This window comes from Mycobacterium montefiorense (assembly GCF_025823255.1).
In the GTDB taxonomy this organism is placed as follows: Bacteria; Actinomycetota; Actinomycetes; order Mycobacteriales; family Mycobacteriaceae; genus Mycobacterium; species Mycobacterium montefiorense.
Genome location: NZ_JACKVL010000018.1, coordinates 1 through 163,058, shown reverse-complemented (window position 1 = coordinate 163,058; position 163,058 = coordinate 1). Strand labels below are relative to the sequence as shown.

At 64.1% G+C, this 163,058-nt stretch carries 137 protein-coding genes and 7 pseudogenes; 74 read left to right on the top strand and 70 right to left on the bottom strand.

Features of this window, described 5'->3' with window-relative positions:
- Positions 1-6 precede the first annotated feature (6 nt).
- Together H7K34_RS26570 and H7K34_RS26565 are read right to left on the bottom strand one after the other, a co-directional pair.
- A complete protein-coding gene (locus H7K34_RS26570; protein ID WP_264065034.1) occupies positions 7-1,353 on the bottom strand; it encodes a PPE family protein in 1,347 nt (448 codons plus the stop codon).
- Positions 1,354-1,836: 483 nt separating this feature from the next.
- Positions 1,837-2,031, bottom strand: a complete 195-nt coding sequence (locus H7K34_RS26565) for a ferredoxin (protein ID WP_264065033.1) — start codon at positions 2,029-2,031, stop codon at positions 1,837-1,839.
- Between the two features lie 266 nt (positions 2,032-2,297).
- On the opposite strand from H7K34_RS26565, the gene H7K34_RS26560 reads away from it, so the two are divergent.
- The gene (locus tag H7K34_RS26560) at positions 2,298-3,473 is read left to right on the top strand and encodes a cytochrome P450 (RefSeq protein WP_264065032.1); all 1,176 of its coding nucleotides are present in this window, start codon (positions 2,298-2,300) and stop codon (positions 3,471-3,473) included.
- 42 nt (positions 3,474-3,515) lie between these two features.
- Here the strand turns inward: H7K34_RS26560 and eccCa are convergent, their stop codons facing one another.
- Positions 3,516-7,682, bottom strand: a complete 4,167-nt coding sequence (eccCa, locus tag H7K34_RS26555) for a type VII secretion protein EccCa (RefSeq protein WP_264065031.1) — start codon at positions 7,680-7,682, stop codon at positions 3,516-3,518.
- Positions 7,679-9,199, bottom strand: coding sequence for a type VII secretion protein EccB (eccB, locus tag H7K34_RS26550; protein ID WP_264065030.1), 1,521 nt, complete (start codon positions 9,197-9,199; stop codon positions 7,679-7,681). The genes eccCa and eccB overlap by 4 nt, the downstream gene beginning before the upstream one ends.
- A gap of 408 nt (positions 9,200-9,607) precedes the next feature.
- Between eccB and malQ the strand changes: the two genes are divergently transcribed.
- Both malQ and H7K34_RS26540 read left to right on the top strand, forming a co-directional pair.
- Positions 9,608-11,749, top strand: a complete 2,142-nt coding sequence (gene malQ, locus H7K34_RS26545; protein WP_264065029.1) for a 4-alpha-glucanotransferase — start codon at positions 9,608-9,610, stop codon at positions 11,747-11,749.
- A gap of 79 nt (positions 11,750-11,828) precedes the next feature.
- Positions 11,829-12,299: a nuclear transport factor 2 family protein gene (locus H7K34_RS26540; protein WP_264065028.1), complete on the top strand. Its 471-nt coding sequence runs from the start codon at positions 11,829-11,831 to the stop codon at positions 12,297-12,299.
- Positions 12,300-12,385: 86 nt separating this feature from the next.
- Here H7K34_RS26540 and H7K34_RS26535 read toward each other — a convergent pair whose 3' ends face one another.
- Both H7K34_RS26535 and H7K34_RS26530 read right to left on the bottom strand, forming a co-directional pair.
- Positions 12,386-12,814 (bottom strand): type II toxin-antitoxin system Rv0910 family toxin, encoded by a 429-nt coding sequence (locus tag H7K34_RS26535; RefSeq protein WP_264065027.1) that lies wholly within the window; start codon positions 12,812-12,814, stop codon positions 12,386-12,388.
- Between the two features lie 703 nt (positions 12,815-13,517).
- Positions 13,518-14,075, bottom strand: a complete 558-nt coding sequence (locus H7K34_RS26530) for a hypothetical protein (RefSeq protein ID WP_108923354.1) — start codon at positions 14,073-14,075, stop codon at positions 13,518-13,520.
- Positions 14,076-14,287: 212 nt separating this feature from the next.
- On the opposite strand from H7K34_RS26530, the pseudogene H7K34_RS26525 reads away from it, so the two are divergent.
- Positions 14,288-15,181 (top strand): annotated as a pseudogene (locus H7K34_RS26525) (DUF4407 domain-containing protein); the annotation flags it as partial.
- Between the two features lie 196 nt (positions 15,182-15,377).
- Positions 15,378-15,932: a TetR/AcrR family transcriptional regulator gene (locus H7K34_RS26520; protein WP_264065026.1), complete on the top strand. Its 555-nt coding sequence runs from the start codon at positions 15,378-15,380 to the stop codon at positions 15,930-15,932.
- Between the two features lie 7 nt (positions 15,933-15,939).
- Here the strand turns inward: H7K34_RS26520 and H7K34_RS26515 are convergent, their stop codons facing one another.
- Together H7K34_RS26515 and H7K34_RS26510 are read right to left on the bottom strand one after the other, a co-directional pair.
- On the bottom strand, positions 15,940-16,749 hold the full coding sequence (locus H7K34_RS26515; RefSeq protein WP_264065025.1) for a DAPG hydrolase family protein: 810 nt from the start codon (positions 16,747-16,749) through the stop codon (positions 15,940-15,942).
- On the bottom strand, positions 16,749-18,089 hold the full coding sequence (locus H7K34_RS26510; RefSeq protein ID WP_264065024.1) for an FAD-binding oxidoreductase: 1,341 nt from the start codon (positions 18,087-18,089) through the stop codon (positions 16,749-16,751). The genes H7K34_RS26515 and H7K34_RS26510 overlap by 1 nt, the downstream gene beginning before the upstream one ends.
- Before the next feature lie 66 nt (positions 18,090-18,155).
- On the opposite strand from H7K34_RS26510, the gene H7K34_RS26505 reads away from it, so the two are divergent.
- Positions 18,156-18,902, top strand: a complete 747-nt coding sequence (locus tag H7K34_RS26505) for an IclR family transcriptional regulator (protein WP_264065023.1) — start codon at positions 18,156-18,158, stop codon at positions 18,900-18,902.
- Between the two features lie 245 nt (positions 18,903-19,147).
- Here H7K34_RS26505 and H7K34_RS26500 read toward each other — a convergent pair.
- Both H7K34_RS26500 and H7K34_RS26495 read right to left on the bottom strand, forming a co-directional pair.
- Positions 19,148-19,434, bottom strand: a pseudogene (locus H7K34_RS26500) (ANTAR domain-containing protein).
- A gap of 304 nt (positions 19,435-19,738) precedes the next feature.
- Positions 19,739-20,971, bottom strand: a complete 1,233-nt coding sequence (locus H7K34_RS26495) for a CaiB/BaiF CoA transferase family protein (RefSeq protein WP_264065022.1) — start codon at positions 20,969-20,971, stop codon at positions 19,739-19,741.
- Positions 20,972-21,221: 250 nt separating this feature from the next.
- Between H7K34_RS26495 and H7K34_RS26490 the strand changes: the two genes are divergently transcribed.
- From H7K34_RS26490 to H7K34_RS26455, 8 genes are read left to right on the top strand one after another with little or no spacing between them, the layout of a single operon-like run.
- Entirely contained in the window at positions 21,222-22,085 is an 864-nt protein-coding gene (locus tag H7K34_RS26490; protein ID WP_264065021.1) for a mycofactocin-coupled SDR family oxidoreductase, read from the top strand.
- Between the two features lie 43 nt (positions 22,086-22,128).
- Complete coding sequence (locus tag H7K34_RS26485) at positions 22,129-23,115, top strand: thiamine pyrophosphate-dependent dehydrogenase E1 component subunit alpha (protein WP_264065020.1); 987 nt, start codon at positions 22,129-22,131, stop codon at positions 23,113-23,115.
- A 4-nt stretch (positions 23,116-23,119) separates the two neighbouring features.
- A complete protein-coding gene (locus H7K34_RS26480; protein WP_264065019.1) occupies positions 23,120-24,118 on the top strand; it encodes an alpha-ketoacid dehydrogenase subunit beta in 999 nt (332 codons plus the stop codon).
- Positions 24,111-24,347 carry a lipoyl domain-containing protein gene (locus H7K34_RS26475; RefSeq protein WP_264065018.1) on the top strand — a complete coding sequence of 79 codons (237 nt, stop codon included), beginning with the start codon at positions 24,111-24,113 and terminating at the stop codon, positions 24,345-24,347. The genes H7K34_RS26480 and H7K34_RS26475 overlap by 8 nt, the downstream gene beginning before the upstream one ends.
- Before the next feature lie 18 nt (positions 24,348-24,365).
- On the top strand, positions 24,366-25,238 hold the full coding sequence (locus tag H7K34_RS26470) for an enoyl-CoA hydratase/isomerase family protein (RefSeq protein ID WP_264065016.1): 873 nt from the start codon (positions 24,366-24,368) through the stop codon (positions 25,236-25,238).
- Between the two features lie 8 nt (positions 25,239-25,246).
- Entirely contained in the window at positions 25,247-26,779 is a 1,533-nt protein-coding gene (locus tag H7K34_RS26465; protein ID WP_264065015.1) for an acyl-CoA synthetase, read from the top strand.
- Positions 26,780-26,804: 25 nt separating this feature from the next.
- Positions 26,805-28,211, top strand: a complete 1,407-nt coding sequence (locus H7K34_RS26460) for an aromatic ring-hydroxylating oxygenase subunit alpha (protein ID WP_264065014.1) — start codon at positions 26,805-26,807, stop codon at positions 28,209-28,211.
- Positions 28,208-29,926: an FAD-binding protein gene (locus H7K34_RS26455; protein WP_264065013.1), complete on the top strand. Its 1,719-nt coding sequence runs from the start codon at positions 28,208-28,210 to the stop codon at positions 29,924-29,926. The genes H7K34_RS26460 and H7K34_RS26455 overlap by 4 nt, the downstream gene beginning before the upstream one ends.
- On the opposite strand, the gene H7K34_RS26450 is transcribed toward H7K34_RS26455, so the two are convergent.
- Positions 29,923-31,263, bottom strand: a complete 1,341-nt coding sequence (locus H7K34_RS26450; protein WP_264065012.1) for a PPE domain-containing protein — start codon at positions 31,261-31,263, stop codon at positions 29,923-29,925. The genes H7K34_RS26455 and H7K34_RS26450 overlap by 4 nt on opposite strands.
- Before the next feature lie 248 nt (positions 31,264-31,511).
- Positions 31,512-32,360, bottom strand: a complete 849-nt coding sequence (locus H7K34_RS26445) for an enoyl-CoA hydratase-related protein (RefSeq protein ID WP_264065011.1) — start codon at positions 32,358-32,360, stop codon at positions 31,512-31,514.
- A 125-nt stretch (positions 32,361-32,485) separates the two neighbouring features.
- On the opposite strand from H7K34_RS26445, the gene H7K34_RS26440 reads away from it, so the two are divergent.
- From H7K34_RS26440 to H7K34_RS26425, 4 genes are all read left to right on the top strand, one after another.
- Positions 32,486-33,346, top strand: coding sequence for a nitrile hydratase subunit beta (locus H7K34_RS26440; RefSeq protein ID WP_264065010.1), 861 nt, complete (start codon positions 32,486-32,488; stop codon positions 33,344-33,346).
- Complete coding sequence (gene scnC, locus H7K34_RS26435) at positions 33,343-34,047, top strand: thiocyanate hydrolase subunit gamma (protein ID WP_264065009.1); 705 nt, start codon at positions 33,343-33,345, stop codon at positions 34,045-34,047. Before H7K34_RS26440 ends, scnC begins: the two co-directional genes overlap by 4 nt.
- An 88-nt stretch (positions 34,048-34,135) precedes the next feature.
- Complete coding sequence (locus H7K34_RS26430) at positions 34,136-34,417, top strand: nitrile hydratase subunit beta (RefSeq protein ID WP_235616831.1); 282 nt, start codon at positions 34,136-34,138, stop codon at positions 34,415-34,417.
- 311 nt (positions 34,418-34,728) lie between these two features.
- The gene (locus tag H7K34_RS26425) at positions 34,729-36,108 is read left to right on the top strand and encodes a DEAD/DEAH box helicase (protein ID WP_264065008.1); all 1,380 of its coding nucleotides are present in this window, start codon (positions 34,729-34,731) and stop codon (positions 36,106-36,108) included.
- Between the two features lie 11 nt (positions 36,109-36,119).
- Here H7K34_RS26425 and H7K34_RS26420 read toward each other — a convergent pair whose 3' ends face one another.
- Positions 36,120-36,665 (bottom strand): class I SAM-dependent methyltransferase, encoded by a 546-nt coding sequence (locus H7K34_RS26420; RefSeq protein ID WP_264065007.1) that lies wholly within the window; start codon positions 36,663-36,665, stop codon positions 36,120-36,122.
- 208 nt (positions 36,666-36,873) lie between these two features.
- Here H7K34_RS26420 and H7K34_RS26415 point away from each other — a divergent pair, with 208 nt between their 5' ends.
- Positions 36,874-37,473, top strand: coding sequence for a TetR/AcrR family transcriptional regulator (locus H7K34_RS26415; protein ID WP_264065006.1), 600 nt, complete (start codon positions 36,874-36,876; stop codon positions 37,471-37,473).
- A gap of 21 nt (positions 37,474-37,494) precedes the next feature.
- Positions 37,495-37,878 (top strand): AMP-binding enzyme, encoded by a 384-nt coding sequence (locus tag H7K34_RS26410; protein WP_372510883.1) that lies wholly within the window; start codon positions 37,495-37,497, stop codon positions 37,876-37,878.
- Here the strand turns inward: H7K34_RS26410 and H7K34_RS26405 are convergent.
- A complete protein-coding gene (locus H7K34_RS26405; protein ID WP_264065049.1) occupies positions 37,875-39,641 on the bottom strand; it encodes an N-acyl-D-amino-acid deacylase family protein in 1,767 nt (588 codons plus the stop codon). The two genes, H7K34_RS26410 and H7K34_RS26405, sit on opposite strands and share 4 nt — an antisense overlap.
- Before the next feature lie 179 nt (positions 39,642-39,820).
- Here H7K34_RS26405 and H7K34_RS26400 point away from each other — a divergent pair, with 179 nt between their 5' ends.
- From H7K34_RS26400 to H7K34_RS26385, 4 genes and pseudogenes are all read left to right on the top strand, one after another.
- Positions 39,821-40,489 carry a TetR/AcrR family transcriptional regulator gene (locus H7K34_RS26400; protein WP_264065005.1) on the top strand — a complete coding sequence of 223 codons (669 nt, stop codon included), beginning with the start codon at positions 39,821-39,823 and terminating at the stop codon, positions 40,487-40,489.
- Between the two features lie 85 nt (positions 40,490-40,574).
- On the top strand, positions 40,575-40,994 hold the full coding sequence (locus H7K34_RS26395; protein ID WP_264065048.1) for a hypothetical protein: 420 nt from the start codon (positions 40,575-40,577) through the stop codon (positions 40,992-40,994).
- Between the two features lie 85 nt (positions 40,995-41,079).
- Positions 41,080-41,745 (top strand): annotated as a pseudogene (locus H7K34_RS26390) (cutinase family protein); the annotation flags it as partial.
- Between the two features lie 152 nt (positions 41,746-41,897).
- Entirely contained in the window at positions 41,898-42,371 is a 474-nt protein-coding gene (locus H7K34_RS26385) for a nuclear transport factor 2 family protein (protein WP_264065004.1), read from the top strand.
- Between the two features lie 26 nt (positions 42,372-42,397).
- On the opposite strand, the gene H7K34_RS26380 is transcribed toward H7K34_RS26385, so the two are convergent.
- From H7K34_RS26380 to H7K34_RS26370, 3 genes and pseudogenes are all read right to left on the bottom strand, one after another.
- Positions 42,398-42,775 (bottom strand): DUF5073 family protein, encoded by a 378-nt coding sequence (locus tag H7K34_RS26380; protein ID WP_108923304.1) that lies wholly within the window; start codon positions 42,773-42,775, stop codon positions 42,398-42,400.
- A complete protein-coding gene (locus tag H7K34_RS26375; RefSeq protein WP_108923302.1) occupies positions 42,772-43,560 on the bottom strand; it encodes a heavy metal-binding domain-containing protein in 789 nt (262 codons plus the stop codon). The genes H7K34_RS26380 and H7K34_RS26375 overlap by 4 nt, the downstream gene beginning before the upstream one ends.
- 183 nt (positions 43,561-43,743) lie before the next feature.
- A pseudogene (locus H7K34_RS26370) lies at positions 43,744-45,146 on the bottom strand (WS/DGAT/MGAT family O-acyltransferase).
- A 330-nt stretch (positions 45,147-45,476) separates the two neighbouring features.
- Between H7K34_RS26370 and H7K34_RS26365 the strand changes: the two are divergent.
- Positions 45,477-46,175 carry an ABC transporter ATP-binding protein gene (locus tag H7K34_RS26365; protein ID WP_108924327.1) on the top strand — a complete coding sequence of 233 codons (699 nt, stop codon included), beginning with the start codon at positions 45,477-45,479 and terminating at the stop codon, positions 46,173-46,175.
- 65 nt (positions 46,176-46,240) lie between these two features.
- The gene (locus H7K34_RS26360; RefSeq protein ID WP_264065047.1) at positions 46,241-48,688 is read left to right on the top strand and encodes an FtsX-like permease family protein; all 2,448 of its coding nucleotides are present in this window, start codon (positions 46,241-46,243) and stop codon (positions 48,686-48,688) included.
- 3 nt (positions 48,689-48,691) lie between these two features.
- Here the strand turns inward: H7K34_RS26360 and H7K34_RS26355 are convergent, their stop codons facing one another.
- The 3 genes and pseudogenes from H7K34_RS26355 to H7K34_RS26345 form a co-directional block, all read right to left on the bottom strand.
- Positions 48,692-49,312, bottom strand: a complete 621-nt coding sequence (locus H7K34_RS26355; protein ID WP_264065046.1) for a class I SAM-dependent methyltransferase — start codon at positions 49,310-49,312, stop codon at positions 48,692-48,694.
- Positions 49,309-49,885 (bottom strand): annotated as a pseudogene (locus tag H7K34_RS26350) (DUF4389 domain-containing protein). Before H7K34_RS26350 ends, H7K34_RS26355 begins: the two are co-directional and overlap by 4 nt.
- Positions 49,886-49,929: 44 nt before the next feature.
- Positions 49,930-51,126: an FAD-dependent oxidoreductase gene (locus H7K34_RS26345; RefSeq protein ID WP_264065003.1), complete on the bottom strand. Its 1,197-nt coding sequence runs from the start codon at positions 51,124-51,126 to the stop codon at positions 49,930-49,932.
- Positions 51,127-51,165: 39 nt separating this feature from the next.
- Here H7K34_RS26345 and H7K34_RS26340 point away from each other — a divergent pair, with 39 nt between their 5' ends.
- A complete protein-coding gene (locus H7K34_RS26340) occupies positions 51,166-52,095 on the top strand; it encodes an antibiotic biosynthesis monooxygenase (protein WP_264065002.1) in 930 nt (309 codons plus the stop codon).
- Here the strand turns inward: H7K34_RS26340 and H7K34_RS26335 are convergent.
- Entirely contained in the window at positions 52,092-52,973 is an 882-nt protein-coding gene (locus tag H7K34_RS26335) for an SDR family NAD(P)-dependent oxidoreductase (RefSeq protein WP_264065001.1), read from the bottom strand. The two genes, H7K34_RS26340 and H7K34_RS26335, sit on opposite strands and share 4 nt — an antisense overlap.
- Positions 52,974-53,483: 510 nt before the next feature.
- Between H7K34_RS26335 and H7K34_RS26330 the strand changes: the two genes are divergently transcribed.
- The 11 genes and pseudogenes from H7K34_RS26330 (at position 53,484) to H7K34_RS26280 (ending at position 67,617) form a co-directional block, all read left to right on the top strand.
- Positions 53,484-54,293 (top strand): SigB/SigF/SigG family RNA polymerase sigma factor, encoded by an 810-nt coding sequence (locus H7K34_RS26330; protein ID WP_264065000.1) that lies wholly within the window; start codon positions 53,484-53,486, stop codon positions 54,291-54,293.
- A 105-nt stretch (positions 54,294-54,398) separates the two neighbouring features.
- Entirely contained in the window at positions 54,399-55,028 is a 630-nt protein-coding gene (locus H7K34_RS26325) for a hypothetical protein (protein WP_264064999.1), read from the top strand.
- 81 nt (positions 55,029-55,109) lie between these two features.
- Positions 55,110-56,006, top strand: a complete 897-nt coding sequence (locus H7K34_RS26320) for a DUF4344 domain-containing metallopeptidase (protein WP_264064997.1) — start codon at positions 55,110-55,112, stop codon at positions 56,004-56,006.
- A 223-nt stretch (positions 56,007-56,229) separates the two neighbouring features.
- Positions 56,230-56,907: a TetR/AcrR family transcriptional regulator gene (locus H7K34_RS26315; protein WP_264064996.1), complete on the top strand. Its 678-nt coding sequence runs from the start codon at positions 56,230-56,232 to the stop codon at positions 56,905-56,907.
- Between the two features lie 25 nt (positions 56,908-56,932).
- Positions 56,933-58,162 (top strand): cytochrome P450, encoded by a 1,230-nt coding sequence (locus tag H7K34_RS26310; RefSeq protein ID WP_264064994.1) that lies wholly within the window; start codon positions 56,933-56,935, stop codon positions 58,160-58,162.
- A complete protein-coding gene (locus H7K34_RS26305; protein WP_264064992.1) occupies positions 58,156-59,103 on the top strand; it encodes an SDR family oxidoreductase in 948 nt (315 codons plus the stop codon). The genes H7K34_RS26310 and H7K34_RS26305 overlap by 7 nt, the downstream gene beginning before the upstream one ends.
- 36 nt (positions 59,104-59,139) lie before the next feature.
- Positions 59,140-62,642, top strand: a pseudogene (gene car, locus H7K34_RS26300) (carboxylic acid reductase).
- 19 nt (positions 62,643-62,661) lie between these two features.
- A complete protein-coding gene (locus H7K34_RS26295; protein WP_264065045.1) occupies positions 62,662-63,828 on the top strand; it encodes an amidohydrolase family protein in 1,167 nt (388 codons plus the stop codon).
- Positions 63,829-63,830: 2 nt separating this feature from the next.
- Complete coding sequence (locus H7K34_RS26290; RefSeq protein ID WP_264064990.1) at positions 63,831-65,066, top strand: M24 family metallopeptidase; 1,236 nt, start codon at positions 63,831-63,833, stop codon at positions 65,064-65,066.
- Positions 65,056-66,180 (top strand): M24 family metallopeptidase, encoded by a 1,125-nt coding sequence (locus tag H7K34_RS26285; RefSeq protein WP_264064988.1) that lies wholly within the window; start codon positions 65,056-65,058, stop codon positions 66,178-66,180. The genes H7K34_RS26290 and H7K34_RS26285 overlap by 11 nt, the downstream gene beginning before the upstream one ends.
- Positions 66,181-66,270: 90 nt before the next feature.
- Entirely contained in the window at positions 66,271-67,617 is a 1,347-nt protein-coding gene (locus tag H7K34_RS26280; protein WP_264064986.1) for an HNH endonuclease signature motif containing protein, read from the top strand.
- Here the strand turns inward: H7K34_RS26280 and H7K34_RS26275 are convergent.
- The 7 genes from H7K34_RS26275 to H7K34_RS26245 form a co-directional block, all read right to left on the bottom strand.
- Positions 67,614-68,912 carry a hypothetical protein gene (locus H7K34_RS26275; protein ID WP_264065044.1) on the bottom strand — a complete coding sequence of 433 codons (1,299 nt, stop codon included), beginning with the start codon at positions 68,910-68,912 and terminating at the stop codon, positions 67,614-67,616. The genes H7K34_RS26280 and H7K34_RS26275 overlap by 4 nt on opposite strands.
- A gap of 2 nt (positions 68,913-68,914) precedes the next feature.
- Positions 68,915-69,673 (bottom strand): SDR family NAD(P)-dependent oxidoreductase, encoded by a 759-nt coding sequence (locus H7K34_RS26270; RefSeq protein WP_264064984.1) that lies wholly within the window; start codon positions 69,671-69,673, stop codon positions 68,915-68,917.
- Positions 69,670-72,027 (bottom strand): CaiB/BaiF CoA transferase family protein, encoded by a 2,358-nt coding sequence (locus H7K34_RS26265; RefSeq protein WP_372510881.1) that lies wholly within the window; start codon positions 72,025-72,027, stop codon positions 69,670-69,672. Before H7K34_RS26265 ends, H7K34_RS26270 begins: the two co-directional genes overlap by 4 nt.
- Positions 72,028-72,046: 19 nt before the next feature.
- Positions 72,047-73,018, bottom strand: a complete 972-nt coding sequence (locus H7K34_RS26260) for an enoyl-CoA hydratase/isomerase family protein (protein ID WP_264064981.1) — start codon at positions 73,016-73,018, stop codon at positions 72,047-72,049.
- Positions 73,019-73,075: 57 nt separating this feature from the next.
- Positions 73,076-73,912, bottom strand: a complete 837-nt coding sequence (locus H7K34_RS26255) for a mycofactocin-coupled SDR family oxidoreductase (RefSeq protein WP_264064979.1) — start codon at positions 73,910-73,912, stop codon at positions 73,076-73,078.
- Positions 73,912-75,114: a cytochrome P450 gene (locus H7K34_RS26250; RefSeq protein WP_264064977.1), complete on the bottom strand. Its 1,203-nt coding sequence runs from the start codon at positions 75,112-75,114 to the stop codon at positions 73,912-73,914. Before H7K34_RS26250 ends, H7K34_RS26255 begins: the two co-directional genes overlap by 1 nt.
- Positions 75,115-75,376: 262 nt before the next feature.
- A complete protein-coding gene (locus tag H7K34_RS26245; RefSeq protein ID WP_264064975.1) occupies positions 75,377-76,084 on the bottom strand; it encodes a TetR/AcrR family transcriptional regulator in 708 nt (235 codons plus the stop codon).
- Between the two features lie 185 nt (positions 76,085-76,269).
- On the opposite strand from H7K34_RS26245, the gene H7K34_RS26240 reads away from it, so the two are divergent.
- Together H7K34_RS26240 and H7K34_RS26235 are read left to right on the top strand one after the other, a co-directional pair.
- Positions 76,270-76,842 carry a SecDF P1 head subdomain-containing protein gene (locus tag H7K34_RS26240; RefSeq protein WP_264065042.1) on the top strand — a complete coding sequence of 191 codons (573 nt, stop codon included), beginning with the start codon at positions 76,270-76,272 and terminating at the stop codon, positions 76,840-76,842.
- Positions 76,839-77,657 (top strand): sugar phosphate isomerase/epimerase family protein, encoded by an 819-nt coding sequence (locus tag H7K34_RS26235; protein ID WP_264064974.1) that lies wholly within the window; start codon positions 76,839-76,841, stop codon positions 77,655-77,657. Before H7K34_RS26240 ends, H7K34_RS26235 begins: the two co-directional genes overlap by 4 nt.
- A gap of 3 nt (positions 77,658-77,660) precedes the next feature.
- Here the strand turns inward: H7K34_RS26235 and H7K34_RS26230 are convergent, their stop codons facing one another.
- The 3 genes from H7K34_RS26230 to H7K34_RS26220 are packed head-to-tail and all read right to left on the bottom strand — an operon-like array spanning position 77,661 to position 81,516.
- Entirely contained in the window at positions 77,661-78,650 is a 990-nt protein-coding gene (locus H7K34_RS26230; protein ID WP_264064973.1) for a Gfo/Idh/MocA family protein, read from the bottom strand.
- Between the two features lie 10 nt (positions 78,651-78,660).
- Positions 78,661-79,872, bottom strand: coding sequence for an FAD-dependent oxidoreductase (locus H7K34_RS26225; protein ID WP_264064972.1), 1,212 nt, complete (start codon positions 79,870-79,872; stop codon positions 78,661-78,663).
- Positions 79,873-79,905: 33 nt separating this feature from the next.
- Positions 79,906-81,516 (bottom strand): arylsulfatase, encoded by a 1,611-nt coding sequence (locus H7K34_RS26220; RefSeq protein ID WP_264064970.1) that lies wholly within the window; start codon positions 81,514-81,516, stop codon positions 79,906-79,908.
- Positions 81,517-81,621: 105 nt separating this feature from the next.
- On the opposite strand from H7K34_RS26220, the gene H7K34_RS26215 reads away from it, so the two are divergent.
- Positions 81,622-82,641, top strand: a complete 1,020-nt coding sequence (locus H7K34_RS26215; RefSeq protein ID WP_264064968.1) for an NAD(P)H-dependent flavin oxidoreductase — start codon at positions 81,622-81,624, stop codon at positions 82,639-82,641.
- A gap of 24 nt (positions 82,642-82,665) precedes the next feature.
- Here H7K34_RS26215 and H7K34_RS26210 read toward each other — a convergent pair whose 3' ends face one another.
- Complete coding sequence (locus H7K34_RS26210; RefSeq protein WP_264064966.1) at positions 82,666-82,890, bottom strand: hypothetical protein; 225 nt, start codon at positions 82,888-82,890, stop codon at positions 82,666-82,668.
- Between the two features lie 147 nt (positions 82,891-83,037).
- Complete coding sequence (locus tag H7K34_RS26205) at positions 83,038-83,856, bottom strand: class I SAM-dependent methyltransferase (RefSeq protein ID WP_264064965.1); 819 nt, start codon at positions 83,854-83,856, stop codon at positions 83,038-83,040.
- 222 nt (positions 83,857-84,078) lie between these two features.
- Between H7K34_RS26205 and H7K34_RS26200 the strand changes: the two genes are divergently transcribed.
- The gene (locus tag H7K34_RS26200; protein WP_264064963.1) at positions 84,079-84,474 is read left to right on the top strand and encodes a hypothetical protein; all 396 of its coding nucleotides are present in this window, start codon (positions 84,079-84,081) and stop codon (positions 84,472-84,474) included.
- 19 nt (positions 84,475-84,493) lie between these two features.
- Here H7K34_RS26200 and H7K34_RS26195 read toward each other — a convergent pair whose 3' ends face one another.
- Genes H7K34_RS26195 through H7K34_RS26185 form a run of 3 tightly spaced genes read right to left on the bottom strand, consistent with a single transcriptional unit; the run spans position 84,494 to position 88,202 of the window.
- Positions 84,494-85,762: an amidohydrolase family protein gene (locus tag H7K34_RS26195; RefSeq protein ID WP_264064961.1), complete on the bottom strand. Its 1,269-nt coding sequence runs from the start codon at positions 85,760-85,762 to the stop codon at positions 84,494-84,496.
- A 57-nt stretch (positions 85,763-85,819) separates the two neighbouring features.
- Positions 85,820-86,593 carry a class II aldolase/adducin family protein gene (locus H7K34_RS26190; protein ID WP_264064959.1) on the bottom strand — a complete coding sequence of 258 codons (774 nt, stop codon included), beginning with the start codon at positions 86,591-86,593 and terminating at the stop codon, positions 85,820-85,822.
- Positions 86,580-88,202 (bottom strand): class I adenylate-forming enzyme family protein, encoded by a 1,623-nt coding sequence (locus H7K34_RS26185; RefSeq protein WP_264064957.1) that lies wholly within the window; start codon positions 88,200-88,202, stop codon positions 86,580-86,582. Before H7K34_RS26185 ends, H7K34_RS26190 begins: the two co-directional genes overlap by 14 nt.
- Positions 88,203-88,980: 778 nt before the next feature.
- Here H7K34_RS26185 and H7K34_RS26180 point away from each other — a divergent pair.
- The 3 genes from H7K34_RS26180 (at position 88,981) to H7K34_RS26170 (ending at position 91,475) form a co-directional block, all read left to right on the top strand.
- Positions 88,981-89,505, top strand: a complete 525-nt coding sequence (locus H7K34_RS26180) for a hypothetical protein (protein WP_264064954.1) — start codon at positions 88,981-88,983, stop codon at positions 89,503-89,505.
- Between the two features lie 115 nt (positions 89,506-89,620).
- Positions 89,621-90,511, top strand: coding sequence for an alpha/beta fold hydrolase (locus tag H7K34_RS26175; RefSeq protein ID WP_264064952.1), 891 nt, complete (start codon positions 89,621-89,623; stop codon positions 90,509-90,511).
- A gap of 100 nt (positions 90,512-90,611) precedes the next feature.
- Positions 90,612-91,475: a DMT family transporter gene (locus H7K34_RS26170; RefSeq protein WP_308203142.1), complete on the top strand. Its 864-nt coding sequence runs from the start codon at positions 90,612-90,614 to the stop codon at positions 91,473-91,475.
- On the opposite strand, the gene fadD1 is transcribed toward H7K34_RS26170, so the two are convergent.
- The 9 genes from fadD1 to H7K34_RS26125 are packed head-to-tail and all read right to left on the bottom strand — an operon-like array spanning position 91,402 to position 100,565.
- Entirely contained in the window at positions 91,402-93,102 is a 1,701-nt protein-coding gene (fadD1, locus tag H7K34_RS26165) for a fatty-acid--CoA ligase FadD1 (RefSeq protein WP_264064948.1), read from the bottom strand. The genes H7K34_RS26170 and fadD1 overlap by 74 nt on opposite strands.
- Before the next feature lie 4 nt (positions 93,103-93,106).
- The gene (locus H7K34_RS26160) at positions 93,107-94,720 is read right to left on the bottom strand and encodes a flavin-containing monooxygenase (RefSeq protein WP_264064947.1); all 1,614 of its coding nucleotides are present in this window, start codon (positions 94,718-94,720) and stop codon (positions 93,107-93,109) included.
- Positions 94,717-95,679, bottom strand: coding sequence for an alpha/beta hydrolase (locus tag H7K34_RS26155; RefSeq protein ID WP_264064945.1), 963 nt, complete (start codon positions 95,677-95,679; stop codon positions 94,717-94,719). Before H7K34_RS26155 ends, H7K34_RS26160 begins: the two co-directional genes overlap by 4 nt.
- A gap of 27 nt (positions 95,680-95,706) precedes the next feature.
- Positions 95,707-96,108 carry a Zn-ribbon domain-containing OB-fold protein gene (locus H7K34_RS26150; protein WP_264064943.1) on the bottom strand — a complete coding sequence of 134 codons (402 nt, stop codon included), beginning with the start codon at positions 96,106-96,108 and terminating at the stop codon, positions 95,707-95,709.
- Positions 96,109-96,112: 4 nt separating this feature from the next.
- Positions 96,113-97,315, bottom strand: a complete 1,203-nt coding sequence (locus tag H7K34_RS26145; protein ID WP_264064941.1) for a thiolase family protein — start codon at positions 97,313-97,315, stop codon at positions 96,113-96,115.
- The gene (locus H7K34_RS26140; protein ID WP_264064939.1) at positions 97,312-97,767 is read right to left on the bottom strand and encodes a hotdog family protein; all 456 of its coding nucleotides are present in this window, start codon (positions 97,765-97,767) and stop codon (positions 97,312-97,314) included. Before H7K34_RS26140 ends, H7K34_RS26145 begins: the two co-directional genes overlap by 4 nt.
- 7 nt (positions 97,768-97,774) lie before the next feature.
- A complete protein-coding gene (locus tag H7K34_RS26135) occupies positions 97,775-98,275 on the bottom strand; it encodes a MaoC family dehydratase (RefSeq protein ID WP_264064937.1) in 501 nt (166 codons plus the stop codon).
- On the bottom strand, positions 98,268-99,383 hold the full coding sequence (locus tag H7K34_RS26130; protein WP_264064936.1) for an acyl-CoA dehydrogenase family protein: 1,116 nt from the start codon (positions 99,381-99,383) through the stop codon (positions 98,268-98,270). The genes H7K34_RS26135 and H7K34_RS26130 overlap by 8 nt, the downstream gene beginning before the upstream one ends.
- 3 nt (positions 99,384-99,386) lie before the next feature.
- The gene (locus H7K34_RS26125; protein WP_264064935.1) at positions 99,387-100,565 is read right to left on the bottom strand and encodes an acyl-CoA dehydrogenase family protein; all 1,179 of its coding nucleotides are present in this window, start codon (positions 100,563-100,565) and stop codon (positions 99,387-99,389) included.
- 196 nt (positions 100,566-100,761) lie between these two features.
- Here H7K34_RS26125 and H7K34_RS26120 point away from each other — a divergent pair, with 196 nt between their 5' ends.
- From H7K34_RS26120 to H7K34_RS26110, 3 genes are all read left to right on the top strand, one after another.
- The gene (locus H7K34_RS26120) at positions 100,762-101,382 is read left to right on the top strand and encodes a TetR/AcrR family transcriptional regulator (protein ID WP_264064934.1); all 621 of its coding nucleotides are present in this window, start codon (positions 100,762-100,764) and stop codon (positions 101,380-101,382) included.
- On the top strand, positions 101,379-102,203 hold the full coding sequence (locus tag H7K34_RS26115; RefSeq protein ID WP_264064933.1) for a hypothetical protein: 825 nt from the start codon (positions 101,379-101,381) through the stop codon (positions 102,201-102,203). The genes H7K34_RS26120 and H7K34_RS26115 overlap by 4 nt, the downstream gene beginning before the upstream one ends.
- Positions 102,204-102,332: 129 nt before the next feature.
- Positions 102,333-102,497 (top strand): hypothetical protein, encoded by a 165-nt coding sequence (locus tag H7K34_RS26110; protein ID WP_165839829.1) that lies wholly within the window; start codon positions 102,333-102,335, stop codon positions 102,495-102,497.
- A gap of 38 nt (positions 102,498-102,535) precedes the next feature.
- On the opposite strand, the gene H7K34_RS26105 is transcribed toward H7K34_RS26110, so the two are convergent.
- Positions 102,536-105,262: an FHA domain-containing protein gene (locus tag H7K34_RS26105; protein ID WP_264064932.1), complete on the bottom strand. Its 2,727-nt coding sequence runs from the start codon at positions 105,260-105,262 to the stop codon at positions 102,536-102,538.
- A gap of 1,003 nt (positions 105,263-106,265) precedes the next feature.
- Between H7K34_RS26105 and H7K34_RS26100 the strand changes: the two genes are divergently transcribed.
- A complete protein-coding gene (locus tag H7K34_RS26100; RefSeq protein WP_264064931.1) occupies positions 106,266-106,841 on the top strand; it encodes a hypothetical protein in 576 nt (191 codons plus the stop codon).
- Positions 106,842-107,010: 169 nt separating this feature from the next.
- The gene (locus H7K34_RS26095) at positions 107,011-107,847 is read left to right on the top strand and encodes an SDR family NAD(P)-dependent oxidoreductase (RefSeq protein WP_264064930.1); all 837 of its coding nucleotides are present in this window, start codon (positions 107,011-107,013) and stop codon (positions 107,845-107,847) included.
- A gap of 4 nt (positions 107,848-107,851) precedes the next feature.
- Here the strand turns inward: H7K34_RS26095 and H7K34_RS26090 are convergent, their stop codons facing one another.
- The 3 genes from H7K34_RS26090 to H7K34_RS26080 all read right to left on the bottom strand — a co-directional run bounded on the left by H7K34_RS26090 (position 107,852) and on the right by H7K34_RS26080 (position 111,262).
- Positions 107,852-108,355, bottom strand: a complete 504-nt coding sequence (locus H7K34_RS26090) for an isoprenylcysteine carboxyl methyltransferase family protein (RefSeq protein WP_264065041.1) — start codon at positions 108,353-108,355, stop codon at positions 107,852-107,854.
- 195 nt (positions 108,356-108,550) lie between these two features.
- Complete coding sequence (locus H7K34_RS26085; RefSeq protein WP_264064928.1) at positions 108,551-110,785, bottom strand: molybdopterin-dependent oxidoreductase; 2,235 nt, start codon at positions 110,783-110,785, stop codon at positions 108,551-108,553.
- A gap of 51 nt (positions 110,786-110,836) precedes the next feature.
- A complete protein-coding gene (locus H7K34_RS26080; protein ID WP_264064927.1) occupies positions 110,837-111,262 on the bottom strand; it encodes a PPOX class F420-dependent oxidoreductase in 426 nt (141 codons plus the stop codon).
- 111 nt (positions 111,263-111,373) lie between these two features.
- Here H7K34_RS26080 and H7K34_RS26075 point away from each other — a divergent pair, with 111 nt between their 5' ends.
- From H7K34_RS26075 to H7K34_RS26060, 4 genes are all read left to right on the top strand, one after another.
- Positions 111,374-116,032: a non-ribosomal peptide synthetase gene (locus tag H7K34_RS26075; protein WP_308205462.1), complete on the top strand. Its 4,659-nt coding sequence runs from the start codon at positions 111,374-111,376 to the stop codon at positions 116,030-116,032.
- A 280-nt stretch (positions 116,033-116,312) separates the two neighbouring features.
- Positions 116,313-116,495: a hypothetical protein gene (locus H7K34_RS26070; RefSeq protein ID WP_264064924.1), complete on the top strand. Its 183-nt coding sequence runs from the start codon at positions 116,313-116,315 to the stop codon at positions 116,493-116,495.
- 79 nt (positions 116,496-116,574) lie between these two features.
- Positions 116,575-117,024 carry a nuclear transport factor 2 family protein gene (locus H7K34_RS26065; RefSeq protein ID WP_264064923.1) on the top strand — a complete coding sequence of 150 codons (450 nt, stop codon included), beginning with the start codon at positions 116,575-116,577 and terminating at the stop codon, positions 117,022-117,024.
- 138 nt (positions 117,025-117,162) lie between these two features.
- The gene (locus H7K34_RS26060; RefSeq protein ID WP_372510879.1) at positions 117,163-118,041 is read left to right on the top strand and encodes an alpha/beta fold hydrolase; all 879 of its coding nucleotides are present in this window, start codon (positions 117,163-117,165) and stop codon (positions 118,039-118,041) included.
- Here the strand turns inward: H7K34_RS26060 and H7K34_RS26055 are convergent.
- Genes H7K34_RS26055 through H7K34_RS26040 form a run of 4 tightly spaced genes read right to left on the bottom strand, consistent with a single transcriptional unit; the run spans position 118,038 to position 121,753 of the window.
- On the bottom strand, positions 118,038-118,514 hold the full coding sequence (locus tag H7K34_RS26055; protein ID WP_264064921.1) for a nuclear transport factor 2 family protein: 477 nt from the start codon (positions 118,512-118,514) through the stop codon (positions 118,038-118,040). The two genes, H7K34_RS26060 and H7K34_RS26055, sit on opposite strands and share 4 nt — an antisense overlap.
- Positions 118,515-118,524: 10 nt before the next feature.
- A complete protein-coding gene (locus H7K34_RS26050; protein WP_264064920.1) occupies positions 118,525-119,358 on the bottom strand; it encodes a mycofactocin-coupled SDR family oxidoreductase in 834 nt (277 codons plus the stop codon).
- Complete coding sequence (locus H7K34_RS26045) at positions 119,355-120,158, bottom strand: mycofactocin-coupled SDR family oxidoreductase (protein WP_264064919.1); 804 nt, start codon at positions 120,156-120,158, stop codon at positions 119,355-119,357. The genes H7K34_RS26050 and H7K34_RS26045 overlap by 4 nt, the downstream gene beginning before the upstream one ends.
- Positions 120,155-121,753, bottom strand: a complete 1,599-nt coding sequence (locus H7K34_RS26040; protein WP_264064918.1) for a flavin-containing monooxygenase — start codon at positions 121,751-121,753, stop codon at positions 120,155-120,157. Before H7K34_RS26040 ends, H7K34_RS26045 begins: the two co-directional genes overlap by 4 nt.
- Before the next feature lie 150 nt (positions 121,754-121,903).
- On the opposite strand from H7K34_RS26040, the gene H7K34_RS26035 reads away from it, so the two are divergent.
- The 6 genes from H7K34_RS26035 to H7K34_RS27020 all read left to right on the top strand — a co-directional run bounded on the left by H7K34_RS26035 (position 121,904) and on the right by H7K34_RS27020 (position 129,108).
- Positions 121,904-123,088 carry an acyl-CoA dehydrogenase family protein gene (locus H7K34_RS26035; protein ID WP_264064917.1) on the top strand — a complete coding sequence of 395 codons (1,185 nt, stop codon included), beginning with the start codon at positions 121,904-121,906 and terminating at the stop codon, positions 123,086-123,088.
- 14 nt (positions 123,089-123,102) lie between these two features.
- Positions 123,103-124,011 carry a biphenyl-2,3-diol 1,2-dioxygenase gene (bphC, locus tag H7K34_RS26030; protein WP_264064916.1) on the top strand — a complete coding sequence of 303 codons (909 nt, stop codon included), beginning with the start codon at positions 123,103-123,105 and terminating at the stop codon, positions 124,009-124,011.
- Positions 124,008-125,474 carry an FAD-dependent oxidoreductase gene (locus H7K34_RS26025; protein ID WP_264064915.1) on the top strand — a complete coding sequence of 489 codons (1,467 nt, stop codon included), beginning with the start codon at positions 124,008-124,010 and terminating at the stop codon, positions 125,472-125,474. Before bphC ends, H7K34_RS26025 begins: the two co-directional genes overlap by 4 nt.
- 143 nt (positions 125,475-125,617) lie before the next feature.
- Positions 125,618-126,472: an IclR family transcriptional regulator gene (locus H7K34_RS26020; protein ID WP_264064914.1), complete on the top strand. Its 855-nt coding sequence runs from the start codon at positions 125,618-125,620 to the stop codon at positions 126,470-126,472.
- Positions 126,469-127,299, top strand: a complete 831-nt coding sequence (locus H7K34_RS26015) for an SDR family NAD(P)-dependent oxidoreductase (RefSeq protein WP_264064913.1) — start codon at positions 126,469-126,471, stop codon at positions 127,297-127,299. The genes H7K34_RS26020 and H7K34_RS26015 overlap by 4 nt, the downstream gene beginning before the upstream one ends.
- A gap of 489 nt (positions 127,300-127,788) precedes the next feature.
- Positions 127,789-129,108, top strand: a complete 1,320-nt coding sequence (locus H7K34_RS27020) for a hypothetical protein (RefSeq protein WP_372510878.1) — start codon at positions 127,789-127,791, stop codon at positions 129,106-129,108.
- 564 nt (positions 129,109-129,672) lie between these two features.
- Here H7K34_RS27020 and H7K34_RS26010 read toward each other — a convergent pair.
- Positions 129,673-129,957: a ferredoxin gene (locus H7K34_RS26010; protein ID WP_264064912.1), complete on the bottom strand. Its 285-nt coding sequence runs from the start codon at positions 129,955-129,957 to the stop codon at positions 129,673-129,675.
- Entirely contained in the window at positions 129,957-131,087 is a 1,131-nt protein-coding gene (locus tag H7K34_RS26005) for a 3-ketosteroid-9-alpha-hydroxylase subunit A (RefSeq protein WP_264065040.1), read from the bottom strand. The genes H7K34_RS26010 and H7K34_RS26005 overlap by 1 nt, the downstream gene beginning before the upstream one ends.
- Before the next feature lie 188 nt (positions 131,088-131,275).
- Between H7K34_RS26005 and H7K34_RS26000 the strand changes: the two are divergent.
- Positions 131,276-132,767, top strand: a pseudogene (locus H7K34_RS26000) (3-ketosteroid-delta-1-dehydrogenase); the annotation flags it as partial.
- Between the two features lie 113 nt (positions 132,768-132,880).
- On the opposite strand, the gene H7K34_RS25995 reads toward H7K34_RS26000, so the two are convergent.
- Positions 132,881-133,492, bottom strand: coding sequence for a PadR family transcriptional regulator (locus tag H7K34_RS25995; RefSeq protein WP_264065039.1), 612 nt, complete (start codon positions 133,490-133,492; stop codon positions 132,881-132,883).
- Positions 133,493-133,701: 209 nt separating this feature from the next.
- Here H7K34_RS25995 and H7K34_RS25990 point away from each other — a divergent pair, with 209 nt between their 5' ends.
- The 4 genes from H7K34_RS25990 to H7K34_RS25975 all read left to right on the top strand — a co-directional run bounded on the left by H7K34_RS25990 (position 133,702) and on the right by H7K34_RS25975 (position 140,554).
- The gene (locus tag H7K34_RS25990; RefSeq protein ID WP_264064911.1) at positions 133,702-134,622 is read left to right on the top strand and encodes a TIGR03619 family F420-dependent LLM class oxidoreductase; all 921 of its coding nucleotides are present in this window, start codon (positions 133,702-133,704) and stop codon (positions 134,620-134,622) included.
- A gap of 278 nt (positions 134,623-134,900) precedes the next feature.
- Positions 134,901-135,950, top strand: a complete 1,050-nt coding sequence (locus H7K34_RS25985) for an alkene reductase (RefSeq protein ID WP_264065038.1) — start codon at positions 134,901-134,903, stop codon at positions 135,948-135,950.
- Positions 135,951-136,082: 132 nt separating this feature from the next.
- Positions 136,083-139,592 (top strand): carboxylic acid reductase, encoded by a 3,510-nt coding sequence (gene car / locus H7K34_RS25980; protein ID WP_264065036.1) that lies wholly within the window; start codon positions 136,083-136,085, stop codon positions 139,590-139,592.
- Between the two features lie 26 nt (positions 139,593-139,618).
- Positions 139,619-140,554, top strand: a complete 936-nt coding sequence (locus tag H7K34_RS25975; protein WP_264064910.1) for a TIGR03564 family F420-dependent LLM class oxidoreductase — start codon at positions 139,619-139,621, stop codon at positions 140,552-140,554.
- On the opposite strand, the gene H7K34_RS25970 is transcribed toward H7K34_RS25975, so the two are convergent.
- The 3 genes from H7K34_RS25970 to H7K34_RS25960 all read right to left on the bottom strand — a co-directional run bounded on the left by H7K34_RS25970 (position 140,547) and on the right by H7K34_RS25960 (position 142,303).
- The gene (locus tag H7K34_RS25970; RefSeq protein ID WP_264064909.1) at positions 140,547-141,398 is read right to left on the bottom strand and encodes a hypothetical protein; all 852 of its coding nucleotides are present in this window, start codon (positions 141,396-141,398) and stop codon (positions 140,547-140,549) included. The genes H7K34_RS25975 and H7K34_RS25970 overlap by 8 nt on opposite strands.
- Positions 141,399-141,463: 65 nt before the next feature.
- Complete coding sequence (locus tag H7K34_RS25965; protein WP_108923177.1) at positions 141,464-141,922, bottom strand: DUF1003 domain-containing protein; 459 nt, start codon at positions 141,920-141,922, stop codon at positions 141,464-141,466.
- A 120-nt stretch (positions 141,923-142,042) separates the two neighbouring features.
- Complete coding sequence (locus H7K34_RS25960; RefSeq protein ID WP_264064907.1) at positions 142,043-142,303, bottom strand: C39 family peptidase; 261 nt, start codon at positions 142,301-142,303, stop codon at positions 142,043-142,045.
- A gap of 87 nt (positions 142,304-142,390) precedes the next feature.
- Here H7K34_RS25960 and H7K34_RS25955 point away from each other — a divergent pair, with 87 nt between their 5' ends.
- The 4 genes from H7K34_RS25955 to H7K34_RS25940 all read left to right on the top strand — a co-directional run bounded on the left by H7K34_RS25955 (position 142,391) and on the right by H7K34_RS25940 (position 145,366).
- Positions 142,391-142,552: a hypothetical protein gene (locus tag H7K34_RS25955; protein WP_264064906.1), complete on the top strand. Its 162-nt coding sequence runs from the start codon at positions 142,391-142,393 to the stop codon at positions 142,550-142,552.
- 320 nt (positions 142,553-142,872) lie between these two features.
- Positions 142,873-144,000 (top strand): FAD-dependent oxidoreductase, encoded by a 1,128-nt coding sequence (locus H7K34_RS25950; RefSeq protein WP_264064905.1) that lies wholly within the window; start codon positions 142,873-142,875, stop codon positions 143,998-144,000.
- A gap of 170 nt (positions 144,001-144,170) precedes the next feature.
- Complete coding sequence (locus H7K34_RS25945; RefSeq protein ID WP_276060123.1) at positions 144,171-144,611, top strand: flavin reductase family protein; 441 nt, start codon at positions 144,171-144,173, stop codon at positions 144,609-144,611.
- Between the two features lie 35 nt (positions 144,612-144,646).
- Positions 144,647-145,366, top strand: coding sequence for a pyrimidine reductase family protein (locus H7K34_RS25940; protein ID WP_264064902.1), 720 nt, complete (start codon positions 144,647-144,649; stop codon positions 145,364-145,366).
- Positions 145,367-145,407: 41 nt separating this feature from the next.
- On the opposite strand, the gene H7K34_RS25935 is transcribed toward H7K34_RS25940, so the two are convergent.
- Positions 145,408-145,893 carry an SRPBCC family protein gene (locus tag H7K34_RS25935; protein ID WP_108923169.1) on the bottom strand — a complete coding sequence of 162 codons (486 nt, stop codon included), beginning with the start codon at positions 145,891-145,893 and terminating at the stop codon, positions 145,408-145,410.
- Between the two features lie 347 nt (positions 145,894-146,240).
- Here H7K34_RS25935 and H7K34_RS25930 point away from each other — a divergent pair, with 347 nt between their 5' ends.
- From H7K34_RS25930 to H7K34_RS25920, 3 genes are all read left to right on the top strand, one after another.
- Positions 146,241-146,582, top strand: coding sequence for a hypothetical protein (locus H7K34_RS25930; protein WP_264064900.1), 342 nt, complete (start codon positions 146,241-146,243; stop codon positions 146,580-146,582).
- A 175-nt stretch (positions 146,583-146,757) separates the two neighbouring features.
- Positions 146,758-148,569 carry a serine/threonine protein kinase PknE gene (locus H7K34_RS25925; RefSeq protein WP_264064899.1) on the top strand — a complete coding sequence of 604 codons (1,812 nt, stop codon included), beginning with the start codon at positions 146,758-146,760 and terminating at the stop codon, positions 148,567-148,569.
- Between the two features lie 283 nt (positions 148,570-148,852).
- Positions 148,853-150,412, top strand: a complete 1,560-nt coding sequence (locus H7K34_RS25920; protein ID WP_264064898.1) for a serine/threonine-protein kinase — start codon at positions 148,853-148,855, stop codon at positions 150,410-150,412.
- Here the strand turns inward: H7K34_RS25920 and H7K34_RS25915 are convergent, their stop codons facing one another.
- Together H7K34_RS25915 and H7K34_RS25910 are read right to left on the bottom strand one after the other, a co-directional pair.
- Positions 150,413-151,543, bottom strand: coding sequence for a hypothetical protein (locus tag H7K34_RS25915; RefSeq protein ID WP_264064897.1), 1,131 nt, complete (start codon positions 151,541-151,543; stop codon positions 150,413-150,415).
- A gap of 160 nt (positions 151,544-151,703) precedes the next feature.
- Entirely contained in the window at positions 151,704-153,881 is a 2,178-nt protein-coding gene (locus H7K34_RS25910; RefSeq protein WP_264064896.1) for a glutamine synthetase III family protein, read from the bottom strand.
- 455 nt (positions 153,882-154,336) lie between these two features.
- Between H7K34_RS25910 and H7K34_RS25905 the strand changes: the two genes are divergently transcribed.
- Positions 154,337-154,933 carry a cysteine peptidase family C39 domain-containing protein gene (locus H7K34_RS25905; protein ID WP_372510889.1) on the top strand — a complete coding sequence of 199 codons (597 nt, stop codon included), beginning with the start codon at positions 154,337-154,339 and terminating at the stop codon, positions 154,931-154,933.
- Positions 154,934-155,323: 390 nt separating this feature from the next.
- Here the strand turns inward: H7K34_RS25905 and H7K34_RS25900 are convergent, their stop codons facing one another.
- A complete protein-coding gene (locus tag H7K34_RS25900) occupies positions 155,324-156,088 on the bottom strand; it encodes a class I SAM-dependent methyltransferase (RefSeq protein WP_264064894.1) in 765 nt (254 codons plus the stop codon).
- A gap of 238 nt (positions 156,089-156,326) precedes the next feature.
- Here H7K34_RS25900 and H7K34_RS25895 point away from each other — a divergent pair, with 238 nt between their 5' ends.
- Positions 156,327-157,019 (top strand): DUF899 domain-containing protein, encoded by a 693-nt coding sequence (locus H7K34_RS25895; protein ID WP_264064893.1) that lies wholly within the window; start codon positions 156,327-156,329, stop codon positions 157,017-157,019.
- Here H7K34_RS25895 and H7K34_RS25890 read toward each other — a convergent pair.
- The 7 genes from H7K34_RS25890 to H7K34_RS25860 all read right to left on the bottom strand — a co-directional run bounded on the left by H7K34_RS25890 (position 157,016) and on the right by H7K34_RS25860 (position 163,053).
- Complete coding sequence (locus tag H7K34_RS25890) at positions 157,016-158,038, bottom strand: epoxyqueuosine reductase (protein WP_264064892.1); 1,023 nt, start codon at positions 158,036-158,038, stop codon at positions 157,016-157,018. The two genes, H7K34_RS25895 and H7K34_RS25890, sit on opposite strands and share 4 nt — an antisense overlap.
- 93 nt (positions 158,039-158,131) lie before the next feature.
- Positions 158,132-159,601, bottom strand: a complete 1,470-nt coding sequence (locus H7K34_RS25885) for an MFS transporter (RefSeq protein WP_264064891.1) — start codon at positions 159,599-159,601, stop codon at positions 158,132-158,134.
- A gap of 71 nt (positions 159,602-159,672) precedes the next feature.
- Positions 159,673-160,989 carry a cytochrome P450 gene (locus H7K34_RS25880; protein ID WP_264064890.1) on the bottom strand — a complete coding sequence of 439 codons (1,317 nt, stop codon included), beginning with the start codon at positions 160,987-160,989 and terminating at the stop codon, positions 159,673-159,675.
- Between the two features lie 345 nt (positions 160,990-161,334).
- Positions 161,335-162,075 carry an SDR family NAD(P)-dependent oxidoreductase gene (locus H7K34_RS25875; RefSeq protein WP_264064888.1) on the bottom strand — a complete coding sequence of 247 codons (741 nt, stop codon included), beginning with the start codon at positions 162,073-162,075 and terminating at the stop codon, positions 161,335-161,337.
- Positions 162,076-162,188: 113 nt separating this feature from the next.
- Positions 162,189-162,524 carry a hypothetical protein gene (locus tag H7K34_RS25870; RefSeq protein WP_264064887.1) on the bottom strand — a complete coding sequence of 112 codons (336 nt, stop codon included), beginning with the start codon at positions 162,522-162,524 and terminating at the stop codon, positions 162,189-162,191.
- Positions 162,525-162,574: 50 nt separating this feature from the next.
- Positions 162,575-162,901 carry an STAS domain-containing protein gene (locus H7K34_RS25865; RefSeq protein WP_264064886.1) on the bottom strand — a complete coding sequence of 109 codons (327 nt, stop codon included), beginning with the start codon at positions 162,899-162,901 and terminating at the stop codon, positions 162,575-162,577.
- Positions 162,901-163,053 carry an ATP-binding protein gene (locus H7K34_RS25860; RefSeq protein ID WP_372510888.1) on the bottom strand — a complete coding sequence of 51 codons (153 nt, stop codon included), beginning with the start codon at positions 163,051-163,053 and terminating at the stop codon, positions 162,901-162,903. Before H7K34_RS25860 ends, H7K34_RS25865 begins: the two co-directional genes overlap by 1 nt.
- Between the last annotated feature and the right edge of the window lie 5 nt (positions 163,054-163,058).

The following is a 163,058-nucleotide window of genomic DNA, read 5'->3' as shown; positions in this document are numbered from 1 at the left end:
CGCGGTTCATCCGGCGGATGGTGGTCGGACGAGCACGTTTCGTTTGAAGCCGTACTTGTGGGTGAAGCCTGCGGCGCCGCGTCGTCCTGCGCCGGTCATTGGCATGCCTTGCAGGACGCCGTTGTTGGCGGGTCTGGTGCCGGATTGGGCGAGGTAGTTGACGGTGGTGGCTTGTAGGGCCTGTTCCTCGAGTGCGGGTGCGGCGCTGCTCCAGGTTGACGGGACGGACAGTCCGCCGACCTTGATTGACGAGGCGGCGTGGGCTGCTATGGCGCCGCCGGGGTGGCCGCCGCCCAGTGCTGCCAGGCCGGCGAACTGTGGTGTCGGGAACCACGCACCTTGGGCGCCGGCGGTGCTACCGATACCGAACGTCGTCTGCTGCTGGATCGAGTAGCCGAAGCTTCCCTGCCCCACCCCGAAGTAGGGGAAGCCGATGAGGTTTTTGAAGAACGTGAAGAAGCNTTGGGCGCCGGCGGTGCTACCGATACCGAACGTCGTCTGCTGCTGGATCGAGTAGCCGAAGCTTCCCTGCCCCACCCCGAAGTAGGGGAAGCCGATGAGGTTTTTGAAGAACGTGAAGAAGCTGGGGTTGAGCCCCATCGGATTGGTCGGAGTCGGGATGGTCAACCACCCGACCCACCACGGAGGCGGATCTGCGGCAGCGGGATCGGCGGCCGCGGCCGCGGCGACTTGCTGCAGCGCTTGCGGCGCAGCCGAACTGGAGGCCAGCTGCGTTGTCCCTGACGTCACGGCCTGCGCGGAATTGGACGCGGGCTGCGACGCCGCTTGGGTCACCGCGGCGGCCTGGTCGGCGGTGCCGTCCGGGGTGGTGGTGTTGGGTGGTGACTCGAACGGGTCCACGTCGGTGGCTACCGCCGAGGACGCGGCGTAGCCGATCATGGCGACGGTATCCTCGGCCCACATGTCCATGTATTGGGCCTCGGTGACCGCGATCGCCGCGGAGTTCTGCCCGAAGAAGTTGGTAAAGATCAGGTTCATCAACAGCACGCGGTTGGCTGCGATCTCTGGCGGGGGCACCGTCATCATGAACGCCGCCTCGAAAGCGGCCGCTGCCGCCCGCGCCTGGCCGGCGGTCTGCTCCGCCTGCGCCGTCACCGCCCAGAGCCAGCCCACGTACGGCACGACCGCGGCAAGCATCTTCTGTGATGCGGGCCCGATCCATGGTGCACTGGTGAGCTCGGAAATCACTGAGCTGTAGCCACTCGCCGCCGTGGCCAATTCCGTCGACAGCCCGTCCCAGCCCGCGGCCGCGGCCATCATCGGCCCCGATCCCGGACCCGCGTACATGCGTCCGGAATTGATTTCGGGCGGTAGCGCTCCGAAGTCAAACACCGTGTCCTCCTCAATTGGCCGGGATTGCGGTGGCAATCTCGGCTATCGCGTAAGAACCTTTACAAACCATTGGTGGCCGCCGCAGCAGCGGTTGCTACCCGCGGACCGCTAACTCCTGGGAGCCGAACGTCCGTCGGTCAGCAAACCCAGTAAGTAGGCAATCCAGGAGGATCCGGTGCACCCGTTCGCCATCTCCAGTCTGGTGCTCTACCACCATATTTCCCGGTATCTGGTCAGGAACGACATGCCCATCCTGCCTCGATTACCCCCGCTGTCAGCAACCGAGCGGCAGCTCACTTGGGCTGAACTGCCGCTCGTGGAAGACATTAATGGCTTATACCGGCGCCGCCGACCAGCAATGCCAATTATTCACACCAGGCCAACCATTGTTCATTCCCGGCTAACTGGTGTTCATTTACGGCGGCCGATTGTTCACCTTTGATTTGCTTACCGGTGTTTTCGGTTCTGTCGCCGCCGGCGCTGTTAGTCCTCTTCGAGGACGAGCGCCATCTCCGGACAGGAGGCCACACCGTCGCGAATCGACTCCGCATCCTCGGGTGGTACTTCGTGTTCTTCGAGGATCGAATACCCCGACTCGTCGATCGGGAACAGCTCTGGATCGACGGCGTAGCACTGGGCATGGCCCACGCACTTCGACTTCTCGAGACGAACCCTCACAAGGTTCCCTCCCCCGGCGCCTTCGCGGAATCGCGCCGGATCGGACGTGACAATCGATGGGTAAATCGGTCGGCCGCTAAATTCTAGAAGATCAGCCGACGAGCGTGGGCGGTCAGTTCGACGGTCCACCAGCCGGATTGGAGCGTGTGCGAAACACATGCGATATTGGTGTGCCTGAAAATATCGGTGACAGCACAGTTCCAAGCGGGCCTGGCTGAGTCGGGGACTAGGAACGAAATGTCAGACGACAAGCGGAGATAGAGCGCATGAGCATCTCTGGCGAATACAAGCCAGGCGACTTCTACCTACCGCGGCTGGAATATTCGACCATGCCGATGGGCGCCGACCGCGGCGTTGGATGGAAGGTGCTTCGAGACACCGGCCCGGTCGTGTTCATGAACGGCGCGTACTACCTGACGCGTCGCGAGGACGTGCTGGCCGCGCTGCGCAATACCGAGGTTTTCTCGTCGCGACTGGCGCTGCAGCCCCCCGGCTACCCACTGCCAGTGGTACCACTGGCATTCGACCCGCCGGAGCACACCCGCTACCGCAAGATACTGCAGCCATACTTCAGCCCGCACGCGCTGAACAGGTCCCGGCCGGTGCTTGAACACCATGCCGCCCAGATGATCGCTGAGCTTGCCGCTCGCGGTGAGTGCGACGCGGTAGCGGATTTCGCCAACTTGTACCCGTTTCAGGTGTTCCTGGACCTTTATGGTCTGCCGCTAGAGGACCGTGACCGGCTGATCGACTGGAAGAACGCACTGAACGCGGAAGGCCCCCATTTCGACCAGTCCGACATCGAGAAGGCGCAGGCGCTATACGAATACCTCAACGCCGCGATCCAAGAGCGTCGGGAATGCCCTGGCGATGACATGTTGTCGAAAGTGATGACCGGCGAGGGCGACTTTTCCGATCTCGAGTTGCTGGGCATGAGTCACCTGTTAATCCTGGCTGGGTTGGACACCGTGACCGCGGCGATCGGGTTCTCCCTCTTCGAATTGGCGCGTAGGCCGCAACTGCGCGCAATGCTTCGCGACAACCCCAGGCAGGCCAGGGTTTTCATCGAAGAGATCGTCCGACTAGAACCGTCAGCGCCGGTGGCGCCCCGGGTGACCACCAAGTACGTCGAAATCGGTGGCATGACGTTGCCCCCAGGCACTGCGGTGCGGTTGTGCATGGCGGCGATCAATCGCGATGGCACCGATTCAGTGTCGACCGACGAATTGGTGATGGACGGAAAGGTGCACCGGCACTGGGGATTCGGCGGCGGCCCGCACCGGTGCCTGGGTTCTCATCTGGCGCGGATAGAGCTGACTGTGATCGTCATGGAATGGCTCAAGCAGATCCCCGACTTCGACGTGCCGCCGGACTACAAGCCCGAAATCCTCTTTCCGTCAAAAACATTCGCACTCAGGGCATTGCCGCTGAGTTGGGATTAGCCGCGGCCGACCCGCGGAACTCCCAACCCAGCAGCTGCTGTCTTACTTGCTGACTTCGGTGGCCGCCACCTGGACGAACACGCCGGTGTCCTCGGCCATCAGCAGGCCTCGACCGCGAGGCAATGGGCCGCCCTTCATCTTGCCCCGGATGAAGCCCTCGTCGGGATCGGCGTCCATCACCAGCAATGGCGTGTTCGCCTGGTGCAGTGCCCGCAGGATCGGGTCGCTGCCCGACGACGACCAACCACCGAACGTGCGGGTGACCAGCACGTGCAACCCGACGTCCGCGGCCCGGGTCACCCAGGGGGCGATCTGGTGCAGCGGCGAATCGAACCCGGGTGGCAGCTGCTGGACGTCGTCGACGATCAGGAAGATCTCCGGACCGCTCCACCACGACCGCGACAGCAACTCCTGTGCGGAAAGCCCTGGCGGGGGCTGACGACCTGCCAGAACCGCTGCCAGCTCACCTACCAGCGCCTGCACGCCGTCGAGGTTGTAGGCGAACTTCTCCACGTACTCGGTGCCCAGGACGGTCAGCAGCTGACGGCGCGGGTCGACCAGCCAGACCTGCGCCGAGGGCTGCCCCGCCGGCGGCGGCGGTGCGGTGCTGGATCCTGGCGCATACAGCCGGCCGACTTCGGACATGATCGTGGCAAGCGTCGTGGTACGCCCACATTCGCGTCGGCCCGTCACCATCAAGTGCGCATTCTCATTGAAATTAAGGTAGACCGGCGCCAGGTCCAATTCCGAAATGGCCCAAGTGATTCCGCCTACGCCAACACCTTGGCGGTGGTCTCGGGCAGCCAGTTCCCGGACCTGCTCCACGCCGAACCGTGCCGGCAGGCGGCGCACCGGAGGTGCCTGGCCGCTCGCGAGCCTGCTGACCGCCGCGACCACACTGTCGGACTCGAAGATCTTTTCCGGAGTGTTGGCCAGTGCCGGCCGGCTCACCAGCGTGTGCAGGCCTGCCTGGGGGTCGCTGTCGAGTCGGACGTAGTTGACAGCGACCATGCCGCGCCCCGGCTTGACCGGAACGTCCTTGGCTAACCGGGACCGCACCAGCTTGGCGTCTTCCACCGCGGCCAGACGCAATTCGATTCGGGAGCCGAACCCGCTACGCACCGGCGGTCGCAGCTCCGATTCGCGATCGGCAGTGACCACCACGTGCACACCGAACGAGGGGCCCTGGTTGATGATCTGATTCACCTGCTCGATCAGCACCTCGTTCTCCTCGGCCAGTGCCCGGTAGTTGTCGATCACCAGGTAGACATCGCCGAAGCCGTCGTTGGGTACCGGTCCCGGCTCGCCGCCGAACTTTCGGCGCCGGAACACGTCCATCGAGGCGATTCCATGTTCGAGGAAGCTGCGCTTGCGGTCGCGCACCAGCGCCAGCAGTTCGGCAACCGTCCGGCGGACACCGTAGGGATCCGTCGGCCCGGCCACCTCGCCCACGTGCGGAAGACGCGCGATCGTGGTCAACGCGGTACCGCTGTAAGCCAGGCAGTAGAACTGGATCTGCTCGGGTGTGTGGGTCAGCGCGGCTGAGCAGATCAGCGTCTGCAGTGCCGTGGTCTTGCCCGCACCGCCCGCGCCCAGAATCAGGACGTTGGCGCCCGGACCGGAGGTGTCAACCGTCCACGGCGGCTGGTCGTGCTTGAACGGCCGGTCGATGATCCCGATCGGGAACACCAGATCCCGTGCGGTGCCGTAGTCCTGGTTCCACGGACGGGCGAGGAACCGGTTGACCAAATCGTCGATGGCGACCGGTTGTGTCAGCGGCGGTTGCCACAAGCGGTAGGGCTCGAAATCGATCTTGCGCAGCTGATTGATGATCTCGGTGCCGACTTTCGGCGTCCTGATGCCTTCTTCGTCCTCGGCCTCGGCACCCTCCGGCTCGAGCAAGTCGCCATTGCCGAGGAAGGGCGGCGGCTCGATGTCCGGCCCTCCGACACTGACCTCGAGCGGGGTGAACGAGTTGGTAAACAGCTGCGGGCGAATGTAGTCGATGCTGTGCACGAGTACAGGCGCATTGTCACCGTCGATGGTGATCCCGCGGGAGTAGTAGTCGCGCCAGAGAAACTCGGCCTGGAATCGGACGATGTCCTCGAGGCTCCTACGGAAATAACCCAGACCGGCTTGGGCCGGCAAGTTTACAGCGTTGGGCACACCTGCGGCCTGCGCCGCCCCCGCGGTACGCGCCTTCAGCACCAAGCGGTAACCCATGTTCTCCATGAGCTTTTCGGCGCGGCTTTCGATGGTCTGCGAGGCCATCATCAGGTGGATCCAGTAGGCACGGCCCTGCCGGCCGATCGAGTCGAGGACGTCGACCGCGGTCGGCATGATGCGGAACCATTCGTAGAACTCGTCGATGACCACCACGAGCATCGGCAGCGGCGGCATGTCCTGGCCGCGGGCGCGCATCCGCAAGCGCACGGAGTTGTATTCCTTGGCGTCGTCGACGCCGGCGTTGTCACACACCGCCTTGCGGCGAGCGATTTCGCCCCACAGCGCGTCCAGGAAGCGCTCCATCAGCGCCTGGTCTTCCTCGAGGTCGGTGATGATCCGCGAGACGTGCGGGACCCCGTTGAAAGGCTTGACCGCTGACCCACCTTTGAGGTCGGCCAGGACGAACTGCAGTTCTTCGGGTGGGTGAGCGAGCATCAGCGACTCGATCACGGTGCGCACCAGCGTCGACTTACCGGAACCCGTGGTACCGGACATGACTCCGTGCGGGCCGTCGCCGCCTTCGTCCAGCGACTTCATGTCCAAGAACAGCAGCTCGCCGTTGTCGGAGCGATTGCCGAACGGCACCCGCAATCTCGAGCGGCCCATCGTGTCGGTGCGGGCAGCCCACAGCGCGTCGAAGTCGATCTCGGCAGGATCGTCAACTCCGTAGTAGGCCAAGATGTCTCGGGCACCGATGTGGGCGACGCGCTGGCCGATTTCCTCGTACGCCTCGGCGAGGCGCCAGTGCGCCAGCTTCTGCCCGAATTCCTCGGCCTCGGCGGCGCTGATCTGGTCGGTGAGAGCGAAGAACCACGGCTTGTCGTCGATCACCATCCAGGTGTCGCGGTCACGAGGCAGTGCCTCGATCACGCCTTTGTCGTCGAACCGCAACGTCCGCTCGGGGACCGAGGTCCACATCGAAGAACCGGTCAGGTCGAAGAACGTCACGCCGTCGACACCTTCGGCGCTGATCACGTACTCCCATTGTGGGTCAACGACATCGGCGATGATCACGGTGTGCGGCGTCGGCGTCTGTGCCGACGAACTGGCGTGGCGAGGCGTGAACGACCCACGGCCGGCGAACAATTCGGCTTGCTCGGCGGCGAACTCACGCACCGAGCTGTAGACCATCCGGGCGTTGCCCGCCGCGTCGTGGCGCCGGGAGTCACCGAAGTGCGGCAGCCACTTCACCCAGTCCCATTCGTCCAAGTCCGAACTGACCACCACCATCTGGACGTGGTCGGGGCCGTGAGAGAACGCCAGCTGACAGACAATCGCCCGCATCAATGCCAGCACCTGTGGGCGCTCACCGATCAGCGCATACCAGGGTTCCACGAGCAGGGAAACCATCTTGGGCAGGTTGTAGACGACGCTCTGATAGCGACCGAATTCCTGAAGCGCCTTACCGGTGACCGGCTCCAGCTCGATGTCGGTGGGCATGTTCTGGGGCTCACCCCAGGTCACTTCGGGACGTGTCATACCGACACCGACGCGGACGACACCGAAGTTGAGGTCTTTACCGTCGGGTTTGCGCTCCCACATCCGCGGCGATCCCACCGCAGCGCTCAGGGTGTCGGGAGCCGGGTGGAACCACCGGTAGTTGGCGTCCATGCTGTCGGCCGACTCGTGGGCGGTCTCGCGCAGCATGTCCAGCATCAGCATGAACTGGGCGCGCATCGAGTCGAGTTTCGGGCGGCTCATCTGCTGCTGGCCACCGAACCGGCCGCCGAACATCATCATCGCGACACCACCGATCATGAAGATCGGAAAGATGGCGCCGGCGCCGCCGAACACGTGCGAGCCGCTGGCAAATGTCATGGCGATCATGCCGATCAGCAGACCGACCACCAGAACCCCCACCACGACCATCCACCAGGGCTTGCCCTCCGGTGGCGGAATGCTCAACGGTGTTGGTAGAACGATGTTTTCCGGCTTGATTACCGGAGGCTTCTCCGGAGTCGGCCGGGCGAATCCACGTTTCACTTCGGTACCACCAACTCTGCAGGGGACATATCCATCGGGAGGGTGCCGTGCTCCACCAGCGCATCAGCCCGCGACAGCGTCGGGCCCTGCGGAAGGAGTCGAAGCGCCACCCACGGCGCAAGGCTCGGTGTGGTCTGCAGACCCAGCGCCTCGCGCACGTCGCGGGTGTCATCCACTCCGAAGCGGGCGCCCGCATCCGTTACCCACCATAGCGATTCCGTCGTCTTGGCACCGGGATCGTTGCCGGTGACGGCGACGAAGTTGGCGAAGCTAGGACCGAAGTAGACCTGGTCGGCGGTACGGCCTGTGGTGTCCGACTTCACCAGCGATACAACCTTTTTCGTCTCGGCCTGCGCCACCGGGATGGTTGGCCCGGAGACCACCTGGATCCGGGCCCGGTTTTCGCCGCTAGTCTTCTCCCACCACCAGCAGGTCGCCGGGTTCTCCCGAAGGTCCATGACATTCAACGGGTTGTCGGGATACGACGACAGATCGAGCTTGTTGACCACCGGCATCTTGGCCAGCGCGGACGGCTCGACGGTCATCGGCTTGCTGTTGTTCGCACCGCCGGCGTTCTGCATGATCTGCGCGACCAGGGGCGGCAGGGTCTGCACACCGTCGGCCAGCACCAGCGAATACTGCTGTGGCCCACTGATTTGTGGGGTGATGAGGATCGTCCCCACCGGGCCGGGGGCGCCGGGGAAGGTCGCCGGGCTGCCTGCGTTCTGCACCTCTGGGACCGTCAGTTCGGGCCCGACCGGCAACGCGTCAAACAAAGCGCGGCTCATCGGCTTCGCCATGCTGATCTGTTCCGGCGTCAGACCGAGTGGCAACAACACGGAGCGGTTCGCCGCGTCGATCCGCGACCGGCGTCCGTCCCGGATGACCCAGGTATCCCCGCTGTAGCTCAAGACGACGGCATCCGAGCCGTTCAATACTCGCCGGCGGCCGCTGAGGTCGGGTGTCCCGTCGATCACCGTGACGGTCACGCCGGACGGCGAGCCGACCCCGGTCGAACCGGCGACCGTGTCGCAGATCAGCCACGACGACGAGGTCGGCGTCTTCGCTCCGAAGTTCGACGGCGCCCCGGGAATACCCACCATCGGACCACGCGGCACGTTGGCGATTTGACTGGACCGAACGAGGTGCGGGTTGTCCGGGCGCCCCGTGATCAACCGGGCCGATGCCAGGTTCAGCGCCGGGTACAGCCTGTCGCCCACGCGGACGTATAGCGCGCCGGAGTCACGGTCGGCGATGATCGCCGAATCACCCACCTGGCCGGCCGGGCTGATAAATGAGTACAGCAGCGCACCCAGGCAGATCACCACGGCCGCAGACACGGACGCCACAATGGCCAAGGTCTGGCGGCGCCCCGGCTCGACCTCCATGCGGACCCGCCAGCGGGTCAGCGCCATCGAGGTTCGGCGAGCAAGGAATTGATAACCCGTCACCTGCGTGCGCGTCGATAGCCCGAGGCCGTACCCCGAGCCGCGCTGCCCGCGACTCTCTTCCGCCACTAATTCACCATCCGGTCTGCTAGAACGTCTGGACACCGTCCAGCACGCGAATCACTCGATAACCGTAAGCCACCCGCAATAACCTCGCCACGCCGCGCAATGTGGCGTTTACCGCCATGCCTTGCTGCGTCCACCCGTGCAGCCGACCGCAAAGCGGCGGCCGGCACAGGCTCAGCGGTAGCAACCACCACTGAGCTGGCAGTTTCCAAGTTCCCCACTGGATCCCCCGGCCGGATAATTCGTGTCTCCAAAGGGATCGTAGCGACGGACGGCCAGCCCGTCCTGTCAACCAGTGCTGCTCTCGGCGACTTAGCTGACCTGCTACGTCATCGACCGCCAGCAAAAGCCGCGGCGGTCAGATCCCGGGCCGCATCGTGCCGGACGGCTTTTGGCAGCAAGATGGGCGGCATGACTGAGCTCGCGCCGTCGTTGGTCGAACTTGCCGGCAGGTTCGGCATTGGCACTTGGTACGAGGACTGGACGCGCCGCCAGGTGCAGGTATCGGAGAGCACGCTGGTGGCTGTGCTCGCGGCTCTCGGCATCGCGGCTGGCACCGAGCAAGACCGAAACGAAGCGCTGACCAATCAATTGCGCACATATTGGGCACGTCGATTGCCGGCGACCATCGTCGCGCGCACTGGCACGCCGACGCGGTTCTGGGTGCACGTCACCCACGGTGATCCCGCCGAAGTCTTGTTGCGGCTCGAGGACGGCACGGTGCACGGCGGCGTGCAACAAGTCGACAACTTCACGTCCCCGTTCAATCTGGACGGGCGATGGGTCGGCGAGGCCAGCTTTGTCTTGCCGGCTGACCTGCCGTTGGGTTACCACCGCCTGCATCTGCGCTCTGGGGGCACCGAAACCAGCGCCGCGCTCATCGTGACGCCCGACTGGCTCGGACTGCCGGAGCAACTAGGCGCGCGCCGGGCGTGGGGCCTGGCCGCTCAGCTGTACAGCGTGCGCTCCGAGCAGTCGTGGGGTGTCGGCGACCTCACCGATCTGACCGACCTAGCGGTGTGGTCCGCCTCCCGGCACGGCGCCGACTACCTGCTCGTCAATCCACTGCACGCGGCCACACCGATGATTCCGATGGAACCGTCGCCGTATCTTCCGACGTCGCGGCGTTTCATCAACCCGCTTTATCTTCGCGTTGAGTCCATTCCCGAGTACGCCGACCTGACCAAACGTGGCCGGCTGCGCCGGTTGCGGGACGACGTCCAGCAGCACGCCGACCAGATCGACGCCATCGACCGCGACAGCGCCTGGACAGCCAAGCGGGAGGCGCTGAAGCTGGTTTACCGGGCCCCGCGTTCAGCCGGCCGAGAGCTGGCCTACGCGGCCTTTCGTGAGCGCGAAGGTAGCGCACTCGACGCCTTCGCCGTCTGGTGCGCCCTGGCCGAGAAATACGGTGGCGACTGGCATTCCTGGCCTAGCTTCTTGCAGCACCCCTCCGCTATCGGAGTGGCGCGATTTGCTGAAAAGCATGCGGATGCGGTCGATTTCCACCGTTGGCTGCAATGGCAGCTCGATGAGCAACTCGCCGCGGCGCAGTCACAGGCGCTACGGGCCGGCATGTCGCTGGGCATCATGCATGACCTGGCGGTCGGCGTGCATCCAAACGGTGCCGACGCCTGGGCGCTGCAGGATGTGCTGGCACTGGGCGTCACCGCGGGCGCGCCACCCGACGAGTTCAATCAACTCGGCCAGGACTGGTCGCAGCCACCCTGGCGGCCGGACCGGCTGGACGAGCAGGAGTATCAGCCGTTCCGTGCACTGATCCGGGCGGTGCTGCGGCATGCCGGCGGTGTTCGCATCGACCACATCATCGGGTTGTTTCGGCTGTGGTGGATCCCCGAGAGCGCACTGCCCACCGAAGGCACCTACGTGCGCTACGACCACGAGGCGATGATCGGGATCGTTGCGCTGGAGGCACACCGCGCCGGTGCGCTGGTCGTCGGTGAGGACCTCGGCACGGTCGAACCGTGGGTCCGCGACTATCTGCTGCTACGGGGGCTGTTGGGCACCTCGATTCTGTGGTTCGAACTGGACCGGGACGGCAGTGGCGGTCCGCTGCCCGCCGAGCGCTGGCGCGAGTACTGCCTGTCGTCGGTCACCACCCACGATCTGCCGCCGACCGCCGGTTACCTGGCCGGTGAGCACGTCCGGTTGCGCGAGTCGCTGGGATTGCTGACCCGGCCCGCCTCCGAAGAGCTCGAATCCGACCGAGCCGAGTTGGCGGCCTGGATGGCCGAGCTTCGCCGGGTGGGGCTGCTCGGCGGCAGCGACGACGACCCCGAACAAGTCGTCCTTGCCCTGTACCGCTACCTGGGCCGAACGCCGTCCCGGTTGTTGGGAGTGGCGCTGACCGACGCGGTCGGCGACCGGCGAACCCAGAATCAACCCGGTACCACCGACGAATATCCGAATTGGCGGGTCCCGTTGACCGGCCCCGACGGCCGGCCGGTAATGCTCGAAGACGTGTTCACCGATCGTCGGGCCGCCGCGCTCGCCGACGCGGTGCGTACCGCACTCGCGCCGCCAACCATCTAGTCGATCGCCTGTTAGCTTCAGGTGCCATGAAGTTATCCGCCCCTGCCCCGGTCCCCGGCGCGCAACGCCCTTGGCTGTCATGACCCTTTCAGCGAACGACCGAGCAGCGCTCAGCGACCTGGTACACCGATATGCCGCCGGAGTCGATGACCGCCAATTTGATGCTGTGGTAGCACTTTTCACAGCGGAGGCCGAGCTGACGGTTCCTGAGCCGCCGGCCGAACTGAAGCCGATTCATTCGCATCGTGGGCAACAGGCCATCGCAACTGCGGTCGCATCGGTTGCTGAGGTGGCGCGTACCGAGCACGCGATCGTCGGTGAGGTGTACGACGCGGGGTCGCGGCCCGGGACGGCGCAAGGCCGGGTCGCGTGCGTTGCACATCACTGGACCCAGCGGGCCGAGGATGTCCTCGATGTGGCCTGGCATCTGCGCTATGACGACGAGTACGAGTCGACGGACTCGGGATGGCGGATCAGTCGACGGTCGTTGACGGTCAATGCCATCGAAACGCACCCGGTACGCCGGCTGTTGCCCCCCGATCCGCGCTGAGCCTGCACATTGCGCGTCTTCCCTCGAAGTCGGTTAGCCAGAACATGTTTCGGATAGCTTCACCCGACGGGGTAATCCCCCGGTGGTTATTGCATAGTGGCGAGGTTTTCCACCGACTTGCGCACATCGGATCGCAGAACTCGCGCCACGACCGAGCCCACCGGCCCACTGAGTACGCCTCCGCCAATGTCTGCGTGGAGTTGAAACGTCGAACCCGGCTGCATATCAGTAACGTTCATCGCCACGGTAAGGCGAATCCCGCCCCGGCCGCGGCCCTGCAGCTCAATCGATTTGGGTTCGTCGTAGCGGGTCACCGTCCAATGAACGATGTTGCGGAATCCCTTCACCCTGATGCATGACGAGACTTTGGTGCCTTGCTCAATCGTCGACGGGATCTCACCGCGCCAACCACCGAAGATCGTCATCCACTCGTCGAATCGACCCAGATCGGAAGCCAGCTTCCAGGCGGCGCTTGGGTCCAGATCCGACGACGTCGACACATCTACCTGTGCCAAGGTTTGTCGCTCCTTATGAGACCGTGGCGGAAACATTGCGGGCACCGGGCAACACCACCTAGGCCCCCAAACTGTTTGGACCGCATACCCCCGCATGGGGAGGCGGTAAACGTGCCCGCCCAATGACTTCGCGCTTGGTCCCCGGCTAACTCAGCTGGCACCGGATCCCTGAACGATTTGCCCGTGACGAGTTTGTTGTATTTCGTGTAGTCCGCGTCATCAAAGTGAGCACCGCCGGTGGTGACGAAGTGTTCGATCGCTCCTTGACCTGCGCCGGCGGGTCGTATTTCGCAAGGGTGTCGGCGGCTTTGCGGGCGCCATCTTTATCGGACGCGGTGAGCAGGTCCGCGTTCGCGCCGGTGACGTCGACGCATTGGCTGATGTCTAGCGTGGTGGACGGTGCCGCCTCGGTGGTTTCGCTCGACGGCGACCCCGTTGTAATAGACGCGGAAGCGGAACTCTTTCTTGTGGATCCGGGCGAATTGGTAGTTTGCTAGCGGAAGATCAGCCCGATATCGCCAATCCGGCGCCTAGCATTGCCGCGACCAACCAGCGATGGGTCATGTGAGCCTCTACATGCTGGATCTATCAGTCTGAAACGGCCATCGCACGGCGGTAGACTAACCCACCCTTACTGGCGGCGAGACGGGAATCCCGCTCCGGCTGCGACCATGTGGCTCAATGGATTTCGGCCCGGCCAAGCCTAGGGCCAGGCCTCGTTCAACTTCTCTTGGACATCGATGATTTGGGCTGCTTGCGATTGGGGTGCATCGATTTCGTCGGCGACGTACTGAGCGATGAATCGGCGAATCTCGCCGTCGACGCCGGCCAGAATGCGCAATATCTCGCCGCGGAACGACTTCGACGACACATTGACGGTGATATCGGACGGCCGTGGCTTCGCGACGTCGACAATCAGCACCAACGGGTCGGCGGCACGTGCGGTCGCACGCAATGCAATGTCTCCGGAGACTACAAACTGCTGCTTGTCGAGGCGCAAGTCCAGGAGTAGGTCGATCGACAGAGGAATGTGAATGACGAAGGTGATGCTGTCACCCAAACGTCGTGTGACGCGGGGCTCTTGGATCTTGACGTTTGCGCTGACCTTGGCAATCCCACCGGGTCCCTGAGCAATCGGCTCCATGGCGAACTCGCTGCCGGCAATTTCGGCGAAAGCCGCGGCGACACGCTCGGGCGTGACGGCGACCTCGAAGAATCTGCGTCCGAACTCTTCGTAGGTGACATACTCGTGGTTTTGCATAGGCTTATACCGTCTCACGGTACTTGCCGGAATCTTCGCTGATCCGTCCGCGTCGCTGGAATTTCGCGGTGGATACCACCTGCTGAGACCGGCCGGCGGGACGGTCCGACCCCCATTCCATTGAGTTGTGAACAACGCCACACGTCGGCGCTTCGATTCGGTGTGTCGGCCGCTGGCCTGGGAGGCTTGACGACTGGAGGTGTTGGAGTGTGATGGGCACCCACGAAATGATTGAGCCGCACTCAGCCGTCTCCCGGCTCGAGGGGGTTCTGACCTGGTTTGGCGGCGGACACTGGCGCGAATTAGGTGAGCGTCACGAGAGGTCCACCCACGCCGTGGCGGGCGCGGTGGTGCTGCTCGGAGCCGTGCTGGCCTGGCTGGTGGCGGCGTTGGCGGTGAACGGCTCGGCCCGCTGGTCGCTGTTTGCGGTCGTCGCGTTGACACTTGTCTTCGGTCTGCTGGTTGGTGCGGTGACTCGCGGCATCGCGGGCGGCCCGCACCGTGGCTGGGCCGGCATCGCGGGCCGCGCGGTTGTTGCCGTGGCAGTCGGCGTTGTCGTCGGCGAACTGGCCGCGCTCGCCGTGTTTTCGCGCTCGATCGATCACCGCCTCGACGATCGGGCGCTACGTACCGCCGGCTCGGCGCCGGCCGTCGTACAGGCCTCGGAGACGCTGGAACAGTCGCGGAATGCGCGCGCCGGGCTCGACAACGCTGTCGCGCAGGCCCGCGACAGCCAGGACAACGCCTTGGTCATCGCGCGCTGTGAATACCACCCCAGCCCGGCGTGCCCACAGACTCGGATCACCGGTGTTCCCGGCTCCGGTCCCGAAACCCGAACGGCTAACCAGCTTCTCGCCGATGCTCAGCGTCAGCTCGACAATGCATTGGCGGCCCGCGACCGCCAGGCGCCCGAATTGGACGCGACAATTAGCCGCCAGGAGCAGGCCGTCACCGAGGCGCGGCAAAGCCTGCTCGCCGATGCGGGCCCGGGCGGACTCGGTGCACGCTGGCTGGCGATGAACGACCTCACCTTCGCCAGTGCCGGGGCGTTGATGTTGCGGCTGTTGACGATCGCCTTTTTCGTACTGGTCTGGGCTATGACAATCACGTCCCCAGCGTGAGAACCCGGATATCCCGACGTCAATGGGCGTGCGGAAAGTCGAAAGCCGCTGTCGGGGGGCGCCGCGTCCGATCGTCTCAACAGGGATCAAAGACCTGCGACGATGGTGAGATGAATAGTTACTATTGTCTCAAGCTGAGATAGAGACGTTCTCACTTCTCGCAGCAAAGGGGCGGTGACTGGTGTCGCGTGACGATTGGTTGGTCGGGGGCGATCGCCGCACAATTGCCGCAGAACGCATCTATGCGGCCGCCACCGAGATGATCACCCGCGAGGGGCCAGAGGGCTTCGACATCGATGCATTGGCGAAGCGCGTCCATTGTTCGCGCGCCACCATCTACCGCCATGCCGGCGGCAAGTCCGAAATCCGCGACGCAGTCATCACCCGCGCCGCAGCACGGATCGTTGAATCGGTGCGTCAGACCGTCGACGCGATGAGCGGCGCGCAGCGAGTCGTCACCGCGATCATCGTGGCGCTCAAGCTGATCCGGGCCGATCCCCTGTATCAACTGATGTCCAGTCCGGGCCGGGCCGACGATATCGCCTGGCTCACGGGATCGCCGCTGTTGGCGGCATTCGCCACGGATCTCACCGGGCTCACCAACGGCGACCAGCAGGCCGCTCAGTGGGTGGTACGCATCGTGTTGTCACTGATGTACTGGCCGGTCGGCGACGAGGAGACCGAGCGTGCGCTGGTAGAGCGTTTCGTCACGCCCGCCTTCACCAGCGCGGGCTGAACGGGCGTTACTCGTCGCCGAAAGCCGCGTGTAGCTCGGGCAGGAAGCCAGCCAGGTGGTTCATTTCCTGCGCACAGTGCACCAGCAGATTTCGGGCGTTGGCCTCCGGGTTGCCGAGTATGCGAGACGCGATGGGGCGCACTGCTTTTGAGGCAACACCGGGAGCGTTGCGTACGGCGATGTGAGGCCCGCCCATCCAAAATCGGGAACGCATTTCGGATCCGCTCGAGGTCGACCGGACGTGGTGGATGAACCATCCGACATCTACTGGGGCATCACTGGCGCCCAGCCGCGCACAGATCGCTACCGCATCCGCGCTGTCGGGTGGACAGCCCATCGCCGCCGGATCGACGAATTGAATTGCGCCATTGAGGATTGTTGAGCCGATGTACTCGCTGATCAACGACCACCGACCGATGTAGCGCTGGGCGCCTTGGCGGCCGGCGTCGTCGCCGTCTTTCCACGCGGCGGACAGATGTGCCCGCGGGTGCCACAACTTGTAACGGCGGGTGTCACTGCCATGCCAGCCGAACCACCACGACCACATCCCCGGCGTGACGCCTGGCATGTCGGTGCGGACCGACACGTGATAGCCGCCGTCGTCGAGAACCCCGTAGCCGTTCTCGGTCTGCTGGTATCCCGCGGCGGCGACAGTCGCGGCGTCGTCGAACGCGACCAAGGCCATCCCACCTTGCGGGCCATGCTGCAGCGCTTCGACGACATGTTTTGGTAACGCGGCCATTTCGGGATTGAAGAATTTGCCGAACGGTGTGTTCATATCGTCGTTGCGGTAGCCGAGGTAGAGGTCGCCGGCCATCAGAGTCGCCCCATCCAAGGGTTGAACAGGCCATCTGGGTCGTAGTCGGCTCGGATCTTGTCGAGGCGGACCATGGCCTCGTCGCTGGCGAACCGGGCCGGGCGCTGGCCGAGATTTTCGTCGGCCAGCTGAATGCCGGTCGCCAGATGCGACATCGCGGCCATGTTGGAGCGCGCCCAGTCGCCGTACTTCGCGTCGTCGGACTCGTTCTTCCAGGCGCCGTAGAGCGCCAGGTACACCTCGTCTTCGATGCTGTAGGCCATGTCCGGGCGATTAGGTGACGGCCCCCAGTTCAGCCACAGGAAGTGCGACGGGTGGTCGGGAATCGTGTCGATGATGTTGCGAATCCCCGGCAGCAGATCCTCCGCCGGGGCCGACGTCCACATGTTGTCGGCGGCGTAGCGGTGGTCGGCGAGGTAATTGCTCATTACGGCGGTGTACCAGGTCGGCATATCGGTTGGCATGTAAGGGATTTTGACCAGTGCCTTGTCGATTACCGGCACGGTTCCGAAGATCGCCAGGGCCTCCTCGGCTTCTTTGTCGGTGTCGGCGAACGCGGGTGACGCGAACGTGATGGCCGGGCTGTCCAGGTTCATACTCGGGACGCTTCGGCTTGCCACGATTTGCATTTCGACGCGACGGTCCACCTCGGCGCTGACGTTGCGCGCCCATGTGTAGATCTCGTCGGCGAGCTCGATTGGATAGACGTAGACGCTGGTGCCGCAGGCGCCGGGCCGCTTGTACAACTTGAGGTAATACGACGTCACCACCGCGAAGAAGCCGGGGCCGGCGCCGCGCGCGGCCCAGTACAAATCGGCGTGATTGTCTGCGTCACAGTGAATTTGCTCGCCTTCGGCCGTGACGACATCCAGGCCGATCACGGACTCACACGCCAACCCCCAGACTCGGCTGTTCCAACCATAGCCACCCTGAAGGAGGTAGCCGCCGACGCAAACGCCCTTACAGTGCCCGGCCGGAAAGAAGAGATTCTGGGCTTCCAGCTCACTCATCAGGATGCTGCCGCCCTTGCCCGGACCGACGACGGCGATGCCCTTTTCGGCGTCGATGTTCGCATGGTCGATCCGGCTGACGTCGATCAGCAACGCGCCGTCGCGCAGGTGGTTTGCCGCCCAGCTATGGCCGCCGGAACGGATGCTGACCTTGTGCCCGTTGGCCTTTGCGTAGCGCAGCGCGCCGACGACGTCGTCGGTATCGACGGCCGCAACGATCACGTCGGGGTAGCGCTCGGGCACGCGCTGGTTCCATACGGTGCCGCGGCGGGCGGCTTCATATCCCTCGTCGCTGCGAAAGAAGTGCCGCCCTGCAGGTAGCGCACTCATCTGGAGCTCCTTTGATCCATATTCCGGTTCATTGTAGTTCGGAGTGCGGAACACTATAGTGGAATTGTGCCGCCCACGGAACCCACTCCGCCCACGAATCGCGACGAAGGCATCCAGGTGCTACGCCGCGCCGCCGCCGCCTTGGACGAGATCGCCGCCGAGCCCGGACAGCTCCGGCTGGTTGATCTCGGTGAGCGACTTGGGCTGGCCAAATCCACGGCGCGCCGGCTGCTGGTGGGGCTGGTGGAAGTCGGGTTGGCCAAGGTCGATGCGCGAGGCCATTTCTCGTTGGGTGAGCGCTTGCTGGGTTTGGGTAGCGCGGCCGGAGCACACGTCTCGGCGCTGTTCCGGCCGACAATCGAACGGGTCGCGGGTGCGACCGACGGTGAAACCGTCGATCTGTCCGTCTTGCGTGGACAGCGGATGTGGTTTGTCGACCAGATTGAATCGTCGCACCGGCTCCGCGCGGTCTCTGCCGTTGGCGTTCGGTTCCCACTGGAGGTGACCGCCAATGGCAAGGCGGCGCTGGCGACCCTCGACGACGCCGAGGCGGAGGCAGTGATCTCCCGGTTCAATTCCGGTGTCGCCGACCGGTTGCGCCGCGAGACGGCCGAGATCCGGCGGACCGGGATTGCTTTCGATCGCGGGGAACACACCCCGGGGATTTCGGCGGCCGCTATCGCGCGACGAACCTTGGGCGAGAACGTGGTTGCGATCTCGGTGCCGGCGCCCACCGAGCGCTTCCTGGAAAAGGAACAGCGCATCATCGCAGCATTGCGCACGGCGGCCGACTCGCCCGCGTGGACTCGTTGACGAGGCGTGAAGGAGCGGTGAAGATCCGCTGACGGACCGCCGCTATGGCCGGTCGCGGCTCGCATTGATCGCCGGTTCGATTGTCTTGCGACGGCGCCGTAGGCGCCGTGACCGTCCCGGCCACTGGAGTTCGAGCGGAAAAATAGCGTGCTCTACCGGCTTTAGATCGGCGGGCTCTTCGCAATGGTTGGCACGGCCGTGGTACCCCCCAGGGACCCCGGCCGCGCCAAGTTCTTGGTCACCTGTCAACAGCTCAGAGCTGCCGCTCCGGTGAACAATTGACCCCACTCATAGCGCGCAGCCGACTGCGCCTCTGTGAAGCTGGACGTCTTCTCGCCCTCGCCAGCGAGGTGTACGAGCGCCATGCCATTGCGTATACCGGAACCCGGTGACGCACTGCCGCGTTGTGCAGTTCGTCGAAGGCGGTCTCCGAACGGCACCGACGTAGTCCGATGATGATCCCCCGCGCGGTATCGAGAATGCGGCTGGAGTTCGGGCCACACGAAGTCTGTGCGGGAACCCAGTTCGCCATGCTGTGCATACCTCCTGTTGCGCCCAACGAAATCCACTACCCGACATAGCGAACAAGAATCCTTGCGAGAACGCATAACTCACTATCGGGATTCTCAAAGGCGCACTGTGCCATGATTTGTGGAACGACGCAGTTATGCCATACCGCCGTGGACATCGATATCTGCTTGTGACCGTGTCGATACCGGACCCGCCACTATTCGGCGTCGGATGTAACGCGAGACTCATTCATCCCGATGGATATCGGTCGGGTTATGCAATCGCCAGGAGCAACGGGTATTTGGCGGGCCTCGATGAGGGTGTCATCACAGGATGGAATTGAGGTCCTTCGCCTTAGCGATGTCATCCCACTCGACGCCGAGTTCCAGCAAAATCTCCTCGGTGTGCTGACCATGTTCTGGAGCGCGCGCGGGAAGTGGCGGAGTTTCGTTGAATTGGACCGGCGCAGCGACGATTCGGTATTTCTCACCATTGTCGTCGACGTTGGTCACGACGTAGCCATTCGGCTCGACCTGTGGGTCATTGAGCGTCTCCCGCGGCGTCGCCAGCGGCCCCCACACTCCGGGCTCGCTTTCGAGCAGCTTCTGCCAGTGCGCGAGGTCTTGGCTGGCAAACACATTCGCCACAATCTCGGTCGCCGCGGCCGCGTTCGCGATCAGGTTGCTCGACGGTACGAATCGCTCGTCGGTAGCCAACTCCGACAGGCCGATACGCTCGCAGAAACCGACCCAGAATTTGTCGGGCTGTAAGAAGACCAGCTGGATCCATCTGCCGTCTTTGGTTTTGTATCGGTTCACCAGCGGATTGATGGCCAACCCGGGCGGCGCCCCCGGAATGCCGTCGATGTCAAAGAAATCGGCCGCCGAAATCGACGGTGCGATAGACCACATCGCTTGCGCCAGTAGCGACGAGTCGACGATCGTCGGCTCACCGGTGCGTTCCCGGTGGAACAACGCCGCGCACACGCCGCCGGCCAGCGTGGCCCCACCCTGCAGGTCGCCGAACCCGGGGCCCTGGACTGCGGGTGTATCGGTACCGAAAGGCGTGAGGGTGTAGGCAACGCCGCCCCGGGCCAGGTAGGTAGCGGCATCGAAGCCGCCGCGATCGCGATCCGGGCCGCGGACCCCCAGGCCGGTGCCGCGCGCAATGATGATCTTCGGATTGAAGGCGCGAATGTCGTCGATGGTCAGCCGGGCCCGTTCCAGTGCGCCGGGCAGCCAGTTGGTCAAGAAGACATCCGCAGTCGCCAACAGGCGGCCGAACAACTCGCGGCCCGTCTCGGACTTGATGTCGATCGCGATGCTGCGCTTGCCGCGGTTACCCAACTCGAGGATGAAGTCGGCGTCCGGGCGGGCCGCTGCGCGGGTGAACCCGCCGACCACCAGGGCTCGCCCCGGGTCGCCGAAGGCGACACCCTCCACTTTGATGACGTCCGCGCCCCAGTCCGCAAGGGCCGCGCCGGCCGACGGCACATAGGTCCACGATGCCAATTCGACAACCCGCACCCCTTGAAGGACGCCACCGCGCGCGCCTGACATCACCAACCCCCTCGTCCGGACTCTGTCCTTGCTATTTTAGGTATTCTAGTTACTCTAAGGGATATTGATAGCCCGGCTACAGCCACGCGAAGGTTTTCGTGGAAGAGATGCGATGGAGCCGATCGTTGGTCAGATCCCGACCCTCGATGCGATGGCACTGGAACCTGCGACAACCGGGCGATTCCTCCCAGCGGCATAGGCACTTTCGCCGGCCCGCGAAACCAATAGGCACCGGGACAAAGGATCAGCAATGGGCAGGGTGACAGGCAAGGTAGCCGTGATCAGCGGCGCCGCGCGGGGTCAGGGGCGGTCGCACGCACGGATGCTGGCCGCCGAGGGTGCCGACATCATTGCGGTGGATCTCTGCGAGGACATCGACACCAACGAGTACCCATTGGCCAGGCCGGAGGATCTCGACGAGACGGCGCGGCTGGTCGAGAAGGAAGGTCAGCGCGCCTTCACTGCGATAGCCGACGTCCGCGACCGGGTGGCCCTGTCCACCGCGATCGATCAGGGCGTCGCCGAACTCGGACGCCTCGACATCGTGATCGCCAATGCGGGCATCTGCCCGCTCACCGCGGGTCTGCCGCCGAAGGCGTTCGCCGACGCCGTGGACGTGGACCTGGTCGGCGTGCTCAACCTCGTACACGCGAGCATCAAGCACCTACAAGCAGGCGCGTCGATCATCGTGATCGGATCCAACGCCGCGTTCATGTCCTCGATGAACACCACCGGCATCGACGGAGGTCCCGGCGGGGCCGGATATGCTTTCGCGAAACTCGCAGCGGCGCATTATGTTAACGACTTCGCTCGAGCACTGGCGCCGTTCTCCATCCGGATGAATGCGGTGCACCCGACGAACGTCAACACCGACATGTTGCACAGCCCACCGATGTACAGAGCGTTCCGGCCCGACTTGAAGGAGCCTACCCGCGAGGACGCCGAGCCGATTTTCCCGTTCGTGCAGGCGATGCCGATCCCCTACGTCGAACCCGAGGACATCAGCGAGGCGGTGCTGTTTCTCGCCTCCGACGCCGCACGCTATATCACCGGACAACAGTTGCGCGTCGACGGTGGCGGCTTCCTCAAGGTGAAGCCATGGTCGGGCGCGTGACCGCAGAGGCATCAACCAGACTGCACCACAACGGAACTACGCAATGACCCGCATCGAATCCCCCGAAGCCCAAAGGCGCCTCTATGCGCTGATGGTGCTGATGAAGGCGGCCGACGACCGGCTGTCCAAGGGCATCGGCACCGGCGAGTTCATGTGCGTGTACTGGCCGTCGCGCGGCCAGGAGGCGATCGCCGCCGCGATGGGTGTCGCGCTGCGCCTCGACGACCAACTGGTGACCACCTATCGCGGACTACACGATCTCATCGGCAAGGGCGTCCCGCTCGAGGAGATCTACGGCGAGATGATGGGGCGCACCGTCGGCGCCAGCCGCGGCAAGGGCGGCACCATGCATATCGCCAAACCTGATGTGGGGGTGATGCTTTCGACCGGAATCGTCGGCGCCGGACCGCCGGTGGCCGTAGGGCTGGCGATGGCCGCCAAGCGCAAGGGGCTCGATCGTGTCACTGTGGTCAGCTTCGGCGACGGTGCCACCAACACCGGCTCCTTCCACGAAGCGGCCAACATGGCCGCACTCTGGGATCTGCCGATGGTGTTCGTCTGCCAGAACAACCTGTACGCCGAGATGACGCCGACCAGCGACACCATGAAGCTCGCGGCGGTGGCTGATCGGGCAGCCGGCTACGGCATGCCAGGCGTTCGCGTCGACGGCAACGACCCGCTGGCGGTGAAAGCCGAGCTCGAGCAGGCGCTGCAACGCGCACGCGAGGACGCCGGCCCCACCTTCATCGAGTGCGTGACGTTCCGCTTCCGCGGCCATTATTTCGGCGACCGGATGCCCTACATCCCCAAGGAACAACTCGAAGCGGCGATCGCAGCGGACCCGGTGCCGCGCTTTCGCCAGCACCTTGGCGACGCGGGCATCTGCGGTGACGACGAACTCGCGCGCATCGACGACGAAGCACAGGCGGCGGTGGAATCCGCACTGCAGACGGTGATGAGTGCAGAATCCCCCACGGCCGACGAACTCGAGCGTGACGTGTACGCAACCCCGATCAAGTTCCCGGTGTAATGGCATGGACGAAAAAGAGATGACGATGCGCGAGGCGCTGAACCTCGCGCTGGATCAGGCGCTGCAGGCCGACGAGCGAGTGTTTCTGCTCGGCGAGGACATCGCCGATCCCGGTGCTTCCGGACCAACGGCGGGACTGTCGACGAAATACGGCCACGACAGGGTGCTGGACACCCCGATCTCGGAAGCCGCGATCGTCGGGGCGGCGATCGGCGCCGCGATCGACGGACTGCTACCGGTGGCCGAGATCATGATCATGGACTTCATCGGCATCGCCGCCGACCAGCTGATCAACAACGCCGCCAAGCTGCGATTCATGACCGCCGGACGGACAACGGCCCCGATCACCATCCGCACCCAGGTATATGCCGGGCTGGCGACCGGGGCCACGCATTCGCAGAGCCTGGAGGCGTGGTTCATGCACATCCCCGGGATGAAGGTGATCGTGCCTTCCACGCCGCGCGACGGCAAAGGCTTACTGACCTCGGCGATCTTTGACGAAGACCCGTGCCTGTTCGTCGAAACAATCCGGCTACAAAGTAAGAAGGGGCCGGTTCCTGTCGACCCCGGCTTCGCGATTCCACTCGGGCTGGCCGATATCAAGCGGCCGGGCACCGACGTGACGCTGATCAGCTACGGACGCGCCGTGCACGACGCGCTGGCGGCGGCGGCTACTCTCGCCGAGCAAGGCGTCAACGCCGAAGTCGTCGATCTGCGCACCCTGGTGCCGCTCGACGTCGAAACCATCGTCGAGTCCGTCCGGCGTACGCACAGAGCCGTAATCGTGCACGATGCAGTCCAATTCGCCGGCCCAGGCGCGGAGATCGCCGCGATCCTGCAATCCGAACTGTTCGGCGAGCTCGCCGCACCCCTCGAGCGGGTGGGTGCCCGGTTCGTGCCCAATCCGGCCGCGGCAGCGCTCGAAGCGCAGGTGTACCCGTCACCGGCACGCATTGTCGAAGCGGCACAGCGCACCTGCAAGAAGGCGAATGCGCGTGGCTGACTTCGTTATTCGCATTCCACGCGTATCGGTCGCGGTATCCGAGGCCGAACTCACCGGGCTGCTCGTCGACACCGGTGAGCACGTCGAGGCGGGCACGCCGATCTATGTGATCGCCACCGAGAAAGTGGAACAGGAAATCGAAGCCGGGGCATCCGGCACCGTCCAGTGGACGGGCCAGGTCGGGAGCACCTACGACATCGGCGCCGAAATCGGCATCATCACGTCATAAAGAAGAAAGGTAAGCCCTATGGATCTCAACGAGACCCGTGAAAGAATCATCTACGAAAAAGAGGGTCCGATCGCCCGCGTCACGCTGAACTGGCCGGAGAAGGCTAACGCCCAGGATCAGAAGCTGGCCGAAGAAGTCGATGCCGCGCTGCTGGACGCCGATCGCGACTACGACATCAAAGTGCTGATCATCAAGGCCAACGGAAAAGGCTTCTGCTCTGGACATGCCATCGGCAACAACGCGGTCGACTACCCGTCTTTCGTCGAGGCCGCCCAGGTGATGGGCACACCGTGGAAACCGCAGACCGATCTGTTCGTCAAGCCGATCCTGAACCTCTGGGAGTTCTCCAAGCCGACGATCGCGCAGGTGCATGGATATTGTGTGGGCGGTGGCACGCACTACGGGCTGACCACTGACATCGTCATCGCGTCGGAGGATGCCTACTTCTCCTACCCGCCCCTGCAGGGGTTCGGCATGCCGTCGGGCGAATGTTCAATCGAGCCTTGGGTGTTCATGAACTGGCGGCGCGCCGCGTACTACCTCTATCTTGCCGAGGTGATTGACGCGAAGAAGGCGCTGGACGTCGGCCTGGTCAACGAGGTCGTTCCGCGTGACCAACTCGACGACCGTGTCGAGGCCATCGCCCGCCACATCGCACAGGCCCCGATGACCACATTGCTGGCGACCAAGGCCAACCTGAAACGAGCCTGGGAGCTGATGGGAATGCGGGTGCACTGGCAGAGTTCCAATGATCTGGTCGCGCTTGCATCCATCAGTAAAGACGTTCAAGAGCTGATTCAGACGGTGTTCAAGGACAAGGTGCTGCCGTCCGAGCAGGCCCGGCGCCAGGCCGCGGCCGCCGCCCAGACCGACGGCGCCGCAGCCACTTAGGCCTGCTGGTGAACATTGCCGATCACGCGATCGCAGTCGCTGCGGCGCCGGCACTGATTGCCGACGGTGCCGCGATCTCCTTCGGCGAACTGTACGAGAGGAGTCAACGGGTCGCCGCGGCGCTGCACGACGCCGGACTGCGGCACGGCGACGGCGTGGCGCTGGTGCTGCCGAACCGACCGGAATTCTTCGAAATCACTTGGGGCTGTCAGCTTTCCGGTCTCTACTACACCACCGTCAACACCCATTTCACGCCCGACGAGGTGGCCTACGTCATCGGCGACTCGGACGCGAAGGCGGTCTTCGTCGACGGCGACATGGCCGAAATCGCCGCCCACATACGCGATGTCAGCATCGCGGTCCGCGTCCATATCAGCGTCGGCCGCGGGTTGCCCGGATGGCGCGGATACCAGGACGTGCTGGCGGCTGCGGGTGACGCCCCGCCGGTGTCGGATGGATCGGAGATGCTCTACTCGTCGGGCACCACCGGCCGACCCAAGGCCGTGCGCCGGCCGCTGCCGGCCGACGGTAACGGCTCGTGGGCCCAGTCGGTGCTGGAGATGGCACTGACCCATCGCTACGGCATGAGCCCGTCGAGTGTGTACTTGTCCCCCGCGCCGCTGTATCACGCGGCCGGAGTGAACTACACGATGGCGGTCAACCGCGTCGGCGCTACGTCAATCATGATGCGCAAGTTCGACGCCGAGACCGTGCTGCGGCTGATCGACACCCACCGCGTGACGCACGCCCAGTTCGTCCCGACGATGTTCGTCCGGATGCTCAAACTGCCCGAGGCGGTGCGGGAAAGCTACGACGTCTCCAGCCTGCGCTGCGTGATCCACGCGGCCGCGCCCTGTCCGGTGGACGTCAAGCACGCGATGATGGAGTGGTTCGGGCCGATAATCCACGAATACTACGGCGGCACTGAAGGATTCGCGGGAACGGTGATCGGACCGCAGGAGTGGCTAGCACACCCCGGCTCGGTGGGAATTCCGATGGCCCCGGTGCATGTGGTCGGCGATGATGGACAAGAGCTTCCCAACGGCCAGGCTGGAGAGCTTTACTTCGAAGGTGGGCCCGATTTCGAATACTTCAAGGATCCCGCCAAGACCGCGTCGGTGTACAACGAACGCGGTTGGCGCTCCTTGGGCGATATGGGCTACGTCGACAAGGACGGGTATATGTACCTGACAGATCGGTCGACGTTCATGATCGTCTCCGGTGGGGTCAACATCTACCCGCAAGAGGCGGAGAACTTCTTGGTCATGCATCCCCAACTGGTCGACGCCGCGGTCTTCGGCGTTCCCAACGACGAGTTCGGTGAAGAGGTCAAAGCCGTCGTGCAGCCCGTCGACGGTCTTACACCCGGACCCGAGTTCGAGGCCGAGCTCATCGCGTATTGCCGAGCCCACCTGGCCGGCTACAAGTGCCCGCGCACAGTCGAATTCGACCCGGAGCTGCCTCGCGATCCGAACGGGAAGCTCTACAAGAGGCGGATTCGCGAGCGTTACTGGCAGGGGCGGGCATCACGAATCGTGTGACGCAGATACAAGGGATGATGACGAGATGGCTGTAGAGACCGGCGGGGTCCAAACCTCGCACAACGCGGGAGCGAACTGGACGGCGTTGCCGGTGCCATGGGCGGTCCAAGCCGCCGATCGAATTCCCAAGCAGCGTTACTACGACCCGGACTTCTACGCGCTCGAGGCCGAGATGTTGTGGCCGCGAGTGTGGCAGATGGCCTGCCGGCTCGAGGAGATACCCAAGCCGGGCGACTACGTCGAATACGAGATCCTCGACGAGTCGATCATCGTAGTGCGGGTCGACAGCGACACTGTGCGGGCTTATCACAACGCATGCCGCCATCGCGGGGTAAAGCTGGTGGAAGGCAATGGCTCCCTTCTTGGGGCCCGCCGTGCCTTCGTGTGCCCGTTCCACGGCTGGTGCTGGGGCATCGACGGCCGCAACACCTTTGTCTTGCGGCCCGAAGCCTTTGCCCAGGACAACATGCAACCCGATGACCTCGAACTGGTTTCAGTCAGGTGTGATAGCTGGGGTGGTTGTGCGTGGATCAACCTCGACGACGGTGCGCCGCCGCTGCGGAACTGCATGGAACCGTTCGCGTCGATCTACGACGCCTGGCACGTGGAAACGCTGCGCACCGAGTGGTGGCAATCGTGCCGGCTTCCGGTGAACTGGAAACTCGCCACGGCGGCCTTCATGGAGGGCTACCACGTTCCGCAGACACACCCGCAACTGCTGCCGTCGGCACAGAGCGGCAGTGCGTCGGCCGCGGTGCATCCGGTGGTGCAAAGCAGCCTGTACTTCATGCGCACACTCGGCGACGGTATGGGCGGCATGACTCATGAGAACGACATCCGCATCGCCGAGGGCCTGCAGACCATCGAACTACCGGCCGACCCGGGAGCGGCGATGGCCGCATGGCGCAGTGCCCTCAACGATGCCGTCGTGAGTTGGCATCGCGCGCGGGGCAGTGTGATGCCCGATCTCAACGGCCTGATTCGCCGGGGCATTACCGACGCGATCGGATTCTGCTTCCCCCACCACTTCATCCTGCCGACCTACAGCAGCGCCTCTTCGTACCGGATTCGCCCGCTGGGGCCGGAGGAGACCCTGTTCGAGATCTGGTCGCTTACCCGTTTGCCGTCCGACCTTTCCGCGGGTCGGCCCACACCACCGCAACCCATGGCGCCCGACGATCCGCGCTGGCCGCCGATCCCCGCCCAGGACTTCTCCAACTTGCCGCGGCAGCAAAAAGGACTGCACTCCAAGGGTTTCGAATACATGCGCCTGTCAGATCAGATCGAGGGATTGATCTCAAACTTCGAACGAGTCATCGACGGGTTCCTCGCCGGTTTACCTTACGACGCACTGGTTCCCGCGATCACGAAGACCAACACCACGATCGACGTTCCGATCGCGGATCTCGGATTCAGCTCGGGGGCCCGATGACCATTCAGTGGGATCGTTCGGTAGATCTGCTCATCGCGGGTAGTGGCGGGGGCGGCATGGTGGCGGGACTGGCCGCACTGGACAGTGGCCTGGAACCTCTGATCGTCGAGAAGCAGGCGCTCGTCGGCGGATCGACGGGGCTTTCCGGCGGTATCGTCTGGCTGCCGAACAATCCGTTGATGCGCAGGGATGGTATCTCCGACTCACACGAAGACGGACTTGCTTATTTTGCCGATGTGGTCGGCGATATCGGTGCGGCTTCCTCGCCGGCCCGACGCGAGATGTTCCTGACTGCGGGCTACGAAATGATCAATTTCCTGATCCGCAAGGGTGTTCGATTGATCCGCTGCGCCGGCTGGAGCGATTACTACCCGAATCGCAAGGGCGGCAACGAGTCCGGCCGAGCCGTCGAGGGAATCCCTTTCGATGCCACCGAGCTGGGCAGTTGGCACGACAGAGTGCAGCCGCCACTGGCCAAGAACTATGGCTACGTGGTGCTCACCAACGAACTACGCTCGGTGCAGTACTTCAATCGCGCGCCGCGCGCGTTCGCGGTGGCGACAAGAGTGTTCCTGCGCACCGTCGCGGCTCGGGCGCGCCGTACCCAGGTCCTCACAAACGGCTCCTCACTGATCGCTCAGATGCTCAAAGCGCTGATCGACCTCGCCGGCAATCAGCCGCCGCTGTGGACGAGTGCCGCGATGGAGGATCTGATCGTCGAGGACGGCCGCGTCGTGGGTGCGCGCATAAATCGGGACGGCGTACCCGTGCACGTCGAAGCGCGCAAGGGAGTTTTACTGGCGGCCGGCGGTTTCGGTCACAACAAGGAGATGCGACGCCGGTTCAGCGGCGACCAGCCGAATGAGGGCCAGTGGTCGATCGCCAACGCCGGTGATACCGGCGAAGTACTCGAGACGGCGATGCGGCTGGGTGCCAAGACCGATCTGCTGGACGAAGCATGGTGGTTGCCTTCGGTTTTCATCGCCAACGGCGGCGCTGTCGCCGCGTCCCTTGGCTCGGGGCGACAGCGTCCCGGCGCCATCTACGTCGACTCGACCGGCCGGCGATTCTGCAACGAGTCGAACTCCTACGTCGAGGTCGGCAAGGCGATGTACGCCAACAAGGCGGTGCCCTGCTGGATGATTTTTGATGAGGGATACGTTCGCCGGTACGTCACCAGCGCCAATCCGCTGAAACGTAACCAGCGCCTGCCGGCCGAGCTGATCGAAAACGGGGCGGTCAAGCGGGGCGTCACCATCGCGGATCTCGCCGGCCAAATCAATCTGCCCGCCGACGAATTGTCACGCACCGTCGAACGGTTCAACCGGTTTTCGGCTAGGGGCCTGGATCCCGATTTCGGCCGCGGCCAGTCGGCCTACAACGACTGTCTCGGCGATCCGGGTTATCGGCCGAACGCCGCCATCGGCCCGCTGGACCGTGCGCCGTATTACGCGACCCTGGTTCTCCCGGCGGACGTCGGAACATGCGGCGGTGTGATCACCAACGAGTACGCCCAAGTGCTCGACCAGCAGGGCCAGGTGATCGACGGCCTCTACGCGACCGGCAACATCACCGCGACGGTGATGGGCCGCAAGTATCTCGGTGCCGGAGCGAGCATCGCCAGCTCGATGGTCTTCGGCTACGTGGCCGCACGGCACGCCGCCGGACGCAAAATTGCCGGCGAGATGAGCCGCAGTCGCGGTCACCTTACTTAGAGCACCACTCCTGAAGGCGTCGCGCCGGGTTTGCCGGCAACCGGCGGCTCGGCAGGAGCGCTGCCCGATCCCTGACCTCCCGGCGCGGCACCTTCGGCGAGTCTCGCCTCCTCGTCGGCCTTTTTCTGCTCTTCGTCTTTTTCCTCGTCGTCCTTTTTCGCTTCGTCAGCGGGCGGCAGATCCGTGCTGGTGGTGTCCGAAGCTAGCTGCGCAGGCGCCGAGCCGCCGCCCATGCCGCCCTGCGTGAGGCCCTGGATGCCCTGCATCGCGCTCTGCAGACCCTGTGACATGCCCTGCATACCCTGCGACATGTTCCCCGCGAGCTGACCGAGCTGGGCGGGTGTCGGACCGGGCGTTGGCGTCGCACCGGGCTCCGGCTTCGGCTCCGGCTTGGGCTCCGGTTTTGGCGGTTCTCCGGGCGGTTTGATGACCGTGGACTTGGGGGGAGCGTCTGGATTGAGCGGCTTTAGCGGGATGTTGGCGTACTGAACGTAATACTTCAACGCCGATTCCGACTGGGCCTGCAGTTTCTCATACCATTCAATGGCCATGGGGATGTATGCGTAATTACCGTATTCGACATAGCGCTTGTACCAATAATCGCATTGCGATACCTCATAGGTCGTGGGATGTGCGCCGCCCAGGGAGTCCTGGTGTTCGTAGCCGGTGGTGGCGGTGGCCTTTTTGTGCACGTCGACGACTCGGTCAGCCTGTTGAGCAAGGTCACCGCATAATTTCGCCATCGAATATATCCACTGCTTGTGTGCCTGAAAGTCGCGTTCAACTTGTGCCGTCGCCTCGCCCTCCCAGCGAGTAAACAGCCGGAACCGATAGGTCTGTTCTTGAAATGCCTGCAGGAACGCTCGCCATTCCTGCGCAAAGGCCCTGAACGCCGTGCCCTGATCGCCGGATTCAATGTCCTCGGCTGCCTGTCTGACTTCGTAGTACGGGTATTCGAATGGCGCGGCGGCGGCCATTGGCTCCGGCGCCGTCCAGGGCTCGTCATCGGCGACCACCGGCGCCACCGATACGCCCGTCGTGGCAGCGTCGCCGGTCATGATCTTGGCGATGTCCTGCGCGGCTCCGGTGTCGACCTCTTCATAGGCCTTGGCCGCATTCCGCAAGGATTTCGCGAGATTCCGCCATTCCCGTTCGCACCCTTTGAGGTACAACCGCAAGGTGTCAGCGGTAAGCGCGAGTCGTGCGGCGGTATCGGTGATGAACGAAAGGTTGCAGGGCCCTGGCGGGTTGGTGGACGGAATATTCGGCAGCGGTTGCTCGAGTTCATCCGCCCGCGTCAGGAGTTCCTCATATTCCACGTTGAGCGTCTGCGTCATATCGGCTCGTTCTCCTTATGCTGAAGCAATCCTCGCCGGTCGAGTCCAACTAACCCTCTCGTCGCGCCGGTCACGCGGGTAATGCAGTGGCGCGTCGCCGTTACCTCACGCAATCCTAATTGATCGAGCGGGGCTGTTACGCGGCAATTTCCACGCCCTCACCGGGGCTTAAGCCTGATCGACTGCCGCATCCCACAGAGTGCGGGGCCGCTAACTGTCCGTCCACCCTGGGCAGCGTGACCGCGGCGTCACGCCGGCGGAGTGTCTTTTTCGTCGCGGTCGACGAATTCACGCGGCTTCATGCCCGATTGCATGAGTTCGGCTCGCCGCGCCTGGACATCGGACGCGGCACCGACCATGTTGGTCAGGATGTGGCTGACCTGAAGGTGCACCCGCATGCCCATCAATTCCCAGGCGCGCTTGACGTTGTTCTTCACCGCCATCAGCGTGGTCAACGGGATCTGGGCAATCTTGTGCGCCATCTCCTCGACCGTGGCCTCGAGATCGTCGCGCGGCACCACCCTGTTCAGCAGACCCCAGTCGAGGGCTTGTTGGGCGGACAGCGTCGGCGCCAGCAACAACCAGTCCATGGTGCGATGCCAGTTCATCAGTAACCACGGCTCAATCATGGTGTGCCCGCCCGGTTCTCCGAGACTTTGGGCAAGCGGCATCTGGAAATACGCGTCGTCGGACGCCACGCAGAAGTCGGTCAACAAGCCGAGATAGATTCCGCCCCCCATGCAATAGCCATGGATCTGGGAGATGGTCGGCTTAGGGAACTCCCACAAGTACAGCGTTGGCCACAGGAATAGGTCGGCGGTGCCTTTGTACAGATCCTCAAAGGTATTTCCGAAACCTGGGTAAGGGTTTTCCTCCGGACCCCAGCGGGCCACGTGGCCGCCGCAGAACCCCTTGCCATTCGCCTTGACGATGACGACTTTGATCTCGCTGTCGCGGTCCGCCTCGTGCAGGCAATTGTCGACTTCCGTGACGAGGACGGAATCCTTGGTATTCGCCTTGTCGATCCGATTCAGAATGATCCGCGCAATCGGCGGTTCGCGTTCGTAGATGATCGCTTCGAGGACGCGACGCTCCATCACCGGGACCTTACCCTGGCCGCAATTCAATTAGCGGTTGCGTGATCTTGAGGTGTGGAGTGAGCTGTATTGAGTGAGCAGTGGGCTGTGCCACGGCTTAGATTCCGACGACGACTGGAGCTGATATGGCAACTCCTCTGGACCGGGCGACCCAGCTCGACCTGGTGGCCAGGCTCAAGTCCTCCTACCCCGAACTCCCAGACGCGCCTACCCCCGATCTGATCGATCACGAGCGCTTTGCCGCCTACGTCAAAACCCCGCACGATGTCGGTGGCGAGCCGGATGCTCCGATCGAATTCGAGAACAAGCAGTACGAAGGCTGGGAAGAGAACACCTACGTGATGTGCGAGGTGCTTGGCATGCGCGGAATCTGGTTGTCGGAGGAACGACGCCGAATGGGCAATGTCGATCTCGGCCGCACGATCTATCTCGGACTCCCCTATTACGCGCGCTGGCTGCTGGCGGTGGTGCGCGTGCTGGTCGAGAAACATCACATCGGCGTGAGCGAATTAGCCGAACGTATGGCCGAGGTGAAGTCACGTTATGCGGGCGGAATGCAGGGAAAGCCGTTGGAGGCCAAGCCCAAGTTCGAAGGCGATCCGTCCGGGGTCGAGCGCAATGAACATCACCTGCATGCGGTTGGAAAGGGCGACCCGCAGATGTTCGCCGGGCAGGCCGGAGATCCGAAATTCAAGGTAGGCGACAAGGTGGTGGTGCGCGAACTTCCCGTCCTGCTTTACACGCGCACCCAGGAATACGTACGCGGCGCGACACGCGAAGTCGCGAAGGTGTCGTACGAAAGTCCCGCGGCCGAAGACGAGACGTGGGCCGGCCCTAACCAAAAAGTCGAATGGTTCTACATCGTTCGCTTCAACCTCGCGCAGCTGTGGCATGGCTACACCGGTCCCGCCAATGACACGCTGCAGACCGAGATTCCCGAGCGTTGGCTCGACGCGGCCGCCTACTCCGAGGGGACATCAGCATGAGCGCTCACGATCACGATCACGATCGCACCGCCGCACCAATGGTGGATGAGATCACCGACTTCGAAGTCCTCGAGATCGCACTTCGCGAATTATGCATAGAGAAAGGAATTTTCACCGCTGAGGATCACCGGCATTTCACCGAATTCGCCGAGCATATCGGCCCGACACCGGCTGCGCGGCTGGTGGCACGGGCGTGGCTCGATCCACAATTCAAGAAATTGGCCCTGTCCGATCCGCTCGCGGCCAGCAAGGAAGTCGGCGTGGATTGGCTGCAGCCGACCGGGTTCGGAACGCCGAGCGATTTCACCGCGTTTCACGTTCTCGAGGACACACCCACGTTGCATCACGTCATCGTGTGCACGCTCTGCTCATGCTATCCGCGTCCGATACTGGGCAATTCGCCCGAGTGGTACCGCACACCCAATTTCCGCCGACGCATCGTGCGCTGGCCGCGGCAGGTGCTCGCCGAGTTCGGGCTCTACCTACCCGAGGACGTCGAGATCCGGGTGGAGGACTCCAACCAGAAACACCGCTTCATGGTGATGCCCGTGCGTCCCGCAGGAACTGACGGCTGGACCGAGGATCAGCTGGTCGAAATCATCACGCGCGATTGCTTGATCGGCGTCGCGCTGCCCAAGGTCGGGGTGACGACGAACGCTGTCACCCAGACCCGGCCCGCCAATCATCCGGTCGGCGACTGATCGTCGGGACAGGCTGGTGAGCACCTCCGAACGGTCCCCGATCGCGCCGCTGGCGAAAATCGTTGAACGCAATCAGGTCTGGAGCCGGATGGCCCAGATGTACGGGGTCGCCAATCCGGTGCCGCCATGGCAGACCAGCCTCGACGGCATGTGCGATGCGCTCGATCAAAGCAGTTGCGGCCCAGAGGCACTCGGCTTTGTCGACCGGCGAAACGACGAGGACAAACTGTCCGCCACGGTCTATGCGGACCTGCCTTACCCGGAAAACCGGCTGGTGGCATTGGCGCACTCGCTGGTGGCGCGCGGCGTCATCGACGAGGCCGAATTAACCGAACGGCTGGCCGTGGTGAGGGCCAGGCTCCAATCCTGACTCCACCGCCGATTCCCCTGCTGGAAGCGGCTTTCCCGGCCTGTTTAGCCGTTCGGTTCCGCGTGCGCTAGACTTGCACCAACGTTGGCCGCTTCACCATGAATGCCAACAACGTCGTGGAACGCTTCCTCATCCCCCGGTGCCAGCCCAAAGCCAGCGCTTGACACCGAATCCAGATGATCCGTGCACCCGCACTAGCTTGTCTCGCGGCGATCGATATTGCCGACCGGCAATCTCGCCACCTTGTGCCGATGCCTACGCGACGTCTCGTCTGGGCCCCGGCACTAACGATGCCTGAAAGGCACCGAAAAGTGACTACCGACAAAACCTTTGCCGACCTCGGCGTGCGCAGAACAATTGTCAGCGCGCTCGCCGAGCGCGGGATCGCACATCCGTTTCCCATTCAGGTCGAGACGCTTCCGGATACGCTCGCGGGCCGAGACGTGCTGGGCCGCGGGAAAACAGGCAGCGGAAAGACCCTTGCCTTTTCCATTCCACTGGTCAGCCGCCTCGCCGAAGGCAACCGGCGCCCCTCGCGGCCATCGGGTTTGGTGCTCGCACCGACTCGTGAGCTGGCGACTCAGATCACCGCGACGCTCGAACCGTTAGCAGCGGCCTGTGGTTTGCGCGTTACCACGATCTTCGGTGGCGTTTCGCAAACCCGGCAGGTAGCTGCCCTCAAGTCCGGCGTCGACATCGTGGTGGCTTGTCCGGGCCGGCTCGAGGATCTGATGAAGCAACGGCTGATCAGCCTCGAGGCAGTGCAGATCACTGTCATCGACGAAGCCGATCACATGGCCGATCTCGGCTTTCTGCCCGGCGTCACCCGAATCCTGGCTGCTACCCCGAATGGTGGCCAGCGACTGCTGTTTTCGGCAACGCTGGACAACGGTGTCGACAAGCTCGTCACGCGGTTCCTCCGCGACGAGGTGCTGCACTCGGTCGACGGGGCGGACTCACCGGTATCCGAGATGACCCATCATGTGTTTCACGTCGCCAATGCGGAGGCCAAGAACGAACTTGTGCACCGGCTCGCTTCCGGCACCGGCCGCCGAATTCTGTTCATGCGCACCAAGCATCAAGCGCGCAAACTCGCCAAACAGCTCACCGAATCGGGAGTTCCGTCGGTCGACTTGCACGGCAATCTGTCTCAGCCCGCCCGCGAACGCAACCTGGCGATGTTCGCCTCGGGCGGCGCTCGCGTACTGGTGGCAACCGATATCGCCGCGCGGGGCGTGCACGTCGACGAGGTCGAACTTGTCGTGCACATCGACCCGCCCGCCGAGCACAAGTCCTATCTGCACCGCTCCGGGCGCACGGCTCGGGCCGGCAGCGCCGGTGACGTCGTCACCGTCGTGCTACCCGAACAGCGTCAAGACACCCAGGCGTTGATGCGCAAGGCCGGCATCAAGGTCGCTCCTCAGCAGGTGACCGCCACATCCGAGGCGGTGCAAGCGCTCGTCGGTGAGATCGCCCCCTACCAGGCGCCGGCGCCCGCCAATGGCGCATCGCGCACGCCCGCGCAGCACCGACCGAATGCGGGCGGGCAACGTCGTCGCCGGAACAACAATCGGTCACCGAGAAAGGCCACGGCTGCCCCCACCGAATCGGCGATATCGCACCGCTCCGCTACGCCGACCCGGCGGCTGGATCGTCGTCGCTCCAGCCGCGCGCAGGGAAGCGGCGGATAACTTCGCGGGCGTCAAGCTCGCGCCAGCAGCCACGCCTGCCCCCGGCCTTCGCCGGCGGCTATCACGGTTAATTCGGCGAATGCCGCGGCGAGCTCGCCGGGTGCGGCGCGAAACGGACTGGGTTCGGCGCCGACTTCGCTCAGTGCCGAAGCTGCCAGCAGCCCGCCCGGTGCCAAGCGCTCGATGAAGGCGTGGTCCAGGTGCGGGTCGCGGAACCGGTGGCAGACGATCACGTCAACGAGGGGCCCGTCCGGCAGTCCGTCGTCGAGATCCACGACGTCAAACCGGCATCGGTGCTCGACGCCGCTGTGCCGCGCCAGCTCCCGTGCTTGACCGACGGCCACCGCGGAGACGTCCAATCCGATGACGTCCAGCCCGCGCTGGGCCAACCAGACCGCGGCGAAGCCGCGGCCGCACGCGACGTCGAGAGCCCGCCCGGCGGTCGGGAAGGCATCCGCATAGTCGGCAAAGACGCCGGGTGCGCCAACCGCACCACTGAATGCCGGTGCCTTGCTGGTGTACCGCTCGTCCCAACGGCGCTGGTCCTCCCGGGTCACAGCCGTCACTCTACGAGTCGCGGGACGAGAACGACCAACCGGATTTTCTGGACATCTGTCTGTATTTGACGTCAGAGGTTTGGCCGCCGGCGTTGTGCCGCCATTGCCGATGACCTGACGACGAATGCTGTCGCTGCAGCAACGGCCCTTTTGGCGGGGATCGGGCGGTGTGGTTGGCTGCGCGCGTTCCGTTTCCTACACTGGACGAGTGTCTAGAGAAGCGATTCATCCTGCCGAAGCGGTGACCGGCACCGGCGGTTCCCGCCGGTCGGACCGCCGGCCGGGACAAACGATTCGCAAGGTTCTCGACGCCGGGCTGGAGGAACTGCGCGAATCGTCGTTCGCCAACCTGACGATGCGTGCGGTTGCGGCCCGGGCCGCAGTGTCGCCCGCGAGCGCCTACACGTACTTTCCGTCGAAAAGCGCGCTGGTGGCCGCGGTGTATCTGCGATTTCTGCGCGCATTGCCGCTGCACACCAATTTCAACGACACCACCAAGACCCGGGTGAGCGCGACGCTGCGGGACATGGCCGTGGCGGTGGCCGAAGAGCCCGAGCTCACCGCTGCCTGCGGAGCCGCGTTGATGGCCGACGATCCGGCCGTCCAGCCGCTGCGCGAACAGATCGGCGAAGAAGTGTCGAAGCGGATAGCGGCGGCGCTAGGTCCGGGATGGCCGCGTGCCGTCAAGTCCACCCTGCAAATGACGTTCGCCGGTGCGCTGATGACGGCGCGGTTCGTCAGCTACGAGGAGATCGCCGGGCAACTCGACGAGGCGGTCAACCTTATATTGGGGGCCTCGGTTGCCTGATAGTCCAACCGCACAAGTGAATTGGACTATTCAACCCCGCCGGCGGACACCGGCAAACCTCGAGGAGAGTCATGGGAGATCAACTCGGGCGGCGAGAAGATCTTCGCCGAGGAAGTAGAGGCCGCGATGGCCGAGCATCCCGGCAGCTACGACGTCGTCGTCACCGGACGGCCTTCGCAGCGCTGGGGCCAGGAGGTAGTCGCGATCGTTCAACTCGTCGAGGGCCGGGATCCCTCCGACGAGGAGCTGCTCGAAACGTGCCAACAGCACATCGCTCGATGCAAAATTGCCCAAGGCCATCATCCGCACGGCCACGGTCGGCGCTCGCCAGCCGGCAAGGCTGACTATCGGTGGGCCAAGCAGGTCGCAGCTGAAAATCTAGCCACCACAACGGGATCCGATTAGACTGCCGGCGTCAGCGACCGGGACGACTGGTCGGCACGCAAGAATCGGCCGAACCTCTGCTTGCCCAGCACCGGCGAGGCGTGGCCCGCACTGAATACCAGTTGCCCGGACACCAGCACGTTGCTGACGGTGTCGTCGTTGCGATTCACCATCCGCGAGAGCCCGCCATAGGATTCGACCGGATTCTCGGCATAGGCGTCGAGGGATTCGTCGAGCTTGTCGGGGTTGATCACCACGATGTCGGCGCGGTCGCCCTCGCGCAGTGTGCCTGCATCGATTCCGTACCAGGCACCGAGCTCGCCGGTGAGCCGGTGCACCGCACGCTCGATGGACAGGAACGCCATGCCCTGCTTCTCGGCATCGTGCACATGCCGCAGCAGTCGCAGCCCCGAGTTGTAGAACGCCATGTTGCGCAGGTGCGCGCCCGCGTCGGAGAACCCCATCTGAACATTCGGGCTCTGCGCCAGCTTCTTGAGCAACTCGGGCCGGTGGTTGGAGATCGTGGTCCGCCACCGCAGCGCCTCGCCATGCTCGAGCACCAGATCGAGGAAAGCGTCGACCGGGTGCAGGCCGCCGCGGTCGACTCCTACTTGCCCGAACGACTTACCGACGACCGATTCATCGGGGCAGGCCACGATGTCGGCGTCGAAGAAGTCACGGTGCCACACCCGTGGCCCGTATTTCTGGTCGTAGTCCTTGCGGAACTGCCGCCGATATCCCTCGTCGCGCATCAGCTCGTTGCGGGCCATCTCATCCTGTAGATGCAGGGCCGCGGCGCCGGAACCGAACTCCTCGAAGATGACCAGCGAAATCCCGTCGGCGTAGACCTCGAACGGCACCGGCAGATGCTGCCAACGGAAGTCACCACCGAGGGCGTTGACAATCCGCGCCAGCGCGTCCATCAAGTAGATTACCGGCGGTAAGGACTTGACATCAGCGGCCGACAGCAGGCTGGTCTTGAGGCGACGACGTCCTACCCCGAGTGACGTCGCCAGCTGGGAAACGATGGAGAGCGGATTCTTGATGTCGGGGCCGGACTGCAGAATCTTCTTGCGCCGCCGCAAGATCGCGTTCAAGCGGCGCAGTTCGCGTGGCGTGGCGTACGTCGACGGCAGAGTGCGCGAGCGGCAGATCTCGCCGTCAAGTTTGTCGAACAGCAGTTGCTGCGAAGACATCCCGACGAAACCCTCGTCCAGGGCCTCCTCCAGCATCGACTCCATCCGCGCGAGTTCCGTCGGCGACGGGCGAATGTCCTTGCGGGTCGCCCGGTCCAGTCCCATGGTGGCGGCCCGCATATCGGAGTGCCCGATGAAGGCCGCAATGTTGGGACCCAGGTTCAGCTCCTCGAGGGCGGCCACATATTCCTTCGGGTTGTTCCAGGAACGGGCTTCGTCGAGTTGCTCGATCACATAGCGCCGCGGAATCGCCTCGACCCGGCCGAAGATGTCGCCAGCGTCGACGTTTTCCAGGTACACCGTGGACAGCGAACAGGATCCCAACATCACGGTCGTGACGCCGTGTCGCAGTGATTCGGAAAGTGCTGGCTCACAGAGTGTTTCGATGTCGTAATGGGTGTGGATGTCGATTATCCCGGGAATCACCCAGTGCCCGGACGCGTCGATGATATCGGCGCCCGTCGTATCCAGCGGCCCGTCGGTGATGGTGGCGACCCGGCCGTCGCACACGCCGATGTTGCGAACAGCCGATGGCGCGCCCGTCCCGTCGAACCAGCGTCCGTTCATGATCACGGTGTCGTACTGCATATCCCGGGCCTCCTGATTTGCAGTGATCATACACACGTCAGATAGTGTCTCGTCGTGAGTCGAACCGACATCGGGGCGTTGATTTCAGGTCAGCCGCGCACATCAGCAACGATCGTCTAGCTGCGACGATATGATCGAGCCGTGATGACGACCGACGACACGTCTGCCACCCGCTAAGCATGCGCAGCCACGGTTGGGCAGGGAACACGCCCGCCTCCGACGAGGAGGCGATCGAGCGGATCCTGGATGCGGCGGACAAAATCATCGACGAGCGCGGATCGGCCATGCGAATCGCCGACGTCGCCCGCGCGTTGGGCGTGACCAGGCAGACCGTGTACCGATATTTCCCCGGAACCCAGGCTTTGCTGGTGGCCAGCGCGATGCGGTCGGCCGACGGCTTCCTCGACCATCTGGCGGCCCATCTCAAAGGCATAACCGACCCCGTCCTGGCGGTGACCGAAAGCTTCGCGTTCGCATTCGAACAGCTGGCCTCCGACAATCAGCTCGAGTTGGTGCTCAATCGGCGCCACCGCGGCGGTCAAACGATCTCCATCGTGTCGGACACCGCGCTAACCTTCGGCCGCTCAATGCTGCACCGCTTCGATATCGATTGGGAACAACATGGTTTCGACGATGCCGGCCTGGACGAGTTGAACGAGTTCACCCTTCGGCTGCTGCACTCGTTCCTGGCAGACCCCGGCCGGCCCCCGCGCAGCGGCACGGATCTTCGGCGCTACCTGATCCGTTGGATCGGACCCGCGATTGCCTACCCGCGAATCGCGGAGGCAATGGACCCGCTGCGCGTTTCCGAGCCACAGGTCCGTCGGCGACCATCGGCGGCGTCCTGATCCCGGACCATCGGCGCGAGGAGGAGCAGACGTGGTCGGACTGGCACAGATCGCCCTGGACAGCGCGCCCGTTTTCGGTGCCGCCATGCTCGCGATTGCGGCCGTGCAATTCCGAGGCACCGACTATCGGAAATTGATCCAGCAGGACATGGACCTGCTGGATCGCCTCCCGCCGGAGGCTACCGAAAGGCGCGACGCGCTGCGGCGCTCGATCGATGCCCGTGTCGACGACCTGGTCGATTCCGCAGACCGGAGCCGCGCATTGCGCAGGGCCGCGCTGTCGTACCAGGGGAACTGGCGCGATGTGGTGGTGTTGCTGTGCGCGGTGCTGTTTACGATCGTCTGGTGGGACGTCGACCACAGCAGAGGCAACTGGTTGGCGATGGCCATCTTGCTGGTCGTGTTGTGCGTTGTGACCGCCGCCTACGCATTCCGCGGCGTGCTGCGTGCCGGCAGCGCGTTTCTGCGCAGGCGACACGTTGGTGGACCAGCGGCACCAAAGTAGTTGAGCCACAACGAAATGGCGCGTAGTGGTCAATGCGGATATATTGAGCAAGCGCGCGTGGTGAAAATGTGACAAAATTCAACACGTGAAGGCGTACGCCCTCCCTGTTTTATTCTGTGCCGCTGCAACGTTCGCCTGGACGCTGCTGATCGTCCCCGCTCCCTCCGGCGCTGCCGAACCGTGCCCCGACGTCGAAGTTGTGTTCGCTCGAGGGACCGACGAGGCGCCCGGAGTGGGCGATGTCGGTGCGAGTTTCGTCGACTCGCTGCGTGCACATGTCGGCGCAAAGTCTGTCGGGGTGTATCCGGTGAACTATCCGGCGAGTATGGACTTTCCCAGAGCCGTCGACGGGATCACCGACGCGGGTGCTCACATTCAACAGATGGCAACGAGCTGCCCCAAATCGATGATGGTGCTTGGCGGTTACTCTCAGGGAGCGGCCGTGATGGGCTTCGTCACCGCCAACCAGGTGCCGGACGGGACGAGTCTGGGGCAGGGCCTGCAGCCGATGCCCGTCGACGTTGCTAACCACGTCGCCGCGGTCGTACTGTTCGGGAAACCGTCGACCCAGTTCATGAACCTGATCAATCAGCCCTCCGTCACGGTCGGTCCCCTGTACGCGGCCAAGACGATCGAGCTGTGCGCGCCCAACGACCCGATCTGTGCGGGTTCGGGAGATTTCTCCGCGCATCGGCAGTACCAGCAGGCCGGAATGATCGATCAGGCTGCGGATTTCACCGCCAATCGCATCGCCGAGACAATTCCACCGGGCGGCACATCTCCGACGTCGGGACCGACTCATCCACCGGCGCCGGTGCATTCACCCTCACCGTCACCGACGCCCGCACCGATCGCGTCGCACCACCCGGGACCACCCCCGGGGCCGGCAGCGTAAGTGGTCGAGTGGCAGATCGGCAGCCTTCACCAGATGAGGACGTCGGGTCCGCGGACTTCGATGTCGCAGATCGATTGGCGATCATCAATTTGTTGGGCGCCTACGCTCACAGCTACGACCAAAACCGGCTGGACGAGTTTCGTGCGCTGTTCACCGAGGCGCCGCAGCTCGGCCTGCTGCACGAGGGTACCGAGCTATCGCAGGACATCGATACGGTCATGAGTCTGCTCGCGGTCCGGAAAGCGAAATTCAAGGCCGAGAACAACCAGCGCCGTCATGCGTTGAACTCGTTTTGGTTTTCCAGCCAGGGCCCCACCAACGCGACTGGGCACTGCTATGTGCAGGTCTTCGCGATCAAGGAAGGTGGTCCTCCCATCCCCGACCTCACCGGTCGATACGAATTCACCGCGGTCAAGCAGCACGGGGTGTGGCGATTCAGCCGCTGGGTCGTGGCGATGGACCAGGCACAACTGGCCGAGTAAATACGCTCGGCCGCTGAATGATTCGCTCAGTAGCGGGGTGCCGCCTCGAGCACCTCGACAGCCGCGTCGATGTTGGGAATGATCGTGGGACCGTAGCTACCCACCACTTGCGCGAGCGCGCGGACGATATGCGCGCCGACAGCGCCCGCGGGGAGCACCTCCTCCGCCAGGACGATGCCATTGACCACGTGGCCGGTGCTCAAGCGGCCATCGGCAGTGACCTCGTAGCGCCAGTCGCCGATCTGCACCCGCTCGGGCGCAGACCGGAAAAGGCCGCGGCGCGCCGGGGTCAGGATGACGCCCGGGACCCCGCAGAACACTCTGACGACTTGCCCAACTCCCCCGGGCCCGGCCAAGGCGGCACCGATGGCGAGACTGGCTCGCTGATGGTCGAAGCTGGTCATCCATCACTCATCGGAAGCACAAACGATGGTGTGATGGTTTGCGGTTCGCCGACGCGGCGCACGGCGGTGCCGGCCACGTAGAACTCGACGGTGTGATGTCCCCACGCGTAGTTCGAGATGGCGAAATGCACGCCGACGATGCCGTTTGCGCCATCCCGCTCGGCCTCGGCCTGCATGCGGGACATCGCGAGTTCCCGGGATTGGTAGCTGCCCTGCGTCCACTGCGGCATCTCGGCGTTGCGGCCCACCTGACTGAGGGTCCGCAGAAAGCCTTGCACGGCAATGTGAAACACGCAGTTGCCCATCACGAAGGCGACCGGGGCGAACCCGGAGCGCAGCAGCGTGGTCAAATCCTGGCCGGTCAGGTGACTCGAGAAAGCCTGCCCGTTCGGGCGTCGAAAGGCTCCCGGCTTCTCGGTGTAGCGCACGGCGGTTCCAACCGCGATGAACTCGAGGTGCTCGCCTTCGCCCTGATGGCGCCAATCGAGCCGAACGCCGACCACTCCGTCGGCACCGAGCGCGTCGGCCTCGGCCTGCATCCGCGACATCGCGTTCCAGCGCGCCCGGTAGGTCGCGTCGGTCAGTACGGGCAGCTCCGATTGCTGCCGGATCCCGGTGAACTGGTAGCCGACGTGATAGACCGACACCCCCATCACAAGCTCTATCGGCTCGAATCCGGCCCCGTGCAGCAGTGCGAATTCATTGATCGAAAGGTCGGACGTGAATATCTTCCCGGCGTGCGAGAGACGTTCGCTGGCGACGGGATCGAGCGAGTTCGGTTGCATTGTCAAAGACCCTCCTGCGGTTCGCAGCCAGCGTAGGCCGCGGGGCCTAGGAACACATGCATAACGTGCAAGGAGCGGCCTGAAGTTAGCGACAGGTACGTGACTGTGTGCTCTGGACGCCGCGGCCCGGCGTGTCACCACCCTGGGTGCACAGTGAAAACCGTGAACTCACAGCGAGCCCCGTCACGCATCCGGCGGGTAGCTGTCTTGCGGCTTAGTGTTGCTGCACTCCAGCAGCTCCTTGAGGGCATCGGGAAACGCGTCGGCCACGCCCCACAGGTCAGGCAACAGGTCGGGACAGGCGATCAACCCGATCCCGAGTTCGCCGTTGAGCGACATCACGGTGATGTTGAGTCCGGCGTCGCCGATGATCGGCCCGAGCGGGTACATCGCGTCGACCCGGCAGCCCAGGAAATACAACTGATCCTGCGGCCCCGGGACGTTCGACAGGATCAGGTTGTAGGCGCTGCGGTTGATCGGAATGCGTGGCAGCAGTCGCATCGCCGCGCCGAACGTCGTCGGCCCACCGAACTGCGTCCAGTCGTGCAGCAGCGTGGGGCCCAGGGCCGCGGTGTGCTCTTTGGCGGCGCTGTTTCCCGCGGCGATCGCGCGGATACGTTCGGCGGGATCGCTGATTTGGCTTTCCACCCGGCAGAACATCCACGTCGTCTGGTTGCGCCCAGGACGATCGGACTTACCGCGCACCGACACCGGCACGGTGGCCACCAGCGGGTTTTCGGGCAGCTCGCCGCGCTCGAGTAGGAATCGCCGTAATACGCCGGCGCACAGCGCCACCACCACGTCGTTGACGGTGACCCCGAAGCGTTCCTTGACTCGCTTGACGTCGCGCATATCCAGCTGGGTATAGGCGATGTTGCGATACCGGGTGACGGAGCCGTTCAACACCGACGATGGCGCCGAAAACGGTGCTGCCATGGTGCGGCCCTCGCGTGCTCGCAGCACCGTCTGCATCAACGTCAGCGCCGTCGTGGGCAGCACAGTCGCCAATCGCAACGGACGGCGGGCAAATCCGAGCAGTCCGCTCACCACGATCTGCAAAGGGTTAGCGCCGCCCGCACCCTCGACGGCTCGCGGGGCCGGCGCATCGGCCTGCATGCTGCACAGGTGAGCCAGCAGGTTGGCGCCCGCAACGCCATCGACCAGCGCGTGATGGATCTTGAGCATCACGACAATCGAGTCATTGTCCGCGCCGCCCTGCAGCACCCACATCTCCCACAGCGGTCGATCACGGTCGAGTGGCAGCCCCGCGACGTATCCACAGATCTCGGCCAGCTCGCGACGACCCCCGGGCGCCGGCACGCCGACATGCTGCAGATGACGTTCCAGCTGGAAGTTCTCGTCGTCCACCCACACCGGGTGATCCAGGTTCAGCTGGTTGTCGGCGAGCTTCATCCGGAATTCCGGCACCGCGGCGACGCTGCGCGCCAACGCCGCGCGAAACCCCCCGTATGTGTAGCCCTCCGGCATCGTCGACGTGTCCAGCTCCGACACGCAGCACACGTTCAACGGTTGTGTCGGCGTCTCCAAGTAGAGGAAAACGCATCAAGCCCGCTCAGTCGTTCCATAGCCGCCCGCTCGACTAGTGACGTCCTAAACCCCCGGCGCCTAGGAGTCTAGGTAGCTGACCAATGGTCAGCTACACCCCGAGAAGGCGAACTCGGTTAAATTTTGAAGACATACCGCCGCGGTATTGAACGATCGTTGGATGTTTCTTCGATCCCCGCGCCGTCGGCCTCAGCTGGCTGAACCGAGCACCGCCGGGTCTCGTATTACGAGATATCAGCATCCTGGCCGCCGTATCCAGGAAGCGGCCGGCTAGCGCTGATCACGTGCGGAATCGCAGGAGGATCATGTTCAGACGAGCCGAAATCGCCGATGGTCCCAAGCACAAGCTGCTGACGATCGAATTGTGTGATGTGGTCCGCGAATACCAGATCGGCGGACAAACCGTACGTGCGCTCGACCAGATCAGCCTGCGGCTCGAGGGCGGGCAGTTCGTGTCGATGGTCGGGCCTTCCGGCGCGGGAAAGAGCACCCTGCTGCATTTGCTCGGTGCGCTGGACTCCCCCGATTCCGGATCGATCGAATTCGACGGCGACGAAATCGGCCGCCTCAACGACGCACAGCAGTCGCAGTTTCGCCATCATCGCGTCGGCTTCATCTTTCAGTTCTTCAACCTGTTGCCGACCCTGTCGGCGTGGGAGAACGTCGCGGTCCCGAAACTACTTGACGGCGTGCGGCTGGGCAAAGCCAAACCGGATGCGATTCGGCTGCTGGAACGAGTCGGCCTCGGGCACCGGACCGAGCACCGGCCCGCGGAACTGTCGGGCGGTCAGATGCAGCGCGTGGCCGTAGCGCGCGCATTGATGATGGATCCACCGTTGATCCTGGCCGACGAGCCCACCGGAAACCTCGACTCCAGTACGGGCGCTTCGATATTGACGCTGCTCGGCGAAGTCGCGCACGAGGCCGGACGCGGCCGGCTAGTGGTAATGGTGACCCACAACCCCGAGGCCGCGGAGGCAACCGACCGGGTGGTCATGCTGGCCGACGGGCGGATTGTTTCCAACGAACGATCGGCGGCCCTGGTGTGAGACGGGCTTCCGCGATCGGAGCCACCGCGAGCCGGCTGCGTGTGTTTAGCCTGCGTGAGCTCGCCATGCACCGGCGGCGCACGATCGCATCCATTGCGGTAATGGCGGTCTCCGCAATGTATTTGGTGGCGATATTCGGGATCTTCGGGTCGATCACCGGATCGGTCAATCGCCTCAGCGATGGAATCGCCGGCGTCGCCTCGCTGGAGGTCTCCGGCATCACCGACGCGGGATTTCCCGACACCATCGCCGCCGACGTCGCCGCGGTTCCCGGGGTGGCGACCGCCGCACCCATGATCCGCACGCCGGTGTCCACCTCGTCGGGCCCGGTTCTGCTGTTCGGCGCCGACGAACGCCTCGCGGCGCTCGGCGGTGCGCTCAAGGACGCGTTGAAAAGCGGTGCGCCAGAACAACTGGCGAATCCATCTGGACCCGCGAACGGGGTCCGGATCGGGCCGGGTATCGGTCGTGCCAAGGGTGAGACGTTCCAGCTCGGCTCGGATTCGGTCACGGTGACCGAAGTGCTCGCCGGAAAAGAGGTTTCGGCTCTCAACGGCGGGCACTATGTCCTTGCGCCACTTGCGTTCGCGCAGAACATCACCGGGCGACAGGGCCAGCTCGACTCGATCCTGATCACGATCAAACCCGGTGCGGATCTGAGCCAGGTCCGCACCGCGGTCAGTGCGGCGGTGAACGGCCGCGCCATCGTCGCCGACCCGAGTATGCGGGCTACCCGGGCCGGCGACGGTGTCAAGCTGATGAACTACATGGCCCTGATGGGTGCGATGGTGGCGTTGATGGTCGGCGCCTTCCTGATCTACACCACGATGACCATGGCGATTACCCAGCGCCGGCCGGTCATCTCGCTGCTGCGCGCGCTCGGCGGCCGGCGCGCGGTCATCGTCCGCGACATGCTTGCGGAAGCGGCAATCCTCGGGGTGATCGGCGGCGGGATCGGATCGGCACTCGGAATTCTGCTGGGCCGCAGCGCGATTAGCCAATTGCCACCGGCCATGACGCAAGGCCTCGAAGCCCGCATCGAATTCTGGCTACCCAGCTACGCGATACCGATCGCCATCGTGACGACTGCACTCACCAGCGTGGTCGCCTCGGCGATGGCGGCACGCCAGGTGTACAAGGTGGCTCCGATCGAGGCGTTGGCACCCGTCGGAGTGTCAGCCGCGGACCACGTTCCGCGCTGGCTACGGGTCGGGTGTGGACTCGGGGCGATTCTGGTCTTCGCGGTATCGATCGCAGTCGTCATCACGCAGCGCGGCGTCCTGGCGTTCATCGCGATGTCAGCCATCTTCTCCGCGGAGATCGCACTTGGTTTCGCACTCACCATGCCCATCGTCAACGCCGCGGCCGCCACTGCGCGAATATTCGGAACCGTCGGCGCCCTTGCCGCGGCGACGATTGAGCGCGCGCCACGACGGGTGTGGGCGACGGTGATGACGGTGGTCATCGCGGTCATCACGACCGTCACGATTACCGGCACAAACAACGATATGATCCGATCCGCGCGTGGCATCTTCACATCGGTGGTGGACACCCCCGTGTGGGTGAGCGCGAATCCGCCTGACACCTACCCCACTGACGCTCTCCCGCAACGGCTTTCCGACAAGCTGGCCGGCGTACCGGGAGTTGGGCATGTCACCGAGGGCGCGTTCGGGTTCGCCGAGGTCGGGGGCACGCGGGTGATGCTCGACGGATTCTCCGCCGGGACCGCGGACCCGCTATACCGGGCACTTGGCCAACAGGTGCGCGACGACGTGCTGGCCGGGCGGGGCGTGGTGCTCTCGCAGAACCTCGGCAAGACCCTGCACGTTCGGGTCGGAGACCAACTCCGCATGCAAACGCCGCACGGTGTGCGGCAGGCGACGGTGCTGGCCCTGGTGCCCTATTTCTCGACGGTCATCGGCACGCTGGGTCTGGGTCTGGATCAGATGCGGGCGTGGTTCGACCGTCCGGTGACGACGACCCTGCAGATCGCCGCGGCCCCGGGCGTGGATTCGCGTCGGTTGCTGACCGACGTCCGTGCGGCGGTGCCCACCCCGAACTACGTCTATGACGGCAACGCCGAGCTGGCCGGGCTCGAAGCGCCGATGCACCAGAGCATGTTCATCGCCAACGCCGTCTGGATCATCGTCGTCCTGGTCGCCGCCGTCGCGCTGCTCAACACCTTGACACTGTCCGTGCTGGAACGCCGCCGCGAAATAGGGGTGCTGCGCGCGATGGGCTCCAGCCGCCGGTTCACCCTGCGGATGGTGCTGGCCGAGGCGGCCGGAATCGGGTTCGTGGGCGGACTTTTGGGGTTGACGTTCGGGTGCGTCGACCAGTGGCTGTTCAGCCTGGTCAGCGGCGACATGATGAATTTCCACGTCAGCTTCCACCCCAGCTGGATGGCGCTTGCCTTCACCCTCGGCGCGCTGGCGATCAGCCTGCTCGGCTCAGTGCCGCCGGCTCGCCGCGCGGCACGACTGAACATCATCGAAGCCGTCGGGGTCGAGTAAGAGCTACTCCACCAGGGTCGCGAATCCCTGCAGATGAGGTTTGCACGGAAACGGCACCGGGGTGCGGATGCTGCGCAGTCCCCGGGTGTCGAATCCGGCGGCGGCAATGGAATCGACGGTCCGCCGGTTGGGCTTACACCCCGCCGCCAACCAGGACCACGGCTTGGCGATTAGATCCTGGAATCGGCCCGTAGCGCCCTCGCCGCGCACATGCTCGAGGACGACCAGCCTGCCGCCCGGCACCAGGACTCTCCGGATCTCGGCGAGCGTCGCGGCGACGTCATCCACCGAGCACAGCACCAGGCCGATATGGACGGAGTCGAAACTGTTGTCGCCGAACGGGATCGACTCGCCGGTTCCCTCGACTATGTCAGCTGCTATGCCGTGGCGAATCGCGAGACGAGACGCCATGTGCCGAAATGTCTGCACCGGCTCCACCGCGGAGATCGAAGTCACTGAGGGCGGTACGAACTTCAGGTCGGTTCCCGGTCCGAGACCCACCATCAGTAGCCGGCCGGTCGCGTGAGCGATGGCGTCTCGGCGATACCGGTTGTAGAACAGGCGATCGAAGAACGGCTGGCCGAGACGATGTATGTAGGGAAATAACGGATTTCCGGGCGTTATCTGCTACCTAGGTCCATACGGAAGGGCGGATATTCATCACTCATCAACGATACATACACCGCCACCCGGTAGCGCCATCGCACGATACCCATCAGAAGATCGAACATGCCCCGCGGGATCGTTCCGGTGCACAACAATGCCACCGCTGCGATCACCGTGAGCACCTGCAGCGGCGCCTCCAGCGCCCAGCACAGGAGTATCTGCGGCACCGCCAACAGCCACGGCTTCACCAGTACCGCCCAATTCTTAAGGCGCTCCGGATATTCGACCTCCAGATCGCCCGGATAGTCGGGGCGGGCGGCCAGCGTGAACGGCGGGTACTTGTCGGTGCTGTTCATTCGGAAACCGGTAGTTCATGACGCGCCAGGACCAGCGCAGCACGCCGACATTGAAATCGAAGATCGGGCGCGGATACTGGCCGGTGAACAGAATCGCGACGCCGGCCGCGAGGGTCATGAATGGATACACCAGATATAGAAGGATCAGGATCGGATAGTGCGGTACGGCCAGCACACACCATTTGACCAGCCATAGCCAGCGCGACGGCGCATCGACGGCGCCTCGTACGCGCACGGTATCGACTGGCGCCGCTTCGCTCTCGACGACTCTGGGTCTGGTCACTGTGGGCACGACACAATAGGACTTGCCGCCGCGAGACCTCGATCGATTCGGGCGGCGATCCGGGGATGGCTGGTCATTCGCACGAATTTGGTCAATGTCCAGGTGTGCAGTCGATCTGACATCAGCGCCGCCGGTCTCAACACGGATTCGCCATGGGCGACTTGCAGCGACGCCACCTTGGATACGGCGCTGACTTGGCGCCGCCGGGTCTTTTCATACCAGCGCAGTGCCCGCGAGAGTTCGGCGCGGTTTTCATTGCCACCAAGACTCGAAATCGCCTCGCACAACACCATCGTGTCGAGCAGGGCCTGGTTGGTTCCCTGCGCGAGGGTGGGTGGCATGGTGTGCGCGGCGTCGCCGAGCAAGGTCACCGGCCCGGCGTTCAGCGTGGCGGGAATCGGATGACGGAAGTGGGGATAAGGCGAGGAGGCCAGATCTTCGTCGGTCAATTTCGCCAGTACCAGATCGACCGAGTCCGACCAGCCCGCAAAGTTGGCTCGGATCTCCTCGACGGGGTGGTGGGGCCTAATGAAATCGTGCGACCACGGCAAGTCGAACCACCACTGCACGTGTGAACCACCGGCCGGCCAAAGACCGGTGTTTCCGTGCTCGCCGATGACGATGTAAGCGACCTCCCGGTCAACGATCTCCGGGAGGCGGACGAGACCCTGCCAGCTGCACCAGCCGGTCGGCTCGGCGGGCGGTGCGCCGACCACATCCCGGATCACCGAATGCAGACCGTCGGCACCGATTAAAAGGTCGCCTTCCACCACGCTGCCGTCCTCGAACCCAACCGCCACGCCGTCGGGCATCGTGATGACCCGGGCCGCGCGGGTGTCGCAGCGGATGCGATCGGCCGGAAAGTCTGCCAGCAACCGCTCCAGCAGGACCCGGCGCGGAACCATCCGAACTGCTGCGCCCAGGCGCTTCACCATCGTGGTCACGTCCAACGTGGCGACTCGATGCCCCTTGGACGTCAGCACCCGGACGCTGGACAACAGTTGACCTGCCCCATCCATGTCGACGCCGAGCTGTCGCAGCACCGTCTCGCCGTTGGACCAGATGGTCACCGCGCCACCGCCGGCCCGGGTATCGGCGCGCTGATCGAAGACGGTGACGTCGTGTCCGTCCCGCAGCAATCCGCGGGCTACCGAAATGCCGCTTACCCCGGCACCGATCACCAGGACCCGCAACGGCCGCCTGGATCTCGCCTCCGGTGGTAGACAGCTGATATGACTGCTGACGCCTGCGCGATCACGCTGTTCCATCCGCCCTCTGATCCTGCGCGATTCGGCCAGTGGGTGGTCAGCTATCTTGCTTCGGCTCGTCACTCTCCTGGACACGTAGGCGCGCGCGAATCGGTTCAAGGAAGCAGACCGCTCGATTGGGCAGTCGAAGTCGCCTTCCACGATGCGGATTCACTCGATGCCTGGCTGGACAGCCCGGACCGTCAGGCCGTACTCCGCGATGGTAAAACTCAGGGCTGCTGGCAGTGTGCCTCCGATTTGGTTCTGACCGCGGGCGAGTCGCCGGCCGCCGACGTCGGCGTCTTCCTGCACAGCGTGACTCCCGGTAAGGAAGCCGAATTCATCGCCGCCCAAAGTGAACTCACGCGCAGCAGCTCCGCCTTTCCCGGATACGAAGGCACCGCGGTGTTTCCCGCCGATTCCTCTGGACAACAGTGGATGTCGGTACTGCGATTTCGCAGCCCCGGTCAACTGACGAAATGGATGCGCTCGCGAGAACGTCAGGAAGCCCTACCGGACTTGCGCGGCGGATTGACCCGCGACTTTGCCGAGTTGGCGCGCAGCGCACCATTCGGGTCCACGGTCCGAGTTGCCGACGGGCAGACCAGGATCACGCCGGCGTGGAAGTCGGCGATGCTGGTGCTGCTGTGCCTCTACCCAACCGTGATGCTGCTGTCGAAGTCGCTCTCCCCCGCTCTGGGCAATCTCGGAGTCAGCCAGTCGGTGTCGGTATTCACCGGAAATGTCATCAGTATCGTTGCGCTGCAATGGTTATTGGTCCCAGCCGTTTCGCGGCCCTTTCGGTGCTGGCTGGACCCGATCGACGGGGCGCCGGTCCGGATCAGCGTGGCCGGAGCGGCGGCGATTGTGGTCGGCTACGCCGCGCTACTGGTGGCTTTCCTGCTCGGAGGTTAGCTGCGAGCACCAATCATCTTGTGCAAGTGCTCGATCGACCACGGCTGCGCGTCATGATGGTCGCGATAGCCCAACAGGGACGGCGTTGGCCGATCGAAGCGGCCGACGAATCCGCCTGCCGCCACCAGGATCTGACCCGTCACGTCCCGCGCCAGGTCGCTGGCGAGATATGCATAGAGCGGGGCCACGAAGGAGGGTGGCGCACTGTCCAGCGAGGCCTGCATTGTTACGTCGTCCAGCAATCCCCGGCCGTGCAGATCCGCGATGTGCTTCTCGTATCCGGCTCCGGTGGACAGTCGTGTTCGCGCGCCGGGACACACCACGTTGGCCCGGACCCCTTTGGCTTTGAGCTCCGCGGCGATGGCAACGGTCAGGCCGTTGACGGCGCCCTTGCCCGCGGGATAGCCGGTGCCGCCGTAGTCGCCCAGAAAAGCCACGGAACTGGTGTTGATGATCGTCCCGTGTCCCTGCTCGACCATGGCGGGGGCCGCGACCCGGCAAGTGTGGAACACCGTGCCGACGTGAGCGCTGATCAGGCGGTTGAATTCGTCGGGCGTGATGTCCAGGATCGAAGAGCCGGGCGGCTCGGCGATCCCGGCGCAGTTGATCAAGATGTCGAGTCGCCCGAAGGTGTCCCGGCAGGTGTCGACGAGCGCTACGGCAACGGTCTCATCGTCCGCGGCTCCGGCCACCGCGGTGGCACGTCCTCCCGATGCGGTGACCGCCGCCACGGTTTCGGACACGGCAGCAGCGTCCCGGCCGTTGACCACGACGTTTGCGCCCAGGTTGCAGAGCAGTTCGACGACGGCACGCCCGATACCGCGGCTTCCCCCGGTTACCACCGCAGCGCGCCCGGCCAGTAGTCCCCGATCGCTCATCGGCACCGCCTTCGGGAATCGTGGTCGCGATGATGTTCGCAGGCGCGCCCCTCGGCGCTGGTCACCGACATTTGCCGAACAGTACCCACTCGCCACCGGAACCGACTGCGGGAGATCGTTTTGGTGGGGCGACCCGCGGAACCAGACGCGGCTGCCGATCTTGACGGGGTTGCCCGGCGGGCGGGTAAACACAAAGAAACACCGAAGCGGGTGCTTGGGGCGTAGGATCGGCAATTAAGTCCGTTCTGGACACGTCGCCGTTTAGCTAAAAGCGGTCAGCCAGCCGCACGGCTGCTGGGCTTGGCTCCGGTATTTAGCTTCCTGGGTCGCCCTTCCGTTCCTGCGTGCTGAAAACAGCTGAACCGTGTCGACGGATAGGTCAGTGGAGTGCCGTGCGCACGCCTGCGATGCCTCGCTGCCCGGCGACTTTGGGAAGTGTGCTTGCAATGCAAAGCCTTTGGTGCACAGATATTTTCAAAACCGTCGAGCCGGGCGGGGGCGGTTAGGAAGATGACCGAAGCCCTTGCTCCACCCCGGCCCACTCGGCCGGCCAAAACTCGCAACGACGATTCCTACGACGACGTCATCGCAATGTTCTTGATGCTGCGCACGATGCCTGCCGAATCGCACGAATACCGGCGTCAGCGCGAATGCATCGTGACGCGGTGTCTCCCGCTCGCCGACCACGTCGCCCGCCACTTCGGACGACGGGGCGAAGGTCTCGACGACCTAACCCAGGTGGCGCGCCTGGGACTGATGAACGCCATCAACCGATTCGACCCCGACAAAGGACCTAGTTTTATCGGGTTCGCGATCCCCACCATGATGGGCGAGGTCCGACGGCATTTCCGCGACTACAGCTGGGGCATGCGGGTGCCACGGCGACTGCGTGAGCTCCATGTCCAAATCAGCAGGGCCACAGGCGATTTAGTCCAGAAGCTGGGCAGGGCACCGACCGCGCGCGAGCTGTCGGCGGAGCTGGGAGTCCCGCACGACGAGATCGTCGAATGCCTCGTCGCAGGCGATGCCTACCAACTCGACTCATTGGACGCCCCGGTTGGTCCCGACGACTCCGGCAACTCTCGCCGCATCGCCGACGCGGTGGGTGCCGTCGACCCCCAGATCGACCACATCACCGACCGTGAAGCGGTGCGCTCCCTGGTGACCGGGCTCCCGCGGCGTGAACGCGAGGTTCTGCACATGCGATTCTTCGAATCGATGACGCAAAGCCAGATCGCGGAGCGAATCGGGGTGTCACAGATGCAGGTGTCGCGCATTCTGGCCAACACCTTGACATCCCTGCGTGACCAGCTGGATTAGCCCTCGAATCGGTGCCCGGGCCGTCTTGCGACAAACGCACTGTACTGTGCGTTTGGGGTGAAATCGACTCCGTCGCCAGATCCAGCCTGGAAGGAGCACGAGCCGATGAGGCTTTCACAACCGGTGATCGCGGGGGTCGCCGCAGCAACTGTGCTGGCGCTGTCCGTGGCCGGCTGCGGCGGCAATCAGAAGCCATCGCCGACAACATCGGGATCGGCAACGTCGTCGACCAGTAAGAGCAGCGCGGCGCCCAGCTCGTCGCCGTCGTTGGCGCCGACACAGGGCAACGACTACACCGGTTGGTTGATCCAGGCGACCGATATCGACGCGCCGGTGCCCTTCACGGGCACGCCGCCGACGAACAACCCGAACGGCCAGCCCGGTGCGGCGACGACGTTCAGCACCGAAGACAAGAGTCACGTCATCAAAGACACCATCCAGGTGCTGGCCGACCCCGACGCGGCGACCAGCGCATTGAACGCCGCGAAATCGTCACAGGGTGGCGCCATCAAGCATCCCGAGACGCAGGCGCTCAAGATCGGCACGGACGGAACTGTGGTGTCCGGCAATTCCCCCGACAACTCCAAGGGCATCGCGGTGGTGCTCTTCACCGAGGGCAAGGCCTTCGTCACGCTCGAATTCGACGGCCCGCCCGACACGCTCCCGCCGCCGGACTTCGTCAACGACGTCGGCCAGAAGCAGGATGCGGCCGTGAAGAAGGGGCTCGGCGGCTGAACCAGCGCGGCCGTCCGTCGCACGGTCCTCGAAGCGTCACGATGCCGGCTGGCTAAGCACGGATCGAACGAGGCGGTGCGAGTGACAACGACGACAGCGATAACGACACCAGTTGCCGTGGTCGGGGCGTGTCTGGGACTTCTCTTCGCCGCCGGGTGTGGTGGGTCCACCGGCCACCCGACCGCCTCCAATCCGCCTGCCGCACAGTCTTCAACGCAGGCCCCGAAGTCAAAGCAACCCGGCGAGCCGACGCCGCCCGGGTCGGGGACGGTGAAAATTCGCTATGAAGACGCCACCACACCGGAGGCGCAGCGCGGCCGCCAGCTCATGCAGGACGCGACGGTACTGGACGGCCTCGCACAACACATCGAGGACACCTTGGCGCTGCCGTCCGACTTGACCGTGGTCGGTAAGCAATGCGACACGAACAACGACTTCTACCTTCCCGACGCCAACGAGATAGACCTCTGCTACGAGGCCAGAGAACACGCCGAAAAGCTCGCGGCGGGCAGCGGCATACCCGACCCGGCAACCCCTGCGGTCGACGAAACGATTTCCGCGGCGTATCACGAACTCGGCCACGCCACGCTCGCCATCTACCAGCTGGCATTCACCGGGCGCGAGGAGGACGTGGCTGACCAACTTTCCGCGTTCATGCTTCTCAACCCCGGCGCCGACGGAAAGTCCTATCCCGACGGTGTTCGCATCGCAACCAACACGGCGACGGAATGGAAGCTCAGCGCGAAAGAGTCAGGCGATGCCAATGAATTACCGTTCTGGGATGGGCATTCCATGGACATCACCCGGATGTACAACTGGGAGTGCTGGATCTACGGCTCCAATCCGGCCGCCAACGCCAGCATCGTCTCCTCCGGAGATCTGCCGGACGATCGAGCCGGCAACTGCGAGGAAGAGTTTCAGAACATGCAGCGCGGCTGGGAATCACTGCTGGGTCCGCATCTGCGCAAGCCCAGTTAGTGCCATGAGTCGTTAGTTCGTGGGCGCATTGCCACCAAAGCATTGCGCGTCCTGGAATCCCGAGATCGACGCTAGCGTGCAGCTTCCTGGCGTTTCTTCGCGCCAGCGTCGATCTCGGGGAAGAGTCGCTGCGGCACCACAGGTGCTTTGCAATCAACGACTCACGACACTGGAACGGCAGCGACACGGATTAAATAAACGGCTTGATTTAATCCGCTGAGCAGTGTTCACTGAGGCGGTGAAAGCTGAGCCGACGGCGCGCTCCCACCGGTCGACGAATACCCGGGAGGCGATCCTGTCGGCTGCCGAAGAGTTGTTTGCCGAGCGCGGAATGTATGCCGTGTCCAACCGGCAGATCAGTGAAGCCGCCGGGCAGGGCAACAACGCAGCCGCTTGCTATCACTTCGGAACACGGACCGAATTGCTGCGCGCGATCGAAAGCAAGCACCGCGAGCCGATCGAAGAACTCCGTGCCCAGATGTTGAGCGAAATCGGCGATTCGACCGAGTTGCGGGATTGGGTCAGCACTTTGGTGCGGCCGCTCACCGACCACCTGGCCGCCCTGGGCACGCCCAGCTGGTATGCGCGTTTCGCGGCCCAGGCCATGGCCGACCCCACCTATCACCACGTCGTCACCAAAGACGCCCTGATGTCCCCGAAGCTGGTGCAGACGATCGAAGGCATCACCCGATGCCTTCCCGATCTGCCCAAGCGGGTGCGATCCGAACGGATCGTCATGGTCCGAAATCTGCTGATGCACACCTGTGCCGAGCATGAAGGCGCACTGGCCGAGCACGGGGCGCGGTCACGTTCGAGTTGGCCGGTCGCCGGTGAGGGCTTGATCGACGCGATTGTCGGATTGTGGCGCGCGCCGGTTCATGTGAGCGCAGCCGGCGACTGAGCACCGGCGAAAGGCAGGGAGCACGATGACCGACATCTCAACGGATGCTGCCACCGACATCCCAGATTTCCCGATGACGCGCGCCGCCGGCTGCCCGTTCGCTCCTCCCCCGGAATCGTTGGCGCTCAACATAACCAAACAATTGAGCCGAGTGCGGATCTGGGATGGCAGCACTCCGTGGTTGATTCATGGCTACGACGCGATACGGTCGCTGTTCACCGATTCGCGCACCAGCGTCGACGACCGGCTGCCGGGCTATCCACACTGGAACGAGGGGATGCTGGCGACCGTACACAAGCGGCCGCGCTCGGTGTTCACCTCGGACGCCGAAGAGCACACTCGCTACCGCCGAATGTTGTCCAAGCCCTTCACTTTCAAGCGCGTCGAAGGGCTGCGCCCGGCGGTGCGCAAAATCGCCGACGAACGCATCGACGCCCTGTTGGCCGGCCCCAACCCCGGCGACATCGTCAGCACGCTGGCGCTGCCGGTCCCCTCCCTGGTCATCAGTGAGATGTTGGGTGTGCCGTACCAGGACGCAGATTTTTTCCAGGAGCAAGCCCAACGGGGCACCGGACGCTACGCGACCGAAGAGGACACCGCTTCCGGTGCCGCCTCGTTGGCGAAGTACATCGCCAAGCTGATCCGTACCAGGATGCAGAGCCCCTCAGAGGATTTGGTATCCGATCTGGCAGAGCGGGTCAACGCCGAAGAGATCAGCGTGCGAGAAGCCACCCAACTGGCCCTCGGCGTGCTGATCGCAGGTCACGAAACCACCGCGAACATGATCAGCCTCAGCATTGCGGCCCTGCTCGAACACCCCGATCAGCGGCAGTTGTTGTGCGACACCGATGATCCGAAGGCGATCGCCAATGCCGTCGAGGAGCTGATGCGGTATCTGAGCATCATCCAAACCGGTCAGCGTCGCATCGCCGTCGAGGACATAGAAGTCGGCGGCGAGACGATCCGTGCCGGCGACGGCATCATTCTCGATGTCGCACCGGCGAACTGGGATACCCGTCAATTCCCCAACGCCGACCAGCTCGACCTCGCTCGCGACGACGGCGCACACGTCGGGTTCGGCTACGGCCGCCACCAATGCGTGGGACAACAGTTGGCCCGCATGGAATTACAGATTGTGCTGCCGACCTTGCTACGTCGCGTGCCGACATTGCGGCTGGCGGTGCCGGTCGAGGAACTTCCGTTCAAGCACGATACGTTGGCCTACGGCGTCTACGAGCTTCCCGTCACATGGTGAAGCCGAATCTCACATTGGCCGTGCCGGATCTGTCCGGCAAGTGCGCGGTTGTCACCGGGGCTAATAGTGGTCTGGGATTCGGTCTGGCGAAGCGGTTGGCGGCCGCCGGCGCCGATGTCGTGATGGCCATCCGGAGCAAGGCCAAGGGTGAGGCAGCCATTGCCGAGATCCGCCGCGAGGTGCCCGCCGCGAAGCTCAGCATCAAACGGCTGGATTTGGCCTCGTTGGAAAGCATTGCAGCACTGGGGGAAGAACTGGCGGCCGAGGGCCGGCCGATAGACGTCTTGATTAACAACGCCGGCGTCATGACTCCGCCACAGCGCCAGCTGACCAGCGACGGCTTCGAGTTGCAGTTCGGCGCCAACCATTTGGGCCACTTTGCTCTGACGGGGCACCTGATGCCGCTGCTGCGCACGGCGAAGGCGTCGAGGGTAGTGACTGTGAGCAGCATCTCGGCGACCCAACCGAAACTGTCCTTCGACGACCCCAACGCCCAGAACGGCTACAAACCGATGGTCTCATACGGCATCGCCAAGCTGGCGCAGTTGATGTTCGCCGCCGAACTCGACCGGCGCAGCAACCGCAGCGGCTGGGGCGTGATCTCCAACGCCGCGCATCCTGGGCTGAGCAAGACCAACCTGCTCAGCGGCGCATCATATGGGCGGGACAAACCGACGCTGCAGGCGCGCCTCACCCGATTGACCTGGCGGCTGCTGCCGTTCATGTGGCTTGACATCGACGAGGGCATCAAACCGACCCTGTACGCGTCGGTTTCGGCGGAGGCCGAAGGGGGACGCTACTACGGACCGCGGGGCTTTTACGAAACCGCCGGAGGCGGAGTCACATTCGCCGGCGTGCCACGGCTCGCGCGCAGCGAGATCGATATGCAGCAACTGTGGCAGCTCTCCGAAGAACTCACCGGCGTCACCTATCCGGAATGACACGTGGATGGCTCCGATACAGGGAAGTGGTGAACTATGGCGTTCGTCGGCCGCAGTGACGTAAAGGATCCGGGCGCCCAGCAGGACCAATGGGAACGACTGGCACGCCGGCGCGAGCGACTCTACGCCGACGACATGCAGTTTTGCGCTACCTGGCCGGACGAACGAATCGCCGCCGCGGCCCGCGCACCCGGGCTTCGGATCGGCGAGGTCATGGCGACGGTGTTGCGCGGCTACGCCGACCGGCCGGCGCTGGGACAGCGTGTCCGCGAGGTGATTACGGATCCCGCGACGGGCCGTTCGACGCTGAACTACCTGCCGCGCTTTGAGACCGTCAGCTATGCGGACCTGTGGGCGCGTGTCCAAGCGCTGGCCGGTGATTGGCACCATCACGAGCGGTATCCGGTCCGGACCGGGGATTTCGTGTGCGTGCTGGGGTTCGCCAGCATCGACTACACGGCGATCGAATGCGCCTGCATTCACCTCGGCGCCGTGGTGGTGCCCTTACAGACCAGCGCACCGGCCGCTCAGCACGCACCGATCCTCACCGAGACGCAACCACGAATTTTCGCGGTGGGAATCGACAACCTCGAGATTGCCGTCGAGGCGGCCCTGGCCGGCACCGCCCCTCAGCGTCTTGTCGTCTTCGACTACGAGTCCCGTGATGACGACCAGCGCGCCAGTTACCTGTCGGCACGCGCCCGGTTGGAAGCCGCGGGCAGCGCCTTGGTCATCGAGACACTCGATGACGTTGTCGCGCGGGGAATGTCACACCCTGCTCCGCCGCTGCATGTCGCGCCGGGTGACGAGGACCCGCTGGCATGGGTGTTCTACACGTCCGGCAGCACCGGCACGCCCAAGGGCGCGATGTTCACCGAGAGTCTGTGTATCGGGACCTGGCTCGCACAGTCCGATCAGCCGGTCATCACATTGAGCTACATGCCGATGAGTCACCTGATCGGCTACGGCTACGTGATTTTGACCTTGGCCAACGGCGGTACTAGCTATTTCGCCGCCAAGAGTGACCTGTCGACGCTGTTCGAAGATCTGGCCCTGGTACGACCGACTTCGATGAGCCTGGTACCGCGGGTCTGCGAGATGTTCTACCACCACTATCAGCGCGAGTTAGATCGGCGAGCCCCGGGCGGAGGCGGGTCGCATCATGCGGCCGAGGAACTGACCACCGCCATCCGCGAGCAGATTCTGGGTGGCCGCGTGCTGGCCGTGGGTTGCGGGTCGGCGGCCCTGTCCCCGGAAATCAAGGATTTCATGGAGACCGTGCTCGACCAGCACCTGCTGATCGGCTATTCGTCCACCGAGATCGCGGGCGGGATGATCGTGGCCGACGAGCATGTGCTGCGACCGCCGGTGATCGATTACAAGCTGCTCGACGTCCCCGAACTCGGCTACTTCAACACCGACAAGCCCTATCCCCGTGGTGAGTTGGCGGTCAAGTCGGCCCGATTCATGGCGGGTTACTACAACCGCCCCGACCTCACCGCGACGATGTTCGATGAGGACGGCTACTACAAGACCGGCGACATCATGGCAGAGGTCGGCACCGACCGATTGCGCTACGTGGACCGCCGCAACAACGTCATCAAGCTAGCGCAGGGCGAGTTCGTCGCTGTCTCACGGCTGGAGGCGTTGTACTCGACCAGCCCGTTGATTCACCAGATCTATGTCTACGGCAACAGCGAACGATCCTTCCTGCTCGCCGTGATCGTGCCCACCGAAGACGGCGTGGGCACCTCGACGATCGCCGAATCGCTCCGGCACATCGCACGCGACAACGCGCTCAACGGATATGAAATCCCCCGTGATTTCCTCGTCGAGACCGAACCGTTCAGCTTGGCCAACGGGCTGCTGTCGGGCGTGGGTAAATTCCTGCGGCCCAAACTCAAAGCCCGTTACGGCGAGCGCCTCGAGCAGCTTTACGCGCTGATGGCCGACGACCAACTCCGGCAGTTGCGCACATTGCGCACCGGCGGTGCCGACCAGCCGGTGCTGGCCACCGTCAGCAAGGCCGTGCAGGCCACCCTGGGCGTTGCGGCGGCCGACGTTTCCCCGGAAGCCAGATTCATCGATCTCGGCGGCGATTCGCTCTCCGCGCTGACCTTTTCGACGCTGCTGGCCGACATCTACGGCGTCGAGGTGCCGGTCGGCGTGGTGATCGACCCGACCGGGGACCTGCTCCGCATCGCCGATCACATTGAGCAACATCGCAATTGCATCGGCCTACGGCCCCGCTACGCATCCGTGCACGACACCGCCAGCCATGAGGTGTTGGCCGGTGATCTGCGTCTGGATAAGTTCATCGACGACGACGTCCTGAAGAGCGCGATGTTGTTGCCCGCTCCCACCAGTGAGATCCGCACCGTCCTGCTCACCGGCTCGACCGGCTTCCTGGGGCGCTTCCTCGGCCTGGAATGGCTGCGACGACTGGCGGATTCGGGCGGCACCCTGGTGTGCCTGACACGCGGCGCCGACGCCGCGCATGCGCGCCAGCGTATCGAGGCAGCTTTGGACTCCGACCCCAAGCTGCTCGACCGTTTCCGGACCCTGGCCGAAGGTCACCTCGAGGTTGTGGCCGGAGACATCGGCGAGCCCAATTTCGGGCTCGACGACGCCACCTGGCAGCGGCTGACCGAGTCGGTCGACCTCATCGTGCACCCGGCGGCACACGTCAACCACGTGCTGCCTTATCAACAGTTGTTCGGCCCCAACGTCGTGGGCACCGCCGAAGTGATCCGGCTGGCGATCACGGCCAAACTCAAACCGATCCACTACATCTCCACGATGGGTGTCAGTGCCGTGGCTCATCAGATCGTGGATGAGGACACCGACATCCGGCGCTCCGTTCCCGCCTGTGCCGTCGGCGACAGTTACGCCAACGGTTATGGGATCAGTAAGTGGGCCGGCGAGGTATTGATGCGCGAGGCGCACGATCTGTGTGGCCTGCCCGTGGCGGTGTTCCGGCCGGGCATGATCCTCGCCGACAGCCGGTATGCGGGACAGCTCAACGCGCCGGACATCTTCACGCGGCTGCTGTTCAGTCTGGTGGCCACCGGCATCGCTCCCCGGTCCTTCTATTACGCCGGTGGGCCAGGCCGCACTACGAGGGCCTGCCGGTCGACTTCCTCGCCGAGGCGATCGCCGCAATTGGACCGTTGCACGGCAGCAGTTTCGACACGTACAACACCACCAATCCGCATGACGACGGCATCTCTATGGACACCTTCGTCGACTGGATCATCGCCGCGGGGTACCCGGTCGAGAAGATCGACGACTATCCGAGCTGGCTGGCCAGGTTCGAGACCTCCATGCGCGCCCTGCCGGAGCGCCAGCGCGCCCAGTCAGTCCTCACCGTGCTGGACGTCTACCGTGAACCCATGCTCGCTATCGCCGGATCACCGGTACCGGGCGCGCAATTCCGGTCCGCGGTCGAACACTCCGGTCGCGCCATCCCCCACGTCTCGCAACAGTTGATCGAGAAGTACCTCGCCGACCTGGAACGGATCGGTGTGCTCAGCAGGTGATCGCAACGAAGGGACGATGATGTCCAGCCCAGCCCACACCCTGTATCCCGACGGCGTCATCGGTGCCCCCAAGCACCGACGGGGTCACGCGGCCGAATTCAACACCGGTCTGCCACCGGGCACCGAGGTGTTCTCCGCCGACAACCACATCTCCGTGGCCGACGACATCTTCTATGAGCGCTTTCCTGACGACCTGAAAGACCAAGCGCCACGGATCTGGTACGAGGATGGCGCGTATTTGCTTGGCCAACCGGGACAGTCAATGGTGGTCGGCGATTTTAGCGCGGTGCTGATGCAATACGACGATCTGGCCGGCGCCGCCACCAACAATGTCGAAGCAAGAGTCCGTGAACTCGCCGAAGACGGTGTCGACAAGGAGCTGGCCTTCCCCAACGCGGTCCTCGCGCTGTTCCACCACCCCGACCACAACATTCGCGAGCGAATCTTCCGGGTGTACAACGAGCACATCGCCGAGGTTCAGCAACGAGCGGGCGGCCGTTGCTACGGAGTGGGATTGATCAACTGGTGGGACGCCCGCGGCGCCCGTCGAACGCTCACTGAGCTGAAATCGTTGGGGCTCAAAACGTTTCTGATGCCAATCAACCCGGGCAACGACGGGAACGGACAGCCCATCGACTACTCCAGCACGGCGATGAGCGGGGTGTGGGATGAGATCGAAGAGGCCGGTCTGCCCATCACTCACCACATCGGGGAGAGTCAGCCGAAGTTCCCCAGCGAAGTCAACAGTGTCGCGGTGGCCATGATGGTCAATATCGACTCATTTCGGGAGATGTTCTCCAAGTATATCTTCGGCGGTATTCTCGACCGGCATCGACGGCTTCGGATCGGCTGGTTCGAAGGTGGAATAGCCTGGGTACCAACGACACTGCAGGACGCCGAGCACGTGCTGGCCTCCTATCAACACATGCTGGCACACCAGCCCGATCACGACATCCGCTACTACTGGGACACGCACATGTGCGCCTCGTTCATGGTCGATGGTCTGGGCCTGCGACAGATCGACGAGATCGGCATCGACAGGGTGATGTGGTCCTCCGACTATCCGCACAACGAAAGCACTTTCGGCTATTCGGAGCGATCGCTGGCCGCGGTGGTCGACGCCGTCGGCCCCGAGGACGCCGTGCGGGTCGTCGGCGGCAACATCAAGAAGTTCCTGGGGATCTGAGCGTGACGAACACCGTGTCAGCCCGCCGCTCAGTTCTCGACGCACCCGAGGAGCCGGACTGGGCCCGGATGCGTACCGAGGTCGGAGCGCGGCTGCGGTCCGCGATGGCGCAGCATGGCGTCGATGCGCTCATCCTGCTGATGAACGGCTACGTCGGCTACGCGACGGGTGCTAGCTGGCCGCTCCTGGACGCCGGTCTCTCGCATGTGGAGCGTCCGGTCGCCGTGGTGCTGGCCGATGACGTGCATCCGCATCTATTCATGCCGTTCCGCAGCGGAGCCCGCGCGGAGATCCCGGTGCCCGAAGACCACCTGCACGGCCCGGCCTATCTCGAATTCGACTACGGCGTACAGGATTTCGCTCGGAAGCTGGCCGGCCTCGTCCGGCCGGGCGCGAGTATCGCCGTCGACGAGCTCACCGGGGCGATGCGGCGAGCGGCACCGAAGCTCTTCCCCGCGGGCCCGCCGTCGGATGCCGCGATGGTACTCGGCGCGGCGCAATTGGTGAAGACCCGTGACGAGCTGTCCTGTTTGCGCAGGGCGGCCCGGATCACCGAACAAGCCATTGTCGACGTGCAGCAGGCGCTGGTGCCGGGCGTACGGCAGATTGATCTTTCGGCCACGTTTGTACGTCGCGCCTTCGAGCTAGGTGCCACCACCAACATGCTGGAGGCCATCTGGCAGGTGATGCCGAGTTCGCGGGAATCCGGTGTCTGGACGACGCACGGGGATCTCGCGCTGCCGCTGCTGCCCACCGATCGTGAACTGGCCGCCGGAGATGTGCTGTGGACCGACATCAGCATCACCTACCACGGATACTGCTCCGACTTCGGCCGGACCTGGGTGGTCGGCGAGAAACCGACGGCACCGCAGCAAGATCAATTCCGTCAGTGGCGAGCTGTCCTGGACGCCGTGCTCGCGGTGATCAAAGCCGGTGTGACATCAGGGGATTTAGCGCGGACGGCGATAGCGGCCAACGGCGGCCGCAAACCGTGGCTTCCGCACTTCTATCTGGGCCACGGCATCGGCACCTACCCTGCCGAGGCTCCGATGATCGGAACCGATCTCGGCGAGGAGTTCGACGACAACTTCGTCTTTCCGCCAGGAATGGTCCTGGTCCTGGAACCCGTCATGTGGGAGGACGGAACCGGAGGCTATCGCAGTGAGGAGATCGTGGTGATCACCGAAGACGGCTACGCGCCGATTACCGACTACCCATACACGCCTTATGGCGACTGAGGTTCTGCCCGATACTCGGGCACTCCGGATCGGACGGCGCGAACGCGCGCTGGCCGAAATGGACAAACATCGCCTCGACATCCTGGTGCTGGGCCGGCAAGCCAATATCCGCTACGTCACCGGCGCGCCACAGCTGTGGATAGCCGGCACCCGACCGTTCGGCCCGATGTGTGTGCTGGTGCGCGCCACCGGCGACATCTACCTCAACAGCACCGACGACGAGGGGGTCCCGGAGGAGATCGACCACGATCACCTGTATGGACTGGCCTGGAACCCGATGACGCTGATCGACGTCCTAAAGAAGGTCGACGGCGCCGAAGCAGCGCGACGAGTCGGAACAGACGCGATCACCCCGACTTTCGCCGCGTTACTGCCCGATGCATTCCCGAATGCCGAACTCATCGATGCCGAGCCGGCGATGCGCGCCGCACGCCGGATCAAGACGCCGGAAGAAATCGCGGCGATGGATGCCGCACTTCGCATCGCCGAACACGGACTCGCCACTGCCCGAGCCGAATTGGCGCCGGGATCCTCGGAACAGACGCTGGCGGGGGTCATGATGGAGGCGATGGCCGCGGGCGGAGTAAGCACGCCGGCCACCCAGGACGCCGCGTGGGTGACCTCACGGGAACACCCGTGGCGTCGCGGCCACGCGCAGGCTCGGCAGGGCGACCTGGTCGCCTTCGCTGCCGGCGCCCTGGCGAATGGCTATGTCGCCGAGGTGGGCCGCACCTGGCCGGTCGGCGCTGCGGCCGACGGCGAGGTCCGCAAGCTGTTCGAACGGTCGAAGACGCTGTACGACAACATGCTTGGCGCGTGTCGCCCCGATGCGTCTATCCGCGATCTGCTCGCCGCGTATGACGCGGCCGGCGAGCAGATACCGCCGATGCCGATAGCGCACGGGCTGGGGCTGGGGTTCGACCCGCCCGTGGTGTCCGAGACTCTGTTGGCTGCAGGCGAACACGATACGCTTGAGGCCGGGATGGTGTTGGCGATCACCGGCTACGTGTGGCAGCAGGGCATCGGTGCGGTATTCCGCCGTGACACCGTTCACATCACCAACGCCGGTCACGAAGTGCTCACCAGGAGCCCGGCGTGGGGCGACGGGAGCTAGGCGACCCACCTTCGTAATCCCTTGTGTCACTATGATTTCAGTAGTCACAAGGGCGGGTTTTCTGTCGGTGGGCATCGATAGTTTCGAAGTGTGATAGATCGGGAGAGGTGGTCGGCGGCTTTCGACACCATCGACGCTGCCTTCGACGATCTGATTGGGCAAGACTGCGACGCATTAGTCACCCGTGAGCAGTTGGCGCTGTTGAGACGCTGCGAAAAGGTTCGCCGTCGGCTGCCGTTACTGATCAATGGCCTGGCCCGCCAGGCCAAACCCGGAGAGATTGGCGGCAAGCTGTCGCATGCGATCGCCGAATCGACTCTGATCAGCCGCGCCGAGGCTTCGCGGCGTATCCGCGAGGCCGCCGATTTGGGGATGCGGTGTGGAATAACCGGGGATCCGGTGCCGCCGGTCTTGGCGGCGACCGCCGCGGGGCAACGCCAGGGCACACTGGGGCCGGGACAAGTGGCCCCGATCCGCAAGTTCTACCACCAATTGCCCGGCTGGATTGATGCCGGCACCCGCGAGCAGGCCGAAACCAAATTGGCCGTAGAAGGCACTAGGTTTCGGCCCGAACAAATCGCGGAGCTGGCCACCATCCTCGCCGATTGCCTCAACCCTGACGGGATCTACACCGACGAGGACCGATCGCGCCGTCGCGGACTGAATCTGGGTAATCAGGGTTGCGACGGGATGTCGGAATTGCGAGGCTGGTTGACCCCCGAGGTACGCGCAACCGTGGAAGCGGTTTGGGCGAAATTGGGCGCTCCAGGGATGTGCAATCCGGATGACGAAAATCCATGTGTCGAAGGCAATCCGACCGAGCAGTCGATCGAACGCGATTCCCGCAGCAATGCCCAGCGCCATCATGACGCGCTGAATGCGGCGCTGAGAGTATTGCTCGCCTCGGGCGAACTGGGCAACCACAACGGGTTACGCGCTTCGATCGTCGTCACCACCACGCTGGCCGAGAGGGAGGCGGCCGCTGGACGCGGCCTTACCGGCGGCGGCACCATCCTGCCGATGAGCGACGTGATCCGGTTGGCCCGGCACGCGCGTCATTATCTGGCCATCTTTGACAAGGGAAAAGCCCTGGCGCTGTACAGCACCAAACGCCTGGCGTCACCGGCACAGCGAATCGTCCTGTACGCCAAGGATCGCGGGTGTTCGGCTCCGGGCTGCACTGTGCCTGGTTACTACTGCGAAGTGCATCACGTCACCGACTGGTCCGAGTGCCACACCACCGACGTCAACGAGTTGACCTTCGCATGCGGGCCCCATCATCGCCTCCTGCGGCCCGGCGGCTGGACCACTTGCGAGAACGCCAGGGGTGACACCGAATGGCTTCCGCCCCCGCACTTGGACCGTGGTCAACCACGCATCAACACATTCCACCACCCCGAGAAGCTGCTCCAAGACCGAGACGACGACGCGCCTTAACTCACTTCGGCCAGCACCTCGTCGAGTAACTCCCCCACCCGATACCGCTCCCACAGGTTCAGCAGATTCGACAGCATCTGCAGTGGCGCGCGCACGCTCTCGTCATCCCTGATGCGCGGATCCTTGCGCGTACTGGGCACGGTGTCGAATCGCTTGCTTATCAGGGCCGGTACATCCAACAGCCAGGCGACTCCCATGGTGGCCGCGTACAGCAGGGTGTGCCGGCGCAATCGGACTGGATCGAGCCGAGGGCCGCCGTGGCGATGGACTTCGGCGACGAACAGCTGCAGCAAATCGTCTAGATGGACGTCCCACAGCGCGGTCTCGGCTCCGGACATGGCACCCCAGATGGCCATGCCGAGATTCATCTGGCTGACGCAGCCCCAGTCCATCAGGCCGCAGTGCAGAACGTCACCGGTGTCTCGCCAGAACCAGGCATTGTCGATGTTGGCGTTCCAATGGCACAGCGCGACGTAGTCGGCGTCATTGGCCAGTTGGCTTGTGACCGTGTGCTCTTGGGATGCGAGGCGGGGCACATCCTCGCGCAGCCGTGCCAGAAATTCCGGTGAACCGGCATTCGTGGGCAGCAGTCCGGGATTGGTTTGGGTGAACTCGGCGAGCTGGTTTACCCGTCGTTCCAGCTTGTCCACCGACAGCGGGGCCCGCTCGCCGACCGTCGCGGCCCGCACGTCCAGCGGGAAGTGTGCGGTCTGTGCCGCCGGAAGCCGCCCGGATCGATAGGTTCCGGCTAGCCGGGCCAGGGCGGTGACCAGAGCTCGGTAATGCTCGAGCGGCTCGGGCAATTCGTAGTCGAGGCACTTATGATATTGACGTTCAATTCCGTTGTCGCCAAAACCGATTCGTTCGGTGATCAGAATCCCGGTTCCGCTCGGCTGGTGATAGTCGCCGAAGAATGCGCTGGGCACCGCGATCGGAAAGCCGGGTGCCCGCGACAGCGACGCGAAACGCACCTCCGGCTCCATCTGGGTCTTCCCGCGATCACGCACCGGGTTGTCGAGATCGCGGGAGAACTTGACGAACAAGTCGGTGTGCAGACCCGGTGCGGCCACGTCGTATTCGACCGACAGCATCACCTTGCGTCCCGTGCTACCACCGCGCACCTCGGCGAAGTTCGTAATCCCGGTGACAGCATTGCCGTCGGTGAGGACACCGGAAGCCCGGAACGCGGCAGTGAGGAACCCCGCCCCGCCAGTGCGCAACGACACTGGATCGAGCGGAATCGCCAACCCGAACTGGTCACCGGTGACCCAGCGGTGATCGTCGGGCTGCAACATGGTCACCAGGTCTGTTCGGCGGCGCGCACCAGCATGTGGTTGACCGCAACCCGGCGATCGCGGGTCACCATGAACAGCACCGCGTCGGCAATGTCCTCGGGCCGCAGCTTGACCATGCCGGCCGTTTGGCGTTCGAACGCCTGCCGCGACGTTTCGGCCAGATGGCTGAAGATTTCGGTGTCGACGGTTCCGGGACCCACCACTCCGACCCGAACCCGCTTGCCGAGCACCTCTTGCCGCAGACCCTCACTGAAGGCGTTCACCCCGAACTTGGTCAGGGAATACACCGCGGTGTTCGGGCGGGCCACCCAGCCGGCAGTGGAACTGATGGTGACCAGATCGGCGACGCCGCGCGGCGAGTCGGCGGCCGCCTCGATCAGGTGTGGCAGCGCCGCTCGGGTGGCGTAGAGAACCCCCTGCACGTTCACGGACACCATCTGGTCCCAGTCCTGCAGCGGTGCCTCGGTGGCGGGTGCGGACTGCATCAGTCCGGCATTGTTGACCAGGATGTCGAGGCGTCCCAATTCCGTGATGGTTTGCTGAACGGCGGAAGCCACTTGCTCGGCGTCGGTGACGTCGGCGGGCACGACCAGCGCTGTGCCCCCGGCGGATTCGATGTCGGCTTTCAGTTCGCCCAGCCGGTCGGCCCGGCGCGCCAGTAGGGCGACCGCTGCGCCCTGTGCGGCGAGCGCTTTGGCGGTTGCCGCACCGATGCCGCTGCTGGCACCCGTCACCAGTGCCGCCGTCTGCGTCAGTGTCATAACCCGCCCAACGTTGGTGCTCCGGTCAGTATTTCGTGCAGAACATAATCGGTGTCCTCGCCCAGGTCCGGGGCACCCTTCTCGATTCGGGCCGGCCCGCGCGTCATTCGCCATGACGGCCCCAATACCGGACGCTGGCCTTCGCGGTGATCAGAGACAAAGCGGTACAACTCGCGGTCCCAGAGTTGTTGATCGCCAATCACATCAATCGCGGTGGCACTCTTGGTGACCGGAACGCCCGCCGCGCGCAGCCGATGCGCGAGATCTTCGGCGTCCAAGTTTCGGGTCAGCAGCGCGAGATCGGCGTCGAGCGCTTCGACGTGCTTTCGTCGGTTGTCCAATGCGGCGAAGCGAGGATCGGCAGCCAGTGCGGGAGCATCGAGCACGCCGCACAACCGGCACCATTCGTCGTCGTTGGCGACCGCCACACTGACCCACGAACCGTCGGAGCACGGGTAACAGCCGTGTGGGCACAGGTCGGCGTGGTTGTTGCCGTCTGGACCGAGGCGGCGTCCGGTAAGGCTTTGTTCCAGCAGGCAGTCACCGATCATCGAGGAGAGTGTTTCGACGGCCGAGATGTCGACGAATTGCCCGGTGCCACTCAGCTCGCGGTGCAACAGTGCAACCACGGCGGCATACGCGGCCGCGGCACCGACCGTGGAATCCCCGTAACGCATGCTAGTTCCCAGCGGCGGCCCACCCGGATAGCCGACCAGCGGCGCAAGTCCGGCCAGCGCGGCGAAGCAGGGAGCGTAACCGGTCTGATGACCGAGCGGTCCGTCATTGCCCCACATTTTGATCGAAACCGAGATGATGTCGGATTTGATCTCGACGAGTTGGCGGTACCCCAGACCCTGGCGTTCCATTGCGCCGGGGCGCAAGTTGTTGATGACAATGTCGCTGCGGGCAATCAGCTCACGCAGTTGCCTCATCCCCTCGGCCGACTTGATATCGATGTCCACACTGAGGATCTCGGGATTGATACTCAGAAAGAACGGTGCATGGTTGATATCGGTGCCGCCGTAAGCCCGCATCTCCTCGGGCAGGGCCGTCGTTTCGACCTTGATCACCTCGGCACCCAACAGTGCCAGCAGCTTGCCGGCGTACGGGCCCGCCCACACCTTGGTCAACTCGACGACGCGCACGCCTTCAAGCGGGCCTCCGCGTGGGTTCTTCGGCGGCTTGAGTTGTGCCGCCCGTACTGCCGGTGGCACATGCGCAGTAGCGAGCCTGTCCAGGATCGGCGCGGTATGCCGACCGAGTGTGGGTGCGGCCGCTGTGATTTCGGCAGGCGATGCGCTGAGCAGGTACGGCACCGTGGGATATGCCGCGTCGCCCAACACAGGGTGGCTGACGTCGGCAAAGAATCCGCGGTGGCGGTACTGCGGCGACTGATGCAGATCCGTGGCATCGTTGACCGGAACCAGCGGCACGCCCAGACGCTGGGCTTCCTCGGCCGCCGTCTCCTTATCCAGGCCGGCGACCCACGCGGCGAAGCCCTGTTGGAATGCCACGACTTTTTCGGGCGTGACCGAGAACTCCAGCCAGTCGTCGTCGAACTCGTCGAGCCAAACCGGTTGACCCATCAGCTTCTTGACTCCGAGCCAATGCGCCCGGCTGGTCATGTACAGGTACACGAAGCCATCGGCGCAGCCGAAGAACGATGCCGGGCCCTGCTGGTCGTAGTCGTCGCGGGTGCCCAGGGCGGGGACTTCGCCGGTGATCAGCCGCCCGAGAATGCAATCGGCGCGCGAAACCAGCACGGCATGCTGGGAGATGTCGATGGATTCGCCGCGGCCCGAGTGCAGACGCCCGAACAACGCTGACGCCACGCAGAGCGCCGCATCCAGCCCAGCTTCGTAGTCGGCCGTGAACCGGCCCGGCCCCTGCAGCGGAGGCTTGGCCGGGTCTGGATGGCTGGGTGTGTGATAGCCCCAACCGCTGGCGTGGAATACGTTGATGCTCTTCGCATTCGCGTACTCGGCTGCCGCACCCTGACCGAACGGCGTGATCGAGCAGAACACCACGCCCGGATGCCGGTCTGCCCCACTGGTCGCGCCGTCGTCGATGACGGCGTCGGCGGTGCCGATGAGCTCGTGCAGACGCTCATCGGCGGCCGAAATGCCCTCGAGTACGACGGACTGTTTGTTGGTGTTGAGGTAGGCGAATAGCGCACTGCCGTCACACCCGGTGCCGTCGTCGAGGACGGGCGCCATAGCCCGCGTTGGGCTACCACACCCCGCCGCCTCTACCTTGATCACGTCCGCGCCGAAGTCGGCCAGCAGTTTGCCGCAGTACTCCCCTGCGACCGACCCCGCCAGCTCAACGACCCTGAAACCCTTCAGCGCCGACATGTGAGCTCTCCCAAGACTGTCAGGGCTTCGCGCGCCCGGAGCGGCTCAGGCGCCACTCCGGCGGGAAGTTCATGTCGTTATCCTTGACCACGTTGTTGAGACCCTTTTCGAACGTGCCTCCGGTGAGGTCGACGTCGTTGCGCGCATCGTTCTGAATCATCGGCAGCATGCCCTCGACCATGCCGGTCAGCAGGCTACCGAAGTACTCACCCTTGTGTTGCTTGTACAGCTCCAGGAAGGTCTTCTGCACCGCGACCGTGTCGGTGGGGCGAGACCGAGAGCATGCCAGCGCGTACTTCTCGGTCTCTGCTTCCAGCTTGTCGCGGGGCACCACGCTGTTGACGAAGCCACAGTCGTACATCTCCTTGGCACTGAACGGCCGTCCGGTGAACAACATTTCGGAAAATTTCCGTAGACCCATGGTCTCGGCCCACCACCACAGCCGCGGTCCCCAGCCCACGTAGCGGAACGCCGGGTGGCCGAACAGAGCGTCATCGGAGGAGATCACCAAATCGGCGTCGCCGGCCTGGTAGAAATGCCAGCCGTAGCAGTAGCCCTTGGCCTCGATGATGCTGATCTTGCGGAGCTCTTGCAGCGGCCGGTTACCCGCACGCGCCTTGGCGTAGAAGTCCGTGACGGTGGACAGGTAGCGGTAGGAACCACCCGGCGGGTACTTGACGTCATCGTCGTTGATCGCCAGCTCATGATGCAGTGGAAGGCCGGGGTTCTCAAGCATGGGACGCTGCTCCGGCAGATCCCCGCCGCTACCGAAGTCTTGTCCCTCACCGCGGATTACGACGACCTTGACGTCGTCGTCCACATTGCACTTGTGGATCAGATCGGCGTAGTTCTGCCGCATGCCCAAGCTGGTGGCGTTCTGCGCGTCGGGGCGATCAAAGGTGATGTAGGCAATTCGATTCTTCTTGTCCTTCTCGAACTTGATGTACTGCTCGGCTTCTTTCTTCATTTCTTCGTAGTCGAATTCAGGCATGAGCTGTCTCCACTTCGTCGTGCTTTATTGCGGTCGTTTTCCTAGTTGAGTGAGTGCCTATTTGAGCAAGCTTCCCGCGTCAACGGGAAGCGAAACACCAGTGACATACCGTGATTCATCAGAGGCGAGGAACAAAACAGCGTTGCTGATATCGACCGGATCAACCCAGGGCACCGGCAAGGTATGCATCATCTGCGAGATCGGGGCGAAGTCTTCGGGCCCAGGCTCGGCCAGGTCCGGGCGAAAGAGGCGGTAGGTGTTTTCGTTCATCACCATCGTGGTGCTGACCTGCGAGGGCAGCACCGAGTTGACCCGGATCATGTCCTGGCCTAATTCGACGGCGAAGGCACGCATCAGCCCGATGACGCCGTGCTTGGCCGCCACGTAGTGGCCGGTGTTCTGGTATGCCTTACGCCCGCCGACCGAGCTGGTGAGCACGATCGAGCCCCCGCGGCCGCCCGAAAGGATGTGTGGTACCCCCGCTTTGACCGTGTGCCAGACGCCGCTCAGGTTGATGTCGATGATGTCCTGCCAGACGTTCTCCCGAATCTTGTGCAGCCTGCGGCCATCGGTGCCCACGCCCGCGTTGGCGACAATGATGTCGAGCCGGCCCAGTTGTTCGACACCGCTGTCCACAGCGGCCTTGAGCCCGTCGAAGTCGCGAACGTCGACCTTCGCGGTCACGATGCGACGGTCGAGGTTCTTGACCAGGTCTGCGGTTTCGGCCAGATCCTCAGGGGTGGCATGTGGGTAAGCCAAGTTGTCGATCGGTCCGCACACATCGATCGCGATGATGTCGGCGCCCTCCTGAGCCAGGCGCACCGCATGACTGCGGCCCTGGCCGCGAGCGGCCCCGCTGATGAAGGCGACCTTGCCTTCGACGCGGCCGGTCATCAGGGCACCAGTGTCGGCAGGGTTTCCCAGCCCCGCACCGACGACGTCGGGCTGAGCGTGGCGTTGGCCAGATCGGGCTCCCACTCCGGGAAGCGCTTGAGGATTTCTTCCAGGGCGACACGGCCTTCCATTCGGGCCAGCGCCGAGCCCAGGCAGAAGTGGGCTCCCACACTGAAGGTGAGGTGGGGCCGGGCGGCGCGATGAATATTGAATTTGCCCGCATCTGCACCGAACTGCCGCTCGTCGCGGCAGGCCGCGCCGAGCAGCATCAGCATCACGCTGCCTTCCGGCACCGTCTGGTCATACAGACTGACATCGCGAGTTACATACCGCGCCATGTGCGGCGCGGGCGGCTCGAAGCGCAGCAGCTCCTCGATCGCCTGCGGGATCAGGGCGGGATTCTCGACGAGTTCGCGGCGCTGGTCGGGGTGCTCCGCGAGAACCTTGCCCGCCCAACCGATCAGCCGCGTCGTTGTTTCGTTGCCCGCGCCGGCCACCACATTGAGGTAGACGAGAATCTCTTGGCGCGTCAGCCGTCTCGTGATTCCGGTCTCGTCGACGAATTCGACGTTGAGCAACTCGGTCATGATGTCGTCGGACGGGTTCTCGGCACGCCAGTCGATGTAAGCCTCGAACTGCTCGCCCACAGACAAGCCATGCTCGGCGGCACTCATCGGCTTGCCGGGCTCGGTGCGCAACTGGGCGTTTCCGCGATCGCGGATGTACTCCTGATCGGCTTCGGGAATCCCAAGCAGTGCGCTGATGACCTTCATCGGCATGATCGCGCCCAAGTCGGTGACGAAATCGAACTGGCCGGAGCCCACCAACGGATCCAGCGATTGCGCGCAGAAGTCGCGGATCATCGGCTCTAGGGCGGCGATCTTGCGCGGCGTGAACATTCGCGACAGCAGCTTGCGGTGCACGTCGTGGATCGGGGGGTCTTCGAAGATCAGCATGCCCGATGGGATCTCGAGGTTGGCCTTGATCAACTCCATGATCACGCCGCGCGCCGAGCTGTAGGTGCCGTGGTCGATGATGCCCTTGTTGACATCGGCGAAGCGGCTCAGCGCGTAAAAGTCGTATTCGGAGTTGTAGTAGAGCGGTGCCTCGTCCCGCAGGCGCGCAAACATCGGATACGGGTCGGCAATGAGCTCGACATTGTATGGATCGAAACTGACATGACTTTCGGTGCTCGCCGTCACGAAATCCCTCCTAGCGCTTCCGATTCCGCGGGCCGACCCGTTCCAGACATCACTGCAGTTGCCAGTGAGTCAGCGCCGGACCCGGTTCGGGCAATTTGTACATTCCGCTTAAATGGCTTTGCTCGGACAAAGGCACGGACTCGGCTGATAATGGACTCGCCGACGGCCCGTGAACGTCGACTTACTCTATTCTCGTAGAGAACCATATAGCGGGTGCTCTGGCAAGACCCAAAGGCACGAAACACGGCGCGTCGCCCGTTTATCAGCCGGATCCCGCGGCCCGACGGCCGCGTGCCGAATGCACGTCGCCGGCCACGGTCAGCCGGCCCTTGTCCGGACTCCTCAGGATGCCCGTGGCGATCGCCGTCAGGATTGCGTCGAGTTGCTCCGGGCTGCCGACAACGAGGTCGCCATGAGCGGCTCGCATCAGCAGCCCGTTGATGAACGTCAGCGTGACATTGCTCAGGTCCTCGACGACGGCCGATTCCAGTTCGGCCCCGTGCGGCATCAGTTGCACAAGAATTTCGCGGTGCAGCTTGGTAAATGCATCCGTCGCTTGCTGCAGTATCGCGGCCATCGCGGGATCGCGTGCCGCCTGCATCGTCAGCTCGTAGCGCGCCTTGGTCCAGGACAACTGCGGCTCGGTGCCGGCCTGGATCACTACTTGCGACAGCAGCGACGGTGTCGGGTTGTCGCCCTGGCTGCCGGCGCTGTCGGCGATGGACTGCAGGCGTTCCAGATCCAGTTCGGCCAGCCGTTCGGCGACCGCACGAAGCAGCGCCGAGCGGGTACGGAAATAGAACGAGGTGGTGCCGTCGGGAACGGCGGCCTTGCGGTCCACCTTGAGGTGGCTCAATCCCTTCGCGCCGTCAGCGGCCAACAGCTCGATCGCCGCATCACAGAGATCGCGGCGACGCTCCGCGGGATTTGGCTTTCGCCTTTTCGCCGTGGCGGACGTGTATTGAACCATCAACAGCGGCTTTCGTGGCAAGCTTTTCAACTGAACATTCGCTGAGCAGGACCATACTCTATGTTCGTAGTGTCCGTAAAGCACCCGGTAGCGCCTCGCTAGCGCAACGGTGTCATCACGATTGGCGCCGACTGCGCCCTATTGGGCGACAACCGGCGTTCGACCTACTTTGCTTGAGATCGATGATGTCGACGACGACTGCCAGGCTGGCCAGCGCCATTCTGCTCGGCGTGCTGGCATGCGGCTGCCAGACAAGCCAGCACCCGGCCCCTGCAGCCACCTCGGCCAGCACCGCGGCACCGACGCCACCACCGGTGGCACCGGTCGTGAAGATTGCACCACTGCCGGTTCGGCCGGTGGAGAAGTCACAGCCGACTACCCCCGACAAGTGCCCGGCGACGAATCCGGCCGTTCCGGCGCCGCCAGCTAACCCCCTTGTCACCTGCGACATCGCCCGAACCACGCGCTATACCTTGGGCCCTGAGACGATGCGATTGGAGCTGACACACGTGGACCCGCCCAAGCCGCTGACGTCCGATTTCTACGAAGTGAATCTGACGATGGATCCGGCCTCGGCGACCGCGTGGGCGACCTACACCGGCGCACATCTGCACGCTCATGTCGCCTTCATCCGCGACGATCTGGTCGTGGAAGCGCCGATGATCGAAGAAAAGGTCACATCCGGCCAGATCGCGCTGACGACCCAAACGGCTCAGGCCGCCGCCCAATTGGCTCAATTGGCGAGCCGCCCGGCATGACCGAGCTGGCCATCGGCTTCCTCAACGGATTCGGGCTTCCGCCAGTCGAATTCGTCGACCTTGCCGCGGACCTTGGTTGCCGCTACTTCTCGGCAGTGGTACAGGGCGCGCCGCTGGTGCCGCTCGGCTATCCGCCCTTTTCACTCAAGGACGACCCCGCCCTTCGTAAGGAGGTGCTCGCCGCGATGCAGCACCGCGGTGTGTCCGCCTCGCTGGGCGACGGGTTCCTGGTGCTGCCGGACAGCGAAATCATGGCATTCGGCGCGGATCTCGATGTGTTGGCCGAGCTCGGCGTGCCCCGGATCAACGTCGTCAGCCTCGACGCCGATCTGGCCCGCACATTCGACCAGTTCGCCGCGCTCACCGAGCTGGCCGCCCAGCGCAGCATCGAGACCCTCGTCGAACCGGTACCCGGCCTGACAGTGGGCGACCTGCCGACAGCATTGGCCGCACGAGATCACTTCGGCCGGAATGACTTTCGGTTGCTGATCGACACCATGCATCTGATTCGCTCCGGCGCCAGCGCAGTCCAGCTGGCCGCCGTCGATCCCGCCCACATCGGCTACGCCCAACTCAACGACACGACTTTGCAGCCGCGCTTGGACAACTACATGGAAGAAGCCATGTTCGAGCGCATGGTTCCGGGCGAGGGTGAACTCCCGCTAGCCGATATCCTTGCCGCGCTTCCCGACGACATCGTGCTCGAAATCGAAGTCCCGCAGCGGTCATTGGCGCTGGCCGCGGTCAGCCCGATTGATCGGCTGCGCCCGTGTGTCCAAGCAGCCCGCCAGTTGTTAAATCAACGGCAGCAATAACTTTCAGCTCGGCTCACGATGCGGCAGCCCCGCCGCGCGATAGACGGCATCGATGACGGTCATGTTCTCGATCGCGTCCTGTGGATTCGTTGTCACCGGCTCGCCGCGCAGCACCGCCGCAGCAAACGCGTCGAGCTGATAGGCGTAGGAGGCGCGGCGGGGAAAGCCTTCCACCCGATTGTCATCCGCGGTTCGCACAGAGATTCGGTGAAACATCTGGGGCATCAAGGGATTGAGCATATTCAACTCTCCCCGATCACCGACCACCTTCGCGCTCATATCGAAAAGACGCCGCGACCACATCGAGCAACGCACCCGGCCGGTATGTCCGGCGGCGAACTGGAGCTCGGCCGTCATGGCTCGATCGACCTTCGAATCACGCAATTTCGCTTGTGCCGAAACGACTTCCGGGGTCGAGCCGCCATACGTGCGGATCATGTGGACCGCGTAACACCCCGCATCCATCGTCGCGCCGCCGGCCAGCGGGTAGTAATAGCGGATGTCGGAGAACTTCGGCAGTGGAAAGCACAGCGAGGCTTCCACCCGCTTGAGCGTGCCCAGCTCCCCCGAGGCGATGATCTCAAGGGCCCGCGATGTCAGCGGGTGATAGCGATAGTGGAAGGCTTCCATCACCACTCGATCAGACTTGGCGGCCACCTCGGCGATCTCGCGAGCTTCGGCAGCGTTGGCGGTGAAGGGTTTTTCGCATAGCACGTGTTTGCCGGCGTCCAATGCGGCTCGGGTCCACTTGCCGTGCAGGCCGTTTGGCAGCGGGTTGTAGATCGCGTCGAGATCCGGATCCGCGATCAGCGATGCGTAGTCATCGTGCACCCGGGCGATGCCGTGTTTGGCGGCGAAGGCTCGGGCGCGCGAGCCGTCGCGGGCGGCCACCGCGGCAACCACCACCTCAGCGTTGTCCCTGGCAGGATTGATGAGTGCCGTCGGCGCGATCCGGGCAGCGCCCAAGATACCGATACGCAGGTGTTCAGCCATGGACCCGACGCTACCGACGGGCGAATGCGGGGGCGCGCTCGGGCCTGACGCCGACACCGATGAAGTATGCCGGCAAGAAGGACAGCCACGGCAGCCGCTGCATCACGCCCAGGAAGGCCGTCGGCGGAGTGGGGTCGGCGCCGCGCAGCAACGGCCCGAGTCCACGCTGGAGCACCCGTTGCACGCCCTGGGTAACCGCGGTGGGAAATAACCGGCGCCGCCGCACCCCCGCCAGATCCCGATCGGTGACCCGGTGCTGCCGTAGCGGCTCGGCCAAGATGGTCGCGGTCGCGACGGCGTCCTGGACGGCCAGGTTGATGCCGACGCCGCCCAGCGGAGACATCGCATGTGCGGCATCTCCGATGCACAGCAATCCGTCTGTGTGCCAACGGCGCAGCCGATCGACACGGACATCGAGATGCTTGATGTCGTCCATCGACGTCAGTGACGCGACCGCGGCGGCCGATTCCGGCAACAGGGCGGCGACGTCGCGACGAAACGCTTCGATACCTTTCGCGCGCAGTTCGGCGTCAGTCCCCTTGGCGCCGAGGTAGGCGATCTGGTTGTAACCCTCACGCGGGATCACGCCCATGGCCTTGCCGGGACCCACCCGCGGCAGGAACGAGAACTCCTGATCGCCGTCGCGCGGCAACGTGAACCACCAGACGTCGAAATTCACCGGGAATTCGCGACTCTGCAGGCCGGCCGCGGCGCGCGCCATCGACCACCGGCCGTCGCACGCGACGGTCAACTCGGCCTCCAACTCGTTTGGCCCATCGGGGCTTTGGTAGCGCACGCCGGTTACCCGGCCGCCCTCTCGCAGTAGCCCGGTGGCCTCGCTCTTCATCCGCAGCGTGAAGGTCGGTTCCTGCTGGGCGGCATCGGCGAGCAGGTTGAGCAGATCCCACTGCGGCACCATCGCGACAAAGGGATGGGGCTGGCGCAGTCGACCGAAGTCGACGTACGTCACCGACCGACCGCCCGATTCGAATTTCGCGCTGCGCACCTCGCTGTGCGGTAAGGCCGCGAAACGCTCCCACAGGCCCAGCTCGTCAAGGAGGCGCAGCGTGGTCGGATGCACGGTGTCACCGCGAAAGTCGCGGAGAAAGTCGCCGTGCTTTTCCAGCAGCGTGACCTCGACGCCCGTCCGAGCCAGCAGCAGCCCGAGAACCATCCCGGCCGGGCCGCCACCGATCACCGCGCAGGTCGTCTTTTCAGCCATGGCTGCCTCGAATTCTGTTGCTGTAAAACGTGATTAGCTCAGCAGCTGCGGGTCGACGTCGTAAACCGACACGGGCTCGGTGAGCACCCCGTTGTCCTCGACGTAGCGATCCCATAACTGGAGAAGCTCGGCCAGCTTGTCGGGATGCGCTTGGGCAAGGTCGTGGATCTCGCCGCGGTCCTCGGAAAGGTCGTAGAGCTGCCAGGCGCCCGGACCGTACGGCGGGGGCAGGTAGAGGGCCTTCCAGTCACCTTGGCGGATCGCGCGGCGGCCGAACAGTTCCCAGCCGGTGCCGGTTTCGCCCGGGTGCACCGCCTCGGCGTCGGCGGACAAATACGGCACCAGCGACCGACCGAGCATCGGTTCGACGTCGCGGTCACGGTAGGAGGTGCCGGGATGCTCCACGCCGGCGAGCTCCAGCACGGTGGGAGCGATGTCCATGACGGTTGCGAATGCGGTGCCGATCTCGCTTTGACGCGTGAACCCGGGCCAGGTGAAAAAGCCGACCACCCGGATCCCGCCTTCGGTGGTGAACGCCTTGTGCAGCCGCGACGGTGCCGTGGCGGCTTGGGCCCAGCGGGGGCCGTACCAGATGAACGAGGTGGGCCGACCCAGGTTGTCGAGGCTGTTGTCGCAGTTCTTCTGGATCTGCGCCACGATTTGGGGGCCGCGCAGTGGCATCGCCTCGACGATCGCACCCTCGGCGCCGTTGTCGGACATGAACATCACGACCGTGTTGTCCAGCTCGCCGGTCTCGGCCAAGTAGTCGATCACCCGGCCGATGTTCCAGTCCATCCGGTCCACCATTCCGGCGTAGACCTCCATGGATCGCGCCGAAATCGCGCGTTCGTCGTCCGTCATGTCGGCCCACTCCGGAGCGCCGTCGGCTACCACCGGGTGCGGCTCGACATCGGGGGCACACAGGCCGAGGCGCTTGAGCGCGGCCAGCCGCTCCTCACGCAACGCATCCGGGCCGGCGTCGTAACGGCCGCGATACTTGGCGACGGATTCCTCGGGTGCCTGCAATGGCCAGTGCGGTGCCTGAAACGGCAGGTACGCGAAGAACGGCCGGTCGTCCTGCGCGCGGTCGCGGAAGTAGCCCAGCAGAGTGTCGGTGTAGGAATCCGACGAGTAGAAATCTTCGCCCACCGTTACGAACTGGTCATCTTCGGTGTAAAGCGTTGGCACGGGTGAGAATCCGCGTCCCGCGGCACCACCGTAGTGGCTAGCACCGGCTGGTAGCAGCGCGAACGATCGCTCGAATCCGCGGGCCCACGGCGACCTTTCGATCGTGTGGCCCAGATGCCATTTGCCGGACATCAGCGTCAGGTAACCCGCGTCGCGGAGAAGCTCGGGCAGCGCGACAACCCGGTCGTTGAGATAACCCTCGTAGCCGGGCGCACCCTGAAATCCGGGGACCGCGACCTCCAGCATGGTGCCGATTCCGGCTACGTGGTGGTCGGTTCCGGTCAGCAGCATCGCCCGGGTGGGCGAACAGGCCGGCGCGGAATGGAAATCGGTGAGCCGGATCCCCGCGTGGGCGAGCCGGTCGAGGTTGGGCGTTTCGATCTCACTCCCGAAGGCACCTATGTCGGAAAACCCGAGGTCGTCTGCCAGGATCACCAAGAAATTGGGCCGCTTCACGCTGAAGCATCCTGTCAGGTCCAGCGCCCGAATGGAACGACCGACAAATGACTAGGCTCGATTCGGCGAAACACCGCGCCCGGACATCGACGAAGGGGCATCCCCATGTTGGCACCGTTCGAGATGTCCATCCCGTTGGTCGCGGCTCCGATGTCGGGTGGCCCGACCACGCCGGCGATGGTCTCAGCCGCGACCGGGGCGGGCGGTCTGGGCATGCTTGCCGCGGGCTACAAGACCATCCAGGCTGTCGAAGCCGAGCTCAAGACTGTTCGCGCCGAGGGAATCCCGTTCGGCATCAACCTGTTTGCGCCTAACCCGGTGCCGGTCGATCCGGACAGTTACCGGGCGTATGCCGCGATCATCCAGAAAGAAGCCGATCAGTTCGGGCTGACCCTGCCTGCAGAGCCGATCGAGGACAACGACCGGTTCGACGAGAAGGTAGCGCTGTTGCTCGACGATCCGGTGCCGATGGTGTCGTTCACCTTCGGCATCCCGCCGCGCAACGTGATCGTCGCGCTGCAGCAAGCCAACACCGTGGTCGTCCAAACGGTGACGACGCCGCAGGAGGCGGCACAAGCACACGACGCCGGCGTCGACATGCTGGCGTTGCAGGCCGCGGTCGCCGGCGGGCATTCTGGCACGTTCTCGCCGCAGCGTCCGTTGCCGCCGGTTCCGATCGTCGACCTCGTCAAACAGGTAACGGCGACCGTACCGCTCCCAGTGCTGGCCGCCGGCGGGCTGGCCACCCCCGACGCGGTGGCCGACGTGATCCGCGCGGGCGCCGCCGCGGCCATTGTCGGCACGGTTCTGCTGCGCGCCACCGAAAGCGGCGCGTCGGCAACACACCAGGCAGCCCTGACCGATCCCGCCCGCAACGAGACGGTGCGCACGCATGCCTTCACCGGACGTCCCGCCCGCGGACTGCGCAACACGTTCATCGATAATTACGAGGCGCAGGCGCCGTTCGGTTATCCCGCAATTCACTACCTGACCAGCCCGCTGCGCAAAGCCGCCGCCGCGGCAGGAAAACCGGACTATGTCCACCTATGGGCGGGGACGGGATACCGGCACGCCACCGCGGAACCCACCGCGGACATCCTGCGGCGTCTTGCTTCCGGTCTGTGATCGTCTAACGATCAGCCGAAAGACTCAGTTGCTCAGGTAGAGATACCACAGGCCATCCGAGTGCTGGACACACGAGAAATGCGTCCAGGTCCCAGGGTGGACGACCTCGACGTGCGGGCCGTCCGCCATGCAGCCTGCCTGAGTCGCATAGTTGCCCTCGACCAGAATCTCGTCGGCGGTGCTAATTCCAACCCCGGTGGTTATTAGCCCAGCAAACGCCAGGACGCTAGCGGGGATAATCTTTCTCACCAGTCACCTCCAGTTCACATCCGCCCTTGAGGCCGATATACCCAGCATGTTGCTGGCATATCGACGCTAGCTGAGCCGCACCCGATCACCCAGAGCAAAAGAGAAATATTTGCGCGGACATAACATTCGCGCCACCAGGCGCAAGCTTTAGAACGTAAAGCGGTTGAGTATGTCGTACGGCCCGAACGGGGAAGCACTGAAGTAGCGGTAGATCCACCGCACGACGGTGCTGTCGATCTTCTGGTAGCCGGCCAGTGCCGGCGTCTGCTCGACCAGTCGTAGCTTCGGGTTCCACGTCTCTATGTCACGCGCGTTGCCGATGCCCCACTTGATGATCCCCCTGGTGAACACCTTCGACATGCGCGGCGCCAGAGCTGAGAGCGTGTCGAATTGCATTTCACCGCAGTCGAATCGATCGAGCAGACGTGCCACCAGCTGGCGAACTTCACTCTCCTGGATATACATCAGCAGTCCCTCGGCGACGACAAGCGTCGGGTGGCCGGTGGGAATCTGATCGACCCACTGCGGGTCGGTCACCGAGGAGCCGATCATCCGATAGCGCTCGGTTTCGTCATACAGCTGGCGGCGCAGGTCGATGACGCCTGGCTGGTCGAGGTCAAACCATTGCACCGCCGGTGGTACGTCGAGGCGGAAGGCGCGACCGTCGAGGCCACAGCCCAGGTGTAAGACCACCGCGTCGCAGTGGCGGGCCAGGAAATCGGCGCACCAGTCGTCGAGCTGTTTTGCGCGCAACGCGACCAGATACTGGTTGGACGCCGGCAACGAGATCCGATGTACGCGTTTGAAGTCGTAGTCGATCCGGTCGACGGCCGCTGCGGCCGCGTGGTCACCCAGAATCGGATGCCGAGAACGGCTTTCATGGGCGCGCAAGTACAACGTCACGAGGTTCGTCCACTCCACCGAACCCCACTCGACCGAGCCGAAATCAACCTTGGACGTCGTCACTGTCCCTCCTCCGTTAGTGCGACCCCTCCACACGGACAGCGAAGCGCATCCAACGCCAAGATGGCCACCCCTGGTCCAGTCGAGACTCAAACGCGCAGTTCACGCCCGGTACCGGCGCGCCGAGCCGAAGTGTGCCCATCCGGGCGCCCCTGTGTGCTCCGAAGAACTATCGAGCAACGGTTGTGGCGGGTGACACCGCTAGGTCTAGAAAGGGGCCTCTCGATGCGACAGGTGACGTTCAAAATGGTTGCTGCTGGCGACGGTTCACCACCAACCTCGACCGGATACTGCTACTACCTGATGGCCCACGCTGTCGCGACGGTCTTGCTGCTGATCACGCTGGTTGCCGCGGTGTGGCAATTCATGGATTGGGTCGTGACGCCGTCGTGCCTGGCGGCCAGCTCAGTGTCGACGGAGACTCCGGTCAGCACGGCACCTGTCGCGTCGGGCACCGTCACGAAGGCCGAAGAGATCCGTAACAGCCCTGGTCAACCCGGTATCACCAACAGCACGTGGACGGAGCGGCCCGCGTCATACCGCAACGCGGCACGGACCGAGACCGTGGCCGGGTTCGGGGCCGACTCCGGTGACTGCCCCTGCCCGAAGACCGGCAAGTGACCGGCGGGGTACGACGCAGTCAGAACGCCTCGGGATCCTGCTGCACGGCCGCCGGAACCGGATGCCGGTACAGGCGCGCAGCGTTCTCCCAGGTGAACTTGCGGATCGCGTCCGGCGGCAGATCACCGATCTCTTCGTGGATCGTTTGTTGAGTGTGTGGCCAGGTCGAGTCACAGTGCGGATAGTCGGCTTCGAGCATGATGTTGTCCATACCGATTCGGTCGCGTTGCACGAACGACGACTTGTCCTCGACCGCGCAGAACCAGAAGTTTCGGGTGAAAACCTCTGCAGGAGTGAGCTTCTCTCCCAGCGCCTGCCAAGTGCCGTACATCGCGTGATAACTGAGCATATGGTCAAGACGATCGAGTAAGCCTGCCACCCAGCCAATTCCGCCTTCGGACAAGCAGATCTTGAGATCCGGGAATCTGCTGGGCAATCCGGAGTACAACCAGTCGACGGCCGCCGAAATGGCGTAAGCAAAGAACAGCACGCCCTGTACGTCCGGCGGTGCGTCCTCGGTGGTCGATGGCGAGGAGCCCGAAGATCCGATATGCAGATTCACCACCGTTTCGGTTTCGGCGCAGGCGGCCATGATCGGATCCCAGTGGCCTGAATGAATACTCGGCAGTCCGAGCATCGCGGGGTTCTCGCTGAACGTGACGGCGTGAAAGCCGCGCTCGGCGTTCTCGCGGATCATCTGGGCGCCGAGGTCGGGGTCCAGCAGCCAGGGCAACTGGCATGCAATGATCCGTTCCGGATACGATCCGGCCCACACCTCGAGATGCCAGTCGTTCCAGGCGCGAACCGACGCCAGCGCCAGGTCGCGATCTTTGGTCACCTGCTGCAGCCGCTGGCCGGCGAAGCCCGGCAGGAACGACGGAAAGTTCAGCGACGCGTAGATGCCGTTGAGATCCATGTCCTTGACGCGTTCATGGATGTCCCATGCGCCCCTGCGCATTTCGTCGAATCGGACCGGTTCGAAACCGTACTCCGCTACCGGCCGCCCGACGACGGCGTTGAACCCGACGTTGGGCAGTTCCCGATTGTCGTAAACCCAGGTCTGTCCGCCACTGTCGGTCTCGACGACCCGAGGCGCCCGGTCGGCGAATTTTCTCGGCAGTCGGCCGGTGAACGTGTCCGGAGGTTCGACAATGTGATCGTCGACCGAGATCACGGTGTAGCGGCGTGGCGCCCGCGGCGGGTCCGGCAGGAACGTAACTGACCGCTCGTCGCCGGTTTTAGCTGTCGTGAAATTCAGATTGGTCGCCAGCTCGTCAATCGCTTTCACTAATCAACCTCCTCGCTGGCAGAGCATTTGGTGTGCGGCGACGGCTCGACGACGGACTCAGCTGAGCACATCGGGATCCGCCTTGATCGTCATACGCGCTGCCCCAGCCCAATACACGTCGGCGGCCCGCTCGATGAGCGATCGCTGCATGCCCGCCGTGTCGGACCAGTCCATCGCGATCGGCTCCTTGCCGGTGAGCATGACGTCGTAGGCCAGCTTGCATACCCGCTCGATCGACGCCGCCCGGTATACCGCCTCGGCCAGGTTGCGACCGGTCGCGATGACGCCATGGTTGGCCAGAATCGTCAAATTGGCGCCACCGATGCGCGCCGCAAGATCGGCTGCGCGGTTGGGGCTATCGATCTCACCGTCGTACTCGCTGACGAGGCACAGGTCATCCAGGAACAGCGAACCGGTCTGATGCACGAGTTCGGGCAGCCTGCCCAGCGCGGCGAGCACGCAGACGTAATACGGATGATTGTGAATGACTACCCGGGCGTCCTCGCGGAACCGGTGCAGCTCGGTGTGAATGTGGATCGCCGGCGTGACATCCCAACGACCACTGACCACCCGGGCGTCGCTGTCGACCTGGCAGATATCCGACGCGGTGAGTTCCTGCCACCACAGGCCCCACGGATTGACCAGCATGTCGGTTTGCCCGTCGAGCTGCCAGGTGATGTGTCCGGCCATGTTTTCGGAAAATCCGGTGCCGGCCAGGTGGCGGAAGGCCACGGCGAGCGCCTGCTCGTTGGACAGATCTACACCGATCGGAGGCACGACCGACGGCGCCCACACCTGCAAGCCGCCTCGTCGTGGATTAGGCGTGTTCATGATCGGCCTCCATCCTTGCTCGAATATCTCCGCGGAGCTCGCCTTTGGCGACCTTTCCGCCCGACGACCGGGGTATTTCGTCGACGACGATGAGCCGTTCGGGCAGAAGCTCTTTGGAAACCCCCAGCGCCAGCAGGTGCTCGACGAGGGTGGGCAGGTCGATCGTTGCGCAGTCGGCGAGCTCGGCGTACAGGCAGACCCTCTCCCCGAATACCGGGTCCGGCATCGCCACCGCCGCCGCCAGCGCAATCGCCGGATGGGTCATCACCGCGTCCTCGACCTGCGATGCACTGATGTTCTTGCCGGCACGCAGGATGAAATCGGATGTTCGGCCGGTGACCGTGAGGTAGCCATCGGCGTCGAGTTCGCAGATATCGCCCATCAGCATCCACCCGTCGCGAGTGAACAGCTTGTCGTGGTCGGTACCGCCGAGATAGCCGAGGCTGGTCGCCGGGCCCCGGCAGGCCGGCTGGCCTCGGCCCGTCGCGGTGACATCTCGATCCCCATCGAACAGCCGGACCGCCATTTCGGGAACGATCCGGCCGCCAGTGCGCAGTCGACGTTCCGCGGAGTCGTCGAGAGTCGTCGCGCTGAGCAGACCGGTTTCATTCGAACCGTAAAATTGCAGGATCTTCGCGCCGGTCAGCTGTTCGAATTCGGCGGCGGGCCGGTACGGTATCGCCTCGCCCCCGGTGAAGACGACACGCAGCGAGCTCAGATCATAATCCCGAGACTCATGGTCGGCCATCAGCATCGTCAATTGCGAACTAACACAACACAACACAGTTACCTTGTGGCGCGCTATCGCCTCACACGCAGCGTGCGTGGTGAAGCGCTGCAGGATCACCGAACTGGCGCCGAGGTAGATCGGGGTGGTGTGGCTGGTCCATATGCCGAAGCCGAAAGGCGTGGGGATGACCGGCAAGAACACGTCGTCGGACCTCAACAGCGCGTTGGCAACCGCCTTCTGGTGAAAGTAGTGCCACCGGTTCTGCGTATGCACAACACACTTGGGCAGGCCAGTGGTCCCTGAGGTGGAGTTGATCAGAAAAACGTCGTCGGCGCCGAGTCGAGATTCGGCCGCGACCGCCTTGCTCGGTACGTCGGAGTCCAGGCGCGGCAGACCCGCGCCCTGCCCCAGCGCCAGCATCCGAACCGACGATTCGGCTGCCGCGCGGGCCGCGACATCACGGTGCATGGGGTCGCTGATCAGGATCTTTGGCTCCGCATTGCGCAGTAGCGCGCCCACTTCACGGGTGCCGGCCCGAGCGCCGATGCCGACGACAACGGCGCCGCAGCGTTCGATAGCGACGAACAACACGTGGATTCCGCTGGAATCGCCGTGCCAGACCGCAACTCGATCGCCACGCCCAATGCCGAGACCGGCCAGCTGATTGGCCAAACTGGTTGCCGCAGCATCGAATTCACGCCAGGTCAGGGAGGTTCCGGGCTCGTCGGAGTAGGCGAGACGGTCGGCTGAATGTTCGGCGTTGCGGCGCACCGCATCCGACAGCGTCGAATCCGACCACCATCCGGCCGCACGAAACCGGGCCGGGTCCTCGTCGGTGAAAGCCGGCGAGCCTACGGTATCCAGCTCACCGGCGCTCATTAGGAAATGATAGGAAAACCGCGCGTGATTCGGTTGTCGGGCTGGCGCGGCCGTGTCCTGCTATGGATTCTGAGGCGCAGGAGCGCCCGGTTGCGGACCGTGCGGGACACTCGGATGGCGGCGTGCGGGCGGCGGTCGCGGTGGGTTGATCGGCCCACAGTTCAGGCCGAGGATGCAGCCACCGCCGCCTCCGGCGGGTTTGACCGGAAGGGCGCCGCCGCTATCCCCCGGCGCTCCGGGTGCGGGGACCACACTGGACGAAGCAACCGTTGCGCTGATCGGCGACTCATCAGCTGAGCCAATATCGCCGAGCGCCAAGGCAAGCAGGGCCGCACCGCCGCACGCCGCGGCTACCGTCCTGGCCTTGCGATTCCCCACGGCGACCACTGTAGTTACTCGGCGCAACTATTGCGGAGTCCCGCGACGCGGAGGGTTCGTCGCGGGCGGCGGGCGGGGCGGATTGATGCGCCCACAGTTCAGGCCGGGTATGCAGCTGGCGCCGCTTCCTTCGGGCCGGACCGATAGACCCATCGGCTGCGACGCGTCGCTCGCCCAGCAGCAGGGCCCGGGCGAGGGCGCCGGGTCCGCGTTGGTCTGCGGGGCACCAGTAACGCCGACCCCGCCGAGCGCAAAGGTGAGCACAGCCGCACCGCCACACGCCGCGGCTGCCCTTCTGCTCGTGCGTTGAAGCACGTCCCGAATTTTAGTTTTCTCGGCGCGGAATGTGTAGAGCTCCAACGGGGCAGTACGTCGCGGCGGCGCGCCTATCATTGCCGGGGTGTGGTCTGGACTGCAAGGAAAACCGCTGTGGCCCGGAGTGCTCAGTGGCGCGGCCGCGGGCGCCGCAGGCACCACGGCACTGAACGTGATCACCTACCTCGACATCGCGGTGCGGGGCCGCCCGACGAGCAGCACCCCGGAGCGGACCGTCGACGCCATGGCGCGGTTGTTCGGTCTCACGGTCCCCGGCAACGGTGACGTGCTCGCCAGCCGAATCTCCGGGCTCGGCGCGCTCACCGGGTACGCCGCGGGCATCGGGATGGGCATCATTCTCGGATTGGCCTATCCCCTGGGCTACAGACCTGGGCTCCTGGCCGCCACGCTGGTCGCCTCAGCGATCGCCCTGGTCGGCACCAACGGCCCGATGACGGTGCTCGGGGTGACCAATCCGCTCAGCTGGAGCCTCGGCGACTGGATCAGTGACCTGATTCCGCATCTCGGTTACGGCATCGTCACTGCCCTGGTGTTGCACTACCTCGCGCCGCTGCGCCAGCGTCCGGACGAAACACTCCCATCGGGATAGCGGTCGCGGCCGCGCGCTGCTGTTCGCGCTGCGGCCGGTCAACCTCGACGCAGGCTGGCGCGCACCGCGCTCGGACAATCCAAAGCGCGCAGACGAAAGGTTTCCGCGCTCCGCGGTGTTGAGAGTCGTCGTGGTCACTGCACAGGCGAATAGCCTGCTCGAACGGTATCGGTCGGCTGGGCGTTTCTTCACCGTCGGGGGGATCAAGTCCTTCGTTCTGGACGAGGGTCCGCGAGATGCCCCCGCCGTGGTGTGCGTGCACGGTGTTCCGTCATCGGCCTACCTGTACCGCAAGGTGGTTCCCGCACTGGCCGGAGCGGGATTGCGCGCGATCGCGATCGACCTGCCCGGGCTTGGGCTTGCCGAACGGCCCCATTACGCCGATTACACCTGGACGGGTCTGGGCCGCTGGTTGATGTCGGCGATCGACGAGTTGCAACTCGACCGCTTCCACCTCGTGCTGCACGACATCGGCGGACCCATCGGATTCGAGGTGGCCAACGCAGTTCCCGAGCGGGTGCTGTCGATGACGTTGCTGAACACCATCATCGAAGTGCATTCGTTCCATCGCCCCTGGCCGATGGCGCCTTTCGCGCATCGCGGTATCGGCGAAGTGTGGCTGGCGTCGCTGCGCGTGCCGGGCGCCTTCCTGTCGCTCATGCGCCTTGTCGCGGTGAGCCGCCGCGTGCCGGCCGCTGAGATCGCTTGCTGGGTTCCGTTGTTGTTCGGCGACGACGGCGGGCGGGCCTTCCTGAAGATCATGCGCGGCTTCGAGTTGACCGCGGCAAAGGAGCAGCTCTACCTCGACACTCTCCGCAACGCGCCATATCCGGTGCAGGTCGTTTGGGGAGCGAACGACAGGATGCTGCCGTGGCGACGCTGGGGCGTCCAGGCTCAGCGGGCCGCCGGTGCGCAAGGCGCAATCAAGCTGCCCGCCAAGCATTTTCTGCAAGAGGACTATCCGCAAGAGATCGCCGAGGCCGTGTACCGGTTTACCCAGGGCTAGCCCCAACGGTGGGGCGGATCGTGACATCGACGCCGGCGACGTCGGGGTCGGGGACTCCAGTGATCGCCACGACTTTGCCCTCGATCCCGGTGATTCTCGTATTGTCTCCTCTGTGCTGATCGGATTCCTACTCGCTCTGGGTTGTTCGGTGTGCTACGGCACCGCGTCCGTGCTGCAGGCTGTCGCAACGCGGTCGGTGGAATCCGGCGGTAAGTCCGGTGTCGATGCGAGGCTGCTGTTGCGCGCCCTGCGGCAGTGGCGCTACCTCGCGGGCGTCGGCCTCGACGGGCTCGGTTTTGTGCTGCAGGTCGCCGCACTTCGCCTGGTACCGATCTACGTCGTGGCGGCGGCATTGGCCGCCTCGATCGCGGTGACCGGGATCGTGTCCGCCTGGGTGCTCTCGGCCCGACTTTCGAAGGCCGAATGGGCGGCCGTGGGCGTGGTCTGCGTAAGCCTCGCCGCACTCGCTTGTGCCGCCGGGCCCGGGCACTTCCGCCACGGTCCGCCGGGGCTCGGCTGGGCGTTGATCGTCGTGGTGGTCGCCATCTTCCTGGGCGGTGCCGTTGCGGGCCGGTTGCCCGACCGCGAACGCGCCCTTGCGCTGGGTCTCGCGACCGGAAGCGGGTTCGGTGTCGTCGAGATCGGTGTGCGCCTGCTCGACCAGATCGACCCCACCAAAGCCGCGTTCTACACCAACCCGGCGCTGTACGCCGCGGCCGGTGGTGGTGCCGCGGGGTTTCTGTTGTTCACCTCCGCACTACAGCGCGGATCCGTCACCACCACGGTCGCCGCGATGGTGGTCGGTGAAACAATCGCGCCGGCACTCGTCGGCGTGATGTGGCTGGGCGATACCGCTCGGCCCGGCTGGGGTTGGGTGGTGATCGCGGGATTCATCGTCGCGGTGGCCGGGACCCTGGTCTTGGCCCGCTTCGGCGAGGCGCCGACTCCGGCCGAAACCGGCTGAGGCTAACAGGAGCGGCGTCAGCCTCCGGTTGTGCCGCGACCGAGATGGCCTGATCACCAACGGTATACGTCGTGCCGCGCGGCGCCCGGGTCAGCAGCACGCCGCCCTGGGCGCTGATGCCGGCGGCAATCAACTCGCGCTTGAGGATCTTGTTGGTGGCCGTCGCCGGAAGGTCGTCGTTGATGCGGACATACCGTGGCCACGCCTTCGGGGACAAGTCGTTTTGTGCGGCCAGGAACTGCTCTAGATCCGTTGGGCGCAAATTCATGCCGCTGCGAAGCACCAGCGCCGCCATCACCTGATCGCCGACCCGTTCGTCCGGAACGGCATACACCGCGACCTGGCTGATCTGCGGCAGCCGTTCCAGGATCCGCTCAATCGGTGCGGCCGCCAGGTTTTCGCCGTCCACCCGCATCCAGTCGGCCGTGCGGCCGGCAAGATAGATCCAGCCGTCGGTGTCGCGGTAAGCCAAGTCACCCGCCCAGTACATGCCGTGTCGCATTCGCTCGGCGGTGGCCGACGGATCGTTGTAATAGCCGACGAACGGACCCGCCCCCGCGGTGTTGACCAGTTCACCGACCGCCTCGTCGAAGTTCATCAGCGCGCCGTGTTCATCGAACTGTCCGACGGCGCATTCCTTGAGGGTTGTCGGGTTGTAGATGCTGACCCCGGCATAGGGCTTACCGATGGAGCCGGGCGGCGTGCCGTCTTCTCGCACCACGATCACCGCGAACTCGCTGGATCCGAAGCTGTCGATCACCCGGCACCCGAAACGCCGGGCGAATTCGGCGATATCGCGATCGGTGGCCTCGTTGCCGAACGCCACGCGCAGGGTCGTGTCGGCGTCGTCGGGCCGCTCCGGAGTGGAAAGGATCAGGGCAAGCGGCTTGCCGACGTAGTTCAGGTACGTCACGCGATAGCGGCGCACGTCTTCGATGAAGCGTGACGGCGAAAACTTGGCAGGGACCATCAGCGCGCCGCTGCCGATAGCGACGGCCCAGCCGGCGGCAACACCGTTGGAATGAAATAGCGGCATCGCCAGATAGCACACGTCGGCGGCGGTGACGTCGTATTGAATGATCAGGCTGGCGCCGCACATGATCGCCATCCCGTGCGCGAACCGAACGGCCTTGGGATTGCCGCTGGTTCCGGAGGTGAAGATCATCATGAACGTGTCGGCGGCGCAGACCTCGCGGTACGCAGTCAGCGCCGGTGCCGCGGCGACCGCATCGCGGTAACGCGTGCCGTCCACGTCGAGAACTTGAATCCCGTTGAGATCCAGGCCCTCCAGCAACGACGTGTGCTCGTCGTCGACGAGCAGGATCTGGCAATCGGAGCGCTGGATGTCGGACAGCAGAGCCGGTCCGCGGCGTGTCGTGTTGAGGCCGCACAGCACGTACCCGCCCAACGCTGCGGCGGCCATCGCGCGCAGCATTGCCGGTGAATTGCCCAGCGCGGCACCGACATGCAACGGACGCGCCGGATCGGCAATGGTGATCAGCGCCGCCGCCTCGGTCTCGGCTTCGGCCAGGTGCTCGCGCCAGGTCCAGGTCTGCTCACCGTGGGCGATCGCGGGCGTGTCGTCATGCCTGCGCTGTCGCAAGAGCTGCTGAACCGTCTCCGGCACTGTCTCACTTCCCCTTTGATCTCGTCGTCAAGACCAAACCGGCGTACTCATGAGCGGCCACATCGTCGCAGTGGCGCCGGTAGGTGCCGAACCCGCCGATATAGGGCATGAAGGTTCGCTTCTTGCCTTCGATAATGGCGCCCAGGTACCACGACGACGCCGCCTTGGGGAACAGCGTCCGCTCGGCAGCTTGGGCAACGTGGTGGGTCCAGGCAACGGCCGCATCGCGGCGGGGCTCGACCTCGTGCACGCCCAGTTGTCGCGCCGCCCGCAGCAGATCGATGACCCAGTCGACCTGGACCTCGGCGTGCAGCACCATGTTCGCCAGCACCGAGGGGCTACCCGGGCCGCTGATCGTGAACAGGTTCGGCAGGCCGGGCACCATCAGGCCGAGGAACGTCAGCGGGCCGTCGGCCCAGATGTCCCGCAGTCGCTGTGCCCCGGGCCCACTCGGGTTGATCCGGGTCAATGCGCCGGTCATGGCGTCGAAGCCGGTCGCAAAGATCAGCACATCACAGGGATACTCCGCTTCCCTGGTGCGTACCGCGTCGGCGGTGATCACGTCGATGCGTTCGCGGCGCAGGTTCACCAGCCGCACGTTGTCGCGGTTGAAGGTGGCGTAGTAGCCGTTGTCGGTGCAGATCCGTTTGGTGCCGATCGGGTGATCGACCGGGATCAGGTCGGTTGCAACGACGGGATCGGTGACAATTTCCCGGATTCTCTCCTCGGCAAACTGCCTGGCGACGTCGTTGGCGGACAGGTCGCTGGTCTGGTCGGGGAAGGTCTTGGCGAACAGTACGCCGCCTTCGCGCCAGGTCTTCCACAGCGCCTCGACCCGCTCCCGGGGTTCGGCGTCGAGGGCTTTCTTGTGGTAGGTGCCGTGCGGCGTACCAGCCTGCGCGTAGGCGGAGACTCGGCGACGCTCGGGATACTGCTGCTGGATCTGTTGCTGTTCGTCGGTAGACCAGGGCCGGTTAGGCATCGGAATGGTGTAGTTCGCGGATCGCTGGAATACGACCAGCTTTTCGGCCTGAGCCGCGACGATCGGTGCCACCTGGATCCCGGATGATCCCGTGCCGATGAGACCTACCCGCTTACCGCGTAGATCGGGATCCTCGCGCGGCCACGCCGCCGTGAAATAGACCTCACCCGAGAAGTCCTCAACGCCAGGGATATTCGGCCGGTTCAACGCCGACAGACAGCCGGTCGCGCACAACAGAAACTGTGCGGAAAACCTGTCCCCGGTCGCGGTGTCGACCTGCCAACGACCATCGCCCTGGTCGAAGGAGGCACCGACCACGTCAACGCCGAAACGGTAGTGACGGCGTAGATCGAAGCGGTCGGCTACGTGGCGCAGATAGGCCAGGATCTCGGGCTGGGCGGCGAAGCGTTCGCTCCACTGCCAGCTCTGCTGCAGCATTTCGTCGAAAGAGTAGGAATAGTCCACACTTTCGACGTCGCATCGCGCGCCTGGATAGCGGTTCCAGTACCAGGTACCACCCACGTCGGGGGCCGCCTCGACAGCGGTCACCGATAGGCCCGAGGAGGCGAGGCGATGCACCGCGTAGAGCCCGCCGAACCCGGCGCCGATGACGATGACGTCGCTTACCTCGGTCATGTCGAGGTGTCTGGGTACGCCGGCCGCAGCAGCCGGCCCAGGTCCGCGCAGACCAGTTGCAGCGCCGACGCCGCCGGCCCGAAGGATTGGATGGTCATGAAGCCATGGAACAAACCGGGAAAGTCTCGGTGCACCACCGGCACTCCCCCATCACGCAACCGGTGGGCATAGTCGCATCCTTCGCTGTGCAGGGGGTCCAGCCCGGCAGTAACGATCACTGCGGGCGCCAGGCCCGCATGAGAGTCCGCATCAGCAGGAGCCACCAGATAAGGCGGATCGAAAACCTGCCCATCGCCGAGGTATTGACGCCAGTACCACTGCATCGCGGCGCGGGTGTTGAAGTATCCGGTGCCATAGCGCTGGTAGCTGTCCGTATCGCACGACGGATCAATCGCCGGGTAGCACAGCAACTGTGCGACAGGTTGGGTGACGCCGCGGTCGCGGCACAGGATCGCGGTCACCGCGGCGAGGTTGCCGCCGGCGCTGTCGCCGGCGACGGCGGTGCGCATGGGATCGATGCCCAGTTCGGTGGCGTGCTCGATCGCCCAGCGAAACACCGTGTACGCGTCCAGGGCGGCCGCCGGCGCGCGATGTTCGGGAGCCAGTCGGTAGTCGACCGACACCACCACGGCTTGGCTACCGCGCGCCAGGGCCCGGCAGAATCCATCGTGAGATTCGATGCCGCAGAACACGAACCCGCCCCCGTGATAGAACACGATCGCGGCACGGTCGTCCGCGCGCACACCGTGCGGGTGGTAGACGCGGATGGGGATGGCGCCGTTGGGGCCAGGCACCGACCGGTCCGCGGCGCTCTGGACATCGTCGAGGTTGTTGACCGGCATGCGCCGTTCGGCCACCGCGGCGCGAGCCTGCGAGCCGGTCATGTTCTCGACGCGCGGGAATCCGGTGTTCAACTGGTCGAGCATCGCTTGCACCGAGCCATTAACGGGGTCGTCCATGTACACCTCCGAACCTCACCGTTGAGGTCATACCGGCCGGTACTTCAAAAGGGTGATGCCTGCTTCGGGCAGATCGTAGAACACCGGTGCCACCCGCATACCGATCCGGATATCGTTCGGGTCGACGTCGACCAATTCGGTACTGAGCCGCGGCCCGGCATCCCACTGCACCACGGCGAGCAACTGCGGCACCGCGTTTGCCCACGGCGGGCCGGTCGGTCGACGAGCGACGGTGTAGGTGTACAGCGTTCCCGCGCCGTCGATTTCGCGCCATTCCAGGTCGTCAGCGAGGGTGCCGGGGGCCAGGACGCGCGGATAGAAGACATAGCGCTGCAACGAGGGCGAGTACTGCACCAGGATTCGGCGCTGAGCCAGTCCGTCCCAGAAGGGCTGTGAGACAGGTGTGGGCTCGGCGGTCGGCAGGTTCATGGCGTCAGTCCCCCTGCATCAGCAGCGCGACCTGCTCGCTCATGATGCCGCCGTTGCCGGTGACGAACGCGGTGTGGCAGTCCGGTACCTGGGCGTCGCGGGCTCGTCCCATCACCTGCCGTGCCCCATCGACCACGTGATGCATGCCGCCGGCCATGCCGGCCTGACCGAAGGACAGCTGACCTCCGGCGGTGTTGAGCGGAAAATCGCCGCGATGCGTCAGGTCATGGTCGACAATCCAGGACATGCCTTGGCCTTTCGCGCAGAAGCCGGCGTCTTCCAGGCTCATCAGCACCGTGATCGTGTAGCAGTCGTAGATCGACGCAATATCGACATCGGAGCGGTTCAGCCCGGACATCGCGAACGCCTTGTCGGCGGCCCGCGCGATCGGGGTGTGCAGCACGTCGTCGGCGTAGGTGGGGGTCTTGAAGGCGATGTGTTCGCCGAAGCCTTTGATCCACACCGGGCGGTGGCGACCTCGGCGTGCAATGTCGGCGTTGGCGAGTAAAACACCTACTCCCCCGTGCACCCGCATCACCGTTTCGAGCAGGTGGATCGGGTCTGCGATCATCGGACTGGCCAGCACCTCATCGACCGTGATCGCAGTGCCATGGAAAACCGCACCCGGATGCGCACAGGCGTTGACACGTTGATCGACCGCGATCTTGGCGACGGCGGCAGGGTCGTAGCCGAATTCCGCGGCGTAGCGCTGGGCGATCTGAGCGTACGGCGCGTTCTGGCCCAAATTGCCGTACGGGATCTCGAACTCGGCCTGCGGCGACCCGTAGTTATTCGAGGACGCCCCATACCAATTCGGGGCGACGGGCGGGTGTCGCTCTGATTGCGGCACCGCCGCTGATCCGGGCACCACGGCGAGCACGGCGTCGCAGATGCCGAGTTCGATGGCCGCGGCGACCCGCCAGATCATTCCGGCCGACGTCGCCCCGCCGAGATCCACCCGCTCGCCGAAATCCAATGCCAGGCCAAGGTATTCGCACAGCGTCGCCGGGGCGAACATCGCCGATTCGACAATGCCATGGGTGAGTAGGCCGTTGATGTGCGCCGGGTCGACACCGGCGTCCTCGACGGCCATCTTCGCCAGCAGCGCGTACTGATCGAGGGTGAACTGTGGCGGCCCGGTCGGACGGCGCTGCGCGGGCAACTCCGCGATGCCGACGATGGCCGCTTCGCCACGCAGCCCCGTCACGACGGCGTCCCGCTGATGGTTTTTCGAAGGGGCAGCTCGACCGTTGCGGTTCCCGGCATCAGCACGGTGTCGTCGCGGCGACCGGCAATCTCGATATCCACCAGCCCGGCGCCGTCCGACAGACGCTTGCCGGTCACGACACCTCCGAAGGTCAGCGACTCGCCGGGCAATGCCGTCGCCCGGTTCTGCACCGAGAACGACACCAGCCGACCGCGCCCACCAATCCAGTCACCGATCGCGCGGGCCAGCAGTGCCGCCTGTAGCGGGCCGTGCACCAACACGTTGTCGTAGCCTTCGACGCCGCGCGCCCACTGTTTGTCGTAGTGAATCCGGTGACCGTTGTAGGTCGCGGCGCTGAAAAAGAACAGCTGGGTTTCATCGGTGGTCACGTCCAGCGGCGGAATCTGCTCGCCCACGTCGATGTCGTCGTAAAAAACCTGCTCGCGCGTCATGACATTCCTAGGGTCGGGCGATCATCGACGTCGACGCTTCGGCGACCAGCTCGCGATGCTGGTTCCGATAGACCGTATGCCACGTGACCAGTACGAATCTGCCGGAACGGCCTTGCTTTTCGACGATGGACTCGATGCTGCGAATCATTTCGATCTCGTCGCGGTGATAGGCCGGCAGGTGAAAGGTGAAGCTCTCGCCGCCGGCCATTCGCTTGGGAGCACGCGGAAACGCGAGACTGCCCGACGCCGCACCCGAGGAACCATCAGGCCGCAGCCCGTCAAGATGCGTGACGCCGAGCACCGCATACTGCAGGAAAAGCGGTGGGCAGATGATGTCGCGAAAGCCGTTGGCGCGGGCATGATCCGGATCGAAATACAGCGGATTACGGTCGCCGACCGCTGCCGCCCAGCGCTGCCAGTCGCGTCGATTCACCTCGCCGGTCGCGGAAGCGGCGACGGTACCCACGCGCGACGCCGACTCGGCATCGATCAGAGAGTCTTCACTCACCGATTTCCTCCTCCAGCCAGACCGCTGCGACTTCGGCCGCGCCACCGAGAGTTGAAACGAGCCTTGCCCGTTCGGTCCACAAGTGCAGGTCGGTCTCGGTCACATAACCGATCCCGCCGTGCAATTGATGGGCATCCAGCGTGATCAGCCGGGCAGCCTTGCCGGCATGCATGCGTGCGATGGCCGTCTGCCGGGTCGCCGTCTGTCCTCGTGCGATCCAGAAGACCGCGGAATGCGCGGCCAACCGCGCGGCGGCCAAGGCGATGTGCATGTTGGCGATCAGATGTTGTGCCGCCTGGAAGGATGCGATCGGGCGCCCGAACTGATGACGCAGCTTGGTGTATTCGACGGTGCGATCCAATACCGCCTGCCCGACCCCGACCAGATCGCATGACCCCAGAGCCACCGTCGCATTGGCCAAGCGGCGCAGCGCCATCCGGGCGTCACCGGCGGGGTCGTCGAGCAGGGCTTCGGCGCCGACGATCACATCGTCGAAGCGCAGCGCGAACGCTCGGTGCCCGCCCGCCATGGCAAGCGGCGCCATGGTCAGCCCCCTCGCCCGGGTGTCAACGGCAAAGAACAGTGTGCGGTCCTGCGCGCTGGCCGATACCACGATCAGGTCGGCGACGTCGGCGTCGGCGATATAGTCCGCGATTCCGTTGAGCCGCCACCCTGTCGCGACGGAATCGGCGCGCAGCACGGCGGCGACGTCGGCGGCGTCCCGGACGTTCCACAACGCGGTGGTGCCGCGAACATTCCCGCTTACCAGCGGCTGCAGCCACGCGGTCTTGGCCTTGGGTGAGCCGAGCTGGTCGACCGCCAGCACGGCGGCAATGGAGCTGTGTACCGTCGTCGGACACAGCCCGCGACCGGCCTCCGTGTAGAACACTGCGAGATCGTCGAGTGTGCCGCCCGCACCGCCATATTCCTCGGCGACCGCAAGCCCGAACACGCCGGCATCGGCCAGTGCCTTCCACAGCGCTGGGGTGCTTCGGTCGGTGCCGGGTTCACTCAGCTCACGCACGAGACCGACAGGGCACTGGGCGGCCAGCACCGCCCGCAACGACGAGGCGAACTGGCGATGCTCGGCCGTCGGTATCGCTTTCATCCGTCAGCGCCCATAGGAAGGCATTCCATGGCCGCGCTGGGCGATCACGTCACGCAACACTTCGTTGGTACCGCCGCCAAAGCGCATCAAGGGGGCTGCCCGGTACAGCCGTTCGAATTTGCCTGCCAGCGGTGCACTTTCGCTGCGATGGGAGAGCAGACCGTCCGGGCCGAGCAAGTCGAGCGCTAGATCAGCGATGCGCTGGCGAAGTTCACTGGTGAAGACCTTCTCGACGCTGACCTCCACGGTGGGGATCGCGTCGCTGTCCAGGATCGAAGCGGCCTCGTAGCCCATCAGCGTAGCCACCTCGACATCGGCCTCGGCCTGCGCCAGGCGACGGCGAACAGCCGCATCGTCAGCAGGCAGCGAGCCGTCACGTCGCGGGCTGCGGGCAAGCTCGGTCAACTCCTCCACAGCGCGACGCAGATCGCCCGCGTTGGTCAGCGCGCCCCGTTCCAGGTCGAGCGCGCCGGTGATGTAGGTCCAGCCGCGGTTGACCTCACCGACCAGATTCGTGACGGGGACCCGCACGTCGTCGAAGTGCACCTCGTTGGTGCGGTAGCCCGACCACGCATACAGCGGGCGGATCTGGATGCCTGCGCTGTCAATCGGCACGATGATGACCGAAATACCGCGATGGCGTACCCCATTCGGGTCGGTGCGCACACACAACCACTCATGAGTGGCGCGCTGCGCCCCGCTGTTCCAGGTCTTGCTGCCGTTGATCACCCAATACTCGCCATCGCGTGTCGCACGGGTCCGCAGGCTGGCTAGGTCCGTTCCAGCATCAGGCTCGGAATAGCCGACGGCGCAGATCATTTCGCCCTTAGCGATCAGTGGGAGCCAGTCGTTCTTGTTCTGCTCGGTGCCATGTCGCATGATCATCGGCGCCACCGAAGTGACCGTGAGGTCGGGTCCGGGCACGCCCCAATACTCGAACTCACTCATCAGCAGATGCTGGTACACCGCGCCGAGTCCGAGACCGCCGTACTCGCGCGGCCAGTTCAGTCCGAACCAGCCCTTCGCGCCGATCCTGCGGCGAAATCGCGTCACCTCGCCGTTGGGGAATTCGAGATCGTGCTCAGCCAGTTCGGCCCGCAATTCCGGGGTGACGTTTTCGGAAAGGAATTCGCGAACCTCGTTCAGCCACGCGCGTTGCGCGGTTTCGAGTTCGAAATCCATTACGGCCCACCTAGCCCTTCCATCCGGCCGCGTCAGCGTAACGCCGCTGCGCGATTTCGCCCGCTATTTCGTCCTGACGTTACGCTCGGTCCGCCCCGCACCCGGCGCGCCCCGTTCGCTGCTCAGCTTCACGTCATCCAGTTCTCACTGACACCCGTCATTGACGGGTGGCAACGAAATGTGTAGGTTTGCCGACATGCCATCGACGGCACCGGAAGCCGAGGTTTCGCCGATCGTCAACGCCAGGCAGGCGCAGCGACTCCTAACGCGTGCACGCCTTTTCGACGCTGCGGTCGCCGAGATCGGACGGTCCGGCTTGGCGGGTACAGATGTGGCGACAATCGCCGCGGCCACCGGGGTCGCACGTGGAACCTTCTATTTCCACTTCCCGACCAAAGAGCATGTGCTGGCCGAACTGGAGCGGACCGAAGAGGCCAGGATCGTGGCAAAACTCGCCAAGGCAAGCCGGCCACGCGATCTGACATCGATGCTCACCCAGCTGGTACGCCAGGTGCTCGCCGCCGAGGAGCGGCTGGGCCCAGTGGTCTTCAGGGACATGCTGGGATTGCACTTCTCCCCAACACGTCCCATTGAGGACGAGACCGCCGAACATCCGCTCGCCGAATTCGTTATCGGCGCAATCGGCGAAGCGCAGGCCGCGCGAGGGATATCGCGGGATGCCGACGCCGGCGAGCTCGGCGTGATCTTCATGACCGGGCTGTTCGCCTTGCTCGCTACCAGCGGAGCGTCCAAATCGCGCGCCGCGCTATTGGACCGATATGTCAAAACCATCATTAAAGGAATGGAGGCTCCATGACCGGCACTGGAATCGACGGCTACCGGGCCTACCTGGCGCGGCGCGACGGCGACACCGATCTGCTGCATCGCCGGCTTGCCAACCGAGAAGACTTCTTCACGTCGTTGCAGACCGATCCGGTGGAGTCTGCTCGCCCGATGGATCGGAATGTGTTTCTGCGGAACCTGCGTCGCCGCCGTCCCGAGCCAGGGCTGTCGCCCGAGATGCTGTTCCTATTGGCCACCGCCAAGCTGAACCAGGCGGAGCGATTCGGTGTGGACCTGGGCGACACCTACGGGCGCATCGGCGGTGAGGACCAGCCTCGCGAACGCATCTACCTAGCGCTCGAGGAGCACTATCACACCCGGCTGTTGGCCTATGTGCTCGACATATTCGGGCTGCCGTTCCAGGTGGTTGTGCCGCCGTTCGTGATGCGTCAATTCGTCAAGATGGAAGTGTTTCTCCCCGAGCGGTTCGGATTCCCGTTCGTGGGTGCCGCGGAAATGGCGGGCTGCATCATGTTCGACGAGCTACGTCGCGTCGGCGTCGAATTGTTCGCCGACGAGCCGGCCGTCGCCGCACGCATCGACCGCCTCTACTCCGAAATCCTGACCGACGAGCTGGGCCATGTCGGCTATTGCGCAGCGCGCTGTAGCGGTGCGGAAAGAACGGTAATGCGCTGGCTTTACCCGCATTTCGGGCGCCTGTTCGCCCGCCAGACCGCGGAGATCAGCCGCCTCATCGATTCCGATGGGCTGCACGCGCGTCTGGACGCACCGTTCGATGCCGCGGGACTGGCCGCGGGCGTCCCGAACGACACGTTTATTGCCGCGCATCCTTGATTGCCGGCTGCCGCGCCGCTCTATGTAAATACGCTGTCAAACTCGCGTTAAAACACAGCCGCCCCATCGCTGCAACGGGGCACAGCTGGGATGATCTTGAAATTGACTCGACGAAAATCGGGAGACGTCATGCCCACTACTGAGACGCGCCTTCGCCAGGAGTTGCAAAACTATGCCGTCGAATTGCGCCGGCTCGCATACACCCTGCCCGATGGGGTGGGCGAGCATGGTCTGCTTCAACTATCAGACCGGATGCGCGCCGCGGCTGAGCAGGTGGTCCGCAAGGGGGCCTGACCACTCGCATTGGATCGCTGACACCCATCGTCGAGTGGTCAGCGCCCGCCTTTGAGGCGAATCTTCCAGCGCACGAAGCCCAGGTAGAAAACGCTGATTGCGATCAGCATGCCGAAGTCGAACCACCACGTGGCGGCATTGTGATGCCACAGTGAGTCCTTCGGAACCTGAGGGCCAGGTTCCAACTTGGTCAGGTCGATCGTGGACGCCGATGCCGCAAAACCCCATCGTGCAGGTGTGGCCCAAGACATTTGGTCCAACCCGATGCGGCCCGTGACCGGAATCATGCCGCCGGAAAACACCAGCTGCGACATCACCGCAACCACCAGAAGCGGCATGATCTGATCGTTGGACTTCGCGATCGACGACAACAACAAGCCGAGCATCGCCGAGGCGACGGTGGTCGCCGCGACATCGATGAACAGCTCTAGCGGAGCCTTCCCCAGCGCCGCGGCGCCCTGCGTCGGTCCGCCCTTACCCAACAGCGTGATGACGGTAACGATGGCTGATTGCACGACCGCGAACACGGTGTAGACGCAGACCTTCGCCAACAAATACGCGGATGTGGATAACCCGACCGCCTGTTCGCGTAGGAAGATCGCGCGTTCACCGATCAGGTCGCGAATCGTCAGCGCCGTCCCCATGAAAACGGCGCCGACATTGAGCAGCACCAGGATCTGCCCGGGCTCCGTCGGCGCGGTGCCGACCGGGTTCGGGATGCCGAAACCGACGTCGCCCGGCACCGACATCGATAGCGAACCCATGATGAAGGGCAGCAGTGCGAGGAAGACGAAGTAACCGCGGTCGGAGACGATCAACCGCATTTGGCGTCGGGCGATCGTGGAGAACTGCCGTAGCAGGCTGGTGTGCGACGGATCGCCGATCTCGGCCGGTTTCTCCGCCGGCGGTGGTGGCGGTTGTGGACCGGTCCGCGCTAGATATTGGGCCTTGGCCGAGTCGGGGTCCCCGGCGACTGAACTGAAGATGTCGGCCCAGTTCGTCGTCCCCATGGCAGCGCCGATTTGGGCGAGCGGGCCGCAGAATGCCGTCTTGCCGCCGGGAGCCAGCAACAGCACCTGGTCGCAGACGTCCAGGTAAGTCAGCGAGTGGGTGACCACGAGCACCACGCGCCCGGCGTCGGCCAACTGCCGCAGCATAGTCATCACCTGCCGGTCCAGCGCGGGATCCAGACCTGACGTCGGCTCGTCGAGGATCAGCAACGACGGCCCGGTCAGCAACTCCAGCGCCACCGACGCACGCTTGCGCTGACCGCCGGACAGCTTATCGACGCGGGTGTGCAGGTGCTGGGTCATCTCCAGCTCCTCGAGCACTCGGGCGACCACTTGCTCGCGGTCGTCCTTGGTGGTGTCCGGTGGCAGCCGGAGTTCGGCTGCGTACCCGAGCGCCTGTTCCACGGTGAGTTGACCGTGCACCACGTCGTCCTGCGGCACCATCCCGATTCTGCTGCGCAGCGAGGCATATTCGGCGTGAACGTTGTGGCCCTCGAACGCCACGGTGCCGTTGGTGGGGTGGGTGTAGCCGGCCACCAACCTGGCGAACGTCGACTTGCCCGCACCGGACGGGCCGATAACCGCGGTGAGCGTTCCAGGACTGGCGCCCAACGAGATGTCGTCCAGCAGTGTTTTGGTGTTTTCGATCGTCCAGGTCACCCCGCGCACGTCCAAACCGCCGAGGCGGGTCTGCGCTGCAGTGTCGGCATCGCGGCGCGCCAACGCACCGCCGGCGAACACCAGGTCGATGTTGCCGATCGTGACGACGTCGCCGTCCTTCAGCAGCGCTGAGTCGACGCGCTGACCATTGACGAAAGTGCCGTTGATGCTGCGGTTGTCATGGATTTCGGTGCCACCCGGCACCGGAATCAAGGTCGCGTGGTGCCGCGAAGCCAGCACCTCGGGAATGACGATGTCGTTGTCGTTGGCCCGGCCGATCTTGACCGCGCCCGGCGCGTCCATTCCCGCTTTGCCCGGCCGCAGGATCTTCATCATCGATGTCGCGAGGTTCGCGGCGTCGCCACCGACACGCCCGGTCATCGCTGTCGGTGGGTCGACCGGCGCAGCCGGAGGAACGGCAGCCGGAGGAACGTTCGCGGGTTGGGCCCGATAGATGTGCGGCGACGACACCGGTCCGCTGGCTGGTCCCGCCGGTTGCGTCCCGGTTTGGTGATGCTGCACCGAACCGGTCGGATTGATCGGCTGCGACCCGGTCGGATACGTCGGCAGTGGCCCCGACGGCGGGGCGGATTGCTGCCCAGTCGGTGGATACGACGGCATCGGCCGCGACGGGTTCGCCGATGGCTGCGGAGGCAGCCCCTGCGATACCGAGCCGGTTGGTGGACGCCCTTGGGCCAGGCGCGGATCAGCCGGCCCGGTAAGTGGGTTGACGATGGGGATGGACGTCGTCAAGGGCGGGGTCCCGGCGGACCCCTGATGGCGACCGACCTCGAATGTCACCGCCGGTCCGTCGGGATTTCCGATGTTGACCCGCTGGCCGTCCTGGATGTCGACGGCCGGTACCCGGCGATTGTTGACGTACAAGCCATTGAGGCTGCCGTTGTCGATGGCGATCCACCGGCCCTGATCAAAGCGCAACACCAGGTGTATCCGGGAAATCAGCGGATGCGCGACACGGACATCTGCCCGCAAGTCACGCCCGATGACCACATCGTTGCCGGGTGCAAAGGTCCGTTGGGATCCCTCGTACCGCACAGTCAGCACGGGTGGGGCTGCTCGGCTCACGAGCCCCACTGTATCGGCGTCGGGGCCGATAATGGGACTTGTCGTCGATACGTGTTACCGCGCTGGGACGTTTTGCCGCTGGTGGCGGACCGAGGATGCGACCGGTTTTGATCGATCCACCGACGCCGTTGAGCAGCAATGCACGACTGGCGAATCTCTCGACCGACGACAGCTCGACGCCAGCCGCGACAACGCTTACGAGCCTTCGTGGGCGACCGATTCCGATTAGCAGCAGCACAAGACGGTCGTGCTCGTCTCAGGAGACCAATAGAGATTTCGCGTCACTCCAACATGAATATTATTGCAGCACATGATATTTCGGAACACCCGCGGTCAGCAGAAGGACTATCCCGCGGTAGCGCTAAGCCGCCCTCCCCCGCCTGCCTGGAAGCTGGACCTCGGCGCGGGAATGCCTGTCCAACAAGAACTTCGCCAATCGCCGTGCGCATAGAACCACGACATCCCACTGCGAGTCCCTCTGGCCACCAACGCCGCATAACCGGCTGATTTAAAAGCAAGTCGCCCCCGATTAGCAGGTCAATCGCATGACTGTGCGCTGGCCGAGCTCTCAACGGCCCTGTACAAGACCTAACTCGCCATCACCACCACGAATGCCGTGGCGACCTCCCCGAACCCGCACTTGGACGCGGTGGCAACCGACTCTTTAGCAACCCAAATGATAAGAACTTATTACTTATTCGCGCCGCAGATGTCGGCCGCCAATCATTAGCGGTAGAGGTTGAATTCCGTGCTAGGAAGATCGTTGACTGGTTGCTTCGAGCAAGTTATTTGAAAATTCTATGCGGCACAAGCCTGAGTAGAACTTAAGCACATTTGCGTGACCCAGGTAACACGAATGTAATGGTCGCCGGGTCGTTCTTAATTCGGCTGATAGCCTAGGTAACACGCAGTTAAGAAAGCGATTCTGAATTGAAATGTGATTTGTCACAAGCCGTTCGTATCGCGTCAGCGCAGAGGGAGGAAGACACAAATAATGGGGACAGGCAAGGTCATGACTATCGCTAAGATGGCCGCGTTCGCTGTCGCGGGTGGCGTCACGCTGGGAGTGGAATTCCCGGCCCAGGCGAATCCGGGCAACATGGACGAAAACCCCTACACGACCTCAGACAACATCGATGAAGATCCGCTGGCCGCCGCTGGGCGCTGCCATCAGCTCAATTCCCAGCTCCCAATGCCAATCCGTGATCAAGTCTGCGGTCCGATTGATAATCATTCCGATGATCGACAAGGTTACATAGTCACGGGCGATCTGGACGATCACGATTGGCACGACTCGAACAATGACATCCCCGACCTGCCTGGCGGGATGGCCGATCATTGGTTCAATCATTGGCTCGACTATGGGAACAATTCACCGAGGGGCGACGAGAACCGCGATGCGTCTGTCACCGGTCCATCCGTCACCGGTCCATCCGACAGCGGTCCATCCGTCACCGGTCCATCCGACAGCGGTCCATCCGACAGCGGTCCATCCGTCGACTCGTACAGCAGCGACTCGTCCTCCGATTCGTACAGCAGCGACTCGTCTTCCGACTGGTCCAGCAGCGACTCGTCTTCCGACTGGTGAAAGAAGCACGAACATCGATCTAGCGAACGCATTCTCAAACTGGTCCGAGGTGCGCTGCACCAATAGGTGAGATCTGAAGCGGCCCACCCCATTGGGGTGGGCCGCAACGATGTCCTTATGCCAAGGCCTCGATGCCGATCGATTTCGCCCAGTGCTCGAAGATGTGAGCATGGAACAAGCAACACAGCTGTTGGCCGACCGGGTCGCGGTGGTGACCGGCGGCGGTGGCGGTATCGGTGCGGCAACCGCGCAATTGTTCACCCAACACGGCGCCCACGTGGTCATCGCCGATATCGACGCCGAACTCGCGGAGCGAACCGCGCAGGGGATCGCGACATCTGGCGGGTCGGCGCTTCCGATCATCACCGACGTGCGAGACCCCGATCAGGTGGGCGCCCTGGCGCGATCGGTGTTGGATCGGTTTGGCCGGATCGATGTGTTGGTCAACAACGTTGGCCATTGGCTACGCCACCCGGGCAATTTCGTTGATACCGATCCGCAGTTCTGGGATGAGCTCTACCGAATCAATTTGCACCACGTCTTTTTGGTCACCCACGCGTTCCTGCCGGCGATGATCGACCGACGCCGCGGCTCGATTGTCAACGTCTCCTCCGTCGAAGGGCTACGCGGCTATCCCGAGGATCCGGTCTACGCCGCGTTCAAGGCCGCCGTCATTCATTTCACCCGCAGCCTCGCGGTTCAGGTGGGCCGTGACGGTCTGCGGGTCAACGCAATTGGCCCCGACGTCACCGAATCGCTACAGGTGCCCTACTCACAGTGGTTGTCCGACGAGGAGCAAGCGCAATGGCCGCAATGGGTTCCGGCAGGACGGATGGGTCTGCCCGACGACCAGGCCCGCGTGATCCTGTTTCTGGCCTCGGACCTCTCGGCGTTCGTCACGGGCCACACGATCCCGACCGACGGTGGCACCGGCGCCGCTGGCGGATGGTTCCGCTCAGCAAGGCGGACCGACCGGCAATGGACGAACCGTCCGATAGCGCCCTGACCGGTCAGACGTAGGCCAATGCGGCGTTTTCCAGGCGGATCCGCTCGTGCAGTACCAACGCGTTGGCAAGGGTGAACACCATCGCCGTCAGCCATGCTGAATGGATCAGCGGCAGCGCAGCGACCTCGGCCACCACGGCGATGTAGTCGGGGTGACGCACCCATCGATATGGGCCGTGCCGTACCAGCGGCGCACCCGGGATCACGATGAGCCGAGGATTCCAGTGTCTGCCCAGTGCGGCAGCACAGCGCCAGCGAATCACGCAGCTGAGCACTACGACGGCAACCATCGGCCATCCCAGCCAGGGGATGAAGGGGCGTCCCAGGGCCCAGACTTCCACCAGACAGGACACCAGCAACAACGCATGCATGCTGACCATCGCCGGGTAATGGTCGAGCCCTAATTCCTTGCCTCCCTGGGCGATTGCCCACTTGGCATTGCGGTGTGCGGCGACGAGCCCGATCAGGCGTTCGATGCCGACGATGACGATCAACAGGTAGTAATACACGGCTTCGCCCCCTTCCCGGTGCACGTGATCCCACAGCGCCGCCACTATGCCCACGAGGTTGCGCCCTGGACGGTTCAGCAACCGTTGAAAGCGTGCATCAATCCACAGTAGGAACGCCGCTATGATCTGCATCTCGATGCGCGGCACTGATCACCGCGGCGAGGGCCAGAACTATTGGCAGGGCTACGTTTTGCGTCAGCTGCTCTGCGCGGTCTCGTATCGCGCTTGGTCTTCCAGCACTGTCACCGGAATCCCGTTGAGGACACCGTTTCCCGACGGCTCGTCGACGAATGTGGGGAGGGAAAGCGCATTGGTGTTCGCACCCGGTGAACTGTTGGCCACCGACATGCGAGTACCTGGCTTGCCATGGCCCCAGCCGTGTGGCATCGACACCACGCCGGGCCTGATCGCGTCCGTGATCTCGACCGGCACTTTGATCTCGCCGGCCTCCGATTTCACCGTGACAACGTCGTTGTCGGACACACCACAGCGCATCGCGTCATCGGGGTGGATCAACAGCGTGCACCGGTCCTTGCCCTTCATCAAGGCGGGCACGTTGTGCAGCCAGGTGTTATTCGAGCGCAGGTGCCGGCGGCTCACCAGGACCAGCGGCTCGGCGGGCCGGTCCAACCGCGCGGCCAGCCGCGGCAAGTCGTCGAGCAGATACTGCGGAGCCAGCCGGATCTTCTTGTCCGGCGTCCCCAGAATCTCCGGCAGCTGCGGCACCATCGGCCCGAAGTCGATGCCGTTCGGATTGGCCTTCAGCAGGTCCAGCGTGAGCCCGCCGGGGTTCTTGCCGTATTGATCCCCGAAGGGACCGGTTCGCAGCGTGAGGTCCAGCATCCGCTCGGGGCCGCCGTGGTCGTACAGTTTGCGGATCTCGGCTCCGTCGACACCCCGGGTGAAGGCCAGATAGTCGAAGAAGCCGTCGTCGATCGCGGCGACGTCGACGTCCTCGGCCGGGGTGCCAGTGCACAGGCCGGTCAGCCGAATCAGGATTTCCCACTCGTGCGGACGGTCGCCCGGATCGAACACAGGCGCGGAGTAATTCGCGATGCTGTGGATCGCGAACAACAGGATCAGATCGTCGTGGTGTGGCTGCTCGAGCGGTGACAGCCCGGGCAGGATCACATCGGCATGGCGCGTCGTCTCGTTGAGCCAGAGATCGATGGAGATCATCGCCTCCAGCGTCGGCAACACTTCGTCGAGCTTGTCGCCGCCGGGCATCGACAACACCGGGTTGCCCGCGACCGTGATCAGCGCCTTGAGCTGCCCGTCTCCCGGCGTGGCGATCTCTTCGGTCATACACGACACCGGGGCCTGCCCGAGCACCTCTTTGGCCCCGCGCACCCGGGTGTGCCAGCGGCCGAATTCCGGGAGGCCGCCCTCGAGGCCGGGTAACGGCTGCGTAGTGATCGACCAGGCCGCCGGCTTGGGAAACATGGCGCCGCCCGGGGTGTCGAAATTTCCGGTCAGAATGTTGATCACGTCGACCAGCCAGCTAGCCAGGCTGCCAAACTCCTGGTTACACAACCCAATTCGGCCGTACACCACTGATTTCTCGGCGCCGGAAAGTTCGCGCGCCAAGCGCCGGATCGCGTCTTCGTCAATACCGGTGACGTCGCTGACCCGCTCCGGCGACCACTCCGCGGCGACCCGGCGCATCGTGTCGACACCGTCCACATGCGGGCCGGGATTGACCAGGTCCTCGTCAAAGAGTGTGTGCGCGACCGCCAGCAACAGCGCGGCGTCGGTGCCCGGCACGATCGGCAGCCACTCGTCGGCCTGGGCCGCGGTCTGCGTGCGTACCGGATCGATCACGATCACCTTGCCGCGTTTGCGAATTCCGTGGATCAGGCCCATCACGTCGGGCGCGGCCAGCAGTGAACCCTGCGACGCGGCGGGGTTGGCGCCCATGATGACCAGCAGGTCGGTGCGCTCGATGTCCGGCACGGGGAAGTTCCACCACAGGCCGTACATCAGGTGCGATGACAGGTTTTTCGGCCACTGATCGACCGTGCCCGGCGAATACGTGACCGGCATACCGGACATGCCCATCAGCACGCCGGCGTACCGGGCAAGCGAGAACGAATGTGCCAGCGGGTTGCCGGTGTAAGCGGTGACCGCGCCGATTCCGTACTTCTCGATCACCGGCGTCAACAACTCGGTGCAACGCCGAAACGCCGCCTCCCAGCTGACTTCCTGCCACTGTCCGTCGACCCTGATCAGCGGGCTGCGGATGCGGTCCGGGTCGTGGTGCACCGCGCCCAGTGACACGCCCTTCGGGCAGAGATGTCCGCGGCTCCATACATCGTCACGGTTGCCGCGGATGCCGGTGACGGTGCCGGCTTCGACGTGAATCTCCAAGCCGCACATGGCTTCACACAGTGGGCATGTCCGTATATGGGTGCCATCAACGCCTGGTTTCATCCACCCACTGTATTGCGATACCACGAGTAGCGGAAGTGGCAAAAGTTGAGGTCAGGCCACCCAGGGCCCAATGCCACCAACCTTGTCGATGCGAATGCGGGTGAGGTATCCCGGCGGTCCGTCGTCCGGCGGGAATTGCAGGTTCGGGTCCCCAAGAATCGGATTGAGCTCCTTGAGCAGCTCGGGCGCACCACCATCAGCGATTCGTGCGGTCCCGGTGATGGACAGGTAGGGCCGCATCCCCTGACCGGACTGGTCCAGCGACACGATGGTCACGGCTACCCGTGGATCCCTGCGCACGTTGCGGACCTTCTTGTGTTCGGCGAGGTGTGCGGTGACCAACTCGTCGCCGTCCGGCGTCGACTGCAATGCGACCCAGACCAGGCTCACCTGGGGGCTGCCGTCGGGATTGATGGTCACCAGGGTGGCGTCGGCACCCTGGCCGATGAGTTTTCGTGCGGCATCGTTGAGTTCCATGCGTCTTTCTACCGCTTAACGACGCGATTCATTCCCGCTCGGGCCGCCCGACGGCTGTAACCGGCCGCAGCATTCCCGAAAAGAGATTTGAATCTGACCAGTTTCCTGTGCATGGCGGACGCATCCACCCTAGCGTCGAGTGCGACCTCGAAATCTGCCCCAGGAGCTGAGAACCATAGACGCGGCCATGACTGCTCCGGGCTCGAACTCGCCGCTGACCAGCGCCCACAGGTTCTCCTCGCGCTGAATGGGTGGCGCAGGCCGGTTCTGTTGGGTAGCGAACCGGTCCGTACAGCCCCGTCGGATAGCAGATTCTCTGGGATTTGCTGTGCCATAAAACAACTCGGTCGATTTAGAGTAGGAATTCGTCTCGCCATGCTCAATTACGGTGTGCAACCGGACTTGCTTGGTCCGTTGACTGCCGGCCAGTGGGCCATTTGGGCTGCCCAGCAATTGCTGCCCGAGGTCCCGTATAACTTCGCCGGTTTTCTCGCCCTCGGTCACGATGTCGATGCCGAGCGGCTCTTCGTCGCGTGTGAATCAGCCGTCACATGTTTCGGCTCACCGTGCGCGCGGATAGCGGTGGTCGATGGCGAACCGGTCTACGTGGTCGATCGCGCGTTTGCGCAGTCCTTGCACTGTGTCGACCTGCGTGCCGAGGCTGACGCGGTCGCCGCTGCTCGCAAGTGGATGGAAAATGACTACTGCCATCCCGTTGATCTGTTCCGGGATCGCCTCATCAACCTCGCGCTGCTGCGCATCACCGACGATTTGTCGTACTTCTACTTTCGTATGCACCACGTCCTAATGGACGGGTACGCCGCCAACAACTTCCTGCGCCACGTCGCGGCCGTCTACTCGGGAGAATCCCCCGACACCGGCGAAATCGATTTCTCTGGGTTTGCCGCAATCCGTAACGCCGATCAGAAGTATCAGCAGTCTTCGCGCAGTCAGGCCGATGCCGAGTACTGGAAGACTGTCGTGCGCGGGCCGCTGAAAATCGCCGACCTGGCCGGGACGCAGAGGTGGGTGGCGCCAAGGCATCCGCTTGTGCGCGAGCTGGTGTGCCCGCAATTGCTGTCAGAGGACAGGCATGACTTGTCCGATATCTCGAGGGTTGTCGCGGCAATGGCGGTGTTCATCGCGAAAACCACAGGACTCCAGGATGTTTCGTTATCTCTGCCGGTTTCGGCACGCATGACTGCCGCGCTGAAAAAATCTGCGGGCATGGTGTCGAATCTCGTGCCACTATTTATCCGGGTCGATGACGGGGACACCATCGGCACAGTGACCGATCAGGCCGCCCAAGCCGTGGTCGGTGCACTGCGGCATCAACAATTCCGCCGTTGGCCCGACCTCGTCGCCGATGCTGGTCGGCCTGGCATGAATGTCGAATTCGGCCAGGTGATCAACATTTTCACCTTTGCGGCCCCGCTTCATTTCGGACCTTCGGAAGCCATAGTTAACGTGTTGACCACGTTCCCCGTCCAGGACGTCGCCGTCAACATCTATCCGCAGCTAAGTAACGGCTCGCAGCGAATTCAGTTCGGGTGGAATCCAGATCGCTACACCGCTGACGAGATCGCTGGACACATCAGGCGTCTGGAATCACTGTTCGACCGTCTTTTGATAGCCGACCCATCCGTGGTGGTGGGCGGGGTGCCGTTGCTTGATGCCGGCGAACACACCCGGCTCGATACATGGGGTAATCGGGCGGTACTGACCCAACCCGTTACCGGGATATCGATCCCGGAACTGTTCGCCACACAAGTAGCGCGCACTCCTGACGCAGTAGCACTCACCTACCAGGGCCAGTCACTGACCTACCGCGAACTCGACGAATCGTCTAACCGGTTAGCGCACCTACTCTTTGATCACGGCGTTGGCCCGGGTCAATGTGTGGCACTGCTATTTACACGTTCAGCACAAGCAATCACCGCAATCGTGGCAGTCCTCAAAACCGGCGCCGCCTACCTGCCCATCGATCCCGCAGTACCCGATGCCCGCATCGAGTTCATGCTCAGCGATGCCACACCAATCGCCGCACTCACCACCGCCAAACTCACAGAACGACTCGCTGGATACGAACTCACAGTCATCGACGTCAACAACCCACACATCAACACCCAACCCACAACGCCGCTTTCCTGGCCAGCCGCAAATGATATCGCCTACGTCATCTACACCTCAGGCACCACCGGCACCCCCAAAGGTGTTGCAATAACCCATCACAACGTCACCCAACTGATCGAATCCATGACCCCCCAATGGCCATCAGGACCCGAACAAACCTGGTCACAATGCCACTCGTATGCGTTTGATGTCTCAGTATGGGAAATCTTCGGAGCCTTACTACACGGATCTCGACTAACAGTGGTACCCGAGTCAGTAGTCCACTCACCACAAGACCTGCACACATTACTGATCACCGAACAAGTCACCGTGTTGAGCCAAACACCATCAGCGGCAGCGGCTTTGCCTCTCCAGGGGTTGGAATCAGTAACGTTGGTGGTGGCCGGTGAAGCCTGCCTACCCGAGGTGGTGGATCGGTGGGCGCCGGGTCGGGTAATGACCAACGCCTACGGGCCCACAGAGACCACCGTGTACGCGGCGGCCAGCGCTCCGCTGAGACCCGAATCCGGGATGGTGCCGATTGGTGCGCCGGTGTCGGGTGCGGCGTTGTTTGTGTTGGATGGGTGGTTGCGTCCGGTGCCAGTTGGGGTGGTCGGTGAGTTGTATGTGGCCGGCCGTGGTGTGGGGGTCGGCTATCTGGGTCGGGCCGGGTTGACAGCGTCACGATTTGTCGCCTGCCCCTTTGCACCACAGCAACGCATGTACCGCACCGGAGACCTGGTCCGTTGGGGCACTGATGGGCAACTGCAGTATTTCGGGCGAGCCGATGAACAAGTCAAGATCCGCGGGTATCGCATCGAACTCGGCGAAATCCGTTCCGCTCTAGCCAGGTTGGACGGAGTCAACACCGCAGCAGTCATTGTGCGTGAAGACCAACCCGGCGACAAACGCCTCGTCGGATACATCACCGGGACCGCCGACCCCGCAGAAACACGCACACAGTTGGCCAAACAACTACCCGCCTACATGGTGCCCACCACGATAGCGGCCATCGACACATTGCCATTGACCGTCAACGGCAAACTCGACACCCGCGCCCTACCCGTCCCGCACTACCACCAAGAGCAATACCGGGCCCCGAGCAACGCCATCGAAGACATCCTGGCCAATATCTACGCCCAAGTCTTAGGGCTAGACCGCGTCGGTATCGACGACTCCTTCTTCGACCTCGGCGGAGATTCACTATCGGCCATGCGCCTCATCGCCGCCATCAACACGACACTAAACACCCCGATCGAGGTCCGCACCCTATTCGACGCACCCACAGTGAGCAGCCTGAGCCAGCAGTTGGACATACACGCCGTCGATCCGCACTTTGTGGCCGTGCACGGGCACAGACCTAGTCGCGTGCATGCCACCGACCTCACCTTGGACAAGTTCATCGACGCCGCAACGTTGTCCGCGGCACCGGCACTGCCCGGTCCCAATGCCGAGGTGCGCACCGTCCTATTGACGGGGGGGACGGATTTCCTGGGGCGCTATCTGGTACTGGAATGGCTGCAACGTCTGGAGTTAACGGACGGTACGTTGATCTGTTTAGTACCGGCCGATTCCGATGAGGAAGCGCGGGCTCGCCTGGACAAGACCTTCGACAGCGGTGATCCGGAACTGATGCGGCGCTACCAAGAACTGGCCGCCGACCATCTGCAGGTCATCGCCGGCGACAAAGGTAAGGTCAACCTTGGCCTCGGCCAGCCCACCTGGCAACGGCTGGCCGACACCGTCGATCTAATCGTCGATCCCGCAGCCATGATCAATGCCGTCTTGTACAGCGACCTATTCGGACCCAATGTGGTAGGCACCGCCGAGCTGATCCGGATTGCGCTGACCACCAAGCTGAAGTCCGTCGCCTACGTGTCGACTACCAACGTGGGTGACGGGATCGAGCCCTCGGCGTTCACCGAGGATGCCGACATTCGAGTCATCAGCCCCACTCGCATCAACGACGGCAGTTACGTCAACGGCTACGGCAACAGCAAGTGGGCCGGCGAGGTGTTGCTGCGCGCGGCAAACGATCTGTGCGGGTTGCCGGGCGCGGTGTTTCGCTGCCATATGATATTGGCCGACACCACCTATGCGGGCCAGCTCAACATGTCGGACGCGGTCACTCGGATGGTGCTCAGCATCGCGGCCGCCGGTGTTGCGCCGCGCTCGTTCTACCAGCTCGACGCCGAAGGCAACCGCCAACGTACGCATTTCAACGCGCTGCCGGTCGAATTCGTTGCCGAAGCGATCGCCACACTGGGCACTCGGGTCGTCGAGGGGTTTCAGACCTATCACGTGATAAACCCGCACGACGACGGCATCGGACTCGACGAGTACGTCGACTGGGTGATCGAGGCCGGCTACCCCATCGAGCGCGTCGATGACTACGGAGAATGGGTACACCGACTTGAGGCCGGCCTGCGCGCCCTGCCGAATCAGCAACGCCAGCAGTCCATGCTGGAGGTGCTGCAGTCGCGCGATTCCAATAAGCTGCAGCCCCCAAAGCCGAGGAGTAAGGCCCTCGCGCCGACCGACCGATTCCGTACCGCGGTCCAAGAAGCCAAAATCGGCATCGACAACGACATTCCACACGTTTCGGCGCCGATCATCATCAAATACATCACCGACCTACAGTTGCTCGGACTGCTCTAACCATTCGAGAACCGGGCCGCTGGTGATCCTTGCGCTGGATAGAACGCCATCGAAGGCTCGTTGCGATTCTGGCAGAGTCCGAGATCTGGTTCCTCGCGTTGGCGATCGGGTCGTGCGGGCCGAGCGCGAACTCGCGCTGGAACTGATGAAGGAAATCCGGTGCCATTCCCGAGAAGAGATTTGAATCTGACCAGTTGCCTGTACATGGCGGACGCATCCACCCTAGCGTCGGGTGCGACCTCGAAATCTGCCCCAGGAGCTGAAAGCCACAGGCGCGGCCATGACTAATCACGAGCCCCCCACAAACATCGACTACCTCAGGCACCAGGTACTCGCCCGAATCGACGCCCACCCACTCGAAGACTGGTCCCCCGCGATGTTGCGGGCCATGATCGCGGTCTTCGACCTGAACGGCATCGTGCCCAAACCCGTCCATGCCTTCCGGCCGCGCATCGTCAAGTAAGGCGGCACCAGCGTTCTCCCGGCCTTGACTAGGGTGCTATGCGATACGCGGTACCCGCGGCCGTTGAGGAGTCACGACGATGCAGATGTGGGAGTTGGTGGCACGCGAGCAGATCCGCGACACGCTCGCCCGATACAACTGGTCGGGTGACTCCGGCCGGATCGACGGGTTGGCCGAGACATTCTGCGCCGATGGCGTTCTCGAGATTCGCGGTGCCGAGCCACTGTGCGGCCGTTCCGAGATCACGGTATTCCTCAGCGGTGTCACCGGGAAGATCGCGGTCGACGCGGACGTCAAACCGATCGTTCGACACAACGTCGCCAACATCCTGTTCATGGACCTGACACCCGACGAGGCGCAGGTCTGCTGCTATTTCACCGTCGTCACCCATATCGGGCTCGACCATTTCGGCCGCTATCGCGACACCTTGGTGCCCGTGGCCGACACCTGGCTGATCAAGCATCGCAAGGTGTCCACCGATTGGTCCGCCGCCAACTCCGCTATGGCCCGGCCGTCGTCTGGCACGTGAGCTGATGGCGCACAGTCGCTTTCGCACGCTGGTTGAGTGTCCAGCCTAGGTTTTGAGTGCGCTTCCTGGGCGGAGAATCGGCGAAATATTCGCCCTGAGCGCACACTCAAAACCGTCAGCGGACAGCCACATGGCAGGGTGAGGGCCGTGGCAAATACCTCTCAAGCGACCGTTGAGCAAGACCTGCGCGAAATCACCACCCCGAAGGGCGCTTTGCGCTACTACGACTGCGGCCAGGATTCCGGCCCGGTGCTGCTGTTCCTGCACGGGTCGGGCCCCGGGGTCACCGGCTGGCGCAACTTCCGCGGGATTCTGCCCACATTCGCCGAGCACTTCCGCTGCCTGATCCTGGAATTCCCTGGCTTCGGGGTCACCGACGACTTCGGCGGTCACCCGATGGTCACCGCGTTCGGCAGCGTTGCGCCGTTTCTGGACGCACTGGGAGTGGAGAAGACACACATCGTAGGCAACTCGATGGGTGGCGGCGTCGGTATCAACTTCGCCATCGGTAATCCCGACCGCATCGACCGGCTGGTGACTATCGGCGGCATCGGCACCAACATCTTCAGTCCCAGCCCCAGCGAGGGCATCCGGCTGTTGCAGGAATTCGTCGAGGACCCGACCCGGCAGCGGCTGGTCGACTGGCTCAAGTCGATGGTCTACGACCAGGGTTTGGTGACCGACGAACTGATCGAGGAACGTTGGCAGCTGGCCACCGACCCCGTCACGCTGGCCGCGGCACGGCGGATGTACGGCAAGGCGGCATTCGCCGCGATGAACTCAGCGATGGCGGCCTCGGACCGGCCGTTCCCGTGGGCGGTCATGCACAAGTTGGCCGCACCCACGCTGCTGACGTGGGGCCGCGACGATCGGGTGAGCCCGCCTGACATGGCGCTGATCCCGATGCGCACCATTCCCAACGCGGAGCTTCATATCTTCCCCAACTCCGGACACTGGGCCATGATCGAAGCCAAGACCGCTTTCGAGAGCACGGTGCTGGGCTTCCTGTCCCGCTAGGGCGCTCCCGCAAGGCCTTTCATCAGCAGGGCATGCGCGTCGGGATTACCGTCGAGAACTCGACTGGTACGGGTGCTGATCCGCCACTGGTCGTCGATTCGGCGCAGTGCGAAATGGTGCGCGGTGGCCCGCCAGACCCGATAGCCGTCGTTATCGCGGACGAGTACCACGGATTCACATACGGCCACGGCCTCATCGCCGGTGACCGTCACCACGCACGGCCCCAGGAAGTGACTGCAGCCCTTGCCCACCAACTTCTGGTGGGCGTCCGAGCTGATCATCGCGTGCACGTCAGCCTGGCTCTCCATCCGCCAGCCGTCGACGTCATACACGCCGTCGCTGGCCCATAGACGCGCGGCGGCATCCGGGTCACCGGCGTCGACGGCCGGACCGTAGGACGCGATCAACTGCCTGATGTCGCGGTCGTCCTCAAGCCGGCGCAACCGGGCCGCCAAGTCTGCCAAGTCCGTCACAGTCGTCTCCTCATCGCTGGGTGCAGCCCGCGTCGACGGGCAGCGTCACCGCGGTGATATATCGCGCCTCGTCGGAGGCCAAAAACAGCGCGGCGTTGGCGACATCGACCGCGTCGATCCACGGCACCGCAAGCATATTCATCGCCTCCGCCGCCTCGGCGAATTCCGCTCGGGTGGGCGGCCGGTCCAAGTCCGGCCGGAATGCGCCGCTGACGACGTCGTTTTGGATCATGGGCGTGTCGACATTGGTCGGGTTGATGCAGTTGACCCGAACATTGTGCGGTGCAAACTCATTCGCGAGGCTACGCATCAGACCGACCACGCCGTGCTTGGCTGCGGTGTAATGCGCAACACCGACCAGGCCGCGCAGTCCGGCGACGGAGCTTGTCAGCACCATAGCGCCGGCACCGCGCGCAATCAGGTGTGGCGCGGCGGCGCGGCAGGTGTGCCACACGCCGGTGAGGTTGACATCCAGCATCGCGCGCCAGGCGTTTTCGTTCAGCTCGACCGCCATGCCACGGGAGGTGATTCCGGCCGTCGCGCAGACCGCGTCCAAGCCGCCGAAGCGCTCGACGCCGCGGTCGGTGGCGGCCTGCACACCGTCGAGGTCGCGCACGTCGACAATTTCGGTGTGTACCCGCACGCCGGCGGCGGCGACCAACGCGGCCGTCTGCTCGAGGTCGGCTGGGGTGCTGTGCGGGATCGCGACGGTCTCGACCGGACCGCACACGTCCAACGCCACGATGTCGGCACCCTCCTGGGCGAACCGCACGGCCTGTGCGCGACCGATCCCCCGCGCCGCGCCGGTGATCAGGGCGACCTTGCCAACGAGGCGCCCGGTCATGTCGTCTTCTGCGTCAGGCCGGCATCTACGACGAGCTGGGTGCCGGTGATGTAGCGGGCGTGATCGGAGGCCAGGAACACGACGGCGTTGGCGATGTCGACGGGCTCCACCCACGGGATCGGCAGCAGATTACGTGCCTGCAGCACCTCGGCGGCGTCGGCCGCCGTCGGATTGGCCAGATCGGGCCGCAGCTTCCGGTACATCTGCTCGTTGAGCACCATTGGCGTTGCGACCGGCCCCGGGTGCACGGTGTTGACCGGGATGCCGCTTGGCCCCAGCTCGTTGGCGAGCGTGCGCGCCAGCCCGACCACCGCGTGCTTGCTGGCCGTGTAGTGGGCGGTGTTCGCGGTGCCGCGAAGGCCGTTGGTGGAGCTGATCAGGACGACGGATCCACCGTCGGGACCGATGTGCGGCACACCGGCTCTGACGGTATGCCAGACCCCGGTGAGGTTGATGTCGAGTGTGCGCTGCCAGACCTGTGGGTCGAGTTCCCAGGACGGGCCACCCGCGAGGTGGATGCCGGCATTGGCGATGATGACGTCTAACCGGCCCAGCTCGGCAACACCGCCGTCGATCGCCGACGTCACGGCCGCGAGGTCGCTCACGTCGGCGAAACCCGTGACACAGCGCCGGCCCCGGCTGTTGACTTCGGCTGCCGTACCGGCCAACTCATCGGCCAGCGTGTCGATATCCAGGGCGATCACGTCGGCGCCCTCGTCGGCGAAGCGCTGACAGTGCACCCGCCCGGTGCCTTTTGCGGCGCCGGTGACCACGACGACCTTGTCGAGTAATCCCGTCATTGCTGGATTAGATCGAAGCCCCGGTAGCCGGCGTCGGCCACCTCGGCGCAGATGTCGTTATAGGTGGCGAAGCCGCCGACGAACAACATGAAGCCCCTTGGTTTTCCGGGCACGTTCGCGCCCATGTACCACGAGTTGGCCTTGGTGAACAACGTCGTCTCGGCACGCCGGGCGCATTCGGCGCCCCAACCGTCGACGCTGTCCACGGTGGCTTCGATGGCGGCGCACCCGTGGCTATCGAGATAATCGATCGCTTGGGCGACCCAGTTCACCTGAGCCTCCGCGTGCAGCACCATGTTCGCCAGCACGGCCGGCGCTCCCGGGCCCGAGATCAGGAACAGATTGGGAAAACCGTCGACACCTAATCCCAGATAGGTGCGTGGTCCGTGCGCCCAGTCCTCCCGCAACGTCGAATCGCCTCGCCCGACGATGTCGATGCTGTCCAACGCCCCGGTCATCGCATCGAAACCGGTTGCCAGCACGATCATGTCGAGGTCGTAGTGCATCTCGCTGGTGGTGATGCCCGTGGCGTCGATCGACTCGATCGCGGTGTCGCGGACACTGACCAGTGACACATTGGAGCGGTTGAACGTCTGAAAGTAGTTGCTGTCGGTGCAGATTCGCTTGGTTCCGATTGGATGGTCGGTGGGGATCAGCAGGTCGGCGACGGTCGCATCGTCGATCACCGCGCGGACCTTCTCCTCATAGAATTTGCGGGCCTCCTCGTTGGCTTGCAGGTCCGTCATCTGGTCCGGGAACGTCTTCGAGAACAGCACGCCGCCGAGCTGCCATCGCTTTTCGAACGCCGCCCGCCGCTCCTGCCCGGTGAACTCCATCGTCGGCTTCGCCGCGGTGATGTGCGGTGAGCCGCCACTGCTACGCCACGACAACCGGCGCCGCTGCGGGTAGCCCGACTTGAGCTCGTCGAGTTCTGCGGCCGACAACGGTGTGTTGCCGGCCGGGACGCTGTAGTTGGGGGTTCGCTGGAAGACGTACAGGTGTGCTGCTTGCTCGGCGATGATCGGAATCGATTGGATGCCAGAGGATCCGGTGCCGATGACCGCCACCCGTTTGCCAGTGAAGTCGACGGGGTCGAGCGGCCAATGTGCGGTGTGATGGATCTCGCCCGCAAAGGTATCCAGGCCGGGGAAATTCGGGGTCAGCGCGGCCGACAACGGACCCGTCGCCATCACAACGAAGCGAGCCGAGAGCACCAGCCCGGTGTCGGTGGTGACCGTCCAGCGCAGCGTCCTCTCATCGAGCACGGCGGAGATGACGCGGGCGTCCAAGGCGATGTCGCGGCGCAGGTCGAGTCTGGCGGCCACCCAGTTCAGGTATTCGAGAATCTCCGATTGGGTGGCGTACTTCTCCGTCCAGCACCACTGCTGCTGGAGCTCGTCCGAGAACGAGTAGCAGTAGTCGACGCTCTCGACATCGCAGCGCGCGCCGGGATACCGGTTGTAAAACCAGGTCCCGCCCAGCTCGGGAGCGGCCTCGAGCACCCGCACCGAGAGCCCCTGCGCGCGCAGCTTGTGCAAGGCATACAAGCCAGCAAACCCGGCGCCCACCACGACCACGTCGACAGCATCATTCACAAGCAGTCACGCTATTGGCCCCGTTCATCGTCAGGCGCCGGCTTTCCCGGTGACCGGACACGCATTTCCGCCCGCTCATCGGGATTTCCTTTGGGACGGCCGGGGACTGCGGTAGACCATTACTTAGCCCACACACGTAAGGACAACGATATGAGCGACCGGGTACTTGACCGGGTAGTGGCCATGGCCGACCAATTGCGCGACCAGGCCGCGGAAGCCGAACAAATCGGCCGGCTTACCGACGACACCGTCAAGCTGATGAAGGGCGCCGGCCTGATACGGCTGCTACAGACGAAGCAATATCAAGGCTTCGAGGTGCACCCCCGCGAGTTCGCCGAGACGACGATGGCCACCGCGGCGCTGGATCCGGCCGCCGGCTGGATCGTCGGTGTGGTCGGCGTGCATCCCTACCAGTTGGCCTATGCAGACCCGAAAGTCGCCGCCGAGATCTGGGCCGACGACGTCGACACCTGGATGGCCTCCCCCTACGCGCCGCAGGGCGTGGCGAAACCCGTCGACGGCGGCTACCTCTTCAACGGCCGCTGGCAGTTCAGCTCGGGCACCGACCATTGCGACTGGATCATCCTGGGCGCCATGCTCGGCGACGCGAAGGGCATCCCGTTGATGCCGCCGCAGATGCTACACATGATCCTGCCGCGCAAGGACTACGAGATTGTCGAGGACTCGTGGAATGTGGTCGGGCTGGGCGGAACCGGCTCCAAGGACGTGATCGTCTCCGACGCCTTCGTCCCCGCCTACCGGACAATGGATGCGACGAAGGTGATGGACGGCACCGCGCAGCGGGAAGCCGGCATGACCGAACCGCTCTACCTGATGCCGTGGTCGACGATGTTCCCGCTGGGCATCTCCGCGGCGACCATCGGCATCGCCGAGGGCGCGCTGGCCGCACACCTGGACTATCAGCGCGAGCGCGTCGGCGCCACCCGAACCGCGATCAAGGACGACCCATACGTCATGCACGCGATCGGTGAGGCCGCCGCTGATATCAACGCGGCCCGCCAGGAGTTGCTGGCCAACGCCGACCGGATCTACGACATGGTCGCCGCCGGTAAGAAGGTGTCGTTCGCCGATCGTGCCGCCGGACGCCGCACCCAGGTGCGCGCGGTGTGGCGCGCGGTGTCGGCCGTCGACGAGATCTTCGCCCGCTCGGGCGGCAATGCCGCCCGGATGGACAAGCCGCTGCAACGGTACTGGCGTGACATCCACGTCGGTCAGATGCATGCCATCCATGTACCCGGCACCACTTACCATGCGTCGGCGCTAAGTTCGATAGGCATCGAGCCCCCCGAGGGCCCGCTGCGGGCGTTGATCTAGGAAGGCCGGCCAGCATGAGTGATCTGAAAAGCCTGGGCTACATCACCATTTCGACGAACGACATCGACCGCTGGCGCCGTTTCGCTTTCGGCGTCCTGGGTTTCGCCGAAGGCAAGGGCCCCGACGAGTCCGCGCTGTATCTGCGGATGGACGAGCGGGCGGCTCGGTTGATCGTGGTGCCGGGCGAGACCGACCGGGTGCTCACCATCGGCTGGGAGGTGCGCGATCACCCGGCGCTGCAGCGGGTCAAGACTGCCCTCGACGGTGCCGGGGTGCCGTTCAAGCAAATGTCCGTCGACGACGCCGAAGCTCGCCGGGTGGAAGAGGTGATCACCTTCGAGGATCCGGCCGGCACCACTATCGAGGTGTTCCACGGCGCGGTGCTCGATCACAGCCCGGTCGTCACTCCGTTCGGCGCGCGATTCGTCACCGGCGATCAGGGCCTGGGCCACGTCGTGGTGCCCGCAATGGATCCCAATGGACTGTTCGACTTCTACACCGAGGTCCTGGGATTCCGCTCCCGCGGGGCGTTCCGGGTGCCGTTGCCGAAAGAGTTCGGCCCGGTGCGGGTTCGATTCCTCGGGATCAACGAACGCCATCACAGCATGGCGATCGTGCCCGCCGCACACATGCGCGACCCCCGGCTGGTGCACATCATGGTCGAGGTCGACACTCTTGACGCGGTGGGTCAGGCGCTCGACCGGGTCAACGCCGAGGGCTTCCAGTTGTCGTCCACGCTCGGCCGCCACACCAACGACAAGATGCTCTCCTTCTACGTCCGGGCGCCCGGCGATTGGGACATCGAGTTCGGCACCGAAGGCATGCGGGTCGACGAAAACTATTACACCGCAGAGGAAATCACCGCTGACAGCTACTGGGGCCACCAGTGGGTCGGCGAGATGCCCGCGGCCATGCAGCTATGACACCTGACACCGACGTCACGCCCGTGCTGGCGTCGTCGATCACCGCGTGGGATCACGAAGCCGACGTTGTCATCGCGGGCTACGGCGTTGCCGGTGCGGCTGCCGCGGTCGAAGCTTCCCGCTCGGGTGCCGACGTCCTGGTGGCTGAACGCACCGGGTCCTGGGGCGGTGCCGCGGCCATGGCCGGCGGGTTCATCTACCTCGGCGGTGGCACGCCACTGCAAAAAGCCTGTGGTTTCACCGATTCCGTCGACAACATGGCGGCCTACCTCAACGTGGCGATGGGACCCGGCGCCGACGAGAACCGGATCGCCGACTACTGCGCCGGCAGCGTCGCGCACTTCGACTGGCTCATCGGGTGCGGCGTGCCGTTCAAGGCGGAGTTCTTTTCCGAGCCCGGCTGGGAGCCGATGGGCGATCAGGGGCTGATGTACAGCGGCGGCGAAAATTCGTTCCCGTTCAACACGATCGCCTCCCCCGCCCCGCGCGGGCATGTCCCGCAGATGCAGAACAAAAAGCAGGGCGAGGCCAGCGCGGGCTACATGCTGATGAAGCCGCTCGTCGAAACCGCCACCGCGGCAGGCGCACGCGCGCTCTACGACGTGCGGGTGCAGTGCCTGATAGTCGAATCCGACGGCCGGGTGGTCGGCATCCGCGCCCGGCAGTACGGCACCGAGATGACGATCCGGGCGCGCAGCGGGGTCGTCCTCGCGACCGGGAGCTTCGCCTACAACGACGCGATGGTGGCGCGCTACGCGCCGCGAATCGCCGGACGCCCGGCCGCGTCGATTGAGGAGCACGACGGGCAGGCGATCCGGATGGCGCAGGCCCTCGGCGCCGATCTGGCTCACATGGACGCCACCGAAGTCGCGATCTTCATCGACCCGCAGCAGCTGGTGCGCGGGATCTTGGTCAACGGGCGCGGCCAGCGCTACGTCGCCGAGGACACCTACCCGGGCCGCATCGGACAACTCACGCTCTACCACCAGGACAACACCGCCTACCTGATCATCGACAACGATGCCCAGCAAGAGGCAATGACGTCGTGGTCACCGAAGTTCATGCTGCGACAGCCGACGTGGGTGGCCGACAGCGTGGCGGACCTGGAGCGCGACATCGGCCTGGCGCCCGGCTCGCTGCAGGCGACCGTCGCCGCCTACAACGACGGCGCCGTACGCGGCGAGGATCCGCTGCTACACATGAAGCCGGAGTGGCTCAAACCGATCGGCAGCCCGCTCGGAGCGATCGATCTGCGGGAGAACACCGGCGGGTTCACCTTGGGCGGGCTCGCCACCACGCTGGACGCCGAGGTGCTGCACGTGAGCGGCGAACCAATCCCGGGGCTCTTCGCCGCCGGTCGTTCGACCGCCGGATTGGCCGCCTGGGGCTATGCCAGCGGCGTCTCACTCGGCGACGGCAGCTTCTATGGCCGACGCGCCGGACGGTCGGCAGCCAAGGCCTGACGCTTTTCACTCGCGCCGTGGGGTCCGCTGGGTCCGCCGGCGATTTTCGTGTCGTGTGTGACAGCGGCCACATCCGTATGGTACAAACAGATATTACTACTAGGCATATAACGGCCAGATAGAAATAGCTGATGGAGGAACCGATGACTGGGACCGTGCGCGCCGCTGCGACCGAATCAAGCACACCCACCGCCGTCATCGACCGCATCTCGTTGGTCCTCGACGCATTCGACGGGCCGGGGCGCCTCACGCTCGCCCAGATCGTTCGGCGCACCGGCCTGCCGCGTTCGTCGGCGCACCGGATGCTCGAACGCCTGGTGCAGCTGCGCTGGCTGCGCCGCAGCGGACGCGACTACGAACTCGGCATGCGCTTGGTGGAACTCGGATCGCTGGCCGTGCACCAGGACCGCCTGGTGCGTGCGGCCGGCCCACTACTGGGCGAGTTACACCGCGCCACCGGACTGGTGGCCCATCTCGCGGTGCTGGACGGACCCGACGTGGTCTACCTCGACAAGACCGGCGACCGAATGGCCGACGCGATCCCCACCCGGGTCGGCGCCCGCCAGCCCGCGCATTGCACCGCCGTAGGCAAGGCGATCCTGGCCTACTGTGACGAGGACGCCCAAGTCGATCTGCGGGTCCGCAAGACCAAGTACTCGATGTCCACCAGCTCACAACTCGCCGCGGAACTGGCCAAGGTGCGCGCCCATGGTGTGGCGTTCGAGCGCGAGGAGTCGTTGCTCGGATTCGGTTGTGTCGCAGCGCCCATCGGCGGCCCGGGCGACGCTGTTGCCGCGGTGTCGGTCTGCGGCCCGATCAATCGCATGATGTTCCATCAGCGACTCACCGCGCCGGTACGCATGACGGCGATGGGCATCTGGCGCAACGTCGAAGACGGCCCACGGCGGGTCGCACCGACGCTGCAGCCGCTGCGCCCACTACTCCCCCAGCGTCAGCCTCACACTCCCGCGCCACGGCCCGCCTTGCAATACGCGTGAATCCGTTCGACGGCGGCGTCGCAGTCATCACCGGAGCCGGCGCGGGTATCGGTGCGGGCCTGGCCCGTCACGCGGTCACGTTGGGGATGACCGTGGTGCCGGCCGACATCGACGCCGACGCCATCGCGGCCTTGCGTGAGGAGCTCTGCGCTGCAGGAGGATCCGCGGTCGACATCGGGTGCGACGTCCGCGATCCGGGCGCGGTGCAACAACTCGCCGAGCGCACCTACCACGATGTCGGCGCGGTGCGGCTATTGGTGAACAACGCCGGCGTGGAGCAGTTCGGATACCTGTGGGACACGCCCCTGTCCAACTGGCAGCGCGTCGTCGACATCAACATCAGCGGGGTGTTCCACGGCGTACGCGCGTTCCTGCCGAAGATGATGGCCACCGACGAGCACGCCTGGGTGTGGAACCTGTCGTCAGTCGGTGGTGTGGTGGCAATTCCATTGCAGGCGCCCTACATCGTGAGCAAACATGCGGTGCTGGCGTTGACCGAATGCCTATATCTCGATGTCCAGGCGGCCGGACATGCCCACCACATTCACGTGCAGGCGGTGCTGCCGGGTGCGGTGAAGTCCGACATTTTCGAGTCCGCTGGCGACGTCGGCCCCGGCGGTGATAGCGCCGTCGCCGAAGCGCAGCGCGCTGCGATGCTGGAAGTCAAGTCCGCGGCAATGGACCCACAGGCGGCCGCGGTGACTCTTTTCGAGCAGGCCGTCGACGGCCGGTTCTATCTGCTCACCGAGCCGGAGTATGTAGGCGCGGCGATGGTGGAGCGGGCGAATGTGCTTGCTGCCCAGCGCCCCCCAGTCTTCCGACCCTAGGCAATTTGTTCAGCTCTGAGGGACAACGGCCCGCTGTGTCTCACCGATCGGAAGGCTCCCCGGTAGCCGGTAACGACACCGATCCGGCGCCGGCACGGGCCAGGTTTTCCTGCCGAGGCGCGGCCGAGCTGTTCGAGGAACACACTCCGATCAAGGTTTCAGCTGCATCGGCTGTACTCCAGACGGTTGCTAAGACAGGCCTGGCGGCAGAGTCGGTCTTGAGTCCCTCATTGACCGAGGTAACCGGGTTGGCCTACCTCGCCTATCAATTTGAAATGGATTTCATCTGCTGTTGCACTCGGAACCTTCCGGATGTGTTATAGCTGATCCGAATTAAACCCCGCTCATGTCTGCCTCCGCCGCGGATGTGACCAGTACCGATTCGACTCCTTTTCGATATAAACGCGTGACGCAGTAGCCCGACGCTCGTATGGCATCATACGATAGCAAGAATATCGATTCGGCGTGCTTATCGAGTTATGGAGGACGATGTTCAATTTAGCTTTCCTATCCCGACAAAGCTTAATTCCTATTACGTCTGCAATTACGATCATATTCGGAGAAATCTCCTCAGCCGAGGCGAGTGCCACACCGAAAGCCGATCAGCTGAACTGGACAGTAACGAAACTGACGTCCAGGCTTGACGATCAGAAAGCTCTAGTTAATCCGCTGATGCCGGAAGATTTCGTGCAAAATCCCCCCACTGGACGATGCGCCGCCAGGGACGGGGTACCCACCTGCGTTTACAGAATAGATAGACGACCGCCCCACACGAGTACAGATACAGACACGCTTGGCATTTTCGACACGGGATTCGAAACGCTAGGAAGAAATGGAAACCTTCTCGATCACCTCAATGGCAGAAGCACCAGAATTCCACCGTTTCAATCAGGGGACAGCATGTTCGTAGCCACGACCACAAGTCGTGACTATTACCGCGAACATGCTTCTCGTAGCCTGCAAGGCACAGAGCGGGTGTGGTTATACACGATCCGGCCGACTCGCTCATTTCACTCGGTGAGACGCAGTCTGGAGAGGGCTAGCTGGTCCGCTGACCGGGCAGTTCGGAACGAGGCGCGAAATACATTGCGAAGTTTTGAGTACCAGGCGGAATGGGTCTCTTATGGAGATGTTGGGCCGGAGTGGATAGAATCAGCTGTTCCGGTGACCCTGAGGGGCGGGCAGCTATCTTTTGAATTCGACAGTGGGGTGTCTAATCCGCGATTCAATCGATGGTTGGCCGCCGACGCCAACCCGGACCCCTATCCGATTGAGCGTAGAACGCTCCGCGACAATGAACCTACCCCGTCATTCGGGTTTCGGAATCCTCGCAATCCTAATCGATGGTTCAGAGCAGGGATATTTTGCAGTGGAAACTACGAATACGGTCATGATAAAAGAAGGAAAAGAGATGTAAACGACGCAATGTGCACTAGGGCTGAACCGATTCCTGGTTCCATTCCTGCCCCCAGGGGCGTGTCGTCTGATGCGGCATGGTTTAAAGGCGCTTGGGTTATGTGGGATGGCTCGGTAACCGCACCTAATGGATATTATCTCTCTATCCGCATCAAGTCCAAGCCGCCAGCGGCGTCGTGGACTTGGCTTACGCCATCCAATGCCGGACGTGAGACGCTTCCCACACCGCGCAGAAAGCGGCAGTATTACGATGTCCTGTACGTTCTTCGAGACAGCAATACCGGTAAAGACTATGAGTCTAAATCAGCCACTGTGTACACCGAGTGCGGATTCCTCAAGTGCTGGGGGTCTGAACCGCTGCTCGATCTCGATGATGTTTTGATATTCGATTAACCAAAAGGGTCGATAGGGACCGGTACAAGGAGTGGTGCGTGAGAATATATTCGCACCTTTACTCGTCTACTCGGCACGCAAGTCCAACAGCACACATAGCTCCTGACAGTGCCGGTAGGCCATGGCGGTACCGGACCGATGTAGGCCGTCCGCGGCGACCTCGACAGGCGGCCTGCGGCACCAGCCGGCAGTGCCCGGGAACGGGAGTGCCCGAACGCTGCATTCAATCTTCCAATGTGGCGTCGACGCAGTTCGGCGACCTTTCGGATACCGGAAAGTACTGGGCTTCGCAGTAGTGGGCTCCGCAGGAGCCGCCCGTTTTGTTGAGGTTCTCGACCGCCTTGCGCTATCTGCTCGGCATTTCCCGCAAGGTCTGCTGCCACATGTAGGTGACGTTGCGCAGCGACATCAGCAGATTCGCCGGGGTAGCGATGATGATCTTGCTGCGTTTCGCGCGTAATCCCCAGCCCGGGGCCGTGCCCGAGCGACGCGTGAGCGGCGATGGCGGAGCGGGCGAATGTGCTTGCCGCCCAACGCCCCCCGGCGCCGAGATAATCCACGTACCTATTCGTCGACGATAGAAAGCTCGCCGTGGCGCACCGCGTCGAGGATCGACTCGCGCAGCGCCGAACACACCAGGAACACACCCCGGTCGGCGTGCGCCGACACCTTCTGAGCTCCGGCGCGCTCGGTGCACCGGTCCGTCGCATCGGCATTCCACTGCACGCTGGTTTGGCTCCAGGTGCTCTTGCGCACCAGCACACGCGCTCCGCAGCTGCGACATGCCACGGGCATCATCGGCATCGCGTCGAGCCGATTGTCCGTCCGCGCAGGCGAATCGGCTGCCATCACACCGAGCCGGCTGGGTGGGCAGCCATGTTCGCCTCGACCTCTTTCATCCACGCCTCATAGGGGCGTGCGGTGTCCAGCTCGAACTCGAAGCGGTCCACCATATCCGGCTGCACGTCCCCGGCGTCGACGTAGAACTGCTGATACCAGCGTCGCAGTTGATAGACCGGACCGTCCTCCTCGACCAGCAGCGGGTTGTCGATACGAGCCTTGTGCCGCCAGATCTCGACGTCCTGCTCGAAACCCAGCTTGACGTAATCACCCAGTTGGATTGCGGTTCTCATGGCCTCATCGCCGGGCAACGCCTCCGATTTCTTGACGATGATGCCGTATTGCAGCACAAAGGAATTCGAGTCGATCGGATAGTGGCAATTGATCAGGATCGACTGCGCGTCGCCATACTCGTAGTGGTAGGTCAGGTCGTCGATCATGAACGACGGGCCATAGTACGACGCCATTGAGGTATTGCCCAGCATCTTGGCGCCTTCGGTGCTGCCCATGTCGGGTCGGCCTTCGCCGTTCATGTACTGCGTCGCGATGTGTCCCTCGAAGATGTTTTTGAAGTAAGTCGGCAACGCGCCGTGGATATAGAAGAAGTGCGCCATATCCACGACGTTGTCGATGATTTCACGGCAATTGCTGGTGCCCACGACCGTGGTGTACCAGTGCCAGTCGGTCCACTCATCGCTGGTAGCTCCCTCGATATGCGGGATCGTGACCTCCGGCGGCGGTGGTTTGCGCTCCGGGTCGTTCCAGACGAACAACATGCCGTCCTGCTCCAGCGTGGTCCAGGTCGCCGTGCGGGCCAGCCTGGGTGCTCGTCGGGCGTACGGCACCTGCTTGCATCGCCCGTCACCACCCCAGCGCCAGGCGTGGAATGGACAGGCGATCTCGTCGCCCTTCACCTCGCCCTGGGACAGGTCGCCGCCCATGTGCCGGCAGTAGCTGTCGAGGACGTTGATCTTGCCGTCGCCGCTTCGGAAAACCACCAGCTTCTGACCGAAGGCGTTGATCGCGTGCGGTTTGCCGTCGCCGAAATCTCTGATCAATCCCAGGCAATGCCAGCCGCGGGCAAACCGGGTCGGTGCGGCCTGGGCCTCAATGAGCCGAACGTCGTCGGTGTCATGCATGCGCATGATCGAACTCCCGGGGACGCGCCTTTGGGTCGCATTGTTCCACTCATCAGGACGGCTATTCCTGCGTCACGCGGCCCGGGCATACGGTGCTCGGCGTGGCACTGCACAGCGCGACGATCCCCGCCGGACTTCCCGTCACCGACACCATCGTCGACCTGCTTGTCGTGGGCTCGGGCACCGGGATGGCCGCGGCGCTGGCCGCCCACGAACTCGGGCTGTCGGTACTGGTCGTGGAGAAGGCGTCGCACGTGGGCGGCTCGACCGCGCGGTCCGGCGGCGCGCTGTGGCTGCCCGCGGGGCCGGTGCTCGCCGAGGCCGGCGCCGGCGATACACAGGAGCGGGCCGCCACCTACCTCCATTCGGTGGTTGCGGACTCGGCACCCCAGCAGCGCTCGACGGCATTCCTGACGCATGTGTCCGCGACGGTCGGCATGCTGCGACGAAACACGCCTCTGCGATTCTTTTGGGCGCGCGACTATTCCGACTATCACCCTGAGGAGCCCGGTGGCAGCGCGGCGGGCCGCACCTGTGAATGTCAGCCGTTCGACACGTCGCTTCTGGGCGTCTACCGCACCCGGTTGGAGCCCGGTTTGATGGAGGTCAGCGTTCCGGTGCCGACGACGGGTGCCGACTACCGCTGGATGAATCTGGTGGCGCGGGTACCGCGCAAGGGAATTCCGACGTTCGCCAAACGGATCGCGCAAGGCGTGGGCGGTCGGATGCTGGGCCGGCGCTACGCCGCGGGCGGCCAGGGCCTGGCGGCCGGCCTGTTCGCGGGTGTGCTGCGCGCCGGTATCCCAGTGTGGACGGACACCACCCTGCTGCGCCTCGACGGCGACGGTGCGCGGCGCGCTCGTGGCGCACGCCGGCCGCGAGGTGACGATCGCGGCTCGACGCGGCGTCGTGCTGGCCACCGGCGGTTTCGACCACAGCATAGACATGCGATGGAAATTTCAGTCCGAGTCGCTGGGTAGCAATCTCAGCCTTGGTGCGGCGACCAACACCGGCGACGGGATCCGCGCCGGGCAAGAAATCGGCGGCAACATCGATCTGATGGACCAGGCGTGGTGGTTTCCGGCCATCGCGCCGCTCCCGGGCGAGGCGCCGGCCGTGATGCTGGCCGAACGATCGCTTCCGGGCAGTCTGATCGTGAACCAGCACGGTCGCCGATTCGCCAACGAGTCGTCGGACTACATGTCGTTCGGCCAGCGCTTGCTCGAGCTGGAGCGGTCAGGCAGCCCGGCCGAAACGATGTGGATCATCTTCGATCAGCAGTATCGCAACAGCTATGTCTTTGGTGCCCAACTATTTCCGCGGATGCGTATCCCACAGACGTGGTATGACGCGGGCATTGCGGTGCGCGCCGATAACTTCGCCGAACTGGGCGCTCGGATCGGCCTGCCGGTTCCGGACTTCACCGAAACGGTCACGCGGTTCAACCAAAACGCCTCAGCCGGAGATGATCCCGACTTTGGCCGGGGCGACAGCGCCTACGACCGCTACTACGGCGACCCGACGATCTCCCCGAACCCCAACCTGCGCGCCCTGATCAAAGGTCCGTTCTACGCCGTTGCGATGGTGCTCAGCGACCTGGGCACCTGCGGCGGATTGACAGCCGACCACCGGGCTCGGGTGCTGCGCGAGGACGGGACCGTGATCAACGGGCTGTATGCGATCGGCAACACCGCCGCCAACGCATTCGGCACGACTTATCCGGGTGCGGGCGCAACGATCGCGCAGGGACTCGTGTACGGCTACATCGCGGCCCGGGATGCGGCCGGCGCCGACTAATCGGCTTCGCGCTTGGCCTCGACCTGCTTTTCGACCTCGCGCCAATAGCCGGGCGTGGTGCGCGGTTTGCCGGAACTACCCTTTGGTGCCGTCTGCAATATGCGGTCGGCCTCGTCGATGTCCTTCATCATCTCCAGCGCGAACTCACGCTCGGCGGCGTAGTACTTGGCCGCCCAGCGCAACGCGATCACCGAGTACGCCCAGGCGGGTTCGGCTTCGGCTCCCTCGGCGTCCTCGAGTGCCTTGCGGTGGCAGGACTCGGTGTAGGCCACGTACTCCTGCAGCACTTCCTTGAGCCGGGCCGGATTACTCAGATGCCCCAACGTCATCCGCATCAGCACGCTGTGTTTGAGCACCGGCGGATCCACGGGTGCGTCAGTGGCCCAGTCGGTGACCGCGTCCATGCCGGCCTTGGTGATCTTGTAGAGCCGGCGGCTGCGGGTGCCCTCATCATGCTCGACGCGAGACGTGGCCAAACCCAGGCCTTCCAACTTCTTCAGCTCGGTGTAGATCTGGCTGTACGAGGGGCTCCAGTAGTAGAGGTCGACGCTCCAGTCGATCCACTTCTTCAGGTCGTAGCCGGAGACTTCCTCTTCATAGGACAGCATGCCAAGCAGCGCCCAGCTGGTCGCCGCAAGCGCCCCTTTCACCGGCTTTTCACTGCTCTCCGCCACGTCGCCAGGTTAACAACCCGAAGACCCGATTGAGCGGCACTGACCGCTGGCCGGGACACCGCAATGTGGGCGATTCAGGGTAACGGCCACTGCGCAGTGAGCTTTGATTTCCTTGTCGGCCGCGCCTGATAAGGAGTCCCTGCGTGAAATTCGTCTTCCCTCTGCCGCATATGCTCCGCCTCAAGGCAACGATGCAGTCCTGGGAACCAACGGTCACCGGACCCGACCAAACGCGAATGGCGAAATGTGCCGACCGCTGGGGCTACGACATGATTGCCATCCCCGAGCATCTCGTCATTCCCGCCGAGCATGTCGAATTGTCCGGGCCGCACTATCTGCACTCAACGGTCGCTCAGGCCCATATCGCCGGGGCCACCGAACACATCGCCATCAATTCCTGCGTCACTATCCTGCCGCTGCAGCATCCGATCGTCCTGGCCAAGGCACTGGCGACCGCCGACTGGATGAGTGGAGGCCGAATGGTGGTCACCTTCGGGGTCGGTTGGCTGGCGCGGGAGTTCGAACTCTTGCGCGTGCCGTTTCACGAGCGGGGCCGCATCGCCGACGAATACCTGGCGGCGATCGTCGAATTGTGGACCAGCGACACGCCGCAGTTCGATGGCCGCTATGTGTCATTCGACAACATCGCATTCGAACCGAAGCCCGTTCAGCAGCCTCACCTCCCGATCTGGGTCGGCGGCGACGCCGATGCGGCGCTGCGCAGAGCGGCCAAATACGCATCCGGGTGGTGGCCGTTTCTGACAACTCCCGAGCAGATCGCCGAAAAGCTGGACTACATCAAGGCCCAGCCCGGCTATGACGGTCGGCCTTTCGACGTGATGCACGGCATGGGCACCAATCGGGTCGGCGAGGGGCACGTGATCCGCAGGGGCTCGGGCGACCGACCGGGCATGAGCATCCAGCAAATCATCGACCGTTTGAATTGGCTCGCCGAGCAGGGTGTGACGGTCAGCGCCGTACCGATTCCCGCTGTCGGCGGCGTCGACGAATATCTCGATTACGCGCAGTGGGTTATTGAAGAGATCAAACCCAACGTCGGTTAGCTGCCTCCGCCCACGGGCCGTCGCCGCGTAAGAGGAAAAGCCTTCTATGCGATAGGACACGTGTCGTAGCCCTGGCGGTATGTCAACGACACCATGGAGTTGTCCGCACGGTCTTACGGGCAACGCCCACGTCCGTGTCGTGGCGGTCAACTCCCGGACGAAAGGTGCGGACAATCGTGGCTCGAAGATTCGCTGTTGCCGGTCGATCGCAACATCTGTGCACATCGCACCCGGCCGGCTCCGCGCTACCGCCGCGCCTGTTAGCTCCCGGCCATCGTTTGCTCGCTCCAATTCAACTGGGCGCGATGTACGCACCGAACCGGATTCTGATGGCGCCCATGACGCGCACCCGCGCCGCGGACGACGGCGTGCCGACCAAGCTGATGGCTGATTACTATGCGCAGCGGGCAACTGCGGGACTGATCATCACCGAGGGCACGTTCCCTTCGGCGCGGGGCCAGGCGTACCCCAAACAGCCCGGTGTGCACACTGACGCACAGCAAGCCGGATGGGCACGGGTCGCGGAAGCCGTCCACGCAGCGGGTGGCCGAATTGTGGTGCAGCTCATGCATTCTGGCCGCATGTCCCATCCCGAAATCCTTGGCGGCCAACAGCCCGTCGCAGCGTCGGCGATCAGGCCCGCCGGCACGGTTCACACCGCCGCTGGGGAGAAGCCCTTTGTCACTCCGCACGAACTGACCGTCCACGAAATAGGTTCGGTGATTTCTGATTTCGTCGCCGCAGCGTGTCGCGCGCGAGCGGCCGGGGCAGACGGCGTTGAGATCAATGCCGCGAACGGCTACCTGTTGAGTCAATTTCTGTCCTACGACGCGAATTACCGGCGTGACGCCTACGGCGGGTCTGCTCAGGATCGCGCCCGATTTCCGACCGAGGTCATTGGCGCGGTCGCCGATGTGATCGGCCCCGAACGCTTGGGGTTGCGCATATCTCCGGGCAATCCGGAGAACGACATCCACGAACCGGACCTCGAAGCGCATTTGATTCTCGCCAAGAACGCCCGCGAATTGGGATTGGCGTATCTGCATGCGCGAGTCCCACCCGAACGGCCCATCTACTCGTGGCTGCGTCGTCGATGGCCGGACCGCCTGTTGCTCAACGGCGGGTTCGGAAAGACGACCTCCCGTGAGCAAGCCGTCGATTTCGTCAAGACCGGCACCGCGGACGCCGTGACCGTTGGCCGCGCATATCTGGCGAATCCGGATTTAGTGCGGCGATGGACCTACGGGGCACAACTCAATGCGCCACGAAACGAATTTCTCTACACCGGTGGCGCACAGGGTTATACGGATTACCCATCCTGGCGCTGACGAGTAACGAAGGTCACATCCAAGTGGGGCCACCCCGTTGTCGTCCGGGCGGTGTTCTGGTTCGAAGAACAGATAAAGATGGAAGGACACACCATGACGAGCGGATCACTGCACGGCACGCAACTGGCCGAGATGGGCGACGACCGAGATGAGCGGGCGGCGCAGCGGGTGGCCGAGTTGTTCGACAAGGATCCCCAATTTCGCGCGGCGGCCCCCGTTCCGGAGGTGGTCGAGGCGGCCTGCACACCCGGCCTGCGGCTCGTTGAGGTGTTCGAGACGATCGTCGAGGGCTATGCCGATCGCCCAGCTCTCGGGCAGCGCACCCGCGAAATGGTCACCGACGCCGATGGCCGCACGTCCGCGCAGCTGCGGCCGCGTTTCGAGACCATCAGCTACCGAGACGTTTGGGACCGAGTGCGTGCCATCGCCAGTGCCTGGCACCATGACCCCGAGAACCCGGTCACGCCTGGGGATGTCGTCGCGACCGTCGGATTCTCCAGCGCCGATTATCTGGTCGTCGACATGGTGTGTGCATATCTCGGATTGGTGACCGTCCCGCTGCAACACAACGCTCCGGTGACCAGACTCCGCCCGATCATCGAGGAATGCGAGCCGAAGATCGTGGCGGTCAGCGCCGAGTATCTCGACCTGGCCGTGGAGTCCGTGCTGACCAGCTCGTCGTTACGGCAGCTGATGGTGTTCGACTACCACCCCGAGGTCGACGAGCAGCGGGAGAACTTCGAACAGAGCCGTATTCGCTTGCAGGGCAGGGGGGCTCAGGTTGTCGTCAGCACGGTCGACGACGTCGTGGAGCGCGGCCAACAACGGTCCGCCGGCCCGGCCTTCACCGAGGGCAGCGATGAGCGCCTGGCCATGATCATGTACACCTCCGGTAGCACCGGGACGCCCAAGGGAGCCATGTACACCGAGCGAACGATCGCCAGGGTGTGGACGTCAGGGTTCTTCCTCAACCCCGGCATGCCAGTGCTCAACGTGAATTTCATGCCGCTGAACCACCTCGGCGGCCGACTGCCAGTAGCATCGGCATTCATCGCCGGCGGTACCAACTATTTCGTCCCCGAGTCCGATCTGTCCACCCTGTTCGAAGACTGGGCATTGGTGCGGCCCACCGAACTCGGAGTGGTTCCCCGCGTAGTGGAGATGCTGTACCAGCACTACCGCGGCGCGGTTGATCGCGGGATCGCGGAGGGGGCAGATCCCGCAACCGCGGAGCAGGACGCGGCGACCGAGGTGCGTGAGCATGTCTTGGGCGGCCGGGTGCTTGGCGGTTTCGTCGGCAGCGCTCCGCTGGCCGCAGAGATGAAGACATTCCTGGATTGGACGCTGGGTGCGCACATCGTGGACGGCTACGGTCTGACCGAGACCGGCATCCTGGCCCGAGACGGCGTGATCAGTCGCAAGCGGGTCATCGATTACAAGCTGGTCGACGTCCCGGAGCTCGGCTACTTCCTCACCGACCGGCCGTATCCGCGTGGGGAATTGCTCGTCAAGACGGACACGATGACGCCGGGCTACTACAAGCGACCGGACATCACCGCCGAGGTTTTCGACGAAGACGGCTTCTACAAGACCGGCGACGTGATGGCAGAAATCGAAGCCGACCATCTCGTCTACGTCGATCGCCGCAACAACGTCCTCAAGCTTGCTCAGGGCGAGTTCGTCGCGGTGACGAATCTGGAGTCCATCTACGCCGGGGCTCCACTGGTGCAACAGATCTTCGTGTACGGCAACAGCGAACGGCCCAGTCTGCTCGCTGTCATTGTGCCCACTCCCGAAGCGCTGGCCGAATACGGCAACAGTCCGGCATTGAAAGCGGCGATACATCAGTCGCTTCAGCAGAGTGCCGCGGCCGCGCAGCTGCAGTCGTACGAAGTGCCCGTCGACTTCATCCTGGAAACGAAACCTTTCACCGACGTGAACGGATTGCTCTCCGGCTTGGGTAAGCAACTGCGCCCCAGACTGAAGGAGCGCTACGGCGAACGCCTTGAGGAGCTGTACACCGAAATTGCGGCCGCGCAGGTCGACGAGATCCGGGTGCTACGCGAGACTGCTGCCGACCGACCCGTGGTAGAGACACTGGCCGGAGCATGCCGCGCCCTGCTCGGCACCTCTGCCGCCGGCCCCGAGGCGCATTTCACCGACCTCGGTGGAGATTCGTTGTCCGCGTTGACCTTCTCGCACCTGCTCGAGGAGATCTTCCGCGTCGAGGTTCCAGTTTCGGTGATCACCAGCCCGGCTAACAGCATCGGGAAAATCGCCGACTACATCGAGACTCAGCGCGGTACTGGCATCCAACGCCCGACTTTCAGTACTGTTCACGGGCAAGACGCGAGGGGTATTGCAGCCGCTGACCTGACGTTGGACAAGTTCGTGGACGCCCAAACATTAGCCACCGCACCGTCATTGCCGCACATCACCGGCGCGCCGCATACCGTTCTGCTGACCGGCGCGAACGGATGGCTCGGGCGATTCTTGACCCTCGAGTGGCTGGAACGACTCGCCAAGCGGGGCGGAAAGCTGGTCACTATCGTCCGCGGCAGCGACGCCAAGGAGGCCAGGACACGACTGGAGGCGGCGTTCGACAGGGGCGATCCCGAGCTGCTGAACCGGTTCCGCGAGCTTTCCGCCCTACACCTCGAGGTGCTGCCGGGCGATATCGCCGACCTAAATCTAGGGCTGGACCCCGCAACCTGGCAACGGCTCGCCGACACCGTCGATGTGATCGTGCACCCGGCCGCACTGGTCAACCATGTGCTGCCTTACAGTCAGCTGTTCGGGCCGAATGTTGTTGGGACCGCAGAACTTATCCGGTTGGCAATCACCACTCACATCAAGCCCATCACCTACTTGTCCACCATCGCTGTAGCAATGACCGTGCCGCAAGGCCAATTCCAGGAGGACGGCGACATCCGGCAGGTGAGCCCCAATCGCCCACTCAACGACGACTACGCCAACGGCTATGCAAACAGCAAGTGGGCCGGTGAGGTGCTGCTCCGGGAAGCCAACGACGTGTGCGGACTGCCGGTCGCGGTGTTCCGGTCCGACATGATCCTCGCGCACACCCGATACCGTGGGCAGCTCAATGTGCCAGACATGTTCACCCGGCTGATCTTCAGCTTGCTGGTGACCGGCATTGCCCCGCATTCGTTTTACGAACGCGAGGGCGTGGGCAGCCGGGCTCGCGCGCACTACGACGGCCTGCCGGTCGACTTCATCGCCGAGGCGATCACCACGATCGGCTCCAGGGTCACCGAAGGCTACAGCTCGTTCGACGTGATGAACCCGTACGACGACGGCGTTTCTCTGGATGTGTTCGTGGACTGGCTGATTCGGGCCGGCAACAAGATCCAGCGCATCGCTGATTACGACGATTGGCTGGCCCGGTTCCAGACCGCGCTGACGGGATTGCCTGAGCGGCAACGTCAGCAGTCGATCCTCCCGCTGCTGCACGCGTTCCGCAAGCCGGAAAAGCCACTCCGAGGCGCGGCCGCACCGACCGCGGCATTCCACACCGCGGTGCGCGCGGGCGAGGTCGGGCCGGACAACGACATCCCGCACATCTCCGCGGAGTTGATCGACAAATACGCCGACGACTTGCGCCAGCTGTCCTTACTCGGCTGAGCGTCGGACCCGGAGAGAGGATATCCATGGACATCACAATTCTCAGCATGCTCGGAGACGGCGACCCGCGCGCGGTGGCGGACAGCTATATCGAGCTGGTTTCGCGCGTCGCCGCAGAGGGCTTCGCTCGCATGTGGACGGCCCAACTTCCATGGGAGCCAGATCTACTGACGGTGCAGGCTCTCGCATTCCGCGAGGTGCCGGGTATCGAGTTGGGTGTGGGAGTGCTGCCCATCCAGGTCGCACACCCCATGCTGACCGCCCAGCGCGCGCTGACCCTCAGCGCACTATCCGGTGGGCGGTTCAAAATCGGCCTTGGGTTAGCTCACCCGACTTTCAGCCAGGACTTGTGGGGCATCCCGTGGGAAAGGCCGGTCCGGCGTATGAACGAGTATCTGGACGGTGTGCAACCGCTGCTCGCCGGTGAGGAAGCCCATGCGATCGGCGAGATGGTGACGACTGGTGGCTCGCTGCGAATATCCGGCGTCACGCCCCCACCGCTCTATATCGCCGCGCTGGGTCCGCAGATGCTGCGCGTGGCGGCCCGCCGCACCGCCGGAACAATCACCTGGATGACCGGGCCCAAGACGCTGGCGAATCACATCGTCCCCACCCTGCGCGACGCAGCGGCCGCGGCCGGCCGCCCCGAGGGCGCGGTCACGGTATTGGCCAGTCTGCCTGTCTGTGTCACGGATGACGCGGACGGCGCCAGGGCCCGCGCGGCCGAAGAATTCGCGTACTACAGCACCCTGCCGTCGTATCGCGCGATGTTCGAGCGGGAAGGCATCACCGGCCCCGAGGAGATCACGCTGGTCGGCGACGAAGCCACCGTCGCCAACCGCATCGACGAGATACGCAGCGCCGGTGTCGACGAATTCGCGGCGTTTCCGTTCGGTGACGAAGAAACCGTTACCCGAACCCGGGCGTTGTTGCGGAAGGTCGCCGACCGGCCGGTCATCTGATCCGCAGGCCTCGTTTGTGCACCCAGAGCACCGCCGCGACGCTTCCGGTCGCCCACACCAATAGCGCGATGGCAAGGTGCACAAAGCTTTTGGTGTCGCGGCCGAACACCGGCCAGACCAGCGCGGGTAGTTTTGTCCACAACAACTGATGCTCAACGCCGTTCATCGGGTCGGCGAAGTAGTACAGCGCGTAGGGCAGCGTCAGCGCGCCGATCCAGCCGCGGGTGCGGCGACGATCGCCGCGCTGCCGCCACCGCCGTAGCAACGGCTCGACGCTGACCGGGTGAAGCACCGAGAACACGTTGCCCACCCCGAGCCAGGACACGATGGGCACCGCGACCGTGGGAATCGTAATAGCCAGGCGCGCCGGGGTTTCCAGCCAAAGGGTCAACACCATCGCCGTCACCAAGGTCGGCAGTCCGACGATCACCAGCAGGGCCAGGTTCTTGATCAACAGCACCCGCCAGAACGGCACCCCGTCGGACACAGCCTGAACGACGCGATAGTGATCGGCACCGAACAGGTTGGTGGTAGTGACATCGGCGAGGATCCACGATGAGAAGTAGGTTCCGACCAGTACTACCCAGTCCTGGTGGCGGCCCAGCGTTAGTGGCTGCACCACCAACCACCCCACGGCGAAGACCAAGTTGGCCACCACGCCCATCAGCCAGGTGCGCGGCGAAGTGAACGCCCAGCGGATTTCCGCGACCACAGCCGGCCATAGGTCTCGGCGCAAATCCTTGGCGGCATATTTGGCCGCGGTGGGACGCGGTGCCGACGCACGCGCCACCGTACGGAGCACGGCGCGCACCCGAGGGCGCACCGCCTGCTCTAACTCGACCATCTGTCCACCGCGCGAATGGCGGTCCGTACAACCACCTGCCCTACCAATCCTTTTCGGTTCTTCGACTAAACGGGGCGCTCGGGCGTGGACTGGATGAACCGCCGGTGCAATTCCTCGGTGAGCACGTGAATCTGGCGGGTGAGCTCGGTGTTGGTCTTCAGCTCCAACTCCTGAGTCTGGAAGTCGTGGTCGGCCCTGGCCTGCTGGAAAGCAGCCTGACGGTTCTGGCCGATCATCACGAAGGTCGACAGGAAAATCGCCTCGAGGGACACCACCAGGGTCAGCGTCGGCCAAGGATTGCGTTCCACGAACACCATCCAGACGCCGAACAACGCCGCGTGCAGCCAGACGAAATTCATCGACCCGGCAAACGCTGTGATCCGGTCTGCCAAGCGCAACTGAAGATTGTCGCTGCGCCGTTTGGCTTCCTCCAGTACGGCGGGGTGATGGAGCTGTCCGCCGCGCAGCAGCCGGCGCGGAATCAATTGCGGGTTGTGTCGATGGTCGTCGGCTGGTGTCGTCATCGCGAGCCGTTCCTTTCCTCTGCCACGGTGATCCGTCACCTCGACCGCCGCGGCGGGTGCACGGGACCGCTGGCTAATGCTAGTGGCCAAAGCGCCGTGAAACGGTGAAGACGTCGACGCTCAGCGGCCTGGCGCGGTGACGACGATCGATTCCTCGCCGGGCTGCCAGGCAGCGGTGAAGGTGGCGACGCTGACCTGCTCGTCGGCATGGTCGGCGCCGGGGTCGTTCAAGTGAACGAGCTGCTTATCGATATCGATTCCAGCGACGACAAGATAGTGATCGGCCTTGGTGCGCTGGTCGCTGGTGTTCCAGATGACCGCCGAATTGACCCAGGCGATCGCCTTACGCCCGTTACGCAGGTACTGCTGCAACGCGGGCATGCCGGTGCATAAATCGGCCCTGAATTGCTGCCCGACGGCGTGTTCTGCGCCAGCGTGATCATCTGCTGTTCCGTCGGCTCGTCTCCGGTGATCTCACCGACCACGTCGGCCACCGACATCAGCCCGCAGTTGTCCTCGAGCGACTGCGCCCGCCAATACTTGGCAGCCGCAGCGGGGTCACCGTACACACCGGCGCTGGCGGCCACCGATGAGATCGTCGACGATGGCCTAGATGCCGTCGTCGAATGACACCCCGAAACCACGGGCACACCGGCCACACCAAGGAAAGCGACCACCGCGGCCGTACGCGCGGCGGTAGCGATCCGGGAGCTGAACACGGTGCTGATCGGGCTAGTGAACCACCAATTCGCATGCCTCGCCTGGGTTCCCCGCAATCGACGGCGGCACTCCGGAGCACTCAATAGAACGTGTTACAGTTTTGCCGACCGCGACCGAGCGCCAGGGCAGCCGGACGTTGCGTCTGAGGAGGCTCGCATGGATTCCATCGTCGGCAGCCCGACGCGGCCATCGCCACAAAACGTCCCTGCAGCACAACGGAACTCGGCCTAATGGCGCCGCGCAAGCGCGTCGTCGTCGCGGGGCTGGGAGATGTGGGGCTGTTGACCGCGATCCGCCTGTCCCGGCACGCCGATGTCGTCGGAATCTCGGTCAAGTCCGCGCTGGTAAGTGGCCAGGAGCTCGGCGTCCGGCTCTCCCGCCCCACCGATTGGGCACGCGACTACTGGATTCCGTTCGACCGATTCCGCGGCTTGGATCGAGTGCGCACGATTCAGGCCACGCTGACCAATGTGGACTTCGCTGCCCGAACGGTGTTCGCGCGCAGTGGCGATGGCCAGACCATCGCCGAGGAATTCGATGCACTGGTGATCTCGACCGGGGTCACCAACGGTTTCTGGCGGCAACCGACCCTGCAGTCGGCCGATGAGATCGGCGCCGGCCTGCAGGCTGCGCACCACCAACTGGCCACCGCCGGCTCGGTGATCGTCGTCGGCGGCGGCGCAGCGGCAGTCAGCAGCGCCGTGAACATCGCAAACACGTGGCCGGACAAGCGGATCGACCTGTACTTCCCCGGCGAGGCGGCTTTGGGCGGGTATCACCCGCGGATCTGGAACCGGATCCGTGGTCGGCTCCGCGAATTGGGTGTTGGCGTGCACCCCGGGCACCGTGCGGTGATCTCGAACGGCTCCGCCGGTCAGGAAATCACCAGTGAGCCCATCAATTGGAGCACCGGACAACCGCCGGCCACCGCAGATGCCGTGCTCTGGGCGGTGGGCCGGGTACGGCCCAACACCGACTGGCTGCCACCCGACCTGCTCGACGAAAACGGCTTCGTGCGAGTGACTCCGGAGCTCGAAGTTCCCGGCCATCACGGTGTCTTCGCTGTCGGGGACGTCGCGGCGAGCGACCCGCTGCGCAGCTCGGCGCGCAATCGTGGAGATTCGCTGGTAGCCCACAACATTCGTGCCGAATTCACGGGCCGCCGACTGCGCACCTATCGCACGCCGGGACGGCGGTGGGGTTCACTGGTGGGAATCCAAGCCGACGGGCTGGAGGTCTTCCTGCCCACCGGGCAAGCGTTCCGGCTTCCCGCGTGGTCAGTCCAGCGGATAGTGATGCCGGGGGTGGTCCGCTGGGGCATGTATCGCGGAGTGCGAGAAAACGACCCGCTGAAATAACGGCGCAGGTTTCGCGATACTGAACGGGTGCCGATCTATCCTGTCCAGCGGCGCCGCGACGGCTATTCCCGTCGGTGTGATTCCAATTCGCGCCGAAGGGGAATAGTGAGCGGGTGAGCGAGCCGGGGGTTAGCGCATTTGAGAAGTTGGTGGCGCTGCTCAACTATCCGATGTTCGTCGTCACCACGCAGGCCAACGGCACCACGGCTGGCTGCCTGGTGGGGTTCGCCTGCCAAGCCAGCATCTCCCCGCCACGTTTTCTGGTCGGCCTGTCCCTGCAGAACCACACCTTCCGGGTGGCCGCCAACGCCACGCATCTGGCGGTACATGTGTTCGATATCGAACACATCGATGTCGTCGAACTGTTCGGCAGCCAGACGGGAGACGAAACCAACAAATTCGACCGCTGCCGGTGGCATCGCGGCCCAGCACAGCTGCCCATCCTCGACGATGCGGCCGCCTGGTTCGTCGGCAAGATCGTCGATCGGGTTCCGCTCGGCGATCACGTCGGGCATCTGCTGGAACCGCTGGACGGCGACCCACCGACCGACGAGGAGCAATGGGTGTCCTTCGACGATGTGCGCTCGCTTGACCCGGGCCACGAGGCATGACCGCATCCGATCGTTACCGCCGGCAGGCGGACACGGTGAACGATTCGCCGCGCGTGGGCACGGTCAACGACGTCTTTGAACTCGCATCGTTCTATGCCGAGCCCCCGGAGGGCGTGCGCGTCAACATGATCTACAGCGCCGACGGTGCCGCCGTGTTCGGCGGTCGCGCCGGGCCGTTGTCGAGTCAGACCGATCAACAACTGCTGAAGATCTTGCGGGGGTTCGCCGACGTCGTTCTGGTCGGCGCGGCCACCGCGCGCGCCGAGAATTACGGTCCGGTGCGGCTCAGCGACGCACAACTTGCCCAACGCCAACAGGACGGCAAGAGCAAGCCGCCCCCCATCGCCGTGATCAGCCAAACCGGCGAACTGCCGACCAGACTGGTCAGCGACCCCGGCCAGCCACCACTGCTGGTGACCTGTGCGGAGACTGCCGCGCGACACAACAGCAGCAGCGATCAACGATGCGGCGTCTTGGTGGCGGGCGAGGACACCGTGGACGTCAGGCGCGCTGTTGCCCTGCTGCGCTCACACGGACTGTCCCGAGTCCTCTGCGAGGGCGGGCCGACCCTGCTCGACGAGCTCGTGGATGCCGACGTCGTGGTGGAGGTCTGCGTAACGCTGGCTCCCAAGCTGGCGGCTAGCCAACCGATCGGCCACCGACAGCAGCCGTCGCGATTGCCGCTACCTGCCACGTTGCGCCTCAAACACGCATTGGTCTACGACGACTACCTGTTCTTGAAGTATCGCCGCTGATTGCGAACCCTTTTGGGCGGGCGCCGATGCGGCCCGGCCGGTTAACCCCGCGGGTATCCCCGGCGCACGGTGCGGTCGAGAATGCCCAGCGTCGCCCGCAGGGCGCCCTCGGAGATCACCGGGAAAATTCCTGCTTCGCGCCACTTCGGGTCGATCTTCGACCAGTCGTAGAACGAGGTGACGACGGTGGCCGCCGCATCCTCGGCCGGCTCGAGCTGGAACCCGTAGACGTGACCGATCTGGGGGCGAAGCTGGCCGAGAACCGTCCACGAGATCAGTCGGTCGGGTTCGAACTCCTTGATCTCGACGGTGACGTCGTACCTGCCGAGCTGTGGATAGTCGTTGAGTGCCGCACGGTCCATATGGACGACAAAGCTGTCGCCGGCCGCGCCTACTGGGTCGCCGTCGGCGTCTTGGAGCATCCCCGTCGAGTCGATGGCCACGTGGCCCTGCGGATCGCACAACAGTCCGAAGATATCGGGTGCCGGTGCCGGGATCGTGCGCTGAATCTCGATACGTTCGGTCATGCGTCCTCCCAGCAAACGGTGATGGGTCGCGGGCTACTTTACGACGGTCGCGCCCGCTGAGGTGCGAAACCGGATGCCCCGCAACGGTTGCATCGCCGCGTGCGCTGTTGCGCTCCGATGGCGCCGACCACGGTGCTGTGCCACGGTGGATAGATGAGGCGGTGCAATTCCCGGCAGAACGTCGGGGCCCATCCCCCGATTCGGCGTGCCACCGACGACTCCCAGGCAAGCGCCCGGTTTCGGTGCGGTGACACACGTTCAAACGGTCGTCGAATTGCCTGTGCGACTTCACCTTGCGCCCACCGTCATTTACTTTCTCGCGTTTCCGGAGGAGGACCATCGGCCAGGTGAGCAATTCAGACGACGACGGCGGCTACCGCAACATCGCGGTGAACGGACTGCGGCCCAACGAACTTCACTGGGCTCTCAATCATGATTCCGTGCACGGCATTGCCTACGCGTTCAAAAATCCCGTTGCGGTAGCCGACTCCAGCGACGATCCCGACGACGATCGACAGACCTACCTGGTGCGGATCAAACGCGACCATTTAGCCACGGCGCTGGGAAGCATCAATGAATGGATCGTGCGGAATCCCGGCAAAACCGGGATGCACGCATACGGCTTTCTCAGGGCGTTGTCGAGGGAGGGCCTCCGTGAAAGCCGAACAGGCGACGAAGAGCACCGCTGAGCAGGAATTGACCGACGCCGGGTGATCCGCATTTCGGCCGCGATTAGCGGGCGGCTTTGCCACCGCCACCGGTGCCTTAAGCCCGGAATATTGAAATCACCGGCATTCTCTCTATTCACCGTGCCCCCGGCTGGCCCAAACTATTAGCCTTATGCCTGGCATGGAGGAGTCGGCAATGGGTGACACCGCGGGTTCGCGGGAGGGCTCGCAGTTCGGGCCCTATCTGCTACGGCGACTGGTGGGTCGTGGCGGGATGGGCGACGTCTACGAGGCCGAGGACACGGTCCGCGAGCGGGTCGTCGCGCTGAAGCTGATGTCGCAGACGCTGTCCAGCGACCCGGTCTTCCGCACCCGCATGCAGCGCGAGGCCCGCACCGCTGGACGGCTGCAGGAACCACACGTCGTCCCGATTCACGATTTCGGCGAAATCGACGGACAGCTCTATGTGGACATGCGCCTGATCGACGGCCGCGACGTTGCAACGATCTTGAGCCGATACGGACCGCTGACACCGCCACGCGCGGTCGCAATCCTGCGCCAGATCGGTTCCGCACTCGACGCCGCGCACGCTGCCGGAGTGATGCATCGCGACGTCAAACCGGAGAACATTCTGGTCAGCGCGGACGACTTCGCCTATTTGGTCGACTTCGGGATCGCCAGCGCCACCTCCGATGAGAAGCTGACCCAGTTCGGCACCACGGTGGGCACCTTCAAATACATGGCCCCGGAACGGTTCAGCGACTCCGACGTCACCTACCGAGCCGATATCTATGCGCTGGCCTGCGTTCTGTATGAGTGCTTGACCGGATCTCCGCCGTACCAGGGCGATCAGATCAGCGTGATGAGCGCGCACCTGCACCAGGCGATTCCGCGACCCAGTGCCGCGCGGCCAGGCATTCCGGCCGCCTTCGACCAAGTGATCGCGCGCGGCATGGCCAAGGACCCGCTGGACCGCTATCCCACCTGCGGGGACCTGTCGGCGGCCGCGTACGCCGCCCTGGCCACGCCCGACCAGGATCGGGCAACCGACATTCTGCAGCGCAGCCAGGCCGCCGAATTACCGGCCGCGTTCGCGGGTCAGGCGCCCACCGGCTTTCCGCCCGCTCCCCCCGCCATTGCGAGCCAGACTCCGCCCCAGGGCCCGGGTTGGCCCGCGTCGGCAACCGGGACACCGTTTCCGCCGAGCGGGCCCATCCCCGCGCAGACGGGCTGGCCGGGCGCTCCCGGCTGGGGTACCGGCGATGCCGGCAGCGTGGTGGCGCCGTCGTGGGGGCAACCGGCACCCCGTGCATCGCGTAACGCTTGGCTATGGGTCAGCCTTGCGGCTTTTGTCGTCGTCGCGGTGGTGGGCGCCGTCCTCGTTGTCGCCCAACCGTGGCGGTCGTCGGGGCCGGGCGGGTCGAAACCGCCCGCGGCAAGCGACGCGGTCGAGCTCCGCGTCCTCGATGACGGAGTGTTGGTCGGCAGCTCGGCCGCACCGGTGACGATCGATATTTTCAACGAGCCCATCTGCCCGCCGTGCGGCAGCTTCATCCGGTCGAATGCGGGCGACATCGAAACCGCGGTGAACAACAAGAAACTCGCGGTGCGCTACCACCTACTGAACTTCCTCGACGACAAGTCGCACAGTCAGAACTACTCGACTCGCGCGGTGGCGGCAACCTACTGCGTCGCGGCCCAGAACGACCCGAAGCTCTACATGAGCTTCTACTCGGGAATCTTCGCCAGCGCCTTCCAGCCGCAAGAGGGTGCCGCGGAAGATCGGACCGACGGCGAACTAGCGCAATTGGCCAAAACCGGCGGCGTCGACGCCGACGCGATCAACTGCATCAAATCCGGCGGGGACATGGCCACCGCCAAGGCAAAAGCGGAGGCCGGCGACACGACGCTGGCGGGGTTCAATGCCTCTGGGACGCCGTTCGTCTGGGACGGTACCAAGTCCCTCAACTACCAAGACGCGACCTGGCTGACCAAGCTTCTCGGGTAGTCCGCGGTCGCCCGTGTGCTCTTGCACCGACGGTGTGCTTGACAACTCAATTCGACGGTCCCCCACACATTTCCGGAAGCGCGAAATCCTCACACGGACGATCCTGATGGACTTTCTTGTGGCAGAACATGTCTCACTCAACCGCGTCACGCGCCACTGCGCCGTCCGGCAAAGTTGAGGTAGCACGCCCGCGCAGGCGACACCGCGATGTTGTAGTTTTCGAGCGGTGAGGATTGGTCGCGGCATACCGTGATGGTTGCCAGACCGTGAATAGGAGTCAGCGATGACCGGCGCGCAGGGCTCGCGGTCGGGGACGATGTTCGGTCCCTACTACCTCAAACGGCTGCTGGGCCGCGGCGGGATGGGCGAGGTCTACGAAGCCGAGCACACCGTGAAAAAGTGGACGGTGGCGGTCAAACTGATGTCGGTGGCCTTCAGCCAGGACCCCGTGTTTCGCAAGCGGATGGAACGCGAGGCCCGCATCACTGGGCGCCTGCTCGAGCCTCACGTGGTCCCAATCCACGACTACGGCGAAATCGACGGGCAACTGTATTTGGAGATGCGCCTGATCGAGGGCATCGATCTGGGCAGTCTGCTCGAGCGGGACGGGCCACTGCCCGCGCCCCGGGCAGTGGCAATCATCCATCAGATCGCGTCGGCGCTGGATGCCGCGCACGCCGCCGGGGTGACACACCGCGACGTCAAACCGCAGAACATCCTGATCACCGGCAACGACTTCGCGTATCTGGTCGATTTCGGAATCGCCAGCGCGAAAACCGATGAGAAACTCACTCAACTGGGTACCGCGGTGGGCACCTGGAAATACATGGCCCCCGAACGGTTTTCGGAGAATGAGGTGACACCCCGTGCTGACGTCTACGCGTTGGCCTGTGTGCTGTACGAATGCTTGACCGGCGAACCTCCATACCGCGCCGACACCGCCGCCATGCTGGTCACCTCCCACATGATGGAACCCATCCCGCGGCCCAGCGCAGAAGGCCTCGGGGTGGACCAGGCTTTCGATAACGTGATTGCGGTCGGCATGGCCAAGGACCCGATCGAACGCTATGCCAGCGCCGGCGACTTGGCCGAGTCCGCGCACGACGCGCTTTCCAGACCGGAGCGCGACCGTGCCGCCACCATCCTGCGCCGCAGCGACACCTCGGCGAGGCCGCAATTCACCCAACCGGGCGGTCCACCGCCGCCGTTGACCGCGCCAGGCATCGTCGGACCTGACCAACCGGGAACGCCGCGCCGACGCAACCTCTGGCCGATCCTGGTGACAGCCGGCGTCGTCGTCGTGGTCGTCATCGCGGTAGTCGGCATCTGGCTGACGGTGAAACCCGCCGGCCAGCAAGCGTCGAAGGCTGGCGGGGTGAAAACTCCGGTGCCGTCCAGCCAAGCTCCCAACAATGATCAAGCCCGCCTATTCAGCCTGCTACCGCAGGGCTACCTTGCCGGCACCTGCACACCGGCCACGCCGGAATCGGGCAGCATTTGGACCAGTGCCGTGGCATTGGTGACATGCGGGCAGAACACCCAGCCCGGCGGCCCCAGTCATGCCACCTACGGGCTGTTCCCGACACCGAATCGGCTGAAGAAGGCCTTCACCGACGACATCGGCAACGTCAGCCTGGTGAACTGCCCCGGCGAGGAAGCCTCGCCCGTGAGCTGGCACTACGACCAAACCCCCAACGAGATGGCCGGTTTGGTCGCGTGCGGCCATTACAACGGCCACCCCATCGTGATTTGGACCAACGAGGAAAAGCTGATGCTCAGCGACGTTGCCGGCGACCCGGCCACCGTCGAAGACTTGCACACGTGGTGGGATGCCTACGGCTGATCATTCGACCAGTGGCGGCACTGGCACGAACTTTGTCGGATCCGTCGACACTTTCGCCCCCAGACGTTTCAGGCAGACGGATGGATCGACGTCTTCGAGGTCGATCCCGGCGAAGGTGTCCGCGTCGGCGCGCACCGCGATCAAGCACGACCGGGTCGGTTGACCAGTGCTCGGATCCGTCGTTTCGACCACACCGTTGAAGATCACCACCTCGAATCCGCGGCCGCCGTCCATTCGGAAAGCAGTCGCCAGCGATAGCAGCGTAAGCTGCGCAATGATGCTCGCGTACAACGCTTTTAGCTGACCCACCGGCCGCGCGGTCGCGACGACCGTCTCCTGGCTCTTGACGTACCGGTACGCCTTGGCGTGCGGGACGACACTCACCACGGGCAGTTCATACTCGAGCACCAATCGGCGGGTGGCCGGCGAGTAGTCAACGGTGAGTGCGGGGGTGATGTTGCACGGCAACGGCATCGCCGTCAGCACCCGTTCGACGCTTGCCACCAATTCGGACGGAGCAGACTGCGGCACCTCCTTGAGGTGCCGCAAACCCGTTCGCAACAGAACGGTCAGGGCGGCCACCTGGGATTCGATTTTCGCGTTCTGCCGTTCCACCTGGTCGGCGATGCCGGCGAGGTTGTAAATTTCGCTGTCCAGGACAACGCCTTTGGGCCAGCGGCCCGACTGCCACTCGCGTTGGCGCGCTATCTCGGCAGCCCTGGCTCTGGCCTGGGCGGCCTGCACCGTCGCATAAAGCACCTTCGTCGTCTCGAGTTCTCTGCGGCGCTGCTGTTCACGCACGGGGTGCCGGCGACGGGCCAGCTGATATCGGTGGCGGGCTTGCGTCAGCAGCTGCTGGGCATCGGGCAGTCGGTCGTAGGCAGGCCGTTGGACAAAGTCCGCGAGCCGGGGCAACGGCTCGGCGATCTCCAAGTACCGCAGGCGCATCTCACAGACGTCGGCGTCGTCGCGGGCTTTGCCAACGGTGTAGTAACTTTCAAGCATCCGACAGGCCGACTCCCAATTCTGCAGGGCCGCCGAGGTCTGTTGCGAGGAGCGCCACAGGTTCCACAGCGCGTGATACGCCTCCAGCGCCGCAGCCCATCGCTGGCCGCCGTCAAATGGCCCCATGCTCTCCCCTGACCGGGTGACCTCCGTTAACGTGTCAGGTACGGCATGCGCAGTGTGACGCTTAGGTGCCGGTATCTGCGATGCGGTGGGCGACCGTGATGAGCGCCTTGCCTCGACTGAGCTCGGTTGCTAACCAATCATCCACTGGTGACCTGGTCCCTCAGAGGATGTAGAGCATCTCCTGGTACGTGGGTAACGGCCACAGGTCATCGGCTACAACACATTCCAATTCGTCGGCAGCGGTACGCACCGCCTCCATCGCCGGCAGCAGAACCTCTTGGGCATGCGTTGCCTCTTCGAGTGCCGACTCCCCCGAATGATCCGACAGGGCTGCTTTCAAACTGGTCAGCGCCGCCGAAAGATCAGCCAGTGGGACCGAAACCGCTTCCAACGCAGCGGTGCTGGGCTGTACACCCGCCTGCTTCATTGTCGCTACGTTCTGAGCGAGTTCGGTCTGGTAGCGAACCGCGGCGGGCAGGATGATCGTGTTCCCGATCTCCAGCGCCAGCTTCGCCTCGACTCCGATCGTCAACGCGTACTGCTCTAGGCGAACTTCGTAGCGGCTGTGCAACTCCCGTACGTTGAACACCCCGTACCGCGCAAAGAGTTCGACCGCGTCCGGCTTGATCAGCTCCGGAATGGCATCCAAGGTGGTCTTCAGGTTCGGCAGGCCGCGCTCGGCCGCCTCGATCTGCCAGTTCTCGGAGTAGCCGTCCCCGTTGAACACCACCGCACCGTGCTCAGTGATGATATCGGTGAGCATCTTCTGCACGGCTGCGTCGAATCCTTCGCCATCGGCAACGGCCTGCTCGAGAGCCGTGGCCATGTAGTCCAACGAGTCGGCCATGATCGTATTCAGCACGATCAACGGCACGGCCACGGTCTGGCCCGAGCCCGGCGCCCTGAACTCGAACCGGTTGCCGGTGAAGGCGAACGGGCTGGTGCGGTTGCGGTCGCCGGCATCCGTGGGCAGGTGCGGCAGCGTATCGACACCAATAATCATGGTGCCCTCACCCTTTGATGACGTGGCCGCGCCCTTCGCAATCTGCTCGAACACGTCGGCGAGCTGCTCGCCGAGGAAGATCGAGATGATTGCAGGCGGCGCCTCATTTGCGCCCAAGCGGTGATCGTTGGTGGCCGACGCGACCGACACCCGCAGCAGGCCGGAGAATTTGTGCACGGCGCGAATCACCGCCGCGCAGAACACCAGGAATTGGGCGTTCTCGTGCGGGGTGTCGCCCGGGACGAGAAGCGAGCCCAGCTCGGAGTTTCCCAGCGAGAAGTTGACGTGCTTGCCTGATCCGTTGACGCCGGCGAACGGCTTCTCGTGGAACAGACATTCCATGCCGTGCTTCTTGGCGATCGTTTTGAAAACCGTCATCAGCAACTGCTGGTGGTCGGAGGCGATGTTGGCTCGCTCGAACATCGGCGCGATCTCGAACTGGCCGGGCGCAACCTCGTTGTGGCGAGTCTTAGCCGGGATACCGAGTTTGAACAGCTCGCGCTCGGTGTCCATCATGAAGCCAAGGACCCGCTCGGGCACCGCGCCGAAATAGTGGTCGTCGAACTCCTGTCCCTTCGGCGGTCTGGCGCCGAACACCGTGCGACCAGCGTTCAGCAGATCCGGCCGCGCCAAGAAGAAGTGGCGATCGACCAAGAAATACTCTTGCTCCGGCCCGCAGAAGGACACGACCTTGTTGAGTTCCTTGTGACCGAATAACGTCAGGATTCGCTCGGCGTGCACACCCATGGCCTGCTGGCTGCGAAGCAGCGGCGTCTTGTAGTCCAGCGCCTCACCGGTCATCGACACGAAAACCGTTGGAATGCACAGCGTGTTTCCGTTCGGATTCTCGAGTACATAGGCGGGGCTGGTCACGTCCCACCCGGTGTAGCCGCGCGCCTCAAAAGTGCTCCGCAACCCGCCCGACGGGAAGCTGGAGGCATCGGGCTCACCCTGGATGAGGGTCTTACCCGCGAACTCGGCGAGTGTCTGGCCATCGGAGACGGGTTCCAGAAAGCTGTCGTGCTTTTCGGCGGTCAGGCCGGTCATCGGATAGAACACGTGCGCGTAGTGGGTAGCGCCCTTCTCCAGCGCCCAGTCCTTCATCGCGACGGCGACCGCGTCGGCAACCGCGGAGTCGAGCTTGGCGCCCTTTTCGAGCGTCGCCACCACCGACTTGTACACCGACTTGGGCAGCCGCGCCTGCATCTCGGCCTTGGTGAAGACGTTGGCCCCGAAGATCTCGCCGGGAGCCTCACCGGCGACGAAGCTAATGGCCGGAGGGACGTACGCCTCGACGTTGTTGATCGCCTGCAGGCGCGCTGCGTTTCCGCTCAATGGTGTTCCTATCGCTGAGGGGGTCCACGACCTTCCTTTGCCGAAGGTGGACCGCCCCACCTGAGGAACTTTCGATGCCAAACTTGTTACGCGCACGTCAACGATTCGCTCCAAGCGTTGCAAGTGCGCGACGAACTCAGACCGCGGCCGTCGCCTGCTTGCGCCCATCGTGCCCGGCCCGCCACTGCAGGGGCGGCGCAAAAGTCACGGTGATGCAAAGAGCCGGACACCGGTCGGTGCCTGCACGGACGGCGCGGTCTCACGACGGCAACATCCGCGTTTTTCGTCCACGATTTCACCGGCTTCGCGTTAAATGCTCCGAAGAGGGCGACCCGTGACCCTTTTCTCAATACAGCAGCGCGCCGCCACCGCGGCTCGAGAAAAGGACACCGATGGCCCGCACCCTGACGACCAAGGTCGCCGCGGCCGCGCGCGTCGTCGCGGTGTTATGCGCAATGACCGCTGCGTCGTCGGTCACCTGGGCCGGCGCTTCCCACGCCGCCCCGGGCCCTCCCGTCCCGGACGCCGACCACGAGGCGGGGATGTACGGCGACCCCGCGGCAGCCGCACCCTTCTGGCGCCGGCAACACGCTTCCGACTGTGGGGAGATGGCGGTTGCCGACGTCGTCGGTGAGATCACCGGCCGGCAGCCCACCGAACGGCAAATCACCGTTGTTGCCGAAAATATCTCGGGCACAACGGGTTCCGGCCCGATATGGAAGCCGCCCCGTGATACCGACATCAGGGATTTGCCGATGCTGCTCTGGCACTACTGGATTCGGGCGGACAACGTCGCGACCAATACCATCGCCTTGGAGCAGTTTCTCGCGGACAAGCGCAAGGTGATCGCCCTCGTCAATGCCGAAACCATCTGGAACCGGGCCGGCAATCGTGACGCCGCGAACCACTTCGTCGTGGTCACCGGCATCGACACCAAATCCGCAGTCGTACATCTCAACGACAGCGGTATCAACGCCGGCCGCGATGAGCAGATTCCGCTGGCGACCTTCGAGCGGGCGTGGGCGCGCCCAACGACAACTCCGCAATCGTGACGAAGTCAGGTTAAGCCCGGTTCAGGTCAGGCTTTTCGTCGAGTCCGACTCGATCACCGCGGATCCGCGACGCCCAGTGGACAAGCTGCACGACTCGGTCAACTCAGGTCCATAGGTGGCCGCACCGCACTCACATTCCCAGCAGACGTGTCTGCCGCAGGAACACGGAATGCTGGCCACGATCATGTGTCCCGGCAACAGCCAGTGACCACGCGCACACCGTTGTGGTGGTCTGTCCATCCATTGCGTGCGCGAGGCGTGCGCCAATTCGTCGACATGAACACTCACGGGCACCACCCTCCCATTGGCCAAGGTGGCAAACCAGGGTGAGGTGTCAATCGTTATCGACTCGTTGACCGTGTCGTAGTCTTCGCGATCGCGGGTCGATGATCAGTTCTTTTCGAGGGTTACCTGGTTGACGTCGATCTGGCCGGTGCGGAACGCGTTGGCCCGGCCGGTCAGGTAGTGCAGGTATCGCTCGTAGACCTCTTCGGACTGCATCTCGATGGCTTCGGCCTTATGCGCCTCGAGCGCCTCGGTCCACAGGTCGAGGGTCTTGGCGTAATGCGGCTGCAGCCGCTCGCGCTGGGTCAGGATGAAGCCCGCCTCTGTCGCGTGCTGCTCCATCGGGTCGGCGGACGGCGAACCCGCCATCGTGTGCAAGAACATCACGCCATCGGCGGGCAGGACGGTGTAGGCCATCTCGAAGAAGTCGTCATAGCGGGCGTAGCCGTGCTCGAACGCCCCGATGGACACGATCCGGTCGACGGGTTGGGCGAATTCCTCCCAACCCTGCAGCATCACCCACTTGCTGCGCTGGGTCTCCATCTCGTCGAACAACTTCTGCACGTAGGCGGCCTGATCACTGGACGATGTCAAGCCGACGACGTTGACGTCGTACTTCTCGACCGCGCGGCGCATGGTGGTGCCCCAGCCGCAGGCGATGTCGAGCAGGGTCATCCCGGGCCGCAGATCCAGCTCGGCCAGCGCCAAATCGATCTTGGCGATCTGGGCCTCTTCCAGCGTCATGTCGTCGCGATCGAAATAGGCGCAGCTATAGGTCTGGGTCCGATCGAGGAACAGCCGGAAAAAATCGTCGGATAAGTCGTACCTTGCCCGCACATCGTCAATGTGCGGGATCAATCCCTGGGTCATGATTACGTGCCTTTCCGGACCCAGGGCCCCCCGGGTGACGCTTCAAGTCTGCGCATTGAGATACCCAAGCGCTCGTCCGGCAAACTAATTCAAAGCTAATTCCCAGCTTTGAGCGGCGCTTATCCGAATCGCTGTGACGGTCCGTGGCGGCTGCCGGCGAGTGCTCCGCGATGAATTCCGGGTACACCGCCAGTCAGACCTTTGAGCCGCAGAATTCTTCAGAGCAAAGGTGGATCCCATGTCGACGAACACGCAAGCCCTGCCGCCAATCGTCGATCAGCAGAGCTGGCGCACCGCGCTCGACGAACTGCGCACGCGCGAGAAGGCCGCCACCCGCGAACTGGATGCGATCGCCGCGCAGCGGCGCCGTCTGCCGATGGTCGAGTTGCCGGACTACACCCTGATCGGAGCCGACGGGCCCATCCGCCTGGTCGACGTGTTCGGTGGCCGATCGCAGCTCATCATCTACCACCACATGTGGACGGACGGTGCACAGTGGCAGTGCGGCGGATGCACGGGTTTCACCTCGCAGTTCACCCGATTGGAGTTTCTCGACAACTACGACGCCCGCTTCGTGATCGTCACCAATGGTCCGATCGAGGAGGCACTCGCCTACCAGCGCAGGGTGGGCAATCGAATGCTGTGGTACTCGTCGTCACAAAGCCCGTTCGGCGCCGACGTCGATGCGCCGCCGGGCGGCGGCTTCGGAGTCAACGTGTTCCTCCGCGACGGCGAAACGGTGTATCGCACCTGGCACACGAACGGACGTGGCACCGAGCAACTCAGTCACTCGTTTCCGCTCATCGACGTGTTGCCCTGGGGCCGTCAGGAGGAATGGCTCGATTCGCCCGAGGGTTGGCCGTCGCGGCCCACCTACTCCGGCTGGCTCGACTCCCCCGACATCGCCCGCGCCTACGGGACAGAAGGCTAACGCCCGCCGTCGACCACCTTCACCTGTTTGTGTGGATAGCGGCGTTCCGCGTATTCCTTAGCCTTGGAATTCGGCAGCACGTACAGAGTTTCCTTCCTGTCCTGCAACGGTTTTAATACCAGGTCCATGAAGCTCTTGCGGTTGTCCAGGTACGGCTCGATAACGTCCTCGCCAGCCGGACACACGGCGAGGCAGTAGGCGGCCTTGTAGTTCGGCTTGAACGACAGACTCTGCCACATCGATGCATTCTCGGAATCGGTTACCCGCGAACGGAAGTCAGCCGCGTCGGCACTGTCGGCGACGGTTTGGACCCAATCGGTGAAGCCGCCCATGAATTCGCGGTAGTTGTGCGTCGAACACGCCAGCCAATCAAAGCTGCCATCCTTTCCGATCGCGCCTACCGGGCATGCGGCCACGCACAGCTTGCATTCCAGGCATGGGCTGTAGTCCAGCGGCTTGCCGTAGCTCGTGATCGGCGCGTCCACCAAGATCGTGCCCAGCAGAATGAAGTTGCCGAACTTGGGGTGAATCACGTTGCGGTGGATTCCCATGACGCCCAGCCCCGCCGCGACGGCAACGGGTTTGCGCGCCACCACCCAAATCCGGCCGGGGTAGTTATCCATCTCCATCGGAAAGGTTGCCGACGGGTTCAGCACCCGGTAGCCGGAATCCTGAAGCCGACGGACGATGCGGTAGGCAGCCTCGTTGAGCAGCTCACCACTGCGGTGAAACTCTTGGTTGGCGACACTGCGCGCCGTCGAGCGAATGTTGTCGCGGTTCATCTTGACCACGAGCGAGATGTAGCTCTTGGTGCCCGGCAAGGCGGCCTCGACATGCTCGACCTCCGAGGCCAGATCCGGGTTGTCGACGCTGGCGAACCCGACGTCATCGACGCCGGCCTGCAGACACATCTCGCGCAGCCAATCCGCGTCGAGTGCGCCGGGTTTCTGCGTTTGACGGGTTCGAACCTTCCGCACCGTGGGATGTTCCGCCAACCGGCCAGGGAGTCTCTCAGTCATGCTGAGTATCCTACACAATACTCAGCATGACCGCTTCGTACACGAACGCATCGCCGACTCAAGTCCGGTGTGACTTACCGAAGCGGTTCGGCGTCAGTCGGATTCGTCGTTCTCCGCATCGGCCACCGTCAAGGGCAGTGCCAGGTCTTCCAGGGCGCGTTGTTCGGCCGCGATCCCCAGCCACAGCTCAACCAGGCCGGCGGCCGCCATCACGATCGCCCCGATCAAAAACGACCAGAGCACCTGACCGCGATCTCCGGAATTGATCAACTCGCCGAACAACACGGGCCCGGTGATCCCGCCGATCGCGGTGCCGACCGCATAGAAGAACGCGATCGCCAGCGCCCTGGTCTCCATCGGGAAGATCTCGCTGACGGTCAAGTAGGCCGCGCTTGCACCCGCCGAGGCCAGGAAGAACGCGGCCGCCAGCACGAGGATGAACGTCCAGACACCGCCGGTGTCGTTCACGAACAGCGCCCCGAGCACGACCGCGATGGCCGCGGACCCGATGTAGGTCGCGGTGATCATCGGTTTGCGGCCGATGGTGTCGAACAGCCGCCCCAGAATCAACGGGCCGAGGAAATTGCTCATTGCCCAAAATATGAAGAACACCGGTACTTTTCCGGAGGGAATGCCGTAGAACGTGCTCAACAGCGTGCCGAGATTGAACGTGACGCCGTTGTAGAGGAACGCCTGACCGATGAACAACGCGAGCCCGAGCACGGCGCGTTTCGGATAGAGCTTGAACGCCACCCGCCCGATCTCCAGAAATGAAATCGACTGGCGCTGGCGTATCGTCAGTGGCTTGCCTTGTAACTCGGGCAGCGGTTGCCCGGTTTCTCGCTGCACATCTTCTTCGATCTCGCCGACGATCCGCTCGGCTTCCTCGTCGCGCCCGTGAATGAACAGCCACCGCGGGCTCTCCGGAATGTTGCGCCGGACAAGTAGAACGAAGATGCCGAAGATGGCGCCGATGCCGAAGGCAAGCCGCCAGCCGATGTTCGCCGGGAAGTTCGACGTGTCCAGAAGGACCAGCGCGCCTGCGGCTCCAGCCGCCGAACCCAGCCAGTAGGTGCCGTTGATGATCAGGTCGACGCGGCCGCGCACCCGTGCCGGAATCAACTCGTCGATCGCCGAATTGATCGCCGCGTATTCGCCGCCTATGCCGGCGCCGGTAAAGAAGCGGGTAATGAAGAAATACCAAGGCGCGAACGCGAATGCCGTCGCGACGGTGGCGACCAGATAGACCGCCAGGGTCAGGATGAACAGATTGCGCCGTCCGAACCGGTCCGTCAGGTGCCCGAAGAACAACGCGCCCAGGCACGCCCCGGTGATATAGATTGCCGCCGCGTAGCCGATCTGCGCCGGGTTGAGCTCGATGCCGCTGCCCTTCTCGGTCAGCCGGGCCGACACGTTGCCGACCATCGTGACCTCGAGTCCGTCGAGGATCCATACCCCGCCAAGGCCCAAAACAACGCGCCAGTGAAACCGCGACCACGGCAGCCGGTCCAGTCGCGCCGGCACCTGTGTCGTGATGGTTTTCGTTTGAACGCCTGGGCTCATGTCGTCTCCGTTCTGGGTGGGTACGGCGTTACCCGCTACGAGTGTCGCTAGCCTCCGGGGAAACGAGGAAGCTACCGACTCAGCAGCGGGCTGGGCCGCAGGCGCACGGGTAGGTTTTTGAGTCCGTTTAGTGCCATGCTGGCATTCAGCGCGGGGTCACCGGCCAGGGCCAGATCGGGGAATCGAGCAAACAGCGACTGCAAGCCAATATCCAGTTCCATCCGCGCTAGCGCCGCCCCCAAGCAAGCGTGGATACCGCTGCCGAAGCTGATATGTTCGCGTGCATTAGCACGAGTGATATCGAATTCTCCAGGACGTTCGAAGACCGCCGGATCACGGTTGGCTCCACCGAGCAAAAACAATATGGCTTGTCCGGGTCGAAAATTCTGACCCCCAAGTTCCAGAGTTTCCGTAGCGACCCGCACCCCCAACGGGATGGAAGTCTCGTAGCGCAATACCTCTTCCACGGCATTGGGCCAGCCCTCAGGATGTGCCTGAAGGCTAGCCAACTGATCGGGGTGCCGAAGCAGTATGGAGACACCATTGCCCATGACATTGGTTGTTGTGACGATCCCCGCGGCGAGCAACAACATCACAAACACCCGGACATCGCGTTCGGACAGGTCGCCTGCCCGCACAATGCCCGCCATGATGCTGTCGTCGTTGCCACGCTGACGCAGCTGCTCGATATGCATCGCAAGGTACGGCTCGAATTCGCGCGCCGTATTGATGGCTGCCTGAAAGTCCCGCCAGGCCGGCGCTGCGCCAGAAAGCAATCGGGTCGCATGCTCGCTCACCGCATCCAGATGTGAGGTCTCCTCCCTCGGTATTCCCAGCACTTCAGCGATGGCCTCAATGGGAAGCCGAGAGGTGTAACCGGCGACCAGGTCGCATTCGGCCGCATCTTCCAGGTCGTCCAACAGTCCGTTGGCGATCGTTTGAATCCGGCTGCGCAGCCTCTGGATCGCACGCGGCGTAAATGCCTGCGACACCAAGCGACGTAACCGCGCATGTTCTGGCGGATCAGACATCAGCATCGACGGCGGTTTAGTAGCGTCCAGTACGTTGGGATCGGTCTTGTCCAAGATCCACCGTACGAGGCGAAACGGGGCCTGATCCTGTGGCTTGATAGTCCGAAACCGGTCGTCTCGAAAGATTTCACGGATGATTCGCATATCCGCGGTTATCAGGCCACCACCTGCGAACCGAACAATGCGCCCGCGTGTTCGTATATCGTCAACCAATTCATATACGTTCTTGCGACGTTCATCAACGAACAGCTGCAATACCGGATCACCTTGACGCGCCGCGAGTTTCACCGCCAAACGAGTAACGCCCGCCCCCGTCAGCCAATGCATACGGTCTTTGACCGACACCGCCATGCCCATCAGAGAAACGTAACAGACCTCTCGCCACAAGCGTATCCGCGGCAATTATCTATCACCCGAGAGAGGCAGATACCGCGCGATCAACTAGCTTTTATCAGACCGAATGCGTTATTGGGCCGGTGAGTATCGATCGCCAGCTGCATCACCGAACCGCCCTGACGCGCAAACAGTTTCAACGCTACACGAGAAGAGCATATTGGCAAATTCGATTTCGAGCGCCAAGAGAACATCCAGTTCTGCTCCGTACTAGAGCAGCGGGTTCGCGACCGCACCGCCGCGCTGAGCACACCACAGCTGTGTGGTTGCCCGCCTCGATGTCGACAGGCTCAAACGAGCCAATGACGATTAGCCAGCACCCTTGCCATTGTCGACCCGGTAGACGGCACCGTGGACGGCGGCTGCGGCATCGCTGGCAAGGAACGCGACAACGTTCGCGACGTCGAGAGGCGCCATCATGCCGCGCGGTGAAGCCGTGCGCATGATCAGGTCGTAGTTCGGATTCTCTGGCGCACTGAACTGTTCCAGTTGCGGCGTGAGCATGCCGCCGGGGCAGACCGCGTTGACGCGCAAGCGATCCGCGGTGTACTCCACCGCCAAAGCCCGAGTCAACCCGATGAGCCCATGCTTAGCAGCGCAGTAGCCGGCCGAGTAAGCCTGGCCTTCGACGCCGGCAATGGAGGCGACGTTGACGATGTTGCCTCCTCGTTTTAGCAGCACCGGCAGCGCCGCCCTGCACAGGTAAAACGGGCCGTTCAGATTGACGACGAGGTCCTGTGTCCAGTCGTCGTCGGTCATCGACTCCGTTCGGCGCATCTGGTGCTTCCCGGCGATGTTGACCAGGACGTCGAGTCCACCGAACTCCCGGACGCACTGCTCGACCGCGTCCGTGCAGGCCTGCGCCGAGCCGACGTCCACCGATGCATATGAACCACGCGCTACGTCGGCGAATACCTCGGCCAAGCGTGCGGTATCCCGGGCTATCCCGAAAACCGTTGCGCCCTGCCGGGAAAGCAGCTTTGCTGTTTCAGCGCCCAAACCCGACGAGGCGCCGGTCACGAGGATGACCTTGCCTTGCAGTGCTGTCATAACAGTTTCTCGTCCTCTCCAACCGCGATCCGCCCACCTGCCGCGTCGCGCGGGGCGTGCGACTAGCAAAGCAACTCTCGCGGGAGCGCACCCCACCAGGGGCCCCGGGCTATTCACACCAGGCTGGTGCGCCTCAATACGACAGCAACACCGCTTCGCAAGAGTTCAAGCGGCTCAACGGATCTCAGGTCGGAAACGGCCACCGCGTCGCGGAGCAGGCGCTGCGCCAGAAGGCTCCGGCGAATACGGCGTGCGGCCACCAGCATGACGAAGCTCATCCCGAGTCTGCCTATCGCGACCCGACTCGTACGCTTCCGCCATGTCGACGGCGTTGCATCCGAGCGCCGACCGACGTAGTAGCCGAGGCACGTCATCGTCGCGAGCGCACAGATCACCGCAAAAACCGCCATGATGACGAGCGTCCTTTGCCGCTGTCGCGGGAAGGTCACGCGCGAGATACACCTCGGCCAACAAACCGCTCCGGACTACCAGCGAAGTGTCAATTCTGCGCTGGCGGTCGCGCGGCTTCGACGGTAGCCAGATCGGATAAGCCGCTCAGGGTGAGGCTGCGCATCAGCAGCGGGTGGGCAATGACGTGGATGTGGTCGGCCACCGTGAACAGAGCGTTGATGGCAGCGCTGTCCAAATACTCCACATCGCTGAGGTCGACGATGAGCGATTGGCCGCTGCCCACAACTTCCGCCGTAGCGGTGCCGAGGGCCTGGTCGAACGCTTCGATGTTGCTCAGATCGATTTCGCCCGCCGCGATCAGCGCGAGTTTTCCATCGTCGGAGCGCACAGTGTCGAGGGTGAGCGACGTGGCCATCATGTGATCCTTACGGATAGCTGAACTGTTGTTCCGTCGGGGTCGGGGTCGATCGTGACATCGTGCATGAGTCCTCGCATCAGGGTGATGCCGCGACCGCGATGTGGGTTGGCCTCGGGCTGCGGAGGTATCCAGGAGCCGCTGTCGGTGATGGTCA

What these genes read in the sequence shown, in the direction of transcription:
- H7K34_RS26560 (WP_264065032.1), top strand. Translation starts at nt 2,298, where the DNA reads ATGAGCATCTCTGGCGAATACAAGCCAGGCGACTTCTACCTACCGCGG.
- malQ (WP_264065029.1), top strand. Translation starts at nt 9,608, where the DNA reads ATGACTGAGCTCGCGCCGTCGTTGGTCGAACTTGCCGGCAGGTTCGGC.
- H7K34_RS26540 (WP_264065028.1), top strand. Translation starts at nt 11,829, where the DNA reads ATGACCCTTTCAGCGAACGACCGAGCAGCGCTCAGCGACCTGGTACAC.
- H7K34_RS26530 (WP_108923354.1), bottom strand. Translation starts at nt 14,075, where the DNA reads ATGCAAAACCACGAGTATGTCACCTACGAAGAGTTCGGACGCAGATTC.
- H7K34_RS26515 (WP_264065025.1), bottom strand. Translation starts at nt 16,749, where the DNA reads ATGGCCGGCGACCTCTACCTCGGCTACCGCAACGACGATATGAACACA.
- H7K34_RS26510 (WP_264065024.1), bottom strand. Translation starts at nt 18,089, where the DNA reads ATGAGTGCGCTACCTGCAGGGCGGCACTTCTTTCGCAGCGACGAGGGA.
- H7K34_RS26495 (WP_264065022.1), bottom strand. Translation starts at nt 20,971, where the DNA reads ATGTCAGGCGCGCGCGGTGGCGTCCTTCAAGGGGTGCGGGTTGTCGAA.
- H7K34_RS26490 (WP_264065021.1), top strand. Translation starts at nt 21,222, where the DNA reads ATGGGCAGGGTGACAGGCAAGGTAGCCGTGATCAGCGGCGCCGCGCGG.
- H7K34_RS26485 (WP_264065020.1), top strand. Translation starts at nt 22,129, where the DNA reads ATGACCCGCATCGAATCCCCCGAAGCCCAAAGGCGCCTCTATGCGCTG.
- H7K34_RS26480 (WP_264065019.1), top strand. Translation starts at nt 23,120, where the DNA reads ATGGACGAAAAAGAGATGACGATGCGCGAGGCGCTGAACCTCGCGCTG.
- H7K34_RS26470 (WP_264065016.1), top strand. Translation starts at nt 24,366, where the DNA reads ATGGATCTCAACGAGACCCGTGAAAGAATCATCTACGAAAAAGAGGGT.
- H7K34_RS26460 (WP_264065014.1), top strand. Translation starts at nt 26,805, where the DNA reads ATGGCTGTAGAGACCGGCGGGGTCCAAACCTCGCACAACGCGGGAGCG.
- H7K34_RS26455 (WP_264065013.1), top strand. Translation starts at nt 28,208, where the DNA reads ATGACCATTCAGTGGGATCGTTCGGTAGATCTGCTCATCGCGGGTAGT.
- H7K34_RS26450 (WP_264065012.1), bottom strand. Translation starts at nt 31,263, where the DNA reads ATGACGCAGACGCTCAACGTGGAATATGAGGAACTCCTGACGCGGGCG.
- H7K34_RS26445 (WP_264065011.1), bottom strand. Translation starts at nt 32,360, where the DNA reads ATGGAGCGTCGCGTCCTCGAAGCGATCATCTACGAACGCGAACCGCCG.
- H7K34_RS26440 (WP_264065010.1), top strand. Translation starts at nt 32,486, where the DNA reads ATGGCAACTCCTCTGGACCGGGCGACCCAGCTCGACCTGGTGGCCAGG.
- scnC (WP_264065009.1), top strand. Translation starts at nt 33,343, where the DNA reads ATGAGCGCTCACGATCACGATCACGATCGCACCGCCGCACCAATGGTG.
- H7K34_RS26430 (WP_235616831.1), top strand. Translation starts at nt 34,136, where the DNA reads ATGGCCCAGATGTACGGGGTCGCCAATCCGGTGCCGCCATGGCAGACC.
- H7K34_RS26405 (WP_264065049.1), bottom strand. Translation starts at nt 39,641, where the DNA reads ATGCAGTACGACACCGTGATCATGAACGGACGCTGGTTCGACGGGACG.
- H7K34_RS26400 (WP_264065005.1), top strand. Translation starts at nt 39,821, where the DNA reads ATGCGCAGCCACGGTTGGGCAGGGAACACGCCCGCCTCCGACGAGGAG.
- H7K34_RS26395 (WP_264065048.1), top strand. Translation starts at nt 40,575, where the DNA reads ATGCTCGCGATTGCGGCCGTGCAATTCCGAGGCACCGACTATCGGAAA.
- H7K34_RS26380 (WP_108923304.1), bottom strand. Translation starts at nt 42,775, where the DNA reads ATGACCAGCTTCGACCATCAGCGAGCCAGTCTCGCCATCGGTGCCGCC.
- H7K34_RS26375 (WP_108923302.1), bottom strand. Translation starts at nt 43,560, where the DNA reads ATGCAACCGAACTCGCTCGATCCCGTCGCCAGCGAACGTCTCTCGCAC.
- H7K34_RS26360 (WP_264065047.1), top strand. Translation starts at nt 46,241, where the DNA reads ATGCACCGGCGGCGCACGATCGCATCCATTGCGGTAATGGCGGTCTCC.
- H7K34_RS26340 (WP_264065002.1), top strand. Translation starts at nt 51,166, where the DNA reads ATGACTGCTGACGCCTGCGCGATCACGCTGTTCCATCCGCCCTCTGAT.
- H7K34_RS26335 (WP_264065001.1), bottom strand. Translation starts at nt 52,973, where the DNA reads ATGAGCGATCGGGGACTACTGGCCGGGCGCGCTGCGGTGGTAACCGGG.
- H7K34_RS26330 (WP_264065000.1), top strand. Translation starts at nt 53,484, where the DNA reads ATGACCGAAGCCCTTGCTCCACCCCGGCCCACTCGGCCGGCCAAAACT.
- H7K34_RS26325 (WP_264064999.1), top strand. Translation starts at nt 54,399, where the DNA reads ATGAGGCTTTCACAACCGGTGATCGCGGGGGTCGCCGCAGCAACTGTG.
- H7K34_RS26310 (WP_264064994.1), top strand. Translation starts at nt 56,933, where the DNA reads ATGACCGACATCTCAACGGATGCTGCCACCGACATCCCAGATTTCCCG.
- H7K34_RS26305 (WP_264064992.1), top strand. Translation starts at nt 58,156, where the DNA reads ATGGTGAAGCCGAATCTCACATTGGCCGTGCCGGATCTGTCCGGCAAG.
- H7K34_RS26295 (WP_264065045.1), top strand. Translation starts at nt 62,662, where the DNA reads ATGTCCAGCCCAGCCCACACCCTGTATCCCGACGGCGTCATCGGTGCC.
- H7K34_RS26285 (WP_264064988.1), top strand. Translation starts at nt 65,056, where the DNA reads ATGGCGACTGAGGTTCTGCCCGATACTCGGGCACTCCGGATCGGACGG.
- H7K34_RS26275 (WP_264065044.1), bottom strand. Translation starts at nt 68,912, where the DNA reads ATGTTGCAGCCCGACGATCACCGCTGGGTCACCGGTGACCAGTTCGGG.
- H7K34_RS26270 (WP_264064984.1), bottom strand. Translation starts at nt 69,673, where the DNA reads ATGACACTGACGCAGACGGCGGCACTGGTGACGGGTGCCAGCAGCGGC.
- H7K34_RS26265 (WP_372510881.1), bottom strand. Translation starts at nt 72,027, where the DNA reads ATGTCGGCGCTGAAGGGTTTCAGGGTCGTTGAGCTGGCGGGGTCGGTC.
- H7K34_RS26260 (WP_264064981.1), bottom strand. Translation starts at nt 73,018, where the DNA reads ATGCCTGAATTCGACTACGAAGAAATGAAGAAAGAAGCCGAGCAGTAC.
- H7K34_RS26255 (WP_264064979.1), bottom strand. Translation starts at nt 73,912, where the DNA reads ATGACCGGCCGCGTCGAAGGCAAGGTCGCCTTCATCAGCGGGGCCGCT.
- H7K34_RS26245 (WP_264064975.1), bottom strand. Translation starts at nt 76,084, where the DNA reads ATGGTTCAATACACGTCCGCCACGGCGAAAAGGCGAAAGCCAAATCCC.
- H7K34_RS26240 (WP_264065042.1), top strand. Translation starts at nt 76,270, where the DNA reads ATGTCGACGACGACTGCCAGGCTGGCCAGCGCCATTCTGCTCGGCGTG.
- H7K34_RS26235 (WP_264064974.1), top strand. Translation starts at nt 76,839, where the DNA reads ATGACCGAGCTGGCCATCGGCTTCCTCAACGGATTCGGGCTTCCGCCA.
- H7K34_RS26230 (WP_264064973.1), bottom strand. Translation starts at nt 78,650, where the DNA reads ATGGCTGAACACCTGCGTATCGGTATCTTGGGCGCTGCCCGGATCGCG.
- H7K34_RS26225 (WP_264064972.1), bottom strand. Translation starts at nt 79,872, where the DNA reads ATGGCTGAAAAGACGACCTGCGCGGTGATCGGTGGCGGCCCGGCCGGG.
- H7K34_RS26215 (WP_264064968.1), top strand. Translation starts at nt 81,622, where the DNA reads ATGTTGGCACCGTTCGAGATGTCCATCCCGTTGGTCGCGGCTCCGATG.
- H7K34_RS26200 (WP_264064963.1), top strand. Translation starts at nt 84,079, where the DNA reads ATGCGACAGGTGACGTTCAAAATGGTTGCTGCTGGCGACGGTTCACCA.
- H7K34_RS26190 (WP_264064959.1), bottom strand. Translation starts at nt 86,593, where the DNA reads ATGAACACGCCTAATCCACGACGAGGCGGCTTGCAGGTGTGGGCGCCG.
- H7K34_RS26185 (WP_264064957.1), bottom strand. Translation starts at nt 88,202, where the DNA reads ATGAGCGCCGGTGAGCTGGATACCGTAGGCTCGCCGGCTTTCACCGAC.
- H7K34_RS26160 (WP_264064947.1), bottom strand. Translation starts at nt 94,720, where the DNA reads ATGACCGAGGTAAGCGACGTCATCGTCATCGGCGCCGGGTTCGGCGGG.
- H7K34_RS26155 (WP_264064945.1), bottom strand. Translation starts at nt 95,679, where the DNA reads ATGGACGACCCCGTTAATGGCTCGGTGCAAGCGATGCTCGACCAGTTG.
- H7K34_RS26150 (WP_264064943.1), bottom strand. Translation starts at nt 96,108, where the DNA reads ATGAACCTGCCGACCGCCGAGCCCACACCTGTCTCACAGCCCTTCTGG.
- H7K34_RS26140 (WP_264064939.1), bottom strand. Translation starts at nt 97,767, where the DNA reads ATGACGCGCGAGCAGGTTTTTTACGACGACATCGACGTGGGCGAGCAG.
- H7K34_RS26130 (WP_264064936.1), bottom strand. Translation starts at nt 99,383, where the DNA reads ATGAAAGCGATACCGACGGCCGAGCATCGCCAGTTCGCCTCGTCGTTG.
- H7K34_RS26125 (WP_264064935.1), bottom strand. Translation starts at nt 100,565, where the DNA reads ATGGATTTCGAACTCGAAACCGCGCAACGCGCGTGGCTGAACGAGGTT.
- H7K34_RS26120 (WP_264064934.1), top strand. Translation starts at nt 100,762, where the DNA reads ATGCCATCGACGGCACCGGAAGCCGAGGTTTCGCCGATCGTCAACGCC.
- H7K34_RS26115 (WP_264064933.1), top strand. Translation starts at nt 101,379, where the DNA reads ATGACCGGCACTGGAATCGACGGCTACCGGGCCTACCTGGCGCGGCGC.
- H7K34_RS26110 (WP_165839829.1), top strand. Translation starts at nt 102,333, where the DNA reads ATGCCCACTACTGAGACGCGCCTTCGCCAGGAGTTGCAAAACTATGCC.
- H7K34_RS26100 (WP_264064931.1), top strand. Translation starts at nt 106,266, where the DNA reads ATGACTATCGCTAAGATGGCCGCGTTCGCTGTCGCGGGTGGCGTCACG.
- H7K34_RS26095 (WP_264064930.1), top strand. Translation starts at nt 107,011, where the DNA reads ATGGAACAAGCAACACAGCTGTTGGCCGACCGGGTCGCGGTGGTGACC.
- H7K34_RS26085 (WP_264064928.1), bottom strand. Translation starts at nt 110,785, where the DNA reads ATGAAACCAGGCGTTGATGGCACCCATATACGGACATGCCCACTGTGT.
- H7K34_RS26080 (WP_264064927.1), bottom strand. Translation starts at nt 111,262, where the DNA reads ATGGAACTCAACGATGCCGCACGAAAACTCATCGGCCAGGGTGCCGAC.
- H7K34_RS26075 (WP_308205462.1), top strand. Translation starts at nt 111,374, where the DNA reads ATGGCGGACGCATCCACCCTAGCGTCGAGTGCGACCTCGAAATCTGCC.
- H7K34_RS26070 (WP_264064924.1), top strand. Translation starts at nt 116,313, where the DNA reads ATGACTAATCACGAGCCCCCCACAAACATCGACTACCTCAGGCACCAG.
- H7K34_RS26065 (WP_264064923.1), top strand. Translation starts at nt 116,575, where the DNA reads ATGCAGATGTGGGAGTTGGTGGCACGCGAGCAGATCCGCGACACGCTC.
- H7K34_RS26050 (WP_264064920.1), bottom strand. Translation starts at nt 119,358, where the DNA reads ATGACCGGGCGCCTCGTTGGCAAGGTCGCCCTGATCACCGGCGCGGCG.
- H7K34_RS26045 (WP_264064919.1), bottom strand. Translation starts at nt 120,158, where the DNA reads ATGACGGGATTACTCGACAAGGTCGTCGTGGTCACCGGCGCCGCAAAA.
- H7K34_RS26035 (WP_264064917.1), top strand. Translation starts at nt 121,904, where the DNA reads ATGAGCGACCGGGTACTTGACCGGGTAGTGGCCATGGCCGACCAATTG.
- bphC (WP_264064916.1), top strand. Translation starts at nt 123,103, where the DNA reads ATGAGTGATCTGAAAAGCCTGGGCTACATCACCATTTCGACGAACGAC.
- H7K34_RS26025 (WP_264064915.1), top strand. Translation starts at nt 124,008, where the DNA reads ATGACACCTGACACCGACGTCACGCCCGTGCTGGCGTCGTCGATCACC.
- H7K34_RS26020 (WP_264064914.1), top strand. Translation starts at nt 125,618, where the DNA reads ATGACTGGGACCGTGCGCGCCGCTGCGACCGAATCAAGCACACCCACC.
- H7K34_RS27020 (WP_372510878.1), top strand. Translation starts at nt 127,789, where the DNA reads ATGTTCAATTTAGCTTTCCTATCCCGACAAAGCTTAATTCCTATTACG.
- H7K34_RS26010 (WP_264064912.1), bottom strand. Translation starts at nt 129,957, where the DNA reads ATGGCAGCCGATTCGCCTGCGCGGACGGACAATCGGCTCGACGCGATG.
- H7K34_RS26005 (WP_264065040.1), bottom strand. Translation starts at nt 131,087, where the DNA reads ATGCATGACACCGACGACGTTCGGCTCATTGAGGCCCAGGCCGCACCG.
- H7K34_RS25995 (WP_264065039.1), bottom strand. Translation starts at nt 133,492, where the DNA reads ATGCTGTCCTATGAAGAGGAAGTCTCCGGCTACGACCTGAAGAAGTGG.
- car (WP_264065036.1), top strand. Translation starts at nt 136,083, where the DNA reads ATGGGCGACGACCGAGATGAGCGGGCGGCGCAGCGGGTGGCCGAGTTG.
- H7K34_RS25975 (WP_264064910.1), top strand. Translation starts at nt 139,619, where the DNA reads ATGGACATCACAATTCTCAGCATGCTCGGAGACGGCGACCCGCGCGCG.
- H7K34_RS25970 (WP_264064909.1), bottom strand. Translation starts at nt 141,398, where the DNA reads ATGGTCGAGTTAGAGCAGGCGGTGCGCCCTCGGGTGCGCGCCGTGCTC.
- H7K34_RS25965 (WP_108923177.1), bottom strand. Translation starts at nt 141,922, where the DNA reads ATGACGACACCAGCCGACGACCATCGACACAACCCGCAATTGATTCCG.
- H7K34_RS25960 (WP_264064907.1), bottom strand. Translation starts at nt 142,303, where the DNA reads ATGCCCGCGTTGCAGCAGTACCTGCGTAACGGGCGTAAGGCGATCGCC.
- H7K34_RS25950 (WP_264064905.1), top strand. Translation starts at nt 142,873, where the DNA reads ATGGCGCCGCGCAAGCGCGTCGTCGTCGCGGGGCTGGGAGATGTGGGG.
- H7K34_RS25945 (WP_276060123.1), top strand. Translation starts at nt 144,171, where the DNA reads ATGTTCGTCGTCACCACGCAGGCCAACGGCACCACGGCTGGCTGCCTG.
- H7K34_RS25935 (WP_108923169.1), bottom strand. Translation starts at nt 145,893, where the DNA reads ATGACCGAACGTATCGAGATTCAGCGCACGATCCCGGCACCGGCACCC.
- H7K34_RS25925 (WP_264064899.1), top strand. Translation starts at nt 146,758, where the DNA reads ATGGGTGACACCGCGGGTTCGCGGGAGGGCTCGCAGTTCGGGCCCTAT.
- H7K34_RS25920 (WP_264064898.1), top strand. Translation starts at nt 148,853, where the DNA reads ATGACCGGCGCGCAGGGCTCGCGGTCGGGGACGATGTTCGGTCCCTAC.
- H7K34_RS25915 (WP_264064897.1), bottom strand. Translation starts at nt 151,543, where the DNA reads ATGGGGCCATTTGACGGCGGCCAGCGATGGGCTGCGGCGCTGGAGGCG.
- H7K34_RS25905 (WP_372510889.1), top strand. Translation starts at nt 154,337, where the DNA reads ATGACCGCTGCGTCGTCGGTCACCTGGGCCGGCGCTTCCCACGCCGCC.
- H7K34_RS25900 (WP_264064894.1), bottom strand. Translation starts at nt 156,088, where the DNA reads ATGACCCAGGGATTGATCCCGCACATTGACGATGTGCGGGCAAGGTAC.
- H7K34_RS25895 (WP_264064893.1), top strand. Translation starts at nt 156,327, where the DNA reads ATGTCGACGAACACGCAAGCCCTGCCGCCAATCGTCGATCAGCAGAGC.
- H7K34_RS25890 (WP_264064892.1), bottom strand. Translation starts at nt 158,038, where the DNA reads ATGACTGAGAGACTCCCTGGCCGGTTGGCGGAACATCCCACGGTGCGG.
- H7K34_RS25885 (WP_264064891.1), bottom strand. Translation starts at nt 159,601, where the DNA reads ATGAGCCCAGGCGTTCAAACGAAAACCATCACGACACAGGTGCCGGCG.
- H7K34_RS25880 (WP_264064890.1), bottom strand. Translation starts at nt 160,989, where the DNA reads ATGGGCATGGCGGTGTCGGTCAAAGACCGTATGCATTGGCTGACGGGG.
- H7K34_RS25875 (WP_264064888.1), bottom strand. Translation starts at nt 162,075, where the DNA reads ATGACAGCACTGCAAGGCAAGGTCATCCTCGTGACCGGCGCCTCGTCG.
- H7K34_RS25865 (WP_264064886.1), bottom strand. Translation starts at nt 162,901, where the DNA reads ATGGCCACGTCGCTCACCCTCGACACTGTGCGCTCCGACGATGGAAAA.